General features: G+C 69.5%; 205 protein-coding genes and 7 tRNA genes (2 of these 212 cut by a window edge). 134 read left to right on the forward strand and 78 right to left on the reverse strand.

From position 1 onward, the window contains the following. Both ACNI65_RS04675 and ACNI65_RS04680 read right to left on the reverse strand, forming a co-directional pair. Positions 1–89, reverse strand: partial view of an ABC transporter substrate-binding protein gene (locus tag ACNI65_RS04675; RefSeq protein ID WP_416761464.1) — the 5' portion only. 1,543 nt of this gene lie to the left of the window's left edge; only the first 89 of its 1,632 coding nucleotides appear in the window; it begins with the start codon at positions 87–89; its stop codon lies beyond the left edge, outside the window. 80 nt (positions 90–169) lie between these two features. Further along, entirely contained in the window at positions 170–538 is a 369-nt protein-coding gene (locus ACNI65_RS04680; protein ID WP_416761465.1) for a hypothetical protein, read from the reverse strand. 119 nt (positions 539–657) lie between these two features. Between ACNI65_RS04680 and ACNI65_RS04685 the strand changes: the two genes are divergently transcribed. Further along, positions 658–1,797: a branched-chain amino acid ABC transporter substrate-binding protein gene (locus tag ACNI65_RS04685; RefSeq protein WP_416761466.1), complete on the forward strand. Its 1,140-nt coding sequence runs from the start codon at positions 658–660 to the stop codon at positions 1,795–1,797. Between the two features lie 87 nt (positions 1,798–1,884). On the opposite strand, the gene ACNI65_RS04690 is transcribed toward ACNI65_RS04685, so the two are convergent. Then, positions 1,885–2,727 carry an isopenicillin N synthase family dioxygenase gene (locus ACNI65_RS04690; RefSeq protein ID WP_416761468.1) on the reverse strand — a complete coding sequence of 281 codons (843 nt, stop codon included), beginning with the start codon at positions 2,725–2,727 and terminating at the stop codon, positions 1,885–1,887. Between the two features lie 345 nt (positions 2,728–3,072). On the opposite strand from ACNI65_RS04690, the gene ACNI65_RS04695 reads away from it, so the two are divergent. The 5 genes from ACNI65_RS04695 to ACNI65_RS04715 all read left to right on the forward strand — a co-directional run bounded on the left by ACNI65_RS04695 (position 3,073) and on the right by ACNI65_RS04715 (position 10,696). After that, the gene (locus ACNI65_RS04695) at positions 3,073–5,925 is read left to right on the forward strand and encodes a 2-oxoglutarate dehydrogenase E1 component (RefSeq protein ID WP_416761470.1); all 2,853 of its coding nucleotides are present in this window, start codon (positions 3,073–3,075) and stop codon (positions 5,923–5,925) included. A 118-nt stretch (positions 5,926–6,043) separates the two neighbouring features. Continuing rightward, the gene (gene odhB / locus ACNI65_RS04700; protein ID WP_416761471.1) at positions 6,044–7,309 is read left to right on the forward strand and encodes a 2-oxoglutarate dehydrogenase complex dihydrolipoyllysine-residue succinyltransferase; all 1,266 of its coding nucleotides are present in this window, start codon (positions 6,044–6,046) and stop codon (positions 7,307–7,309) included. 17 nt (positions 7,310–7,326) lie between these two features. Continuing rightward, entirely contained in the window at positions 7,327–8,754 is a 1,428-nt protein-coding gene (gene lpdA / locus ACNI65_RS04705; protein WP_416761472.1) for a dihydrolipoyl dehydrogenase, read from the forward strand. Between the two features lie 87 nt (positions 8,755–8,841). Then, on the forward strand, positions 8,842–9,942 hold the full coding sequence (zapE, locus tag ACNI65_RS04710) for a cell division protein ZapE (RefSeq protein ID WP_416761473.1): 1,101 nt from the start codon (positions 8,842–8,844) through the stop codon (positions 9,940–9,942). A 106-nt stretch (positions 9,943–10,048) separates the two neighbouring features. Beyond that, the gene (locus ACNI65_RS04715) at positions 10,049–10,696 is read left to right on the forward strand and encodes a hypothetical protein (protein ID WP_416761475.1); all 648 of its coding nucleotides are present in this window, start codon (positions 10,049–10,051) and stop codon (positions 10,694–10,696) included. Positions 10,697–10,738: 42 nt separating this feature from the next. Here ACNI65_RS04715 and ACNI65_RS04720 read toward each other — a convergent pair whose 3' ends face one another. After that, a complete protein-coding gene (locus ACNI65_RS04720) occupies positions 10,739–11,491 on the reverse strand; it encodes a UPF0149 family protein (RefSeq protein WP_416761476.1) in 753 nt (250 codons plus the stop codon). A gap of 183 nt (positions 11,492–11,674) precedes the next feature. Then, a complete protein-coding gene (alaS, locus tag ACNI65_RS04725; protein ID WP_416761477.1) occupies positions 11,675–14,302 on the reverse strand; it encodes an alanine--tRNA ligase in 2,628 nt (875 codons plus the stop codon). A gap of 255 nt (positions 14,303–14,557) precedes the next feature. On the opposite strand from alaS, the gene ACNI65_RS04730 reads away from it, so the two are divergent. Beyond that, positions 14,558–16,036: an NAD-dependent succinate-semialdehyde dehydrogenase gene (locus ACNI65_RS04730; protein ID WP_416763569.1), complete on the forward strand. Its 1,479-nt coding sequence runs from the start codon at positions 14,558–14,560 to the stop codon at positions 16,034–16,036. Positions 16,037–16,090: 54 nt separating this feature from the next. On the opposite strand, the gene ACNI65_RS04735 is transcribed toward ACNI65_RS04730, so the two are convergent. Next, a complete protein-coding gene (locus ACNI65_RS04735) occupies positions 16,091–16,987 on the reverse strand; it encodes a LysR substrate-binding domain-containing protein (protein ID WP_416761478.1) in 897 nt (298 codons plus the stop codon). Here ACNI65_RS04735 and ACNI65_RS04740 point away from each other — a divergent pair. From ACNI65_RS04740 to ACNI65_RS04780, 9 genes are all read left to right on the forward strand, one after another. After that, a complete protein-coding gene (locus tag ACNI65_RS04740; protein WP_416763570.1) occupies positions 16,910–17,338 on the forward strand; it encodes a type II toxin-antitoxin system RelE/ParE family toxin in 429 nt (142 codons plus the stop codon). The genes ACNI65_RS04735 and ACNI65_RS04740 overlap by 78 nt on opposite strands. Continuing rightward, positions 17,310–17,630: a helix-turn-helix domain-containing protein gene (locus ACNI65_RS04745; RefSeq protein WP_416761479.1), complete on the forward strand. Its 321-nt coding sequence runs from the start codon at positions 17,310–17,312 to the stop codon at positions 17,628–17,630. The genes ACNI65_RS04740 and ACNI65_RS04745 overlap by 29 nt, the downstream gene beginning before the upstream one ends. A 109-nt stretch (positions 17,631–17,739) precedes the next feature. After that, entirely contained in the window at positions 17,740–18,948 is a 1,209-nt protein-coding gene (locus ACNI65_RS04750; protein ID WP_416761481.1) for an MFS transporter, read from the forward strand. Between the two features lie 39 nt (positions 18,949–18,987). Further along, positions 18,988–19,803: a 2,5-didehydrogluconate reductase DkgB gene (gene dkgB / locus ACNI65_RS04755; RefSeq protein WP_416761482.1), complete on the forward strand. Its 816-nt coding sequence runs from the start codon at positions 18,988–18,990 to the stop codon at positions 19,801–19,803. Positions 19,804–19,872: 69 nt separating this feature from the next. After that, a complete protein-coding gene (locus ACNI65_RS04760; RefSeq protein ID WP_416761483.1) occupies positions 19,873–20,448 on the forward strand; it encodes a TetR/AcrR family transcriptional regulator in 576 nt (191 codons plus the stop codon). 76 nt (positions 20,449–20,524) lie between these two features. Continuing rightward, positions 20,525–21,265, forward strand: a complete 741-nt coding sequence (locus ACNI65_RS04765; protein WP_416763571.1) for an SDR family NAD(P)-dependent oxidoreductase — start codon at positions 20,525–20,527, stop codon at positions 21,263–21,265. Positions 21,266–21,353: 88 nt separating this feature from the next. After that, a tRNA-Gly gene (locus tag ACNI65_RS04770) sits at positions 21,354–21,428 on the forward strand. Positions 21,429–21,581: 153 nt separating this feature from the next. After that, positions 21,582–22,784: an MFS transporter gene (locus tag ACNI65_RS04775; protein ID WP_416761484.1), complete on the forward strand. Its 1,203-nt coding sequence runs from the start codon at positions 21,582–21,584 to the stop codon at positions 22,782–22,784. A gap of 29 nt (positions 22,785–22,813) precedes the next feature. Beyond that, positions 22,814–23,731, forward strand: coding sequence for an aspartyl/asparaginyl beta-hydroxylase domain-containing protein (locus ACNI65_RS04780; protein WP_416761485.1), 918 nt, complete (start codon positions 22,814–22,816; stop codon positions 23,729–23,731). Positions 23,732–23,734: 3 nt separating this feature from the next. Here ACNI65_RS04780 and ACNI65_RS04785 read toward each other — a convergent pair whose 3' ends face one another. Continuing rightward, positions 23,735–24,571, reverse strand: a complete 837-nt coding sequence (locus ACNI65_RS04785; RefSeq protein ID WP_416761487.1) for a dioxygenase — start codon at positions 24,569–24,571, stop codon at positions 23,735–23,737. Positions 24,572–24,803: 232 nt separating this feature from the next. Here ACNI65_RS04785 and ACNI65_RS04790 point away from each other — a divergent pair, with 232 nt between their 5' ends. Beyond that, complete coding sequence (locus tag ACNI65_RS04790; protein ID WP_416763572.1) at positions 24,804–27,308, forward strand: ABC transporter permease; 2,505 nt, start codon at positions 24,804–24,806, stop codon at positions 27,306–27,308. A gap of 164 nt (positions 27,309–27,472) precedes the next feature. Here the strand turns inward: ACNI65_RS04790 and folD are convergent, their stop codons facing one another. The 3 genes from folD to ACNI65_RS04805 form a co-directional block, all read right to left on the reverse strand. Further along, positions 27,473–28,330 carry a bifunctional methylenetetrahydrofolate dehydrogenase/methenyltetrahydrofolate cyclohydrolase FolD gene (folD, locus tag ACNI65_RS04795; RefSeq protein WP_416761488.1) on the reverse strand — a complete coding sequence of 286 codons (858 nt, stop codon included), beginning with the start codon at positions 28,328–28,330 and terminating at the stop codon, positions 27,473–27,475. A gap of 73 nt (positions 28,331–28,403) precedes the next feature. Further along, positions 28,404–29,039: a response regulator transcription factor gene (locus ACNI65_RS04800; protein WP_343631297.1), complete on the reverse strand. Its 636-nt coding sequence runs from the start codon at positions 29,037–29,039 to the stop codon at positions 28,404–28,406. Beyond that, complete coding sequence (locus ACNI65_RS04805) at positions 29,036–31,687, reverse strand: PAS domain-containing sensor histidine kinase (protein ID WP_416761490.1); 2,652 nt, start codon at positions 31,685–31,687, stop codon at positions 29,036–29,038. Before ACNI65_RS04805 ends, ACNI65_RS04800 begins: the two co-directional genes overlap by 4 nt. 325 nt (positions 31,688–32,012) lie before the next feature. Here ACNI65_RS04805 and aceE point away from each other — a divergent pair, with 325 nt between their 5' ends. Genes aceE through ACNI65_RS04825 form a run of 4 tightly spaced genes read left to right on the forward strand, consistent with a single transcriptional unit; the run spans position 32,013 to position 39,190 of the window. Beyond that, complete coding sequence (gene aceE / locus ACNI65_RS04810) at positions 32,013–34,730, forward strand: pyruvate dehydrogenase (acetyl-transferring), homodimeric type (protein ID WP_416761491.1); 2,718 nt, start codon at positions 32,013–32,015, stop codon at positions 34,728–34,730. Positions 34,731–34,754: 24 nt separating this feature from the next. Next, complete coding sequence (gene aceF / locus ACNI65_RS04815; RefSeq protein WP_416761492.1) at positions 34,755–36,449, forward strand: dihydrolipoyllysine-residue acetyltransferase; 1,695 nt, start codon at positions 34,755–34,757, stop codon at positions 36,447–36,449. 15 nt (positions 36,450–36,464) lie between these two features. Next, positions 36,465–38,282: a dihydrolipoyl dehydrogenase gene (gene lpdA, locus ACNI65_RS04820; protein WP_416761493.1), complete on the forward strand. Its 1,818-nt coding sequence runs from the start codon at positions 36,465–36,467 to the stop codon at positions 38,280–38,282. 26 nt (positions 38,283–38,308) lie between these two features. Further along, positions 38,309–39,190 (forward strand): delta(1)-pyrroline-2-carboxylate reductase family protein, encoded by an 882-nt coding sequence (locus tag ACNI65_RS04825; RefSeq protein WP_416761495.1) that lies wholly within the window; start codon positions 38,309–38,311, stop codon positions 39,188–39,190. Between the two features lie 40 nt (positions 39,191–39,230). On the opposite strand, the gene ACNI65_RS04830 is transcribed toward ACNI65_RS04825, so the two are convergent. Next, the gene (locus ACNI65_RS04830; RefSeq protein ID WP_416761496.1) at positions 39,231–40,097 is read right to left on the reverse strand and encodes an HDOD domain-containing protein; all 867 of its coding nucleotides are present in this window, start codon (positions 40,095–40,097) and stop codon (positions 39,231–39,233) included. Positions 40,098–40,224: 127 nt separating this feature from the next. Here ACNI65_RS04830 and ACNI65_RS04835 point away from each other — a divergent pair, with 127 nt between their 5' ends. The 3 genes from ACNI65_RS04835 (at position 40,225) to ACNI65_RS04845 (ending at position 43,284) form a co-directional block, all read left to right on the forward strand. Beyond that, complete coding sequence (locus ACNI65_RS04835; protein WP_416761497.1) at positions 40,225–40,938, forward strand: transglutaminase-like cysteine peptidase; 714 nt, start codon at positions 40,225–40,227, stop codon at positions 40,936–40,938. A gap of 13 nt (positions 40,939–40,951) precedes the next feature. Further along, positions 40,952–42,880, forward strand: coding sequence for an EAL domain-containing protein (locus tag ACNI65_RS04840; protein WP_416761498.1), 1,929 nt, complete (start codon positions 40,952–40,954; stop codon positions 42,878–42,880). 110 nt (positions 42,881–42,990) lie between these two features. Further along, complete coding sequence (locus tag ACNI65_RS04845; RefSeq protein ID WP_416761499.1) at positions 42,991–43,284, forward strand: hypothetical protein; 294 nt, start codon at positions 42,991–42,993, stop codon at positions 43,282–43,284. Here ACNI65_RS04845 and ACNI65_RS04850 read toward each other — a convergent pair. Continuing rightward, positions 43,277–43,825: an NUDIX hydrolase gene (locus tag ACNI65_RS04850; protein ID WP_416761500.1), complete on the reverse strand. Its 549-nt coding sequence runs from the start codon at positions 43,823–43,825 to the stop codon at positions 43,277–43,279. The genes ACNI65_RS04845 and ACNI65_RS04850 overlap by 8 nt on opposite strands. A 75-nt stretch (positions 43,826–43,900) precedes the next feature. Between ACNI65_RS04850 and maiA the strand changes: the two genes are divergently transcribed. Together maiA and pgeF are read left to right on the forward strand one after the other, a co-directional pair. Then, positions 43,901–44,539 carry a maleylacetoacetate isomerase gene (maiA, locus tag ACNI65_RS04855; protein WP_416763573.1) on the forward strand — a complete coding sequence of 213 codons (639 nt, stop codon included), beginning with the start codon at positions 43,901–43,903 and terminating at the stop codon, positions 44,537–44,539. After that, the gene (gene pgeF / locus ACNI65_RS04860; protein WP_416761502.1) at positions 44,529–45,380 is read left to right on the forward strand and encodes a peptidoglycan editing factor PgeF; all 852 of its coding nucleotides are present in this window, start codon (positions 44,529–44,531) and stop codon (positions 45,378–45,380) included. Before maiA ends, pgeF begins: the two co-directional genes overlap by 11 nt. On the opposite strand, the gene ACNI65_RS04865 is transcribed toward pgeF, so the two are convergent. Further along, a complete protein-coding gene (locus ACNI65_RS04865; RefSeq protein ID WP_416761503.1) occupies positions 45,300–45,575 on the reverse strand; it encodes a hypothetical protein in 276 nt (91 codons plus the stop codon). The two genes, pgeF and ACNI65_RS04865, sit on opposite strands and share 81 nt — an antisense overlap. Positions 45,576–45,724: 149 nt before the next feature. Between ACNI65_RS04865 and phaC the strand changes: the two genes are divergently transcribed. The 4 genes from phaC (at position 45,725) to ACNI65_RS04885 (ending at position 50,751) form a co-directional block, all read left to right on the forward strand. Beyond that, positions 45,725–47,503: a class I poly(R)-hydroxyalkanoic acid synthase gene (gene phaC, locus ACNI65_RS04870; protein ID WP_416761504.1), complete on the forward strand. Its 1,779-nt coding sequence runs from the start codon at positions 45,725–45,727 to the stop codon at positions 47,501–47,503. Positions 47,504–47,592: 89 nt separating this feature from the next. Next, entirely contained in the window at positions 47,593–48,780 is a 1,188-nt protein-coding gene (locus ACNI65_RS04875; protein ID WP_416761505.1) for an acetyl-CoA C-acetyltransferase, read from the forward strand. Positions 48,781–48,877: 97 nt separating this feature from the next. After that, on the forward strand, positions 48,878–49,615 hold the full coding sequence (gene phbB, locus ACNI65_RS04880; protein ID WP_416761507.1) for an acetoacetyl-CoA reductase: 738 nt from the start codon (positions 48,878–48,880) through the stop codon (positions 49,613–49,615). A 242-nt stretch (positions 49,616–49,857) separates the two neighbouring features. Next, positions 49,858–50,751 (forward strand): glycine betaine ABC transporter substrate-binding protein, encoded by an 894-nt coding sequence (locus ACNI65_RS04885; protein WP_416761508.1) that lies wholly within the window; start codon positions 49,858–49,860, stop codon positions 50,749–50,751. Positions 50,752–50,808: 57 nt separating this feature from the next. Here the strand turns inward: ACNI65_RS04885 and ACNI65_RS04890 are convergent, their stop codons facing one another. After that, positions 50,809–51,624: an IclR family transcriptional regulator domain-containing protein gene (locus ACNI65_RS04890; RefSeq protein WP_416761510.1), complete on the reverse strand. Its 816-nt coding sequence runs from the start codon at positions 51,622–51,624 to the stop codon at positions 50,809–50,811. A gap of 74 nt (positions 51,625–51,698) precedes the next feature. Between ACNI65_RS04890 and ACNI65_RS04895 the strand changes: the two genes are divergently transcribed. From ACNI65_RS04895 to ntrC, 10 genes are all read left to right on the forward strand, one after another. Continuing rightward, the gene (locus tag ACNI65_RS04895; protein ID WP_416761512.1) at positions 51,699–52,511 is read left to right on the forward strand and encodes a TIGR00266 family protein; all 813 of its coding nucleotides are present in this window, start codon (positions 51,699–51,701) and stop codon (positions 52,509–52,511) included. 223 nt (positions 52,512–52,734) lie between these two features. Then, the gene (locus tag ACNI65_RS04900; protein WP_416761513.1) at positions 52,735–53,754 is read left to right on the forward strand and encodes a YncE family protein; all 1,020 of its coding nucleotides are present in this window, start codon (positions 52,735–52,737) and stop codon (positions 53,752–53,754) included. A gap of 118 nt (positions 53,755–53,872) precedes the next feature. Next, entirely contained in the window at positions 53,873–54,766 is an 894-nt protein-coding gene (locus tag ACNI65_RS04905; RefSeq protein ID WP_416763574.1) for a polysaccharide deacetylase family protein, read from the forward strand. Between the two features lie 47 nt (positions 54,767–54,813). After that, entirely contained in the window at positions 54,814–55,866 is a 1,053-nt protein-coding gene (locus tag ACNI65_RS04910) for a sterol desaturase family protein (RefSeq protein ID WP_416761515.1), read from the forward strand. Then, positions 55,866–56,801, forward strand: a complete 936-nt coding sequence (locus tag ACNI65_RS04915; RefSeq protein ID WP_416761516.1) for an EI24 domain-containing protein — start codon at positions 55,866–55,868, stop codon at positions 56,799–56,801. The genes ACNI65_RS04910 and ACNI65_RS04915 overlap by 1 nt, the downstream gene beginning before the upstream one ends. A 25-nt stretch (positions 56,802–56,826) precedes the next feature. Then, entirely contained in the window at positions 56,827–57,621 is a 795-nt protein-coding gene (locus ACNI65_RS04920; RefSeq protein WP_416761517.1) for a competence/damage-inducible protein A, read from the forward strand. A 242-nt stretch (positions 57,622–57,863) separates the two neighbouring features. Further along, positions 57,864–59,282 (forward strand): type I glutamate--ammonia ligase, encoded by a 1,419-nt coding sequence (gene glnA, locus ACNI65_RS04925; RefSeq protein ID WP_416761518.1) that lies wholly within the window; start codon positions 57,864–57,866, stop codon positions 59,280–59,282. A gap of 273 nt (positions 59,283–59,555) precedes the next feature. Then, positions 59,556–60,044, forward strand: coding sequence for a hypothetical protein (locus ACNI65_RS04930; RefSeq protein WP_416761519.1), 489 nt, complete (start codon positions 59,556–59,558; stop codon positions 60,042–60,044). Positions 60,045–60,101: 57 nt separating this feature from the next. After that, complete coding sequence (gene glnL, locus ACNI65_RS04935) at positions 60,102–61,196, forward strand: nitrogen regulation protein NR(II) (protein ID WP_416761521.1); 1,095 nt, start codon at positions 60,102–60,104, stop codon at positions 61,194–61,196. Between the two features lie 42 nt (positions 61,197–61,238). Then, entirely contained in the window at positions 61,239–62,774 is a 1,536-nt protein-coding gene (gene ntrC / locus ACNI65_RS04940; RefSeq protein WP_416761522.1) for a nitrogen regulation protein NR(I), read from the forward strand. Here ntrC and ACNI65_RS04945 read toward each other — a convergent pair. Beyond that, positions 62,758–63,768, reverse strand: a complete 1,011-nt coding sequence (locus tag ACNI65_RS04945; RefSeq protein WP_416761524.1) for an MBL fold metallo-hydrolase — start codon at positions 63,766–63,768, stop codon at positions 62,758–62,760. The two genes, ntrC and ACNI65_RS04945, sit on opposite strands and share 17 nt — an antisense overlap. A gap of 120 nt (positions 63,769–63,888) precedes the next feature. Here ACNI65_RS04945 and def point away from each other — a divergent pair, with 120 nt between their 5' ends. Then, entirely contained in the window at positions 63,889–64,425 is a 537-nt protein-coding gene (def, locus tag ACNI65_RS04950; RefSeq protein WP_416761525.1) for a peptide deformylase, read from the forward strand. A 164-nt stretch (positions 64,426–64,589) separates the two neighbouring features. Then, the gene (locus ACNI65_RS04955) at positions 64,590–66,608 is read left to right on the forward strand and encodes a DUF6600 domain-containing protein (RefSeq protein WP_416761526.1); all 2,019 of its coding nucleotides are present in this window, start codon (positions 64,590–64,592) and stop codon (positions 66,606–66,608) included. 18 nt (positions 66,609–66,626) lie between these two features. On the opposite strand, the gene ACNI65_RS04960 is transcribed toward ACNI65_RS04955, so the two are convergent. The 6 genes from ACNI65_RS04960 to ACNI65_RS04985 form a co-directional block, all read right to left on the reverse strand. After that, a complete protein-coding gene (locus tag ACNI65_RS04960) occupies positions 66,627–67,394 on the reverse strand; it encodes a DUF481 domain-containing protein (protein ID WP_416761528.1) in 768 nt (255 codons plus the stop codon). A 156-nt stretch (positions 67,395–67,550) separates the two neighbouring features. Continuing rightward, positions 67,551–68,873, reverse strand: coding sequence for a fumarylacetoacetase (fahA, locus tag ACNI65_RS04965; RefSeq protein WP_416763575.1), 1,323 nt, complete (start codon positions 68,871–68,873; stop codon positions 67,551–67,553). 47 nt (positions 68,874–68,920) lie between these two features. Next, positions 68,921–70,294: a homogentisate 1,2-dioxygenase gene (hmgA, locus tag ACNI65_RS04970; protein WP_416761529.1), complete on the reverse strand. Its 1,374-nt coding sequence runs from the start codon at positions 70,292–70,294 to the stop codon at positions 68,921–68,923. Continuing rightward, on the reverse strand, positions 70,291–70,578 hold the full coding sequence (locus tag ACNI65_RS04975; protein WP_416761530.1) for a DUF2783 domain-containing protein: 288 nt from the start codon (positions 70,576–70,578) through the stop codon (positions 70,291–70,293). The genes hmgA and ACNI65_RS04975 overlap by 4 nt, the downstream gene beginning before the upstream one ends. Then, positions 70,569–72,287 carry an FAD-dependent oxidoreductase gene (locus tag ACNI65_RS04980; RefSeq protein WP_416761532.1) on the reverse strand — a complete coding sequence of 573 codons (1,719 nt, stop codon included), beginning with the start codon at positions 72,285–72,287 and terminating at the stop codon, positions 70,569–70,571. Before ACNI65_RS04980 ends, ACNI65_RS04975 begins: the two co-directional genes overlap by 10 nt. Positions 72,288–72,294: 7 nt before the next feature. Further along, positions 72,295–73,248, reverse strand: coding sequence for an MBL fold metallo-hydrolase (locus ACNI65_RS04985; protein WP_416761533.1), 954 nt, complete (start codon positions 73,246–73,248; stop codon positions 72,295–72,297). Between the two features lie 127 nt (positions 73,249–73,375). On the opposite strand from ACNI65_RS04985, the gene ACNI65_RS04990 reads away from it, so the two are divergent. Continuing rightward, positions 73,376–74,224 carry an IclR family transcriptional regulator gene (locus tag ACNI65_RS04990; protein WP_416761534.1) on the forward strand — a complete coding sequence of 283 codons (849 nt, stop codon included), beginning with the start codon at positions 73,376–73,378 and terminating at the stop codon, positions 74,222–74,224. Positions 74,225–74,236: 12 nt separating this feature from the next. On the opposite strand, the gene ACNI65_RS04995 is transcribed toward ACNI65_RS04990, so the two are convergent. The 4 genes from ACNI65_RS04995 to ACNI65_RS05010 form a co-directional block, all read right to left on the reverse strand. Then, positions 74,237–75,328 (reverse strand): tetratricopeptide repeat protein, encoded by a 1,092-nt coding sequence (locus ACNI65_RS04995; protein ID WP_416761535.1) that lies wholly within the window; start codon positions 75,326–75,328, stop codon positions 74,237–74,239. 9 nt (positions 75,329–75,337) lie between these two features. Beyond that, positions 75,338–76,663 carry an NRAMP family divalent metal transporter gene (locus ACNI65_RS05000; protein WP_416761536.1) on the reverse strand — a complete coding sequence of 442 codons (1,326 nt, stop codon included), beginning with the start codon at positions 76,661–76,663 and terminating at the stop codon, positions 75,338–75,340. Positions 76,664–76,802: 139 nt separating this feature from the next. Then, a complete protein-coding gene (locus tag ACNI65_RS05005) occupies positions 76,803–78,422 on the reverse strand; it encodes a sulfatase-like hydrolase/transferase (protein ID WP_416761537.1) in 1,620 nt (539 codons plus the stop codon). Between the two features lie 11 nt (positions 78,423–78,433). Beyond that, positions 78,434–79,141, reverse strand: coding sequence for an arylesterase (locus tag ACNI65_RS05010; protein ID WP_416761539.1), 708 nt, complete (start codon positions 79,139–79,141; stop codon positions 78,434–78,436). Here ACNI65_RS05010 and ACNI65_RS05015 point away from each other — a divergent pair. After that, the gene (locus tag ACNI65_RS05015; protein ID WP_416761541.1) at positions 79,140–79,835 is read left to right on the forward strand and encodes an ABC transporter ATP-binding protein; all 696 of its coding nucleotides are present in this window, start codon (positions 79,140–79,142) and stop codon (positions 79,833–79,835) included. The two genes, ACNI65_RS05010 and ACNI65_RS05015, sit on opposite strands and share 2 nt — an antisense overlap. A 35-nt stretch (positions 79,836–79,870) precedes the next feature. Here ACNI65_RS05015 and ACNI65_RS05020 read toward each other — a convergent pair whose 3' ends face one another. The 8 genes from ACNI65_RS05020 to ACNI65_RS05055 all read right to left on the reverse strand — a co-directional run bounded on the left by ACNI65_RS05020 (position 79,871) and on the right by ACNI65_RS05055 (position 86,683). Beyond that, positions 79,871–80,440: a DUF2062 domain-containing protein gene (locus ACNI65_RS05020; protein ID WP_416761542.1), complete on the reverse strand. Its 570-nt coding sequence runs from the start codon at positions 80,438–80,440 to the stop codon at positions 79,871–79,873. A 91-nt stretch (positions 80,441–80,531) separates the two neighbouring features. Beyond that, positions 80,532–81,329, reverse strand: coding sequence for a peptidylprolyl isomerase (locus ACNI65_RS05025; RefSeq protein WP_416761543.1), 798 nt, complete (start codon positions 81,327–81,329; stop codon positions 80,532–80,534). A 69-nt stretch (positions 81,330–81,398) separates the two neighbouring features. Then, on the reverse strand, positions 81,399–81,722 hold the full coding sequence (locus ACNI65_RS05030; protein WP_416761545.1) for a BolA family protein: 324 nt from the start codon (positions 81,720–81,722) through the stop codon (positions 81,399–81,401). Continuing rightward, a complete protein-coding gene (locus tag ACNI65_RS05035) occupies positions 81,719–82,363 on the reverse strand; it encodes a septation protein A (RefSeq protein WP_416761547.1) in 645 nt (214 codons plus the stop codon). Before ACNI65_RS05035 ends, ACNI65_RS05030 begins: the two co-directional genes overlap by 4 nt. A 23-nt stretch (positions 82,364–82,386) precedes the next feature. Further along, entirely contained in the window at positions 82,387–82,842 is a 456-nt protein-coding gene (gene msrB, locus ACNI65_RS05040) for a peptide-methionine (R)-S-oxide reductase MsrB (RefSeq protein WP_416761548.1), read from the reverse strand. Further along, entirely contained in the window at positions 82,839–84,362 is a 1,524-nt protein-coding gene (locus ACNI65_RS05045) for a protein adenylyltransferase SelO (protein ID WP_416761549.1), read from the reverse strand. Before ACNI65_RS05045 ends, msrB begins: the two co-directional genes overlap by 4 nt. A 209-nt stretch (positions 84,363–84,571) precedes the next feature. Beyond that, complete coding sequence (locus ACNI65_RS05050) at positions 84,572–86,116, reverse strand: methyl-accepting chemotaxis protein (RefSeq protein WP_416761550.1); 1,545 nt, start codon at positions 86,114–86,116, stop codon at positions 84,572–84,574. Positions 86,117–86,329: 213 nt separating this feature from the next. Further along, complete coding sequence (locus ACNI65_RS05055) at positions 86,330–86,683, reverse strand: 2Fe-2S iron-sulfur cluster-binding protein (RefSeq protein WP_416761551.1); 354 nt, start codon at positions 86,681–86,683, stop codon at positions 86,330–86,332. 45 nt (positions 86,684–86,728) lie between these two features. Between ACNI65_RS05055 and ACNI65_RS05060 the strand changes: the two genes are divergently transcribed. From ACNI65_RS05060 to ACNI65_RS05095, 8 genes are all read left to right on the forward strand, one after another. After that, complete coding sequence (locus ACNI65_RS05060; RefSeq protein ID WP_416761552.1) at positions 86,729–88,675, forward strand: M3 family metallopeptidase; 1,947 nt, start codon at positions 86,729–86,731, stop codon at positions 88,673–88,675. Between the two features lie 56 nt (positions 88,676–88,731). Continuing rightward, positions 88,732–89,259 (forward strand): M48 family metallopeptidase, encoded by a 528-nt coding sequence (locus ACNI65_RS05065; RefSeq protein ID WP_416761553.1) that lies wholly within the window; start codon positions 88,732–88,734, stop codon positions 89,257–89,259. Positions 89,260–89,337: 78 nt separating this feature from the next. Continuing rightward, positions 89,338–90,375: a tRNA-dihydrouridine synthase gene (locus ACNI65_RS05070; RefSeq protein ID WP_416761554.1), complete on the forward strand. Its 1,038-nt coding sequence runs from the start codon at positions 89,338–89,340 to the stop codon at positions 90,373–90,375. Continuing rightward, the gene (locus ACNI65_RS05075) at positions 90,372–92,705 is read left to right on the forward strand and encodes an alpha/beta fold hydrolase (RefSeq protein WP_416761555.1); all 2,334 of its coding nucleotides are present in this window, start codon (positions 90,372–90,374) and stop codon (positions 92,703–92,705) included. Before ACNI65_RS05070 ends, ACNI65_RS05075 begins: the two co-directional genes overlap by 4 nt. Positions 92,706–92,715: 10 nt before the next feature. After that, positions 92,716–93,060: a translation initiation factor Sui1 gene (locus tag ACNI65_RS05080; protein WP_416761557.1), complete on the forward strand. Its 345-nt coding sequence runs from the start codon at positions 92,716–92,718 to the stop codon at positions 93,058–93,060. 142 nt (positions 93,061–93,202) lie between these two features. Continuing rightward, a complete protein-coding gene (locus ACNI65_RS05085; protein ID WP_416761559.1) occupies positions 93,203–93,424 on the forward strand; it encodes a hypothetical protein in 222 nt (73 codons plus the stop codon). 1 nt (position 93,425) lies between these two features. After that, positions 93,426–94,217, forward strand: coding sequence for an N-acetylmuramoyl-L-alanine amidase (locus ACNI65_RS05090; protein ID WP_416761561.1), 792 nt, complete (start codon positions 93,426–93,428; stop codon positions 94,215–94,217). A gap of 265 nt (positions 94,218–94,482) precedes the next feature. Next, positions 94,483–94,731 (forward strand): hypothetical protein, encoded by a 249-nt coding sequence (locus tag ACNI65_RS05095; protein ID WP_416761562.1) that lies wholly within the window; start codon positions 94,483–94,485, stop codon positions 94,729–94,731. A 35-nt stretch (positions 94,732–94,766) separates the two neighbouring features. Here ACNI65_RS05095 and ACNI65_RS05100 read toward each other — a convergent pair whose 3' ends face one another. Further along, complete coding sequence (locus ACNI65_RS05100) at positions 94,767–95,342, reverse strand: DinB family protein (protein ID WP_416761563.1); 576 nt, start codon at positions 95,340–95,342, stop codon at positions 94,767–94,769. Positions 95,343–95,411: 69 nt separating this feature from the next. On the opposite strand from ACNI65_RS05100, the gene ACNI65_RS05105 reads away from it, so the two are divergent. Then, positions 95,412–95,657 carry a DUF3297 family protein gene (locus tag ACNI65_RS05105; protein WP_416761564.1) on the forward strand — a complete coding sequence of 82 codons (246 nt, stop codon included), beginning with the start codon at positions 95,412–95,414 and terminating at the stop codon, positions 95,655–95,657. A gap of 51 nt (positions 95,658–95,708) precedes the next feature. Here the strand turns inward: ACNI65_RS05105 and ACNI65_RS05110 are convergent, their stop codons facing one another. From ACNI65_RS05110 to ACNI65_RS05140, 7 genes are all read right to left on the reverse strand, one after another. After that, positions 95,709–97,106 carry a sensor histidine kinase gene (locus tag ACNI65_RS05110; protein ID WP_416761566.1) on the reverse strand — a complete coding sequence of 466 codons (1,398 nt, stop codon included), beginning with the start codon at positions 97,104–97,106 and terminating at the stop codon, positions 95,709–95,711. A gap of 46 nt (positions 97,107–97,152) precedes the next feature. Then, entirely contained in the window at positions 97,153–98,493 is a 1,341-nt protein-coding gene (locus tag ACNI65_RS05115; RefSeq protein ID WP_416761567.1) for a sigma-54-dependent transcriptional regulator, read from the reverse strand. A 15-nt stretch (positions 98,494–98,508) separates the two neighbouring features. Further along, positions 98,509–99,741 (reverse strand): ABC transporter permease, encoded by a 1,233-nt coding sequence (locus tag ACNI65_RS05120; RefSeq protein ID WP_416761568.1) that lies wholly within the window; start codon positions 99,739–99,741, stop codon positions 98,509–98,511. A 10-nt stretch (positions 99,742–99,751) separates the two neighbouring features. Further along, positions 99,752–101,065: an ABC transporter permease gene (locus ACNI65_RS05125; RefSeq protein WP_416761569.1), complete on the reverse strand. Its 1,314-nt coding sequence runs from the start codon at positions 101,063–101,065 to the stop codon at positions 99,752–99,754. A 17-nt stretch (positions 101,066–101,082) separates the two neighbouring features. Continuing rightward, complete coding sequence (locus tag ACNI65_RS05130; RefSeq protein WP_416761571.1) at positions 101,083–102,471, reverse strand: TolC family outer membrane protein; 1,389 nt, start codon at positions 102,469–102,471, stop codon at positions 101,083–101,085. 8 nt (positions 102,472–102,479) lie between these two features. Beyond that, on the reverse strand, positions 102,480–103,196 hold the full coding sequence (locus ACNI65_RS05135) for an ABC transporter ATP-binding protein (protein WP_416761572.1): 717 nt from the start codon (positions 103,194–103,196) through the stop codon (positions 102,480–102,482). Between the two features lie 88 nt (positions 103,197–103,284). Continuing rightward, the gene (locus ACNI65_RS05140) at positions 103,285–104,553 is read right to left on the reverse strand and encodes an efflux RND transporter periplasmic adaptor subunit (RefSeq protein ID WP_416761574.1); all 1,269 of its coding nucleotides are present in this window, start codon (positions 104,551–104,553) and stop codon (positions 103,285–103,287) included. 319 nt (positions 104,554–104,872) lie between these two features. Here ACNI65_RS05140 and ACNI65_RS05145 point away from each other — a divergent pair, with 319 nt between their 5' ends. Continuing rightward, a complete protein-coding gene (locus ACNI65_RS05145; protein ID WP_416761576.1) occupies positions 104,873–105,913 on the forward strand; it encodes a hypothetical protein in 1,041 nt (346 codons plus the stop codon). 25 nt (positions 105,914–105,938) lie between these two features. Here ACNI65_RS05145 and ACNI65_RS05150 read toward each other — a convergent pair whose 3' ends face one another. Beyond that, positions 105,939–107,747 carry a glutamine--tRNA ligase/YqeY domain fusion protein gene (locus tag ACNI65_RS05150; protein WP_416761577.1) on the reverse strand — a complete coding sequence of 603 codons (1,809 nt, stop codon included), beginning with the start codon at positions 107,745–107,747 and terminating at the stop codon, positions 105,939–105,941. Positions 107,748–107,989: 242 nt separating this feature from the next. Here ACNI65_RS05150 and ACNI65_RS05155 point away from each other — a divergent pair, with 242 nt between their 5' ends. Further along, positions 107,990–110,878 (forward strand): Ig-like domain-containing protein, encoded by a 2,889-nt coding sequence (locus tag ACNI65_RS05155; RefSeq protein WP_416761579.1) that lies wholly within the window; start codon positions 107,990–107,992, stop codon positions 110,876–110,878. A gap of 16 nt (positions 110,879–110,894) precedes the next feature. Here ACNI65_RS05155 and ACNI65_RS05160 read toward each other — a convergent pair whose 3' ends face one another. The 4 genes from ACNI65_RS05160 to ACNI65_RS05175 form a co-directional block, all read right to left on the reverse strand. After that, a complete protein-coding gene (locus ACNI65_RS05160) occupies positions 110,895–111,728 on the reverse strand; it encodes a LytR/AlgR family response regulator transcription factor (RefSeq protein WP_416761580.1) in 834 nt (277 codons plus the stop codon). A gap of 27 nt (positions 111,729–111,755) precedes the next feature. Next, on the reverse strand, positions 111,756–112,910 hold the full coding sequence (locus tag ACNI65_RS05165) for a sensor histidine kinase (protein WP_416761581.1): 1,155 nt from the start codon (positions 112,908–112,910) through the stop codon (positions 111,756–111,758). Positions 112,911–113,009: 99 nt separating this feature from the next. Further along, the gene (locus ACNI65_RS05170; RefSeq protein WP_416761582.1) at positions 113,010–113,528 is read right to left on the reverse strand and encodes a DUF6622 family protein; all 519 of its coding nucleotides are present in this window, start codon (positions 113,526–113,528) and stop codon (positions 113,010–113,012) included. Positions 113,529–113,669: 141 nt separating this feature from the next. Beyond that, the gene (locus tag ACNI65_RS05175; protein WP_416761583.1) at positions 113,670–115,232 is read right to left on the reverse strand and encodes a helicase HerA-like domain-containing protein; all 1,563 of its coding nucleotides are present in this window, start codon (positions 115,230–115,232) and stop codon (positions 113,670–113,672) included. A gap of 102 nt (positions 115,233–115,334) precedes the next feature. Here ACNI65_RS05175 and ACNI65_RS05180 point away from each other — a divergent pair, with 102 nt between their 5' ends. From ACNI65_RS05180 to rng, 9 genes are all read left to right on the forward strand, one after another. Then, on the forward strand, positions 115,335–116,060 hold the full coding sequence (locus ACNI65_RS05180) for a YebC/PmpR family DNA-binding transcriptional regulator (protein ID WP_416761584.1): 726 nt from the start codon (positions 115,335–115,337) through the stop codon (positions 116,058–116,060). After that, positions 116,057–117,340 (forward strand): phosphoribosylamine--glycine ligase, encoded by a 1,284-nt coding sequence (gene purD / locus ACNI65_RS05185; protein WP_416761585.1) that lies wholly within the window; start codon positions 116,057–116,059, stop codon positions 117,338–117,340. The genes ACNI65_RS05180 and purD overlap by 4 nt, the downstream gene beginning before the upstream one ends. Before the next feature lie 6 nt (positions 117,341–117,346). Then, a complete protein-coding gene (locus ACNI65_RS05190) occupies positions 117,347–118,030 on the forward strand; it encodes a 1-acyl-sn-glycerol-3-phosphate acyltransferase (protein WP_416761586.1) in 684 nt (227 codons plus the stop codon). After that, the gene (gene hemF / locus ACNI65_RS05195) at positions 118,027–118,962 is read left to right on the forward strand and encodes an oxygen-dependent coproporphyrinogen oxidase (protein ID WP_416761588.1); all 936 of its coding nucleotides are present in this window, start codon (positions 118,027–118,029) and stop codon (positions 118,960–118,962) included. The genes ACNI65_RS05190 and hemF overlap by 4 nt, the downstream gene beginning before the upstream one ends. Before the next feature lie 9 nt (positions 118,963–118,971). Then, positions 118,972–119,586: a nicotinate (nicotinamide) nucleotide adenylyltransferase gene (nadD, locus tag ACNI65_RS05200; protein ID WP_416761589.1), complete on the forward strand. Its 615-nt coding sequence runs from the start codon at positions 118,972–118,974 to the stop codon at positions 119,584–119,586. Next, on the forward strand, positions 119,587–120,417 hold the full coding sequence (rsfS, locus tag ACNI65_RS05205) for a ribosome silencing factor (protein WP_416761590.1): 831 nt from the start codon (positions 119,587–119,589) through the stop codon (positions 120,415–120,417). Positions 120,418–120,421: 4 nt separating this feature from the next. After that, the gene (gene rlmH / locus ACNI65_RS05210) at positions 120,422–120,892 is read left to right on the forward strand and encodes a 23S rRNA (pseudouridine(1915)-N(3))-methyltransferase RlmH (RefSeq protein ID WP_416761592.1); all 471 of its coding nucleotides are present in this window, start codon (positions 120,422–120,424) and stop codon (positions 120,890–120,892) included. 12 nt (positions 120,893–120,904) lie between these two features. Beyond that, a complete protein-coding gene (locus ACNI65_RS05215) occupies positions 120,905–121,510 on the forward strand; it encodes a Maf family protein (RefSeq protein WP_416763576.1) in 606 nt (201 codons plus the stop codon). Between the two features lie 90 nt (positions 121,511–121,600). Beyond that, positions 121,601–123,085, forward strand: a complete 1,485-nt coding sequence (gene rng / locus ACNI65_RS05220; RefSeq protein ID WP_416761593.1) for a ribonuclease G — start codon at positions 121,601–121,603, stop codon at positions 123,083–123,085. Here rng and ACNI65_RS05225 read toward each other — a convergent pair. Together ACNI65_RS05225 and ACNI65_RS05230 are read right to left on the reverse strand one after the other, a co-directional pair. After that, the gene (locus ACNI65_RS05225) at positions 123,064–123,678 is read right to left on the reverse strand and encodes a hypothetical protein (RefSeq protein ID WP_416761594.1); all 615 of its coding nucleotides are present in this window, start codon (positions 123,676–123,678) and stop codon (positions 123,064–123,066) included. The genes rng and ACNI65_RS05225 overlap by 22 nt on opposite strands. Next, on the reverse strand, positions 123,675–124,655 hold the full coding sequence (locus ACNI65_RS05230) for a hypothetical protein (protein ID WP_416761595.1): 981 nt from the start codon (positions 124,653–124,655) through the stop codon (positions 123,675–123,677). Before ACNI65_RS05230 ends, ACNI65_RS05225 begins: the two co-directional genes overlap by 4 nt. Positions 124,656–124,924: 269 nt before the next feature. On the opposite strand from ACNI65_RS05230, the gene tolB reads away from it, so the two are divergent. The 19 genes from tolB (at position 124,925) to ACNI65_RS05325 (ending at position 144,311) form a co-directional block, all read left to right on the forward strand. After that, complete coding sequence (tolB, locus tag ACNI65_RS05235; RefSeq protein ID WP_416761596.1) at positions 124,925–126,250, forward strand: Tol-Pal system beta propeller repeat protein TolB; 1,326 nt, start codon at positions 124,925–124,927, stop codon at positions 126,248–126,250. 267 nt (positions 126,251–126,517) lie between these two features. Next, positions 126,518–127,048: a peptidoglycan-associated lipoprotein Pal gene (gene pal / locus ACNI65_RS05240; RefSeq protein WP_416761597.1), complete on the forward strand. Its 531-nt coding sequence runs from the start codon at positions 126,518–126,520 to the stop codon at positions 127,046–127,048. Positions 127,049–127,057: 9 nt separating this feature from the next. Then, on the forward strand, positions 127,058–127,867 hold the full coding sequence (gene ybgF, locus ACNI65_RS05245; RefSeq protein ID WP_416761598.1) for a tol-pal system protein YbgF: 810 nt from the start codon (positions 127,058–127,060) through the stop codon (positions 127,865–127,867). Positions 127,868–127,925: 58 nt separating this feature from the next. Beyond that, positions 127,926–128,717: a ThiF family adenylyltransferase gene (locus ACNI65_RS05250; protein WP_416763577.1), complete on the forward strand. Its 792-nt coding sequence runs from the start codon at positions 127,926–127,928 to the stop codon at positions 128,715–128,717. An 87-nt stretch (positions 128,718–128,804) separates the two neighbouring features. Next, positions 128,805–128,880: transfer RNA gene (locus ACNI65_RS05255), tRNA-Lys, on the forward strand. A gap of 23 nt (positions 128,881–128,903) precedes the next feature. Next, positions 128,904–128,979: transfer RNA gene (locus tag ACNI65_RS05260), tRNA-Lys, on the forward strand. Between the two features lie 163 nt (positions 128,980–129,142). After that, a tRNA-Lys gene (locus ACNI65_RS05265) sits at positions 129,143–129,218 on the forward strand. 136 nt (positions 129,219–129,354) lie between these two features. Further along, positions 129,355–130,449 (forward strand): iron-sulfur cluster carrier protein ApbC, encoded by a 1,095-nt coding sequence (gene apbC, locus ACNI65_RS05270; protein ID WP_416761599.1) that lies wholly within the window; start codon positions 129,355–129,357, stop codon positions 130,447–130,449. A gap of 235 nt (positions 130,450–130,684) precedes the next feature. Further along, positions 130,685–133,753: a formate dehydrogenase-N subunit alpha gene (gene fdnG / locus ACNI65_RS05275; protein WP_416761601.1), complete on the forward strand. Its 3,069-nt coding sequence runs from the start codon at positions 130,685–130,687 to the stop codon at positions 133,751–133,753. A gap of 9 nt (positions 133,754–133,762) precedes the next feature. After that, positions 133,763–134,740, forward strand: coding sequence for a formate dehydrogenase subunit beta (gene fdxH, locus ACNI65_RS05280; protein ID WP_416761602.1), 978 nt, complete (start codon positions 133,763–133,765; stop codon positions 134,738–134,740). 16 nt (positions 134,741–134,756) lie between these two features. After that, the gene (locus ACNI65_RS05285; RefSeq protein WP_416761604.1) at positions 134,757–135,380 is read left to right on the forward strand and encodes a formate dehydrogenase subunit gamma; all 624 of its coding nucleotides are present in this window, start codon (positions 134,757–134,759) and stop codon (positions 135,378–135,380) included. Then, the gene (gene fdhE, locus ACNI65_RS05290) at positions 135,377–136,471 is read left to right on the forward strand and encodes a formate dehydrogenase accessory protein FdhE (RefSeq protein ID WP_416761606.1); all 1,095 of its coding nucleotides are present in this window, start codon (positions 135,377–135,379) and stop codon (positions 136,469–136,471) included. Before ACNI65_RS05285 ends, fdhE begins: the two co-directional genes overlap by 4 nt. 20 nt (positions 136,472–136,491) lie before the next feature. After that, on the forward strand, positions 136,492–137,973 hold the full coding sequence (gene selA, locus ACNI65_RS05295; RefSeq protein WP_416761607.1) for an L-seryl-tRNA(Sec) selenium transferase: 1,482 nt from the start codon (positions 136,492–136,494) through the stop codon (positions 137,971–137,973). Then, positions 137,970–140,051, forward strand: coding sequence for a selenocysteine-specific translation elongation factor (gene selB / locus ACNI65_RS05300; RefSeq protein ID WP_416761608.1), 2,082 nt, complete (start codon positions 137,970–137,972; stop codon positions 140,049–140,051). Before selA ends, selB begins: the two co-directional genes overlap by 4 nt. A gap of 15 nt (positions 140,052–140,066) precedes the next feature. Beyond that, a tRNA-Sec gene (locus tag ACNI65_RS05305) sits at positions 140,067–140,162 on the forward strand. Between the two features lie 60 nt (positions 140,163–140,222). Then, on the forward strand, positions 140,223–141,107 hold the full coding sequence (locus tag ACNI65_RS05310) for a putative selenate ABC transporter substrate-binding protein (protein ID WP_416761610.1): 885 nt from the start codon (positions 140,223–140,225) through the stop codon (positions 141,105–141,107). A gap of 84 nt (positions 141,108–141,191) precedes the next feature. Beyond that, positions 141,192–142,007 carry a phosphonate ABC transporter ATP-binding protein gene (locus ACNI65_RS05315; RefSeq protein ID WP_416761612.1) on the forward strand — a complete coding sequence of 272 codons (816 nt, stop codon included), beginning with the start codon at positions 141,192–141,194 and terminating at the stop codon, positions 142,005–142,007. Continuing rightward, positions 142,004–143,707, forward strand: coding sequence for a phosphonate ABC transporter, permease protein PhnE (gene phnE, locus ACNI65_RS05320; protein ID WP_416761614.1), 1,704 nt, complete (start codon positions 142,004–142,006; stop codon positions 143,705–143,707). Before ACNI65_RS05315 ends, phnE begins: the two co-directional genes overlap by 4 nt. Positions 143,708–143,732: 25 nt before the next feature. Continuing rightward, entirely contained in the window at positions 143,733–144,311 is a 579-nt protein-coding gene (locus tag ACNI65_RS05325; RefSeq protein ID WP_416761615.1) for a nitroreductase, read from the forward strand. Positions 144,312–144,318: 7 nt separating this feature from the next. On the opposite strand, the gene ACNI65_RS05330 is transcribed toward ACNI65_RS05325, so the two are convergent. Beyond that, positions 144,319–144,747, reverse strand: coding sequence for a CBS domain-containing protein (locus ACNI65_RS05330; RefSeq protein ID WP_416761616.1), 429 nt, complete (start codon positions 144,745–144,747; stop codon positions 144,319–144,321). Between the two features lie 141 nt (positions 144,748–144,888). Then, positions 144,889–145,419, reverse strand: a complete 531-nt coding sequence (locus ACNI65_RS05335) for a DUF962 domain-containing protein (RefSeq protein WP_416761618.1) — start codon at positions 145,417–145,419, stop codon at positions 144,889–144,891. Positions 145,420–145,520: 101 nt separating this feature from the next. On the opposite strand from ACNI65_RS05335, the gene ACNI65_RS05340 reads away from it, so the two are divergent. Further along, on the forward strand, positions 145,521–146,351 hold the full coding sequence (locus tag ACNI65_RS05340; RefSeq protein ID WP_416761619.1) for a hypothetical protein: 831 nt from the start codon (positions 145,521–145,523) through the stop codon (positions 146,349–146,351). Between the two features lie 13 nt (positions 146,352–146,364). On the opposite strand, the gene ACNI65_RS05345 is transcribed toward ACNI65_RS05340, so the two are convergent. The 3 genes from ACNI65_RS05345 to moaA are packed head-to-tail and all read right to left on the reverse strand — an operon-like array spanning position 146,365 to position 148,683. Further along, positions 146,365–146,967, reverse strand: coding sequence for a GNAT family N-acetyltransferase (locus ACNI65_RS05345; RefSeq protein WP_416761620.1), 603 nt, complete (start codon positions 146,965–146,967; stop codon positions 146,365–146,367). Continuing rightward, the gene (gene mobA, locus ACNI65_RS05350) at positions 146,942–147,547 is read right to left on the reverse strand and encodes a molybdenum cofactor guanylyltransferase MobA (RefSeq protein ID WP_416761621.1); all 606 of its coding nucleotides are present in this window, start codon (positions 147,545–147,547) and stop codon (positions 146,942–146,944) included. The genes ACNI65_RS05345 and mobA overlap by 26 nt, the downstream gene beginning before the upstream one ends. After that, a complete protein-coding gene (moaA, locus tag ACNI65_RS05355; protein WP_416761622.1) occupies positions 147,547–148,683 on the reverse strand; it encodes a GTP 3',8-cyclase MoaA in 1,137 nt (378 codons plus the stop codon). The genes mobA and moaA overlap by 1 nt, the downstream gene beginning before the upstream one ends. Before the next feature lie 235 nt (positions 148,684–148,918). Between moaA and ACNI65_RS05360 the strand changes: the two genes are divergently transcribed. The 3 genes from ACNI65_RS05360 (at position 148,919) to ACNI65_RS05370 (ending at position 150,514) form a co-directional block, all read left to right on the forward strand. After that, positions 148,919–149,206: a transcriptional regulator gene (locus tag ACNI65_RS05360; protein ID WP_416761624.1), complete on the forward strand. Its 288-nt coding sequence runs from the start codon at positions 148,919–148,921 to the stop codon at positions 149,204–149,206. Next, complete coding sequence (locus ACNI65_RS05365) at positions 149,199–149,477, forward strand: helix-turn-helix domain-containing protein (protein WP_416761625.1); 279 nt, start codon at positions 149,199–149,201, stop codon at positions 149,475–149,477. Before ACNI65_RS05360 ends, ACNI65_RS05365 begins: the two co-directional genes overlap by 8 nt. Positions 149,478–149,551: 74 nt before the next feature. Further along, positions 149,552–150,514 carry a carbohydrate kinase family protein gene (locus tag ACNI65_RS05370; protein ID WP_416761626.1) on the forward strand — a complete coding sequence of 321 codons (963 nt, stop codon included), beginning with the start codon at positions 149,552–149,554 and terminating at the stop codon, positions 150,512–150,514. Positions 150,515–150,661: 147 nt separating this feature from the next. Here the strand turns inward: ACNI65_RS05370 and ACNI65_RS05375 are convergent, their stop codons facing one another. Further along, the gene (locus ACNI65_RS05375) at positions 150,662–152,176 is read right to left on the reverse strand and encodes a glycosyl hydrolase family 18 protein (protein WP_416761627.1); all 1,515 of its coding nucleotides are present in this window, start codon (positions 152,174–152,176) and stop codon (positions 150,662–150,664) included. Between the two features lie 116 nt (positions 152,177–152,292). Next, positions 152,293–152,913: a phenylacetic acid degradation protein PaaY gene (locus ACNI65_RS05380; protein ID WP_416761628.1), complete on the reverse strand. Its 621-nt coding sequence runs from the start codon at positions 152,911–152,913 to the stop codon at positions 152,293–152,295. A 172-nt stretch (positions 152,914–153,085) separates the two neighbouring features. On the opposite strand from ACNI65_RS05380, the gene ACNI65_RS05385 reads away from it, so the two are divergent. The 11 genes from ACNI65_RS05385 to paaZ all read left to right on the forward strand — a co-directional run bounded on the left by ACNI65_RS05385 (position 153,086) and on the right by paaZ (position 163,658). After that, entirely contained in the window at positions 153,086–153,955 is an 870-nt protein-coding gene (locus tag ACNI65_RS05385; protein WP_416761629.1) for an enoyl-CoA hydratase-related protein, read from the forward strand. Continuing rightward, positions 153,955–154,440 (forward strand): hydroxyphenylacetyl-CoA thioesterase PaaI, encoded by a 486-nt coding sequence (gene paaI, locus ACNI65_RS05390; RefSeq protein ID WP_416761631.1) that lies wholly within the window; start codon positions 153,955–153,957, stop codon positions 154,438–154,440. The genes ACNI65_RS05385 and paaI overlap by 1 nt, the downstream gene beginning before the upstream one ends. Positions 154,441–154,480: 40 nt before the next feature. Beyond that, positions 154,481–155,791, forward strand: coding sequence for a phenylacetate--CoA ligase PaaK (gene paaK, locus ACNI65_RS05395; protein WP_416761633.1), 1,311 nt, complete (start codon positions 154,481–154,483; stop codon positions 155,789–155,791). Positions 155,792–155,802: 11 nt separating this feature from the next. Next, entirely contained in the window at positions 155,803–156,804 is a 1,002-nt protein-coding gene (paaA, locus tag ACNI65_RS05400; protein ID WP_416761634.1) for a 1,2-phenylacetyl-CoA epoxidase subunit PaaA, read from the forward strand. Positions 156,805–156,861: 57 nt separating this feature from the next. Further along, positions 156,862–157,167, forward strand: a complete 306-nt coding sequence (paaB, locus tag ACNI65_RS05405; RefSeq protein WP_416761635.1) for a 1,2-phenylacetyl-CoA epoxidase subunit PaaB — start codon at positions 156,862–156,864, stop codon at positions 157,165–157,167. A 10-nt stretch (positions 157,168–157,177) separates the two neighbouring features. After that, positions 157,178–157,963, forward strand: a complete 786-nt coding sequence (gene paaC / locus ACNI65_RS05410; protein ID WP_416761637.1) for a 1,2-phenylacetyl-CoA epoxidase subunit PaaC — start codon at positions 157,178–157,180, stop codon at positions 157,961–157,963. 5 nt (positions 157,964–157,968) lie between these two features. Further along, positions 157,969–158,577 carry a 1,2-phenylacetyl-CoA epoxidase subunit PaaD gene (gene paaD, locus ACNI65_RS05415; RefSeq protein ID WP_416761638.1) on the forward strand — a complete coding sequence of 203 codons (609 nt, stop codon included), beginning with the start codon at positions 157,969–157,971 and terminating at the stop codon, positions 158,575–158,577. Positions 158,578–158,630: 53 nt separating this feature from the next. Continuing rightward, entirely contained in the window at positions 158,631–159,710 is a 1,080-nt protein-coding gene (gene paaE / locus ACNI65_RS05420) for a 1,2-phenylacetyl-CoA epoxidase subunit PaaE (protein ID WP_416761640.1), read from the forward strand. A 21-nt stretch (positions 159,711–159,731) separates the two neighbouring features. Further along, positions 159,732–160,364 (forward strand): TetR/AcrR family transcriptional regulator, encoded by a 633-nt coding sequence (locus ACNI65_RS05425; RefSeq protein WP_416761641.1) that lies wholly within the window; start codon positions 159,732–159,734, stop codon positions 160,362–160,364. An 85-nt stretch (positions 160,365–160,449) separates the two neighbouring features. Next, positions 160,450–161,607, forward strand: a complete 1,158-nt coding sequence (locus ACNI65_RS05430) for an ABC transporter substrate-binding protein (RefSeq protein ID WP_416761642.1) — start codon at positions 160,450–160,452, stop codon at positions 161,605–161,607. Continuing rightward, positions 161,604–163,658 (forward strand): phenylacetic acid degradation bifunctional protein PaaZ, encoded by a 2,055-nt coding sequence (gene paaZ / locus ACNI65_RS05435; protein WP_416761643.1) that lies wholly within the window; start codon positions 161,604–161,606, stop codon positions 163,656–163,658. The genes ACNI65_RS05430 and paaZ overlap by 4 nt, the downstream gene beginning before the upstream one ends. Positions 163,659–163,663: 5 nt before the next feature. Here the strand turns inward: paaZ and ACNI65_RS05440 are convergent, their stop codons facing one another. Continuing rightward, positions 163,664–164,644: a LysR family transcriptional regulator gene (locus tag ACNI65_RS05440; protein ID WP_416761644.1), complete on the reverse strand. Its 981-nt coding sequence runs from the start codon at positions 164,642–164,644 to the stop codon at positions 163,664–163,666. Between the two features lie 157 nt (positions 164,645–164,801). Here ACNI65_RS05440 and ACNI65_RS05445 point away from each other — a divergent pair, with 157 nt between their 5' ends. From ACNI65_RS05445 to nadB, 6 genes are all read left to right on the forward strand, one after another. Then, on the forward strand, positions 164,802–166,229 hold the full coding sequence (locus tag ACNI65_RS05445; protein ID WP_416761645.1) for an aldehyde dehydrogenase family protein: 1,428 nt from the start codon (positions 164,802–164,804) through the stop codon (positions 166,227–166,229). Between the two features lie 122 nt (positions 166,230–166,351). Beyond that, positions 166,352–166,795 carry a hypothetical protein gene (locus ACNI65_RS05450; protein WP_416761647.1) on the forward strand — a complete coding sequence of 148 codons (444 nt, stop codon included), beginning with the start codon at positions 166,352–166,354 and terminating at the stop codon, positions 166,793–166,795. A 97-nt stretch (positions 166,796–166,892) separates the two neighbouring features. Continuing rightward, complete coding sequence (locus ACNI65_RS05455) at positions 166,893–167,591, forward strand: hypothetical protein (protein WP_416761648.1); 699 nt, start codon at positions 166,893–166,895, stop codon at positions 167,589–167,591. Between the two features lie 144 nt (positions 167,592–167,735). Beyond that, positions 167,736–167,903 (forward strand): hypothetical protein, encoded by a 168-nt coding sequence (locus ACNI65_RS05460; protein WP_416761649.1) that lies wholly within the window; start codon positions 167,736–167,738, stop codon positions 167,901–167,903. A gap of 137 nt (positions 167,904–168,040) precedes the next feature. Continuing rightward, positions 168,041–168,400, forward strand: coding sequence for a response regulator (locus ACNI65_RS05465; protein WP_416761650.1), 360 nt, complete (start codon positions 168,041–168,043; stop codon positions 168,398–168,400). A 95-nt stretch (positions 168,401–168,495) separates the two neighbouring features. Next, positions 168,496–170,127, forward strand: a complete 1,632-nt coding sequence (gene nadB / locus ACNI65_RS05470) for an L-aspartate oxidase (protein WP_416761651.1) — start codon at positions 168,496–168,498, stop codon at positions 170,125–170,127. A gap of 30 nt (positions 170,128–170,157) precedes the next feature. Here nadB and ACNI65_RS05475 read toward each other — a convergent pair whose 3' ends face one another. The 3 genes from ACNI65_RS05475 to ACNI65_RS05485 all read right to left on the reverse strand — a co-directional run bounded on the left by ACNI65_RS05475 (position 170,158) and on the right by ACNI65_RS05485 (position 172,530). Then, complete coding sequence (locus ACNI65_RS05475; RefSeq protein ID WP_416761652.1) at positions 170,158–170,445, reverse strand: late competence development ComFB family protein; 288 nt, start codon at positions 170,443–170,445, stop codon at positions 170,158–170,160. Between the two features lie 154 nt (positions 170,446–170,599). Then, positions 170,600–171,715 carry a quinolinate synthase NadA gene (gene nadA, locus ACNI65_RS05480; protein WP_416761653.1) on the reverse strand — a complete coding sequence of 372 codons (1,116 nt, stop codon included), beginning with the start codon at positions 171,713–171,715 and terminating at the stop codon, positions 170,600–170,602. An 11-nt stretch (positions 171,716–171,726) separates the two neighbouring features. Beyond that, positions 171,727–172,530: an AraC family transcriptional regulator gene (locus ACNI65_RS05485; RefSeq protein WP_416761654.1), complete on the reverse strand. Its 804-nt coding sequence runs from the start codon at positions 172,528–172,530 to the stop codon at positions 171,727–171,729. A 69-nt stretch (positions 172,531–172,599) separates the two neighbouring features. On the opposite strand from ACNI65_RS05485, the gene ACNI65_RS05490 reads away from it, so the two are divergent. From ACNI65_RS05490 to rraA, 5 genes are all read left to right on the forward strand, one after another. Next, on the forward strand, positions 172,600–173,862 hold the full coding sequence (locus ACNI65_RS05490; RefSeq protein WP_416761655.1) for an MFS transporter: 1,263 nt from the start codon (positions 172,600–172,602) through the stop codon (positions 173,860–173,862). Between the two features lie 183 nt (positions 173,863–174,045). Beyond that, positions 174,046–174,519: a Panacea domain-containing protein gene (locus ACNI65_RS05495; protein ID WP_416761657.1), complete on the forward strand. Its 474-nt coding sequence runs from the start codon at positions 174,046–174,048 to the stop codon at positions 174,517–174,519. Between the two features lie 118 nt (positions 174,520–174,637). Continuing rightward, positions 174,638–176,362, forward strand: a complete 1,725-nt coding sequence (locus tag ACNI65_RS05500) for a thiamine pyrophosphate-binding protein (RefSeq protein WP_416761659.1) — start codon at positions 174,638–174,640, stop codon at positions 176,360–176,362. 26 nt (positions 176,363–176,388) lie between these two features. Then, positions 176,389–176,622: an RNA-binding S4 domain-containing protein gene (locus tag ACNI65_RS05505; protein WP_416761661.1), complete on the forward strand. Its 234-nt coding sequence runs from the start codon at positions 176,389–176,391 to the stop codon at positions 176,620–176,622. 4 nt (positions 176,623–176,626) lie between these two features. Continuing rightward, entirely contained in the window at positions 176,627–177,163 is a 537-nt protein-coding gene (gene rraA, locus ACNI65_RS05510; protein ID WP_416761662.1) for a ribonuclease E activity regulator RraA, read from the forward strand. Between the two features lie 15 nt (positions 177,164–177,178). Here the strand turns inward: rraA and ACNI65_RS05515 are convergent, their stop codons facing one another. From ACNI65_RS05515 to mfd, 6 genes are all read right to left on the reverse strand, one after another. Beyond that, the gene (locus ACNI65_RS05515) at positions 177,179–177,916 is read right to left on the reverse strand and encodes a hypothetical protein (RefSeq protein WP_416761664.1); all 738 of its coding nucleotides are present in this window, start codon (positions 177,914–177,916) and stop codon (positions 177,179–177,181) included. Positions 177,917–178,429: 513 nt separating this feature from the next. Next, positions 178,430–180,277, reverse strand: coding sequence for a putative bifunctional diguanylate cyclase/phosphodiesterase (locus ACNI65_RS05520; protein WP_416761665.1), 1,848 nt, complete (start codon positions 180,275–180,277; stop codon positions 178,430–178,432). A gap of 142 nt (positions 180,278–180,419) precedes the next feature. Next, positions 180,420–181,142 (reverse strand): phosphoserine phosphatase SerB, encoded by a 723-nt coding sequence (gene serB, locus ACNI65_RS05525; protein WP_416761666.1) that lies wholly within the window; start codon positions 181,140–181,142, stop codon positions 180,420–180,422. Positions 181,143–181,239: 97 nt separating this feature from the next. Next, on the reverse strand, positions 181,240–181,821 hold the full coding sequence (locus ACNI65_RS05530) for a PIN domain-containing protein (protein WP_416761668.1): 582 nt from the start codon (positions 181,819–181,821) through the stop codon (positions 181,240–181,242). Then, complete coding sequence (locus ACNI65_RS05535) at positions 181,808–182,218, reverse strand: hypothetical protein (protein ID WP_416761669.1); 411 nt, start codon at positions 182,216–182,218, stop codon at positions 181,808–181,810. Before ACNI65_RS05535 ends, ACNI65_RS05530 begins: the two co-directional genes overlap by 14 nt. Before the next feature lie 111 nt (positions 182,219–182,329). After that, entirely contained in the window at positions 182,330–185,797 is a 3,468-nt protein-coding gene (gene mfd / locus ACNI65_RS05540) for a transcription-repair coupling factor (RefSeq protein WP_416761670.1), read from the reverse strand. 210 nt (positions 185,798–186,007) lie between these two features. On the opposite strand from mfd, the gene ACNI65_RS05545 reads away from it, so the two are divergent. Continuing rightward, positions 186,008–187,510, forward strand: a complete 1,503-nt coding sequence (locus ACNI65_RS05545; RefSeq protein ID WP_416761671.1) for a ShlB/FhaC/HecB family hemolysin secretion/activation protein — start codon at positions 186,008–186,010, stop codon at positions 187,508–187,510. Positions 187,511–187,545: 35 nt separating this feature from the next. Next, the gene (locus ACNI65_RS05550) at positions 187,546–190,404 is read left to right on the forward strand and encodes a filamentous hemagglutinin N-terminal domain-containing protein (RefSeq protein ID WP_416761672.1); all 2,859 of its coding nucleotides are present in this window, start codon (positions 187,546–187,548) and stop codon (positions 190,402–190,404) included. Positions 190,405–190,422: 18 nt separating this feature from the next. Here the strand turns inward: ACNI65_RS05550 and ACNI65_RS05555 are convergent, their stop codons facing one another. Beyond that, positions 190,423–191,490: an RNA methyltransferase gene (locus ACNI65_RS05555; RefSeq protein WP_416763578.1), complete on the reverse strand. Its 1,068-nt coding sequence runs from the start codon at positions 191,488–191,490 to the stop codon at positions 190,423–190,425. A 117-nt stretch (positions 191,491–191,607) separates the two neighbouring features. On the opposite strand from ACNI65_RS05555, the gene ispD reads away from it, so the two are divergent. The 3 genes from ispD to ispF are packed head-to-tail and all read left to right on the forward strand — an operon-like array spanning position 191,608 to position 193,596. Further along, entirely contained in the window at positions 191,608–192,339 is a 732-nt protein-coding gene (gene ispD, locus ACNI65_RS05560) for a 2-C-methyl-D-erythritol 4-phosphate cytidylyltransferase (RefSeq protein ID WP_416761674.1), read from the forward strand. Beyond that, entirely contained in the window at positions 192,336–193,091 is a 756-nt protein-coding gene (gene map / locus ACNI65_RS05565) for a type I methionyl aminopeptidase (RefSeq protein ID WP_416761676.1), read from the forward strand. The genes ispD and map overlap by 4 nt, the downstream gene beginning before the upstream one ends. Positions 193,092–193,104: 13 nt before the next feature. Further along, on the forward strand, positions 193,105–193,596 hold the full coding sequence (gene ispF / locus ACNI65_RS05570) for a 2-C-methyl-D-erythritol 2,4-cyclodiphosphate synthase (protein WP_416761678.1): 492 nt from the start codon (positions 193,105–193,107) through the stop codon (positions 193,594–193,596). 135 nt (positions 193,597–193,731) lie between these two features. Here the strand turns inward: ispF and ACNI65_RS05575 are convergent, their stop codons facing one another. Both ACNI65_RS05575 and ompR read right to left on the reverse strand, forming a co-directional pair. Next, positions 193,732–195,063 carry an ATP-binding protein gene (locus tag ACNI65_RS05575; protein WP_416761679.1) on the reverse strand — a complete coding sequence of 444 codons (1,332 nt, stop codon included), beginning with the start codon at positions 195,061–195,063 and terminating at the stop codon, positions 193,732–193,734. 112 nt (positions 195,064–195,175) lie between these two features. Beyond that, the gene (gene ompR / locus ACNI65_RS05580; RefSeq protein WP_416761680.1) at positions 195,176–195,904 is read right to left on the reverse strand and encodes a two-component system response regulator OmpR; all 729 of its coding nucleotides are present in this window, start codon (positions 195,902–195,904) and stop codon (positions 195,176–195,178) included. A gap of 227 nt (positions 195,905–196,131) precedes the next feature. Between ompR and ACNI65_RS05585 the strand changes: the two genes are divergently transcribed. Next, positions 196,132–196,893 carry an SIMPL domain-containing protein gene (locus ACNI65_RS05585; RefSeq protein WP_416761681.1) on the forward strand — a complete coding sequence of 254 codons (762 nt, stop codon included), beginning with the start codon at positions 196,132–196,134 and terminating at the stop codon, positions 196,891–196,893. A gap of 77 nt (positions 196,894–196,970) precedes the next feature. On the opposite strand, the gene ACNI65_RS05590 is transcribed toward ACNI65_RS05585, so the two are convergent. Further along, positions 196,971–197,741 carry a 3-hydroxybutyrate dehydrogenase gene (locus ACNI65_RS05590; RefSeq protein WP_416761683.1) on the reverse strand — a complete coding sequence of 257 codons (771 nt, stop codon included), beginning with the start codon at positions 197,739–197,741 and terminating at the stop codon, positions 196,971–196,973. Positions 197,742–197,789: 48 nt separating this feature from the next. Between ACNI65_RS05590 and ACNI65_RS05595 the strand changes: the two genes are divergently transcribed. The 4 genes from ACNI65_RS05595 (at position 197,790) to ACNI65_RS05610 (ending at position 201,379) form a co-directional block, all read left to right on the forward strand. Continuing rightward, entirely contained in the window at positions 197,790–198,656 is an 867-nt protein-coding gene (locus ACNI65_RS05595) for an alpha/beta fold hydrolase (protein ID WP_416761685.1), read from the forward strand. Positions 198,657–198,698: 42 nt separating this feature from the next. Next, a complete protein-coding gene (locus ACNI65_RS05600) occupies positions 198,699–200,972 on the forward strand; it encodes a RelA/SpoT family protein (RefSeq protein WP_416761686.1) in 2,274 nt (757 codons plus the stop codon). A 149-nt stretch (positions 200,973–201,121) separates the two neighbouring features. After that, positions 201,122–201,198: transfer RNA gene (locus tag ACNI65_RS05605), tRNA-Val, on the forward strand. Positions 201,199–201,302: 104 nt separating this feature from the next. Then, positions 201,303–201,379: transfer RNA gene (locus ACNI65_RS05610), tRNA-Val, on the forward strand. A 61-nt stretch (positions 201,380–201,440) separates the two neighbouring features. Here ACNI65_RS05610 and ACNI65_RS05615 read toward each other — a convergent pair. Next, positions 201,441–201,623: a hypothetical protein gene (locus tag ACNI65_RS05615; RefSeq protein WP_416761688.1), complete on the reverse strand. Its 183-nt coding sequence runs from the start codon at positions 201,621–201,623 to the stop codon at positions 201,441–201,443. A 215-nt stretch (positions 201,624–201,838) separates the two neighbouring features. Between ACNI65_RS05615 and ACNI65_RS05620 the strand changes: the two genes are divergently transcribed. Continuing rightward, positions 201,839–203,008, forward strand: a complete 1,170-nt coding sequence (locus ACNI65_RS05620; RefSeq protein WP_416761689.1) for a diguanylate cyclase — start codon at positions 201,839–201,841, stop codon at positions 203,006–203,008. Here ACNI65_RS05620 and ACNI65_RS05625 read toward each other — a convergent pair. After that, positions 202,998–203,525: a spore coat U domain-containing protein gene (locus ACNI65_RS05625; protein ID WP_416761691.1), complete on the reverse strand. Its 528-nt coding sequence runs from the start codon at positions 203,523–203,525 to the stop codon at positions 202,998–203,000. The genes ACNI65_RS05620 and ACNI65_RS05625 overlap by 11 nt on opposite strands. A 267-nt stretch (positions 203,526–203,792) precedes the next feature. Here ACNI65_RS05625 and ACNI65_RS05630 point away from each other — a divergent pair, with 267 nt between their 5' ends. The 6 genes from ACNI65_RS05630 to phaR all read left to right on the forward strand — a co-directional run bounded on the left by ACNI65_RS05630 (position 203,793) and on the right by phaR (position 210,767). Beyond that, positions 203,793–204,215: a DUF2946 family protein gene (locus ACNI65_RS05630; protein ID WP_416761692.1), complete on the forward strand. Its 423-nt coding sequence runs from the start codon at positions 203,793–203,795 to the stop codon at positions 204,213–204,215. A 201-nt stretch (positions 204,216–204,416) separates the two neighbouring features. Beyond that, positions 204,417–206,552 (forward strand): TonB-dependent siderophore receptor, encoded by a 2,136-nt coding sequence (locus ACNI65_RS05635; protein ID WP_416761693.1) that lies wholly within the window; start codon positions 204,417–204,419, stop codon positions 206,550–206,552. Between the two features lie 12 nt (positions 206,553–206,564). Then, the gene (locus ACNI65_RS05640) at positions 206,565–207,767 is read left to right on the forward strand and encodes a DUF1624 domain-containing protein (RefSeq protein ID WP_416761695.1); all 1,203 of its coding nucleotides are present in this window, start codon (positions 206,565–206,567) and stop codon (positions 207,765–207,767) included. 31 nt (positions 207,768–207,798) lie between these two features. After that, entirely contained in the window at positions 207,799–208,845 is a 1,047-nt protein-coding gene (locus ACNI65_RS05645; protein ID WP_416761696.1) for a LacI family DNA-binding transcriptional regulator, read from the forward strand. Positions 208,846–209,045: 200 nt separating this feature from the next. Further along, the gene (locus tag ACNI65_RS05650; RefSeq protein WP_416761698.1) at positions 209,046–210,068 is read left to right on the forward strand and encodes a tripartite tricarboxylate transporter substrate binding protein; all 1,023 of its coding nucleotides are present in this window, start codon (positions 209,046–209,048) and stop codon (positions 210,066–210,068) included. 108 nt (positions 210,069–210,176) lie between these two features. Then, on the forward strand, positions 210,177–210,767 hold the full coding sequence (gene phaR / locus ACNI65_RS05655; protein ID WP_416761699.1) for a polyhydroxyalkanoate synthesis repressor PhaR: 591 nt from the start codon (positions 210,177–210,179) through the stop codon (positions 210,765–210,767). Positions 210,768–210,777: 10 nt separating this feature from the next. On the opposite strand, the gene ACNI65_RS05660 is transcribed toward phaR, so the two are convergent. Together ACNI65_RS05660 and ACNI65_RS05665 are read right to left on the reverse strand one after the other, a co-directional pair. Further along, positions 210,778–210,948 (reverse strand): hypothetical protein, encoded by a 171-nt coding sequence (locus tag ACNI65_RS05660; RefSeq protein WP_416761701.1) that lies wholly within the window; start codon positions 210,946–210,948, stop codon positions 210,778–210,780. Between the two features lie 114 nt (positions 210,949–211,062). Continuing rightward, positions 211,063–211,530, reverse strand: a complete 468-nt coding sequence (locus ACNI65_RS05665; RefSeq protein WP_416761702.1) for a GFA family protein — start codon at positions 211,528–211,530, stop codon at positions 211,063–211,065. 194 nt (positions 211,531–211,724) lie between these two features. On the opposite strand from ACNI65_RS05665, the gene ACNI65_RS05670 reads away from it, so the two are divergent. After that, positions 211,725–212,420, forward strand: a complete 696-nt coding sequence (locus ACNI65_RS05670) for a hypothetical protein (RefSeq protein ID WP_416761704.1) — start codon at positions 211,725–211,727, stop codon at positions 212,418–212,420. Between the two features lie 19 nt (positions 212,421–212,439). On the opposite strand, the gene ACNI65_RS05675 is transcribed toward ACNI65_RS05670, so the two are convergent. Then, on the reverse strand, positions 212,440–214,230 hold the full coding sequence (locus ACNI65_RS05675) for an ATP-binding protein (RefSeq protein ID WP_416761706.1): 1,791 nt from the start codon (positions 214,228–214,230) through the stop codon (positions 212,440–212,442). Between the two features lie 203 nt (positions 214,231–214,433). Between ACNI65_RS05675 and ACNI65_RS05680 the strand changes: the two genes are divergently transcribed. The 3 genes from ACNI65_RS05680 (at position 214,434) to rimO (ending at position 216,486) form a co-directional block, all read left to right on the forward strand. After that, a complete protein-coding gene (locus tag ACNI65_RS05680; RefSeq protein WP_416761707.1) occupies positions 214,434–214,700 on the forward strand; it encodes a hypothetical protein in 267 nt (88 codons plus the stop codon). Beyond that, entirely contained in the window at positions 214,697–214,933 is a 237-nt protein-coding gene (locus tag ACNI65_RS05685) for a hypothetical protein (RefSeq protein WP_416761708.1), read from the forward strand. Before ACNI65_RS05680 ends, ACNI65_RS05685 begins: the two co-directional genes overlap by 4 nt. A gap of 146 nt (positions 214,934–215,079) precedes the next feature. Beyond that, entirely contained in the window at positions 215,080–216,486 is a 1,407-nt protein-coding gene (gene rimO / locus ACNI65_RS05690; protein WP_416761709.1) for a 30S ribosomal protein S12 methylthiotransferase RimO, read from the forward strand. A 3-nt stretch (positions 216,487–216,489) separates the two neighbouring features. Here the strand turns inward: rimO and ACNI65_RS05695 are convergent, their stop codons facing one another. Together ACNI65_RS05695 and ACNI65_RS05700 are read right to left on the reverse strand one after the other, a co-directional pair. Continuing rightward, the gene (locus ACNI65_RS05695; RefSeq protein ID WP_416761710.1) at positions 216,490–217,716 is read right to left on the reverse strand and encodes an SGNH/GDSL hydrolase family protein; all 1,227 of its coding nucleotides are present in this window, start codon (positions 217,714–217,716) and stop codon (positions 216,490–216,492) included. A gap of 119 nt (positions 217,717–217,835) precedes the next feature. After that, positions 217,836–218,858 carry a hypothetical protein gene (locus ACNI65_RS05700; protein ID WP_416761711.1) on the reverse strand — a complete coding sequence of 341 codons (1,023 nt, stop codon included), beginning with the start codon at positions 218,856–218,858 and terminating at the stop codon, positions 217,836–217,838. A 175-nt stretch (positions 218,859–219,033) separates the two neighbouring features. Between ACNI65_RS05700 and ACNI65_RS05705 the strand changes: the two genes are divergently transcribed. After that, entirely contained in the window at positions 219,034–220,245 is a 1,212-nt protein-coding gene (locus tag ACNI65_RS05705) for a PLP-dependent transferase (RefSeq protein WP_416761712.1), read from the forward strand. A gap of 34 nt (positions 220,246–220,279) precedes the next feature. Here the strand turns inward: ACNI65_RS05705 and smpB are convergent, their stop codons facing one another. Further along, on the reverse strand, positions 220,280–220,744 hold the full coding sequence (gene smpB / locus ACNI65_RS05710) for an SsrA-binding protein SmpB (RefSeq protein WP_416761714.1): 465 nt from the start codon (positions 220,742–220,744) through the stop codon (positions 220,280–220,282). A 79-nt stretch (positions 220,745–220,823) separates the two neighbouring features. Between smpB and ACNI65_RS05715 the strand changes: the two genes are divergently transcribed. Both ACNI65_RS05715 and ACNI65_RS05720 read left to right on the forward strand, forming a co-directional pair. After that, entirely contained in the window at positions 220,824–221,288 is a 465-nt protein-coding gene (locus tag ACNI65_RS05715) for a type II toxin-antitoxin system RatA family toxin (RefSeq protein WP_416761716.1), read from the forward strand. Further along, positions 221,275–221,607, forward strand: coding sequence for an RnfH family protein (locus ACNI65_RS05720; protein WP_416761717.1), 333 nt, complete (start codon positions 221,275–221,277; stop codon positions 221,605–221,607). Before ACNI65_RS05715 ends, ACNI65_RS05720 begins: the two co-directional genes overlap by 14 nt. Positions 221,608–221,682: 75 nt before the next feature. On the opposite strand, the gene ACNI65_RS05725 is transcribed toward ACNI65_RS05720, so the two are convergent. After that, positions 221,683–222,186 carry a DUF4124 domain-containing protein gene (locus ACNI65_RS05725; RefSeq protein WP_416761718.1) on the reverse strand — a complete coding sequence of 168 codons (504 nt, stop codon included), beginning with the start codon at positions 222,184–222,186 and terminating at the stop codon, positions 221,683–221,685. A gap of 60 nt (positions 222,187–222,246) precedes the next feature. On the opposite strand from ACNI65_RS05725, the gene guaB reads away from it, so the two are divergent. Beyond that, positions 222,247–223,669 carry the 5' portion of an IMP dehydrogenase gene (guaB, locus tag ACNI65_RS05730; protein ID WP_416761719.1) on the forward strand. The gene runs 50 nt beyond the window's last position, so the window shows 1,423 of its 1,473 coding nt (coding positions 1–1,423); it begins with the start codon at positions 222,247–222,249; its stop codon lies beyond the right edge, outside the window.

Genomic DNA, 223,669 nt, shown 5'->3' on the forward strand with positions numbered 1-223,669 from the left:
GCGATCGCAAGAGACAACGCGAAGGACGGCGCGAGGGACGGGGCCACGTGGGCGCGAGCAAAGCGCGGAGCGCTCAGCGGTCGAATCATGGGAGACCTCCGATGAAGACGGATGAAGCCGGGTCAGGCGATGCGCGGTCCATGCTATGCCCGAAGGGGGTGGACCTTGCCTAGCGCTTCTCCGGGGTCTCGCGATCCACGCGTGGGTCGAGATCTCGATCGAGATCGAGGTCGGCATCGCAGCCGATGCCCGCGGCGATCAGGCGTCGCGCGTAGCGGCGCATCAGCCGGTTGAGCAGCGCGTCGGGACGCAATGTGGGCCAGCCCACATACCGCGACGGATGCACCAGCATGCCGCAGCGGTACTGGTGTTCGGCGTCGGACCACACCAGCGCGCGGCAGGCGCCGTGGCGCTTGAGGCTCACCACCATGCCGGCCGGGCAGGGCTCGGCCAGGCAGCAGACCCCGCAGCCGTTGCACGGCGCGCCCAGCGCCGGCTTGGGCGGCGCCTCGGGGTGGATCCAGATCACGCGGGACATGCGCGCGACTGTAGTCGCGGGTGGAGATTCCAGTGACGTCCGGCAACGGTTGTCTCGATGGCGGCGGTTGCCGTGCGCCGTAGACTCGATGGTTCCTTTACCGAGGTACCGAGGACGACATGAACAAGATCTCTTTGAAGCTGCTGGTGCTGGCCGCCGGCATGACCGCTGGCCTGACCGCCCTGAGCGCACACGCCCAGGAGCGCGTGCGCATCGGCTTCATGAGCCCGATCACCGGCCCGCAGGCCGGCTACGGCATCGACAACCGCGACGGCGCGGCGCTGGCCATCAAGGAACTCAACGCCAAGGGCGTGAAGATCGGCGGCAAGCCGGTGATCCTGGAACTCGACGTCAACGACGACGTCGCCGATCCGCGCCAGGGCGTGCAGGTCGCGCAGGCGCTGGTCGACAAGAAGGTGCGCTTCGTGCTCGGCCCCTACAACTCGGGCGTCACGATGCCGGCCTCGCGCGTGTTCTCCGATGGCGGCGTGATCGTGCTGACCGTGGCCTCCAACCCGCGCATCACGCAGCAACCCAACCAGTCCAACCTGTTCCGCATCGGCGCCACCGACAACCAGCTCGGCGCCAAGATGGCCGTCTACGCGGCCCAGGACCTGAAGGTCAAGACCGTGGCCGTCATCGACGACCGCACCGCCTACGGCCAGGGCGTCGCCCAGGAATTCACCGCGCAGGCGACCAAGCTGGGTCTGAAGGTCGTCGCCAAGGAATTCACCAACGACAAGGCCACCGACTTCAGCAGCATCCTGACCGCGGTCAAGGCTGCCAAGCCGGACGCCGTGTTCTACGGCGGCTACTCGGCGCAGGGCGGCCCGATGCTGCGCCAGATGCGCGGCCTGGGGATCGCGGCTCCGCTGCTGGGCGGCGACGGCATCTGCTCGACGGAGACCGCGACGCTGTCGCAGATCACGACCGAGCTGAATGTCTACTGCACGCAGGGCGGCGCGCTGATCGATCGCAGCGACAAGGGCAAGAAGTTCCTCGACAAGTACAAGGCCGAGTTCAAGCGCGATCCGCTGACCTACGCGGCCTCGTTCTACGACGGCGCGTACTTGCTGGCCGGCGCGATGGAGGCGACGCAGTCCACGGATCCGAAGAAGGTGGGCGAGTACCTCGCCAAGTCCAGCTTCGCCGGGGTCGCCGGCGAGTACGCCTATGACGACAAGCACGACCTGAAGTCGTCCGCCGTCACGGTGTTCACCTTCAAGGGCAAGGATGTGGTGCCGTTGAAGAGCCTCTGATCGGCTGGCACCGCGCGTACCCCCTCTCCCGCTTGCGGGAGAGGGCTGGGGTGAGGGCCAGCGGAGGTGGCAGTCAGCAACCTGGTGTCAGGTCTTGACGCCCAGCTCCCGCAGGCGCTCTTCCAGGTAGTCGTGCGCGGTGTAGCGGTCGGACAGGATGACGTCCTCGCGCGGATGGAGGAACAGCGGCAGCGACACGCGGCTCTTCTTGGCGCCTTCGCCGGTCGGATTCACCACGCGGTGCTGCGTCGACGGGTAATACCCCTGCGACGCTTCCTGCAGCATGTCGCCGATGTTGATGATCAGCATGCCGAAGTCGCCGGGCACGTCCACCCACTCGCCGTCCTTGCCCTGCACCTGCAGGCCCGGCTCATTGGCCGCCGGCAGGATCGTCAGCAGGTTGATGTCGCCATGAGCCGCCGCCCGCAGCGAACCCGCGGGCTCGTTGCCCGTCAGCGGCGGATAACGCAACACGCGCAGCAGGGTCTGCCGGCTGTCCTTGATCATGCTGGACAGCGGCTCGCGGTAGTTCTTCGCGATCTCCGCGGGCGTGTGCTGCTCCACCCACGACAGCAGCTCCGCCGCCAGGTCGTTGGCGATGCGGTAGTAGCGCATCGCGTCGTCCTTCAGCGACGCCGGCATCCGGCCCCACGGGTACAGATGGAAGTACTCCTTGATGTCCTTCTGCGTGTGGCCCTTGGCGGTCTCCGAGATCTCGGTGGAGAAGTACCCGTCCTGCGTCTCCTTGGAGAACGCCAGCTCGTGCTTCTCGGTGCCGTTGAAGTACGCCAGCCAGTCGGCGTAGATCTTCTCGACCAGTTCCTGGGGCAGGGGGTGATTCACCAGGACGCCGAAGCCTGTCTCGTGCAGGGAGCGGGTGAATTGCTCGGCCGCATCCGCGGCGCGGTAGTCGACGACTCGAACTTGCATGTGGGATCTCCTGTGGTCCCGGGCTGTCCGCCATTCAATCTCGGGGCGGTACGCCAGCCAGAAGTCTACTTCTTTGAGCTACCGACTCGCAAACGTTTGTCAGCTGGACTAGCCCAAATGACTGATTCGCGGCATGGACGCCTTGCACAACAATTGGGCGAACCCGCAACAGCACCGGAACCGGCGTGGTGCTACAGTCCTGCGCTTGTGACTATGAGGTCCTTCCCGTCCCCTTTTCTGGCAACAGCAAAGGCGGGTCGCAATCCGCCAACCGGTCAAGCCGTGTCGCGGAAGGTTTGTTAACCAGCCGATCGCCCTGGAAGCCGGGGCAGAGGTGAGCGAAAGATGATGCAGCAATACAGCTCGAACTCCTATCTGTTCGGGGGCAATGCGCCCTACGTCGAGGAGATGTACGAGCAATACCTGGACAACCCGGGCGCCGTGCCCGACAACTGGCGCGCCTACTTCGACGCGCTGCAGCATGTCCCCGCCGTCGACGGCAGCGACAAGCGCGACGTCCCCCACGCCCCCGTCGTCGAGTCCTTCGCGCAGCGCGCCAAGGCCAACGCCCTGGGCAACAAGGTCTCTTCCACCGAGCTGGAAGTCGCCGGCAAACAGGTCCATGTCCAGTCGCTGATCGCCGCGTACCGCACGCTGGGCTCGCGCTGGGCCGACCTGGACCCGCTCAAGCGCACCGAGCGCCCCAAGATCGTCGAACTCGACCCCGCGTCCTACGGCCTCACCGAAGCCGACATGGACCGCACGTTCAGCGCGACCAACACCTATTTCACCAAGGCCGAGCGCATGACCCTGCGCGAGATCGTGCAGGCCCTGCGTGACACCTACTGCGGCTCCGTCGGCGCGGAGTTCATGCACGTCACCGAGCCGACCGAGAAGCGCTGGTGGCAGGAGCGCCTCGAGGCGATCCGCAGCAAGCCGACCTACACGGCCGAGAAGAAGCAGCAGATCCTGGAGCGCCTGACGGCCGCCGAGGGCCTGGAACGCTACCTGCACACGAAGTACGTCGGCCAGAAGCGCTTCTCGCTGGAAGGCGGCGAGAGCTTCATCGTCTCGATGGACGAGCTGGTCAAGTGCGCCGGCGTCAAGGGCGTGCAGGAGATCGTCATCGGCATGGCCCACCGCGGCCGCCTGAACGTGCTGGTGAACACCCTGGGCAAGATGCCCAAGGACCTGTTCGCCGAGTTCGACCACACCGCGCCGGAAGACCTGCCCTCGGGCGACGTGAAGTACCACCAGGGCTTCTCCAGCGACGTGACCACCCCCGGCGGCCCCGTCCACCTGAGCCTGGCCTTCAACCCGTCGCACCTGGAGATCGTGAACCCGGTCGTCGAGGGCTCGGTCAAGGCCCGCATGGACCGCCGCGGCGACAAGTCCGGCGAGCAGGTCCTGCCCGTGCTGGTGCATGGCGACGCGGCCTTCGCCGGCCAGGGCGTCGTGATGGAGACGCTGGCGCTGGCGCAGACGCGCGGCTACTACACCGGCGGCACCGTCCACATCGTCATCAACAACCAGATCGGCTTCACCACCAGCGACCCGCGCGACACCCGCTCGACGCTGTACTGCTCCGACGTCGTCAAGATGATCGAGGCCCCGGTGCTGCACGTGAACGGTGACGATCCGGAAGCCGTCGTTCTGTGCACGCAGCTGGCGCTGGAATACCGTCAGCAGTTCAAGAAGGACGTCGTCGTCGACATCGTCTGCTTCCGCAAGCTGGGCCACAACGAGCAGGACACGCCCGCGCTGACGCAGCCGCTGATGTACAAGAAGATCGGCCAGCATCCCGGCACGCGCAAGCTGTACGGCGAGAAGCTGGTGGCCCAGGGCGTCCTGGCCGCCGACGGTCCGGACGGCATGGTCAAGGCCTTCCGCGCCGCGATGGACGAAGGCCGTCACACCGTCGACCCGGTGCTGACCAACTTCAAGAGCAAGTACGCCACCGACTGGACCCCGTTCCTGGGCAAGAAGTGGACCGACAGCTGCGACACCGCGCTGCCGGTCGCCGAGTGGAAGCGCCTGGCCGAGAAGGTCACGACGCTGCCCGCCGGCTTCAAGGCCCACACGCTGGTGGAGAAGGTCATCGCCGACCGCGCCGCCATGGGCCGCGGCGAGATCAACGTCGACTGGGGCATGGGCGAGCACATGGCCTTCGCGTCGCTGGTGGCCTCGGGTTACCCGATCCGCCTGTCGGGCGAGGATTGCGGCCGCGGCACGTTCACGCACCGCCACGCCGTGCTGCACGACCAGAACCGCGAGCGCTTCGACGAAGGCATCTACATCCCGCTGCAGAACGTCGCGGAAGGTCAGGCCCCGTTCGTCGTGATCGACTCGATCCTGTCGGAAGAAGCGGTGCTCGGTTTCGAGTACGGCTACGCCGCCGCCGACCCGCACACGCTGACGATCTGGGAAGCCCAGTTCGGCGACTTCGTGAACGGCGCGCAGGTCGTCATCGACCAGTTCATCGCCTCGGGCGAAGTGAAGTGGGGCCGTGCCAACGGCCTGACGATGATGCTGCCGCACGGCTACGAAGGCCAGGGTCCCGAGCACAGCTCGGCTCGTCTGGAGCGCTTCATGCAGCTGGCCGCGGACAACAACATGCAGATCGTCCAGCCGACGAGCGCGTCGCAGATCTTCCATCTGCTGCGTCGCCAGATGCTGCGCATGTTCCGCAAGCCGCTGGTCATCCTGACGCCGAAGTCGCTGCTGCGTGCCAAGGACGCCACCTCGCCGGTGAGCGAGTTCACCAAGGGTGAATTCCGCACCGTCATCGGCGAGACCAGCGCCGACATCGACGCGAGCAAGGTCAAGCGCGTGATCGCCTGCTCGGGCAAGGTCGCCTACGACCTGATGAAGGCCCGCGGCGACAAGAAGGACGTCGCGATCATCCGCGTCGAGCAGCTGTACCCGTTCCCGCACAAGGCTTTCGCGGCCGAGCTCAAGAAGTACCCGAACCTCGCCGAGATCGTGTGGTGCCAGGACGAGCCGCAGAACCAGGGCGCCTGGTTCTTCGTGCAGCACTACATCCACGAGAACATGGCCGACGGCCAGAAGCTCGGTTACGCCGGTCGTCCCGCGTCGGCCTCGCCGGCGGTGGGTTACGCCCACCTGCACCAGGAGCAGCAGAAGGCGCTGCTGGAGCAGGCCTTCGGCAAGCTGAAGGGTTTCGTGCTGACCAAGTGAGTCATTGCGGACGCCGCGCGCCGCAATGACACCGGCGCCGTGAGCAGCCCCCGGGGGCTGCCCGGCGACCGGCAGGCGCAAGGCTCCGGTTTACTGAAAAACCGAGAGAACAAACATCATGGCAATCGTTGAAGTCAAAGTCCCCCAACTGTCCGAGTCGGTCGCCGAAGCGACCCTGCTGCAGTGGAAGAAGAAGCCCGGTGATGCCGTGGCCATCGATGAGATCCTGATCGAGATCGAGACCGACAAGGTCGTGCTGGAAGTGCCCGCGCCGTCCGCCGGCGTGCTGGCCGAGCTGGTCGTCGCCGACGGCGGCACCGTGACCTCCGACCAGGTCATCGCCAAGATCGACTCCGAAGGCAAGGCCGGCGCCGCGGCTCCGGCTGCTGCCGCTGCCGCCCCGGCCGCCGCCGCCCCGGCGCCCGCCGCTGCTGCCGCCTCGTCGGACAGCAAGGCTGGCGTGGCCATGCCCGCTGCCGCCAAGATCATGGCCGACAACAACCTGCCCGCCGGCTCCGTCGCCGGTACCGGCAAGGACGGCCGCGTGACCAAGGGCGACGTCCTGGGCGCGATCGAAGGCGGCGCCAAGCCGGCCGTGATCCCGGCTCCGGTGCAGGCTCCGGCCGCTCCGGCCAAGGCCCCGCTGCAAGCCGTCGCCGCGCCCGTGGCCGCCAACCTGGGCGATCGCCCGGAACAGCGCGTGCCGATGAGCCGCCTGCGCGCCCGCATCGCCGAGCGCCTGCTGCAGTCGCAGTCGACCAACGCCATCCTGACGACCTTCAACGAAGTCAACATGGCGCCGGTCATGGAGCTGCGCAAGAAGTTCCAGGACAGCTTCACCAAGGAACACGGCACGAAGCTGGGCTTCATGAGCTTCTTCGTCAAGGCCGCGGTCCACGCGCTGAAGAAGTACCCGGTGCTGAACGCCTCGGTCGACGGCAACGACATCGTCTACCACGGCTACTTCGACATCGGTATCGCCGTCGGTTCGCCGCGCGGCCTGGTGGTGCCCATCCTGCGCAATGCAGACCAGATGAGCTTCGCCGACATCGAGAAGAAGATCGCCGAGTTCGGCAAGAAGGCCCAAGAGGGCAAGCTGGGCATCGAGGAGATGACCGGCGGCACCTTCTCGATCTCCAACGGCGGCACCTTCGGCTCGATGCTGTCCACGCCGATCATCAACCCGCCGCAGTCGGCCATCCTGGGCGTGCACGCGACCAAGGACCGCGCCGTCGTCGAGAACGGCCAGATCGTGATCCGTCCGATCAACTACCTGGCGATGTCCTACGACCACCGCATCATCGACGGCCGTGAAGCGGTCCTCGGTCTCGTGGCGATGAAAGACGCGCTGGAAGATCCCGCCCGTCTGCTGTTCGACATCTGAGCCAAGGACGACACGACATGAGCAAGCAATTCGACGTCGTCGTCATCGGCGGCGGCCCCGGCGGCTACATCGCGGCGATCCGCGCGGCGCAGCTGGGCTTCAACACGGCCTGCATCGACGAGTGGAAGAACGACAAGGGCGGTCCCGCCCTCGGCGGCACCTGCACCAACGTCGGCTGCATCCCGTCCAAGGCCCTGCTGCAGTCCAGCGAGCACTTCGAGCACGCCGGCCACGGCTTCGCCGACCACGGCATCTCGATGAATGACCTGAAGATCGACATCGCCAAGATGATCGGCCGCAAGGACACCGTCGTGAAGCAGAACAACGACGGCGTGCAGTACCTGTTCAAGAAAAACAAGGTCACGTTCTTCCACGGCCGCGGCTCGTTCGTCGCCGCCAAGGACGGCGCGTACGAGATCAAGGTCGCCGGCGCCGCCGAAGAGACGATCACCGCCAAGCACGTGATCGTCGCCACCGGCTCCAACGCCCGCCAGCTGCCGGGTGCCCCGTTCGACGAGACCAACATCCTGTCCAACGACGGCGCGCTGCGCATCCCGGCCGTGCCCAAGAAGCTGGGCGTGATCGGCTCCGGCGTCATCGGTCTGGAAATGGGCTCGGTGTGGCGCCGCCTGGGCGCGGAAGTCACGATCCTGGAAGCGCTGCCCGCGTTCCTGGGCGCCGCTGACGAATCCGTCGCCAAGGAAGCCGCCAAGGTCTTCAAGAAGCAGGGCCTGAACATCGAGCTCGGCGTGAAGATCTCCGGCGTCGAGAACGGCAAGGACAGCGTCACCGTGAAGTACACGGACGCCAAGGGCGCCGAGCAGTCGCTGGTCGTCGACAAGCTGATCGTCTCGATCGGCCGCACCGCCAACACCATCGGCCTGAATCCGGAAGCCGTGGGCCTGAAGCTCGACGAGCGCGGTGCCGTGATCGTCGACGACGAGTGCAAGACCAACCTGCCCAACGTCTGGGCCATCGGTGACGTCGTGCGCGGCCCGATGCTGGCGCACAAGGCCGAGGAAGAGGGCGTTGCCGTGGCCGAGCGCATCGCCGGCCAGCACGGTCACGTCAACTTCAACACGATCCCGTGGGTGATCTACACCAGCCCCGAGATCGCGTGGGTCGGCCGCACCGAGCAGCAGCTCAAGGCGGACGGCGTGGCCTACAAGGCGGGCCAGTTCCCGTTCCTGGCCAACGGCCGCGCGCGCGCGCTGGGTGACACCACCGGTTTCGTGAAGTTCCTGGCCGACGCCAAGACCGACGAGATCCTGGGCGTGCACATCATCGGCCCGATGGCCTCGGAGCTGATCTCCGAAGCCGTGGTCGCGATGGAGTTCAAGGCCTCGGCCGAGGACATCGCGCGCATCTGCCACGCGCATCCGTCGCTGAGCGAGGCCACCAAGGAAGCCGCCCTGGCCATCGACAAGCGCACGCTGAACTTCTGAGCCTCGGCTCGAAGCGCATCGCATGCGTGAACAAGGGGCGGCGACGAGTCGCCCCTTTTTTCTTGTCCCTCCGCTTCCGATCCCCGCATGACCACCGTCACCGAGCTCTATCACCAGACCCTGGCCGAACGCGGCTACACCGCCGACGCGGCGCAGCTGCGCGCGGTCGCCTCGCTGCAGCGCTGCCAGGACGAATGGGCCGCGTACAAGGCGCGCCGTTCCAACGCGGTCACGAAGCTGCTGGTGCGCCCGCCGCTGCCGCGCGGCGTGTACATGTTCGGCGGGGTGGGGCGGGGCAAGAGCTTCCTGATGGACTGCTTCTTCCAGGCGGTGCCGCTGACGCGCAAGACGCGGCTGCACTTCCACGAGTTCATGCGCGAGGTCCATCGCGAGCTGCAGGAACTCAAGGGCATCCAGGATCCGCTGGACGAGCTGGGCAAGCGCATCGCGCGCCGCTTCCGGCTGATCTGCTTCGACGAGTTCCACGTCGCGGACGTGACCGACGCGATGATCCTGTACCGGTTGCTGGACGCGCTGTTCAAGAACCGCGTGTCCATCGTCACGACGTCCAATTTCCATCCCGACGGGCTCTACCCGAACGGCCTGCACCGCGACCGCATCCTGCCGGCGATCGAGCTGCTCAAGGCCAACCTGGAAGTCATCAACGTCGACAACGGCACCGACTATCGCCAGCGCTCGCTGGAGCACGTCGAGCTGTATCACACGCCGCTGAACGACGAGACCGAGCAGGCGCTGACCGCTGCCTTCGAATCGCTGGCCGAGGCGCGTGACGAGGACCCGGTGCTGCACATCGAGCACCGCGAGATCCGCTCGCGCCGCCGCGCCGGCGGTGTCGTGTGGTTCGATTTCCAGCAGCTCTGCGGCGGACCGCGCTCGCAGAACGATTACCTGGAGCTGGCCACGCAGTTCCACACGCTGATCCTGTCCAACGTGCCGGCGATGCCGCCGCGGCTGGCCAGCGAGGCGCGCCGCTTCACGCTGCTGGTGGACGTGCTCTACGACCGGCGCGTCAAGCTCATCATCTCGGCGGCGGTGCCGGCCGAGCAGCTCTACACCGAGGGCCCGCTGGCGCACGAGTTCCCGCGCACCGTGTCGCGGCTGCAGGAGATGCAGTCCAAGGAATACCTGGAGCTGGAGCGCCGGGAAGTCGACACGCGCCTGACCTGACGCTGAGCTGAATCCGACCTGAAGCGGGCCCTCCGAAGGGGGATGTAGGGAAGTCACGGGCGGCGGCTTTACAGAGTGTCGTCCGGCGGATGCGATGATCGCGCCCATGACTTTCCGCCCCGTTCTCGTTCTGGTGACCCTGGCTTCCTCGACCGCCGCCGTGTGCGCGGCCGAGATGACGCGCGCCGAGATCGACGCCGCCCGCACCCGGATCGAGCAGACCTACCAGGCCAAGCTGAAGGATTGCAACCAGCGTTTCGTCGTCACCGGCTGCCTGGAGGAGGCGCGCGACGAGCGCATCCGCGCGCTGCGCCCGCTGGACCGGGTCGAGCACCAGCTCAATGCCGAGGAACGCCAGCGCCGCGCGGCGGCCGCGCGTGAACGGGTGCAGGAGAAGGAGCGCGACGCCGCGCAGGACGAGGCGCGTCGCAAGACTGAGTCGGTGCGGGAATCGGTGCAGCCGGCGTCCGCGCCCGCGGTGCCTGGCGCACGCACGCCGCGCGCCAATCCCGAGCTGCATCAGCGCCGCGAGGCGCGTCAGGAAGCCGAGGCCAAGGCCGAGGCCGCCAAGCGCCGCGAGGCGGCAAGCGAGCGCCGTGTGAAGGCGCAGGAGCGTCAGCGCAAGGCCAGCGAGCAGCAGGCCGCGCACGCGGCGAAGGCCGCCTCGGCCCCCGCGCCCAAGACGCCGAAGCCGCCGGCCGCGCATCTGCCGACGCCGTCGGCCTCGGACATCCGCGCGCTGCCCAAGCCCTGAAGCTGACCAGGGCGGGACAGGCCGACGCTCAATGCTGCATGCTCAATGCGTCGAGTCGTTGGCCGAGGTCAGCCCGGCGATCGCGTCCTTGAGCGTGCGCTGCTGCATCCAGAACAGGCGCAGGTCCTGCACCGTGAACAGCATGTCATCGATCAGCGCGTTCTGGTCGATGCCCTCGGGTTCCTCGTAGGCCTGGGCGATGTACTCGGCGCGGGGCGTCGCGTCCTCGGCCAGCGTCACCGCGTCGATCGCGGCAATCATCAGCTTCAGGTCATCGGCGCCGTCGCCCGCGGGCAGTTCCCAGGCATGCGTGTCGTCGACGGCCTGCAGGAAGCCTTGCGCCCACATCGCGCCGGGCGCGGGCATGCGCTCCAGCAGCTCGGCGGTGATCGCGCCCTGCGCGACCAGCTCGGCCTTGGTCTCCTCGTCGAACTCGGAGATCAGCGGCATCAGGTGCATCTGCTCCGGCGACTCCAGCAGCGGCTGGGGATCGAGGCTGTCGCCGATCTCGTTCCAGCGCACATGCAGCGCTTCCATGAAGGCGTCCGTCATGTCCTGCTCGTCCAGGCTGGCGGGCCAGTCGTCGCCGAACAGGGCGTCCATCGCCTGGATCGGCGCGGCGTCGGTCGGACCCACGCGCAGCGCGGTCAGGTAGCCGTCCAGCGTGTCCAGCGTGATCGCGGGGGCGTCGGGGTCCGCCTGGCCGGCCAGCACGGCCAGCAGCTCGCCGAGGCGTTGCGCGTTCTCGACGTCGATCGCGGCGCCGAAGTCGTCGTCCATCGGGGTGTCAGTCATGAGGTACTCCAGTTGCGTGAATGCATGAGAAAGCACAAGGGCCCGACCGGGGCCCTTGCTGAGATGTTCGTCAGGCCCGCGGCGCTGGCGGTTCAATGACCGCCCAGCACCCCGAGGCCTGAAGTCTGCGCCCGATCCGTGTCAGGACGTCCCCGCCTTGAACGGACCGGATCGACATGACGATCAGACGCGTTCGCCGACCCAGGCCTGCACGCTGGCCAGCGCGGCGGGCAGGCCCTTGGCATCGGTGCCGCCGGCCATGGCCATGTCCGGCTTGCCGCCGCCCTTGCCACCGACCTGCTGCGCGACGAAGTTGACCAGCTCGCCGGCCTTGACCTTGCCGATGCTGTCGGCGGTCACGCCCGCGGCGATCTGGACCTTGTCGCCGTCCACGGCCGCCAGCACGATGGCCGCGGTCTTGAGCTTGTCCTTGAGCTTGTCCATGGTCTCGCGCAGCGTCTTGGCGTCGGCGCCGACCAGCGTGGCCGCCAGCACCTTCAGGCCCTTGACGTCGACCGCCTGCGACAGCAGCTCGTCGCCTTGCGCGGAAGCGAGCTTGCCCTTGAGCTTCTCGATTTCCTTCTCGAGCTGCCTGACGTGGTCCAGCACCGCGCCCAGGCGGGCCGGCACCTCGGCCACGGTCGTCTTGAGCGTGCCGGCGACCTGGTCGACGGTGGACTCCAGCGACTGCAGGTAGGCCAGCGCGTTGCTGCCGGTGATGGCCTCGACGCGGCGCACGCCCGCTTGCGTGCCGCCCTCGGACACGATCTTGAACACGCCGATGTCGCCGGTGCGCTCGACGTGGGTGCCGCCGCACAGCTCCTTGCTGGAGCCGATGGTCAGCACGCGCACCTCGTCGCCGTACTTCTCGCCGAAGAGCATCATCGCGCCGGACTTCTGCGCGTCGTCGATGGGCATCACGGCGGCGTTGGCCGCGGCGTTCGCCAGGATCTCCGCGTTCACCAGGTCCTCGACCTTGCGGATCTCCTCGGCCGTCATCGGTCCGGTGTGGGCGAAGTCGAATCGGGTCCGGTCGGCATCGACCAGCGAGCCCTTCTGCTGGACGTGCGCGCCCAGCACCTCGCGCAGCGCCTTGTGCATCAGGTGGGTCGCGCTGTGGTTGCGGACCGTGCGGGCGCGGCGTTCGGCGTCGACCTTGGCGACGAAGCTGTCGCCGACCTTGACCGTGCCCTCGGCGACCTGCGCGTGGTGGCCGAACACGTCGGCCTGGATCTTCAGCGTGTCGTCGACGACCAGGCGCGTGGTCGCGTTGCGCAGTTCACCCGAGTCACCGACCTGACCGCCGCTCTCGGCGTAGAAGGGCGTGTGGTCCAGCACGACCACCACATCGTCGCCCGCGTCGGCGCTCTGCACCGGAGAACCGTCGATGTACAGCGCGACGACCTTGGCGTCCTCGCGGGACAGGTGCTCATAGCCGTGGAACGTGGTCGCGCCGCCGGTGTAGGCCAGGCCCTGCGACATCTTGAACTTGCCGGCGTTGCGGCCGCGCGCGCGCTGCTCCTCGAGCAGGCGCTGGAAGCCCGCTTCATCGACGGTCATGCCGCGCTCGCGGCAGACGTCGGCGGTCAGGTCGACCGGGAAGCCGTAGGTGTCGTGCAGCTTGAAGGCGGTCTCGCCGTCGACCTGCTTCGCGCCATTGGCCAGCGCCGATTCCAGCAGCTCCATGCCCGTGGCGATGGTCTTGAAGAAGCGTTCCTCTTCCTGCTTCAGCACCTCGGTGACGCGGGCTTCCTCGCGGCGCAGTTCCGGATAGGCGTCGCCCATCTCCTTGGCCAGCGCGGCGACCAGCTTGTGGAAGAACGGCGTGCGCGCGCCGAGCTTGTAGCCATGGCGGATCGCGCGGCGGGCGATGCGGCGCAGCACGTAGCCGCGGCCGGCGTTGCCCGGAATCACGCCGTCGACGACGGTGAACGAGCACGCGCGGATGTGGTCGGCGATGACCTTCAGCGAGGGCGAGTCGACGTCGTAGCCGACGGCACCGGCGCCCGAGACGGCCTCGCGGGCCGCGGCCAGCAGGTTCACGAACAGGTCGATCTCGTAGTTCGAGTGCACATGCTGCAGCACCGCGGCCAGGCGCTCCATGCCCATGCCGGTGTCGACGCTGGGCTTGGGCAGCTTGTGCATCACGCCGTCTTCGGTGCGGTTGAACTGCATGAAGACGTTGTTCCAGATCTCGATGTAGCGGTCGCCGTCCTCGTCGGGCGAGCCCGGGGGGCCGCCGGCGACGTCGGGACCGTGGTCGTAGAAGATCTCGGTGCAGGGGCCGCAGGGGCCCGTGTCGCCCATCATCCAGAAGTTGTCGGACATGTAGCGGCCGCCCTTGTTGTCGCCGATGCGCACGATGCGCTCGGCGGGCACGCCGATGTCCTTGTTCCAGATCTCGTAGGCCTCGTCGTCCTCGGAGTAGACGGTGACCCAGAGCTTGTCCGCGGGCAGCTTGAAGTGCTGGGTCAGCAGTTCCCAGGCATAGGCGATCGCGTCCTTCTTGAAGTAGTCGCCGAAGCTGAAGTTGCCCAGCATCTCGAAGAAGGTGTGGTGGCGCGCGGTGTAGCCGACGTTGTCCAGGTCGTTGTGCTTGCCGCCGGCGCGGATGCACTTCTGCGCGGTCGTGGCGCGGGTGTAGGCGCGCTTGTCGAAGCCCAGGAACACGTCCTTGAACTGGTTCATCCCCGCGTTGGTGAACAGCAGGGTCGGGTCGTCGCCGGGCACGACCGGGCTGGACGCGACGATCTGGTGGCCCTTGGATTCGAAGAACTTCAGGAAGGTGTTGCGGATCTCAGCGGCTTTCATGCCTGTCCTTTGCTTGATGGGCCTGGCGGGTCGGTGTGGCGCAGATGTCGCTGCGACATGAAACAGGGGGTGTCCACGCGGGCCTGCGGTTTGCCGGTCGCAAGACCGCAAGCACTTGATTTCGCGAAGCTTTCGATTTTATAGGAGCCGCGCCTCGCTGGCACTTCACTGGGCGCCATTGACGCGGCGATGACAGGGCGGGCGCCAAGCCGCCGCTAGGATGCCAGTCTTCCCCGGAGAACCGACATGGCGACGATCGACCCCAAGACCTCCCCGCTGGCGCAGCTCAAGGATCCGAGCCTGCTCAAGACCGATGCGCTGATCAACGGCGAATGGGTGGGCGGGGCGAGCCGTTTCGACGTCGTCGATCCCGCCACCGGCGGGGTGCTCACGCATGTGGCCAACCTGGGGCCCTCCGAGGCGGACGCCGCGATCACCGCCGCCAATGCCGCGTGGCCGGCCTGGCGCGCCAAGACCGCCAAGGAACGCGCCGCCATCCTGATGCGCTGGTACCACCTGCTGATCGCGCACGCGGACGACCTCGCCCGCGTGCTGACGGCGGAGCAGGGCAAGCCGCTGGCGGAGGCGCGCGGCGAGATCGTCTACGGCGCGAGCTTCGTCGAGTGGTTCGCCGAGGAGGCCAAGCGCGTGCGCGGCGAGACGGTGCCGTCGACCGACGCGACCAAGCGCTACATGGTGATCAAGCAGCCGGTGGGCGTGTGCGCGGCCATCACGCCGTGGAATTTCCCGCTGGCGATGATCACCCGCAAGGTGGCGCCGGCGCTGGCCGCCGGCTGCCCGGTGGTGATCAAGCCCGCGGAGCAGACGCCGCTGACCGCGCTGGCCGCGGCGGAACTGGCGCAGCGCGCCGGCATGCCCGCCGGGGTGCTGAACGTGATCACCGGCGACGGCGAGCACTCGATCGCCATCGGCAAGACGCTGTGCGACAGCGACGTGGTGCGCCACCTGTCGTTCACCGGCTCGACCGAGGTCGGCCGCATCCTGATGGCGCAGAGCGCGCCGTCGATCAAGAAGCTGTCGCTGGAGCTGGGCGGCAACGCGCCGTTCCTGGTCTTCGACGACGCGGACCTGGACAGCGCCGTGGAGGGCGCGATCGCCAGCAAGTTCCGCAACGCCGGCCAGACCTGCGTGTGCGCGAACCGGCTCTACGTGCAGGCGGGTGTGTACGACGCGTTCGTGGCCAAGCTGGCGGAGAAGGTGGGCACGCTCAAGGTCGGCAACGGCTTCGAGCCGGGCGTGACGCAAGGGCCGCTGATCGAGGACGCGGCGGTGGAGAAGGTCGAGCGCCACATCGCCGATGCGGTGGCCAAGGGCGCGAAGGTGCTGGTGGGCGGCGCGCGCCTGCAGGACCGCTTCTTCCAGCCGACGGTGCTGTCGGAGGCGGGCCCGGACATGCTGTGCGCGCGCGAGGAGACCTTCGGCCCGGTGGCGCCGGTGTTCCGCTTCGGCAGCGAGGCCGAGGGCGTCGCACTGGCCAACGCGACCGAGTTCGGCCTGGCGAGCTACTTCTACAGCCGCGACATCGGACGCATCACGCGGGTGTCCGAGGGCCTGGAGTACGGCATGGTGGGCATCAACACGGGGCTGATCTCGACGGCGGAGGTGCCCTTCGGCGGCGTCAAGCAGTCGGGCCTGGGCCGCGAGGGCGGTCACCAGGGCATCGACGAGTACGTCGAGACCAAGTACCTGTGCATCGGCGATCTCAACAAGTGAGGGCGCGGTCCCCGGCGCCAACGCGGCCTGACCGGCCGAGGCCACAGAAGCGGCTCAGGCGCTGAGCTTGGCCATCTCGACGGCGAGGTAGTCCAGGAGGCAGCTGATGCGCGAGGCCAGCGCGGTGTTGCGGTAGTAGACCGCGTGCACCGGCTGGCGCGTGTCGACGGTGTGCGCGGCGAGAACCTGCACCAGCGTGCCGTCCGCGCGGTCCCGCGCGGTCATGAAATCCGACAGCGTCACCAGGCCCTGGCCCGCGAGTGCCAGCTGGCGCAGCGTCTCGCCCGATGAGGCGCTCAGCGACGCCTGGATCGGATAGCCCTCGCCGCCGGCCCAGCGCAGGGGCCAGGTGTTGAGGCTCTCCGGCGCGGTGAAGCCGAGCAGCGCGTGTCCCTGGAGCGCTTCCACCCTGGTCGGCTTGCCGCGTTCTGCGAGGTAGTCGGGACTGGCGAGCACGCGCAGCCGGAAGCTGCCCAGCGGGCGGGCGTTCAGCGTGGAATCGGCCAGTGTGCCGATGCGCAGGGCGACGTCGGTGCGCTGCTCCAGCAGGTCGATGATCTGGTCGCTGCTGTTGAGCTCGAGCTCGATCTGCGGATACCGCGCGCGGAAGCCGCCGATCAGCGGCACCAGCACGTGGAGCATGAAGGGCGAGGCGGCGTTCACGCGCAGACGGCCGGCGGGCTGGTCGCGACGCAGGGCGAGCTGCTCCTCGGCGTCCTCGACGGCGGCTAGCACCTTGCGGGCGCGGGCGAGGAAGAACTGGCCTTCCTCGGTGAGTTCCAGGCGCCGAGTCGAGCGCCGCATCAGCGTGGTGCCGAGCTTGTGCTCGAGCCGGCTGAGCGAGCGGCTGACGGCGGAGACGGTCTGCCCGAGCTGCTCGGCCGCCGCGCTGATGGAGCCCGCGTCCACGATGGCAGCAAGCACGGCGAGTTCGTCGAGGGAGCTTTTCATGGGGGGAGATCATCGCCCGAGCTATGTCACGCCGTGGCGGAAATGTCACGTGGCCTGATCGATGCAGATCTCGGTCATGGACTGCTCAAGAAGCGGATCGCACGATCCGGTGCTGGCAAGCAAGGTGGATTTCGCGTGGTGGTCGCTCATCGACAGATGGGCCCCTGGTTCTTCATTGAGGGGTACGCGAAGAACGAGAAGTCCAACTTGCTGCCGCCCGAACTGCGGGCCTGCAAGGAGCAGGGCATGTGCTTGCTCTCGATGGATGCAGCTGAACTGAAGCGGTCACTCGACCGTGATGATGTGATGGAGGTGGGTTGTGATGCGCAAACGGAAATCGCAGACTCTTGAGAATGTGCTGGCATGGGCGCGACGCTTCAATGACCACGGCCTGATGAGCGATGAGAAGCGACGGGAATTCGAGCGGATCTGCTGCCCCTTGCCCGAGTTCTTCCCGCCGGAAGAAATCCGGCGGATTCGCGAGGTGTCGGACGTGGACGTCCACACGATGGCACGGTTGCTCAACACGACGCACCGACTGGTGAAGCGCTGGGAAGAGGGGTTGGCCCGACCACGAGGACCGGAGCTGAAGCTGCTGCAGCTCGTGAGGGATCGCGGCGTGGACACGTTGTGCGGTGGATGATTTGCGTTTGATTCAATAATCATTTGTCAAATCGAGGCTTTTTAGGAAAGCGATGGATGCGCACACTGGCGGCCATTCGTCAACTTCCCCTGATTCCAGGAGCCTCATCATGCCGATCGCCCTGTGGGCGCTGACCGTCAGCGCCTTCGCCATCGGGACCACGGAATTCGTCATCGTGGGCCTGATCCCGACCATGGCCGCCGACCTCGGCGTCAGCCTGCCCTCCGCGGGCCTGCTGGTCTCGCTCTACGCGCTGGGCGTGGCCATCGGCGCGCCGGTGCTCACCGCGCTGTCGGGCCGCTGGCCGCGCAAGCAGCTGCTGCTCGCGCTGATGCTGCTGTTCACCGCGGGCAACCTGCTGGCGTGGCTCGCGCCCGGCTATGGCGCGCTGGTCCTCGCCCGCGTGCTGACCGGCCTGGCACACGGCGTGTTCTTCTCGATCGGCTCGACGATCGCCACCAGCCTGGTCCCGCGCGAGAAGGCCGCCAGCGCCATCGCGACGATGTTCTCGGGCCTGACCGTCGCGCTGGTCACCGGCGTGCCGCTGGGCACCTTCGTCGGCCAGCACTTCGGCTGGCGCGCGACCTTCCTCGCCGTGGCCGCGCTGGGCCTGATCGCCTTCGTCGCCAGCCTGGTCTTCGTGCCGCGCAAGCTCGCCCAGCCGGCGCCGGCCAGCCTGCTGCACCAGCTCGAGCCGCTGCGCCAGCCGCGCCTGCTGCTCGTCTACGCGATGACGGCGGTGGGTTACGGCGGATCGTTCATCGCCTTCACCTACCTCGCGCCGATCCTGCAACAGGTCAGCGGCATCTCGGCCAACGGCGTCAGCCTGGTGCTGCTCGTGTACGGCGTGTCGGTGGCCGTCGGCAATGTGTGGGGCGGCAAGCTCGCCGACAGGCGCGGCCCCGTCGGCGCGCTCAAGCTGATCTTCCTGGGCCTGGCCGCCGTGTTGTTCGTGCTGAGCGTGACCGCGTCGTCTCCGATCGCCGCCGTGCTGACCGTGCTGGCCTGGGGCGCCTTCGCCTTCGGCAACGTGCCGGGCCTGCAGCTCTACGTCGTGCAGCAGGCCGAGGCCCACGCGCCCAAGGCGGTGGATGTGGCCTCGGGCCTGAACATCGCCGCGTTCAACCTGGGCATCGCCGGTGGCGCCTGGGGCGGTGGACTGATCGTGGAGCGGCTTGGCCTGATGCACACGCCGTGGATCGGCGCGATCGTGGTGCTGGGCGCCTTCGCGCTGACCGTGCTGGCCGGCCGCCTGGACCGCCGATTCCCGCTGCCGCGCCGCGCGCCGGGCGCCGCGCCCGTCGTCGTCGGGCATTGAGCCAATGGCTTCTCACATCTTCTTCTCCCGGAGTTCCCCATGAACACGCCTTCCATCCCGATGCCCGCGCTCGGCCTCGGCACCTTCCGCCTGAAGGACCAGACGGTGATCGACGCCGTCAAGAGCGGTCTGTCGCTCGGTTATCGCCACATCGACACCGCGCAGATCTACGGCAACGAGGCCGAGGTCGGCCAGGCGATCGCTGAGAGCGGCGTCCCTCGCGCCGAGCTCTTCGTCACGACCAAGATCTGGACCGAATCGCTGGCGGGTGACCGCCTGATGCCCAGCCTGCGCGAGAGCCTGAGCAAGCTGTGCATGGATGCGGTCGACCTGACGCTGATCCATTGGCCGTCGCCCGGCGGCGCGGTGCCGCTCAAGGACACGCTGGAGGCGCTGGTCGAGGCGAAGCGCCTCGGGCTGACGCGTGAGATCGGTCTGTCCAACTTCACCGTCGCGCAGATGCGCGAGGCGATCGAGCTCGTCGGCGTGGAAGCGCTCGCGACCAACCAGGTCGAGATCCACCCGTTCCTGCAGAACCGCGCGGTGGTCGAGTTCGCGCGATCGCAGGGTCTTCACCTGACGGCCTACATGCCGCTGGCCTACGGCAAGGTGATGACCGACCCGGTGATGCGCGACATCGCCGCGGCGCATCGCACGACGCCGGCGCAGGTATCGCTGGCCTGGCTGCTGCAGCAGGGCTTCACGGTGATTCCCTCGTCGACGAAACCGGCCAACCAGGCCGCGAACCTGCAGGCCGGGACGCTGCGCCTGAGCGAGTCGGACATGGCCCGCATCGCCACGCTGGACCGCGGCGAACGGCTCGCCGATCCGGACTTCGCGCCGGCCTGGGACTGAGCCGAGCGGTCGGGCGACACAAGTCCTCATATCTGGAACGGTCATTCCAGAATGGCTACAGTCCGGCGCATGGGACGACCCAAGCAATTCGATCCGGACGAGGCACTGGACGCCGCGGTGGCGGTGTTCCGCGAGCACGGGTACGCGGGCAGCTCCGCCGAGATGCTGACCAGCGCGATGGGGATCGGCAAGCAGAGCCTCTACAACACCTACGGGGGCAAGTGGCCCTTGTACTGCGCGGCGCTGGGCCGATACGCCGAGGACGAGACCGGTGAGCACCTGAAGGCGCTGCGCACGGGCAAGACCGCGATGGACGGCCTGGAGCGGCTGTTCAAGCGCGTGGCCGCCACGGCCCATCAACCCTGCCTGGGCGTCGGGTCGGTGCAGGAGTTCGGCACCGACAGCGAGGGCAGTGCCGAACTGATCGAGGTGCGCGCGCCTGCCGGGCAGGCGCTGCAGGCCGCGCTGCTGGAGCGGGTGCGGCAGGCGCAGGCGGACGGCGAGCTGTCCGCGTCGCTGGATCCGAAGGTGGCCGTGTCCTTCGTGTTCGCGCAGATCGCCGCGCTGCGCCTCACCGCGCGCGGTGGCGCGGGCGAAACCGAGTTGCGCGCGTTGGCGCGGCTGTCGCTGCAGGCTCTGAGATGAGCCTGCCTTTTTTTGGCTGATTGTGGAACGAACGTTCCAGTAAAGCGGTGATTGAACCGAAGAAGGGTGAATGGCAATGACGACGGAACAGAGCAAGGCGAGGCGTGTCGCGCTGGTGTTTGGCGGCTCCCGCGGGATTGGCGCGGGGATTGTGGAGCGGCTCGCCCGCGACGGGTTTGACGTGGCACTGACCTACGTGTCGCGGCCCGATGCGGCGCAGGCCGCGGTGGCGGCGGTGGAGTCCGCCGGCGGACGCGGGCTGGCGATCCGGGCCGACAGCGCCAAGGACGCCGAGATCCGCGCGGCCGTGGATCAGGCCGTCGAGCGGCTGGGGCCGCTGGATGCGGTCGTCGTCAACGCGGGCGTGCTGCGGCACGGCACGGTGGACGCGGTGTCGACCGAGGACCTGGACCTGTCGCTGAGGGTGAACGTGCGCGGCGTGTTCCTGGCGATCCAGGCGGCGGTGGCGCGGATGCACGACGGCGGCCGGGTGATCACGATCGGCAGCAACACGGCGATCCGCACTGGCACGGCGGGCAGCAGCGTGTACGCGATGACGAAGGCGGCGGTGGCGGCGATGGTCCAGAACCTGGCGCTGGACCTGGCGCCGCACGCGATCACGGTCAACAACGTGCAACCCGGTCCGATCGAGACCGACATGACCGCGCCGTTCGCCGAGTACCTGCAGGACAAGCTGCGGCTGGGGCGCATGGGCCGTCCGGGCGAGATCGGCGCGCTGGTGTCCTTCCTGGCGGGGCCGGAGTCGGGCTACATGACGGGCGCGAGCCTGACGATCGACGGCGGATACGTGCTCTGAGGCCGGGCGACCGGTCTGCCCGGGTGGGACTGTCGACGGGGCCGTCTCCCGGCGCAGGTCGCCGCTTGGGCCATAATCCGCGCTCACCGCGGGCGTCGTATAACGGCTATTACCTTGGCTTCCCAAGCCAATGACGAGGGTTCGACTCCCTTCGCCCGCTCCACCGCCCACGCCACGCGCCGACTCTGCCACTCGAGTTCGCGATTCGACTGTCTGGCGGTGGCGGGCGCTCCTCAGCGCCCCTGCACCCCGATCCCGCGCCGATTCATGTTGGAATGCTGAACGTTTTCTGAACGTTTCCTTTCAGCAGTCCGACATGTCCGCCGCCCCACCGATCCCTTCCTCCGAGCTCACCGACGATCCCGCACCCGCCGTGCACACCGGATGGGCGCTGCTGGCCCTGGCCATCGGAGGCTTCGCGATCGGCACCACCGAGTTCGCCGCGATGAGCCTCGTGCCCTTCTTCGCGCCCGACCTCGGCATCGACGCCCCCGCCGCCGGCCACGTCATCAGCGCCTACGCGCTCGGCGTCGTCGTCGGCGCGCCGCTGCTGGCCGTCCTCGGCGCCAAGGTGCCGCGCCGCACGCTGCTGATCGCGCTGATGCTCGCCTTCGCCGTGGGCAACGGCCTGAGCGCGATCGCGCCGTCCTACCACGCGATGCTGCTCTTCCGCTTCCTCAGCGGCCTGCCGCATGGCGCCTACTTCGGCGTGGGCGCGCTGGTGGCGGCGTCGCTCGTCGCGCCCGCGCGCCGCGCCCAGGCGGTCAGCCTCATGATGCTGGGCCTCACCGTCGCGACCATCGTCGGCGTGCCGCTGGCCAACGGACTGGGCCAGTGGGCCGGCTGGCGATGGGGCTTCGGCGTCGTCACCCTGCTGGCGCTGCTCACCGCCGCGCTCGTGGCGATGCACGCCCCGCGTGACCGCGTCCGCCCCGGCGCCAGCGCCATGCGGGAACTCGGCGCCCTCGGCCGCCGCCAGGTCTGGCTCACGCTGGGCATCGCCACCATCGGCTTCGGCGGCATGTTCGCCGTGTACACCTACCTGGGCTCGACGCTGCTCGAGGTCACCCGCACCGGCCCCGGCATGCTCCCGCTGGTGCTGAGCGTGTTCGGCATGGGCATGACGGCCGGGACGCTGGTCTCGGCCTGGGCTGCCGATCGGGCGCTGATGCCCACCGTCGGGGGATTGCTGCTGTGGAGCGCAGCATCGCTGGCGCTGTACCCGTTCGCCGCCGGCAGCCTGTGGACGCTGCTGCCGGTCGTGTTCCTGATCGGCTGCGGCGGTGGGCTGGGCGCCGTGCTGCAGACGCGCCTCATGGACGTCGCCGGCGAGGCCCAGACCCTCGCCGCCGCGCTGAACCACTCGGCCTTCAACGCGGCCAACGCGCTGGGCCCCTGGCTGGGCGGCCTGGCCATCGCCGCCGGCTACGGCTGGACCTCCACCGGATGGGTGGGTGTCGCCCTGGCCTTCGGGGGATTGGCGTTCTGGGGCGTGTCGCTGGCGCTCGATCGCCGATAATCCGCGGCTTCTCTCCAGGAGTCCCGCACATGGCCGAATGGCTGCCGCCCACGCGTTACTGGGTGCTGGCGATCTTCATCGCCTCGGCGCTGTATGCGCACTTCCGCGGTCGCGTCCGCTTCAAGCTGGCGCGCGCGCTGACCGATTTCACCGTGCTGATCTCGCCGATCAACGCGGTGATGTACCTGTTCTCGCGCGCCCCGGCCACGCCCTACCTGAAGACCGCCCAGTTCCCCGAGCTCCAGCTGCTGCGCGACAACTGGCAGGTCATCCGCGACGAGGCGCTCAAGCTCAATGACGAGGGCTACATCAAGGCCGCGTCCGGCTACAACGACATCGGCTTCAACTCGTTCTTCAGAACCGGCTGGAAGCGCTTCTACCTGAAGTGGTATGACCGGGACATGGACTCGGCCAACGCGCTGTGCCCGCAGACCGTGGCGCTGCTCAAGCGCATCCCCGGCGTGAAGGCGGCCATGTTCGCGTCGCTGCCCCCGGGCGCCAAGCTGGTGCGTCACCGCGACCCGTACGCCGGCTCGCTGCGTTACCACCTGGGCCTGACCACGCCCAATGACCCGGGCTGCTACATCGACGTCGACGGCGAGAAGTACCACTGGAAGGACGGCGAGGACGTGATGTTCGACGAGACCTTCATCCATTACGCCGAGAACACGACCACGCATCAGCGCGTGATCCTGTTCTGCGACGTGGAGCGTCCCGTCCATTTCGCGCCGATCCGCTGGCTCAACCGCGCCTTCGGCAAGCTGGTGATGACCTCCGCCGCCACGCAGAACCTGGAGAGCGAGCCCATCGGCGGGCTCAACAAGTTCTTCTATCACGCGTACAAGGTCCGCCTGTTCTTCAAGGCGTTCAAGGCGAGATCGCGCACCGGCTACTACATCGTGAAGTGGGCGCTGATCCTGGGGATCCTCGCGGCGATCTTCATCTGAGCCTCAGCCGAGCGCCTTGACCACCGCCGGCGCCTGCGCGCCGAACGCGTAGGCGTCCATGCCCAGCGCGCCGAAGGTGACGCCGTCGTGGAGGCGCACGGGCGCCTCGTCGCGGCCGCCCGCGCCTGCCGCGACGTACCAGGGCAGCAGGTGCTCGTCGGTGGGATGCATGCGCACGGCGTGCGGCGCCTGCGCCCGATAGTCGGCCAGCGCCGCCCAGTCCTTCTCCGCGGAGCGTTCCGCGAACCAGGTCCGGAACGCGGCCGATTCAGGCATCTCCGGCACGCCGTCGCCGGCGGCCGTCCCGGTGATCGCCGAGCGCGTCAGCAGCCGCAGGTTGTGCGTGATGCTGCCGGTGCCCAGCACCAGCACGCCCTCGTGCGACAGCGCCTGGAGCTTCTCGCCCAGTGCGATCAGCTGCTCGGGTGTGGCGTGCGGCGTCAGCGTCAGCGGAATCACCGGCACGTCGGCGTCCGGGTACAGGTAACGCAGCGCGGTCCAGATGCCGTGATCCAGGCCGCCGTGGTCGAACACGGGCAGCGACAGCGTCTCGCCCAGTTGCTCGGCCAGCGCGCGATCCCCCGGCGCGTCGTAACGCAGCGCGGAGAGCGCGGGCGGGAAGCCGCCGAAGTCGTAGACGGCCTCGTGGCGGTCGGTGCCCAGCAGCACCGCCTGACGCGCGGTAGTGTGCGCGGAGATCGCCAGCACGGCGCGCGGCCGGCCCCAGCCGGCGTCCAGCGCCTGGCCCAGGCGGCGCAGGAAGGCGCCGGTCTCGCCCGGCTCCAGCGCGATCATCGGGGAGCCGTGCGACACGAAGAGGGGAGGGAAGACGGTGTTCATGGCCTTCATTGAACGCCTCCCGCCACGCCGCATCGTCAAAACCGGTTGCACGGACTGTTCAAGCCGATTGCATGACCACCGCTCCACGCCAGCGCGCGGGCATGCGGTTCGCTACAGTCCGCCCATGAGCGCGCATCCGTCCTCCACGTCCGCCGGCACCGCCGGGGGCGCCTCGGCCCGTCCGGCCGCCGACTCCACCACCGGACGCCGTCCGCCATCGCTGTGGCGCCAGATGGGCCTGCAGACCTGGCGCGACGCGCGGGCCGGGGAGCTCCACCTGCTCGTGCTGGCGCTGATGCTGGCCGTGGCCGCCGTTTGCGCGGTGGCCTTCCTGTCGGACCGGCTCGACCAGGGCCTGCGCCGCGACGCGGCCCAGCTGCTGGGCGGCGACGCGGTCGTGGCCAGCGACCAGCCCACGCCCGCCGCGGTGCGCGAGCTGGCCGACAAGATGCGGCTGCGCAGCGTCCAGACGCTGAACTTCCCCAGCATGGCCCGCGCCAACGAGGACCAGGGTGGCGGCAGCCGGCTGGTGGCGGTCAAGGCGGTGGGAAGCACCTATCCGCTGCGCGGCAGCCTGACGCTGAAGGACGGCCGCCAGGTCGGCGCGCCGGCGGCGGGCACGGTGTGGGTGGATCCAGGCGTGCTGAGCGCACTGGGGCTGAAGGTCGGCGACCCGGTGCTGCTGGGCGACGCGACGCTGAAGATCGCCGGTGAGATCGCCAACGAGCCCGATCGCGGCGCCGGTTTCATGAACTTCGCGCCGCGCGTGATGCTGGCGCAGTCCGACCTGGCCGCCACCGCGCTGATCCAGCCGGCCAGCCGCGTGACCTACCGCTTCGCGGTGATCGGTCCGGACCAGGGGCAGGGCACGGCGGTGCAGCAGTTCACCGCGCAGACGCGCCAGCAGATGAAGGACGGCCACTGGCGCGGCGTGCGACTGGAGTCGCTGGAGACCGGCCGCCCCGAGATGCGCCAGACGCTGGACCGCGCGACCAAGTTCCTGAACCTCGTGGCGCTGCTGGCGGCGCTGCTCGCGGCGATCGCGGTGGCGCTGGCCGCGCGTGAATTCGCCAATCGCCACCTGGACGACTGCGCCATGTTGCGCGTGCTCGGACAACCGCAGCGCCGCCTGGCCTGGGTGTTCACGCTGGAGTTCGCCACGGTGGGCCTGGTGGCCAGCACCATCGGCGTGCTGCTCGGCTTCCTGCTGCATTACGGCTTCATCGCGTTACTGGCGGGGCTGATCTCGGTGGACCTGCCCGCGCCGGGCATCTGGCCGGTGCTGCTGGGCCTGGGCATGGGCATGAGCCTGTTGCTGGGCTTCGGTTTGCCGCCAGTGCTGCAACTGGCCTCGGTGCCGCCGCTGCGCGTCATCCGGCGCGAACTGGGCCGCCCGAAGGTGGGCTCCATTGCCGTGCTGCTGGCCGGCGTGATGGGCTTCGCCGCGGTGCTCACGGCGCTGTCGGCCGACTGGCGCCTGGGCCTGGTGGCCACCGGCGGATTCGCCGTGGCGCTGGGCTTCTTCGCGCTGCTCGCGTATGGCGCGGTGCTCGCGCTGAGACGGCTCGTGCCGCAGGCCGGCGCGCCGCGCTGGCTGCTGCTGGCCACGCGCCAGGTCGCGGCACGGCCCGCGTTCGCCGTGCTGCAGGTGGGCTCGCTGTCGCTGGGGCTGCTGGCGCTGGCGCTGCTGGTGCTGATGCGCACCGACCTGATCGAGAGCTGGCGCGCCGCCACGCCGGTCAACGCGCCGGACCGTTTCGTCATCAACATCCAGCCCGAGCAGGGCCCGGGCTTCCGCGCGAACCTGGACGGCGCCGGCGTCAAGGACTACGACTGGTATCCGATGATCCGCGGCCGGCTGGTGGCCATCAACGGCGAGGCCATCCAGGCCAGCCGCTTCACCGAGGAACGCGCCCAGCGCCTGGTCGAGCGCGAGTTCAACCTGAGCCACAGCACGGCGCTGCCGTCGCACAACCAGCTCTCGGGTGGGAAGTGGACCCCCGAGGAGAAGGAGGGCGTCAGCGTCGAGCAAGGGCTGGCGGATCAGCTCGGGTTGAAGCTCGGCGACACGATGCGCTTCGACATCGCCGGCGTGCTGGTCGATTCGAAGATCACCTCGTTGCGCAAGGTGGACTGGGGGTCGATGCGGGTCAACTTCTTCGTGCTGTATCCGCGCGCGGACATGCCCGAGCTGCCGGTGAGCTACATCTCGGCCTACCGCTCGCCCACGGGCGAGGGCGCGGCGACGGCGCTGGATCGCAAGCTCGTCAACGCCTTCCCCAACCTCACGCTGATCGACGTGTCGGCGGAGCTGCAGCAGGTCCAGGGCGTGCTCGAGCAGGTGATCATGGCCGTGCAGCTGCTGTTCGCGGTGGCGTTGGCGCTGGGCGTGGTGGTGCTGCTGGTGGCGGCGGTGGGCTCACGGGACGCGCGTACGCGGGAGTTCGCGTTGATGCGCGCGTTCGGCGCGTCGAGCGCGCTGATGGCCGCGGTGCAGCGCGCGGAGCTGCTGGGCCTGGGCGCGCTCGCCGGTCTGCTCGCGGGACTCGCGGCGCAGGCGCTGGGCTGGGCGCTCACGCATTACGCCTTCGAGTTCGAATGGCAGTTCAAGCCCTGGGTGCTGATCGGCACGACCATCGGCGGCGCCGTGCTCGCTCAGCTCGCGGGCTGGTGGGCCCTGCGCGGCGTGCTGCAGCGTCCGGTGGTGCAGACGCTGCGTGAGGCGGATACGAACTGATCCCATGTTCCCCTCGCCTGCGTAGCGGGAGAGGGGTAGGGGTGAGGGCTCGTGTGAGGGCAGGGATACCTGCGAAGAGCCCTCACCCCCCGCCCTCTCCCGCTGCGCGGGCGAGGGGGCTTGGAGTGACCAGCGCTCCTTCGCGGGCGAGGGGGTAGATCAGATCAGCGCGCCGCAGCGGCGCGCTCGGCGGACTCGATCGTGTTGACCAGCAGCATGGTGATGGTCATCGGGCCGACGCCGCCGGGCACCGGCGTGATCCAGCCGGCGACTTCCTTCACGCCGTCGAAGTCCACATCACCGCACAGCTTGCCCTCGTCGGTGCGGTTCATGCCCACATCCAGCACCACCGCGCCCGGCTTGACCATGTCCGCCGTCAGCACGTTGCGCTTGCCCACCGCGGCCACGACGATGTCGGCCTGGCGCGTGAAGTGCGCCAGGTCCGGCGTCGCGCTGTGGCACACCGTCACCGTCGCATTGGCCTGCAGCAGCAGCATCGCCATCGGCTTGCCCACGATGTTGCTGCGCCCGATCACCACGGCGTGTTTGCCCTTGGGGTCGTAGCCGATGAACTCCAGCATCTTCATGCAGCCGTACGGCGTGCAGGGCTTGAAGCCGTCCTGACCCACCATCAGCGCGCCCGCGCTGGCGACGTGGAAGCCGTCGACGTCCTTCTCCGGCGCGATCGCCTCGATCACCTTGTGCGCGTCGATGCCCTTGGGCAGCGGCAGCTGCACCAGGATGCCGTGGATGGCCGGGTCGTTGTTCAGCGCGTCCACGCGTGCGAGCAGCTCCGCCTCGGTCATCGTGTCGGCGTACTTCTCGAGCACCGAATGCATGCCCGCGTCCTCGCAGGCCTTGACCTTGTTGCGCACGTAGACCTGGCTCGCGGGGTTCTCGCCCACCAGCACCACGGCCAGTCCAGGCTTCACGCCCTGGGCGGTCAGCGCGGCGGCGCGCGTGGCGACTTCGGCGCGCAGTTGCTTGGACAGGGCGTTGCCGTCGATCAGTTGGGCGGTCATGGCGAGGTACTCCGGATCGGGTTCAGAAATGCAAAGAGGCCGCGAATGCGGCCTCGGAGGATGTGGGGGGCGATCAACCCGCCTTCGCGGCCGCCGTGTTGGCGCCCAGCGCGATCTTCAGCAGATCGGCCACCGTGTTGGCGTTGAGCTTCTCCATGATGTTGGCGCGATGCGCTTCCACCGTCTTGATGCTGATGCCCAGGTCGTCGGCGATCTGCTTGTTCAGGCGGCCGGCGACGATGCGCTCGAGCACCTGTGCCTCGCGCGTCGTCAGGCGCGACAGCAGCGCGTCGCGGCTGGCCGCTTCCTGCTGCGTGGCGAAGGCGCCGCGCGCCTGGTCCAGCATGCGCTCGACCAGCGACAGCAGCTCTTCTTCCTTGAACGGCTTCTCGATGAAGTCGACCGCGCCCTTCTTCATCGTCTGCACCGCCATCGGCACGTCGCCGTGACCGGTGATGAACACGATGGGCAGCGGGCTCTTGCGCTCGATCAGTTTGTCCTGCAGGTCCAGGCCGCTCATGCCTTCCATGCGGATGTCGGCGATGAGGCAGGCGACCTCGCGCGGGTCGTAGCGGCTGAGGAAACTCTCGGCGGAGTCATAGCACTTGACCCGGTAGTCCTTGCCTTCCAGCAACCACTGCAAGGAATCTCGCACGGCCTCGTCATCGTCGACGACGTAGACATTACCCTTCTTCGGAATCAAGCTCATGGTGTTGCGGCAGTGTTGTGTGCTGTGCCCGTCCCGGGCTCGCCGCTCTTGTCCAGCGGGTTGACCGTGGCAAGCGGGGTGATGGGGGACTCCGGACGCGGAATGTCCACGGGGATCGTGAACGCGAACCGGCACCCGACGATGGACGCGCCATTGTAGAGGTTCTCGGCTCGGATCCGACCCTGGTGGGACTCGATGATGGACCGGCATAACCCTAGGCCGATGCCCAATCCATCGGCCTTCGTGGAGAAGAAGGCCTCGTACATGCGCTCGATGACCTCGACCGGCAGGCCCGGTCCCATGTCGGTCACCGAGAACTCGATGTTGGCGCCGAGCTCGGCGGTGTGCTTGGGCACGACGCGCAGCTCGATGTGGCGGCGCGACGGCGGCAGCGCCGCGTTGTCGATGGCCTCGGCGGCGTTCTTGAGCAGGTTCAGCAGCACCTGCTCGATCAGGATGGGGTCGACGCGCATCACCGGCAGCCGCTGCGCGACGTAGGTATGGATCTGCACGTTGCGCCGGCGCAGCTCGATGCCCGCCAGCTCCACCGAGTCCTCCACGATCGACGCCGCGAACGCGGGCTGGCGCTGCGGCTCGCTCTTCTTCACGAACGCGCGGATGCGATGGATGATCTGCCCGGCGCGCTGCGCCTGCTTGGCGGTCTTCTCCAGCGCGACGATCAGATCGTCCTTCTGGATGTTGTCGCCGCGCACGCGCGACACCATGCCGTTGCAGTAGTTGGTGATCGCGGTCAGCGGCTGGTTGAGCTCATGCGCGACGCTCGACGCCATCTCGCCCATCGTGATCAGGCGGCTGGTGACCTGCGCCTTCTCGGCCTGCTGCTGCTGCTGGGCCTCGGCGTGACGGCGCGCGGTGATGTCCGTGGCGATCAGCATCTGCGCCAGGCGGCCGTCGGTCCACTGCAGGTAGCGGGCGCGGACGTCGAACCACATGTCGAGCTGCGCGATGAAGACCTCGCGCGAATCGCCGCCGACCTCGGTCAGGTGCTGCGCGGGCAGGCCGCCGTAGTCGTCCACGTCGCCGTCGACGTCCTCGTCCAGCCCGGCAACGGCGGGCGGCGCATCGGCGAAGGCGGTGTCCTTGGTGCTGGTCGCGCCGGTGAGCTGCGAGCCCGCGAGCATCGCGTGGCCCTTGGGATCGGCGCCGAACCACAGCCGGTAGCTGCGGTTGGCGAAGAGCAGCTCGCCCTGCTGCACCGACAGCACCGACACCGCCGCGTCCAGACCCTCGAGCACCGTGGTGAAGCGCTCATGCGAGGCCGACAGCTGATCGCGCACCCGCTTGGCCTCGGTGATGTTGGTCATCGAGGTCATCCAGCCGTTCTGCTTGCCCTTGGGGTCGATCAGCGGCGAGACATACATGCGCGCGTCGAAGATGCTGCCGTCCTTGCGCATCACCTTGACCTCGGAGCCGCCCGCGGGGCTGCGGCCCTGCATCTCCTGCTGCAGCAGGCGCAGGTTCTCCTCGTAGCGGTCGGGCGGCCAGTAGGGGAAGGGCGGCTTGCGGCCGATGAGCTCCGACTCGGCGAAGCCGGTCATCGCGCAGAAGGCCGGGTTGACGTAGCTGATGCGCGTCTCCAGGTCCATCGCGCGCATGCCGGTCAGCATGGAGTTCTCCATCGCGCGCCGGAAGTTGGTCTCCGCGGCGAGCGCGTTCTGCACCTGCGCGCGCCGGCGCATGTGCTTCCACGTGCCCAGCAGCATCCAGACGGTCAGCACCGACAGCGCCATCACCATCCAGAACAGCGTGTTGGAGATCAGCCCGATCGACGTGCGGTAGCCCTGGCCGCGCAGCACCAGGCCGGGCGCCGGCGCCATCGGCACCTCGTAATAGATCGGCGCGCGCGTGATGCGCTTGCCCGGCATCGGCGTCACCGTGCTGGCCACGACCTGCTCGCGCGGGTCGAGCACCGCCACCGCGTGGCGCGAGGTCAGCTCGTTGGGCACCGAGTAGCGCAGCAGGCCCTCGACCGCGTACTCGGCGATCAGCACGCCGGCGAAGCCGTTGCGGTCGCTGAGCGGCATCTGGATCTGGAAGACGGTGGTGTTGTTGGCGTCGGCGAAGGACGCCGAGTAGACCCGCGTGCGGCGGTCGCGCGCGGCCTGGAAGGCGCGCTCGGGCTCGCTGTTGGCGTGGCCGTTGGGCATCGACGGATCGCCGCCCTCCAGCGTCATCAGCGTGTCGGCCTGCTCGCCGATCGCCGCGACGCTGACGCGGCGCTCGCGGCGCGCGTTCAGCCAGGTGATGTGGGTGATCTCGGGCCGGTTGCGCGCGATCGCCATCGCGCGTTGCGTGAACTCGAGGTTGTCGATGGCGCGGTTGGCCAGGTCGCGCTGCAGCGGGATCAGCTGGTCCTCGTTGTCGATCAGGCGCGAGCGGATCTGCTGCTGCGCCATCTCGGTGTCGCGCTTGACGGCCTCGGCCTCGCGTTCGATCTCCTCGTTGCGCAGGTACCAGAAGGCCGAGACGATCGCCGCCAGGAACAGCACCACCGACAGCAGCGGGCCCAGCGTGGCGAATCGGTCCTGCCGCGACGGGGACTGCCGGCGCCACCACGCCGAGACCAGGCGTTTGACGGGATTCAGGGCGCGGCGCGAGAAGCCTTGGACATCGAGGCGGGACAACATGGGCGCGATTATCCCGGCGCCTCGCGTGCCACCCGGCGCGTGGCGCCTCGGACATTCCCGATGCGGACATTCCCGGATCGCATCGTGAAAGACATCCGTCACGAAAACGCCCCGTCACGGCCTTCTAAATTTCACGATACGGAAACGCATCGCGCTATTTGGAAAATCGTGGGCTTATGCGACACTCCGCCGCCATAGCCCTTCCGGAGGGTGTCGATGCATGCGCGTTTCCTTAAGCTCGGGCAGGATGGCCTGTTCGGAACGGACGCCCGCGAGCGCGGCTTGCCCCGTCCGAAGGCCGTGATTGAGACACAGGAGACAACACATGTCCGCGCAGCCCCAGTCGTTCCTCGGCGCAGCCGCCAATGACACCGACGCCCTCGAAACCAAGGAATGGCTGGACGCCCTGTCCGCCGTCATCGGCGAGGAGGGCGGCGATCGCGCGCACTTCCTGCTCGAGACCTTGATCGACCACGCGCGCCAGGCCGGCATCGACGTGCCGTTCTCGGCCACCACCGCCTACGTCAACACCATCCCGGCCGACCAGGAAGAGCGCTTCCCCGGCAACATCGACATGGAAGAGCGCCTGCGCGCCTTCATGCGCTGGAACGCGATGGCGATGGTCGTGCGCGCCAACCGCCTGCATCCGGAAGACGGCGGCGACCTGGGCGGCCACATCTCGAGCTTCGCCTCGCTGGCGACGATGCTGGGTTGCGGGTTCAACCACTTCTGGCACGGCGATGACGGCATCCACGGCGGCGACCTGCTCTACATCCAGGGTCACAGCGCGCCCGGCATCTACGCCCGCGCCTTCCTGGAAGGGCGCATCACCGAGGACCAGCTGAACAACTTCCGCCAGGAAGTCGACGGCCAGGGCCTGTCGAGCTACCCGCATCCGAAGCTGATGCCCGAGTTCTGGCAGTTCCCGACCGTGTCCATGGGCCTGGGCCCGCTGATGGCGATCTACCAGGCGCGCTTCCTGAAGTACCTGCACGCCCGCGGCATCGCCGACACGTCCAAGCGCAAGGTCTGGGTCTTCCTGGGCGACGGCGAGATGGACGAACCCGAATCGCTGGGCGCGATCGGCCTGGCCGCGCGCGAGAAGCTCGACAACCTGATCTTCGTCGTCAACTGCAACCTGCAGCGCCTGGACGGCCCGGTGCGCGGCAACGGCAAGATCATCCAGGAGCTCGAGGGCGAGTTCCGCGGCGCGGGCTGGAACGTCATCAAGCTGATCTGGGGCTCGTACTGGGATCCGCTGCTGGCGCGCGACAAGCAGGAGCTGCTGCGCAAGGTCATGATGGAGACGCTGGACGGCGACTACCAGGCCTACAAGGCCAATGACGGCGCCTTCGTGCGCAAGCACTTCTTCGGCAAGCACCCCGAGCTGCTGAAGATGGTGGAGAACATGTCCGACGAGGACATCTGGCGCCTGAACCGCGGCGGCCACGACCCGCAGAAGGTCTACGCGGCGTATCACAAGGCGGTGAACACCGTCGGCCAGCCGACCGTCATGCTCATCAAGACCGTCAAGGGTTACGGCATGGGCAAGATCGGCGAGGGCAAGAACACCGCGCACCAGACCAAGAAGCTGCAGGACGAGGACATCAAGGCCTTCCGCGACCGCTTCAACATCCCCATCCCGGACAGCGAGCTGGCGAAGATCCCGTTCTACAAGCCGGCCGACGACACGCCCGAGATGCAGTACCTGCATGAGCGCCGCAAGACGCTGGGCGGCTACCTGCCCAAGCGCCGTCCGCAGGCGGAAGAGTCGCTGAAGGTGCCCGAGCTGGCGACCTTCCAGGCCGTGCTCGATCCGACGGCCGAGGGCCGCGAGATCTCCACGACGCAGGCCTACGTCCGCTTCCTGACCACGCTGCTGCGCGACAAGGACCTGGGTCCGCGCACGGTGCCCATCCTCGTGGACGAGGCGCGCACCTTCGGCATGGAAGGCCTGTTCCGCCAGATCGGCATCTACAACCCCGCGGGTCAGAACTACACGCCGGTCGACAAGGACCAGGTCATGTACTACCGCGAGGACAAGGCCGGCCAGATCCTGCAGGAAGGCATCAACGAAGCGGGCGGCATGGCCAGCTGGATCGCCGCGGCGACGTCGTACTCGACGAACAACCGCGTGATGATCCCGTTCTACGTCTACTACTCGATGTTCGGCTTCCAGCGCATCGGCGACCTGGCCTGGGCCGCGGGCGACATGCAGGCGCGCGGCTTCCTGCTGGGCGGCACGTCGGGGCGCACGACGCTGAATGGCGAAGGCCTGCAGCACGAGGACGGTCACAGCCACATCCTGGCCGGCACGATCCCGAACTGCATCAGCTACGACCCGACCTTCGCGCATGAGGTGGCGGTGATCCTGCACTCGGGCCTGAAGCGCATGGTCGAGAACCAGGAGAACGTCTACTTCTACCTGACGCTGCTCAACGAGAACTACCCGATGCCGGGCCTGAAGGCCGGCACCGAGGAGCAGATCCTCAAGGGCATGTACCTGCTGGAAGAGGCCGTGCAGCCGCAAGGCGCGCAGCCGCTGACGGTGAACCTGCTGGGCTCGGGCACGATCCTGCGCGAGAGCCAGGCCGCCAAGAAGCTGCTGGAAGCCGACTGGGGCGTGGGCGCCAATGTCTGGTCCTGCCCCAGCTTCAACGAGCTGGCCCGCGACGGCCAGAACGCCGAGCGCTGGAACCTGCTGCACCCGACCGAGCTGGCCTGCGTGCCGTACGTGACGCAGCAGCTGAGCAAGGTGCAGGGTCCGGTGATCGCGTCGACCGACTACATGAAGAACTACGCGGAGCAGATCCGCGCCTTCATCCCGGCCGGCCGCTCGTACAAGGTGCTGGGCACCGACGGCTTCGGCCGCAGCGACTTCCGCTCCAAGCTGCGCGAGCACTTCGAGATCAACCGCCATTACATCGTCGTCGCCGCGCTCAAGAGCCTGGCCGACGAAGGCAAGATCCCGCAGGCCAAGGTCGCTGAAGCCCTGAAGAAGTACGGGATCAACGTCGACAAGATCAACCCGCTGTACGCCTAAGCGTCGGACTCGGAGACAACACAAATGGCATTGGTGGAAGTCAAGGTTCCCGACATCGGGGACTTCAAGGACGTCGCGATCATCGAGCTGCTGGTCAAGCCCGGCGACACGGTGAAAGTCGAGCAGAGCCTGCTGACCGTCGAGTCCGACAAGGCCTCGATGGAGATCCCGACCTCGGTGGCGGGCGTGGTCAAGGAGCTCAAGGTCAAGATCGGCGACACGATCAACCAGGGCGACCTGATCGTCCTCATCGAGAGCGACGCTGCAGCCCCGGCGCCCGCGCCGGCCGCTGCCGCGCCTGCACCCGCCGCATCCGCTGCCGCCGCTCCGGCGCCGAGCGCGCCTGCCGCGGCCCCGGCCGCTCCGGCGGCCGCGCCGGCCTCGGCGGGCCCGGTCGACATCGTCGTGCCCGACATCGGCGACTTCGACGAGGTCGCGGTGATCGAGGTGCTGGTCAAGGTCGGCGACACGGTCAAGCAGGAACAGAGCCTGATCACCGTCGAGTCCGACAAGGCCTCGATGGAGATCCCGTCCTCGCATGGCGGCGTGATCAAGGCGCTGCTGGTCAAGCTGGGTGACAAGGTCGCCAAGGGCTCGAAGATCGCCGTGATCGAAGCCGCGGGCGATGCTGCCGCGCCGGCTCCGGCCGCGGCCGCTCCGGCTCAAGCCGCCGCGGCGCCCGCGCCGGCCACCGCGAGCGCGCCCGCCGCGCCCGCTCCGGCGGCGGACCGCCAGGTCCCGACCGCCGCGCTGCCGCCGCATGAGCCGACCAAGCCCACCGGCCGGCTGCCGCATGCGTCGCCGACGATCCGCAAGCTCGCGCGCGAGCTGGGCGTGCCGCTCGAGGAAGTGAAGGGCTCCGGCGCCAAGGGCCGCATCACCGAGTCCGACGTGCAGGGCTTCGTCAAGGCCGTCATGGCCGGCACGGCGCAGACCGTCGCGCAGAAGGCCGCCGCGCCCGCGGGCGGTGCCGGCGGCGGTGCCTTCCCGGGCCTGCTGCCCTGGCCCAAGGTCGACTTCGAGAAGTTCGGCCCGGTCGAGCGCAAGGACCTCTCGCGCATCAAGAAGATCAGCGGCGCCAACCTGCACCGCAACTGGGTCACGATCCCGCACGTCACCAACCACGACACCGCGGACATCACCGAGCTGGAGGCCTTCCGCGTCCAGCTGAACAAGGAGAACGAGAAGTCCGGCATCAAGGTGACGATGCTGGCCTTCATGATCAAGGCGACCGTCGCGGCGCTGAAGAAGTTCCCCGAGTTCAACGCCTCGCTGGACGGTGACACGCTGGTCCTGAAGAACTACTTCCACATCGGCTTCGCGGCGGACACGCCCAATGGGCTGGTGGTGCCGGTCATCCGCGACTGCGACAAGAAGGGCATCTTCCAGATCAGCCAGGAGATGTCGGAGCTGGCCAAGAAGGCGCGCGACGGCAAGCTCGGCCCGGCCGACATGACCGGCGGCTGCTTCTCGATCTCGTCGCTGGGCGGCATCGGCGGCACCTACTTCACGCCGATCATCAACGCGCCGGAAGTCGCGATCATGGGCGTGTGCAAGTCCTCGACGGAACCCGTCTGGGACGGCAAGCAGTTCGTGCCGCGCCTGATCCTGCCGCTGTCGCTGAGCTGGGATCACCGCGTCATCGACGGCGCCGCGGCCGCGCGCTTCAACGTGTACTTCGCGTCGCTGCTGGCGGACTTCCGCCGCATCGCCCTGTGATCGGAAGGACCTGACATGGCACAAGTGGAAGTCAAGGTTCCCGACATCGGCGATTTCAAGGACGTCGCGATCATCGAGGTCCTGGTCAAGGTCGGCGACACGATCAAGGCCGAGCAGAGCCTGGTGACCGTCGAGTCCGACAAGGCCTCGATGGAGATCCCGTCGTCCTCGGCGGGCGTGGTCAAGGAGCTCAAGGTCAAGCTGGGCGACAAGCTCAACCAGGGCGACCTGCTGGTCGTGCTGGAGAGCGACGCCGCCGCCGCGCCGGCCGCTGCCGCGCCGGCGCCTGCTGCTCAGGCACCCGCACCCGCACCCGCGGCGTCCCCAGCCGCTTCGGCCGCTCCGGCGCCGCGGGCCGCGACCTACACCGGTCCGGCCGAGGGCGAGTACGACGTGATCGTGCTCGGCGGCGGTCCCGGCGGCTACTCGGCGGCGTTCCGCGCGGCCGACCTGGGCCTGAAGGTCGCGCTGGTCGAGCGCTACGCGACGCTGGGCGGTGTCTGCCTGAACGTGGGCTGCATCCCGTCCAAGGCGCTGCTGCACGTCGCGGCGGTGATGGACGAGGTCAAGCACTTCGCCGATCTGGGCGTCGAGTTCGGCGAGCCCAAGGTCGAGCTGCCCAAGCTGCTGACCCACAAGAAGAAGGTCATCGGCAAGCTGACCGGCGGCCTGGCCATGATGGCCAAGATGCGCAAGGTCACCGTCGTGCGCGGCTACGGCACGCTGCTGGACGCCAATCACCTGTCGGTCGAGGAGACCGGCGGCGAGGGCCAGGAACGCACTGGCAAGACGCAGACGCTGAAGTTCCGCAAGATCATCCTGGCCGCGGGCTCGCAGGCCGTGCGCCTGCCCTTCATGCCGCAGGATCCGCGCGTGATCGACTCCACCGGCGCGCTCGAGCTGACCAGCAAGCCCAAGCGCATGCTGATCATCGGCGGCGGCATCATCGGCCTGGAGATGGGCACGGTCTACTCGACACTGGGCGCCCGCCTGGACGTCGTGGAGATGCTGCCCACGCTGATGACCGGCGCGGATCGCGACCTGGTGAAGGTCTGGCAGAAGATGAACGCGCCGCGCTTCGACAACATCATGTTGAACACGAAGACGGTCGCCGCCGAGGCCACGCCCGAAGGCATCAAGGTGACCTTCGAGGGCGAGGGCGCCCCGAAGGAACCGCAGGTCTATGACCTGGTGCTGCAGGCGGTGGGCCGCACGCCCAACGGCAGGAAGATCGGCGCGGACAAGGCCGGTGTCGTGGTCACTGACCGCGGCTTCATCCCGGTGGACGTCCAGATGCGCACCAACGTGCCCAACGTCTTCGCCATCGGCGACATCGTCGGCCAGCCGATGCTGGCGCACAAGGCGGTGCACGAGGGCCACGTGGCCGCGGAAGTCATCGCCGGCGAGCTGCTGGGCGACGACGCGCTGGCCAAGTCGCGCTTCGACGCGCGCGTGATCCCGAGCGTCGCCTACACCGATCCGGAAGTGGCCTGGGTCGGCGTGACCGAGGACGAGGCCAAGGCCCGCGGCATCAAGGTCAAGAAGGGCCTGCTGCCGTGGTCGGCCTCGGGCCGCGCGATCGCCAACGGCCGCGACGAGGGCTTCACCAAGCTGCTGTTCGACGAGGAGACCCACCGCATCATCGGCGGCGGCATCGTCGGCACGCATGCGGGCGACATGATCGGCGAGATCGCGCTGGCCATCGAGATGGGCGCCGACGCGGTGGACATCGGCAAGACGATCCACCCGCATCCGACGCTGGGCGAGTCCATCGGGCTGGCCGCGGAGGTCGCGCACGGCTCGTGCACCGACGTCCCGCCGGCGCGCAAGTAAGCCTCGCGCAGGAAGCCCGCTCCCGGATGCAAGTGCTCGACGCCGCCGCGACAGCGCGCGCGCTGCCGTGGTCGCCCCTGATGGAGGAGATCGCGCTGGTGTGCCGCGAGCATCGCGAGGGCCGGCTGACCTGTCCGCCGCGGCAGGTCCTGCCGCTGCGCCAGGACGGCGTGCTGCTGGTGATGCCTTGCCTGAGCGACACGCTGTCGATCACCAAGCTCGTCAGCGTGCATCCGCTCAACGCGGCGCTGGGCCTGCCGACGATCGCCGGTGAGGTCGTCGTGCTGGACAGCCGCACCGGTCAGCGCCTGGCGGTGCTGGACGGTCCCGCGCTGACGGCGCGCCGCACGGCCGCGGTCAGCATGCTCGCGCTGCAGCACCTGGCCCGCCAGGCGCCGCGCCGCGTGCTGGTGGTCGGCGGCGGCGTGCAGGCGCGCGCGCATGTGGAGGCCTTGCAGGCGCTGCATCCGCAAGCGGTCATCCATGTGCAGGGACATCAGACGGTGCCCGCGTTCGTCGAGGAGCTCGGCGTGGAGCCGCTGCCCGCCGAATCGCAGACGCGTCATCCGTGGGACGTGGTCGTGTGCGCGACCACGAGCCGCGTGCCGGTGCTGCGCCCGGGCGTGGGCGAGGGCGCCGTGGTGATCGGCGTGGGCGCGTTCCGCGATGACATGGTGGAGCTGCCGCCGGAGCTGGTGCGCGGCGCGCAGGTGTGGGTCGACGATCCGGTCGGCGCGCAGGCGGAGGCCGGTGACCTGATGGCCGCCGGCCGCTTCGAGCCGCAAGCGGCGATCGACGATCTGGTGATGGGCGCCGTCCCCATGGACGACGGCCGCACGCGGCTGTTCAAGAGCGTCGGCTGCGCCCGATGGGACCTCGCGGCCGCGCGCGTCGCGGTGCGGACCTGAGGCCCTCGGCGCTCAGGCGTCACGGCTCGGCGATCCGGCCTCAGGCTTCGTCCAGCAGCGGCCGCAGCGCCTCATCCCATTGTTCGATCTCGTCCTCGGCCAGGTGGAGCCAGGCCATGGCGGCCTCCCGGTTGGCGGCCCAGTCGGCGTCCTCGTCGAGGCCTTCGTGCTGGCGCATCAGGTGCTCGGCGATGAGCCCGGCGGCGATCAGCGTGCGGACCTCGGGTTCGACGCTGCCGTCGTGCAGTGCCTCGAAGTCGTGATGCAGCCGGATGGCCGTCATGAGCTCCGGCGCCAGGTGCCAGACCTTGATGACCAGCGCGCCGACGACGGCGTGGTCGGTGCGGTGGTTGACGTTCTCGGTGGCGATGAAGGGGCGGTCGATGCGCGCGGCGGCCTCGACCATCGTCGCGCCGTAACCGCGCACGCTCTGCAGCAGCACCGGCATGCCGACGTGGCAGAACAGGCCGTAGCTCTGCGCCAGGTCCACGCGCATGCCGGGCAGCTGGCCGGCGATGAAGCCCATCGCCACGGCGCGCTTGGCCGATCGCTGCCAGAAACGCAGCAGGTGCGGGCTGTTGACGGGGATGGCGTGGCGGACCAGGAAGGCCTGCATCAGCGCGACGCTCTCGTCCAGGCCGAGGCGGTACATCGCCTGGCCGACGGTGGTGCAGGGCACGTGGCCTGCCACGAGGTGCAACGGGCTGTTGGCCACGCGCAGCAGCGTCGCGGACATCGCCACGTCGGCCGCGGCGATGCGTTCCACTTCGGTGAGGTCGGGCTGCGGGAGCGACATGGCGGCGCGCAGGCGCTGCAGCAGCTCCGGGCACGGGGGAATCTGGATCTGGCGCAGCGGGCCGTTGGCGCGGGCCTGGTCCAGTTCCTGGCGGACGTCTTGGGTCTTCATCTGAGCGCCGGATTATCCCGGCGACACTCGCCGGAGCGTGTGAAGGGGGTGCGGCAAATTGCCGCTTGTCGGGGGGCACGTCACGGTCGCGCCGCGACCGGCGGTCAACGCAGATACATTGCAGCGCATGTCACGTTTGGTCACCCGTACGGCGTACCGCGAGCACCGGACAATCCGGGGCCTGCGGGCGGGTGCGTGGGTGCGTCGGGCGCTCGCCGCGCTGGCGTGCGTGGCGGGCCTCTGGTCGGCGCTGGCCTGGGGCTGGGACAAGGACAGGCTGACCGAGTCCGCGGCGAGGTTGTCGCCGCGCACGCAGGCGTCGGTCAAGGCCATGATCCAGATGGCGGACCGCGCCGCGGCGATGCCCGACGAGCGCGACCGGCTGACCGCGGTCAACAACTTCTTCAATCAGCGCGTGGCGTTCCGCGACGACATCGACGTGTGGGGGCAGATCGACTACTGGGCCACGCCGCTGGAGCTGCTGGACAAGGGCGCGGGGGACTGCGAGGACTATGCCATCGCCAAGTACATGAGCCTGCAGAGCGCGGGCGTGCCGCAGTCCAAGCTGCGGATGGTGTACGTGCGGGCGCAGTTCCAGGGGCGGCCGCAGGCGCACATGGTCCTGGCCTACTATGCGCAGCCGGAGTCCGAGCCGCTGATTCTGGACAATATCAACCCCGAGATCCGGCCCGCGTCGCTGAGGCCGGACCTGACGCCGGTATTCAGCTTCAACGGCGAGGGCCTGTGGAGCGGCGTGGGCGGCACCACCGCGGGCAATCCGCTGGTGCGGCTGTCGTTGTGGCGCGACCTGCTGGCGAAGGCGAAGGCGGAGGGCTTCTGATGGGATTCACGACATGTCGCTGATAAGACAAATCTGGTGCCTGGTCCTGGGCGCGGTGCTGGCCTCGGTGCTGGGCGGCGTGGCGGTGAGCACCTGGTCGCTGCGCGACCTGCTGCAGACGCAGGCGCAGTTGAAGAACGCAGACAACGCCAACGCGCTCGCGCTGACACTGTCGCAGCAGAAGGGCGACGCGGCGTTGATGTCGCTGCTGATCTCGGCGCAGTTCGACGCGGGCGCCTATGAGAGCGTGCGCTGGCGCGACGGCGCGGGCGCGCAGGTCTTCGAACGTCATCTGGAGACGCCGCAGATCACGCAGGCGCCGCGCTGGTTCGTGGCGCTGCTGCCGCTGAACGTCGCGCCCGGCGTGGCCAAGGTGTCCGACGGCTGGAAGGCCGCGGGCGAGATCGAGTTGCGCGGCCAGACGGGCTATGTGCACGAGGCCCTGTGGCGCTCGACGCTGAGCACGGCCTCATGGCTGCTGCTCGTGGGCGTGCTGACGGGCGTCGCGGCGGCGCTGGTGCTGGCGCGGCTGCGCCGTCCGCTGGACACCGCGGTGCATCAGGCCGAGGGCGTGACGCAGGGACGCTTCGAGACCGTGCTGGAGCCGCGCGTGCCCGAGATGCGCAAGCTCACCAGCGCGATGAACACGATGGTGGTGCGCACCCGCGGCATGTTCGAGGCGCAGGCCGAGCAGCTGCGCACGCTGCATCACCAGTTGCTGTGCGACGAGCTCACCGGGCTGTCGCATCGCCGCCAGTTCGTGGCCGAGCTGAACTCGGCGCTGGAGCGCGACGATGGCCCGCTGCGCGCGGGTCTCGTGCTGTTGCGGCTGAAGGACCTGCAAGGGCTCAATCAACGCCTGGGTCACGGGGCGACGGACCAGGCGCTGGTGGCGATCGCGCAGGCCTTGCGTGTCTATCCGGAGCAGGTGCGCGGATGCCTGGCGGGGCGGCTCAACGGCTCGGACTTCGCGTTGTGGCTGCCGGCACCCGGCGTGGTCGGAGACACCGCGCAGGCGCTGGCCGATGCGCTGCGCTCCGCGTTGCAGCATCTGGGACCGGGCGTGGGCGTCGCGCTCGGCGCGGTCGAGCTGATGCGCGATCAGCCGATGAGCGCGTGGTTCGCCGCGGCAGATGCCGCGCTGGCCAAGGCGGAGCAGGGCGAGGGCGTCGTGCTGGAGCTGCGCGAGGCGCCGCCGTCCGACGAGGTCGCGCAGGGCGAGCGTGCCTGGCGCGCGTTGATCTCGGACGCGCTGGTGCAGCAGCGCAGCCGGCTGCTCGAGTTCCCGTTGATCGGGCGTGAGCGTCAGGTGCTGCATCTGGAGTGCCCGTTGCAGCTGAAGCTCAACCCGGTGGGCGAGTTCGAACCGGCCGCGCGCTGGTTGCCGCTGGCCTTGCGCCATCGGCTGAGCGCGGAGGCCGACCTGCAGGCGCTGGCGCTGGCGCTGCAGGCCACGCAGCAGGATCAGCGGCCCCGCTGCGTGAACGTCGCGCCGGCATCGCTCAACGACGGCAGCTTCATCGCGCGGGCGCGCGAGCTGGTGCAGGCGGCGCCTGCGGCGGTGCGTCGGCAGATCGGGCTGGAGCTGGCGGAGCCCGCGGCGGTGCAGCACTTCGAGGCGTTGCAGGAATTGGGGCGCCAGTTGCGTCCGCTCGGCGTGCAGCTGGGGCTGGAACACGCGGGCGCGGGACTGGCTCAAATTGATCGTCTTTTCCAGGCCGGCCTGGACTACGTGAAGCTGGACAGCGCGGTGGTGAGCGGGGTGTCGGCGGACGTGGCGCGCGCGGCCTTCGTGCGCAGCCTGGTCGTGATGCTGCGCAGCCTGGCGCTGAAGGTCTACGCGGAGGGCGTGACGGACGCGCTCGACGCGCAGGCGCTGTGGGATTGCGAGGTCGACGGGATCACCGGCCCGTGGGCCTCGGCGCAGGAGATCAAGCCCTGACTCATCCGAGTCGGTGAACTGCTTGACCCGCGTCAAGCACCCTTGTCTTCCGTTTCGGACCTTCCCAGAATCCGCGCTTTCTCTCCCTGTTCCCTTGCGAGGCGCGTGCGATGAAGGATGTTGATTCTCATGTTTTGGCCGGGCAGTCCGGCGCTGGAGAAGTCAAGCCTGTGCTCAGGTTGCCAGGTACGCCGGACTTTCGGTTGCCTCCCGCCAACGTCTTGACATTGTCGCCCTACGAGAAGGAGCTGCGTGAGGCGATTGGTGAGGCATACGACGACATTCGCGAGGGGCGAGTCTTGTCGGAACGTCAGATGGATGAGGTCTTCGACCAATTGATCGACGATGCGCAACGGCGCATGGAGGGAGAAGCCAACCCGTCGAGACCTGCAATGATCAGTTGATATCCGACGTATGCAACGGATACCCGTTGCCGCTGCGGCGATCCTCGAAGAAGCGCTGCAGCGCTTCGCGGATCGTGTGGAACGCGATCTCGTCCCAGGGGATCTCGTGCTCATGGAAGAGACGCGCTTCCAGCGTCTCCGGGCCCGGATCGAACTCCGGACTCAGCAGCTTCGCGCGATAGAACACGTGGACCTGCCCGACCCGCACCACGTTCATCACGCAGTACAGGTTCTGCAACTCGATCGACGCGCCGGCTTCCTCGACCGTCTCGCGCGCCGCGCCTTCCGCCAAGGTCTCGCCCAGCTCCATGAAGCCCGCCGGCAAGGTCCACTTGCCCAGACGCGGCTCGATCGCGCGCTTGCACAGCAGCACCTGATCACCCCAGACGGGCAGGGTGCCCACGACGTTCAGCGGGTTCTCGTACTGGATCGTGCCGCACACCGTGCAGGTCGCCCGCTCCCGGTTGTCGTCAGCCGGGACGCGGTATTCGATCTGACCGCCGCAAATGGGGCAATGCTGGTAGCGCCGCGCTTGGAACATGGGGCGCAGTGTACCGGGCTCCATCCGGGCTCCACGGCGGCCTCACCCGGGCCTCGCGTGGCATCATCCCGCGCCATGGAGCTCTACAACTACTTCCGTTCATCCGCCTCGTACCGCGTGCGCATCGCGATGGCGCTCAAGGGCCTGGACTTCGATTACAAGTCGGTCCACCTCGCCAGGAACGAGCAGTTCAACGAGTCGTACTCGGCGGTCTCCGCCTCGCGCCTGGTGCCGCTGCTGCGCGACGGCGACGCGGTCGTCACGCAGTCGATGGCGATCATCGAGTACCTCGACGAGGTCCATCCCGAGCCGCCCCTGCTGCCCGGCGACGCGCTGTGCCGCGCCTACATCCGCGCGCTGTCGCAGGACATCGCCTGCGAGATCCATCCGCTGAACAACCTGCGCGTGCTGCGCTATCTGGTCAAGGACCTCGGCGTCAGCGACGACAACAAGACACGCTGGTACCAGCATTGGGTCGAGAGCGGACTGGCGGTCGTCGAGCAGCGGCTCGCGGCCGAGGGCCGCGCCGGCCGCTTCTGCTTCGGCGACACGCCGACGATGGCCGATTGCGTGCTCGTCCCGCAGATCTTCAACGCCCAGCGCTTCGATTGCCGGCTCGATCACGTGCCCACCGTGATGCGGATCTTCGAGCAGTGCATGGCGCATGACGCGTTCAGCCAGACCCAGCCCAGCGCCTGTCCCGATGCCGAATGACGTGCCGCCGAATGACGTGCCGCCTGCCGACGGGGTCCATCCGGACTGGTTGATCCCGGACTGGGACGCGCCGGGTGTCGCGGCGTTCATGACCACGCGCGCTGGCGGCGTGAGCGGCCTCACTGGCGGCGGGTTCTCCGCGACGGATCAGCGCGGACTCGCGAGCCTCAATCTCGGGCGCTCGGTCGGCGACGATCCGGCGAACGTGATCGAGAACCGACGTCGCGTGGCCGAGGCACTTGGCGCGACGCCGGTCTTCCTGAAGCAGGTTCACGGGACCGAGGTGTTGCGCCTTCGCGCCGCGCATGCCGCGATCGACGCCGACCCCGCGCCGGCCGACGCCGCCATCAGCACCGATCCCGCGCTCGCCTGCGCGGTGATGGTGGCCGATTGCCTGCCGGTGCTGTTCGCCGGACCGGGCGTTGTCGGTGCAGCCCATGCTGGCTGGCGGGGACTCGCGGGCGGTGTGCTCGAGAGCACGGTCGTCGCGATGTGCGAGGCCGTCGCCTGCGAGCCCCGCGAGATCCAGGCCTGGATGGGCGCGTGCATCGGACCGGAGCGATTCGAGGTCGGGGCCGAGGTGCTCGAGGCCCTTGGCGCGCAGGCGGTCGAGGCCGATCGGCCGCTGTTCCGCTTCCAGCCCAATGAACAGGGCGAAGCCCGCTGGCGCGCCGATCTCTACGGCCTGGCGCGGCGGCGGCTCGAGGCGCTCGGTCTGAGCGCGGTGGGCGGCGGCGGCTGGTGCACGCTCACCGAACCGTCACGGTTCTTTTCGTTCCGCCACGAACGCGTCAGCGGGCTGCGCAGCGGGCGCATGGCCGCGGTCATCCGCCTGCGCTGATTCGATCGCCTCGGCCTGACGCCGCGCCGCGCGACGCCGCGGCGCGCCCATCACGTACATCACGATGGACAAGGGCAGCAGGCCGTACAGCGCGAACGTGACGATCGCGCCCAGCACCGAGCCCTGCGTGCTCGTGGCCTCCGCCACCGCCATCATCAGCACCACATACATCCACGCGATGGCAACCAGATACATCAACGATTTCCTCGGGGCCTTCGCGACAGCATCGTCACGCGGGGGTAAGCTGAACGGGCTACAAAGCGCCTGAGCATATGCGAAGCGGCCCGGCGATCCTCGTGATCGGCTGTGGCAAGCTTCTTGCTCGGGTCCGCAAGAGGAGACACATGAGCGCGAACAACGACGCCGCCGGATACGCCGGCGCATCGGTCCATGGTTTCGAACACTGGGCGCAGCAGGCACAGCACGCAGCCAGCAGCCTGTCGCACGGGTTCGGCGATGCCTTCAAGCAGCTGCAGGCGATGCAGATCGCCCCCGACGCGTGGTCGCAGCTGCAGAACGACTACGTCCGCCAAGCCGGTGAGCTCTGGAACGCGGCGCTCGGCGAGTCCCACGCCGCCGCGCAGGCCGCCGGCGGGCACGCCGCGGCGCCGGCCGCCGGCGCGGCCACGGCGCCGATCAAGGATCGCCGTTTCGCAGACGCGTCGTGGAACGACAACCGCCTGGCCCACTTCACCGCGCAGCTCTACCTGCTCAACGCCCGGACGCTGCAGCGCATGGCCGATCAGGTCCAGGGCGACGACAAGACCCGCGCGCGCGTCCGCTTCGCGGTCCAGCAGTTCGTCGATGCCGCGTCGCCCAGCAACTTCCTCGCGCTCAATCCCGAGGCGCAGCAGCGCGCGCTGAACACGCAGGGCGAGAGCCTGGCGCGGGGCCTGCAGCTGCTGATGGCCGACGTGCAGCGCGGCCATGTGTCGCAGACCGACGAGGACGCCTTCGAGGTCGGCCGCAATGTCGCGACCACCGAGGGCCACGTCGTCTTCGAGAACGAGTTCTTCCAGCTGCTCGAGTACAAGCCGCTCACCGGCAAGGTGCACGCGCGTCCGCTGCTGATGGTGCCTCCCTGCATCAACAAGTACTACATCTTGGACCTGCAGCCGGAGAACTCGCTGATCCGCTACGCGGTCGCGCAGGGGCACCGCACCTTCGTGGTGAGCTGGCGCAACCCGGATGCGGGCTGCGTGCACTGGACCTGGGACGACTACATCGGCCAGGCCGCGATCCGCGCGATCGAGGTCGTGCGCGAGATCGGCGGCACGGACACGATCAACACGCTGGGCTTCTGCGTCGGCGGGACCATCCTGGCGACGGCGCTGGCGGTGATGGCCGCGCGCGGCGAGCAGCCCGCCGAGAGCGTCACGCTGCTGACCACGCTGATCGACTTCAGCAGCAACGGCATCCTGGATCTGTTCATCGACGAGCAGGCGGTGCAGCTGCGCGAGATGACGCTGGGCGACCAGGCGGTGAGCGGCCCGGGGCTGCTCAAGGGCCAGGAGCTCGCGACCACTTTCAGCTTCCTGCGGCCCAACGACCTGGTGTGGAACTACGTCGTGGGCAACTACCTGAAGGGCGACGCGCCGCCGGCCTTCGACCTGCTGTACTGGAACGGCGACGCGACCAACCTGCCCGGGCCGATGTACTGCTGGTACCTGCGCCACACGTATCTGCAGAACGAGTTGCGCATCCCCGGCCGGCTGACCGTCTGTGGCGAGACCATCGATCTCGGACAGCTCCAGGCACCCGTCTACATCTACGGCTCGCGCGAGGATCACATCGTCCCGTGGGACGCCGCCTACCGCAGCACGCAAGTGTTCAAGGGCAAGAAGCGCTTCGTGCTGGGCGCGTCCGGTCACATCGCCGGCGTGATCAATCCCCCCGAGAAGAAGAAACGCAGCCATTGGATCGGCAAGGGCACGGCGCTGCCGGCCGATCACCAGCAATGGCTCCAGAACGCCACCGAGCATCCCGGCAGCTGGTGGACCGATTGGTCGCAGTGGCTGTCCGGCCACGCGGGCCCGCTGAAGGCGGCCCCGCGCACGCCGGGCGGCCGCGGCCATCAGGCCATCGAGCCCGCGCCAGGCCGTTACGTGAAGCAGCGCGCGTGAGCCCCCGGCCACCGCGCGGCATGTTGTCCGATCCACCCCGCTGACCTGGGCATCTCAGCCCTTCAGCAGTTTCGACAGAGGAGCGAGTCATGAGTTCACCGCAAGACATCGTCATCGTCGCCGCGGCGCGCACGCCGATCGGCAAGTTCGGAGGGACCTTGTCGAAGACGCCGGCCAGCGAGCTGGGCGCCATCGTCATCCAGGAGCTGCTGCGCCGCAGCGGCCTGCAGGGCGATCAGATCAACGAGGTGATCCTGGGTCAGGTGCTGACCGCGGGCGTGGGACAGAACCCCGCGCGTCAGGCGGTCATCAAGGCCGGCCTGCCGGTGACGGTGCCGGCGATGACGATCAACAAGGTCTGCGGCTCAGGCCTGAAGGCCGTGATGCTGGCCGCGCAGGCGATCCGCGACGGGGACTCGGACATCATCATCGCCGGCGGTCAGGAGAGCATGAGCCTGGCGCCGCACGTGCTGCCGGGCTCGCGCGAGGGTCAGCGCATGGGCGACTGGAAGCTCGTGGACACGATGATCGTCGACGGCCTGTGGGATGTGTACAACCAGTACCACATGGGAATCACCGCCGAGAACGTGGCCAAGGAATACCACGTCAGCCGCGCGCAGCAGGATGAGCTCGCGCTGGCCAGCCAGCAGAAGGCCGCGGCCGCGCAGGACGCGGGCCGCTTCACCGCCGAGATCGTGCCGGTGACGATCCCGCAGAAGAAGGGCGATCCGATCGTCTTCGCCGCGGACGAGTTCATCAACCGCAAGTCCAACGCCGAGGCGCTGGCCGGGCTGAAGCCGGCCTTCGACAAGGCGGGCTCGGTGACCGCGGGCAATGCCTCGGGCCTGAACGACGGGGCCGCGGGCCTGGTGCTGATGACCGATGCCAAGGCGAAGTCGCTGGGGCTGACGCCGCTGGCGCGGCTGGCCTCGTACGCGAGCGCCGGCGTCGACCCCAAGACCATGGGCATGGGCCCGGTGCCGGCGTCGCGCAAGGCGCTGCAGCGCGCGGGCTGGCAGGCCAAGGACCTCGATCTGCTCGAGATCAACGAGGCCTTCGCCGCGCAGGCCTGCGCGGTGCATCAGGAGATGGGCTGGGACCTGAGCAAGGTCAACGTCAACGGCGGCGCGATCGCGCTGGGTCATCCGATCGGCGCGTCGGGCGCCCGGATCCTGGTGACGCTGCTGCACGAGATGATCAAGCGCGATGCGAAGAAGGGCATCGCGAGCCTGTGCATCGGCGGCGGCATGGGCGTGGCCCTGTGCGTGGAGCGCTGATCCCCGGACTGTTTTCGCGCGTCGACTCCGTTCCGATATTCCAGGCACCCCGGCCGCGGACGCGGCGGCCCGGCGGAGCCCTCAGGAGGCAAGCAAGATGAGTCAGAAAGTTGCATACGTCACCGGCGGCATGGGCGGCATCGGCACCGCCATCTGCCAGCGCCTCCACAAGGACGGCTTCAAGGTGATCGCCGGATGCGGTCCGACCCGCGACCGCGAGAAGTGGCTGTCCGAGCAGTCCCAGCAGGGCTACTCGTTCTTCTGCTCTGCGGGCAACGTGGCCGACTGGGACTCGACCGTCGCCGCGTTCGACGCGACGATCGCCGAGCACGGCACCATCGATGTGCTGGTCAACAACGCGGGCGTCACGAAGGACCGCATGTTCCTGAAGATGACCCGCGACGAGTGGGACACCGTCATCGACACCAACCTGAACAGCATGTTCAACGTGACCAAGCAGGTCGTGCCGGGCATGGTGGACAAGGGATGGGGGCGGATCATCAACATCTCGTCGGTGAACGGCGAGAAGGGCCAGGCGGGGCAGACGAACTACTCCGCTGCCAAGGCCGGCATGCACGGCTTCACGATGGCGCTGGCGCAGGAGCTCGCGTCCAAGGGCGTGACGGTGAACACGGTGAGCCCGGGCTACATCGGCACGGACATGGTCAAGGCGGTGCGTCCCGACGTGCTCGAGAAGATCGTGGCCGGGATTCCGGTGAAGCGCCTGGGTGAGCCCGAGGAGATCGCGTCGATCGTGGGATGGCTGGCCGGGGACTCGTCGGGCTTCACGACGGGGGCCGACTTCAGCTGCAACGGTGGTTTGCATATGGGGTGAGAAGGGACCGAGGACAGTCCAGTGGACTGGGCGACGCCCTTCGAACGACCGCGGACCGCAGGTCCGCGGGCTGGGGGGAACAGGGTGAAACCGAACCTCTCCTGATCAGAACCCACGCAACGCCGACGGCGCCTCTCGCGCCGTCGGCGTTGTTGTTTTCAGCAGGAGAGCGTTGTCGCATGTCCCCCATTCCTCCGTCCCTCCGGAGCCGCCGATCCTGGCTGCTCGGAACCACCGCGGCGATGCTGCCGCTCGCTGCGAACGCCGCGGCCCGCGCGCTCATCGAGCCCGCGCCGCCGACGTCGATCGAGCGACGCCCGCTGCGCCTGGGTGTCATCGACCTCAGCTTCCATCAGGCCTGCGCTGGCGTGGTGGCGCAGGTGCTGACGCGTGGCGGTGTCGCCCACGAGTGGCACGCCGCCACGCATGAGCGCATCTTCCTGATGCTCGCGCGTGGGGAGGTCGACCTGGTCGTGTCGGCCTGGCTGCCCGGCAGCCACGGCCACTTCGCGCGCGACCAGGCGCCCGCGCTGATCCGCCTCGGCCGGCTGTACCAGCCGTACGCGCTCTGGGGCGTGCCAGACTACGTGCCGGCGGACGCCGTGAGCACCGTCGGCGACCTGCGTCGCGAGGAGGTCGCCGCGCGCATGGTCAAGCGCATCCAGGGCATCGGCCCGGGGGCGGGCATCAGCCGCTTCTCGCGCGAGATCATCGAGACCTATCGGCTCGACGAGTCCGGTTATGAGTTCGTCAACGGCTCGCTGGACGACTGCGTCCAGGCCTTCGAGTCGGCCGTGGCCGAGCGTCGCTGGGTGGTGGTGCCGCTGTGGCGGCCGCAGTTCCTGCATGCGCGCCACGCGATCCGTGAGCTGCGCGAGCCGCAGGGGCTGCTCCGGGGTGTCGACGACGCGACGTTGCTGCTGCGCCGCGAGGCGCGGGCGCTGATCCCGGACGAGGTGCTCGCGACACTGGCAGGGATGTCGCTCGGCAATGACGCCGTGACCGCGATGGACGATCAGATCGGCCGCGAGCGCCAACCGGTGATGGCGGTCGCGCAGGCGTGGCTCCAGGCCAATGAAGGCCAGCTCGACGGCTGGGCGCTCAACGGGCGGCGAGCGCTCGCGCGGATCGGTTGACCGCCATGAGCAAGGGCTGCCGAGGCAGCCCTTGTCCGTGCGGAGTCACCCGACGGGTCAGTCCTTCTTCATCAGCACCAGCAGCTGGGACAGGTTCTGCGCCGCGGCCTGCAGCTTGGGCAGGGACTGCTCCAGCAGCACATGCGGCGGGGTGCGCGACGCATGCGTGCTGATGTTGATCGCGGCGACCACCTGGTTGTCGCGGCCGGTGATCGGGGCGGCGATGGTGAGTACGCCGTCCTCGAGTTCCTGGTCGACCAGACACCAGTGCTGGCGCCGGGTCTGCTCGATGGCCGCGCGCAGTTCCTCGTGCGAGCGCACTGTGTTGCTCGCACGGCGAGCCAGCTGCGCGTGAGCCACGCGGGTCTCGCGTTCCTCCACCGGCAGCGAGGCCAGCAGCACGCGGCCGGTGGCCGTCGCCCAGGCGGGCAGCCGGCTGCCGACGCCCATCGGGTCGGACAGGATCTTGCGAAGCGGCGCGCGCAGCACGAAGACCACGTCGTCGCCGTCGAGCACCGCGATGGACACGGAGTCCCTCACGTCGGTCGCCAGCTGGATCGCCACCGGCTCGGCGAAACGCCACAGCGGCTGCGAGGACAGGTAGGCGAAGCCGAGATCGAGGATCTTGGGGGTGAGCTCGAACATCCGCCCCTCGGACCGCACGTAGCCCAGCGTCTGCAGCGTCAGCAGGATGCGCCGCGCGCCGGCGCGGGTCAGGCCGCAGCGCTTGGCGACCTCGGTCAGCGTCTGGCGAGCGTGGTGGGTGTCGAAGGTCCGGATCACCGACAGGCCGCGCGCGAAGGATTGCACGTAGCTGTCGCCGGGCTTCAGGGGGGAGTTGGGTGCGCTTTCGTCAGGAGACATGGGCGTCATGACCGCAGTTTGGAAAGGCCGCGAAACGTTAACATCGCGCCCGTTTCTTTGTGATGTGACAGAGGGTGAACACCATGGCAATGGACGTTGTCGACTATGAGATCAAGGGTGCCGAGATGCAGTTCGTGGAGGTCGAGCTCGACCCCGGCGAAGCTGCGATCGGTGAGGCCGGCAGCATGATGTTCATGGATGCCGGCATCGGCATGGACACGGTGTTCGGCGACGGTTCCGCCAACCAGGGCGGCTTCTTTGGAAAGTTGCTGGGCGCCGGCAAGCGGCTGGTGACCGGCGAATCGCTGTTCACGACGGTCTACACGAACCAGAGTCATGGCAAGCAGCGGGTCGCGTTCGCGGCCCCGTACCCGGGGAAGATCCTGCCGATGGAGCTGGGCAAGCTCGGCGGCACGCTCATCTGCCAGAAGGATGCGTTCCTGTGCGCGGCCCGCGGCGTTTCGCTGGGCATCGCGCTCCAGCAGCGCCTGTCGACTGGCTTCTTCGGTGGCGAAGGGTTCATCATGCAGAAGCTCGATGGTGATGGGCTGGCCTTCGTGCATGCGGGGGGTACGGTGGTTCGTCGTACGCTCCAGCCGGGTCAGACGCTGCTGGTGGATACCGGCTGCGTCGTCGCCTACACGCCCAGCGTGAGTTTTGAGATCCAGTACGTAGGCAAGATCAAGACCGCCCTGTTCGGCGGCGAGGGTCTGTTCCTGGCCAAGCTCACCGGACCGGGCGAGGTCTGGCTGCAGAGCCTGCCGTTCTCGCGCCTGGCGTCGCGCGTGTTCGCCGCGGCGCCCCAGCGTGGCGGCTCCCGCGAGGAGGGTGGCCTGCTGGGTGGCGTGGCCGCCGGCGGGCTGCTGGGTGGGCTGCTCGGCGGCGACGACGAGTAACTCGCGACCGCCGCGAAGCCGTCCGACAAGTTCGAGATGCGCAGACTTGCCGCAACGCTGGCGGCAAGTCTGGCGCAACCGAATGCAACGGGAGAGGGGCCATCAGCGGGGCAATGAGCGGGGCAGTCACGGGGCTGTTCCCGCTCGGACCTAGGGTGAACCCGCCTACACTTGCGGGCTGCGTGCCGCCCGGCTCGTCGGGCATCTCCTGTTGAGGATCTCCATGCTGTCTTCCCTCGCGCGGTCCGTGCTGGCCGCCCTGGCCCCGCTGGCCATCGCCGTGTCCGCCTTGACCCTCGCGCCCGACGCGCGCGCCACCACCGGCAGCCCGATCTTCGTGCTGAACTCGCTGGACGCCGACATCAGCGTCATCGATCCGAAGGACTTCCGCCAGGTCAAGCGCATCCCGACCGGCAAGGAGCCGCACCACCTCTACCTGACGCCCGACCGCAAGACGATGGTCGTGGCCAACGCGCTGGGCGACTCGCTGACCTTCCTGGATCCGGTGACGGCCGAGGTGCAGCGCACCGTGCACGGCATCCCCGATCCGTACCACCTGCGTTTCTCGCCGGACATGAAGTGGCTGGTGCTCGCCGGCAACCGCCTGGACCACGTCGACATCTACAAGTGGCAGCCGCAGAACGCGGCGCAGCCGCTGGCGCTGTTCAAGCGCTTCTCGGCGCCCAAGACCCCCAGCCACCTGTCCATCGACACGAAGAGCAGCGTGGTCTACGCGAGCCTGCAGGACAGCTCCGAGCTGCTGGCGATCGACCTCAACACGATGGCGCCGCGCTGGAAGATCCCGGTGGGCAAGCTGCCCGCCGATCTCTACCTGACGCCGGACGACAAGTACCTGCTGGTGGCGCTCACCGGCGAACGCAGCGTCGAGGTCTACGACGTCAGCGCCGCGCAGCCCAAGCTGGTCAAGCGCATCGAGACCGGCGACGGCGCGCATTCGTTCCGCGCGCTGGGCGATCGCAAGCATGTGCTGGTCAGCAACCGCGCGGCCAACACGATCAGCAAGATCGCGCTGGCGGACTTCAGCGTCGTGGACACCTTCAAGGCGCCGGGCGGTCCCGACGACATGGAGATCCTGACCGACGGCCGCACCTTGATGTTCACGTCGCGCTGGGCGCGCAAGCTGACGGTGATGGACCTGCAGACCAAGCAGATCCTGCAGCAGGTCAAGGTCGGCAAGTCGCCGCACGGCGTCTGGACGCTGGATCAGATGCCGCGCCAGTGAGCGGCCGATCACCCGATCACGTCGATCCCGCCGATCACCGCTCTCCCGACCTGACACCTGAAAGCTGCGCCCCGTGAAGTTCCCCTCCGTCTCGCGTCATGCCCGAGGCCGGTTGCCGATGCTGGCGCCGTTCCTGCTGCTGGGCCTGGCCGTGACCGCCCCGGCGCAGCCGCAGAACACGGCCGCGCCCGGCGCGGCGCCGTGCGACAAACCCGTCTACCTGACCTTCGACACCGGCCACATGGGCGTGGCGCCGCTGATCGTGGACACGCTCAAGCGCTACGACGCGAAGGCGACCTTCTTCCTCGCGCAGGAACCGACGATGGATGGCGGGCAGACGCTCGACGACAAGTGGGCGCCCTGGTGGAAGCAGCTGGCGGAGCAGGGCCATGATTTCGGCTCGCACACCTGGTACCACGACGCGTGGTCGGCAGACCTGCCTGACGGCAAGTTCCGCTTCAAGCGCGCCGCCGGCGAGCAGGTCCCGCAGAATGTCGTGCTCAGCGCGGCCGAGTACTGCGAGGAACTCAAGCGCCCGGCCCGGCGCTTCCTGGAGATGACCGGGCGGCCGATGTCGATGATCTTCCGCGCGCCGGCCGGACGCACCTCGCCGGCGCTGATCGCTGCGGCGCAGGCCTGCGGCTTCCGCCACGTGGGCTGGAGCGCGTCGGGCTTCCTCGGCGACGAGCTGCCCAGTGACCGCTACCCCAACCAGGCGCTGCTGGAGCAGGCGCTGCGCCGCGTGAAGCCGGGCGACATCCTGATGGCGCACCTGGGCATCTGGTCGCGCCAGGATCCCTGGGCGCCGACGGTGCTGGAGCCGCTGCTGCAGGGATTGAAATCCCGGGGCATGTGCTTCGCGCCGTTGCGCGATCATCCGGAGTACGTCGCGTGGATGCGCCGGCCGCAGGAAGCCGTGGCCCGGGCCGCTTCCACGACGGGCGCGACGGGCGCATCGGGCGCGTCCGGCGCGTCGGTCGCGCCAAGCCCGAAGGACGCGCTGAGGCGCTGACGCGCTGAGCGCTTGATGCACGCCACCGTTGGAGGATCCGCAGCGTGATGGACTGGTTCACCGATCTGTTCGGACAGGCGCAGCAGGCGCTGTTCGAAAGCGTCATCCAACCGATCGTTTTCCACCTGGGCTTCGGCAACCTGCTCGAGGACGCGTTCGACGCCACCGGCTGGCTGCTCGTCGGCCTGATCCAGATCGTGGTGATGCTGGCCGTGATCGGCGCGCTGCAGCGTTGGCGCCCGGCCGAGGCGGTGACCGATCGCCGCGCGATCCGCGTCGACATCCTCTACACGCTGATCCAGCGGCTGGGCCTGTTCCGGCTGGTGATGTTCTTCTCGCTGGAGCCGCTGTTCGACGGCATGGTCGGCGAGATGCGCATGCTGGGCATTCCGACCTTCCAGCTCGACGCGATCTGGCCCGGCGTGACCGACGTCGCCTGGGTCAGCTTCGCGATGTACCTGGTCGCGTTCGACCTGCTGATGTACTGGCTGCATCGCGCGCAGCACTCGTGGAACTGGTGGTGGGCGCTGCATGCGCTGCACCACAGCCAGCGCCAGATGACGATGTGGAGCGACAGCCGCAACCACCTGCTTGACGACCTCATCATCGACAGCGCCGTGGCGCTGACCGCGCGCCTGATCGGCGTGGGCCCCGGCGAGTTCGTCGCGCTGGTGGCGATCTCGCAGTTGCTGGAGAACCTGCAGCACGCCAACCTGCGCCTGAGCTTCGGCGCGATCGGCGAGCGCCTGCTGGTCAGCCCGAGATTCCATCGGCTGCACCATTCGATCGGCATCGGCCACGAGGGCTTCGGCCGCGGCACGCTGGGCGGGCACAACTTCGCGGTGATGTTCCCGATCTGGGATGTGCTGTTCCGCACCGCCAATTTCGAGGACCGCTGGGATCCGACCGGCGTGCGCGACCAGTTGCCCGAAGAGGGTGGGCGCGACTACGGCGAGGGTTTCTGGGCGCAGCAGTGGCTGGGGCTGAAACGGCTCGTGGGACGTGACAAGATCGCGGCCGCGCCCGGCGGCGGATCGACGCCGACCGGCGGCGCGTCGATGGACATCGCCGGACAAGCGCCGGCCGGAGGGAACGACTGATGATCAAGCCGATGGGCCGCCTGATGGACGCCTTCTGGCGGGCCGCCGCGTACTGCCTGCACCCGCGTGTGATCGGGTGGTCGCTGCTGCCGCTGATCCTGCTGGGCGTGATGTCCTTCGTGCTCGGCTACTTCTTCTGGGAGTCGGCGGTCGCGGGCGTGCGCGCCACGCTGGAATCGTGGAGCCTGGTGGATGGCCTGCTGAAGTGGCTGGATGGCCTGGGCGCGAGCGGCTTCCGCACGGTGATCGCGCCGATCGTCGTGGTGGCGATGGCCGCGCCGGTGCTGGTCGTGCTGTGCCTGCTGCTGGTGGCCACGATGATGACGCCGTCGATGGCGGACATGGTCGCGCATCGACGCTTTCCCACGCTGATCCGCAAGCAGGGCGGCGGCTTCTGGGCCGGGCTCGCCTGGGGCCTGGGCCACACGATCGTGGCGCTGGCGGTGCTGGTGCTGTCGCTGCCGTTCTGGCTCATTCCGCCGATCGCGCTGATCGTGCCGCCGCTGGTGCTGGGCTGGTTGTCCTATCGCGTGTTCACCTTCGACGTGCTCGCCGAGTTCGCCACGACCGCCGAACGCCGCCGCATGCTCGCCGAGCACAAGCTGCCGCTGCTCGTGCTGGGGCTGGTGACCGGCTACCTCGGCGCCGCGCCCGCGGCCATCTGGGCACTGGGCGCGCTGGCCTTCGTCTTCGCGCCGCTGTTCATCCTCGTGTTCGTGTTCCTGTCCACGCTGGTCTTCGCGTTCAGCTCCTTGTGGTTCGCGCATTACGCGCTGGCCGCGCTGCAGGAGATGCGTCGCGTCGAGGCCGCCGCGGAGCGCGTCCCCGATCCGGTGATGGACGCGCTGCCCGCCAACTACGCGACCGCGCCGCCGCTGTCGGCCGACGATCCGGGCCTGCCGCCCGCGATCGAGAACAAGCCGTCGCCGCTCTGATCCACGCTCAGCCCAGGACCCTCGCATGAACATCGGCCTCTTCATCATCGGCGACGAGATCCTGTCCGGGAAGCGCCAGGACAAGCACCTGGCCAAGGTGATCGAGCTGTTGAGCGCGCGCGGTCTGTCGCTCGCCTGGGCGAAGTACCTGGGCGATGACCGCGAGCTGCTGATCCGCGAATACCGCGACGCCTTCGAGCGCGGCGATCTCTTCTTCAGCTGCGGTGGTATCGGCGCGACGCCGGACGACCACACGCGCCAGGCGGTGGCCGCGGCGCTGGCGCGACCCTTGGCGCTGCATCCGGAAGCGGCGGAGCTGATCTGGCAGCGCGTGCAGCAGATGGCCGCGGAGCAGGGCACGACGCCCGAGCGCGATCATCCCGACACGCTGCGCCGCATGGAGATGGGCGTCTTCCCCGAGGGCGCGGCCATCATCCCCAACCCGTACAACCGGATCCCGGGCTTCTCGATCGGCCAGGCCTACTTCGTCCCCGGCTTCCCGGTGATGGCCCATCCGATGATCGAGTGGGTGCTGGACCACCGCCACGCCGACCTGCATCGCGAGGTCGGCACCCGCGAGCGCTCGATGATCGTGCAGGGCGCGATGGAAGCCAGCCTCACCCCGCTGATGGAACGCATTGAATCCGAGTTCCCCGGCATCAAGGTCTTCTCGCTGCCCAGCGTCGACCACCCGCAGTGGGGCCGGCACATCGAACTCGGCGTCAAGGGCGAGGCTGCGGCCATGGACGCGGCCTACGACGCCCTGCGCGCGGGCGTGGTCCAGTTTGGTGCTGCCATCAGCACTGAATTGGTGCGATGATGCACCGATTCGGGTTTTGCGCCCGGACGAGGGCTCGACGGGGCTGACGGCGGTTCTCTCTGACCCGGATGCGCCGCCCCCGCGTGGCGCGTTGGGCATCAAGGGCTTGCGTGTCATGCACCGGTCTGGCGCCTGCCTGTCACCGTGCCGCCATCTGTTGGCATGCAAACTGCTAAATCGTCCGCGCTGGGCCCAAGCCCCACGATCCTTTCTTTCTCATCCAGCCCCCCTAGGAGTGATTGATGGCCACCAAGACCGTCGCCGACGTGATGAACCTGGTGAAGGAGCACGAAGTCAAGTTCGTTGACTTCCGCTTCACCGACACGCGCGGCAAAGAGCAGCACGTCACCGTGCCCGTCTCCCATTTCGACGAAGACAAGTTCTCGGAAGGCCATGCCTTCGACGGTTCCTCGATCGCCGGCTGGAAGGGCATCGAAGCGTCCGACATGCTGCTGATGCCGGACCCGAACACGGCCAACATCGACCCGTTCTTCGAAGAGCCGACCCTGATCCTGTCCTGCGACGTGATCGACCCGACCGACGGCAAGGCCTATGAGCGCGACCCGCGCTCGCTGGCTCGCCGCGCCGAGGCCTACCTGAAGTCCTCGGGCCTGGGCGACACCGCCTACTTCGGTCCGGAACCCGAGTTCTTCATCTTCGACAGCGTGCGCTGGAACGTGGACATGTCCGGTTCGTTCGTGAAGATCGAGTCGGAAGAAGCCGCCTGGAACACCGGCAAGGAATACGAGCACGGCAACAGCGGCTACCGTCCCACCGTCAAGGGCGGCTACTTCCCGGTGCCCCCGGTCGACAGCGGCCAGGACATGCGCTCGGAGATGTGCCTGATCCTGGAACAGATGGGCATCCCGGTCGAAGTGCATCACCACGAAGTCGCGAACGCCGGCCAGATGGAAATCGGCACGAAGTTCAGCTCGCTGGTGCAACGCGCCGACTGGCTGCAGCTGCAGAAGTACATCATCCAGAACGTCGCGCACGCCTACGGCAAGACCGCCACGTTCATGCCGAAGCCCATCGTCGGCGACAACGGCTCGGGCATGCACGTGCACCAGTCGGTCTGGAAGGACGGCAAGAACCTGTTCGCCGGTGACGGCTACGCCGGTCTGAGCGACTTCGCGCTGTACTACATCGGCGGCATCATCAAGCACGCCCGCGCGCTGAACGCCATCACCAACCCCGGCACGAACTCGTACAAGCGTCTGGTGCCCGGCTTCGAAGCCCCGGTGAAGCTGGCCTACTCGGCCAAGAACCGCTCGGCCTCGATCCGCATCCCCTACGTCGCCAACCCGAAGGGCCGTCGCATCGAGGCGCGCTTCCCGGATCCCTCGGCCAACCCGTACCTGGCCTTCGCCGCGCTGCTGATGGCCGGTCTGGACGGCGTCGAGAACAAGATCCATCCGGGCGAAGCCGCCACGAAGGACCTGTACCACCTGCCGCCGGAAGAAGACGCGAAGATCCCGACCGTCTGCCACTCGCTGGATCAGGCGCTCGAGTACCTGGACAAGGACCGCGCGTTCCTGACCAAGGGCGGCGTGTTCACCGACAGCTTCATCGATGCCTACATCGAGCTGAAGATGCAGGAAGTCCAGCGCTTCCGCATGACGACTCACCCGGTCGAGTTCGACATGTACTACTCGCTGTGATCGCGAGCGCGGAGAGCGCCATGACCGCTTCGGCACGGCCCGCTCCGCACGCACGCCACCGCGCAGGGGGACGGCTCACGCCGTCCCTTTTTCATTGCGCGAGCGGCCGAGGCGTTCCTCCTGCGTACACCTCGCAACAGCGGCCGTGCGCGCTGTCGCGGCGGCGCCTGACCGATTGCGTCACAATGCCCGACGACTCTGGTCAGTTAGAAGCAGGGAATGCAGATGACACTGCGGAACGTTTGGGTGGGACGGACGTGGGGACGGGTGGCGATGGCCGCGCTGATCGCCACGGCCGCGATGGCGGGCAAGGCCTCAGCGCAGGGCGTGGTGTATCGATGCCCCGGACCGCCGGTGCTGTACACCGATGCGATGTCGCCCAAGGAAGCGGCCGAGAAGGGCTGCCGCTCGATCGAGGGCACGCCGATCTCGGTGATCGCGCCGGTCAAGCCGCGCGTCACGACGACGCCCGCGCCCAGCACGGCGGGGAACCCCAGTGACCGCGTCGATCCCAAGGACCAGAAGGTCCGCGACGACGATCGCCGCCGCATCCTGGAGCAGGAACTGCGCGAGGCCGAAGGCAAGCTCGCCAAGATCCAGCAGGAATACAACAACGGCCAGCCCGAGCGGCGTGGCGACGAACGCAACTACCAGAAGTACCTGGACCGGACGGCCGAGCTCAAGGCCTCCGTCACGCGGCAGGAAGCCGACATCCAGGCCATCAAGCGCGAGCTCTCCAAGCTGCCGCCGGCCACGAACTGACGCGGGTCCGAGGACCTGGCGGGGATCGCGCGCCGACGTCGGCGAGGGCGATTCCCGATGAACCCCAAACCTGCATCCCTGGACGCGCAGTACGCGTGTTTCGACCTGCTCGCCACGCTGGTGGCGGTGGTCCGGCCCGACGGCGTGTGCGAGTTCGCCAACACCGCCGTCGAGACCCTGTTCAACCTGCCGCGCCGCGCGGTGCAGGGCAGCAACCTGCTGGAGTGGTTCACCGACACCGCCCGCCTGGTCGAGGCGCTGGAGGAGGTCAGCCGCAACGCGTTCTCCAGCTCGCGCTTCGACGCCACCATCCGCCGCGGCCCGCGCACGCATGACGACGTCCTGCCGGTGCACGTGATCGTGAGCCAGACCGACGATCCGCAGCGGCTGGTGATCGAGCTGATCGAGAACGCGCAGCAGACGCGCCAGGACCGCGAGGAGCGCAACCTGGACCAGGTGCACTCGATCAAGGAACTGACGCGCAACCTCGCCCACGAGATCAAGAACCCGCTGGGCGGCATCCGCGGCGCGGCGCAGCTGCTCGCGCTGGAGCTCCAGCCCACGGACCTGTGGGGCGAGCTCGAGGAATACACCGAGGTCATCATCCACGAGGCCGACCGGCTGCAGTCGCTGGTGGACCGGCTGCTGGCGCCGCACCGGCGCGCGCAGGTGGTGGGTGACGTCAACATCCATGAGGTCTGCGAGCGGGTGCGCTCGCTGGTGCTGGCGCAGTACCCGCGCGGGCTGACGCTGATCCGGGATTACGACATCTCGCTGCCGGACTTCCGCGGCGACCGCGAGCAGCTGATCCAGGCCGTGCTGAACATCGTCCAGAACGCCGCCCAGGCGCTGCACGAGCGCATCGGCGCGGGCGACGCGCTCATCGCGCTGCGCACGCGGGTGGCGCGACAGGTGACGATCGGCAAGCAACGCTGGCGCTTGGCATTGGAATTGCATATCGAAGACAACGGCCCGGGCGTGCCCGAGGAGATCAAGGACCGCATCTTCTTTCCGCTGGTTTCAGGGAGGGATGGCGGTTCCGGTCTCGGGCTGACGCTGGCGCAGACGATCGCCCAACAGCACCAGGGGATGATTGATTGCGACAGCCAGCCGGGTCGGACCGATTTCCGAATCACCCTGCCTTTGCCCTGAGCCGCGGCCACAAGTCGACAACGGGGGAAAGGGGAGCCATAGATGAAGTCGATCTGGATTGTTGACGACGACCATTCGATCCGTTTTGTTCTCGAGAAGGCGCTGACGCGCGAAGGGCTGCCGGTGCGCAGCTTCAGCCAGACCCGCGAGGTGCTGGCCGCGCTGGAGGACGACACGCCGCAGGTGCTGGTGTCGGACATCCGCATGCCGGGTGGTTCCGGCCTGGAGCTGCTGAGCACGGTGAAGAAGCAGCTGCCGGGGCTGCCGGTGATCATCATGACGGCCTACTCCGACCTGGACAGCGCGGTGAGCGCGTTCCAGGGCGGGGCGTTCGAATACCTGCCCAAGCCCTTCGACCTGCCGCGCGCGGTGGAGCTGATCCGGCGCGCGCAGGAGGAGAGCCAGCGCGAGGCGGTGGGCGAGGCCGAGAAGGTCGAGATGCCCGAGATGCTGGGCCAGGCGCCGGCGATGCAGGACGTGTTCCGCGCGATCGGCCGTCTGAGCCAGAGCCACGTGACGGTGCTGATCACGGGCGAGTCCGGGTCGGGCAAGGAGCTGGTGGCGCGCGCGTTGCACAAGCACAGCCCGCGCGCGGACGGGCCGTTCGTCGCGATCAACACGGCGGCGATTCCCAAGGACCTGCTGGAGTCGGAACTGTTCGGCCATGAGCGCGGCGCGTTCACGGGCGCGCAGGCGACGCGTCGTGGCCGCTTCGAGCAGGCCGAGGGCGGCACACTGTTCCTGGACGAGATCGGCGACATGCCGTTGGATCTGCAGACGCGGCTGCTGCGTGTGCTCTCGGATGGGCAGTTCTATCGCGTGGGCGGCCACAGTCCGCAGAAGGCCAATGTGCGCGTGGTCGCGGCGACCCACCAGAACCTCGAGACGCTGGTCAAGGATGGCCGGTTCCGGGAGGACCTGTTCCATCGGCTGAACGTGATTCGGTTGCGGCTGCCGCCGCTGCGCGAGCGCCGCGAGGACGTGCCGCTGCTGGCGCGATATTTCCTGCAGCGCAGCGCCAGCGAGCTGGGCGTGGAGCCCAAGCGCCTGTCAGAAGCGGCGCTGCAGCGGTTGGTGAACTTCGACTTCCCCGGCAACGTGCGGCAGCTGGAGAACATCTGCCACTGGCTGAGCGTGATGGCGCCCAGCCTGGTGGTCGAAGCCAAGGATCTGCCGCAGGAACTGCTGGCGGCGCCTGGCGCGCACGCGGGCGGTCTGCCCGCAGGCCTGGGCGGTGGGCTGTCGTCGGACGTGGTGCCGCTGGCCACGGGGCTGAGCGCGAGCTCGAGCGCCGGGTCCGCGCCGGGGGCGCTGGCGGGTGGGGGGATGCCCTTGCCGGTGGTGCAGATCCCGCCGTCGCCGGACGCGTGGGTGGCGGAGATGGCGCGCGAGGCGCGACGTCTGCTGGCCGCGGGCGAGCCCAACGTGTGGGATGTGCTGACACGTCGATTCGAGGCCAGCCTGATCCTGACGGCGCTGGACCTGACGCGTGGCCGCCGGATCGAGGCTGCGCAGAAGCTCGGCATCGGTCGCAACACCATCACGCGCAAGATCCAGGAGCTCAACCTGGACGCTTGAGGCGGTCCAACCACACCCCCAACCCCTGCGCATTGAGCTCGACGTCCATCGCGAGCAGTGCGGCGACGCGGGTCGGGGGCAGGCGATCGCCACAGTGATCGTGCACGCGGCGCTGGTACAGCGCGAGCAATTCGCGCTTGAGCGCCGCATGCCGATCCGGCGCGTCCTTCAGCCGCAGCGCGATCGCTTCCATCTCGTCGATCTGCGCGATCAGCAAGGCCGCAAGGCGCTCGACATCGGCCTCGTCACGACCCACGACGCTGTAATGCGTCAGGTACATCTTCGACGGGCGCGTGGCCATCATCCGGCCGATCGACGCACGCAACGCGTCGGGCTCGAACTGCACCGGCGTGCTGGTCGGCATGATCCACGCGCCGCGCTCGGGATTGTCGAACTCGCGGTACGACAGCCCGAAGGTGTCGCCAGTGAACCAGCCGCCGCTCGTCTCGTCCCACAGGCAGTGGTGGTGCCGCGCATGCCCCGGCGTGTCGATCAGCCGCAGCATGCGTCCGCCGACCGTCACGCGCTGCTCGTCGGTGCTCGCCACGGCGCGCGACTCCGGCACGCCGACCAGCTCGCCGTACGAGCGGCGCATCTCCTCCTCGCCATACACGGCCAGCGCGCCCGCCCACAGCGCCGACGGATCGACCATGTGCCGCAACCCGCGCGGATGCGCCAGCATCGTGGCCGCCGGCAGCTCCGCCATCAGCGGGCCGACACCGCCCGCATGGTCCAGGTGGACGTGCGTCGGGATCACCCAGTCCACCGCGTCACGCGCCAGCCCCAGCGCCTCCAGCGCGCCCAGCAGCCGAGGCAGCGCATGGCGCGTGCCGGTGTCGATGAAGGCCGCGCGGCCGCTGTCCACGACGAGGTAGGCTGCGTCGAAGTGATCGCGCTGGAACGCGGTGTCGATGGCGTACACGCCGTGTCCGAGCGGTTCCAGGTAGGCCGGCAGCGATGCCGGGGCCGAGGGCAGGGCGGTCGTGAGCGTCACGGGCGGTCTCCGGGTCGGGTTCTTAGAATGTCCGGCAGATTACGCGATCGCGCCCCACCGCGCCGTCGCCTGCATGACCCGCGTCGCCATCCGCGCGACGCCCACGCACAAGGAGCCGCCATGGCCGTTCGAGAGATCCTCAAGATGGGCGACCCGCGCCTGCTGCGCCACGCCCAACCGGTCGAGGACTTCGACACCCCCGAGCTGCGCGCGCTGCTCGAGGACATGTTCGACACGATGAAGGCCGCGAATGGCGCCGGACTCGCCGCGCCGCAGATCGGCGTCGACCTGCAGGTCGTCGTGTTCGGCTTTCAGCGCAACGAGCGTTATCCGGAAGCGCCGCCCGTGCCGATGACCGTGCTCATCAATCCCACCATCGAGGCGCTGACCGATGAGACCGAGGAGGGCTGGGAAGGCTGTCTGTCCGTGCCCGGCCTGCGCGGCGTGGTGCCCCGGCTCAGCCGCATTCGTTATCGCGGCTTCGATGCCCACGGGCACCTGATCGACCGTGAGGCGGACGGATTCCATGCCCGAGTCGTGCAGCACGAGTGCGATCACCTCGTGGGCACGCTCTACCCGATGCGCATCAAGGACTTCAGCCGCTTCGGCTTCACCGAGATCCTGTTCCCGGGCATGGACCCGAACGCGGACGATTGACGCGGACGATTGACGTGGCTGGTGTGCACCGTCCGATTGACGGTTCGGCAACAGGGCGACAAGTTGTAAGCAGGCGTGCACCAAGTTGTCGCCGAGGCGTTAAGAGACGATCGCGGAACTCCGCAAGCCGCCGACCGCCGTATCCCCGGAGGAGGCTCCAGGCCATGACCCACGAGACTGCCCAGATGACATCGACCTCGCGCGCGGTGGCGCGCCCGCAGGCGCCACGCTGGCTCATGGCGATGGCCTTCCTGATGCTCGCGCTGGCGGGCGCGCTGATGCACGGCGCGGCCCGGGCGGATGCGCCGTCGCGCGCCGGGCGCCTGGCTGACATGGCTGGCACGGTGTGGCTGTATGACGCCGATGAGCGTGAATGGGTGCAGATGCACCGCAATCAGACCGTGGGCGAGGGCGATCGGCTCCGCGCCGACGACGCCAGCGGCGCCACGGTGACCATCGGCGCCTCGACGCTGTGGATCGACCAGCGCAGCGAGATCGAGTTCAACGCGCTGTCCGACAACCGCATCGCCGTGCAGGTGATCAAGGGCAGCGTGGGCCTGCGCGTGCGCGGCCAGGACACGGCGGACGAATGGACGCTGCGCACGCTGGAAGGCCGCTTCGGCTTCGAGCGCGAAGGCCTGTACCGCGTCACGCAGCTCGATCGCGGCAGCGAGGCCCAGGCCTGGCAGGGCAAGCTGCGTTTCGACTCCCGCGCGACGGACGCGCAGCCGGTCTGGCTGGCGACCAACGAGCAGGCCGAGTTCTGGTGGGACAACGGCCCGCGCACCGAGCGTCAGCCGCTGCAGCAGGACGGCTTCGCCCGGCTGATGCTCGAGGACAGCCGCGACGCGGTGCAGCCGCTGGTGGGCAGCGGGACCTCGGTGCCCTACGTGTCGCCGGAGATGACCGGCTCGGAGGACCTGGCCCGCTACGGCAGCTGGGAGCAGAGCTCCGACTACGGCGCGGTGTGGATCCCCACGGTGGTCGTGGCCGACTGGGCGCCGTATCGCTACGGCCGCTGGGTGTGGAGCGCGCGCTGGGGCTACACCTGGGTCGACGACATGCCCTGGGGCTTCGCGCCCTTCCATTACGGCCGCTGGGCCTACTGGCGTGACCGCTGGTGCTGGGTGCCGGGGCCGTACGTGCGCCGTCCGGCCTACGCGCCGGCGCTGGTGGGCTGGGTCGGGGGCTCGTCGGTGTCGGTGGGCGTGGTCGTGGGCGGGCGCCGTCCGCCGCCGCCGCGGTATGGCGGCTGGGTGCCGCTGGCGCCGCGCGAGGCCTGGACGCCGTCCTACCGCTACAGCAAGGACTACTGGCGTCGCGTGAATCCGGATCCGCACCTGGTGACCGTGGTGCCGCAGAACGGCAACCAGCGGCCGCCGGTTTACCGGCATGAACGCGAGCACGGCGCGCTCTTCACGCAACGGCCCGTCAGCGCGCCGCTGCCCGCCACCGCATTGCAGCCGCAGCGCTCCTGGCCGCCGCGGCCCTCGGGTCAGGCCAATGGCCGCCCGGATGGACTGCCCTTCATCGACCGCAACCGCGACGGCAAGCCCGATGTGCGCCCGAACGACGGACGCAACGAAGGCCGCCCCTTCATCGACCGCAACAACGACGGTCGTCCGGATGGATTCGGCGACGCGCGACCCGGTGAGAGCCGCCCCACGCGCGGCACGATCCGGCCGGAACCCGACAACACGACGGTGCGTCCGCAGCCGCAGGGTCAGCAGCCGGGTCAGCCCCAGGTCCAGCCAAATTCGGGCCAGCACACCGTGGTGCCGCAGCGCGAGGCGCAACGCCCGTCGGAGCGCCGCGAGGGCGATCGCGAGAGCTGGCGTCAGCGGAATCCGGAGAACGCCGAGCGCGGTGATCGCGGCGATCGCGGTGACTGGGGCCGTCGCGACGGACCACGTCCCGAGCAGCGTCAAGACCCGGTGCGCGCCGCGCCGCCGCAGGCGCCGCGTGTGGAGATGCCCCGCGTCGAGCAACCGCGCGTCGAGCAGCCCCGCATGGAGCAGCCCCGGATGGAGCCCCCGCGCGCGATGCCGCAGCCGCAGCCTCGCATCGAGGCCCCGCGTCCGGCGCCCGCGCCGCGCGCGGAGCCTCCTCGCGCGGAACCCCCGCGCGCCGCGGAGCCGCCGCGCAATCGCAACGACGGTCCGGGACGGCAGCAGGAGCGCTGATCGCGACGGCGATCGCCGTCAGTCGATCCTGAACGACACGCCTGTGATGAGCAGCGTGTCGTTCTTCTTGAGCCCGTCACCCGGGTTGCTGTCGTAGCGGTGCTGCACGGTGGCCGTGAGGCTCAGCCGCTTGGTCATCGCCACGGACACGCCGCTGTCGAAGGTGGCGCGGAACTCGCCGCTGTTGCGCAGGTCGGGCAGGTAGGCCAGGCGCTGCTTGAAGGTCGTCGAGTCCGAGATCTTGTGGTTGGACTCCTCGGCCAGCAGCAGCTCGGCGTTGCCGTACTTGCTGCGCAGCACGCCGTCCTGCAGCGCGGGCACGACGTAGCGTTCCTGCGTGTAGCCCAGACCGGCGGAGACGTCCCAGGTCACGTCGTCGCGCTTGACGACGTGATAACCGGCACCGGCGCCCACCGAGTACCTCGACGACAGATTCGCCGGCTCATCCTTGAGCGCGTCGAACTGGCCGAAACCGAAGACGCGGTCGGTGATGTCGCGTTGATAACGCGTGCCGACGGCGTAGCGCTGTTCGGCCTCGTCGTCGTCATTCTTCAGATAGAGCGCTCGCCCGTTCAGCGTCCACTTGTCGATCTTCGTGGCCTTCACGGCCTCGCCGCTGAGGTTGATCGTGGTGGAGTCGCTGTTGCCCGAGGACAGGCTGGCGCCCGCGGTGAACAGGGCGCGCCACTGGCCGTCGTCCTTGACGGTGACCTGGGCGAAGGCGGAGAGCGGGAGCAGGGGGAGTGCAGCGAGGCACGCGGTGGCGAGCAGACGCGTCGGCGGCATGTCGGATCCTTTCGGACAAGTGAACATGCCGGGACGTTGGCAAGCTCCGGTCCCGCGGTGCGCAGGGCGTCCAACACGCCCGCGCCGCCGCCAGGCCCGGCTCAGGCCGCGCTCACGCCGCGCTCACGCCGCGCTCCCGCCGCGCTCCCGCCGCGATTACGCAACAGATGGCAACACCGTCCCCCAGCACGGTCCGAAGCCGATCGCGCGCCGGCCATCGGCCTTGCAGCGGCCCACCAGCGCGACGCTGTCGCCGTCCTGCAGGAACACGCGTTGCTCCCCGCCCGGCAAGGTGATCGGCTGCTTGCCGCCTTGCGTCAGTTCCAGCAGCGAGCCGCCCTGGTCCGCTGCGGCGCCCGACATCGTGCCCGAGCCGAAGAGATCGCCCGGCTGCAGGTTGCAGCCGTTGCTGGCGTGGTGCGTCAGCATCTGCGCGACGGTCCAGTACGCGTCGGAGAAGTCCGAACGCATCAGCCGGGCCGGTGCCTCGCCCGCGTCGCGCATCGCGCGCGTCTGCAGGTGAACTTCCAGCTGGATGCCGATCGCGCCCTGCGCGCGGTTGTCCGCGCCGTCGAGGTAGGGCAGCGGCTGCGGATCGCCGTCGGGCCGCGTGAACGCGCGGCGGAACGGCGCCAGCGCCTCCATCGTCACCACCCACGGCGAGATCGTCGTGGCGAAGCTCTTGGACAGGAAGGGCCCCAGCGGCTGGTACTCCCACGCCTGGATGTCGCGCGCGGACCAGTCGTTGAGCAGCACCAGCCCGAAGAGATGCTGTTCGGCGTCGCCGATCGCGATCGGATGGCCCTGCTCGTTGCCGGTGCCCACCAGCGCGCCGACCTCCAGTTCATAGTCCAGCCGCTTGATCGGACCGACGCTGGGCGTCTCGGCGTCGGGCGCCTTGGTCTGGCCCACCGGGCGGCGGAAGGTCTGACCGCTGACGCCGATCGAGGACACCCGGCCGTGATAGCCGATCGGCACCCACTTGTAGTTGGGCAGCAGCGGGTTGTCCGGGCGAAAGAGCTTGCCCACCGTCGTCGCGTGATGGATGCCGGCGTAGAAGTCGGTGTAGTCGCCGATGCGGCAGGGCAGCGTCATCTCGACGTCGGCCATCGGCTTGAGCGCCGCGGCGAGTTGATCGGCCTGCTTCGGACCGGCGTCGGCGCTGAGCGCGGCGACGAGCTCATGACGCAGCTGCCGGCGAAGCGCCGGGCCGACGGCCATCAGCGGATTCAGGCCGTGGCCCTCGCAGGTGCGCAGCACCGCACCGAGCGCGTCGGACAGCGCGCCGAGCTCGGCCGCGGCGATCAGGTCCAGCACCTGGTCGCCGATCGCGGCGACGGGCCGGAACGAGCCGGTCGAGCCGGCCGCGCGGCCCATGCCCAGTGGCAGGTTCTGGATCGGGAAGTCGGTGCCCTCGGCGTTGGCGGAGGCGATCCAGCTGCGCAACGCGGGATCGTGGGTGTGGTCGATCGTGGTCATGGAGACGGTGCTTTCGTTGTTGTCGTTGTTGTCGTTGCCGGCAACGCTCATGCCGGTTTGAACTTGTCCTTGAGCGCGCCCCAGCAGGCGGCGTAGTTCGTGTCCAGCGCGCCGCCGCGCAGCGCCCATTCGGACGGGCGGAAACGCCAGCGGCTCTCGAACATGAAGGCCAGCGTGTGGTCGAGCTTCTGCGGCGTCAGCGCGCGGGTGCTCGCGGCCTCGAAGGCGTCGGCATCGGGGCCATGCGGCACGAGGCAGTTGTGCAGGCTCGCGCCGCCGGGGCGGAAGCCCTCGGGCTTGGCGTCGTACTGGCCGTAGATCAGGCCCATGAACTCGCTCATCACGTTGCGGTGGTACCAGGGCGGACGGAAGGTGTCCTCCTGCACGAGCCAGCGCGGCGGGAAGATCACGAAGTCGCAGTTGGCCGTGCCGGGCGTGTCGCTGGGCGAGGTCAGCACGGTGAAGATCGACGGATCGGGATGATCGAAGCTGATCGAGCCGATCGTCATGAAGGTCTTGGTGTCGTACTTCAGCGGCGTCAGGTTGCCGTGCCACGCCACGACGTTGAACGGCGTGACCGCCTGCTCGTTGCGCCACAGCGCGCCGCCGGTCTTGCGGATGACCTCGTAGGGCGCGCCATCGGGCTCGTGCGCCGCGATGGGGGCGAGGAAGTCGCGCGGATTGGCCAGGCCGTTGGAGCCGATGGGGCCGAGCTCGGGCAGCCGGAACGCGGCGCCGTAGTTCTCGCAGACGTAGCCGCGCGCGCTGCCGCCGTCCATCGCCTCGACGCGGAAATTCACGCCGCGGGGGATCAGCGCGATCTCGCCGGGCGCGACGTCCAGCAGGCCCATCTCCGTGGTCAGGCGCAACGCGCCTTGCTGCGGCACGAGCAGCATCTCGCCGTCCGCGTTCATCAGCGCGCGTCGCGTCATCGGGCGGTTGAACGCGTAGATCAGCGAGGCCATGCCGACCTGCGCGTCCGGGTCGCCGTTGCTGACGATGGTCTTGAGGCTGTCGATGAAATCGACGGCCGGCGAGCCGGCCTGGTCCTCGGGCAGCGGGAACGGATGCCAGCGCAGCGGATCGGGCGGCGCGGCCACGCCGCCGGCGGCGCCGCTGGTCCAGAACGGCTGCTCGTACGCGTGGAAGGCGCCGGTCACGACCGAGGGCTGTCGGCGATAGAGCCAGGTGCGGCGGTTCTCGACGCGCGGCGCGGTGAAGGCGCTGCCCGAGAGCAGCTCGGGATACAGATCCATCGGCGCGCGCTGCGGGCTGTTGCGGCCCAGCGGCAGCGCACCGGCGACGGCCTCGGTCTCGAACTGGTTGCCGAAGCCGCTCTGGTAGCGCAGCGCGGCGGCGGAGTCGCGCGTGGCATCGGCCTCGGCGGACTCGGCGCGGTGAAGGGGATCGGGTGCGTTCATGCTTGTCCTCGTGGGGAAGCGGGGCCCGGGGTGGGGGCATCGATGGAAACGGAATCGGCGGACTCGGCGGAAGTCGCGGAAGGCGCCGTGGGGGCAGTGACGCGGCCAGCCGCGGCCAGCGCCTCCAGCAGCACGTCCTGGCGTCCGATGTGATTGGCCAGCAGCAGGATCAGCCTCGCATTGAACGCGTGGCTGGCGTCGGCGTCCAGGTCCTGGTGCGCTGCCAGCAGGGCTTCGTAGAAGTCGTCGCCGGCATCGAGGTTGGGGGTCGTGATCAACGGCATGTGACCTCCGCGAGGGCGGCGTCGAGCTGCGCGCCGGTGGGTCGAGCAGGCCAGCGCGCGCAGACATGCTGATCGGGACGCAGCAGGACGGCCGCGCCCGGCGCCGCCTGGAAACGCTCGCGAGCGAGGCCCGACGGATCGGCGGCTTCGTCGAGATGCAGCACCAGCGGCGCGTGATCTCCGACCTGATCGCCGGTCTCCTGGGCCGCACCGAAGACCAGCAGCGTGAACCGGCCCGGGCGCATCTGGCGCAGCAGCCAGTCGTCGCGGCCGTCGACACGGATGGGGGCGTCCGGCGCGGGCTGGCCGTACTGCGTGGTCGGCACCGACAGCCGGCCGCTGTTGACCAGCCGTCGCGCGAAGTCGAAGTCCCGGGCCAGCGTCAGCGTCGCATCGCGGAAGACGCGGCTGATCGCGCTCTTGGGCGTGATGAAGTCGGTCGAGCGCGAGGAATTCAGGATGTTCTCGTCCGCGGCGATCTCGCGCTCGCGCGCGTAGCCCTCGAGCAGCGCCTCGGGCGCGCGGCCCGACACGACGGCGGCGAGCCGCCAGGCGAGGTTGTCCGCGTCCTGGATGCCGGAGTTGGCGCCGCGCGCGCCGAAGGGCGACACGCCATGCGCCGCGTCGCCGGCGAAGAGCACGCGGCCGTGCCGGAAGCGATCCATGCGCATGCACGCGAAGGTGTAGACGCTGGCCCACACCAGCTCGATGTCGGGCACCGAGCCGTCGCCGCCGGCGGCGAGCGAGGCCTCCCGCATGAAGGTCCGCACGCGCGGCAGGATGCGATCGGGCTGTTTCTCGAGCTCGGGATCAGCGTCCCAGCCCAGCTGGAAATCGATGCGCCACACGCCGTCGGGCTGCCGATGCAGCAGCACGCTCTGGCCGGGGTGGAAGGGCGGGTCGAACCAGAACCAGCGCTCGGCCGGGAAGGGCGCGTTCATGCGCACGTCGGCGATCAGGAAGCGGTCCTTGAAGCTGCGCCCATGGGTCTCCTGTCCGGTGAGGCGCCGCAGCGTGGACCGCGCGCCGTCGCAGGCGACGATGTGGTCCGCGAGCAGCGTGTAGGGGCCGTCGGGCGTGTCGACGGTCAGCGCGGCGTGGTCCTCGTGCTGGACGAGGCCGCTGACGCCGTGATGCCAGCGCAGGTCGATGAGGGGCAGTTCCAGCGCGCGCTCGACCAGGAAGCCCTCGACGTAGTACTGCTGCAGGTTGATGAAGGCCGGGCGCTGATGGCCGGCTTCGGCGAGCAGGTTGAACTGGTAGACCTGCTGGTCGCGGAAGAAGACGCGGCCCACGCCCCAGGACACGCCCTTGTCGACGAGCCGCTGGCCCACGCCCAGGCGATCGAGGATCTCCAGCGAGCGCTTGGCGAAGCACAGCGCGCGCGAGCCCACCGAGAGGCGGCCGTCGTTGTTGAGCAGCACGACGGGGATGCCCTGCAGCGCGAGGTCGATCGCGGCGCACAGACCCACCGGTCCCGCGCCGACGACGACGACCGGATGCCGCGCGGGCGAGCCGGTGGCGTCCTGGTCCGCGCTGCGGCGGTAGGGGTAGACGACGCGCTGGTAGTCGACGGGCGTGTCCTCGGGGGAGCCCTCACCCCAACCCCTCTCCCGCTTCGCGGGCGAGGGGCCGCTCAGGCTCTCCTGCGGGGCCGAAGGGCCCCCTCGCCCGCGAAGCGGGAGAGGGCGGGGGGTGAGGGCTCCCACGATGACCTCACCCTTCCAAGGTTTGCCACATCTCCTGATCGCGCTGCGCGGTCCAGATGCGCGGGTCGCGGAACTGCGTGACCTCGTCGTAGCAGCGCGTGACGTCGAAGGGCATGCAGTGATCGAAGATGACCCAGTGGCCGTACTTCTGCTTCATCACCGCGTAGGTGTCCTTGTAGACGGCGTTCAGGTCCTTGCCCGCGGCCACGCCGGCCTTCACCGATGCATGCAGGTCGGCGATGAAGGCGCGGGTGCCGGCCAGGCCCTGCGCGACCGATTCAGGCGTGGTCAGCGCCGCGCCGCGGCCGGGCACCAGCGCCGCCGGCTTCAGCGCGGCGAGGTTGTCCAGCGTCTGCGGCCAGTCGGTGAAGTAGGCATCGCCCGCGTAGGGCGTCGCGTCGAACTCCACCAGATCGCCGGAGAAGAGGATGCGCTGCTCGGGCAGCCAGGCGACGGTGTCGCCCTTCGTGTGACCGCGGCCGAGCTGCAGCAGCTGCACTTCCAGCTTGCCCAGCCAGAGGCTCATCGCGCCCTGGAAGGTGATGGTCGGCCAGGTCAGGCCGGCGGGCACCGATTCGACATTGCGGAACAGGCGCGGGAAGCGGCCGATCTCGCTGGCCTTGTCGTGCTCGCCGCGCTCGACGATGAGGTCGTAGGTGTCGCGGCTGGCGATGACGTGTTCGGGCTCATAGGCCGACGCGCCGAGCACGCGCACCGCGTGGTAATGGCTCAGCACGACGTACTTGATGGGCTTGTCGGTGACCTCGCGGATGCGGCGGATGACGTCCTGGGCCATCACCGGCGTGGCCTGCGTGTCGATCACCATCACCGCGTCGTCGCCAATGATGATCCCGGTGTTGGGGTCGCCCTCGGCGGTGTAGGCGTAGGCGTTGTCGCTGAGCTTGACGAAGGAGACCTGCTTCTCCTCGACGTCGGCGTGGCTGGCGAACTGCTTGGTCATGGCGTGTCCCGGGCGTTGGCGGTGAGAGGGCGGGCGAGGGGCGATGGCTCGCGAAATTCAACGAAACGGAATTTGTTCGTTGAAAGCGAATATAGCCGCCTTGCTGAATTCGTTCAACAATAGCGAAATGGGCGTTCAAGACATGGCCGACGACGGCACCGACTCCAGCGACCGCGAGGACCGGCGCGGCATCCAGAGCATCGAGGTGGGCGGGCGGCTGCTGAAAGCGGCGGCCGCGCGCGGGCAGCCGCTGCCGCTGAAGGTGCTGTCGCAGGCCGCGGAGATGAGCCCGGCCAAGGCGCACCCGTATCTCGTGAGCTTCTGCAAGCTGGGGCTGATGCGTCAGGATCCGGCGACCGGGTATTACGGCCTGGGGCCGCTGGCGATGGAGATGGGGCTGATCGGCATCCAGCAGATCGACCCGATCCGGGTGGCGACGGCGCGGCTGGAGTCGCTGGCCGAGGAGATCGGCCACACGGTGGCGATCGCGGTGTGGGGCTCGCAGGGCGCGACGATCGTGCGCACGGCGGCGTCGCCGGCGGCGGTGCACGTGACGATGCGGCATGGAACGGTGGTGTCCTTGTCGGACACCGCGTCCGGACCGCTGTTCGCGGCCTACCGGCCGGCGGTGGAGATCCGGGAGATGCTGGCGCAGGCGCGCCGCAAGGGGCCGTCGGATTTGGCGCGCGTGGGACCGCACGACAAGCCGCGCGAGCTGCCGACTTGGGCCGAGTTCGCGCGGACGCTGGAGGAGATCCGCGGGCGGGGCTTGCACCGCTCGGTGGGCGGGATCGTCGAAGGCGTGAGCGCGCTGGCCGTGCCGGTCTTCGACAGCGATACGCAGATGGTGCTGGCGCTGACGGCGATCGGGCCGTCAGGCGCCTTCGACGCGGCGTGGGACGGCGCGGTCGCGCGCGGGCTCACGGCAGCGGCGACGGCCTTGATGCGCGAGATCGGCGGGCGTCGTCCGGACTGAGCGCCCGGGGCCTCAGCGCGGCGGCGGAACCAGCGAGAACATGTGCGCGTCATGCACCTGACCGTTGGTCTGGATGCGGTTGCGCAGCACGCCTTCATAGAGCGCGCCGGTCTTGATCGCGACGGCGCGGCTGGGTTCATTGCCGACGGCCACGATGATCTCGACGCGCTGGATCTTGAGCGACTCGAAGGCGTAGCGGCTGAGCGAGCGCACGATGGCTGACGCGATGCCGCGTCCCTGGCACGACGCCCGCACCCAGTAGCCGAGGTTGCACAGCGGGTGCACCGTGTTGAAGTGGTTGAGCCCGCCGCCGCCGACGAATTCGCCGGTCTCGGCGTCGAAGATGCCGAGCTCATAGGCGGTGCCGGCCGCGAGGTTCTGCGCGGTGCGCGCAAACCACGCCGCGCCTTCGTCGACGGTGTAGCCCGCATGGGCGAAGCCCAGCCAGCGGCCGACGGTGTCGGCGGATTCACGTGCGGCCGCGACGAACTCGGCGAGGTCTTCCGCGCGATACGGGCGCATCACGAAACGACCCTCGTGAAGCGGCTGGAAGGGCGGACGCGCGGGCTGTCCGTCGTCCCAGACCTCACCGGCCAATTGCTTCGCGCAGGCAAGCATGGATCGGTTGTAGCGCGTCAGCCGTGGAGCGAGCGCGGCCAGCGCGAGGCCGGCGGCTTCGTTGCCGCGGCCCTGCGCGGCATAGGTGAGCGCGAGCAGGGCGCGGGCCTCGTCGTGCAGCGGCCTGTCGTTGCCGGGCTGCATGTGATGGGCGAGCTCCCCGGTGATCAGCGCTTCGCTCTCATCGAGGCGTTGCAGCCAGCGCAGCGTGCTGCCGAGCTGCAGCACCGCGCGCGTGCGTCGATACGGATCCAGTTGACCGGAGGCGAGCGCAGCGCGGTAGAGCGGTTCAGCGTCGGTCTCGAGCCCGGCGGTGTCGCGAGCGCAGGCGCGCTCGAAGAGGGCGCGGCCGTCGGTGTCGGGGCGCTCGGCGGCGATCGCGTCGATCTCGGCGACGAGCTGCGAGCCCGCGAGATTCGGCGCGCGCCGCCAGACGTCGTCGATGCGCAAGGTCCAGGCGTCGTGCAGCGGTGCGGTGGCGGTCATCGGGCCAGTCTAGCCACTGGCGGAGAGGGTGCTGGAAGTCTGCATCACCACCATCGCGATCGTCGCGACGGCCATGGCGGCGGTGGCGCTCCAGCCGAGCACGCGCCACAACGTGGGCATGCGCATCGTGCCGACGATCCTCGGGTGCGAGGCCGCCACCATCACCGCGACCATGATCGGCACCGAGATCACCGCGTTGATCACCGCCGACCAGTACAAGGCCTTGATCGGGTTCAGCCCCGACAGGCTGATCCCCAGCCCGATGCCCATCGCGCTCGTCAGGATCGCGTAGAACGCCCTCGCGTCCTGCGCGGGCCGGTCCAGACCGCGCCGCACACCCGCCAGCGTGGCGACCGCGTACGCGGCCGATCCCGCCAGCACCGGCAGCGCCAGGAACCCCGTGCCGACAATGCCCGCGGCGAATAGCACGAACGCGAACTCCCCGGCGATCGGCTTGAGCGCCTGCGCGGCCTGTGCCGTCGTCTCGATGTCGCGCACCCCGTGCGCGTGCAGCGCAGCCGCCGTCGCGACGATCATGAAGAACGCGATCGCGTTGGAGAACCCCATCCCCACCATCGTGTCGGTGCGCAGCCGCCGGAACTGCGCGGCCGCCTGCTCGGGCGCGACCGCCAACGGCCGGTCGGCCTCGATGCGCCGGATCTCCTCGGCCTCCTGGCTGGCTTGCCAGAAGAACAGATACGGGCTGATCGTCGTGCCGAGAATGGCCACCACCGTCGTGATCGACGCGCGATCCCACGGCATGTCCGGCCACACGAGTGACCGCAAGGCCATCGCCCAATCCGCCTTCGCCGCGAAGCCCACGCCGACGTACGCGAGCAGCGACAGCGTCAGCCACTTGAGCAGCCTCACGTATCGCGCGTAGGGCAGCCAGATCTGCAGCAGCAGCGACAACGCCGCCATCACCACCACATACGCCCCCGCCGCGCCGCCGACCGCCAGGTGCATCGCATCGCCCATCGCGCTCAAATCGGCGCCCAGGTTGATCACGTTGGCCACCACCAGCAAGGTCACCAGCCCCAGCACCACGGCGCGCGGGCACAGCTTGGACAGGTTCTCCGTCAGACCCTTGCCGGTGATGCGCCCGATGCGCGCGCTGGCCAGTTGGATCCCCACCATCAGCGGCCAGGTCACCAGGATCGTCCACCCCACCGCGTACCCGTACTGCGCACCCGCCTGCGAATACGTGGCGATGCCGCTCGGGTCGTCATCCGCGGCGCCCGTGATCAGACCAGGACCCAGCTTCGTCCACCAAGGGCCGGTGATCGGGGCGCTGTCTGGACCGTCGGACGGAGCGCTCGCGGCCGAGACCGACACCCCTTTCCGCTCAGATGCCTCCGCACGCTCGGCATTCGCTCCCAGGGGCATCGGCCTCTCCCGCTTCCAGTGACGAGGGCTGTCGTCGACACCTCGGTGTCGACGTCCTGCAGAACGGAAGGCAAGCGTGGTGCCCGGTCTAGCGCTCGAACACCACCCCCTTCACCGGCAGCGACGGCGCCTGCCACGCATAGCTCGGGCTCAGCACGTTGCGCTCGTCATGCATGCCCGACCAGCGCAGGCTCAGCAGCTCGGCGAGCGTCCAGCCCGCCCAGTCCGCGCGGAAGGGCCGCGCGGCCGTCGACGCGTCGAATCCCGGCCCGCTGCGCCACAGCAGCGCCGGAATGCGGTAACCCGACGCCGTGCCCGGGCTGTGCCCCGCATGGTCCAGGCTGTGGCCGACCTCCTGCCCATGGTCCGACAGGAACATCCACGCGCCCCGCTCATCGTCCGTCAGGTGCGATCGCGTCAGCGACAAGGTCCGCGCGACGATGCGGTCGTGATACCGGATCGCCGCGTCGTAGTCCTGGCGGAACTCGCGCACCCACGCGGCGCGGCCCTCGCGCGTCATCGCGGCATCCACCGCGTCGCCGCCGGCATCGAAGGGATGCTCATTGGCCGGCATCCGCAGCCGGTAATGCGGATGCGCGCCCAGCAGGTGCACCACCACCAGCTTGCGCGGCGCCGGATCGGCCAGCGCGCGTTCGACCTCGTCCAGCAACTCCTCGTCCAGCGACCCCGACGAGCGTCCCGGCTGCCGGTTGATCATCTCCACCGTGTCGGCCAGCCGCGCATGCTGCTGGTCCACCGCCACGTCATCGTGGTTGCTGATCCACCAGACCTTGTAGCCCGCGCTGCGCGCCAGCGCCAGCACGTGCTGCGTGCGGCCGGCGGGATCGTCCTCATCGCGCTCGCCGAAGCTGAACAGCCCGCTCAGCGAGGCCACCGTCGTGGCCTGCGTGGACCAGGCGTGGCGCAAGGTCAGCCATCGCGCGCGCTCCTCGCGGCTCAGCGCGATCAGCTGCGGCGTCGTCGGACGCGCGTAGCCATACAGGCTCATGTTGTCGCGGTTGACGCTCTCGCCCAGCACCAGCATCACCGTGGCGGGCCCGGTCGCCGAGATCGCCGGCGTGGCGGCGCGCGCGTTGCGCATCAGCTGCTCGCGCTGGGTCTGCTGATCGGCCCAGGTCGCGCGCAGGTCGGCCACCTGCTGCGTCCACGCGGGCCAGAACAGCAGCGGGTGATGTCGCCGCCACGGCTTGCTCAGGTGGGCGAGGGCGCACAGCAGCAGCACCGCCACGAGCGCGATCCGCGCCGGACGTGAGAGTGTCAGGTCGCCCCGCGTGGCGCGGCGGATCGCGAGACCCGTCGCCGCGAGCGCCACCAGCAGCGCGACGACCGCCATCGCCAGCAACGGGCCCTGCGAGGCGAGGTACTCCATCGACTCGCGCGGCGTCGTGTTGGCCGCGGCCGCGAGCACCAGCGAGCTGTCCGGCGCGGCCTGGTAATGGTGCTGGAGGAACGCGCGCAACGCGCCGTCGATCAGGAAGGACAGGATCGCGATGAACACGGCGATCGCGCGCACGCGGCGCCAGATCGGGCGCTCGATCGGCCAGCACAGCCACAGCAGCGCGGGCAGCGCCAGCATCGCCATCTGCAGCGCGCGCCGGCCGTCGTGGCCGGCAACGATCGCCGCACCGCTCGCAGCGCTCAGGCACAGCACCGGGAGCCACCGGCGGATCGCGGTGGAAAACGTCATCGAAGGGACCCTCACAGCAGCGGGCGCAGCACTTTCCAGACGTTGTCCAGCATCACCGGATGGGCCTTGGCCAGCGGATGGATGCGGTCGCCCTGGAACCAGTCGGCGGCGTCGGCCCGATCGGCCACGCCCGCGAGCAGGAAGGGCTGCAGCGGCACGCGCTCGTCCTGCGCGACCGTCTTGAAGCTGTTCTCGAAGTCGCGTGCATAGCTCGCGCCCATGTTCGGCGGGATCTGCATGCCCACCAGCATCACCTTGGCGCCCGCTGCCTTGCCCGCCTGCACGATCGCCGCGAGGTTCTCGCGGGTCATCTTCAGCGGCAGCCCGCGCAGCGCGTCGTTGCCGCCCAGCTCCACGATCAGATGCGTGGGCTTGTGCTGCGTGAGCAGCGCCGGCAGCCGCGAGCGGCCCCCCGAGGTCGTGTCGCCGCTGATGCTGGCGTTGATCACCTCCGCGCTCAGCTTCTGCGCGCGCAGGCGCTGATCGAGCAGCGCGACCCAGCCGCTGCCGCGGGCCAAGCCGTATTCGGCCGACAGGCTGTCGCCCAGCACCAGGATGCGGCGGGTCGACGCGCTGGTGGCTTTGCCCGTGTCGGCGGCCCGTTCGGGCTTGCCTTGCGCCGCGACAGGCCCGGCCAGGGTCCCCGCGGCGGCGAGGGTCAGGACACAGGCGCTACAGTGCAGGATCCATTCACGGCGGCGCATCTGCGGTTGATTCATGGTTCAGAACATCCTCGAAGTCGATCACGTCAGCAAGTCGGTCCAGGATGCCGACGGCGTGCTGACCATTCTGCATGACATCAATTTCCAGCTGCAGGCCCGGGAATCCGTCGCCATCGTCGGCGCGTCGGGCTCGGGCAAGAGCACGCTGCTGTCCATCCTCGCGGGCCTGGACACGCCCACGCAAGGCACCGTGCGGCTGCGCGGCCAGGACATGTTCGCGCTGGACGAGGACGGCCGTGCAGCGCTGCGCGGCGCGCACCTCGGGTTCGTGTTCCAGAGCTTCCAGCTGCTGTCGCACCTGACCGCGCTGGAGAACGTCATGCTGCCGCTGGAGCTGCGCGGTGAGCGCGATGCCCGCGCACAGGCCCGGCAGATGCTGGAACGCGTCGGGCTGGGGCAGCGCCTGTCGCATTACCCGCGCGTGCTCTCCGGCGGCGAGCAGCAACGCGTGGCGCTGGCCCGCGCCTTCGTGCAGCAACCGGCGCTGCTGCTGGCCGACGAGCCCACCGGCAGCCTGGACTACGCCACCGGCGAGCAGGTCATGGCGCTGATGTTCGAGCTCAACCGCGAGCTGGGTACCACGCTCGTCATGGTCACGCACGACCAGTCCATCGCCGCGCGCTGTGAGCGCCAGCTGAAGATTTCGGCCGGGCATCTGCAGGACATCACGATGGCGGACCTGCCCGCGTAAGCCGAACAGGCCGGACAGGGCGGACAGGGCGCGCTTCAGGCGCTTCCAGCGCGCTGCGCCCGCTCGCGCAGTCGGCGGCGGCGCTCGAGCCGGATCACCGCCCACCAGCCGATGTAGACGATCACGTAGAGGCACACGCCCAGCACGACCCCCGCCAGCGGCAGTCCCACCAGCAGCGGCGTGCCCAGCTCCGACAGCCATTGGCTCAGCGCGGGCCACCAGCTCGCCGGGTCGCCCCAGTTCAGCGCCAGCTCCTTGGGCGCGGAGATCGGCCCGTGGATGCCCAGCACCTGGCGGCCCAGGAAGATCGCCAGCGTCCAGATCGGCACCAGCGTCAGCGGATTCGTCAGCCAGGTCGCGGCGATCGCCGCGGCCACGTTGGCCCGGCAGGCGATGGCCGCGACCGCGGCCAGCAGCATCTGCGTGGGCAAGGGGATCACACCGACCGCCAGCCCCAGTCCCGCGCCGAGCGCGACCCGGCGGCGATGCGCCACCCACAGCCAGGGACGCTCCTTCAGGTAATGGCCGAGCCACTTCAGGCCCTTGGTCTGCTCGAGGGCTTCGGGCGAGGGCAGCAGGCGTCGTGCGAGTCGGGAAGCCGTCATTGGGGGGAGCATCAGATGTGAAAAGCCCGCGCGGCTGACACGCAGCGGCGCGGGCTTCGAACGGTACAGCAAAGACCGGTCGGTTCGGCGATCAGTTCGCGGAGAACTTGTAGTCGGTCTTGGCCTTGCTGCGCAGTTCTTCCTGGAACTCCGCGACCTTCTGCTGCTGCATGCGCTGGATGATCTGGCCCTTGACGTCGTCGAAGGCCGGGAACTGCGCCTGACGCGTCTCTTCCAGCTTGATGATGTGGAAGCCGAATTGCGACTTCACCGGCTCCTGCGTCATCTCGCCGGCCTTGAGCTTGGCCATCGCGGCGCCGAACTCGGGCACGTAGGCGTCCGGTGCGGACCAGCCCAGGTCGCCGCCGTTCTGGGCGGAACCGGTGTCCTTGGAGTTCTTGGTCGCGACGTCCTCGAACTTCGCGCCGCCGTTCAGCTGCTTGATCAGCGCCTTGGCTTCGTCTTCCTTCTCGACCAGGATGTGGCGAGCGTGGAATTCGGTGCCGGTGGCCTGCGCCTTGAACTTGTCGTACTCGACCTTGGCATCCGCCTCGGTGACCGGGTTCTTCTTGGCGTAGTCGGCGAACAGCTCGCGGATCAGCAGCGATTGACGCGTCAGCTCCATCTGGTTCTTGTAGTCGTCGGTCTTGTTCAGGCCGCGCTTCTCGGCTTCCTGCAGGAAGATCTCGCGCAGGACGACTTCATCCTTGACCTTGCTTTCCATCTCCGGGCTGCGCGGCTGGCCAGACTTGGTGATCTGGCTGATCAGCACGTCGGCGCGGGCCTTGGGCACCGGCTTGCCGTTCACGATCGCGATGTTCTGGGCCAGGGCCGGCATGGACACGGCGCCGATGGCCGCCACGGTGGCGGCAAGCACAAACTTCTTCATGATGGGTAAAGGGCCTTTCGACTCCCGGGTGAGCGTGAACGCTCCAAAACAAAGCGCCGGCAGGCGGCGCTACTGAGGACCTTGTTTCTGCTGCTCGTCGGGCGCGCGAGCCTCGATGGCCAGTGCGTGTATGCCCTTCTGCATCAGATCGGCGAGGGCATCATATACGAGCCGATGCCGCGCCACCCTGGGTAAACCGGCAAAGCGCGAGCTCACGATTTCGAGGTAGTAATGCCCGCCTTCACGCGCGCCGGCATGCCCGGCGTGATGCGCGGAATCGTCCCGCAGACGCAGCAGCGTCGGGTTCAGCGCGGCGCGCAGGCGGGCGTCGATCTCCACCGACGGCGTGGCCGCCGGATTGGATTTCTCCCCGGATCCATCGTGCGCGCTCATCGCTTGGGCTCCTCGACGACGGTGTCCTCGTCCTGCGGCAGATGGCGGCTCATGTAGATGCCCTGGCCCAGCATGAACGCGATCATCAGACCGGTGCCGCCGAAGACCTTGAAGTTGGCCCAGGCCTCGGTGCTGAACGAGTAAGCGACGTAAAGATTCGCAAAACCCATCGCCGCGAAGAACACGATCCACGCGCGGTTCAGGCGCGTCCAGATCACGTCAGGCAGGTGCAGCTCCTTGCCGAGCATCTGACGCAGCAGGTCGCGGCCCAGCAGCCGGCTGATCAGGATCGCGGCCGAGAACAGCCAGTAGACCAACGTCGGCTTCCACTTGATGAACGCTTCGTTGTGGAAGTAGACGGTCGCCGCGCCCAGCGTGACCACCAGCCCGAGGCTGATCCACAGCATCAGGTCGACCTTGCGGCCGCGCAGCTTCAGGAACAGCACCTGGGCGATGGTCGCGGCCATCACGACGACGGTGGCCAGCAGGACGGGGGCCTCGGTGGGACCGACCTTGCCGCCCGAGACCAGGAAACCCAGGTGCTCGGTGGCGAAGGCCGCTGCCCAGTCCGGTTGTCGATCGGCGTACTTGAACGTGACGAAGAACAGCAGGAGCGGCAGGAAATCGAGCAACAGCTTCATTCAGGGACCAGTGTCGGCAGCGCTCAGCGCTGGGGCTCGAAGTCTATCGCGGCCGAATTGATGCAGAAGCGCTCGCCCGTCGGATCGGGACCATCGGGAAAGACGTGGCCCAGGTGGGTGCCGCACTTGTTGCAGCGCACCTCGACGCGGACCATGCCATGCGTCTCGTCCACGACGCGCTCGACGACCTCGGCGTTGATCGGCTCGTAATAGCTGGGCCAGCCGCAGCCGGCGTCGAACTTGGTGTCGGCCTGGAACAGCGGCGTGCCGCATCCGACGCAGTTGTAGCGGCCGGCTTCCCAGTGGTCCCAGTACTTGCCGGTGAAGGCGCGCTCGGTGGCGGCGTGGCGGGCGACCTGGTACTGCGTCGGGTCGAGTTGCTCGCGCCACTCGGCATCGGTCTTCTTGACCGGGTATTCGGTGTCGCGATCGCGCTCGTGCGTGGTCGCGTTCTGGGTGAACTTGTCGTAGCGGCTCATGATGAACAGGAAACCTCCAGCGTTTGCGCCCAGCTGGGCGGGAAGTCGGCGTCGGACGCCTGCGCGGGTTCGTCGAAGGGACGGCGCAGCACGTCCAGCAGCCGGCGCGTCTCGTCGAAGTCGCCGGCCTCGGCCCGCTGGATCGCCGTCTCGGCGAGGTGGTTTCTCAGCACCACCGCCGGATTGACCGCGTTCATCCGTCGGGCACGGGTCGCAAGTGCGTCCGCCGGCTCGATCTTCAAGCGCTCGGCGTAACGCGAGGCCCAGGCATCGAACGCGGCGCGGTCCAGGAACAGGTCGCGCACGGACGCGTTGACCGCAGCGTCCACCGGCTGTCGCGGGTCGAAACCGGCCAGGCGGCGGTGGGCGATCGTGTAATCGGTGCGATGCGCGGCGAGCAGCCGCAGCCAGTCGTCGATCAGCGGGCCGTCCTCGTCGCGTTCGTCCACGTCCGGCGACAGACCGAGCTTGGCGCGCATCGCGCCGAGCAGCGTCTGGCCGAAGCGCTCGCGGTAGATCTCCAGCGACTCGATCAGCTCATCGCCGGCGGCCTCGGCGTCGGTGTCGACATTGGGCATCAGCGGCAGCAGCGCCTGCGCCAGCGCGTGCAGGTTCCAGAACGCGACCTGCGGCTGGCGGGCGAAGGCGTAGCGGCCCTGGTGATCCGAGTGGTTGCAGATGTGGCCCGGATCGAAGCCGTCCATGAAGCCGAAGGGGCCGTAGTCGATGGTCAGGCCCAGCATGGACATGTTGTCCGTGTTCATCACGCCGTGCATGAAACCGACCGCCTGCCATCGCGCGACGAGCTCGGCCGTCTGCGCGGCCACCTTCGCCAGCGCGGCGGTGACCGGGTTGGGCGCGTCGGCGCACTCGGGCGCGTGGTGGCGCAGGAAGTAGTCGAAGAGCTCGCGCGTGCGCGGCTCCATGCCGTGATGGGTGAAGTGCTCGAAGTGGCCGAAGCGCAGGAAGCTCGGCGCGACGCGCGTGACGACCGCACCGGTCTCGACGCGCTCTCGCTGCACCTTCAGCGATGTGGATCCGGTGATGGCGAGGGCGCGCGTGGTCGGGATGCCGAGCGCGGCCATCGCCTCGGAGCACAGGAACTCGCGGATCGAGGACCGCAGCACGGCGCGGCCGTCGCCGCGGCGGGAGTAGGGCGTCAGGCCGGCGCCCTTGAGCTGCAGCTCGAAGTGACCGTTGGGTCCGTGGATGCCGCCCAGCAGCAGCGCGCGGCCATCGCCGAGCTGGCCGGCCCAGACGCCGAACTGGTGGCCGCTGTAGACGGTGGCCAGCGGCTTCATGCCGGGCAGTGGGGCGTTGCCGCTGAACGCGGCGAGCATCTCGGGGCGGGTCCACCAGTCTTGCGGCCAGCCGAGGAGCTCGGCGCAGTCGGGGCTGGTGGCGACCCAGTGCGGGTCGGGCAGGCCGGTGCCGGGGAGCTCGGTGTAGAAATCGGGACCCAGGCTCGCGTAGCGATGGGTCCAACGGCCGGTCTCGGCCGCCTGCAAGGGCGCGTTCATCGCGGCAGTTTACCGAGGGGCCCTTGGCCCTGTCGGCGCCAGGGCGGCGCTGATGAGATGGCTCGGTCGGACTCCCTCTCCTGCGGAGCGGGAGAGGGTGGGGGTGAGGGCTGGTGGCAGGGCTCGCTGTGCCGCACGAGCCCTCACCCCCCGCCCTCTCCCGCTTCGCGGGCGAGGGGGCTGGAGGGCAGTCCCCGCCTCGAGGGGCCTTAGCCCAGCTTGAAGCTCGCCACCGCGTCGACCAATTGCGCCGACTGGTCTTTCAGCGACTCCGCTGCCGCTGCGGATTCCTCCACCAGTGCCGCGTTCTGCTGCGTCATCTGATCGAGCTGACGCACGGCCTGACCGATCTCGCCCAGCGTCAGCGACTGCGCCGCGCTCGACGAGGAGATCTCGCCAATGATCCGCGTCACGCGCTCGACGCTGGTGACGATCTCTCGCATCGTCGCGCCGGTCTCGCCGACCAGGCGGCTGCCGCCGTCCACGCGCTCCACCGACGCCGAGATCAGCGACTTGATCTCCTTGGCCGCCTCCGCGCTGCGCTGCGCCAGCGAGCGCACCTCACCGGCCACCACCGCGAAACCACGTCCCTGCTCGCCAGCGCGCGCGGCCTCGACCGCCGCGTTCAACGCCAGGATGTTGGTCTGGAACGCGATGCCGTCGATGACGCCGATGATGTCGGCGATCTTGTTGGACGACTGCTGGATCTCGTTCATCGTCGCCACGACCTGCTCGACCATCGCGCCGCCGCGGCCCGCCACCTGCGACGCGGTCTGCGCCAGGCCGTCGGCCTCGCGCGCGGAGTCCGCGTTGAGCTTCACTCCCTCGCTGAGCTGGGCCATCGCCGCGCCGGTTTCCTCGAGGCTGCTCGCGGCCTGCTCGGTGCGGTTGGACAGGTCGGCGTTGCCGGTGGCGATCTCCGACGACGCATGACGGACCTGGTCCGCCGCCGAGCGCACGCCGGCGATCGTCGCGGCCAGGCGCTGCTGCATCTCCTGCAGCGAGCGGCGCAGCGTGGCGACCTCATCGGTCCCGTCTAGCGCGGCGACACGGCGGCTCAAGTCGCCGTCGGCGATCGCCTGGCTCAGCGATTGCGCCTCGGCCAGCGGCTCCGTCACCGACCGCGTGATCACCAGCGCGATGCCCACGCCCAGCGCGATGGCCACGACCATCAGCGAGATGACCAGGTTGCGGGTGCTCTCGGCCTCGGCCTGCGCTTCCTTGCGCGCGTCCTGCAGCAGGTCGCGAGTGTGTTCGGCGAACCGGTCGATCGCGGCGAGGTAGTCGTTCATCGCCGGGATCAGCTGAGAGGCCGCGACCTGCTTGACGTCCTGACCGCCTTCCTTGGCCTTGACGGTGGCGTCGCGCGCATCCTGGTACTTCTTGCGCGCCGCGCCGATCTCGTCGATCAGCTTGTTGCCCACCGGCTCGGTGATGCTCTTGTCGAGCTCTTCCTGGATCTTGTCGATGCGGGCCGACAACTCCTTGGACCGCGCGGTGAAGGTCTTCACGAAGGCCTCGTCCTCGACGACCAGCGCGACGATGCGGCGCTGGATGTTGCCCTCGGTCAGGCCGGACCACTGGCGCGACAGCTCCAGCGTGTGCATGTCGACCTCGACGAGGCGCTCGATGCGCTGATGCAGCATCGACACGCGCACCACGCCCACGGTGGAGGCCACGGCCATCAGCACGATCACCAGCGCGAAGCCGGCCAGCACGCGGCTGCGCAGCCGCCAACGGTTCAAGTTCAGCATCTCGGGAATCCTTCTTCTGCAGGCTCGGACCGGCCCTGGCGCCGGTCGTGTCAGCCTTGAAATGTTTCTTTCGCGAACGCGATGCTGCCTTGTCAGGGTTAAACCTGATCGATGGATATGCGGGGTGGGTCGTGAACTACGGCGCGGATCGTCGATCCGCGTGCGGCGGTGTGGGGCCGACGCCGCAGATCGTGCGCCGGCCGCCCTGCGGCTTCACGCGCCCTTGCCGCTCGCGCCGGGCGGGGGCGGGACGTCGAAGAGATTGACCGCCTGAGGCTGGTCCAGCACGAGGTCGGAGCGCGCGCACGCGACGCAGGGCAGGATCCAGCCCTCGTCCTTCTCCTCGCGCGACAGGCCGGGCCATTCGATGCGGTGCTCGATGCGGCCCGAGATCACCCGGGCGATGCAGGCGCGGCAGGTGCCGTTGCGGCAGGAATGCGGCAGGCGCAGGCCGTGGTCGAGCGCCGCGAGCAGCAGGGTCTGGTCGGCGGGCGCGTCGAAACGCCAGCCTTGCGGCTGGAGCTCGACGGTGTGGACGTCGGCAGGGGCATCCGGGGCGTGACTCATGGGCGCCATGATGCCTTGCGCTAAGCTGGCCCGATGCCCGACACCATGCCCTCCACTCCGTCCACCGCCTCGTCTGGAGCGTCGTCCGACGCTCCGTCCGCCGAGGCCGTGACCGCCGCGCAGGCCTTCTTCGACGCGCTCAACCGCGAGTACGTCGCGGTGCACAAGCGCAAGGAGGATCTGTTCTGGGCGACCTACATGGCCACCAGCGAGGACCACGAGGGCTTCGGCCGCGCGGAGACGGACTACAAGGCCTTCATCTCCGATCCGGCGCGACTGGCGCAGACCCGGGCGCACCTGACCGCCGTGGTGCACGCGCAGGGCGAGGGCGCCGACACGCCGCTGGCCCACGGGCTGCGGGGCTGGCTGGAGCTCTTCCAGGCCAACATCATCGACAACGACGAAGGCCGGCGCCTGATGGCCGAGCTGATCGAGGCCGAGCGCGTGCTCTTCGCGCGCCGCAAGGACTTCGCGCCCACGCATGTGAACGATCGCGGCGAGACCGAGGCCGCCACGCTGACGATGCTGTCGACCAACGCGTCGACCAATCCCGACGAGTCGCGCCGGCGCAGTTCCTACGAGGGCCTGGCCGCGGTGGAGCGCTGGGTGCTGGAGAACGGCTTCCTGGAGATCGTCGCGCTGCGCAACCGGCTGGCGCGGGCGCTGGGCTTCGCGGACTACTTCGAGATGAAGCTGCGCAAGAACGAGCGCATGAGCAAGGCGGAGCTGTTCGGCATCCTCGATGACTTCGTCGCGGGCACCGAGGCCGCGCAGCAGCGCGCGCACGACGCGCTGGTGGCGCGGCACGGCGCGTCGGCGCTGGAGCCCTGGAACCTGCGCTTCCACAGCGCCGGCGACGTGACGCGCCGGCTCGATCCCTATCTGCCCTTCGGTCCGGCGCTGCGCCGCTGGGTGCAGAGCTTCCGCCGCCTGGGCATCCAGTACCGCGGCGCGACGATGCGGCTGGACCTGCTGCAGCGCCCGGGCAAGTACCAGAACGGCTTCTGCCATGGGCCGCTCCCGACGTGGTTCGACGAGCAGGGCCGCTGGCACGCGGGCGAGATCAACTTCACCGCCGAGGCCAAGCCCGATCAGATCGGCAGCGGGGCGCGCGGGCTGGTGACGCTGTTCCATGAAGGCGGCCATGCGGCGCACTTCGCCAACGTGGCGCAGAACGCGCCGTGTTTCTCGCAGGAATTCGCGCCGACCTCGATGGCCTATGCCGAGACGCAGTCGATGTTCTGCGACAGCCTGCTGGGCGACGCGGACTGGCTCAAGCGCTACGCGCGCACGGTCGATGGCGCGGAGATCCCGGACGAGCTGATCCGCGAGCGCATCGCGGCGACGCAGCCGATGCGCGCCTTCGACGAGCGCGCGATCGCGGTGGTGGCGTACTTCGAGGCGGCGCTGTACGCGATGCCCGAGGCCGAGCGCACGCCCGAGGCGGTGCTGGCGCTGGCGCGCGCGACGGAGCGGCGCATCCAGGGCGTGGAGCGCGCGCCGCGGCCCATCCTGGCGATCCCGCACCTGCTGAACCAGGAGTCGGCGGCGTCGTATCAGGGCTACCTGCTCGCGCACATGGCCGTGTATCAGACGCGGGCCTTCTTCCTGAAGCGCGACGGCTACCTGACCGACAACCCGGCGATCGGTCCGGCGCTGGCGCAGGCGTACTGGGCGCCGGGCAACAGCCTGACGCACGACCAGACGCTGCGCAAGCTGACGGGCGAGGGCTTCTCGGCGCGCTACCTGGCCGAGGCCTGCGACGAGACGGTGGACCAGGCCTGGGCGACGGCGCAGGCCACGCTGGCGGCGGCCGAGCGCCGCGGCGAGCGCGACGATGACGGCTTGCCGCTGGAGGCGCACGTCCAGGTGGTGCACGGCGCGGAGCTGCTGGCCGACAACGGCGACGGCGGCGACGCGGCGGAGCGCGCGATGTTCGAGCGCTTCGAGTCGTGGATCCGCGCGCATTACCCGGTGCCGGCAGCGGCGTGATCGCAGCGTGATCGCGGCGTGATGGATCGAGTGATCGACGGACGAGGACGAGACCGGTGAAGTATCTGCAGGGTTACGCGCCGGGGCTGGTGGCGCAGGCGCAGCAATTGCTGGACGCGGGCGAGCTGGGCCCGCTGCTGGCGCGCAAGTATCCCGAGGCGCACGAGGTGCGCAGCGACAAGGCGCTGTTCGACTACACGCAGGCGTTGAAGCAGCGCTTCATGCGCAACGCGGGGCCGCTGGCGCTGGTGGCGTACGACGCCAAGCTCAAGGTACTGCAGCAGGCGCTGGGCACGCACACGCGCCAGTCGGTGGTGCAGGGCACGCGGACGAACTCGCGGCGCGAGATCCGCGTGGCGACGCTGTTCCGCGAGGCGCCGGCGGAGTTCCTGCGGATGATCGTGGTGCACGAGCTCGCGCACCTGAAGGAGCTGGACCACGACAAGGCGTTCTACGCGCTGTGCCACCACATGGAGCCGGCGTACGCGCAGCTCGAATTCGACGTCCGGCTCTGGCTGAGCGTGCGGGATCGGGAGGAGAAGCTGGCGAAACAGGCCGAGAAAGCGGAGAAGGCCCAGGAATAGGCGCTTCCGCTATGCTCTCGGGCTTTCCAGAACGTTGATCCGCGGCGCCACGAGCGCGGCGATTCTTCCCCGCCTCCGATGATTCTCCTGGCGCCCATGGAGGGCTTGCTGGACCACATGCTGCGCGACACGCTGACCCGTGTCGGCGGCGTGGACCGCTGCGTCTCCGAGTTCATCCGCGTCACCGACCGGCTGCTGCCGCGCCGCGTCTTCACGCGCATCGTGCCGGAGCTGCTCCACGGCGGGCGCACCGCCGCCGGTGTCCCCGTGCGCGCCCAGCTCCTGGGCTCCGATCCGGCCTGCCTCGCCGAGAACGCCGCCCGCCTGGCCGAGCTTGACCCCGAAGGCATCGACCTCAACTTCGGCTGCCCCGCCAAGACCGTCAATCGCCATCGCGGCGGCGCCGTGCTGCTCGACGAGCCCGAACTGGTCGGCGAGATCGTCGCCGCCGTGCGCCGCGCCGTGCCCGCCCACCTGCCCGTGTCGGCCAAGATGCGCCTGGGCAACGAGGACCGCGCCCGCATGCTCGACTGCGCCCGCGCCATCGAGGCCGCCGGTGCGTCGGAACTCGTCGTGCACGGCCGCACCAAGCGCGACGGCTACAAGCCCCCCGCGTTCTGGGACCAGATCGCCGTCGTGCGCGAGGCCGTCACCATCGAGGTCGTCGCCAACGGCGAGGTCTGGACCGTCGACGACGCGATGCGCTGCCTGGCCGAGTCCGGCTGCACGAAGCTCATGCTCGGCCGCGGCATGGTGGCCGATCCGGGACTGGCGCTGGCCGTGCGCGCCGCGTTGGCCGCGCGAGCGGGCACCGGCGCCGGCACCGAGCCCGCCGATCTGCCCTGGGCCGGCGTGATCCCGCTCATGGAAAGCTTCTTCTCCCAGGTGCGCCGCAACGTCGCCACGCGCCATCAGGCCGGGCGGCTCAAGCAGTGGCTGCATTACCTGCGCCGCCATTACGCCGAGGCCGAGGACACCTACCAGCGCGTGCGCACGATCAACGCGCCCGACGTGCTCGCCATGACGCTGTTCGGCCGCCCGCTCGATCCGGAGGCGCCGCCGCCGGAGACCGATTTCGATGAACAACAAGACAGCGACTCGCTGATCGCCGCATGACTGCTTCCCGTCTGACTTCGCGCCTGCTGGCGCTCTGCGCCGCCCTGGCCCCGGTGCTGGCCGGTGCCGCCACGCCGGTGACCCCGGTGACGCCGCTGACGCTCGAGCGCGTCTTCGGCGAGCCGCCGCTGCAGGGCCGCACTGTGCGCCAGGCCGAGATCTCGCCCGATGGCGCGTGGGTCAGCTACCTGCGCCCGTCCGAGTCCGACAGCGACCAGCTCGAGCTCTGGGCCCAGCCCGCCGCCGGCGGCGCGCCGCGCAAGCTGGTGTCGGCCGCGGACGTGCTCGGCGGCCGCAGCCAGCAGCTGACCGAGGCGGAACGCATGGCGCTGGAGCGCAAGCGGATCTCGCAGGGCGGCATCACCGGTTATCAATGGTGCGGCCCGTCGGGCAAGGCGCTGCTGTTCCCCCTCTCCGGCGATCTGTACCTGGTGCGCCTCACCGAGCAGGGCCCCAGCGCCCAGCGCCTCACGCGCGACGAGCAGGTGCCCGAGCAGGATCCAAGCTGCTCGCCCGACGGCAGCCGCGTGGCCTACGTCAAGGGCGGCGAGCTGTGGGTGCAGCCGCTGGACGGGCAGGGCGCCGCGCGCGCGTTGACGCAGGGCGCCACCGAGACGCGCTTCTGGGGCCTCGCCGAGTTCATCGCCGCCGAGGAGCTCAGCCGCCAGCGCGGCTACTGGTGGTCCCCGGACGGCCAGCAACTGCTGGCGCTCAACGTCGATGAGAGCGAGGTGCCCGTCAAGACGCGCGCGCAGATCTTCTCGGACCGCACGACGATGACGCAGCAGCGCTATCCCGGCGCCGGCGAGAAGAACGCCCGCGTCACCGCCTGGACGCTTCGCGTCGCGGACGGCCGCATGACGCCGCTGTCGCTGCCCTCGGACGCTGAATACGTGGCGCGGGCCGGCTGGTTCGGGGATGGCACGCCGTGGCTGCAGACGCTCACGCGCGATCAGCACAAGCTGGCGCTGACCGAATACGCCAATGGCACCGGCCCGGGCCGCACCGTCATCGACGAGCGCGATCCGGCGTGGGTCGAGGTCCACGACGACCTGCTCGAGATCGACGGCCTGCAGCTGTCGGGCCAGCCCGCGCTGCTGTGGTCGAGCGAGTCCTCGGGCCGTCGCCAGCTCGTGCTGGTGGACCGCCGCTCCGGGGAGCGCCGTCCGCTGACGAACGAACCCGAGGCGGTCGCGCATCGCGTGTGCAGCGACGGCAAGACCGTGGTCTACGCGGCGGCGCGCGATCGCGGCCGCTCGCGCGAGCTGTTCGCTATCGACCTGAATGGCAAGAGCCGCGCGCTGGACGGCGCCGCGGCCCGCCAATGGCGTGACGCGCGCGGCGACGGCGAGTGCGCGCGGCTGCTGGTCACGCGCGGCGCCTGGGGCGAACCGCCGGCGCTGTCGCTGCAGGCGGTCAAGCCGGGCAGCGCGCCGGTGGCCTTGCCTGGCGACGCGCCCGACGCGCTGCTGGCGCGCATCGTGCCGACGCCCCGCGTGGTGGACATCACCGCGGCGGACGGCCGCACGCCGCTCAACGCGATGTACTTCGCGCCGCTGGACGGCCAGCCCGGCCCGCATCCGGTCATCGCGATGGCTTACGGCGGCCCCGGCACCTCGACGACCAACTGGAACTGGAACCGCGACACCGCGCTGATCGCCTACTGGCAGCGTCGCGGCTACGGCGTCTTCACGCTGGACACGCGCGGCATGCAGAACCGCGACCGCGAGTTCACGCGCGCGCATCGCTTCGCCTTCGGCGTGGTCGACGTCAAGGACCTCTTCGCCGCGGTCCGTCAGCTGCCCAAGCAGGTCGCGGGCGTCGACGCCAAGCGGATCGGCTTCTTCGGCTGGTCCTACGGCGGCTTCCTGGCCGAGCGCGCGATGCTCGATGCCGACACGCCGCTGGCCTCGGCCGTGGCGGTCGCACCGCCCACCGACTGGACGCTCTACGACACGGCCTACACCGAGCGCTACCTCGGCCTGCCGCAGACCGGACCGGCCACGACGCCGGTGCCGTCGCAGGTGCAGGCGCAGAGCGAGGCCTACCAGCAGGCCAACCTCGTGACGCGCGCCAAGCTGCTGACCAAGCCGCTGCTGATCGTGCATGGCACCGCTGACGACAACGTGCTGTTCGAGCACTCGCTGCGCCTGACCGAGGCGCTGCAGAACGAGGCCCGGCCCTTCGAGCTGATGATCTATCCGGGCAAGGCGCACGGCATCGCCGGCCGCAGCGCGAAGCTGCATCTGTACCGCACGATCGACGCCTTCTTCGCGCGCACGCTGTCGCGTGAAGCGGCTCGTGATGCCGCTCGCGAAGCGGCGCGCTGAGGAGCCGGACATGGCACTCGTCTATTCGACCGACAGCGGCCGCGTGTGTCCGACCTGCCGTCAGGCGCAGGCGGACTGCCGCTGCAAGGCGCAGGCCGCGAACGCGGTGCTGGGTGACGGCAAGGTGCGCGTGCGGCGCGAGACCGCCGGACGCAAGGGCAAGGGCGTGACGGTGGTGCTCGGGCTGCCGATGACGGCGGTGGAGCTGACCGACGCGGCCAAGAAGCTCAAGGCCGCGTGCGGCAGCGGTGGCACCGTCAAGGACGGCACGATCGAAATCCAGGGCGATCACCTGGACAAGGTCATGGCCTGGCTGACCGCGGCGGGCTACTCGCCGAAGAAGGCTGGCGGCTGAGCCGCCGGGACATCCCCCACGATTGAGGCCGCGCGGCGGGCCGTTCTCATCATTCTTGAGGATGTGACGCACGCGCCGCTCGCCCAGAGTGCCCCCGCAGGGACGGCCGCATCCGGCGGCCGCCGCTCATACGGGAGGCACGATGGCCGCAGCGTCGAAGAAGTCCAGCGCCGGAAAGGCGTCTGCATCGCCCACATCGCCGACATCGCCCAAGGCCGCCAAGGCGGACAAGGCGACCACCGCCTCACCGCCTGGTGACCACGACCACGACGACCATCTGGACGGCTGCGACGTCGACATCGTCGACTTGACGCCCGATGAGGATCTGCCCGCCGCGCGCGGCGGCATCGCGGGGAGGTCCTGACATGGCCTTCAAGCTGACCTGGATGCCGACCACGCTGCTCGATGCCGGGCTGAAGGTCGCGGAAGTGGATGGCTGGCCCAATCGCGGGCGGGCCGAGATGGGCGAGGTGCTCGGCGTGATGCTGCATCACACCGCGGGGCCGCGCAGCGGGAACATGCCCAGCCTGCGCACGCTCATCGACGGACGGCCGGATCTGAGCGGGCCTTTGTCGCAGCTCGGGTTGGGGCGTGACGGCACGTTCTACGTGATCGCCGCCGGACGCGCGAACCACGCGGGCGCGGGCGAGTGGCAGGGCGTGAGCGCGGGCAACAGCAGCTTCATCGGCATCGAATGCGAGAACACCGGCAAGAGCGATGACTCGCCTTGGCCCGAGGTGCAGCTCGATGCGCTGGCGCGTGGCGTGGCGGTGTTGCTCAAGAAGCTCGATCGCAAGGTGATCTGGTGCGTCGGGCACAAGGAGTACGCGCTGCCGAAGGGGCGCAAGCCGGATCCGGATTTCGACATGGACGCGTTCCGCGAGCGGGTGAAGCGGCTGATGGATCCGGCGACGCCTCCGGCGGTGTTGATTCCGGCGGTGGAGCCAAAGCCGCCCGCGGGCGTTGTGCCGAGACCGACACTGCGGCGTGGGGATCGCGGCGAGGCGGTGCGGGCGTTGCAGACGCTGCTGGGGATCGCGCCCGCGGATGGGTCGTTCGGGCCGATCACGGAGGCGAAGTTGCGGGCTTGGCAGGCTGGCAAGCATCTGGTGCCCGACGGCATCGTCGGGCCGAAAACGTGGGCCATGCTGGGTTGATGGCCCCTCGCCCGCGAAGCGGGAGAGGGGTTGGGGTGAGGGCTCGTGTGGGGGCAGGGTGCTCTTCGGAGAGCCCTCACCCCCGCCCTCTCCCGCTCCGCGGGCGAGGGGGTAAGAGGGGGAGCTTGCTGAGCTTTCCACACGTCTAAAGGGGGCCGAGTGTTTCTGCCCGCTGTTCCGAGACGTATGCACGGGCGGGCTTGGAGCGGCAGGTCTAAGGTGGACTTGTCCGGCCCGAACTCCCCGCGGGCCACGGAGTCCGTCCATGAGCCCCTCCCAATTCGGCGCGCTCCAGCGCGAATCCTCCGCCCGCACGGGCAACGGCACCGGCCGCTATCTGCTGCGCTTCGAATCGCTCTTCCACGCCGGCCGCGGCCTGTCCTTCCCCTGCGACGGGGCCGGCCACGTGGCGCTGGACCAGCTCAGCGACCAGGCGCGCGAGAACTACCTCTTCGCCCGTGCCGTCGTCGGCCACGAGTACGCGACCCCGGTCATCCAGCGCTGCGACGAGTAGCGACTCCGCCGCGTCACCCCGGCTTCAACGCGACTTCAACGCGGTTCCAGCCGCGACGCCTCGTACTGCCCCAGCACCCACTGCAGCCCGGCCAGATGCTGCTGGTCGTGGCTGCACAGGTAATGGATCAGCGACTTGAAGCTCAGCGGCCCATAGCCCTCGAACCGCGCCCGGCGCGTCAGCTGCTCCGGCGTGATCGCCGCCAGCATCGCCAGCGTCTCGCGGCGCGCCCGCGCGAACGCGGCCAGCGCCGCGGCCGGGTCGTCCTCGCCATACCGGCGCTCGCGCACCAGTGCGTCCGTGTCCAGCGAGGGCAGCAGCGGGTCGTCCTCCGCCAGCGTGCGGCGGATGCGCTGCTGATAACCGTCGATCTCGATGTCCCGGCAATGGCACAGCTGCTCGAGCGCGGTCAGCGGCTCGCTGGGCACGCCGGCCCAGGACGCGGGCGCCCAGTGCCGGGCCTCGACGGGGAACAGCGCGAAGTGCGCCGCGAGCTGATCGGGGAAGGCCGCCAGCGCGGCCAGCGTGACCGCATCGATCGCCGAGGCTGAAGCGGCTGAGTCGGACGATGAGGACACGGTCGACACCGGGGAATTGGCGATGGCTGTCATGCGTGCGATGGTAGGGCGCCGGACTTTGGGACAATGCCGCGTTTTCGAATCACCACGCATGACCCCGCCATGAGCGACACCAACCGTCCCGAACTGCCCGATCACCTGTCCGTCGATCCGCGCAGCCCCCATCACGTCGCCGCCATCTTCGAGCACGACATCGGCATCCTCTTCAACGGCAAGGAACGCCGCGACGTCGAGGAATACTGCATCTCCGAAGGCTGGGTCAAGGTCCCCGCCGGCCGCACGCTCGACCGCAAGGGTCAGCCCCTGATGATCAAGCTCAAGGGCAAGGTCGAGGCCTTCTACAAGTGATCCTCACGGCCGTGGCACGCGCCGCGGCCGACCCCGCCATCAGCGCCGCGCTCAACTCCGCGGCCAGCTGATCGCCACCCACAGGCCGCCGCCCTCGCGATTGCCCATCGCGATGCGGCCACCGTGCGCCTCGGCGATCTCGCGCGCCAGCGCCAGCCCCAGCCCGCTCCCGCTGCGCTTGGTCGAATAGAACGGCAGCAGCGCCTGCGACAGCTGCGTCTCGGTCATGCCGGGACCGCGATCCCCGATCTCGATGCGCCAGTCCTCGCGCGCGGCGCTCACCGTCAAGCTCACGCCCTCGGGCGCGCTGCCGGACTCGTGCGCGTTCTTCAGCAGGTTGATCAGCGCCTGCGCCATCTGCGCCGCGTCGAAACGCCCCGGCACCGCCGGCAGCTCGCCCGCGATCACCAGCGGGTAATGCGCGCCGAGCGACTCCACGAAGGGCGCCCACTCGACCGCTGCCAGCACCGGCGCGGGCAGCTTGGCGAAGCTCGCATACCCCGACAGGAACTGATGCAGGTGGCGCGCGCGGTCGCCGATGCTCGCGAACACGCCCGGCACGCGCTCGTGCTGACCCCGCCGCGACAGCTCCGCGCCGCTGTGCGCCAGCGACGAGATCGGCGCCAGCGAGTTGTTGAGCTCATGGCTGATCACGCGGATCACGCGCTTCCAGCTCGCGACCTCCTGACGCGACAGCTCACGTGTCATGCGCCGCAGCAGCCGCAGCCGATGTGGCTGACCCTGCAGCCGGAAGTCGCGCATCGACAGGTGGAAGCGCTCCTCCTGGCCCTCCAGCGTCACGCTGAACAGCCCGTCCTGCGCGCCCAGGATCGCCTCGCGCATGTCCTGGGAGGACTCGGCCAGCACCTCGTCCAGCGCGCGCCCCGCGAGGCTGCGGCCCTGGTCCAGCAACTGCCGCGCGGCGATGTTGGCGTAGGCGATGCGCTCCTGCGCGTCGGTCAGCACCAGCGCCACCGGCGTGTTCTGCACGACCGTGTCCAGCAACAGCTCGCGCTGCGCCAGGTGCCGGCGCTGCTCGCGCAGCGCCTGGCCCAGCTCGCTGTGCAGCCGCATCAGGCTGGCGAGCTCCGTCAGCCCACCCGGCGGATCGGCCGCGATCGCGCTGCCGAACTCGCCGTCGCGGTAGCTCAGCACGGTGCTCTCCAGCGCCCGCAGCAGCCGCGTGAGCGGCATCAACAGCAGGCTCGCCAATCCCCAGGCGATGGGCAGGATCAGCAGCCCCGTCAACGCGAGCGCCGCGCCGCTCCACGGCGCCAGGGCCTCGTGGCCCAGCGACGCCATCAGCTGCGGCACCGGCCACAGCGTCAGCGTCATGTGGATGGAGATCGCCGCCACGGCCGCCGCCACGAGGCACAGCGCCAGGCGCAGGTGCAGCGAGCGATGCCGAGGCGCGTGCCTCGGGGCCTGGGGCGGTGAAGCTTCAGGCATCAGCAGCAGGTGGCGGCGCGTCGCGCATCGGCGTCATTCATCGGCGTCATGCATCGGCGCTCAGCCCGTAGCGCTCCATGCGCCGGTACAGCGCCTGCCGCGACAGGCCCAGCGACTGCGCTGCGCGGCTCACCACGCCCGATGCCGAGGCCAGCGCCGCGACGACCGCGTCGCGGCTGGGCTCGTCCAGGTTGCGCGAGGCCTGCGCCTCGGCGGCCGGCAGCGCCAGGTCGGCCTCGCCGATCACGCGCCCGGGCGCGAGCAGCGCCGCGCGCTCGATCGCGTTCTTGAGCTCACGCACGTTGCCCGGCCACGCATGCGCCAGCAGCGCCTCGCGCGCGCCGTCGCTCAACGCGGCCCGGCCCGCCAGGAAGAACTCGGCCAGCGGCAGGATGTCCTGCGCGCGCTCGGCCAGTCCCGGCAACGCGACCTCGATCACGTTGAGCCGGTAGTACAAGTCCTCGCGGAAGCTGCCCGCGCGCACCATCGCGCGCAGGTCCGCGTTGGTCGCCGAGATCACCCGCACCGTGGTCTGGCGCGTGCGGCTCGAGCCCAGCCGCTCGAAGCGGCCCGTCTCCAGCACGCGCAGCAGCTTGACCTGACCGGCCAGCGGCAGGTTGCCGATCTCGTCCAGGAACAGCGTGCCGCCATCGGCGGTCTCGAAGCGGCCCTCGCGGGCGCGCGCCGCGCCGGTGAAGGCGCCGCTGTCCGCGCCGAAGAGCTCGGCCTCGATCAGGTCGCCGGGCAGCGCGCCGCAGTTCACCGCGACGAAGGGGCCGTCGGCGACCGAGGAATTCGCATGCACGATCGCCGCGACGCGTTCCTTGCCGCTGCCGTTGGGCCCGGTGACCAGCACCGGCGCCGCCGAGCGCGCGACCTGGCATGCCAGCTCCAGGCAGCGCAGCAGCGCCGGCGACTCGAAGACCAGCCCGTCGAGCCGGTACCGGCGGCGCAGCGCCTCGCGGCGCTCGCGCTGCTCGTGGCGGCTCTCGCGCAGCGCGCGGCCGTTCTCGGCGAGCTCCAGCAGGTTCTCCACCGTCGCGAGCAGCTTGGCGTCGTCCCAGGGCTTGGCCAGGTAGTCCGCCGCGCCCGCCTTGACCAGCGCCACCGCCTGTTCCAGCTGGGTCCAGGCGGTCAGCAGGATGATGGGCAGATCGGGGTGGCGCTCGCGCAGGCGGTGGAACAGCGCGCGGCCTTCCTCGCCGGAGGTCGTGTCGGCGCTGAAGTTCATGTCCTGGATCACCAGGTCCACGCGCCGCGCGGCCAGCAGCGTCAGGCCCTCCTCGGGCGAGGCGGCGTACAGCGGCTCGATGTCGTGCAGCGACAGCAGCAGGGACAGCGCCTCGCCGACACCGGCGTGGTCATCGATGATCAGGACCGTTCTCATGGGTGGCGCAGCATATCAACCCCCTCGCAGCGCGGCCACCGGCGGCAGCGCCGCGGCGCGACGCGCGGGCGCCAGCACCGCGATCTGGCCCAGCGCCCACAGCGCGAGCGCGCCCACGGGCAGGTAGAGCAGCGGCAGCCGGGGCAGCTCGTAATGCGACATCAGCAGCAGGCTGATGCCGTACGCGCCGACCATGCCCAGCACGATGCCGGCGGAGGTGAGCAACAGGTTCTCGGTCTGGAAGTAGCGCAGGATCTGGCCGCGCGTGGCGCCCAGCGCGCGCCGCGTGCCGATCATCCGCGTGCGCTGCTGCACCCAGAAGCTGGCCAGGCCCACGATGCCGAAGGCCGTCACGACGAGCAGCCCCACGCACACGCCCGCCAGCAGCATCACCATCGAGCCGTCCTGGCGGTAATACGCGGCGCGCAGCTTGACGATCGTGTCCTGGTCGCGGATCACGCGGCGCAGGCCCGGGCTGTTGGCCAGCAGCTTGGCCGCCGAGGCCTTGAGCACCGCCTCGGGATCGGCGCCCGGCGCGACGCGGATCATGAAGTTGCCGCCGCGGAAGCTCGGCTGCACCGGGAACATCATCGTGTTGAGCGCGTTCTCGTCCTGCGAGCCCGGGTTGGGCGAGGGCAGGTCGCGCACCACGCCGACCACGCGCTGCGGCTGGTCGCCGTACACGTAGATCGCCTTGCCCACGGCGGACTGGCCCGGCCACAGCCGGTCGGCCATCACCTTGTTGATGATCACCGAGGGCACGCGCGGGTCGGCGTTGTTGTCCAGCGTGGAGCCGGCGACGAACTCGTTGGCCTCGAAGTCGCGGCCCTCCACCAGCGTCAGCCCCATCGTGGCGATGAAGCCGGGACCGGTCGTGTAATGCCCGGCCACGACGCGGCTGGACTGCGTGCTGTCCGGGGTCAGGCGCACGCCCGAGTTGTTGGAGTTGCGGCCGTAGGCGAACTGGTTGGTCAGCGCCACCGAGACCACGCCCGGCACCTGGCGCAGCGCGGCCAGGTCAGCCTGGGTCTGCGGCTCGGGGTTCTCCACGCGCGCCATGCTCGACAGCGACAGCGTCACGAGTTCCTTCTCCGCGATGCCGGTCACGGCGTTGATGCGCTCCACGCGCTGGAAGATCAGGAACAGCGCGTTGCACACGATCGCGCAGGTCAGCGCCACCTGCAGCACGATGAGCCCGGCAGCGGTCTTGTGACGCTTGAGCGTCGAGAGGATAGGCAGGATGTCCATCAGGGTCTCCTCATTGCGTCTTGAGCTGGATGGCCGGCGTGATCTGGCAGGCGCGCCACGCGGGCAGCAGCCCGGCGAGCACGCTCGCGGCCAGCGACACGCCCAGCGTCGTGGCGAGCATCTGCCAGTCGAGCTGCGCCAGTTGCGCGTAGTCGGCGGGGTTCTGCCGCACCACCCACAAGCCGCCCCAGGTCAGCACCAGGCCCAGCAGCCCGCCGACGATGCCCAGCGTGCCGGCCTCCACGAGGAACTGCAGGAAGATCTGCTTGCGCGGCGCGCCCAGCGCGCGCCGCACGCCGATCTCGCCGCTGCGCCGCAGGCACTTGGCCAGCAGCAGCCCCACGGTGTTGGTCAGGCACACGACCAGGAAACCGAAGGCCAGCCACACCTGCAGCTTGATGTCGCCGGGCACGACCTTGCGCAGGCTCAGCCACTCCATCACCGGACGCAGCTTGGGATTGGCCGGGCGCTCGAAGCGGCCGGCCTCGCGCTGCTGGTCGGAGTACTGCGTCAGGTAGGTCCGGTAGTCGGCGACCTGCTGCGGCGTGTCGAGCTGCACCCAGTACTGCAGCCAGGCGCAGGGCGCATTGGCCGAGCGAGGATCCACGCCGTCCGAGCGGCCCCAGCAGTTCATGTTGCCCGCCGCGCCGAAGCGCAGGGCCAGCGAGGTGGCCAGCGGCATGTAGACGTCGGCCGGCTTGGCGTAGGCGCCCAGCGTCAGGTCGAAGTAGTGCGGCGCGGGCCGCCACGGCTTGAGCACGCCGATCACGGTGAAGTCCTTGTCGCGCAGCCGCACCGTCTTGCCGCGGCTGTCCTGGCCGCCGAAGAGCTTGTCGTTGAGCTCGGCGGAGATCACCACCACGCGGGCCTCGGCCGTGTCGTCGGCGGCGGACCAGCCGTTGCCGTAGCGGAACGGGGCTTCGAACAGATCGAAGAAGTCCGACGTGGCCCAGCGGCCGCTGGTGAAGAAGGGCGGTTGCGCCGCGTCGCCGGAGCCGGCCGGATCGACCGCGATGAACGAGCCGGTCATGATCACCTGCTTCACCGCGCGCTTGGCGCGCAGCAACTGCTCGGCGTCGAAACGCGTGAGCTGCAGCTCGGGCTCGTCGCCGGGTTTCCAGTCGCGCTTGGACTCGGCGTCCAGCTGCACGTTGAACAGCCGCGCGCTCTTGTGCGGGATCGGGTCGCCGGACATGACGTGGAACACCGTCAGCGTCGTCATGCAGGCGGCCACGCCCATCGCGATGGACAGCAGCATCAGCGCGGTCAGCCCGCGGTGGCTGCGGAACGCGCGCAGCGCCAGTTCGAGGTAGTAGGTCAGCATCGGGGTCCTCTCTCGGCTCAGCGGCCCGTGGACGGGATGGGATTCGGATTCGAGGTCGGCGTCGGCGTCGGACTCTGCGGCGCCGCCGCGAGCAGCGTGTTCACCGAGGCGAGCTCGGGCTCGCCCAGCGCGCCGGCCGCCTGCTGCAGCAGCAGCTTGGACAGCACGTAGCGGTGGCGGGCCTGTTCCCAGGCATTGCGCGCGTTGCTCTGCGTCTGGATCGCCAGCAGCAGGTCGGTCATCGTGCGCAGGCCCAGGTCCATGCCGCTGCGCGTGGACGCGAGCGCCTTCTCCGCGGCCGCGACCGCGGCGCCCGCGGTGCGCATCTGGTTCAGCGAGGACAGCACCGCCTGATACTGGCCCTGCGTCTCGCGCGTCATCGCGCGGCGCGCGCCTTCGAGCTCGTCGCGCAGCTGCTCGCGCTGGTAGATCGCCTGGCGCTTCTGCGATTCGATCGCGCCGCCGGCGAACAGCGGGATGGTCAGCTTCAGGCCGACCGTCGTCGTGTAGCGGCCCGCGTCGCTCGGCGCGACCGCGGTGCCCGACAGCCGCTGGCCGTCCACGCCCGCGCTCAGCGTGGGCAGGTGCGCGGCGCGCGCGGCGGCCACGCGCTGGTCGCCCGCGGTGACCGCGAGCGCGGCGGCCTGCAGCGACGGGTTGTCGCGCAGGGCCTGCGTCACCCAGGCCTCGGGATCGGCCGGGTCGGGCATCAGCATCGCGAGCTCGGGCGTGAGCGGGGCGAGCTCGCCCGGCATGCGGCCGGTGAGCTGCGCCAGCGCCTGGCGCGCGTCCAGCAGCGATTCGACGGCCTGCGCGGTGTTGCCGCGCGCCAGCTCGAAGTACGCGCGGGCCTGCTCGACGTCCAGCGAGGCCGACAGCTTGGCTTCGAAGCGCGAGCGCGCCTGCGCGACCTGCTGGCCGTAGACGTCCTCGATGGCCTGCGCGGTGGCGAGCGTTGCCTGCGCGGTGAGCACGCCGAAGTAGGCCCGCGCCACGCGGGCGCACAGATCGGCCTCGGCGGCGCGCACGCGGGCGTCCTCGGCGCTGGCCTGCGCACGGGCGGCGTCCCAGCCGCGCAGCCGGCTCAGGTCCACCAGCACCTGGCTGAGGCTGTGCGTGAGCGCGTTCTGGCGCGTGCTGTCGGCGGAGTAATGCTGGGCGCTGAGCTGCGCCGACCACTGCGGCAGCAGCGGCGCGCGGGCCTGCACGGCCAGCTCCTGCTGCTCGCCGCGGATCGCGCGCGCGCCGGCCAGCACCGGGTCGGCGGCGCGGGCCTGGCTGTAGATCTCCAGCAGGTCCTCGGCCGCGGCGGGCAGGCAGCAGCCCGCGCACAGCGCGGCGACCGCGATCGCCGCCAGGCGGGAAGGGACAGGCAGGCGCATGCGCAGGTGCATGAGCATTGGCATCGGCATGGTCAGGCCACCACGCCCTGGCGCATCAGCGCCGGGTCCAGGTGCAGCTCGGTGGCGATGTCCACGACCTGACCGTCGATCACGTGGACGTTGCGCTGCGCGCGCGCGGCGAGCTGCGGGTCGTGCGTGACCATCACGATCGTCGCGCCCTCGCGATGCAGCTCCTCGAGCAGGTCCATGACGCTGCGCGCCATCGCGCTGTCGAGGTTGCCGGTCGGCTCATCGGCCAGCAGCAGGCGCGGCGAGCCGGCCAGCGCGCGGGCGATCGCCACGCGCTGCTGCTGCCCGCCGGAGAGCTCCGCCGGGTAGTGGCGCTCGCGCGCGGACAGCCCGACGCGGGCCAGCGCGTCGCGAGCGCGCTGCTGGCGCTCGGCGGCCTTCATGCCGCGATAACGCAGCGGGACCTCGATGTTGTCCAGCACGTTCAGGTCGGGGATCAGGTTGAACGCCTGGAAGATGAAGCCGATCTTCTCGTTGCGCATGCGCGAGCGTTGCGTGTCGTCCATGCGGCTGACGTCCACGCCATCGAGCTCGTAGCGGCCGCCGCTGAAGGCTTCCAGCAGGCCGGCGATGGTCAGGAAGGTCGTCTTGCCCGAGCCCGACGGGCCGGTGACGGCGACGAACTCGCCTTCGCGCACGTCCAGGTTGAAGTCGCGCAGGGCATAGGTCTCGATCATCTCGGTGCGGTAGACCTTGGACAGCGATTGCATCTTCAGCATGAGGTTCCTCGCGGGCGGTGAATGGGTTTTGGTGAATCGGTGGGAAGACGGAGGGAGCGATCAGCGGTGATCAGGTGCGATGGTTCGTTCACGGGCTGATCGTGGCGCGCTCGGCGCCCTCGAAGGCCTGCGCGCCGGAGACGACGACCTGCTCGCCAGGCTTGAGGCCCTCGAGCACCTCGACCTTGGACAGGCTCTGCGCGCCCAGCCGGATCGGGCGCTTGACGGCCTGGCCGTCCTGCACGACGTAGGCGAATCGACCGCCGCCGTCCTCGACGAAGCTGCCGCGCGCGACGGTGAGCACCTTCTCGCGGCGGTCCAGCAGCACGCGCACCGACAGGCGCTGGTTCTGGCGCAGCTGGTCGGGCGTGGCGCCGTCGAAGCGGATGCGCGCGGCGACCTCGTTGTTGACGACCTCCGGCGACACGCTGCTGACCAAGCCCTTCCACTGGCGGCCGTTGCCGGCGATCTCGCCGGGCATGCCGATGGCGAGGTCGCGGGCAAAGCTCTCGGGCACCTGCATCTGCACTTCCAGCGCGCTCAGGTCCACGACCGTCAGCAGCCCGGTGCCCGCGGCGACGTTGGCGCGTTCGGCCACGAGCAGCTGACCGACCTGGCCATCCACCGGCGAGCGCAGCTCGAGCTCGGCGACTTGGCGCTCCAGGTCCTTGACCAGCAGCTGCTGGCGTTGCAGCGCCTGCTGCTTGGACTGGAGCTCGAACTTCAGGCTGTCGTCCTTCAGACCGAGGCCCGATTGCGCGTGGGCGGCGGTGATGCGGGCCTTCTCCATCGCGTCGCGGGCCTTCTCGACTTGCATGCCGGCCACGGCGCCGGCCTCGTAAGCCTTGGTCTGGCGGTCCAGGTCGTTGCGGGCGGTCTGCAGGTCGATGGCCGCGTTCTCGTAGGTCGAGCGCAGCGCGGCGCGCTGCTCGCGGCCGTCCACCTCCGCGCGCAGCGCCTCGGTGCGCAGCGCGTCGGCGTTGCTCTGCTCCTGCGCGAGCTTGGCGCGCAGGTCGGGGCTGTCGATGACGCCCAGCAGCTGGCCCTTGACGACCTTGTCGCCGGCCTTGACCTTGAGCACGAGGTTGCCGCCGTGCAGCGCGTAGACGGTGGGGCTCATCGCGGCGACGACCTTGCCCTCGCCGGCGACGTCGCGCACGAGCGGACCGATCTCCACGGTGGCGACCGACAGGCGCTGCAGGCTCACCGAGCTGGCGCTGCCCATCGCGCGCTTGACCGCCGGCGCGGCGGCGAACGCGGCGATCAGCAGCCCGGCGCCGGCCAGCGCCAGCCACAGGCGGCGGCGGCCCTGGGGGCGGGCGAGGGGAACGTCCTGTCCGGAGGTGTCGCGAATCATGAAGGTGTCCGAGGGTGGTCCGTGTGATCGATGTCGCACTTGTTCGCAAGGCGCGTGCCAAGGCGGTGGACGCACGATTTCCCCGTCGAATCAAGGACTTGGACGAACCGTCGCGTAGCGATCGAGTGTCCGCGGACACTTCGGCGGACAGCGGACGGACAGCGGGCGGGGAGCGGCGGACGCGGCCTACACGGGAACAAGTCGGTCCACCTACTGGAGTCCGGGCCCAAACGCGCTCGCGCTACCGGTCTGGGCTGATGCGCTCGACAGCCTGAATGCCAACACTGGGGGCTCCCTTGCTCAACCCTTGGAGTTGCCCATGACCCGATTTCTCTCGATCCCCTCGACGTCCCCGACGACGACACGCGCGGCCCGTGATGCGGACGACGACATCGCCACGGATCCTCTCGACCAGGACGCCGAGGCGCCTGTCGACCTGAGCCTCCACCCGGCCCTCAACCCGGCCCTCGACCCCGCCATCAACCCCGCCGTCGATCCCAACCTGGCCGCGCACGTCAGGCACGCCGAGGGCCAGACCGACGGTCAACGCGATGAGGATCGTCCCGGCCTCGGTGTGCTGCTGCTGGGCGGGGGGCTGGGGCTGGGTGCCCTGGCCGCCGCGGCCGGTGGACCGGCCTCGGCCTCGGCCGCGCTGCCCGTGCTGGGCGGTCCGTCCGAGCGGCCGGCCGACGGCGGGTCTCCGGATCACCCCGCTCAATCCGTGCTCGGCCTGCAGGTCTTCGCCGCCGGCAGCCTGCCCGACGGCACGCCCACGACCCGCGACGGCACGGTGCGGGTCCAGGGGCTGGAGCCCGGCGCCAGCTGGTCCTACAGCTTCGACGGCGGCGACACCTGGCAGCCGGGCAGCGGCGATCGGATTCCGGGGGATGAGGCCATGAAGGCGGGCGGCGAGGGGCGCAAGACCTTGCTGGTCCGGCAGACCGACGGGGCCGGCAACCACGGGACGGCGGAACTGACCTTCGACCTCGACCGCACGGCGCCGGAGCGCGTGACGCTGCGGCTCAAGCACGACACGGGCCGCAGCGACAGCGATCTGCTGACGTCGGACCCCACGGTGGTGATCGAGGGGCTGGAGACCGGCGCGGTGCTGCGCGTGCGCATCCAGGGAGGGCCGTGGTTCGAGCTGCAGGGCAACGAGATCCCCGCCTCCCGGTTCGACAACCTCCAGGGCCTGCTCTCGGTCGATGCGGTGGCGGTGGACCGAGCCGGCAATGCCGGCGGGTCGAAGTCCTTGCTCTTCACGCTGGACACCGTCTCGCCGCCGGCGCCGCAACTCGACCTGCTCGGCTTGCCGGGTCAGCCGGGTGTCGGAGGCGGGGGCGCCGTGCTCACGGCCTGAGCCCAGGCGAGGGGGCCGGGCCGGCTCACTTGCCGAAGCTGTCCTTCAAGCCGGTGATCTTGTTGAACACCGGGGCCTCGGTGCGGTGGTCGACCTGGTCAGCGACGAAGTAGCCATGACGTTCGAACTGGACCTTGGTGTCCGGGGCCACCGACTTCAGCGAGGGCTCCAGGTAGCCGCGGGTGACGCGCTTGGATTGCGGATTCAGCAGCTCCAGGAAGTTGCGTTCGCCCGCGTCAGGCTGGGCCTCGGTGAACAGGCGGTCGTACAGGCGCAGCTCCGTGGCCACGCCTTCGTGCGCGCCGACCCAGGTGATCACGCCCTTGACCTTCACCGCGTCGGCACCGGGCGTGCCGCTCTTGGTGTCGGGGACGAGCTTGGCCAGGACCGCGGTGACCTGGCCGTCGGCGTCCTTCTCGCAGCCGGTGCACTCGATCACGTAGCCGTACTTCAGCCGCGCCTTGTTGCCCGGGAAGAGGCGGTGGTAGCCCTTGGGCGGGGTCTCCATGAAGTCCTCGCGCTCGATCCACAGCGTGGGGCCGAGGCTGAACGCGCGCGTGCCCAGTTCCGGCACATGCGGGTGGGCCGGGGCGCTGCACGGCTCGCGGTGATCGAGCGAGCCGAAGACCTCGGCGTAGTTCTCGAGCTTGAGCGGCACCGGGTCCAGCACCGCCATCGCGCGGGCGGCCTTGCCCTCGAGGTCGGCGCGCAGGTAGCCGTCCAGGACCGAGTACTCGATCCACGCATTGGTCTTGGACGCGCCGGTGCTCTCGACCATCGCGCGGATCGATTCGGGCGTGTAGCCGCGCCGGCGCATGCCGACCAGCGTGGGCATGCGCGGATCGTCCCAGCCGTCGACATGGCCTTCCTCGACCAGCTGGCGCAGCTTGCGCTTGCTGGTGACGACGTAGGTCAGGTTCAGGCGGCCGAACTCGTACTGGTGCGGCAGCGGACGCGCCAGCAGGCCGCCCGCGGCGAGGTGCTCGACCAGCCAGTCGTAGAACGGGCGCTGGTCCTCGAACTCCAGCGTGCAGACGCTGTGGGTGATGCACTCCAGCGCGTCCTCGATCGGGTGCGCGTAGGTGTACATCGGGTAGATGCACCACTGGTCGCCGGTGTTGTGGTGCGTGGCGCGGCGGATGCGGTACAGCGCCGGGTCGCGCAGGTTGATGTTGGGCGAGGCCATGTCGATCTTCGCGCGCAGCACCATCGCGCCGTCGGGATGCCGGCCGTCGCGCATCTCGCGCAGGCGGACCAGGTTGTCCTCGGGCGAGCGCGAGCGGAAGGGGCTGTCCTTGCCCGGCGTGCCGAAGTCGCCGCGGTTGGCGCGCATCTCCTCGGGCGTCTGCTCGTCGACATAGGCCAGGCCCTGCGACACCAGGTACTCGGCGGCGCGGTACATGAAGTCGAAGTAGTTGCTGGCGTAGAAGAGGTGGTCGACCTCGCGGCCGGCGCCGTCCTTGGCGTCCCAGGTCCAGCCCAGCCACGCGACCATCTCCTTGATCGCGTCGACGTATTCCTGCTCTTCCTTCTCCGGGTTGGTGTCGTCGAAGCGCAGGTGGCAGATGCCGCCGTAGTCCCGGGCCAGTCCGAAGTTCAGGCAGATGGACTTGGCGTGGCCGATGTGCAGGTAGCCGTTGGGCTCAGGCGGGAAACGCGTGCGGATGCGTGCGGGGTCCAGCGGGCCGGCGGCGTGGTGCGCCGCGTCGCCCGGGCTGCCGGCGAAGTGGCGCGCCGGCTGGAATCCCTGCTCCAGGTCGCGTTCGATGATCGCGCGCAGGAAATTGCTGGGTTTGACGGCGGCGGCGTCGGCGGTCTTGTCGTGGCTGGACATCGATGAATGAAGTCTCGAAATGAGGCCGTGGATTCTACGTGGGGCAGGGTGGGCGCCATCGGGGAGGGAAATGTTCGGGATTCCATCGCGGAGGGACCTCCGCCCCAGGGGGCTCAGATTGATGGGGCGAGTAGCCTCGTTTGGGTGAAGTCGTTCGTGATCGCGTTGTTTTAGGCCATGGCGAATAGCGCACTCGGCTTGGAGACTTTCCGGTTTTGGCACGCTCTCCTCTGAATCAAGTCATGAACTCACCGAAATCTGCTCCGACGTCCACCGTGGCGAACCCTTCTCCCGCGCTGGTCCAGCGACGGGGCAAGAAGATGGATGACGTCCGCGTCGACGACGACATTTCGACGCTCTCCGACGACGACACCCGCCCGACCGACACCCCGCCCGAGACCCCGGTCGTGTCCGCCGACCGCCTCCCTGCCGACGAGCGAGCGAACGATCGTGAGGATGTGGCGGCGGCGCCGATCGCATCGGACGGTTCGACGGAGAAATCCGTGACGGCGATGGTGACCTGGCTGCTGGGGGCCACGCTGGCGTCGGGGTCCGCCGTGTTCCTCTCCGCGGGAGGCGACAAGGAGGTGTCGACCGACTCGAAACCCAAGCCGGACAGCGATCACAAGCCCGATACCGGCACCAAGCCCGACGAAGGCACCAAGCCCGACGAAGGCACCAAGCCTGACGAGGGCACCAAGCCTGACGAGGGCACCAAGCCCGACGAAGGCACCAAGCCCGACGAAGGCACCAAGCCTGACGAAGGCACCAAGCCTGACGAAGGCACCAAGCCTGACGAAGGCACCAAGCCTGACGAAGGCACCAAGCCTGACGAAGGCACCAAGCCCGACGAAGGCACCAAGCCTGACGAAGGCACCAAGCCCGACGAAGGCACCAAGCCCGACGAAGGCACCAAGCCTGACGAAGGCACCAAGCCCCCGCCCCCGCCCGTGCCCGGCACGCCGACGCTGGTCCTGCATTCGCCGGGGGCGTCGCGGACCGACGTGTTGGGCGCCGCGGGCGAGGTTCGCATCGGCGCGTTGGAGGCCGGCACGCGTTGGGAGTATTCGCTGGACGGTGGCCAGAGCTGGCTGGCCGGGAGCGGCTCGACAGTGACGCCTGGCCTCTTGGGAGCTGACGGCGCGAAGACGCTCACGGTCGTCCAGATCAGCCCGGCAGGAGTACGCAGCGAAGCGGGCGCGTTGGCCTTCGGCCTGGATACGCAGGTGGCCTCGCCCGAACTGGCGTTGGCCAGGGACACCGGCACCGCCCACGACCAGCTGACCAGCGACCCGACCGTCACCGTCGCCGGCCTGGAAGCAGGCGCCGTCTGGGAGTACCGGCTGAACGGCGGCGAGTGGTACCGCGGCAGCGGTGACCGACTCGAGGCGCAAGCCTTCCATGGCTTGGCGGATGGCGCCCAGCGCGTGGAGATCCGCCAGACCGACGCCGCGGGCAACGAGGCGTCCTCCCTGATGGCGTTCACCTTGGACCGCACGCCACCCCCCGCCGCGCGCGTGACCTTGTTGGAGGACACCGGGACACCCGGCGACTGGATCACGCGAGAGCACATGCTGGCGGTGACCGGTGTGCCGCCCGATGCGAGCTGGTCTTATCGAGTCGACGACGGTGCGTGGACCGCGGGCCCCAGCGACGGCGTGATCGTCGACCCGATCCAGCTGCAGGTTCACGGGCTGCACCGGGTAGAGGTGCGTGTCAGCGACGCTGCCGGCAACACCACGGACACGGTCGTCCACGTGCAGATTGCGCTGGGCGCGTCAGCGCCTGTGCCGACCCTGATAGGTGACACCGGCATCAGCGCCACCGATGGCATCACCAGCGATGGCCGGATCCAGATCGCCGGCCTGCAGACCGGCGCCACCTGGAAGTACAGCCTCGATGGCTTGCATTGGATCGATGGCCGCGGCGACTCGATCGCGGCGGCGGACCTGGGCGCGGATGGCGCCAAGTCCGTGCGCGTGCAGCAGACCGACGGTGCCGGCAACGTCAGCCCGCTGGGACAGCTGGACTTCACGCTCGACACCCACGCCGAGCGGCCCACCGTGACCGTGCACAGTCCCGCGCGAGACCGCTTCCAGGCCGTGCGCGCCGATGGCACCGATTTCTACACGACCGGCCGCGTCAGCGCGGATGCGACCCTCGCGTGGGGGGTGGAACCGGGGGCGACCTGGCAATACCGCGTGGACGGGCAAGCCGACTGGCAGCTCGGGACCGGCAGCGCCTTGTCCTTGGCCGGACTGGCCGAGGGGCGGCATGAGGTCCGCGTCAAACAGCAGGATCAGGCGGGGAACTGGAGCGTCGAGACGGTGGTCCAGGTGACGGCCGATCACACGCCGCCCACGGTGTCCGGTGTCTGGACCGAGGAGGTCCAACCGTCGGCGAACTTCTTCTGGGCCTTCAAGCCGAGCGAGGACGTGCAGATCGCGCTGGTGCCCGTAGGCACGATGAACGACGGCACGGCGCAGAGTTATCTCGCCCACGCGACGGCGTCGAACAGCCTGATCGTTCCCGCCGGCCAGACCGGCAAGGAGTGGTTCGTAGGCAAGAACGAGATGTATGTGGCGCTGGCCATCGACACGGCTGGCAATGCCTCGTTCGTGTCGCTGACCGGATCCGGGTCGTCCAACGGGCTGGTGGCGAATGCGCTCGAGACCCGGGACTCCGCGACGCCGCCGGACATGAACCTCGCGACCTCGACCTGGAACGCCACGCGCAAGGACTGGGCCGCCTTCGCGACCTCGGACAAGACCGATCACCTGTTCGGCAGCGCCAACGCCGATCACTTCGTCTTCGCCAGCCTGTCGACGCAAAACGCCAACTCCAGCAAGATCGACTGGATTCACGGCTACGACAAGCGACAGGGCGACGTGATCGAGATCCGTGATGCCGCGTTCAGCGCGCTGAACGTCGACCAGCCGGCGGACCGCGCGCGCTACTTCCGCAAGGAGGTGCTGGCCGACGGGACGATCTCGCTGTGGATCGACCGGGACGGCCTGGGGCAGACCTACCCGGACAACAAGGACGCCTTCGATCACCGGATCCTGGTCAGCAGCACGTCCGGCACCGAGCTGCAGATCCTGCTGGCGTCCGGCGGGACCTTCGTGATCTGAGCGCCGGCCCGCCGGCTCACATCGCCTTGAACAGGTGGCCGTACATGCGGCTCACCGCGAGGCGTTCGGGCCGGTGGCGCAGCCGCAGCGTGAGCTTGCCGGTGTCGTCGCGGTGCACCCGGTCGATCGCGTCCACATGCACGATGTGACCGCGGTGCACCTGCCAGAAGCGCTGCGCGTCGAGCTGCGGGAGCAGCTCGCGCAGCGAGATCCGCACCAGGTATTCCTGATCGGCCGTCAGCACGCGCACGTACTTGTCCGCCGCCTCCAGGTAGACGACCTCGTCCAGCGGCACCATCACGATCGCGTCACCGACGCCGACCTGCAGGTGGCGCAGCAGCGGCGCGGCGCCGGTCGCGTTCGAAGCGCTCGCCGTGCTGGAGGCGCCGGGCAGCGGCGCGCCGCCGAGCAGTCCGCGCAACTGGGCAAGGGTGGCTTCCAGCGCGGCGGGCGCGGGCTGGCGCTGGGCCAGCGCGGCCTTCAGCCGGTCGACCGTCTGGGACAGGCGCTCGCGCTGCACGGGCTTCAGCACGTAATCGACCGCGTTGCGCTCGAAGGCCTGCAACGCGAACTGGTCATACGCGGTCACGAAGACCAGCAGCGGGAAAGGCCGCCCGTCCCGGTCGTCCCAGTCGTCGGCGAGTTGCGCGGCGGCTTCCAGTCCGGTCATGCCAGGCATGCGGATGTCCAGGAAGCAGACCTCGGGCTGGTGCTCGAGCGCCATCGCGACGGCTTCCTCGCCGTGCGTGGCCATCGCCACGATCTGCAGCTCGGGCCACAGGGCCTTCAGTTCCTGGCGCAGGTGCGCGGCCAGCAGGTCCTCGTCTTCGGCGATCAGGGCGGTGGGCATGGGGTCGTCTCCAGGAGAACAGGGGATTCAGGCGGACGTGGCAGCAGACGTGGCCGCGGTCGCGGTGGAAGGCATGGGCGAGGGCATCGGCAGCCGGATGCGCGCGCGGGTGCCGCCGCCGGCCGGCCGCGAGAGGTCCAGCCGGGACAGCTCCAACCGCGCGCGGGGGCCGAAGGCGACGGCGAGCCGCTCCCGGACCTGCACGGTGCCGAAGCCGCCACCGGGCGTGGCGGGGGCCGCCGCGTCGTAACCGGCGCCGTCGTCGTCGACGTCCAGCCACAACTCGCCGTCCACGGCCGACGCCCGCACCCGCAGCGTGCCGCCGCCCACGTGGGGTTCGAGGCCGTGCTTGATCGCGTTCTCGACCAGCGGCTGCATCAGCAGCGGCGGCACGGGCACGTCGCGCAGCGCCTCGGGCAGCTCGAACTCGGCACGCAGCCGCGCACCCATGCGGACCTGCATCAGCGCGAGGTAATCCTCCAGCCGGCCGAACTCGTCCTGGAGCGGATGGCGCTCGACGCGCGAGGCCGACAGCGTCGCCCGCAGGAAGGCGATCAGGTGGTCCAGCATCGCCTGGGCGCGGTCGGCGTCCATCCCGATCAGCACGCGCAGGTTGGCCAGCGTGTTGAACAGCATGTGGGGTTCGAGTTGCGACTCGAGCAGCCGCAGCTGGGTCTCGGCGGCCTGGCGGCGCAGCGTCTCGGCGTGGGCCTCGGCGGCGGCGATGCGGTGGCGGTAGAGGAAGAACAGCGTGGCGCCGAAACCCGGGATCAGCGCGATCACCATGACGCTGAGCACGCGGCGCAGGGGGCTCGACAGCAGGCTGCGCTCCTGCAGGCCGGTGACGAAGTTGGCCGCCTCCACGCCCAGGCTGTAGCCGACGGCAGTGCCCAGCACCAGGCACACGAGCATCAGCGGCCAGCCCGGCCAGTCGAAGGGCTCGGCCGGGGCGCGGCCCAGGCGGTCGAGCACGCGCCAGCGGATCCAGCCCAGGCCGTAGCGCAGCAGGTTGATGGTGGCCGCGCAGAACAGCGAGATGAAGAAGCAGTAGACCAGCGTCGGACCGATCGGCTGGTGGAACACCGACACCAGCGCCAGCGACACGATCACCGTCAGCGACAGGACGATCAGCACGTGCCGCAGGATCCAGCGCAGCGGAGGCGAGAGGGGCAGGAGGCGCATGAGGGCGGAGTGTCGGTGATGGGGCGGGGCGGAATGGACCGGGGCGGGCGCGGAGCGGGCAGGAGAAACCCGGCCTGGCCTGGCCCCGTCAGGTCAGGCTCAGGCGGTCACCGCGTCCACGCCGCGGGGGCGGGCGGCCAGGATGTTGATGGCCCGGCCGAGGAAGGCGCCGCTGAACAGGCCGAAGGCGGCGCTGAAGGGGATCGCGTACTCGGCGTGGGCGGCGTAGTCCGGATGCAGGGCCAGGCTCAGGCCCGAGGCGAACTTCAGCGAGAAGATGCCCAGCATCAGGCCCAGCGGGATCCAGCTGCCGGGGACGATGAAGTGGCGGGTGGCGGGTTCGTAGCGAACCTGGCCGGGCCAGCGCAGCGCGCGCAGGGCGGCCACGCCCAGGCCGATGCCGGCCAGCCAGGCCAGGCCGGGGAGGCCGTCCAGGCCGAAGGCCTTGTCGACGCCCCAGGCGCTGAAGACCAGCCACAGCGCGGGCAGGATCACCAGGCGACGGGCGCGCATGGCGGTGTCGCGGCTCTGCTTGATGCCGGTGATGGCGATCACGAGCAGGATGATCCAGACGTACTTGGGGATGTGGGTCAGGATCTCGATCGGGGCGGGGTGCATGGCGGGCTCCGGGGCGGGTCGTTGTCGATGGGGTCGACTGTTCCGGAACCGGCCTGCGGCGCCCAGCGCGCCGCGACGAACTGTCAGGACACGGCGCGAAGCGCCGCCGGGCGTCGCGACCGGGCCCTCGGAGCGGGACGTTCAGCGCCTGCGCTTGGTCGACGACCCGCCGAGCAGGCTGCCGAGCACCCCGCGCACGATCTCCCGGCCGACCGACGATCCGATCGAGCGCAGCGCCGACTTCGCCGCCGTCTCCGCCAGCCCCTCATGCCGTCCGCCGCGCGGACCGGTGCTGCCGAACAACACGTCCTTGAGCCCGCCCAACAGCCCGCCGCCATCGTCCGCGGCCGGCGCCTGGGTCGGCACCGTTCCCCGGCCCGACGCGGGCGCACCGGCCTGCGTAGGCGTCGGCGCCGCATCGGCCGATGCCGCGGCCCGGCCAGTCAGCTTCTCATAGGCCGATTCCCGGTCGACCTGCTTCTCATACACCCCCGCCACCAGCGATCCGCTCAGCAGCGCCTTGCGCTGCTCCGGCGTGATCGGGCCGATCTGGCTGCCCGGGGGCAGCACGAACACCCGTTCGGTGATGCACGGCCGGCCCTTCTCGTCGAGCAGGCTCACCAGCGCCTCGCCCACGCCCAGCTCGGTGATCGCGGCGGCGATGTCCAGCCCGGGCTTGGGCCGCATCGTGTCCGCCGCCGCCTTGACCGCCTTCTGGTCGCGCGGCGTGAACGCCCGCAGCGCGTGCTGCACCCGGTTGCCAAGCTGCCCCAGCACCGTGTCCGGAATGTCCAGCGGGTTCTGCGTCACGAAATACACGCCCACGCCCTTGGACCGCACCAGCCGCACGACGAGCTCGATGCGCTCGACCAGCGCCGCCGGGGCGTCCTTGAACAGCAGATGGGCCTCGTCGAAGAAGAACACCAGCTTGGGCTTGTCCAGGTCGCCGACCTCGGGCAGCGTCTCGAACAGCTCCGACAGCATCCACAGCAGGAAGGTCGCGTATAGCCGCGGCGCGGCCATCAGCTTGTCCGCGGCCAGGATGTTGATCACGCCCAGCCCGTCCGAGGTCTGCATGAAGTCGTGGATGTCGAGCATCGGCTCGCCGAAGAACCTGTCCCCGCCCTGCGCCTCGATCTGCAGCAGCCCGCGCTGGATCGCGCCGACGCTGGCCGCCGACACGTTGCCGTACTCGGTCGTGAACTGGCTGGCGTTGTCACCCACGTGCTGCAGCATCGCGCGCAGGTCCTTCAGGTCCAGCAACGCCAGGCCGTGGTCGTCGGCGATCTTGTAGACCATCTGCAACACGCCGGCCTGGGTCTCGTTGAGCCCCAGCATCCGCGAGAACAGCAGCGGACCGAGGTCGGAGACCGTGGCGCGCACCGGATGGCCCTGCTCGCCGAACACGTCCCACAGCGTCGTGGGGCAGGCCAGCGCCTCGGGCGCGTCGATGCCGCGTTCCTTGAGCACCGCCAGCAGCTTGGCCGACGGTGCGCCCGCCTGCGAGATCCCGGTCAGGTCGCCCTTGACGTCCGCCATGAAGACCGGGACGCCCATCCGGCTGAACGATTCGGCCAATTTCTGCAGACTGATGGTCTTGCCGGTACCGGTGGCGCCCGTGATCAGACCGTGGCGATTGGCCAGCGCGGGCAGCAGCTGGCACTCGGTGTCGCCGTGGCGGGCCAGCAGGATCGGGTCGGCCATGCGGAATCTCCAGAGGCAAAAAGCTAAAATCGCAGTCTAACGAAGCATCAACAGCGCCGGCCCGGACTTTTTCCGGGCCGTCGTTCATAGGAGAACGAGGACATGGCAGGGCATTCCAAATGGGCCAACATCCAGCACCGCAAGGGCCGCCAGGACGAGAAGCGCGGCAAGGTCTGGACCCGTCTGACGCGTGAAATCATCGTGTCGGCCCGCGCCGGCGGCGCCGACGTGGCCATGAACCCGCGCCTGCGCCTGGCCATCGAGAAGGCCAAGGCGGCCAACATGCCGGCCGACAACATCAAGCGCAACGTCGACAAAGCCACCGGCAACCTCGACGGCGTGACCTACGAGGAAATCCGCTACGAGGGCTACGGCATCGGCGGCGCGGCCATCATCGTGGACTGCATGACCGACAACCGCGTGCGCACCGTCGCCGAGGTCCGTCACGCGTTCAGCAAGTACGGCGGCAACCTGGGCACCGAGGGCTCGGTCGCCTTCCAGTTCAAGCATTGCGGCCAGTTGGTCTTCGCCCCGGGCACCTCCGAGGACAAGGTCATGGAAGTGGCGCTGGAAGCCGGCGCCGAGGACGTGGTCACCGACGCCGACGGTGCCATCGAGGTGCTGACCGCGCCGTCCGACTTCGAGGCGGTGAAGAACGCGCTCGAAGCCGCCGGCCTGAAGGCCGAGATCGCCGAGGTCACGATGCGTGCCGAGAACACCATCGACCTCGCGGGCGACGACGCCGCGCGCATGCAGAAGCTGCTCGACGTCATCGAGGACCTGGACGACGTCCAGGAGGTCTATCACAACGCGAGCCTGTCCGAATGAAGGTCCTGGTCCTTGGCAATGGCGGCCGTGAACACGCGCTGGCCTGGCGTCTGGCGCAGGGCGAGCGCGTCACGCAGGTCTTCGTGGCCCCCGGCAACGGCGGCACCGCGCGCGATCCGCTGCTGAAGAACGTCCCGATCACCGATGTGAAGGCGCTGGCCGACTTCGCCGTCGAGCAGAAGATCGCGCTGACCGTGGTCGGCCCCGAGGCCTTCCTGGCCGCCGGCGTCGTCGACGAGTTCCGCGCCCGCGGCCTGCGCATCTTCGGCCCGACCAAGGCCGCCGCGCAGCTCGAGAGCTCCAAGGCCTTCGCCAAGGAGTTCATGAAGCGCCACGGCATCCCGACCGCCGCCTACGAGACCTTCAGCGACGCGACGCTGGCGCATGCCTACGTCGACGCGCAGGGCGCACCGATCGTGATCAAGGCCGACGGCCTGGCCGCGGGCAAGGGCGTCGTCGTGGCGATGACGCTCACCGAGGCGCATGAGGCGATCGACTGGATCCTGGCGGACAACAAGCTCGGCGTCGTGCACAACGAGGGCGGCGCCCGCGTCGTCATCGAGCAGTTCCTCGAAGGCGAGGAAGCCAGCTTCATCGTGCTGTGCGACGGCAAGAACGTCCTGCCGCTGGCCACCAGTCAGGACCACAAGCGCCTGCAGGACGGCGACCAGGGCCCCAACACGGGCGGCATGGGGGCGTACTCGCCCGCGCCGGTCGTGACGCCCAATGTCCACGCCAAGGCGATGCACGAGATCATCATGCCGACGATCCAGGGCATGGCTCGCGACGGCGCGCCGTTCACCGGCTTCCTGTACGCCGGGCTGATGATCGACGCGCAGGGACAGCCGCGCACGGTCGAGTTCAACACCCGCATGGGCGACCCCGAGACGCAGCCGATCATGATGCGTCTGAAGAGCGACCTGTTCGAGGTGCTGATGCATGCGACCGACGGCACGCTGGACCAGGTCGAGCTGCAGTGGGACCGCCGCGCCGCGCTGGGCGTCGTGATGGCCGCGAGCGGCTATCCGCTGTCGCCGCGCAAGGGTGACGCGATCACCGGCCTGCCCGAGGATCGCGAGGACGCGATGGTCTTCCACGCCGGCACGACGATGCGCGAGGACGGCCAGCTGGTGACCAGCGGCGGCCGCGTGCTGTGCGTGACCGCGCTGGGCGAGGCCGTGCGTCACGCCCAGCAGCTCGCCTACACGACGGCGCAGTCGATCCAGTTCGACGGCAAGCAGTACCGCCAGGACATCGGCTACCGCGCGATCAAGCGCTGACCACACGTGGCCCCACCCGTTCCCCGCCGCTGGACCGGCCCGCTGACGCCGATGCCGGCCGGCAGCGCGTTGGCGCGCGGCATCCTGCGGCTCTTCGGCTGGCGCGTCGTGTGCCACGGCCTGCCCGCGCGGCAGGGCGTGGTCATGGTGTACCCGCACACGTCCAACTGGGACTTCCCGGTGGGCGTGCTGACGAAGTGGACGCTGGGGTTCGAGCTCAAGTTCTGGGCCAAGGACAGCCTGTTCCGGCTGCCGGTCATCGGCCACTGGATGCGCGCCATCGGCGGTGTCGCGATCAACCGGCGCTCGGCCAACGGCATGGTCGGCGACACGGTGCGCCAGATGCGCGAGGCCAAAGCCGCCGGCCGCTCGTTCTGGCTGATCGTCGCGCCCGAGGGCACGCGCGGCTATGTGGACCACTGGAAGTCCGGCGCGTATCACGTGGCCGTGCAGGCCGAGGTGCCGGTCGGCCTGGCGTCCTTCGACTTCGCCACGAAGCAGGTGCTGTTCACCGACTTCGTCGAGGTCAGCGGCGACGCCGAGCAGGACTTCGCGCTCTTCGCGCAGGTGCTGCAGGGGCGCCAGGGCAAACGCCCGGAGCAGGCCGGGCTGATCCGGCTGCGCCCCGAGGCACCCGGGAACAACGAGCCCGTGAACAACGAATCAGGCAAGGACGGAGATCCCCGATGAACACGCAGTTGGTGCGCGACTACCTGCTCGGTCTGCAGCAGCGGATCGTGACGACGCTGGAACGGCTCGATGGCCAGGAGTTCCTCGTCGACGCGTGGCAGCGCGAACCCGGCGGCCGCCTCGAGGGCGACGGCCTGGTGCGGCTGATCGAGAACGGCGCCGTGTTCGAACGCGGCGGCGTGAACTTCTCGCATGTGCGGGGCCGGGTGTTGCCGCCGTCCGCGACGGCGCATCGGCCGGAACTCGCCGGCGCGCCGTTCGAGGCGATGGGCGTGTCGCTGGTCCTGCACCCGCACAACCCGTTCGTGCCGACGGTCCACATGAACGTGCGCATGTTCGCCGCGCTGCCCGCCGATCGCGAGCCCGTCGTGTGGTTCGGCGGCGGCATGGACCTGACGCCGTATTACGGCTTCGAGCGAGACGCGCAGCATTTCCACCGGACCTGCCGCGCCGCGCTGGAGCCGCATGGCGCCGCGCTCTATCCGCGCTTCAAGCAATGGTGCGACGAGTATTTCCAGCTCAAGCACCGCAATGAGCCGCGCGGCGTGGGCGGCATCTTCTTCGACGACTACGCCGAGGGCGGCTTCGATCAGGCCTTCGGCATGCTCCAATCCGTCGGCGACGCGTTCCTGCCGGCCTATGAGCCCATCGTCGAGCGCCGCCACGGCCTGGCCTACGGTGAGCGCGAACGCGACTTCCAGGCCTATCGCCGCGGACGCTACGTCGAGTTCAACCTGGTCTTCGACCGCGGCACGCTGTTCGGGCTGCAGTCGGGCGGGCGCACCGAGTCGATCCTGATGTCCATGCCGCCGGTGGCGCGCTGGCGTTATGACTGGCATCCGGAAGAGGGTTCGCCCGAGGCGCGGCTGTACAGCGACTTCCTGCGCCCGCGCGACTGGGCCGACGAGGTGCCGACGCACCTCTGGTTCTGAGGACGGCGCGTGGCTCAGGTGGGATGGTTCGGCGGGTCCTTCGACCCGGTGCATCGCGCGCATGTCGCGCTGGCCTGCGCCGCGCTCGACCAGCTCGCGCTGGACGAGGTGCGCTGGGTCGTGGCCGGGCAGCCGTGGCAGAAGTCGGGACGCCGGATGGCCAGCGCCGAGGACCGCGTCGCGATGGTCCGCCTCGCCATCGAGGACGAGGGCGGACGCGCGCCGGGATCGGCGCGCTTCGTGCTCGATGACCGCGAGATCAGGCGCGCGGGGCCGAGCTTCACGCTCGACTCGGTGCGCGAGTATCAGCAGGAACGCCCGGGCGACACGCTCTGGCTGATCCTGGGACAGGACCAGCTGGCCGGCTTCACGAGCTGGCACGGCTGGGAGGAACTGGTCGAGCGCGTGGGGTTGGCCGTGGCCGCCCGCGCGCGGGACGAGGTAAGGGCGCCGGCGGCGCTGCTGGAACGGCCGCATCGGCTGATCCGGCTCGCGATGCCGGCGCTGACATGGTCATCCACCGAGGCGCGCCAGCGGGCGGCCGAGGGCGCTGACGTCGGGCCCGTGGTGGGCGACAAGGTGGCGGGGTATATTGCCCGGCACCGTCTCTACAGTGAGAGCTGAATGGACATCAAGAAACTGGAACGTGCCATCGTCGATGGTCTGGAGGATGTGAAGGCCCAGGACATCCTGGTCTTCGACACCGAGCGGCTGTCGCCGCTGTTCGAGCGCGTGATCATCGCGTCGGGCACGAGCAACCGGCAGACCAAGGCGCTGGCGTCCAGCGTGCGGGAGACGGTCAAGAAGCGCGGCATGCAGGTCATGCGCACCGAGGGCGAGGACAACGGCGAGTGGATCATCGTGGACTGCGGCGCGGCCGTCGTGCACCTGATGCAGCCCGCGATCCGCCAGTACTACCACCTGGAAGAGATCTGGGGCGGCAAGCCGGTCAAGCTCAAGCTGGGCAGCAGCGGCACGAAGCTGGTGAAGGCCTCGGAGCCGATGGACGACGAGGACGAGGACGCGCCGAAGGCGAAGAAGTCCGCGGCGAAGAAGTCGACCAAGGCCAAGACGAAGACCGCGGACGGCGAGACCGTCGGCGCCGCGTCGAAGAAGGCGCCCACGCGCGCCACGGGCACGAAGTCCGCCGCGAGCAAGACGACCAAGGCCGCTGCGACCAAGACGACGAAGACCGCGGCCGCCAAGGCCCCCGCCAAGAAGACGACCGCCGCGGCCAAGCCGGCTGCCAAGACCGCGCGCAAGCCGGCGGCCAAGAAGGACGTCGTCGAGACGGTGAAGGTCGGCACCAAGAAGCCGGCGGTGAAGAAGGTGTCGCCGAAGGTGGCGGCCGCGGCCAAGCCCGCAGCCAAGCCTGCTGCCAAGAAGGCCGCCGCCAAGCCCGCGGCCAAGAAGACCACGGTGAAGACCGGCACCAAGTCCAAGGCCAAGGCCTGACCCCGTGCGGCTGGTGTTGTGCGCGGTCGGCCAGAAGATGCCGGCCTGGGCCGATGAGGCCTATGAGGATTTCGCCAAGCGCTTCCCGCCCGAGATGCGGCTGGAGCTCAAGGCGGTGAAGGCCGAGCCGCGCACCACCGGCAAGTCCACCGAGCAACTGATGGCCGCCGAGGCCCAGCGCCTGGACGCCGCCTGCCCCAAGGGCGCGCGGCGCGTGGTGCTGGACGAGCGCGGCGAGCGCGTCACGTCCAAGCAGCTCGCGACGCGGCTGGAGGCCTGGCGCGGCGACGGCCGCGACGTGGCGATCTTCATCGGCGGGCCCGACGGCCTGGACGAGAGCATCAAGTCGCGTGCCGACGAGAAGCTGCGGCTGTCCGACCTGACGCTGCCGCATGCGTTCGTGCGCGTGCTGCTGGCCGAAGGGCTGTATCGCGCGTGGTCCGTCATGGAAGGCCATCCGTACCACCGCGAGTGAGCCATGAGCGCCTTGCCTGATTTCATCTATCTCGCCTCGCAGAGTCCGCGCCGTCGTCAGCTGCTCGAGCAGATCGGCATCCGCCACGAACTGCTGCTGCCCGATGCCGAGGAGGACGCCGAGGCGCTCGAGGTGCTCATCGACGGCGAATCGCCCGACGACTACGTGGCCCGTGTCACCGGCGCGAAGCTGTCGGCGGCGCTGGCGCGGCGCGTTCGACGCGGACTGCCGGACGCACCGGTGCTGTGCTCGGACACGACCGTCGCGCTGGGGGATCGCATCCTCGGCAAACCGGATGACGCCGGGCACGCCGAGGCGATGCTCGCCAGCCTGTCGGGACGCGAGCACCGCGTGCTGACCGCGGTGGCACTGGGGCTGCCGGACGGCCGCGTGCTGAGCGCGGTGAACGTGTCGCAGGTGCGCTTCGCCGAGATCGGCACGGAGCGGCTGCGCGCTTACGTGGCTTCGGGGGAGCCGATGGGCAAGGCCGGCGCCTATGCGATACAAAGTCAGGCCGCCGCCTGGATCGCGCACATCGCCGGCAGTTATTCGGGCATCATGGGCCTGCCGTTGTTCGAAACGGCCCAGTTGTTGCGCGAGGCGGGATTCGCCGTCTGATCGCAGGCAGGCCGATCTGGTCTGCCTCAAAAGGCGACTCGAGCGTTGCCGCCAGCCCCAAGGCTGACGAGAGCGCTGGAGCAAAAGAACATGGAAGACATCCTGATCAACTGGACCCCGCAGGAAACGCGGGTGGCCGTGGTCGAGAACGGAGCCGTGCAGGAACTGCACATCGAGCGCACGCTGGAACGCGGCCTCGTCGGCAACGTGTATCTCGGCAAGGTGGCGCGGGTGCTGCCCGGCATGCAGTCCGCCTTCATCGACATCGGCCTGGAGCGCGCGGCGTTCCTGCACGTGGCCGACCTGCACCTGCATGGCGTCAATCCGCGCGGTCATCATGGCGAGAACAGCCAGCCGATTCCGATCGAGCGCCAGGTCTATGAAGGCCAGGCGCTGACCGTCCAGGTCATCAAGGACCCGATCGGGACCAAGGGCGCCCGGCTGTCGACGCAGATCTCGATCGCGGGCCGGCTGCTGGTGCACCTGCCGCAGGACAACCACATCGGCATCTCGCAGAAGATCGGCTCGCCCGAGGCCCGCGACGCGCTGCGCGCGCGCATGCAGTCGCTGGTGGCGGTTGGCGCGCCGGACAACAACACCGGCGGCTTCATCCTGCGCACCAATGCCGAGGAAGCCAGCGACGAAGAGCTCGGCGCCGACATCGCCTACCTGCGCAAGACCTGGGCCTCGATCCGCGAGAAGTCCTTGCGGATGCCGCCGGGCAGCCTGCTGTTCCAGGACCTGAGCCTGGTCGAGCGCGTGCTGCGCGACCTCGCGAGCGAACGGACCAATTCCATCCGCATCGACGCGACGCTGCAGTACGACGTGGTGCGCCAGTTCGGCGAGACCTACATGCCGTCCGCCACCGCCAAGCTCGAGCTGTACCGCGGCGAACGCCCGATCTTCGACCTGCACAACATCGACGCCGAGATCGCGCGGGCGCTCGCGCGGCGGGTCGATCTGAAGTCCGGCGGCTACCTGATCATCGACCAGACCGAGGCGATGACCACGATCGACGTGAACACCGGCGGTTTCGTCGGCGCGCGCAACTTCGACGACACGATCTTCAAGACCAACCTGGAGGCGGCCGGCGCCATCGCGCGTCAGCTCCGGCTGCGCAACCTGGGCGGGATCATCATCGTCGACTTCATCGACATGACCCGCGAGGAGCACAAGACGTCGGTGCTGCAGGAATTCCGCAAGCAGCTCAACCGCGATCGGACCAAGGTCACGATCGGGGGCTTCACGCAGCTGGGCCTGGTGGAGCTGACCCGCAAGCGCACGCGCGAGTCGCTGGCCCGCATGCTCTGCGAGCCGTGCCCGACCTGCGATGCGCGAGGTCAGGTCAAGACCGCGCGGAGCATCTGCTACGAGATCCTCCGCGAGATCCTGCGCGAGTCACGGCAGTTCAATCCCAAGGAGTTCCGCGTCGTCGCCGCGGCGAATGTCGTGGAGATGCTGCTGGATGAGGAAAGCCAGCATCTGGCCGGCCTGTCGGACTTCATCGGCAAGCCGATCTCGCTGACCGCCGAGCCGACCAACCAGACCGAGCATTACGACATCGTCCTGATGTAGGCCGGCTCCCAGCCGGGGCCGGAGCCGGAGATCAGCGCCTCGGCGCGCGCGGACGACAGCGGCCAGGGCACGGTCGTCAGGCCTTCCTCGACTCCCAGCGCCGCCAGCGCGGCCGCCTGATGCGGCGGCATCGCCGGGGCGTGGTCGTGGATCAGGCCGGCCGCGGCCACCACGGCGGCCATCGCGGCCTCGCGCATGCCCATCGGCGAGCGCTCCAGGTAGGCCAGCGCCGACTCCGTCAGCCGCTCGTGGATCTCGACGAAGGCCAGGCGCGACAGCGACGCGGTCGCGCAGCGGGCATCCAGCGTGTCGCGCGGCGTCGGATGGCCGAGCTGGTGCAGGGAGATCAGCAGCAGCTCGATGAGCCGCTCGCCTTGCAGACGAGCTTCGTCCGACGGCACCCGCATCCCGGGCGCGAGCCCCGCGCAATCGACCCGCAGACCGCGGAACATCAGCAGTCCGGCGAGTCGCGCCGCGCCCAGGATCTGCGTCTGCGCATGGGCCACGCCGTCGTCCACCACGATCTGCGCGCGCACCAGCCGGTGGAAATGCGCCGAGGCGGCGATCAGGTGCTTGAACGCGATCGTGGTCATCGCGCGTCCTGGATCGCAGGGGAGGGGGCGGCCGGGGTGGCGGGGATTCGCTCCCAGAGTTCCGTGCCCGATTGCGCCAGGGCCAGCCGCACGCGGGGATCCGCGAGCACCGCCTGCCAGTCGCGGCGCAGAGCTTGCCCCAAGGGCGCTGGCAGACGCGCCGGGGCGAGCAGGACATTCCAGTCGGCGATGTCGCGCCGGTCGAGCGCGTCGAAGTCCTCATGACCCGGCGGGGTCTCCAGCGCCGGGAGGGATCCCGCCGCTCGCGCTGACAGCGCGCGCAAGGCCTCGGCGGGCAGCGGCGCGGGCGACAGCGGCGTGAGCCGTTGCGCGAACTGGCCGGCCGGCCACAGGGAGACGAAGGGCATCTGGCCGACACGCGCGAGCACGGTGAACTCCGAGGCGGCCGCCGTCTTCGGCGAGAAGAGGTCATCGGACAGACGCGGTGGTCGCTCCAGCAACGAACTGGTGGTCAGCAGCACGGTGTGACCGTCGGGTTCGGCCGAGGCGACCCGTCGCGCGGCGGCGTATCCCTGGCGCTCCGGGCGGCGCTCGAGGACGACGGGCTCGCCGGTCCGGTCGGTCCAGGCCGACGCGATCGCGCGGGCGACCGCGTCGGGGCCGCTGCCGTCGCCGAAGGGAAGGACCAGGGTCAGGGCTTGACGCTCGGAGGCCGGGGCGGAGGCTGAGGCTGAGGCTGAGGCTGAGGCTGAGGCTGAGGCCTGCGGGGAGGATGCGGCGGGGGAGGGAGAGGGGTCGGGAGAAAGGGCGGGCGTTGCGCCCATCGCGGCCTTGAAGAGGGCCGCGCACCCCAGCCAGATGAGCGCGATCAGCCAGGGCCGCAGCGCGGCGCTGATCCGCCATCGGGCGAACAGCTCCCGCCGGCAGGCGGGGCCGCCGAGCAGCGCGCGTGCCAGGCGGACGTGGAAGGGGCGGTTGGCCGAAGGGGCGGGATCGGGCGGGAAGGGCTGGCGCATGTCGTCCTCGGAGCGCGCCGTCGTGTCCGGGCGGTGGCCGGCCGTGGCGCGCGAAAGGATCGATTCTGAAAATCGGGCCCCGAACCCACCATGGCCTTCATCTGGGTATCCAGGCGGTGCGACTACTCAAACAAGTGGTCGACCGCCTCATCCGTGAGGGTGGAACGCCGCTTGCTGAAGGCTTGCCGTTTGTAACTCGCGTCCTTCCCGCCTCGAAACGCCTTCATTGGCGTCGGGCACAATCAGGGCTCCATTCGCCCCGCAAGCCGATGAGCAACAAGACGACCGCCACCCCTTCCGCTCTTCTTTCCTCGAGCGCCGGCGCATTGACGCGCCGCGGACTGCTCGGCGGCCTGGCCGCCGGTGTCGCGCTGCCCTCGTGGGCGCAGTTCCGGGTCGAGATCTCCGGCGTGGGCGCCACCCGCGTGCCCATCGCCATCAGCGATTTCAACAACGAGGCCGCCACCGGCCAGCCGCTGGCGGCCATCATCCGCGCCGATCTGGAGCGCAGCGGCCGCTTCAGCCTCGTGCCCGGCCAGGCCGGCATGACCGAGACCTCGCAGCCGCAGTTCTCCGACTGGCGCTCGCGCGCCGCCGACGCGCTGGCCGCCGGCTCCGCCACGCGCCTGGCCGACGGCCGCTTCGACGTGCGCTACCGCCTGTGGGACGTGATCAAGGGCTCGGACCTGGGCAGCGAGAGCGTGCCGGTGGTCGCCGCCGACCTGCGCCTGGCCGCGCACAAGATCGCCGACACGATCTACCAGAAGCTCACCGGCGAGCGCGGCGTCTTCGCCACGCGCCTGGTCTACGTGAACAAGGCCGGTCCGCGCTACTCGCTGCGCGTCGCCGACGCGGACGGCGAGGGCGAGCAGACCGTGCTCAACAGCCCCGAGGCCATCATCTCGCCGGCCTGGTCGCCGGACGGCAACGAGGTCGCCTACGTCAGCTTCGAATCGCGCAAGGCGGTCGTCTGGATCCAGGACCTGCGCAGCGGCAAGCGCCGCAAGGTGGCGGACTTCCGCGGCACCAACAGCGCCCCGTCGTTCTCGCCCAACGGGCAGCAACTCGTGGTGACGCTGTCGCGCGAGGGCGGCTCGCAGCTGTACCTGATCAACAAGGACGGCTCGGGCGCCAAGCGCCTGACGCAGACCTCCGCCATCGACACCGAGGCGACCTTCTCGCCCGACGGCGCGCAGATCTACTTCGTCAGCGACCGGGGCGGCGCGCCGCAGATCTATCGCATGCCCGCCGGCGGCGGCAGCGCCGATCGCGTGACCTTCAGCGGCAACTACAACATCAGCCCGTCGATCAGTCCCGACGGCCGCACGATGGCCTACGTGACCCGCGTCGGCGGCGGCACCTTCAAGCTGTGCGTGATGGACCTCGGCAGCCAGCAGGTCCAGCAGATCACCGACACCACCGAGGACGAAAGCCCGAGCTTCGCGCCCAACGGCAAGCTGATCGTCTACGCGACACGCGCCGGCGGCCGCGACGTGCTGATGACCACGACGCTGGACGGCAAGGTCAAGGCCAAGCTGGCCACGCCGGGCGTCTCCGACATCCGCGAGCCGGCCTGGGGCCCGTACGGCAACTGAGCCCCGCTTGATTTCCTTCGATAAAACCGAGGATCTCCCAACGTCAGGCACACGGATTGCCTACGTTGGCGTCGCGCTTCGCCCGTCTCGTGCGAGCCATGAGCGCGATGTGTCGGCCAAGCGTTCGCGCGCAGCAGTACGCCACGCGAATGTGTTAGCCGATGATCCACAATTGCTGTTTTCTCCCGCGGCTTCACCGGCGGTGCTGTCCGACCGCCAAGACCTGCCCTCAACCTGCCCCGCTTTGACCCATAGGAGCGCTTGTCCATGAAATTCGAAAAACTGATGCTGGGCCTGGTGGCCGCGGCCGCCCTGTCCGCCTGCAGCTCGACCAAGCTCGACGAGACCACCCCGACCGAGACCAAGGCGCCGGTGCAGACCGCCACGCCGTCCACGCCGACGACCGACAACGCCGGCCAGCGTCCGGTGCAGACCGTTGACCTGGGCGCCCAGTACGACGCCGCCGTGTCCAACCAGCGCGTGGTGCTGTTCGACTTCGACAGCTTCGTCGTCAAGGACGAGTACCGTGGCCTGATCGAGGCCCACGCCAAGCGCCTGAACAACAAGAAGACGCTGGCCCTGAGCCTGGAAGGTCACGCCGACGAGCGCGGCGGCCGCGAGTACAACCTGGCCCTGGGCCAGAAGCGCGCGGAAGCCGTCGCCAAGTCGCTGACCCTGCTGGGCGTCGCCTCGACCCAGGTCGAGCCGGTGAGCTTCGGCAAGGAGCGTCCGGTCGATCCGGGCCACAACGAGGAAGCCTGGGCCAAGAACCGTCGCGTCGAACTGCGCGACAAGTAATCCGGTGACATGAGCATGCTGCGAATCACTCGTTCCTTCCCGTCCTCGCCGACCGCCGTGGCCAAGGCCGCGCTGCTCGGCGTGCTGCTGGCGCTGAGCGCCGCCGGCCCCGCGCGGGCGGCGCTGTTCGAGGACGACGAGGCCCGCAAGGCCATCCTCGACCTGCGCACGAAGATGGCGCAGAACGATGACGCGCAGCGTGCCCGCCTCACCGACCTGCAGAACCAGCTCGAGACCGCCCGGCGCGGTCTGCTGGATCTGTCCGGACAGATCGAGGCGCTGAAGTCCGACCTGGCCCGCATGCGCGGCCAGAACGAACAGCTGGCGCGCGATCTGTCCGAGACCCAACGCAAGGTGGCCGACCAGTCGGCCACGCTGGACAACCGGCTGCGCCCGCTGGAGCCGCAGAAGGTGTCGCTGGACGGCAAGGAATTCCAGGCCGATCCGGAAGAGAAGCGCCAGTTCGATGCCGCGATGGGCCTGATCCGCCGCGGTGACTTCAACGAGGCGGTGTCCGCGTTCTCGTCCTTCCTGCAGCGTTTCCCGGCGAGCGGTTTCTCCGACTCGGTGCGCTTCTGGCTGGGCAATGCCCAATACGGCAAGCGCGACTACAAGGGCGCGATCGCGACCTTCAAGGGCTTCGTCGCCGCCAACCCGGAACATCCGCGCGCCGCGGAAAGCCTGCTGGCGATCGCCAACTGCCAGATCGAGCTCAAGGACACCAAGAGCGCCCGCAAGACGCTGGACGACCTGCAGAAGGCGTATCCGGGCAGCGAAGCGGCCAAGGCCGCCAAGGAACGCGCGGCCGGCCTGCGCTGAGCGGTTCCCCGTGGAGACTACCTCCGACACGACGGCCGACGGCGCCGTCGCCACCGCCATCGACTCCGGCCCGGACGCGGACGCCGAGCGCCGCTTCGGCGGCCTGCGCCGCCTGCACGGTGAACGCGACTACGCGCGGCTGCGCGCGGCGCGCTTCTGCGTCGTCGGACTGGGCGGCGTGGGGTCGTGGGTCGTCGAGGCGCTGGCCCGCATGGGCGTGGCGCGGCTGGTGCTGGTCGATCTGGACCACGTGGCCGAATCCAACATCAACCGCCAGGTGCAGGCGCTCGGCAGCACGCTGGGCATGGCCAAGGCCGAGGCGCTCAAGCAGCGCATCGCCGACATCCACCCCGGTTGCGAGGTCCTCACGATCGAGGATTTCGTCGACGAGCAGAACTGGCCCGCGCTGCTGGGCGACGTGGCGGTGGATGGCGTCGTCGACGCCTGCGACCAGGTCCGCGCGAAGGCGCAGATCGCGGCGTGGGCGAGGGCGCTCAAGCTGCCGCAGGTCTGCATCGGCGCGGCCGGCGGCAAGCATCGGCCGCAGGACGTCGAGATCCTGGATCTGTCCGAGACCACGCACGATCCGCTGCTGTCCAGCCTGCGCCAGCGGCTGCGCAAGTTCCACGCCGCGCCGCGCCAGGGAAAGATGGACGTGAGCTGCGTGTTCTCGCGCGAGCCCGTCACGCGCCCCGCCGGCGTGGACGCCTGCGACCTCGACGGCAACCTGAATTGCCACGGCTACGGATCGAGCGTGGCGGTCACCGCCGGCTTCGGCATGGTCGCTGCCGCGGAGCTGGTTCGGCGATATTTGAAGACACTTGCGCGACCGCAAAAAACCGTCCTATAATGTGAGGCTCTGCTGAGGGGCAAACACCTCGAAGCGCAGTAGGGAAGGTCAAGGCAACTTGGCCTTCGCTGCTTGAAGTACGGCTTCGGGTCGTTAGCTCAGTCGGTAGAGCAGCGGACTTTTAATCCGTTGGTCGCAGGTTCGAATCCTGCACGACCCACCACCTGCTTCAGTTGGTTTTCTCGGGGGCTCTTAGCTCAGTTGGTAGAGCAGCGGACTCTTAATCCGTTGGTCGAAGGTTCGAATCCTTCAGGGCCCACCAACCTCTCCTTGTCGAGGCGTCGGATTGAAACAAGCGCGACACGCGTGCGATTCATGGACGATGAAACGAAGTCAGCAAGGAATAGGTTCCCAGCGAACTGAATATCTGACATAATCTCGGCTTCGCGTGATTCAGCAGAATCGCACGAGACGAAGAGAATTTGGGGCTCTTAGCTCAGTTGGTAGAGCAGCGGACTCTTAATCCGTTGGTCGAAGGTTCGAATCCTTCAGGGCCCACCAGATAAAAGGGGTTGCAGCAGTGCTGCAACCCCTTTTGCCATTTGCGCGCGAGTTTCCTCGAGTATGTCCGCGGCGGACCAGGAATGGCCTGCTCGGCTAGACTGCCGTCCTTCCTTCGATCGCCAGATCCCCGCCCATGTCCCAGATCCACGAACCCGCGTTGCTGCAGGCGCTGCAACAGGTCATCGACCCGAACACCGGCCGCGACTTCATCTCCACGCGGCAGCTCCGCAACATGAAGGTGCAGGGCGACGCCGTGAGCTTCGACGTCGAGCTGGGCTATCCCGCGGCCAGCCAGGTCGACGCGCTGCGCGCGGCGCTGGTGGCGGCGGCGCGCTCGGTGCCGGGCGTGGGCAACGTCAGCGTGACGATGTCCAGCAAGGTCATCGCGCATGCGGTGCAGCGCGGCGTGCAGCTGCTGCCCGGCGTGAAGAACATCATCGCGGTTGCCTCCGGCAAGGGCGGCGTGGGCAAGAGCACGACCGCGGCCAACCTCGCACTGGCGCTGGCCGCCGAGGGCGCCACGGTCGGTCTGCTGGACGCGGACATCTACGGCCCCAGCCTGCCGCTGATGATGGGCATCCACGGCCGCCCGGAAAGCACCGACGGCCAGACGATGGAGCCGCTGGAATCGCACGGCCTGCAGCTGATGTCGATCGGTTTCCTGGTCGAGGACGACCAGGCGATGGTCTGGCGCGGCCCGATGGCCACGCAGGCGCTGGAGCAGCTGCTGCGCCAGACGCGCTGGCGCGACCTGGACTACCTCGTGATCGACATGCCCCCGGGCACCGGCGACATCCAGCTGACCCTGTCGCAACGCGTGCCGGTGAGCGGCGCGGTGATCGTCACCACGCCGCAGGACATCGCACTGATCGACGCGAAGAAGGGCCTGAAGATGTTCGAGAAGGTCGGTGTGCCGATCCTCGGCATCGTCGAGAACATGGCCATCCACATCTGCAGCAACTGCGGCCACGCCGAGCACATCTTCGGCAGCGGCGGCGGTCAGCGCATGGCGGACCAGTACAGCCAGGAGCTGCTGGGCTCGCTGCCGCTGGCGCTGTCCATCCGCGAGCAGGCCGACAGCGGCAAGCCGACGGTGGTCGCCGAACCCGACGGCCCGCATGCGCAGGCCTATCGCCAGATCGCCCGCAAGATCGCGGTGAAGCTGGCCGGTCAGGCCAAGGATTACTCGTCGAAGTTCCCGACGATCACGATCTCGAAGAACACCTGACCCCGTGGGCGAGGGGCGGTCGATGCCCCCTGCCTGCGTATGCTGCGCCGCACCACGCGGATACCGCAGATAAAACCTCCATCAAAGCTCGTGCGCGCTGCGGTTCTCCCTTGGTTCAGAGGGTGACTCCGTATTGGACAAAGCGCGGCGTTTGTGCCGAAATAACCGGACGGGCCGCGTGACGGTCGTGCGATTCACCCAGGCCGGCAACGACGCCGGACCCAGGAGGCACAAGATGGACATGCACCGGAGGCATTTCTTCCGGGTGAGCGGGGCGGCCGTCATGGGCTCCAGCCTCGTCGCGTTGGGATTCTCTCCAACCGCTGCGCTGGCCGAGACACGCCAGTTCAAGCTCGCCCGGGCGACCGAGACCCGCAACACCTGCCCCTACTGCTCGGTGGGCTGCGGGATCATCATGTACTCCCTCGGGGACAAGGCGAAGAACGTCACCCCGGAGATCATCCACATCGAGGGCGACCCCGATCACCCCGTCAATCGCGGCACGCTGTGCCCGAAGGGCGCGGGCCTGCTGGACTTCGTGCACAGCCCCAACCGGCTGAAGTACCCGGAGATCCGCGAGGCGGGCGCCAAGGAGTGGAAGCGCGTGAGCTGGGACGAGGCGATGACGCGCTTCGTCAAGCTGCTCAAGGCGGACCGCGACGCCAACTTCATCGCCACCAATGCCGACGGCAAGACCGTGAACCGCTGGTTGTCCAGCGGCATGATCTGCGCGTCGGCCTCGTCCAACGAGTCGGGCTACATCACCCACAAGGCGATGCGCTCGACGGGGATGCTCGCGTTCGACAACCAGGCCCGCGTTTGACACGGACCGACGGTGGCCAGTCTGGCCCCGACGTTCGGCCGCGGTGCGATGACCAACCACTGGGTGGACATCAAGAACGCCGATCTCGTGCTGATCATGGGCGGCAATGCCGCCGAGGCGCATCCGTGCGGCTTCAAGTGGGTGATCGAGGCCAAGCATCACAACAAGGCCCGGCTGATCGTGGTCGATCCGCGCTTCACGCGGTCGGCGGCGATGAGCGACTACTACGCGCCCATCCGCGCGGGGTCCGACATCGCCTTCCTGGGCGGCGTCCTCAACTACCTGCTGAGCAACAACAAGATCCAGACGGAGTACGTCCGCAACTACACCAACGCCACGTTCATCATCAATGAGGGCTACAAGTTCGAGGACGGCCTGTTCTCGGGCTATGACGAGGCCAAGCGCGCGTACAACAACGCGTCCTGGGCCTACGAGATGGACGACAAGGGCTTCGCCAAGGTCGACATGACGATGCAGCATCCGCGCTGCGTGCTCAACGTCATGAAGCAGCATTACGCGCGCTACACGCCGGAGAAGGTCAGCGAGATCACCGGCACGCCCAAGGACAAGTTCGTCGAGATCTGCCGCCAGATCGCCGAGACCTCGGTGCCGGGCAAGGTCATGACGATCATGTACGCGCTCGGGTGGACGCAGCACAGCCAGGGCTCGCAGATCATCCGCACCGGCGCGCTGGTGCAGCTGCTGCTGGGCAACATCGGCCAGCCCGGCGGCGGCATGAACGCGCTGCGCGGTCACAGCAACATCCAGGGCCTCACGGACCTGGGGCTGCTGTCCACGTCGCTGACGGGCTACATGTCGCTGGCGCGGGACTCGGAGCAGGACCTCGAGACGTACTACAAGACCCGCGCGCTGAAAGCCCTCCGTCCCAACCAGATGAGCTTCTGGCAGAACTATCCGAAGTTCTTCGTCAGCCAGCAGAAGGCGTGGTGGGGCAAGGCCGCGACCAAGGAGAACGACTGGGCCTTCCACTACCTGCCCAAGTGGGACAAGGGCTACGACGTGCTGCAGGCCTTCGAGCTCATGAACCAGGGCAAGGTCAACGGCTACATCTGCCAGGGCTTCAACCCGGTGGGGTCCTTCCCCAACAAGAAGAAGGTCGTGGACGGGCTGTCCAAGCTGAAGTTCCTCGCGATCATCGACCCGCTCAACACCGAGACCGCCGAGTTCTGGAAGAACTACGGCGAGCACAACGACGTGAAGAGCGAGGACATCCAGACCGTGGTCTTCCGCTTCCCGAGCACCTGCTTCGCGGAGGAGGACGGCTCGCTGACCAACTCCGGGCGCTGGCTGCAGTGGCACTGGAAGGGCGCCGAGCCTCCCGGCGAGGCCAAGGGCGACGCGGAAATCATCGCGGAGATCTTCCTGCGCCTGCGCGCGCTGTACGTGAAGGACGGTGGCGCCTTCCCCGATCCGATCGTCAACCTGAACTGGCCCTACAAGATCCCGAACAGCCCCTCGGCCGAGGAGCTCGCGATGGAGTTCAACGGCAAGGCGCTGGCCGACGTCACCGATCCGAAGGATCCGACCAAGGTGCTGGCCAAGGCCGGCGAGCAGCTCTCGGGCTTCGGCCTGCTGCGCGACGACGGCAGCACCTCTAGCGGCTGCTGGATCTACACGGGCGCGTGGACGCAGGCCGGCAACCAGATGGCCCGGCGCGACAACAGCGATCCGTGGGGTATCGGCCAGACGCTGAACTGGGCCTGGGCCTGGCCGGCGAACCGGCGCGTGCTCTACAACGCCGCGTCCTGCGACCCGACCGGCAAGCCGTGGAATCCGAAGCGGCGGCTGGTGAGCTTCACCGACAAGTGGGGCGGCTCCGACGTGCCCGACATCCGTCCGGATGCCAATCCGAACGATGAGGACGCGGTGCGGCCGTTCATCATGACCGCCGAAGGCGTGGCGCGCCTGTTCGCGCCCAGCGGCATGGTCGACGGTCCGCTGCCCGAGCATTACGAGCCCTTCGAGTCGCCGCTGACGGTCAACCCGATGCACCCCAACAACCCCAAGGCGATGAACAACCCCGCGGGGCGGGTGTTCAAGGGCGACCGCGAGGCCTTCGGCAAGCCGGACAAGTTCCCGTACGTGGCCACGAGCTACCGGCTCACCGAGCACTTCCATTACTGGACCAAGAACGTGCGCACCAGCGCCGTGATCCAGCCGCAGCAGTTCGTCGAGATCGGCGAGGAACTCGCCAAGGAGAAGGGGATCGCCAATGGCGATCAGGTGAAGGTCAGTTCCAACCGCGGCTTCATCAAGGCCGTGTGCGTGGTGACCAAGCGCGTGGCGTCGCTGGATGTCGGCGGCAAGCGGGTCCACACCGTGGGCCTGCCCAACCACTGGGGCTTCGTCGGTGTGGCCAAGCCCGGTTATCTGGTGAACACGCTGACCCCGTTCGTGGGGGACGCCAACACCCAGACGCCGGAGTTCAAGAGCTTCACCGTCAACATCGAGAAAGCTTGAGGAACCGCCATGTCTTCATTGCAATCCCTCGACATCGCCCTGCGCTCGGCCACGACGCTGCCCAGTCCCGACGCGCGGCGCACCACGCCCGAGGTCGCCAAGCTGATCGACGTGTCCTCGTGCATCGGCTGCAAGGCCTGCCAGGTCGCCTGCATGCAGTGGAACGACCTGCGCGACGACGTCGGCGAGACCCACGGCACCTACGACAACCCGCGTGACCTGACGCCGCAGTCCTGGACGGTGATGCGCTTCTCCGAGGTGGAGGTCGTCGAGAACAAGCTCGAATGGCTGATCCGCAAGGACGGCTGCATGCATTGCCAGGATCCGGGCTGCCTCAAGAGCTGTCCGGCGCCGGGCGCGATCGTGAAGTACCAGAACGGCATCGTCGACTTCATCTCCGAGCACTGCATCGGTTGCGGCAACTGCGTGACGGGCTGCCCGTTCGACGTGCCGCGCATCAGCAAGGCCGACAACAAGGCCTACAAGTGCAGCCTGTGCTCGGACCGCGTCGGCGTGGGCCTGGAACCGGCCTGCGTGAAGGCCTGTCCGACCGGTGCGATCCGTTTCGGATCCAAGGAGGACATGCACGAGTTCGCCGCCGAGCGCATCGTCGACCTGAAGGAGCGCGGGTATCAGAACGCTGGGGTCTATGACCCGCAGGGCGTCGGTGGGACGCATGTGATGTACGTGCTGCAGCACGCGGACCAGCCCACGCTGTATCACGGCCTGCCCAAGGATCCGCAGATCAGCCCGCTGGTGTCGCTGTGGAAGGGCGCGGCCAAGCCGCTGGCGGTGGCCGCGATGATCGGCGCGGCGGTGGCGGGCTTCTTCCATTACATGAAGGTCGGCCCGCAGAAGACGGAACACGACGAGCCCGATCCCGACGAGGAACTGGCCTACGAGCGCCTGAAGCGCGGCGAGCCGGACGATCCGCTCGTGCGCGACCGGCGAGACGGCTCGGTGCCGCCCGCCGGCGGCGGTCTCTGAACCCCGGGAGAACGACATGGCATTGCTGCAACGCTATCGCGACGGCCAGCGTCTGAACCACTGGCTGGTCGTGCTGCTGTTCCTGTGCGCCGGGCTCTCGGGCCTGGCCTTCTTCCACCCGAGTCTCTTCTTCCTGAGCAACCTCTTCGGGGGCGGGCCCTGGACGCGCGTGCTGCACCCTTACATGGGCCTGGGCATGGTGATCGCGTTCGCCTTCCTGGCGGTGACGATGTGGCGCGACAACCTCTGGACCGAGGTCGATTCGCGCTGGATGAAGGAGAGCCCCGCGATGATCTCCGGCGCGCACAAGCAGGGCGTGCAGCCGGCGGCGAAATACAACGCCGGTCAGAAGATCGTGTTCTGGGTGATGGTCGTGTCGCTGCTGATCCTGCTGGTGACCGGCTTCATGTTCTGGCACGCCTGGTTCCCTGACGGCAACATCCTGATGCGGCGCATCGCGGTGGTGCTGCACTCGGCGTCGGCGGCGATCCTGATCCTGACGATCATCATCCATGTCTACGCCGCGATCTGGGTCAAGGGCTCGTTCCGGGCGATGACCCGTGGCACAGTCACCGACACCTGGGCCGCGCACCATCATCCGTTGTGGCACAAGGAAGCGAAGGAGCGTCCCCCCGCATGAGCCCCACCAGCAGCAGCAGCAGCAGCGACACCGGCAGCACCGGCGGCACCCGCCCGATCCGGGTGATGTCCCCGGAAGAGATCGCGGTCAACGCCGGCCCGCGCGTCGCGCCGGTCAAGGTGCCCGAACCCGGTCTCTTCGCCGACCGCGCGCTGCGGCTGCGACAGCTCGCCGAGGGCCACGCGATGCGGGACTACCTGCTGTTCGTCGCCGAGCTCGCGCAGCGTCAGCATGAACTGCTGAGCCGGCCGCGCGCGCTGCGCCTGCCCGACGAGGTGCTGGTCAACGGCGCGATGGTCGGCGGGCTGCCGCCGCTGGAGCCGATGACGCTGGTCCGCGACGCCGTGTGGCGCGAGGAACTGCGGGCGCTGCTCGAGGCCCTGGCCCGGGCTTCGATCCCCGAGCCTGCGAAGGCGCTCGTGGCGCGGCTGGCCCAGGCGGACACGGACTGGCTGGAACAGCAGGCCACGGCGCTGCTGGCTGGCGGCGGACCGGGCCTGGATCCGGCCGCGGCGCCGTTGATCGCCGCGGCGCTGCAGGTGCACGCGACGCGGCTCGTGATGCAGCTGCAGCAGCGTTACGAGCAGAGCGACCAGGGCGAGCACGTCGCGCCCTTCGGCATGATCGACGACCCGACGGTCTGCCCGTGCTGCGGCTCGCGGCCGGTGGCCTCGATCACGCGCATCGCGGCGGAGCAGTCCGGGCAGCGCTTCCTGGCTTGCTCGCTGTGCGGCTCGCAATGGCATTACGTGCGCATCAAGTGCACGCATTGCCAGGGCACCAAGGGCATCAGCTTCCAGACGCTGGTCGATGACGACGGCCGCAAGGCCGAGGCCGTGGCCGCCGAGTGCTGCGAGACCTGCGGGCATTACCTCAAGCAGGTCCACATGGAAAAGGACCTGCAGGTCGAGCCGCTGGCCGACGACCTCGCCACGCTGACGCTGGACCTGTTGGTCGGCGAGCTCGGCCTGGTGCGCCAGGGCTTCAATCCGATGCTGATCCTGGGCGAGGCGGAGGCCTCGCACGATGCGGCGCCAGGCGCGCCGCCCGGCAGCGCCGGCGCCGTGCCCCCCGATCCCGGAGGGCGCTGAGCATGAAGCCCGAGGCATCCATGGTTCATGGTCCGACGGCAGGCTCCCCGGCAAGGGCTGCGACGGTCCCCGCGACCGTGACAGCACCGGCGGCTCCCAAGGATCTTCCGTCCGTCGATCGCGTGCTGCGCGACGCCGAGGTGACGCACCTGATGGCCAGTCACGGCCATGCCTTCGTCGCCGCCGAGGCCAGACGGCTGCTCGACGCCTGGCGCCAGCGGGCGCTCGACGGCGCGCTCGCCGCAGACGAGCTCGCCCAGCTGCCGCGGGTGCTCGCCGAGCGCTGCGCCGAGCGCCTCGCGCCGCGCATGCGCCGCGTGATCAACCTGACCGGCACCGTGCTGCACACCAACCTGGGCCGCGCGCTGCTGGCCGACGAGGCGCTGCGGCAGGTGCTCGCGTGCATGGGCTCGCCCAACAACCTGGAGTTCGACCTCGAGCGCGGCGAACGCGGCGATCGCGACAGCCTCGTCGAATCGCTGCTGTGCGAGATCACCGGCGCCGAGGCGGCCACGGTGGTCAACAACAACGCCGCGGCGGTACTGCTGGGCATCGCCGCGCTGGCGGGCGGCAAGGAGGCGGTGGTCTCGCGCGGCGAGCTCGTCGAGATCGGCGGCGCCTTCCGCATGCCCGACGTGATGACGGCGGCCGGCGCGACGCTGGTCGAGATCGGCACCACCAACCGCACGCACCTGCGCGACTACCAGGCCGCCATCGGCCCGAAGACCGCGCTGCTGATGAAGGTCCACACCAGCAACTACGCGATCCAGGGCTTCACCTCGGCGGTGAGCGAGGCGGAGCTCGCGCCGGTCGCCAAGGCCGCGGGCGTCCCGCTGATGACGGACCTGGGCAGCGGCTCGCTGGTGGACCTCGCGCAGTGGGGCCTGCCCGCCGAGCCGCTGCCGCAGCGCATGCTGGCCGACGGCTGCGACGTGGTGACCTTCAGCGGCGACAAGCTGCTGGGCGGACCGCAGGCGGGGCTGATCGTCGGACGCCGCGACCTCATCCAGAAGATCCGCAAGTTCCCGATGAAGCGCGCGCTGCGGCTTTCCAAGCTGCCGCTGGCGGCGCTGGAGGCCACGCTGCGCCTGTACCTGCAGCCGGACCGCCTGACGCAGGACCTGCCCACGCTGCGGCTGCTGACGCGCCCGCTCGATCAGATCGAGGCTCAGGCCGGGAGACTGCTCGCGCGGGTCGAGGCGGCGGTCGCGCCGCGGTTCTCGGTGCGCGTGAGCGCGATGCGCGGCCAGATCGGCTCGGGCTCGCTGCCGGTGGAGACGCTGCCGTCGGCGGGTCTGGTGCTGACGCCGCGACTGCCGGGCAAGCGCGGCCTGGGCCGCGCGCTGGACGAGCTGCAGACCGCGTTGCGCGCGCTGCCGTTGCCGGTCATCGCGCGGGTGAGCAACGACGAGCTCTGGCTGGACCTGCGCTGCCTGGACGAGGCGCGTGAGGAGGGCGAGTTCATCGCCCAGCTCGCCGTGCTGCGGGAGGCGCTGGCGTGATCATCGGAACGGCCGGCCACATCGATCACGGCAAGACCACGCTGGTCCAGGCGCTGACCGGTGTCGACACCGATCGGCTGCCCGAGGAGAAACGGCGCGGCATCAGCATCGCGCTGGGCTATGCGTTCCTGGAGGTCGACGCCACGCATCGCATCGGCTTCGTCGACGTGCCGGGCCATGAGCGGCTGGTGCACACGATGCTGTCGGGCGCGACGGGCATCGACCACGCGTTGCTGCTGGTCGCCGCCGACGACGGCGTGATGCCGCAGACGCGCGAGCACCTCGCGTTGCTCAGCCTGCTGGGAATCGCCCACGGCACGGTCGCGCTGACCAAGTGCGATCGCGTCGATGCGGCCACGCGCGCGGTGCGGCGCGCGGAGATCGCCGCGCTGCTCGCGGGCACGCCGCTCGCAGGTGCGCCGGTGTTCGAGGTCGCCGCAGTGACCGGCGCGGCGGGCGAGGGCGTGCGTGAGTTGCGCGAGCATTTGGTCGCCGAGGCGCGCGCGCTGTCGGCGCACGGTGAGCGCGAGGCGGGCGAGGTGGGCGCGCGGGCTTTCCGGCTCGCGGTCGATCGCGTGTTCAGCCTCGCGGGCGTGGGCACCGTGTGCACCGGCACCGCCCATGCGGGTGAGGTCGCCATCGGGGATGAACTCCTGCTGCTGCCGCCCGCGCAAGGCCAGTCGCCGCGGCGCGCGCGCGTGCGCAGCCTGCATGCGCAGAACGCGGCGGCCGAGCGCGCGATCGCCGGCCAGCGCGTGGCCATCGGCCTCGTGGGGCTGGACAAGGACGATGTCGAGCGCGGCCAATGGCTGGCCGCGCCCGCGATCGCCCAGTGGACCGACCGGCTCGACGCGCGGCTGCGGCTCTGGTCCGAGGAGAGCAAGCCGCTGCGCAGCGGCGTCGTGGTCCACGTGCATGTGGGCGCCGATCAGGTGACGGGCTCGGTGGCGGTGCTGGGCAGAGTCGCGGGAGAAGTTGCGGGGGAAGTCTCGGGCGAGGCCCTCGACGCGCCCGTCGCCATCGATGCGCTCGCCCCGGGCGAAGAGGCCTTCGTGCAGTTGGTGCTGCATCGACCGATCGGCGCGTGGGCCTTCGATCGCGTGGTGTTGCGCGACGCGTCGGCCACGCGCGCGCTGGCCGGCGGCGTCGTGCTGGACCCGCAGGCGCCGGCCCGTTATCGGCGCACGCCGCAGCGGCTGGCGGAGTTGCGGGCGCTGACCGCCGAGACACCGGCGCGACGCCTGGCCGGTCTGCTCGATCAGGCGCCGATGGGCGTGGATCTGGCGCGCTTCGCGGCGGGGCAGGGCGTGGCGATCGACGTCGTGATCGGCCAACTGCCCGCGGACCTCGCCGTGGTGAGGGGCTCAGGCGGATCAGCGGGATCAGGGGGATCGGCCGGATCGGCCTGGGCCCTGGGCCCGGTGCAGACGGCGCAGTGGGAAAGCCTCGCGCTGGAGCGGCTGCGCGCGTACCACGCGGTGCAGCCCGATGAGCTCGGCCCCGACCTCGCACGCTGGCGTCGATTGACCGCGCCGCGGATGGCCGAGCCGCTGTGGCGCGCGCTCGCGCAGCGGCTCGCGGGCGATGGGCGCATCGTGCTGAGCGGCGCGGCGGCGCACCTGCCGGAACACGGCGTGCAGCTGTCCGCGCTGGATGAGCGCCTGGCGCAGAAGGTCTGGCCACGGCTGATGTCGGCGGGCTTCGAGGGCGCCTGGGCGCGCGACCTGGCCAAGGACGTCAACGAGCCCGAGGCGCTGATGCGCACGACGCTGGCGCGGCTGTCGCAACGCGGGGAGCTGTTCCAGGTCGTCAAGGATCTGTACTATGCGCCCCCGGCGATCCGGGAACTCGCGCGCATCGCGCGGGACTCGGCGGCCGACGGCGACGTGAAGGCCGCGGAGTTCCGCGACCGCAGCGGCCTGGGACGCAAGCGCGCGATCCAGGTGCTGGAGTTCTTCGACAAGGTCGGGCTGCTGCGACGCGTCGGCGACGCGCACAAGCTGCGGCCCGATTGCCGCCTGTTCATCGAGGACGACGACGAGGGCGCGCCGCGCGCCGACGCCGCCGCGATCGCATGAGCAGGACCGATCAAGGGAAGGAAAACGATCCTGGTGGATCGGCCGGACTTCAAATCCGGTGGATGGCGCCACGCGCCGTCGGGTGGGTTCGACTCCCATTTCCTTCCGCCATTTCCCTTGCCAGGACTTCTTCCTGGCCGCTTCATCCTTCACCCACCCACGGAGCCTCTGATGCCTAGCCTCTTCCGTCATGTCAGCCGTGCGCTGCAGGGAATCGTCGCCGCCTCGCTGATCGCCGGGGCCGTCGGCCCCGCGATGGCGCAGTCGCCGCAGGTCCTGCGCGTGACCGCCATCCCCGACGAGTCGCCGACCGAGCTGGCCCGCAAGTTCGCGCCGCTGGGCAAGTACCTCGAGAAGGAACTCGGCGTGAAGGTCGAGTGGACCCCGGTCACCGACTACGCCGCCGCCGTCGAGGCCGTCGTCAACAAGAAGATCGAGCTCGCGTGGTTCGGCGGCTTCACCTTCGTCCAGGCCAACGTGCGCTCCGGCGGCAAGATCGTCCCGCTCGTGCAGCGTGAGGAGGACGAAAAGTTCCGCTCCGTCTTCATCACCGACGCCAAGTCCGGCATCCACAAGCTCGAGGACCTCAAGGGCAAGACGCTGAGCTTCGGCTCGGCCTCGTCCACCTCGGGCCACCTGATGCCGCGCTCCTTCCTGCTGGCCGCGAAGATCAATCCCGACACCGACCTCAAGCGCATCTCCTTCTCCGGCGCGCATGACGCGACCGTGGCCGCCGTCGCGTCGGGCAAGGTCGACGCGGGCGCGCTCAACATCTCGGTGTGGGAGAAGCTCGTCGCCGAGAAGAAGGTCGACACGGGCGCGGTGAAGGTCTTCTTCACCACCCCGGCCTATTACGACTACAACTGGAGCGTGCACGCCGACCTGCCGGCCGCGTTCAAGGAAAAGCTCAAGGCGGCCTTCCTGAAGCTCAACGCGGCCACGCCCGAGGGCAAGGAGATCCTGGACCTGCAGCGCGCGACCAAGTTCGTGCCGACGCAGCCGGAGAACTACGCCGGCATCAAGGCCGCCGCCGAGAACGCGGGCCTGCTCAAGTGACCGGACCTCGATTGCCCCGACCTCGAGTGACCGGATCTCGAGTCACCGGATCTCGTGTGACCGACCACGCGCAGAGACCCTGAGATGCCCTTGCTGGAGTTGGATGGCCTGCACCTGCAGGCCGGCGCGCGCACGCTGGTCGCGCCCTTGTCGCTGCGCATCGAGGCGGGCGAGCAGGTCGCGCTGATCGGCGCGTCGGGGGCGGGCAAGACCTCGCTGCTGCACGCGATGGCGCTGGCGCTGGCGCCCGCGGCGGGATCGCTGCGGCTGGCGGGTGAGGACGCGTGGTCGATGTCCTCGTCCGATCGCCACTGGCTGCGCCGCGAGTTGATGCTCGCGCCGCAGCAGCCGCCCTTGCCGCCGCGCCAGCGCGTGGCCACCGCGGTGCTGGCCGGGCGGCTGCCGGGCGCGTCGTTCGCGCGCAGCCTGCGCATGCTGTTCAGCCCGGACGAGGCGCAGGCCCGGCTCGCCTTCGAGGCGCTGGACCGCCTGGAGCTCGGCGATCGGCTGTGGTCGCGCGTGGACCAGCTGTCCGGCGGCGAGCGCCAGCGGGTGGCCATCGCCCGGCTGCTGGTGTCGCAGGCGCGCTTGTGGCTCGCCGACGAGCCGCTGTCCGCGCTGGATCCCCAGCGCGCGGAACGCGTGTTGGCGGTGCTGCAGGGCGCCGCTCGCGCGCAGGACCGCACGCTGGTGTGCAGCCTGCATCAGGTGGACCTCGCGTGCCGCGTGTTCCCGCGCGTGATCGCGTTGCGCGAGGGCCGGCTGGTCTACGACGGCCCGCCGCAGGGCCTGGGCGCGCGCCAGCTCGATGAGATCTATGCCGACCTGCTCAATGAGCCCCCGTCAGCGCCGCAGGACGCAGCGCTGGCGGCCACGCCGCCGCAGGCGATGTGCCGATGAGCACCGCGATGCGGGCCGGAGCGTCCGAGGCATCCGAGGCCCCCTGGCGCCGCGATCCGGCCGGGGCGCGCCGTGTCGCGCTCACGGTGGCGATCCTGGTGCTGCTGTGGCCGCTGCTGGTGTGGTGCGAGTTCCGGCCCTGGGAGCTGCTGGACGAGCGCAGCCTGCGCGCCACCGGTCGCTTCGCGGCGCAGTTCCTCACGCCGCGGGTCGACCTCGAGTTCCTGACGATGCTCGCCGCCGACACCTGGCGCACGGTGGCGATGGCCACGGTGGGGCTGGCGCTCGCCTGGGTCATCGCCGTGCCCCTGGCGCTGCTGGCGACGGCGCGCCTGTCGGTGTCCGCGCTCACTGGCCGCATGGCCGGCGGCAGCGGGCTGCTGCGCGGAGCGGTGCGCCTGGTGCTGATCGTGCTGCGCTCGGTGCCGGAGCTCGTGTGGGCGCTGATGCTGGTGCGGGTGATCGGCCTGGGGCCGGGTGCCGGTGTGCTGGCGATCGCGCTGTCCTATGGCGGGATGCTGGGCAAGGTCTACGCCGAGATCCTGGAGAGCGCCGACGCCGCGCCCACGCAGGCGCTGCTGCGCGGCGGCGCGGGCCGCCTGCAGGCGCTGCTGTTCGGCACGCTGCCGGGCTGCGCGGATGAGCTGGTCAGCTACACCGTCTACCGCTGGGAATGCGCGATCCGGTCCTCGGTCGTGCTGGGGTTCGTCGGCGCGGGCGGGCTGGGCCAGCAACTGGACAACGCGACCAAGATGTTCGCGGGGTCCGAGGTCGCGACCATCCTGCTGATCTTCATCGCGCTGGTGGCGCTCGCGGACCGCGTCAGCGCCTGGCTGCGGCCGGCGCGCGAGGCGGGGCAGGGCGTTGATCGCGGCGCGCGCGGCGCGCGTGCGCCGATCGTGGACGTTGACGCAAGCCGGCCGGTGCCGATGCGCCCCCCGGCGCGTTGGTCCGTGCGCGTGCTGCTGCTGGGGCTGCTCGCGCTGCTGGTGGCGAGCGTGCTTACCTTGCCGCTGCGCTGGGGCGAGCTGCTGGGCTGGGACGCGCTGGCGCAGATGGGCCGATTCCTGGGCGAGTTCTTCCCGCCGCAGCTCTCGCCGGCCTTCCTGAGCCGCATCGGCCAGGGCGCGCTGGAAACACTGGCGATGTCCGCGATGGGCAGCGGGCTGGCCGCGGTGGCGGGGCTCGCCATCGCGCTGCTGGCGAGTCGACCGCCCGGCCCGGTCCGATGGTTGTCGCGCTGGCTGCTCAACGCGCTGCGCAGCGTGCCCGAGCTGGTGTGGGCGTCCATCCTGCTGGTGGCCGCGGGGCTGGGACCGATGCCCGGCACGCTGGCGCTGGCGCTGCACACGACCGGGGTGCTGGGGCGGCTGATGGCGGAGGCGCTCGAGAACGCGCCGCCGCAGACGGCCCAGGCCCTGCGCTGGGCGGGCGCGTCGCGCTGGCAGGTCTTCGCGTTCGCGACATTGCCGCAGGCCGCGCCGCAACTGCTCAGCTACACGCTTTACCGCTGGGAGAACAACATCCGCGCCGCGACGGTGCTGGGCGTGGTCGGCGCGGGCGGGCTCGGGCAGATGCTGAGCCTGCACCTGAGCCTGTTCCAGATGCGCGAGACTGGCACGGTCGTGCTGGCGATGCTGGCGCTGGTGATGGTCGTCGATGCCTGTTCCTACGCGGCGCGACGCAAGCTGAACCGTTGAAGCTGATTCGCTGAAGAGAGCCCCCATGAACGAGCAAGCCTTGGCGCTGCTGCGCGCGCGCGCGTCGGTCGGACCGAAGTACCTGGTCGATCCCGCGCCGGACGACGCCCAACTCGCGCTGATGGTCGATGCCGCGCTGCATGCGCCCGATCACGCGGGGCTGGTGCCGTTCCGGTTCAAGGTCGTGCGCGGCGAGGCACGCGCGGCGATGGCGCGTCTGTATGGCGAGGCCGCGCGCCGGGCCGGCAAGGACGACGCGGGCATCGCGATGGATGAGGAGCGCGCGCTGAAGCCGCCGATGACGGTGGCGGTGGTGGTGCGGCTGGACCTGGGGCATCCGCAGGTGCCGGCGCATGAGCAATGGGCCTGCGCGGGCGGGGCACTGACAAACTTCCTGAACGCGGCGAAGGCGCTGGGCTTCGGCGGCAAGATGCTGAGCGGCGCGAAGGCGCGCGATCCGGGGTTGATCGCGGCGTTCTGCGAGCCCGGTGAGATGTTGCTCGGCTGGATCGCGCTGGGCACGCCCGCGCCGTCGGACAAGCCGCCCAAGCCGCGCGCGCCGAAAGCGGGCGCGGAGGCGGCGCTGCAGTTCTGGGGCGGCTGAAGCCCCCTCAGCCGTAGATGTAGCTCTGAAGTTGCGCGATGGTCATTTCATCGTCGGCAATGATGTTGTCCATCAGGTCGCGGATGGACAGCATGCCCACGACGGTGGCGCCCTCGACCACCGGCAGGTGGCGGATCTTGCGCTGGCTCATCAGGCTCATGCATTCGCGGCAATCGGTGTTCGGCTTGACGACGAACACGTTGGGCGTCATGACGTCCTTGACCTGCGTCTTGCGTGAATCGCGCCCCTGCAGCGCGATCTTGCGGGTGTAGTCGCGCTCCGAGAAGATGCCGAGCAGCCGCTCGCCCTCCATCACCAGCAGCGCGCCCACGTCGTGCTCGGCGAGCAGGTGCAGCGCATCGAACACCGTGGCTTCTTGCGCGATGCGCCAGACGCTCGGTCCGCGGTTCTTCAGCAGTTCGGACACCGGTTTCATGGGGCCTCCTGGCGACATCCTGGCGGAACTCGGACACCCAAGATAAGCGCCTTGGCGGCGCGCCGCAACCCCTGCAAGACCCGACCCCCAACAATGGGGAGGTCGTCGGGACGTCCATCAGGCGGGGGTGGACTCCCTCGCTCAGGCGGGGTGGGTGAGGTCGCGCAGATGGGTGGGACCGGCGCGGCGCTCGATCTCGGCGAGCAGGTCGCGGCCCCAGCCCATCGCGAAGAGCGCCTCGCCGACGACGAACATCGGCCCCACGAGCAGCCCGATCAGGTCGTCGATGAACGCGGGCTTGCGACCCTCGTAATAGTGACCGATGAACTGGATGATCCATCCGACCAGGAAGCTGCCCAGGCCCCAGGCCAGCCAGCCGCCGAAGGAGCCGGCCGCCAGCGGATGCGCCAGCGCCATCAGCACCGCGTTGACCAGCGCCGTGGACAGGCCCAGCACCAGGTTGCCCCGCGTGAGGTACCAGATCGTGGCCGCGCCCCAGACCAGCCAGGCGGCCGAGACGGTCCAGTCGGCGACATGGAATTGCGCGCGCGCCAGCAGCACGCCGATCGCGAAGACGATCAGCGGGATGCCGACGAAGTGCGTGGCGATGTTTCTGCGGTCGCGGTGATAGGCGGCGTATTGCGCCATCAGGTCGGTGGCTTGGCGTGCCATGGCGGTCTCCGTGCGGGATGTCGTCGTGATGTGGCAATGCTAGTGCGACCAGCTTGTTTGTGCCGTTCAGAATGCAGGTCTGACCACTTTCGTTTACCCCTATGCGAGTGTTGACGCCGGCAAGCGAGGTGCCTTCGGGTGAGACCGTCCAGGCCGGGGCGCGGGCATCGACTCGGGCCAAGGCGCTGATTTCGGCGCTGGCCGCCGCGCTGCTGCTCGCGGGATGCGGCACCGCACCAAGTGCTCCGGTGGCTGCGCCGCCCGCGAGTGCCGCCCCGGCCGGCGCGGTCAGCGCGATCGGCGCGTCCTGCCCCGCCTGGCTGGGCGCTCAGCAGCGCGGGGAAGGGCGGTTGTACCGCGTCGATGCCGCCGCGTCGCAGGTGCGCCTGCATGTGTTCCGCGCCGGACGGCTGGCCAAGGCCGGCCACAACCACGTGATCGGGGTAGAGCGGCTCGGCGGTCAGGTCTTCGTCCCGGCGGACGGCATCGCCGGCGCCGGCCTGGACCTGGCGTTCCGGGTCGACGAACTTGTCATCGACCAGGCCGAGTGGCGCGCGGCGCTCGGGCCGGAATTCGCCAGCACGCCGTCCGCCTCAGACATCGCCGGCACGCGGACCAACCTGCTGCGCGCGGTCGACGGCGAACGCTTCCCGGTGGTCACGATGCGGGGCACCGCCGTCGCGGGCGCATTCCCCTTGCTGGTGGTCAAGCTCTCGATCGACTGGCATGGCCGCACACGCGAGCTCGAGTTGCCGGTGCGGGTCGTCCGCCCTTCGGGGGAGTCGCCGCTGCGCGCGCAGGGCGCGCTGATCCTCCGTCAGAGCGACTTCGGCATCGCGCCGTTCTCCATCCTGGGGGGATTGCTCGCCATCCAGGACGAGATCTCGGTGGACGTGGACATCGCGGCCCGTCCGGCCGCCGGCTGCGAGTGAGCGGGGAAGGCCGTCAGGGCCGCAGGTCCAGGCTCATCAGGTCCTTGGCGTAATAGCGCCCGTCGGACAGGCGAATCGCGCGCGGCAGGTGGCCGTAGCGGGTGAAGCCGGCGCCGCGATACACGGCGATCGCCGACTGGTTGCCCGCCGTGACGCTCAGCGTGACCGTCTCCAGCCGGGGCTCGCGCCGCAGCAGCGCCAGCGCTTGTTGCAGCAGCCGTTTGCCGATGCCCCGGCCGCGGTAGGCGTCGTCGACCATCATCCCGATCAGGTGCGCGATGTGCAGCACCTTCTTCCGGTTCTCGTGCTCGCAGGTCAGCGCGCCCACGAGCCGGTCGCCGTCCCAGGCGCCCAGCGTGAACAGCGACTTGCCGCCTGCCTGCGGATGCAGTCGGACCTTGTAGCTCGCGGCCTCGCGCACGCGTTCGGCCTCGGCATCGGAGGTGAAGGCCTGCTCGTGGCGCGCGAGCATCGCGTCGCGCAGCGCCTTGTAGGCGGGCAGGTCGGGCTCGATCAGCAGCCGGAGCGTGATGGCGCCCTCGGCCGGGAGACCCTCGGCGGGGCGGCCCTCGGGCGGCGCGGCGGGACCGTCAGCGAAGTCGTTCGAGGCGCTCAAGCTCGCTCCTGTCGTTGATGTTGGCGAAGGCGTGTTCGTCGCGGGGCTGGTCGAAGTCGACGAGCGACAGCGGCAGCGTCCGCAGCCAGCCCGCGACGCGGCGCTCGCCCGAGCGCAGCGCGTCAGCCAGCGCGTCGCGATGCCGGGCCAGGATCAGGCTGGCGAGCGGCTGCGGGCGCAGCGGCTCGCCGGGCGCTTCCCGGCCCATGGCCATGGCGGCGGTGTGTCCCGGCGCGAGACCGCCGGCCAGCCGCGCGAGCAGGTCCTCGGACAGCCACGGGCTGTCGCCGCTGACGACCAGCAGCCAGTCGTCATCGGGCAGGGCGTCCAGGCCCGCCAGGATCCCGGCGAGCGGGCCGGGGTAATCGGGCAGGGTGTCGGTCAGCACCGGGTGGCCGAGCCGCGCGTAATCGTCCAGGTGGCGGTTGGCGCTGATCAGCACGCGGCCGTCGGTCTGAGGCGCGACCCGCGCGATGACGTGCTCGACCAACGCTCGGCCCTGGAACGGCTGCAGCGGCTTGTCGACGCCGCCCATGCGCGTGGCGCGCCCGCCGCAGAGGATCAGCGCGGTGGCGCGCATCAGCCGCCGATGTAGTGCATCTCGACGCGGCGCGCCGGGCCCGCGTCGGTGGCGGCCGGCTGGCTGGCGCGGAGCTCGGAGTAGCGGTCGCCGCGCCGGGTCCAGAGCGCGCCGAGGGCGGCCGCGATCTCGTCGTCGGTGCGCGGGTCGTGGTCGGCATCGCCGCGCAGCAGCGCGCGCAGGTCGTGGCCGTCGCCGGCGAACAGGCAGGTGTAGAGCCGTCCTTCGGTGGACAGCCGGGCGCGGTTGCAGTCGCCGCAGAAGGCCTGCGTGACGCTGGAGATCAGGCCGATCTCGCCGCTGCCGTCGGCGTAGCCCCAGCGCGTGGCGGTCTCGCCCTCGGTGGCGGGCGCCAGCGGGACGAGCTCGGCGTGCTCGCGCAGCCGGGCCAGGACCTGCGCCGAGGGCAGCACCTCGTCCATGCGCCAGCCGTTGCTCATGCCGACGTCCATGTACTCGATGAAGCGCAGCACGACGCCGGTGCCGCGGAAGTGCCGGGCCATCGGCACGATCTGGTCGTCGTTGGTGCCGCGCTTGACGACCATGTTGACCTTGATCGGCGCGAGGCCCGCGGCCTGGGCGGCCTCGATGCCGCGCAGCACGTCGGCCACGGGGAAATCGACGTCGTTCATGCGCCGGAAGACGGCGTCGTCCAGCGCGTCCAGGCTGACGGTGACGCGCTGCAGTCCGGCGTCCTTGAGGGCCTGCGCCTTGCGCGCGAGCAGCGAGCCGTTGGTGGTCAGCGTCAGATCCAGCGGCTGGCCCTCGGGCGTGCGCAGCGCGGCGAGCTGGGCGATGAGGGCTTCGAGGTGGCGGCGCAGCAGCGGTTCGCCGCCGGTCAGGCGCAGCTTGTGCACGCCGAGCCGGGCGAAGACGGCGGCCAGGCGGGTGATTTCCTCGAAGGAGAGGAGGTCGCGATGGGGGAGGAAGGGGAAGTCCTTGTCGAAGACTTCCTTGGGCATGCAGTAGCTGCAGCGGAAGTTGCAGCGGTCGGTGACGGAGATGCGCAGGTCGCGCAGGGGCCGGCCGCGGGCGTCCAGCCACGGGCCGCTGCGGGGGGCGGGCAGCGGGTGCGGCACGGGCGGCGTACGCCGGATCTGGCGCAGGTCGAGCAGCGGGATCACACCATCGGTCATGGAACGGGATTGTGCCGCCGCCCGAGCGCCCCTGCCGGGCCAAGCCCATGTTAGGCGCTCCCGGCGACCCCGGGAACGGCGCGCTTGTGCGCTAGTTCACCGCGATTGGCAGAACCAAGGCATCGAGCTGACGCGAACAAGGTGGGCGACGCCGCAGGTCCATGGGATTGAGTCATGGTGAGCCTGTACGTCAAGGACGTACTGTGGCAGCATGCGAACCGTTGCCGAGACCCCGATGTTTCAGAAGTACGCCGCCGAGGTCTGGACCGAGGCGGAACGGCTGGCATTCATCGACTGGATCGCACTGAATCCGGAGGCCGGAGCGGTGATCCCGGGAACGGGCGGGTGCCGGAAGGTGCGCTGGTTCAAGGCGGGACGAGGCAAGCGAGGCGGGGTGCGAGTGATCTATTTCAATGTCGAGGATCACGTGATCTGGCTGCTGATCGTGTACGCGAAGGCTTCCTATGACAGTTTGCCGGCCGCCTTTCTGGCCGAATTGAAGGAGGAGATCGAGGATGCCTAAGGACAAGGAGAGGTTCCAGCAGGACCTTCTGGAGTCTGTGCGACAGATGAAGGCGGGCCGCGTCGCCGAGCTCACGCAGGTGGTCGTGCCGGGTGCCGCCGAGGCGCGGGCCTGCACCGGGCTGTCGCAGGCGGACTTCGCCGGCCTGCTCGGCGTGTCCAAGCGGACCTTGCAGGAATGGGAACAAGGGCGACGCGAGCCCACGGGCGCCGCCAGGACCTTGCTGCGCGTGGCGATGGCCCATCCCGAGGTGTTGCTGGAACTCCGCTGACCGCCCCCCTGTCCTTCGTCACCCTGTAGGAGTTGTCACTTGCGTGGGGGCGTGTGCGGAGTTCGAATCGCGGTATGAGCTTGACCCCCACGACCGTGGTCCACGCCGACCTGGCCAGCTTCGTCTCCTTTGGCGAGGCCCTCACCGACATGGTCCGCGACGGCCCCGACCGCTGGCACAGCCGCAGCGGCGGCTCCCCCTGGAACGTCGCCGTCGCCATCTCCCGCCTCGGACAACTCGCCGCCTTCGCCGGCGGCCTCAGCAAGGACCCCTTCGGGCAAGCCCTCTGGCAGGCCAGCGCCGACGCCAACCTCGACCTGCGCTTCATCCAGCAGTTCGCCAAGTCCCCGCTGATGGCCTTCGTCCATCAGGTCGATCCGCCCGAGTACGCCTTCGTCGGCGACGACAGCGCCGATCTCCATTTCCGGCCCCATGCCTTGCCCGCCGGCTGGCGGCGCGCCCTGCGCTGGGCCCATTTCGGCTCCATCAGTCTGACCCGCGAACCGCTCGCCGCCCGGCTCATCGCGCTGGCCGAGTCCCTCAAGGACGAAGGCGCCCGCATCAGCTACGACCCGAACTACCGGATCTCGATGGACTCGCGGTATGACCGCACGCTCGAGCGCATGTGCCGGCTCGCCGACGTCATCAAGGTCTCGGACGAGGACCTGCGCGGCCTGTTCCGCAGCCGCGACCACCACGTCGGCCTGGCGCAGATCTCGGCCTGGAATCCGCGCGCCATCGTCATGCTCACGCTCGGCGAGCGCGGTGCGCAGCTGTTCCATCCGAAGGCCGATCTCTCCGCCGCGCCGCCGCCGCTGGAGCGGGTCGTGGACACCATCGGCGCGGGCGACGCTGCCATGGCCGGGCTGCTCTACAGCCTCATGAACGGCATCACGCAGGACCCCGAGGATCACCTGCGCTGGGCCGTGGCCGCCGGCGCCGCGGCCTGCGCGGGCGGCGGCGTGCACGGGCTGTCCGCCGCGCGCGTCACGGAGCTGATCGACCGCGTCGAGATCCACCGGGCCGAGCTGGCCTGAGCGCGCTCAGGTACCGGGGCGAGCCGGTTTGTCTCATCCAAGAGGAAAAAGCCCCCGCGCCGTGGCAGGCCGGGGGCTGTCGAGGATGACGGGCGGTCGCTCTGATCGCCCGCGACCGGGTCAAGCGATTACCGGATCACTTGCCGATCAGCGGAAGTCCGAGTTGCTCAGCGTGGTGTCATCGGGCAGCGAGAGCTGCGTCGAGACCTGGTGACCGATGGTGCCCGGCGAGGCCAGCGGCGCGGCGCCGCACAGGCCACTCGCGTGCTTCTGGATCGACCACAGCATCGCGCCGTCACGCGGGTTGCGGTTCGCTCCGGTGTAACTCGTCACGCCGGCGAGCAGCCGTTCCACCGAATACGGTTGGTCCAGGTTCTTGCCGTACTGGTCCTGCAGGATGCGCGAGCCCTGACATTGCGCGTCGCCGTTCCTGACCACGAGCAGGCCGCCGGCCCAGCCTTCAGGCGCGGACTCCAGGCCGATCGACACGATGGTCTTGGCCCCGAACAGCGCGCGGTACTCCTGATACGCGAGCACCGCGTCGTAATGCTCGTAGCGGGCGTCGTAGGTCATCACATTGACCAGGTCCAGCGCGGCCGCGGCATCAGGCCGATGCGACACCAGCTGGCGTTCACGGCCGGCATTGCCGCCCCAGTACGACACTTTGCCCGCGCAGCCTGCGTCGTTGGCCGTGGCCGCCGTGCAATCCGCGCCGGTGGACCAGGTGGCCGTCGACAGGATGCGGCCGCCGCCGGCCAGGTTGACCGCGTTGCGCATCGCACGGATGGCATTGGCCAGCCGATCGACATCGGCATCGGCCTCGTAATCGACGTCCAGGCCGTCGAAGCCCAGGTCGGTCATCGCCTTGGCCAGCGCCGTCGTGATCGGGCCGGAGCCCGCCGCGCCCTCGGCCGCCAGCGGGGACCAGTCGCCGTAGGTCGCGCCGCCGACCGCCAGCAGCACCTTGATGTTGCGCTGGTGCAGCACCTGGATCGCCGCCTTGATGTCGGCGGGCGTGCTGCTGAATCCGATGCCGGTGCCGGTCCAGGAGTTGGCGGCCAAGCCGCTCCAGTGGAAGTTCGGATCAGCGAAGGCCACCATCACATGGGTGTAGGTCGCCGGGATGCGGGCGAACGAGGTCGCCTTGTAGACCTGCTCCGCGGTCTTGCCGGTGGCATCGAACCACGGCGAGGACCAGCTCTCGTAATAGCCCGTGTAGACGCGGCCGCCCTGCGTGGCGCTCAGGCCCAGCGAACCGGTCGGGGTGACGGGCGTCGGCGCGGGCGTCGGGGTCGGGGTCGGGGTCGGCGTCGGCGTCGGCGTGGGCTTTGGCGCGGGGGTCGGGGCTGGCGTGGGCGTCACCGGCGCCACCGGGGTGGTGGCGTCCTTGCAGGCGGTGGCGGCGACCTTGGTCCACGGCTGGCCGGAGCCCGACGGGCCATTGGCGGTGACGGGGTTGTCCTGGGTCCACCAGTTGGCACGGTAGGCCTGGCCCGCGAGCCGGACGTACTGCCCGCCCACGTAGGTCGCGCTGGACGACCAGGTGGGGCAGGCGTGGGTGGTCGCGGCGAGCGCCGAGGAAGCCAGAGGGGTCAGCGAGGCCAGCACGGCGGCGGCGGCCCAGGTCAGAACGCCACCGGGACGGGAGATCGAAATGCGCATGGAGGAAAGCTCCGGGTTGAAAAGCTGCCATGCTCGGGATCCGTACTCGCCGCGCCCATCCTAAAGTTATGTTGGAAACCCGCCTTCAATGGCTGGTCAGTATGGGTGTGGCTGACTCAAATGGGTTGACCCCCACCGTGACGTTTGACCGACACCAGGGTTTGCGGTCCCTTCACCTGCAGCTGGGGGCGATCGGCTTCCTCCTCCGCCAGCGGCCGCACTTCCACGAGGCTCGCGTGGCAGCGGCGCGCCAGCGTCTGGTAGGTCTCGGTGCCCTCGCGTTTCCAGCGGATCTCGTCGTCGGTCAGCGGGCGCATGACCTTGGCCGGCAGGCCGGCGACGAGCGACTTCTCCGGCAGCTTCAGCCCCGCCCGCACGAAGGCGCAGGCCGCCACGATGCTGTACGCGCCGACCTCCGCCTCGTCCATCACCACCGCGTTCATGCCCACCAGCGCGTCGTGGCGCACCACGCAGCCGTGCAGCACCGCGCCGTGGCCGATGTGGCCGTTGGTCTCCACGACCGTCTCCGAGTCCGGAAAGCCGTGGATCACGCAGGTGTCCTGCACGTTGGCACCCGCCATCAGCCGGATCCGGCCGAAGTCCCCCCGCAGCGACGCGCACGGGCCGACGTAGCAGTCCGGGCCGACGATGACGTCGCCGATCAGCACCGCGGTCGGATGCACGTGCGCGCTCGGATGGACGACCGGCGAGACGCCGTCGATCGCATAGCAGGGCATGGATATCTCCTCGTTTCCCTGTAAATGACCCAGAACTTGGTGGTAACCCTAGGTTTCCGACCTTGTCTTGGGAGCGGATGGCTCGTAGTATCTACCGACCGGTCGGTAAATAGAAGCCGATCAAGAAAAGCTGCAAAAGCTGAATCCATCGACGGCCGAGGAGACAAGCCGAATGAGCACCGACCCCACGACCTCCGCATTCCCGTCCACCGTCGCCGACGACAGCCCGCTGCTGATCGGCACCGAGGGCGCGGTGCGTGTGCTGACGCTGAATCGCCCGCAGGCGCTGAATGCGTTCACGACCGGGCTGCTGAGCCAGTTGCGCGTCGCGCTGGACGACGCGGCCCGGGACACGGCCGTGCGGGCGGTGCTCATCACCGGCGCCGGGCGCGCGTTCTGCGCGGGCCAGGACCTGTCGGATCCGCACATCAAGCCCGAGTTCGACGAGCACGGCGCGGTGGACCCTCACCGCAAGCCCAAGGCCAAGGACATCGGCAACCTGCTGGACCATTACTACATCCCGCTCGCGCTGCGCCTGCGCAGCATGCCGGTGCCCACCGTGTGCGCCGTCAACGGCGTGGCCGCGGGCGCGGGCGCGAACTTCGCGCTGGGCTGCGACCTGGTGCTGGCGGGGCAGTCGGCCTCGTTCATCCAGGCCTTTTCCAAGATCGGCCTGGTGCCCGATTGCGGCGGCACCTGGCTGCTGACGCGCCTGGTGGGCCGTGCCCGTGCGATGCAGCTCGCGCTGCTGGGCGACAAGCTGCCCGCGGCCGACGCCCAGTCCTGGGGCCTGATCGCGCGCTGCGTCGCCGATGCCGACCTCGCCAGCGAGGCCATGCTGACCGCGCAGAAGCTCGCCAAGCTGCCGACCGCCGCGCTGGTGCAGACGCGCCAGGCGCTGGATGCGTCGATGGACCTGGAGTTCGAGGACGCGCTCAAGCTCGAGGCGAAGCTGCAGAGCCAGCTCGGCTACGCGCACGATTACCTCGAGGGCGCCGCGGCCTTCCTGTCCAAGCGCGCGCCGGTGTTCAAGGATCGCTGATGAGCGCGACCCCCGACGCCCGTGTGGAGGCTCAGCGCGTCGCTGAAGCGGTGCGCGACACCATGTTCGCCAACGACCGCGCCTCGAAGGGCCTGGGCATGCGCGTGGACGCGATCGCGCCGGGCAGCGCGACGCTGTCGATGACGGTGCGCGAGGACATGCTCAACGGTTTCGACATCTGCCACGGCGGCTTCGTGACGACGCTGGCCGATTCCTGTTTTGCCTTCGCCTGCAACTCGCACAACGAGGTGACGGTGGCATCGGGCTTCGCGATCGACATCGTCGCGCCGTCCCGGCTGGGCGACGTGCTGACCGCGCGGGCCAGCGAGACCTCGCTGGCCGGGCGCACCGGCGTCTACGACATCCGCATCACCAACCAGCGCGACGAACTGATCGCGGTCTTCCGGGGCCGGTCCTACCGCATCAAGGGCAAGCCCGTGGTGCCGGAGCTGCACGGTGCGCTCCAGAGCGCGCACGCGCCTTGAGCGCGCCCGCGCCCCCCGGAACGACAAGGAGACACACGACATGACGGTGAAGTCCCCCCGGCCCGACGAGCTCGAGCCCATCGAACGCGCCAGCCAGGACGAGCTGCGCGCGCTCCAGCTGCAGCGCCTGAAGTGGACGCTGCAGCAGGCCTACGAGAACGTGCCGCATTACAAGGCCGCGTTCGACGCCAAGGGCGTGCATCCGGACGACCTGAAGGACCTGAGCGACCTGCGCCTGTTCCCGTTCACGACCAAGAAGGACCTGCGCGACAACTACCCCTTCGGCCTCTTCGCCGTGCCGCGCGAGCAGGTGGTGCGCGTGCACGCCTCCTCGGGCACGACGGGCAAGCCGACGGTGGTCGGCTACACGCAGCGCGACATCGACACCTGGGCCGACCTGGTCGCGCGCTCGCTGCGCGCTGCGGGCACCCGCGCGGGCGACATCGTTCATGTGGCCTACGGCTACGGCCTGTTCACCGGCGGGCTGGGCGCGCATTACGGCGCGGAGCGGCTGGGCTGCACGGTGATCCCGATGTCGGGCGGCCAGACCGAGAAGCAGGTCCAGCTGATCCAGGACTTCAAGCCCGGCGTGATCATGGTCACGCCGAGCTACATGCAGGTGATCGTCGAGGAGTTCGCGCGCCAGGGCCTGGACCCGCGCGAGAGCTCGCTCAAGGTCGGCGTCTTCGGCGCCGAGCCCTGGACCGAGGCGATGCGCCGCGAGATCGAGATGAAGGCCGGCATCGACGCCGTCGACATCTACGGCCTGTCCGAGGTGATGGGCCCGGGCGTGGCCAGCGAGTGCATCGAGACCAAGGACGGTCCGGTGATCTGGGAGGACCACTTCTATCCCGAGATCATCGATCCCGAGACCGGCGAGGTCCTGCCCGACGGCTCGGAAGGGGAACTCGTGTTCACCTCGCTGAGCAAGGAGGCGCTGCCGGTGATCCGCTACCGCACGCGCGACCTGACGCGCCTGCTGCCGCCCACCGCGCGCAGCATGCGCCGCATGGGCAAGATCGTCGGCCGCAGCGACGACATGCTGATCATCCGCGGCGTGAACCTGTTCCCGACGCAGATCGAGGAACTCGTGCTCGCCGAGCCGGGGCTGTCGGGCCAGTACCAGATCGTCGTCAGCCGCGACGGCCACCTCGACGAGGTCGAAGTGCGCTGCGAGCTGTCGGCTTTGGGCGGCGGCGACGCGCAGGCCATGGCCCGGTCGCTGCAGCACCGCATCAAGACGCTGATCGGCGTGTCGACCCGCGTGACCGTCGGCGCACCCGATTCCATCGAGCGGACGCTGGTGGGCAAGGCCCGCCGCGTCGTGGACCAACGTCCCAAGAATTCCTGAGGAGTCCTTCCATGTACACGCAAGCCATGAGCGTCGGTCCGCAGGACCAGGCGACCAAGCTGCAGACCGCCGAGGAGCAGCAGCGCAATGAGGCCTTCGAGGCCCGCATCGACGCGGGCGACTTCATCGAGGCCAAGGACTGGATGCCCGAGCATTACCGCAAGACGCTGGTGCGCCAGATCAGCCAGCACGCGCATTCCGAGATCGTGGGCATGCTGCCCGAGGGCAACTGGATCACGCGCGCCCCGACGCTCAAGCGCAAGGCCATCCTGCTGGCCAAGGTGCAGGACGAGGGCGGACACGGTCTGTACCTGTACTCCGCGGCGGAGACGCTGGGCACCAGCCGCGACCAGATGCTGGACGCGCTGCACACGGGCAAGGCCAAGTACAGCTCGATCTTCAACTACCCGACGCTGACCTGGGCCGACATCGGCGTGATCGGCTGGCTGGTCGACGGCGCGGCGATCATGAACCAGGTGCCGCTGTGCCGCTGCTCCTACGGTCCGTATGCCCGCGCGATGATCCGCGTCTGCCGCGAGGAATCCTTCCATCAGCGCCAGGGCTACGAGAGCCTGCTCGTGATGATGCGCGAGGGCACCGCGGCGCAGAAGGCGATGGTCCAGGACGCGGTGAACCGCTGGTGGTGGCCGTCGCTGATGATGTTCGGCCCGGCCGACAAGGACTCGCCCAACTCCGAGCAGTCCATGCGCTGGGGCATCAAGCGCCTGACCAACGACGAGCTGCGTCAGAAGTTCGTCGATGCCACCGTGCCGCAGGCCGACCTGCTCGGCGTCACGCTGCCCGACCCCGATCTGAAGTGGAACGCCGAGCGCGAGCAGCATGACTTCGGCGCGATCGACTGGACCGAGTTCTGGCGCGTCGTCGGCGGCAACGGCCCGTGCAACACCGAGCGGCTGGCCACGCGCGTCAAGGCCTGGGACGACGGCGCCTGGGTCCGGGACGCCGCGCTGGCCCATGCGCGCAAGCGCGCCACCGAGGCCAAGGCCGCTTGACGTTTCCGAGCGTTCTGAGCATCCCCACAGGTCCCCCAGTTTTCCGAGATCCCCATCATGAGCATCAACCAAACGACCGGCGCCAATGAATGGCCCCTGTGGGAAGTCTTCGTCCGCAACAAGGCGGGCCTGGACCACAAGCATTGCGGCAGCCTGCACGCGCCCGACGCGAAGATGGCGCTGCAGATGGCGCGCGACGTCTACACCCGCCGCCAGGAAGGCGTGAGCCTGTGGGTCGTGCCGTCGTCGGCCATCGTCGCGTCCGATCCGGGCGAGAAGTCGACGATGTTCGATCCGATGGAGGACAAGGTGTACCGCCACCCGACCTTCTACGACCTGCCCGCGTCGCTCGACCACATGTGAGGACCGGACGATGACGGCATCCATCCAACCGAGCACCGCCGCCGGCGTCCAGTACCTGCTGCGCCTGGGCGACGCCTGCCTGGTGCTGTCGCACCGGATCTCCGAGTGGATCGGGCATGCGCCCATCCTCGAGGAGGAGCTGGCGCTGGGCAACATCGCGCTGGACCTGCTGGGCCAGTCGCGCGCGCTGCTGACGCGTGCCGGGCAACTGAGCGCGAGCGCGGGCGGCAACGCGTTCGACGAGGACCAGCTCGCCTACCTGCGCGAGGAACGTCATTACCTGAACCCGGTGATGATGGAGCTGCCGCGCGGCGACTTCGCCTTCACGCAGGCTCGCAATCTGATCGCTGCCTGCTGGCTGCTGCCGATGTGGACGCGGCTGCAGGCGTCGACCGATGCCGAGGTCGCCGCCATCGCCGCCAAGGCGGTGAAGGAAGTCCGCTACCACCAGCAGCACGCCGCCGAATGGGTGGTGCGTCTGGGCGACGGCACCGAGGACTCCACGCGCCGCATGCAGGACGCGCTGCGTCAGATCTGGCCCTATGTGAACGAGCTCTTCGCCTCCGACGCGATCGACGCCGCCGCCGAGGCCAGCGGCCTGGGCCCGGCCTGGTCCTCGCTCAAGCCGGACTGGGATGCCGCGATCGACGAGGTGCTGGCCGAGGCCCGCCTGGCGCGTCCGCAGCACACGCCGCATGTCTACGAGGGCGTGCGCGGCGTCCACAGCGAGCACATGGGCCATCTGCTCACGACGATGCAATCGCTGCAGCGCAGCTACCCCGGCGGGGTGTGGTGAACGCCATGAGCGCCGCGCCCTTGCCCGACTTCCATGACCACCTCGCGTGGCTGAAGACGCTCGCGCCGGTGGGGCCGGTCGGGCCGCGTCCGGAGGCGGGCGACGCCGGACCGTCCGACCTCGGCTGCGGCCGACTGTCCGCGGCGTGGGAGGTGCTGTCGCAGGTGCTCGATCCCGAGGTGCCGGCGGTGTCGCTGGTGGAGCTCGGCATCGTGCGCGACCTCGTCGAGACCGCCGACGGGCTGGAGGTCGTGCTCACGCCGACGTATTCGGGCTGCCCCGCGACCGAGGCCATCGAGCAGAACGTGCGCGACGCGCTGGCGCGTTTCGGCACGATCACGGTGACGATGCGCCGCGCGCCGGCCTGGACCACCGACTGGATCACCGACGCCGGCCGCGAGAAGCTGCGCCGCTACGGCATCGCGCCGCCCGGCGCGGTGGACGCGGGGCAGGGCGTGCCCATCCGCATCGTGCGCCGGCACGCGGCCATCGCCTGCCCGCGCTGCGGCAGCGCGCACACCGAGCAGGTCTCGGCCTTTGGCTCGACCGCCTGCAAGGCGATGTACCGCTGCCTCGCCTGCCGCGAGCCCTTTGAACACTTCAAGCCGATCTGACCGGTCGTGACACGACCCCGACCGGCCGATCCCAACGACTCCGAGCCTTCGCCATGAGCCTGCACTTCCATCCCTTGCGACTGCGCGCCAAGCACCAGGACACCGACGACGCCGTCGTGTTGTGCTTCGACGTGCCCGAGGCGCTGCGCGAGACCTTCCGCTTCACGCAGGGCCAGTACCTGACGCTGCGCGGCGAGGTCGACGGCCAGGACCTGCGCCGCTCGTACTCGATCTGCGCGGGCGTGGATGACGACGAGCTGCGCGTGGGCGTGCGCCAGGTCGACGGCGGCGCGTTCTCGACCTGGGTGCACAACCACCTGAAGGCCGGCGACGAGGTCCAGGTCTTCCCGCCGCAGGGCCGCTTCCATGTGCCGGTCGATCCGTCGCTGGGTCGGCATCACGTGGGCATCGCGGCGGGCTCGGGCATCACGCCCATCCTGTCGATCATGAAGACGGTGCTGGCGCGCGAGCCGCTGAGCCGCTTCACGCTGATCTACGGCAACCGCCGTCCGGCGTCCGCGATGTTCAAGGAGGAACTCGAGGACCTGAAGAACCGCTACATGACGCGGCTGACGCTGCATCACGTGTTCTCGCGCGAGCATGTCGACTCGCCGCTGATGGCGGGACGGCTGGACCAGGCCAAGCTCGGTGACTTCCTCGCGGGCCCGGTGCCTGCCGCGAGCATCGATCAGGTCTTCGTCTGCGGCCCCTTCGAGATGAACGAGCAGGCCGAGGCCGCGCTGCGCGCCGCCGGCGTGCCCGAGGAACGCATCCACATCGAGCGTTTCGGCACGCCCGAGATGCAGACCGGCCGCCCGGCGCCGCACGAGATCCACGAGGAGGACGCCGAGGCGGCCAAGGTGGTGGTGATCCGCGACGGCGTGTCGCGCGAGATCGAGTTCCGCAAGAGCGATCCCAGCCTGCTGGACGCCGCGGCGCGGGCCGGCATGGACGTGCCGTTCTCGTGCAAATCCGGGGTCTGCTCGACCTGCCGGTGCAAGTTGATCGAGGGTGAGGTCCGGATGGATAAGAATTTCGCCCTCGAGAAACACGAAGTGGCGGCCGGATTCATCCTCAGCTGCCAAGCGCACGCCCTGACGCCGCGCGTCGTGATCTCGTTCGACGAACGCTGAATCACAAGGAAAACACCATCCATGGCCCGAGGTCGCGCCCCCGGATTCGATGCCACCCGCGAGGAGATCCTCGCCCAGGCGGCCCGCCTGTTCGCCAACCAGGGCTACCCCGCCACCTCGATGAATCAGGTCGCGGAAGCCTGCGCGGTGAGCAAGCCCACGCTGTACCACTACGTCCGCGACAAGCATGAGCTGCTCGCGCAGATCTGCCAGAACCACCTGCAGCATCTGGTCGATCTGGTCGACGAGGTGAGCGCCGAGCAGCTCGCCCCGCAGGAGCACCTGCGCGGATTGATCCACCGTTTCGTGCAGGCCTATGGCGAGGCCCAGAACGAGCACCGCGTGCTGACCGAGGACCTGAAGTTCCTCGACGACGAGCACCGCGATCGCATGGTCGCCGTGGAGCGCGAGGTCGTCGGGCGATTCGCCGACGCGGTGGCCGCGGTGCGGCCCGAGCTGCGCGGCGCCCACCTGCACAAGCCCTTGACCATGCTGCTGTTCGGCATGATCAACTGGACCTTCACCTGGCTGAGGCCCGACGGGGCGCTGACCTACGAGGCGGTGGCGCCCATGGTCGCGGACCTGTTCTTCGGCGGCCTCGGCGCGGTCCGCACGGAGCTCACCCAGCCCCAGCCGGCGGTGCAAGCCTCATGAAGGTTTCGCGCCGCAGCATGGCCCCCTTGCAGTAGCAGTACCTCGTTCCACTCGCGTTGCTGACAACAGATTCCAAGGAGACGACATGAAACGCATCGAGAAGACCCTGCTGGCCGTGGCCGGCGCCGCGTTGATGGTGATGGGCGGCAGCGCCCGGGCCGACATCAACGTCGGCGTGACCGTGTCGGCGACGGGGCCGGCCGCGTCGCTGGGCATTCCGGAGAAGAACACCTTCGCGCTGATGCCCAAGACGATCGCCGGGCAGAAGGTCAACTACATCATCCTGGACGACGCCTCGGACACGACGACGGCGGTGGCCAACACCCGCAAGCTGATCACCGAGCACAAGGTCGACGTGGTGGTGGGATCGACGGTGACGCCGAACTCGCTGGCGATGATCGACGCGGTGTCGGAGGCGCAGGTGCCGATGATCTCGATGGCGGCGTCGGCGCGGATCGTCGAGCCGATGGACGCCAAGAAGAAGTGGGTGTTCAAGACGCCGCAGAACGACATCATGATGGCGCTGGCCATCGCCGGCCACATGCAGTCGCAGGGCGTGAAGACGGTGGCCTACATCGGCTTCGCCGACGCGTACGGCGAGGGCTGGTACGGCGAGTTCAACAAGGTCGCCGCGAGCAAGGGCCTGAGCATCGTCGCCAATGAGCGCTACAACCGCACGGACACCTCGGTGACGGGGCAGGTGCTCAAGATCATGGCGGCCAAGCCCGATGCGGTGCTGGTGGGCGGCAGCGGCACGCCGGCGGCGCTGCCGCAGAAGACGCTCAAGGAGCGCGGCTACCAGGGCAAGTACTACCAGACGCATGGCGTGGCCAACAACGACTTCCTGCGCGTCGGCGGCAAGGACGTCGAGGGCACCTTCCTGCCGGCCGGTCCGGTGCTGGTGGTGGATCAGCTGCCGGCGGACCATCCGGCCAAGAAGAGCGCCAAGGCCTATGTGACGACCTATGAGGGCGCCTATGGCAAGGGCAGCGTCTCGACCTTCGGCGGTCACGCCTGGGACGCGGGCCTGCTGCTGGCCGCGGCGATCCCCGAGGCCATCAAGAAGGCGCAGCCCGGCACGCCGCAGTTCCGCGCCGCGCTGCGCGACGCGCTCGAGGGCGTGAAGGAAATGCCCGGCGCGCACGGCGTGTTCACGATGTCCCCGAATGACCACCTGGGTCTGGACCAGCGCGCCCGCGTGATGGTCAAGATCGACAACGGAACCTGGAAATACCAACCATGAGCGTCAGCGCCACCCCCGTCCTCCAAAGCCTGATCGCCGGTCGCTGGATCGGCTCCACCGCCGCGCGCGGCCTGCACAGTGCCGTCAACGGACGGTTGGTGGCGCAGACCCATGCCGATGAGATCGACTTCGGCGAGAGCCTGGATTTCGCGCGCAGGCAGGCGATGCCCGCGCTGCTCGCGCTCGATTTCCAGCAACGCGCCGCGATCCTGAAAGCGCTCGCGACCTATCTGCAGGAACACAAGGAATCGCTCTACGCGATCTCCGCCCACACAGGTGCGACCCGCCCGGACTCCTGGATCGACATCGAAGGAGGCTTCGGCACGCTCTTCGCCTACGCGTCGATGGGGCGGCGCGAGCTGCCCTCCAGCAACATCGTCCATGAAGGCCCGGCTCAAGCGCTGGGCAAGGTCGGCCAGTTCATGGGCACGCACGTGCTGGTGCCCAAGCGCGGCGTGGCCGTGCACATCAACGCGTTCAACTTCCCGATGTGGGGGATGCTCGAGAAGTTCGCACCGAGCTTCCTCGCCGGCATGCCCTGCATCGTCAAGCCGGCCACCGCGACCAGCTACGTCGCCGAGGCCTGCGTGCGGCTCATCGAGCAGTCCGGCCTGCTGCCGGCCGGCGCGCTGCAGCTGATCATCGGCGGCTCCGGCGATCTGCTCGATCGCCTGGAGGAGACCGATGTCGTCACCTTCACCGGCTCGGCGGACACCGCCGCGCAGCTGCGCGTGAACGCGAACCTGATCCGCCGCTCGGTCCCGTTCAACGCCGAGGCCGACAGCCTGAACTGCGCGATCCTGGCGCCGGACGTCCAACCCGGCGATCCCGAATTCGATCTCTTCGTCAAGGAAGTGATGCGGGAGATGAGCGCCAAGGCCGGCCAGAAGTGCACGGCGATCCGCCGCGCGATCGTGCCGGCCGCGCAGATCGACGCCGTGGCCGCCGCGCTGCGCGAGCGTCTGGCGAAGATCAAGATCGGCGACCCCGCGCTGGAAGGCGTGCGCATGGGCGCGCTCGCATCCAAGGCGCAGCAGGCCGACGTGGCCGAGCGCCTGGCGCTGCTCGCGCAGGGCAACGAGATCGTCTACGGCGAGCGCGACGGCTTCGCGCCGGTGGGCGAGGGCGTGGGCGACGGCGCGTTCTTCGCGCCCACGCTGCTGCTGTGCCGCGATGCGATGCGCAACGAAGCCGTCCACAACATCGAGGCCTTCGGGCCGGTGTCGACGCTGATGAGCTATGGCGACTTCGACGAGGCGCTGGCGCTCGCGGCCAAGGGCCGCGGCAGCCTGGTGGGATCGGTGGTCACGAAGACGCCGGCCCTCGCGGCGCAGGCGGTGTATCACGCGGCGGCCTTCCACGGCCGGCTGCTGGTGCTGGACCGTGACGCGGCGCCGGAGTCCACCGGCCACGGCTCCCCGCTGCCGATGCTCAAGCACGGCGGACCGGGACGCGCGGGCGGCGGCGAGGAGCTCGGCGGCATCCGCGCGGTCAAGCACTACCTGCAGCGCTGCGCGGTGCAGGCCTCGCCGACGATGCTCACCGCGATCACCGGCGAGTACGTGCGCGGCGGCAAGGTGACCGAGGACGCGATCCATCCGTTCCGCAAGCACTTCGAGGAGATCCAGGTCGGTGACTCGCTGCTGACGCATCGGCGCACGGTGTCGGAGGCGGACATCGTCAACTTCGGCGGGATCAGCGGCGACTACTTCTACATGCACTTCGACGAGGTCGCGGCCAAGGACACGCAATTCGGCCAGCGCATCGCGCATGGTTACTTCGTGCTGTCGGCGGCGGCGGGGTTGTTCGTGTCGCCGGCGCCGGGACCGGTGCTGGCGAATTACGGCCTGGACACCCTGCGCTTCGTGAACCCGGTGGCGATCGGCGACACGATCCAGGCCCGGCTGACCTGCAAGCGCCGCATCGATCGCGGCAATCGCCCGGACCAGCCGCCGCAAGGCGTCGTGGCCTGGGATGTGCAGGTCACGAATCAGCGCGGTGAACTCGTCGCCAGCTACGACATCCTGACGCTCGTCGCGAAGAAGGGCTGACAGTCCTACCCCCTCTCCCGCTGGCGGGAGAGGGCAGGGGTGAGGGCCAGCGGACGTGGCAGTGCGCCGTCCTGAGCGGCCTGTCGATTGATCTCATGGATCAGATCGACCAAGGCCCTGAGCGCCACCGGAATGTGGCGATGGCCCGCGTAGTACAGGCATAACGCCGGCAAGGGCGCGGACCACCCGTCGAGCACGCGCCTGAGCCGCCCCGCGGCCAGATCCTCGGCGACGTACCACTCGGCGATCTGCGCCAGCCCCAAGCCGGCTCGCGCCGCCTCCAGCATCAGCTGCGGCGCATCCAGCACCATCGGCCCCGGCACCTCCATCGCGGTGACCGGGGCCGACTTCCTTCTGGCGTTCGAGAACTCCCATGGCGACGGCAAGCCGCTCGGCAGCCGCGCCCGCAGGCAGGCATGCCGCGCGAGGTCCGCCGGCTTGAGCGGCTCGCCGTGCTGGTCGAGGTAGTCCGGCGATCCCACCACCACCATGCGCAACGGCGCGGCGATGGGCACGCGGATCATGTCGCGCGGCACCTGCGGCGCGAGCCGCAGCCCCGCATCGAAGCCCTCCGCGACGATGTCCACCATGCGGCCCTCGGTGACGATGTCCAGCGTGATCCCGGGATGTCGTCGCAGCAGCTCCGCCAGCACGGGGCGGAAGACCATCAGCGCCGCGCCCAGCGAGCTGTTCAGGCGCAGCGTGCCTGAGGGCGGTCCCGCGCGATCCCCGGCCGCATCGACCGCCTCGCGGATCAGCGTCACCGCCGGTCCGATGCGCTCGACGAAATGCCGGCCCGCCTCGGTCAGCGACACGCTGCGCGTGGTGCGATGGAACAGCCGCACGCCCATGCGCGCCTCCAGCCCCGCCACCGCGTTGCTCACCGCCGAGGTGGACATCTCCAGCTCCAGCGCCGCCGGCCGGAAGCCCTGACGACGCGCCACCGCCAGCACCACCTCGAACTCCGCCAGGCTGTCCTTCTGCATGCTTGTCCCCGAGATCGAAACAAGCTCGATCCTATCGTTTCGATTTCCGGGATGACGCATCTACCTTCGTATGGCTTATCAGATGGAGGCCCGCTGCCTACATTGACCTCATCGCGGCACCGATGCCGTGCCCCACCCAGCCACCAGGAGCCCTCCCATGATCCGTGTCGACCAGAACTACATCGACGGCCAGTTCGTCCCCGTCACCGGCGAGGAGATCGTCGACATCGTGAATCCCGCCGACGAGACGGTGATCGGCCAGGCGCAACTGGCCAGCCGCGAGGACGCGCGCCGCGCGATCGAGGCCGCGGCTCGCGCCCAGCCCCGCTTCGCCCGCAGCACCGTCGCCGAGCGCATCGCGCTGCTGGAACGGCTGCAGGCCGCGATGCTCGCCCATGCCGACGTGCTGCGCGAGTCCTCGATCCTCGAGTACGGCGGCCCGCTCGCGCGCTCGCAGTGGGTGGCCAACTACGCGTCGCAGTGCTTCGGCGACGTCGTGCGCACGCTCGCGAACTACGCGTTCGAGCGTCCCGCCGGACTGGACGGCGTGTCCACACGTCGCATGGTGCCGGTGGGCGTGTCGGGCCTGTTCGCGCCCTGGAACGCGGCCGCCGGCACGATCGCGAGCAAGCTCGCCGCGGCGATCGCCGCGGGCTGCGCCAGCGTGGTCAAGCCCAGCGAACTCAGCCCCTGGCAGGCGCATCTGATCACCCGCGCGATCCACGACGCGGACCTGCCGGCGGGCGTGGTCAACGTCGTCACCGGCCGCGGCGCCGACGTCGGCGCGGAGATCGGCACGCACCCGGCGGTGGCCAAGCTGTCGTTCACCGGCTCCACACCCACGGGCCGGCTGATCGCGCGCGGCGCCGCCGACACGATGAAGCGGGTGAGCCTGGCGCTGACCGGCAAGTCCGCGTCGGTGCTGCTGGACGACGCCGACCTGCGCGCCGCGATCCCGCTGGCGCTGGGCGCGGCCTTCATGAACAGTGGCCAGGCCTGCGTGGCCGGCACGCGCCTGCTGGTGCCGCGCTCGCGGATGGACGAGGTCGTCGCGCTGGTGGGCACGGCCGTGAACGCGATGCGGGTCGGTGATCCGCGCGATCCCGCGACGACGATCGGCCCGATGGTCAACCGCGCGCAGTTCGAGCGCATCCAGCACTTCATCCGCCGCGGCCTCGCGCAGGGCGCCACGCTGGTGGCCGGCGGCGAAGGCCGCCCCGAGGGGCTGACGCACGGCTGGTTCGTGCGTCCCACCGTCTTCGCCGACGTGCGCAACGACATGGACATCGCACGCGAGGAGATCTTCGGACCGGTGCTGTCCATCCTGCCGGTGGATTCCGACGAGGACGCGATCGCCATCGCCAACGACTCGATCTACGGCCTGCAGGGCTACGTGTTCTCGAGCGACGTGGCACGCGCGCGGCGCGTCGCCGAGCGCCTGGACACCGGCACCGTGCTGATCAACCGCGTCGCGCCCGACCTGCTCGCGCCGTTCGGCGGCGTGAAGCAATCGGGCCTGGGGCGCGAGTTCGGCGCGATGGGGCTGGAGGCGTTCCTCGAGCCGCGCACGATCACCGTGGCGTGACGTGGCGTGAGGGCGACATGAAGATCGCGTGTTGACGGCGTGTTGGCGGCGTGTTGGCGGCGTGTTGACGGGCACTTCGCTAAGGTGCCGCGCACAACGACAACTCGCTTCCCAGGGACCCCATGACCTTTGCCCGTCGCCGCCTGCTCGCGGCGTTCGCCGCCGCGTACGAGCGGCCCAAGTACGCCGTGGACACGTCCATGAGCAAGGTCGAGGGCGAGAAGGCCAAGGCCTACATGGACAAGCTGATGGCGCTGTATCGCGACAACACGGTGACGATGTCCACCGACCGCCTGCTCGGCGCAGGCGTGCGTTTCGGGCCCACGCACACGATCGCGCTGCTGCCGCTGCGCGGCCACTTCAACCACGCCGGCGGCACCTGCGGCATGACGATGCGCGCGTCCATCCTCGACGCCAATCGCCAGCTGCTCTACACGGTGGACATCGACAGCAACAGCGCCTGGCACTGGAAGGGCTTCGGCGTGCCCGATCCCGATGAGGGCTTCGTGCGCAACTTCGCCGAGGCGATGGTGGGCACCTTCAAGCAGGCGGGGCTGCTGGCATGAGCGCGCGCCCTTTGAGGTCCCCGCGGGTCGCGGGGGCGGTGGCGTTGGCGCTGGGCATGGTCGTCGGCGCGGCGCAGGCGCAGGAGATGGAACCGGCGTGGATCCCGCGGCCAGCCAGGGCTGGATGCGCAACCTGCTGGAACAGGTCGCGCGCAGCGGCCTGGCGCGCGGCCTCGTCGTCTACGCCAACGGCAATGCCGAGGTGTTCGAGCTCAAGGCCGAGCAGGGCTTCGTCGGCGCGATGTCCGTCAGCATGAAGACCGTGAAGGCCGGCAACTACGACGAGAGCGGCTTCCACGCGGTGATCAAGGATCCGGGGCTCAAGTCGATCACGATGAGCTCGCGCAGCGAGATCCAGCCCGCTGGCGCTGTCGCCGGCGTCGGCGCGACGGCGGCCGCCGGGCGGTGGAGCTTCATGATCCCGACGCAGCGCCTGCGCTGGCCGCAGGACGGCGAGTTCGTGCGCATGACCGGCTCGCCGCGCACGGCGTTCGCCGCCACCGAGGGCACGCGCTGGGCCACCGCCACGGGCACCCGGTTGTGGCTGCAACCCGGCGGACTGGTGGTCTACAGCACGACCACGAGCACCGACAGCGGGACCTGGACCGTCGACGGCGGCGTGCTGCATGTGGCGTTGGTCGGCGGCTCGCGCCTGGCGCTGAACGCCACGGCGGACGGCAAGTCCCTGGTGGGCCGCGCGCGGCGGCAGTCTCCGCCGAGCAGCCGGCCGCTGAGCGCGGCGCTCGAGGGGATCGACCTGGAGTCGCAGTGGACGCTGCGCCTGGACAAGCAGTGAGGCGCTGCACCCGCGCTCGGTAAAACCTGTGGATCTGAGGCGTTCACGTCGCTTCGACCGAATGCCGGGGATGAAATCTCGACCTTGAGCGACGCGCGGCGGCCGCCCACACTGCGGGCTTTCGCCAACCGCTCGGGAACGACCTTGGATCTGCTCACCACCCCCGTCATCGCCGGCCTGCTCTTCACGGGCACGCTGGCCATCGTCGCGCTGATGGCCTGGAAGGGCGGCAATGAGCGGCGCGACGTGACCTTCCTGGCCTCGGCGGCCGGGCTGGGCGGCGTCTGCACGGCGCTGGCGACCCTGGTCTGAGCGGGGATCGCACGGGCGAGGCCGCACCGGGGCGTCTGGATACGCCCGGTTGCGAAGTCGACGTCCCTGACGTCCTCGCGTGAATCGCCGTCGCGCCAGAATGCGGCGCAGGTGAATGCAAGAGGAAGGGTTGGAGGATGCGGGTTCTGCTCGTCGAGGATTCCGAGTTCGTGCGCACGCAGTTCCTGCGGCTGTTCGAGGGCCTGGATTTCGTGGAGGTCGTCGGCTACGCGGACAGCGAGGAGGACGCGGTGCAGGCCGTCGCGGTGCTCAAGCCCGACGTGGTGCTGCTCGATCTCAACCTGCAGGTCGGCTCCGGGATGCATGTGCTGAGCCGCGCCCGGGCCGGCGGCTACACCGGCAAGCTGTGGGTGCTCAGCAGCCGAGATCCCGACTTCTACCGCTCCTTGTGCGAGAAGCACGGCGCGGACGGGTTCTACGACAAGGCCAATGATCAGGACCAGCTGGTCGAGGATCTGCGCCGGTTGGCTCAATAGCTTCATCGCCTCTCCCGCTGCGCGGGCGAGGGGGTCATGCGACACCGCTCGTAGAATCGCCGACTCCCAAGCGATGACGCCCGTTTGACCGGGCGATGACGATGACAGCTGCTGTTCCGTCCGGTGCCGCGCAGGCGCCGGTGGTGATCGTGGGTGCCGGCCTGGCCGGATTGACCGTGGCGCTGCACCTGGCCGACCGGGTCCCGGTGATCGTGCTGGCCAAACGCGAGCTCGGCGAGGCCGCCACCGCCTGGGCGCAAGGCGGCATCGTCGGGGTGCTGGGCTCCGACGACAGCATCGAGAGCCACGTGCGCGACACGCAGGAGGCCGGCGCCGGTCTCGTCGACGAGGCCACCGCCCGCTACATCGCCGAGCGCAGCGCCGACGCCGTGGGCTGGCTGGTCGAGCAGGGCGTGCCGTTCACGCCCGACGAGCAGGGCCCCCTGGGCCTGCACCTGACGCGCGAGGGCGGCCATGCGGTGCGCCGCATCGCGCATGCGGCCGATGCCACCGGCAAGGCCATCCACGACGCGCTGCTGGCCAAGGCCCATGCGCATCCCAACATCGAGTTGCGCCAGCGCTGGATGGCGCTGGACCTGATCACCTCGCGCCATGTGCAGCGCGAGGAGCCCTCGCGGTGCTACGGCATCTACGCGCTGGACATGGACGCGCAGCGCGTCGACGCGATCGCCGCGCGCGCGGTGGTCATGGCCACCGGCGGCGCGGGCAAGGTCTACCGCTACACGACCAACCCGGACACCTCCACCGGTGACGGCATCGCGATGGCCTGGCGAGCGGGCTGCCGCATCGCCAACATGGAGTTCATCCAGTTTCATCCGACCTGCCTGTACCACCCGCAGGAACGCAGCTTCCTCATCACCGAGGCGCTGCGCGGGGAGGGCGGTCATCTCAAGCTGCCCGACGGCACGCGCTTCATGGCCGCGCACGACGAGCGGCTGGAGCTCGCGCCGCGCGACGTGGTCGCCCGCGCGATCGACTTCGAGATGAAGAAGCACGGTCTGGACCACGTGTGGCTGGACGCCACGCACCTGGGCGAGGCCTTCCTCAAGGAACACTTCCCGACGATCCACGCGCGCTGCCTGGCGCTGGGCATCGACATCGCGCGCCAGCCGATTCCGGTCGTGCCGGCGGTGCACTTCACCTGCGGCGGCGTGGTGTCCGACCTGCAGGGCCGCGCGGACCTGCCCGGCCTGTACGCGGTCGGCGAGACCGCGCACACGGGCCTGCATGGCGCCAACCGGCTGGCCAGCAACTCGCTGCTGGAGTGCGTGGTGCTGGGCCGGGGTTGCGCCGGGGACATCCTCGAGCAGCCTGAACCCGAGCCCGCGCCGCTGCCGGCCTGGGACGAGAGCCAGGTCGAGGATGCCGACGAGCAGGTCGTGATCGCCCACAACTGGGACGAGCTGCGGCTGCTGATGTGGAACTACGTGGGCATCGTGCGCACGACCAAGCGGCTGGAGCGGGCCTTGCACCGCATCGACCTGCTGCGCGCGGAGATCGACGACTACTACGCCAACTTCCGCGTGAGCCGCGACCTGCTGGAGCTGCGCAACCTGGTGGACTGCGCGGAGCTGATCGTGCGCTCGGCGCTGCTGCGCCACGAAAGCCGCGGCCTGCATTACAGCCGGGACTATCCGCGCACGCTGCCGGCGAGCCTGCCGACGGTGCTGGTGCGCAATGGCCACACGCGCGGCGGAGGCCGCTGAGGTCGCGGTCGCCGAGGAGGTCTCAGGCGCTCAGCGCTGCTTGGTCCTCAGCACGCTGCGCGCCTGGACGAAGCTGAAGGCGTAGCTGACGGCTTCCTTGATCGCGGCGTCGACGTCGTGGCGTTCCTGCTCGGTCAGGTAGAACGAGTAGTCGACCGCGTGGCGGATGTAGCGCGGCGGCAGGCGGTTGAGCGCCACGCAGGCGACGTCGGCGAGCAGCTCGGGCTGGCGTTCGATGTCGGGGAATTGCGGCGCGTTGTCCATCACCGCGGCAAACACTTCGCGTTCGTGATGGTTGTAGAGCGAGGTGAAGTCCATGCGCGTGTCCTGCCTCGGGCAGTCGGAATGGGCACAGCATAGGCCTGTCGCCCCGCGGATGGAAACCCTCGTTCACGCGGGGCGCCGCAGCGTGACTCCCTCTCCCGCTTGCGGGAGAGGGCAGGGGTGAGGGCCAAGGGAGGTGGCAGTACGGTCAGGCTGCCCCGATCCCGGGCACCAGGCCGCCTGCGGCCTGCGCCGCCTTTTTCGCCTTGAGCTGCGCCGTGAAGTCCAGCATCCGGTCGATGCAGCCCAGCGCCTGCTTGCGGATGGGCTCCTCGACGAAGATCTCGCCGGTGCCGCGCTCCAGGCAATCCACGATGCCCTGCAGCCCGTTCATCGCCATCCACGGGCAATGCGCGCAGCTCTTGCAGGTGGCGCTGTTGCCGGCGGTCGGCGCCTCGATCAGCACCTTGCCCGGCGCGAGCTGACGCATCGCGTGCAGGATGCCCTTGTCGGTGGCGACGACGTATTCGCGGGCCTTGCCCTCGACCACCGCCTTGATCAGCGCCGAGGTCGATCCCACCACGTCCGCCTGCGCCACGACCGCGGCCGGCGACTCGGGGTGCACGAGGATCATCGCGTCGGGATGCTGCTCGCGCAGCAGCTCGAGCTCCAGGCCCTTGAACTCGTCGTGCACGATGCACGCGCCGTTCCACATCAGCATGTCGGCGCCGGTCTGGTCCTGGATGTAGCGGCCCAGATGGCGGTCGGGTGCCCACAGGATCTTCTCGCCGCGCGCCTTGAGCTCGCTGACGATCTCCAGCGCGCACGAGCTCGTGACCATCCAGTCCGCGCGGGCCTTCACCGCGGCGCTGGTGTTGGCGTACACGACGACCGTGCGGTCGGGATGGGCATCGCAGAACGCGGCGAACTCATCGGCCGGGCAGCCCAGGTCCAGCGAGCAGGTCGCGTCCAGGTCGGGCATCAGCACGCGTTTCTCGGGGCTGAGGATCTTGGCGCTCTCGCCCATGAAGCGCACGCCGGCGACGACGAGCGTCTGCGCCGCGTGATCGCGGCCGAAGCGCGCCATTTCCAGCGAGTCGGAGACGATGCCGCCGGTTTCCTGCGCGAGGTCCTGCAGGTCGCCGTCGACGTAGTAATGCGCGACGAGCACGGCCCCCTTGGCCTTGAGCAGCTCGGCAGCGCGGGTCTTGAGTTGCTGGCGCTGGGTGGGCGTCAGCGGTGCCGGCACCTTGGCCCACGCATGGGCGGTGCAGGTGGCGCCTTCCGCGTCCTGGCGGTCGAAGTCGTACAGAACCTGATCCATGGGGCGCGATTCTAGGTCTGACCGAAAAACCGGCTCGGCGGCATGCCGACCGTCCGCGTGACCATCGCGGTGAAGGCGCTGGCGCTGGCGTAGCCCAGCTCGGCGGCGATGACCTGCATCGGCTTGCGATGCGCGGCAAGCCGCAGCGCCTCGGCCAGCAGGGCCTGCTGGCGCCACTGCGCGTAACTGCTGCCGAGCTCCAGCCGGAACAGCCGCGACACGGTGCGCGCGCTGGCGCCGACCTCCGCCGCCCAGCCTTCCAGGCTGGCATGGCGCATCGGCTCGGCCAGCACCGCCTCGCACAGCCGGCGCAGCCGCTTGTCGGTGGGCAGCGCCACGCCCAGCTGCAGCGTCGGCGCGCGGCGGAGTTCATCCAGGATCAGCTGGCCGAGCCAGGTCTCCCGGTCGTCGACGCGGTCGCCCGGCTCGACCTCCTCGCGCGCGAGCTGCACCGCCAGCTCGCGCAGCAGCGGCGAGACCTCGATCACGCGGTTCTCGTCCCAGACCGCCTCAGCCGCGGGCGGCGTCAGCAGGTACAGCGTGCGGAGCTCGCAGCGCTCCACGGCGGTGACCGCGTGGACGATGCCCGCCGGGATCCACACGCCGCGCGACGGCGGCACGAGGAAGGTGGCGCGGTCGGTGCTCACGCGCACCACGCCGGTCACCGAGAAGACGAACTGGCCCCACGCATGGAAGTGGGCCTGGATGTCCATGTGGCCGTCCAGGCTGCGCGACTTCGCCCGCACGGGGCGGTCGGCGCTTGGCGCGTAGCGGCGGGGGTCCAGGGGCGGCAGGCTGGTGCGGGGAGCGCTCATGGCGGAAACTCGACAGAACTTGTCCGGCTATCGTAATTGCGACGTGAAGGCCCTGTCACCATTTCGCCCATGAACACCGCCACCACCACCGCCGACGCGCACGGCCTCGGGCTGAGCCCGGAACAGAGCGCTGCCCAGAGCAGGCAACGAGACATCCAGACGATCAGCCTGATCGGGCTGGCGCACGGCACCTCGCATTTCTTCCACATGCTGCTGCCGCCGCTGTTCCCGGTGTTCATGCGGGAATTCGGGCTGAGCTACTCGGAGCTGGGCCTGCTGGTGACGATCTTCTTCGTGATCTCGGGGGTGGGGCAGGCGCTGTCGGGCTTCCTGGTGGACAAGACCGGCGCGCGTCCGGTGCTGTTCGTGGCGTTGAGCTGCTTCGTGCTGGCGTCGCTGGCGGCGGGCACCGCGCAGGGCTTCACCGGACTGGCGCTGGCCGCGGCGCTGGCGGGGCTGGGCAATTCGCCCTTCCACCCGGTGGACTTCACGATCCTGAACAAGCGGGTGTCGCAGCAGCGGCTGGGGCATGCGTTCTCGGTGCATGGCATCACGGGCAACCTGGGCTGGGCGCTGGCGCCGGTGCTGCTGATCTCGGTGCATGAGGCCACGGGCCAATGGCGTCTGGGTTACGCCGCGACGGCGGCCTGGGCGCTGCTCGTGATCGCGCTGCTGGCGTTCAAGCGCGACGCGATCGACGACAGCCAGGGCTCGTGGGGCCATGAGAAGGCCGGGGCGGCGAAGGCGCCGGTGGACGAGCATCCGATGGCGTTCCTGAAGCTGCCGTCGGTGTGGCTGTGCTTCTCGTTCTTCTTCTTCACGACCTCGGCGCTGAGCGCGATCCAGAGCTTCGCCTCGCCGGCGCTGTCGGCGATGTACGGCGTGGGCCTGGCGAGCACGGCGTTCGTGGTGACGGGCTACATGCTGGCGGGCGCGGCGGGGATGATCGTCGGCGGGTTCCTGGTGGCGCGGTCGCAGAACTTGGAGCGCAACATCGCCGGCGCGATGTTCGTGGCCGCGGCGCTGCTGGCGCTGACGGCCACGGGCTGGCTGCCGGCGACGGCGGCGCTGATCGCCGCGGCGACGGCGGGTTTCGGCACGGGCCTGGCGGGGCCGTCGCGCGACATGCTGATCAAGCGCGCGGCGCCTCCGGGGGCGACGGGGCGCGTGTACGGCACGGTGTACTCGGGGCTGGACACCGGCTTCGCGGTGGCCGCGCCGGTCTTCGGCGCGCTGATGGATCGCGGCTGGAACAACGCGGTGTTCTTCGGTGCGTCGCTCGCGCTGCTGATGGGCATCGGGGCGGCGAGCCTGGTTCGGAAGAAGCGCTGACCCCCTTCAGCGGGATGCTTCTTCGAGGCATCCGATGACCGGGACGGGTGGAGGATCGACGCGCTCCTACCGATCGAGGCGGGGCGCTTCGCTTGCATAGCATCCTCGAAGCAACAGCGCGCTGACCTTCGCAGGCGAGTGGTCCGGGCGGTTCTAGAGTCGATGGCTCTGGAGGTCGCCACCATGTCGTACTCGCCTGCCATCGTTGCCAATGCCGTGCTCACCCGCGCGAATCAGCGCGGCATCTTCATCAGCCATCTGAAGCTGCAGAAGCTGGTCTTCTTCACACATGCCTGGTGCTTGGCCATCCTGGGGGAGCCAGCGGTCAATGAGCGCCCTGAGGCCTGGGAGTTCGGCCCGGTCTTCAACACGCTCTACTACCGGTTGAAGGAGCGAGGGCACGAGCGCATCCGGGAGTACATCGAATCGGTGGATGCGACGACCAACGCGTTCGCCACGCTCGTCCCGTCTCCTGCGGATGACCGATTCTGGCGAATCCTGGATCAGGTGATGGATCGCTATGGCACGTTCACGGCTGCCCAGTTGTCCACGCTCAGTCACGAGCCTGGCGGCCCATGGGAGCAGGCTCGCCTCGCCGGTCAGGCCGTCATTCCGGACGAAACTGTGCGCTTGTTCTATGAGGGGAAGCTGCAATGAGCGACTCGAAGCGCCAGGACACGCAAGGCCTGACCCTCGTTCGATCGGAGGGCCTTCTCGCAACAGGGGACATCGCCCCGGCTTGCATTGAGCCGGGCGCTCGCTACAGTCAGCCGCCATGGACCAGCAACGCACTGCTTCCCGCCCCGCGGGTCACGTCCTCGTCGAGGCCCTGATCGAACAAGGCGTCACCGACGTCTTCGGCGTGCCCGGCGAATCCTACCTCGCGGTGCTCGACGGCTTCCATGAACACCGCGATCGCATCCGCTTCATCGGTTGCCGGCAGGAGGGCGGCGCCGCCTTCATGGCCGAGGCCCAGGGCAAGCTCACCGGCCGCCCCGGCATCTGCTTCGTCACCCGCGGCCCCGGCGCCACCAACGCCAGCATCGGCCTGCACACCGCCTTCCAGGACTCCACGCCGATGATCCTGTTCATCGGACAGGTCGCGTCCGACCAGCGCGATCGCGAGGCCTTCCAGGAAGTCGACTACCGCCAGATGTTCGGTCCGGGCACCCTCGGCATGGCCAAGTGGGTCGGCGAGGTCCAGGACCCGCACCGGCTGCCCGAGTACATCAACCGCGCCTTCCACACCGCCTTGCAGGGCCGGCCCGGCCCCGTCGTGCTGGTCCTGCCCGAGGACATGCTGACCCAGCTCACCGACGCGCCCGTGCTGCCACGCGCCAAGCCCGCCGTCGCCTGGCCCGCTCCTGCCGACCTGCTCGAACTGCAGGCCCGGCTCGAAGCCGCGCAGCGCCCCTTCGTCATCGTCGGCGGCGGCGGCTGGACCGCCGAGGCCTGCGCCGCGCTGCAGGACTTCGCCCATGCCTGGCGCCTGCCCGTGGGCTGCGCCTTCCGCTTCCAGGACCTCTACGACAACCGCGATCCGATGTACGCCGGCGACGTCGGCATCGGCATCAATCCCGCGCTGGCCCAGCGCATCGCCGACGCCGACCTGATCCTGGCGATCGGACCGCGCCTGGGCGAGATGACCACCGGCGGCTACACCTTGCTCCAGGCGCCGCGGCCCGCGCAGCAGCTCGTGCACATCCACGCCGGGCCGGAGGAGCTCGGCCGGGTCTACGCCGCCGATCTGATGATCCAGTCCAGCATGAGCGCCGCGGCCCTCGCGCTGCAGCAGATGCATCCGACGGGCGGTGTCCAGGAGCTGCCCTGGCTGGACTGGACGCGCGACGCGCATGCCGACTACCAGCGCAACCAGCAGGCCACGCCGGTCGCGCCGATGGACCTCGCGGCGGTGATGCAGCAGCTCGACCGCCTGCTGCCCGCCGAGTCCATCTTCACCAACGGCGCCGGCAACTACAGCGGCTGGCTGCATCGATTCCATCGCTACACCGCGCTGCACCAGGGCGGGCGGACCCAGCTCGCGCCCACCAGCGGCGCGATGGGCTACGGGTTCCCGGCCGCCGTCGCCGCGTCGCTGCTGCAATCGCAGCGCTGGGTCGTGAACATCGCCGGCGACGGCGACTTCCTGATGACCGGCCAGGAGATGGCCACCGCGATGGCCCATGGCGCGCGCCGCCTGCTGTGCCTGGTCGTGGACAACGGCAGCTACGGCACCATCCGCATGCATCAGGAACGCGAGTACCCTGGCCGTGTCAGCGGCAGCGACCTGCACAACCCGGATTTCGCCGCGCTCGCCCGCGCCTACGGCTGGCTGGCTTTCAGCGCCGCGCGCACCGAGGAGGTCGAGCCCGCGTTGCGCGAGGCCATCGCCGCGCAGCGTCCCACGCTGATCCACCTGAAGCTGCCGGTGGATGTCTCCACGAGCCGCACCACGCTCGCCAGCATCCGCGACGCGGCGCTCAGGCGACAAGCCACGTGACTGACCTCGTGACGGACAATCCGCCCATGTCCGCATCTCCCATTCCCTTCGCCCTGCGCGGCGACTTCATCGAACTCGACAAGCTCCTCAAGGCCACCGCGCTGGTGGGCAGCGGCGGCGAGGCCAGGCACTTCATCTCCGAGGGCCAGGTGCGCGTGGACGGTCAGGTCGACCTGCGCAAGACCGCCAAGATCCGCGCCGGCCAGGTGGTGGAGTTCAACGGCGAGCGCATCGAGGTGCATCCCCCCGTCCAGGAGTGACCCCATGACCAGTCCCAGCGCTTCGACCCGCGCCGCGATCCGCTTCTCGACCTGCGACCTGTGCGACTCGCTCAAGGCCGACAGCAGCGGCACCACCCGCTGGTTGCCGGGCAGCCTGTACCGCGCCTACGGCGCGCATGCGCGATTCGCCGGACCGGTGGCCACGGTGCGATGCCTGGAGGACAACACCCAGGTGAAGGCCGCGGTGGAGAGCTTCGGCGGCGGACGCGTGCTGGTCGTCGATGGCGGCGGCTCACTGCGGCGATCGCTGCTGGGCGGCAACCTCGCGGCGAGCGCCGCCAAGAACGGCTGGGCCGGCGTGCTGATCCACGGCGCGGTGCGGGACCTGGCCGAACTGCGCGCCAGCGAGCTCGGCATCCTGGCGCTGGGGCACGTTCCCATGCCCACCGAGCGCCGCGAGCAGGGCCTGGCCGACGTGCCGGTGCAGCTCGACGGCGTCTGGATCCGGCCCGGCGATTGGCTCTACGCCGACGAGGACGGCGTGGTGATCACGCCGCAGCCGGTGCACGCGGCGGGCTGACCCCCGCGACGGCCCTCAAGTCCGGCTGCCGCCCAGCCATCGAGCCAGCCGCGACAGCGGATTGGGCCGGGTCTTGCCGACGACGAGGTTGTCGGAGGAGACCCAGTCGATGTCGGCCTGGGCCCGCTGGCAGGCCGCGCGGAACTCCTTGTCGCCGCTCCAGCCCTCCGGCGCGCGCACCCGGCGCAGATGCGGCATCTGGCGCAGGTCCTGACCGAAGGCCGCGATGTCGCGCCGCAGGTCGATGCCGCCATCCGTCAGACGGGTCAGATCAAGCCGATGCACATGGGCCGTGGCGCAGCCGTGCGGCAGCCTGCCCTGAACCGTGCCGTCCACGGCGATCGTCGTGTGGGCGAAAGCCTTGAGGCTGTCGGCGAACGACTCGGCGTTGTGCACGCGATCCTGGTGGATGTGGATCACCATCGACAGCCGGTCCCTGGCGACACGGCTGCGCTCGAGCAGCTCGCGCGGTGGCAGCTCCAGAGGCAGGGCGCGCGAGCTGGCGTCGCCATCCTGCAATCGCACGCTTCGGGCCGGGTGACGCCCCTCCGCCGTCAGCAAGGCCAGCGACACCTGGAGACGGTGACTGCAGCGCTCCATCGGCAGCCATCCGGACGGGTCGTCGAACGACCAATTGTGGAGTTCGACGATGACCGGCGCGGCGCTCCCGCCCGGGGCGCACAAGGACTCCGGTCGAGCATCGACGTGCTGTTGCAAGGCGGTCATGGAACGGTCGAAGGTCTGTGCCAGCAAGGCCCGGCGGGAGGGGGGCGGGGGGACGACGCTGGCCGCGGGTGGGGACACAAGAGGCCGGTACCTGGGATTCGTCCGGATCCGGCAAGGTCCCGATCGCGTGGGCTCCGGACGCTCGTCGCGCCGAGGCTGCGATGGCGAATCAGGGTCCTCCGTCGATTCGTATCCGGAGGAGTCGGACCGGGTGGACGCCAGGCGCTCGAATCGCGGCACTCGGTCCAGCGGGCTGAGATCGGGCATGCGCACGGGCTTCAGGGTGCGCGGCCGGGACAGAGGCTGGAACCGCGGCAGCGGTCTCGGGTCGGGCGCTTGAAGGGCCGCCGAGGCGCGCTCGTCACGCGCTTCGGCGGCAGGGTGGTCCGTGTCGGTCGGCGCGAGGTGGAACGGGGCGGGCGAACGGTGGGCGGGCAGCATGGGCGCGAAGGATTCCGGAAGACATGAGGGGCCCGTGAGTCGGAGTCGTTGACAGAGCGTTCCGGCTTGTCAGGCGACGCGCGCCGACCCGCCACGGTGTCATGCCGACGCGCCGGGATCGGACCACCACGCGGCCAGCCCGTCGGGCGCCATCGGCTTGCCGAAGAGCCAGCCCTGCGCCGCATCGCAGCCCATGCTCAGCAGGATGTCGCGCTGCCCTGCGGTCTCCACGCCCTCGGCCACGACGCTCATGCCCAGCGAGCGCCCGATGCCGATCACCGCGCTCGACAACGCGCGGTCATCCGCGTCGTGCTCCAGGTCGCGCACGAAGCTCTTGTCCAGCTTGAGCTCCGTCACGGGCAGCCGCTTCAGGTAGCTCAGGCTGGAGTAGCCCGTCCCGAAATCGTCGACCGACACCCCGACGCCCATCTCGTGCAACTGCTGCAGCTGCTCACGGGGACGGCTGGTGTCGTCGAGCATCAGCCGCTCGGTGACCTCCAGCGTCAGGTCGCTGGCGGCCAGGCCATGTCGGGCCAGCAGCGCGCGGGCGTGGGCGGCGACGTCATCCTGGTGGAATCGCTGCGGCGAGACGTTGACCGACACGCCCGGCACCGGCACGCCCTGCGCGCGCCAACGTGCCAGCTGGGCGCAGGCCTGGTCCAGCACCCACGCGTCCAGCGCGTTGATCAGGCCGCTTTCCTCGGCGACCGGGATGAAGCGGTCGGGCGGGATCCAGCCGCGCTCGGCGTCCTGCCAGCGCAGCAAGGCCTCCACGCCCACCAGCTGCCGATCCGACAGCCGGATCTTGGGCTGGAAGTGCAGCTGCAGCAGCCGCTGCGACAGCGCTTGCCGCAAGGCCGCCTCGATCTCCAGGCGCTCGTCCAGCGCCTGGTTCATCGCGTGCAGGAAGAAGCGCGCGCAGTCGCGGCCGGCGCGTTTGGCCTCGTACATCGCGATGTCGGCGTTCTTGAGCAACTGATCGAGATCGCCGCCGTCCTTCGGATAGGCGCACACGCCGATGCTGGCGGTCATGAGCACGCGCGCATGGCTGCCATCCAGCGGGATGGGCGTCTCCAGCACCGCGCGCAGCTTGTCGGCCACGCGCATCGCCGCTTCGGCCGTGCATCCGGGCAGCAGCACGACGAACTCATCACCGCCCAGTCGCGCGAGTGTGTCGCTGTCGCGCAGCGCGCCCAGCAGCCGGGAGGCGATGTGCTTGAGCACCAGGTCGCCGACCGCGTGTCCCAGCGAGTCATTGACGGTCTTGAAGCGGTCGATGTCCAGCAGCAGCAGCGCCGCCGGCGTCTCGCTGCGCTGCGCCAGCAGCAGCGCCTGACGGGCGCGGTCCGCGAGCAGCGTGCGGTTGGGCAGCCCGGTGACGCCGTCGAAGTAGGCCAGGCGCTCGATCTCGCGCTGATGCCGGTCATGCATGAACGCGATCTGGCACAGCTGCGTGCAGGCCTGCACCATGCGGCGGTGGAAGGGGGCGGCGCCGCGCGGCTCGCGGTAGTACAGCGCGAAGGTGGCCACCACCAGGTCCGTGCCCAGCAGGATGGGGGTGGACCAGCACGCGGCCAGTCCGTGCGCCTGGGCCAGCGGGCGGAAATCGGTCCACAGCGGATCGGTGGCGATGTCGGTGACCTCGACCGGCTCGCGCCGCCACGCCGCCGTGCCGCAGGAGCCGGTCTGCGGACCGATGTCCAGACCCTCGAGCGCGGCGCTGAACGACGCCGGCAGGCTGGGGGCGGCCAGCGGGTGGACATGGCCGGTGTCATCGATGGAGAGCACCGAGCAGAGCACCTCGGGGGCGAGGGCCTCCACGCCCCGGCACAGCAGGTCCATCACCGCTGCCAGGGGGCGGCCCAGCGCGACGGCTTCCAGCACGTCGCGCTGCAGATGGTCGATGTCGGCCTGATCGTCCGTTCTCGTCGCGTGCTGTTCTCGCATCGCTGGCTCCCTGTGTCCCGGGAGCATGGCAGGGATTCAAGGGCGCTTCAAGCCGCGATTCAACGGGGCAGGGTCAACGGGGCAGGGCCAACGGCCAGGGTCAACGGGGCTGGGTCAACGGGGCACGGTCAACGGAACACCGTCAGCGGAGCACGGTGAGCAGGCGGTCCAGCCCACCGTCATTGATCGCGACCATCGCCTGCTCGCGGACCTTGGGTTTGGCGTGATACGCCACGGACAGGCCCGCCGCGCCCATCATCGGCAGGTCGTTGGCGCCGTCGCCCACCGCGATGCACTGGGCCGGCGTGGCGCCGATGCGCTCGGCGCAGGCCAGCATCATGCGGCGCTTCTCCTCGCCGTCGCAGATGTCGCCCCAATCCTGCATGACGAGCCCGCCGGTGAGCCGGCCGTCGATGATCTCCAGCTCGTTGCTGCGCACGAAGTCCATGCCGAGCTCGGCGGCGACGAAACGCGTGAAGTAGGTGAATCCGCCGGACACCAGCACCAGCTTCAGGCCGGCGGTCTTCAGCGCGGCGCACAGCTCGCGCGCGCCCGAGTTGAAGCGCAGGCGCTCACGCAGCACCTCGGCAAGCGCTTCCTCGCCGACGCCCTTCAGCAGCGCGAGCCGGCGGCGCAGGCTGTCCTTGAAATCGGTGATCTCGCCGCGCATGGCGGCCTCGGTGATCGCGGCGACCTCGGCCTTGCGGCCCGCGGCGGCGGCGATCTCGTCGATGCACTCGATCGAGATCAGCGTCGAGTCCATGTCGAACGCGGCGAGCTTGAAGTCGCTCAGTGCCAGCGGCGGCGTGAAGCCTTGGAGGACGAGCGGCGAGGGAGATTCCGTGGAGGGCGACAAGGAGGTCATGCGAGCGCGGTCTTGAATGCGGAAGATCCCCGCCGCTGATTACCTGGATCAGCCAGCGGGGACGGGCGGGAGCTTAGCGCACTCGCCGAGGCGAGCTTCAGCGTGCATGGGCTGTGGTGTAGCGCGCACTGGGAGCCTGCGACATCCAGAGTGCACGCGAGCGCTCTCGATCGTGAGTCGCGCAGCCCCAACGCGTGCTATAGACGCCGGCGGGCTCCTCCACGCCGCGACGGTGTCGTTGGGTAGCGACTTCCGGCGTTCCCCAAGCCTCCAGCTTCAGGTGTTCAACATGGGAGAGGGCCTTGTCGTCGCTCACCAAGATGGCGCCAAGCGCCATGGCATGAGCGGCGATCGCCATGTCGAACTCCCCCGTCGATTTCCCGATACGCGCCATCTGAGTCCTGATGCATCCATACAGATCGGGGAACCACAGGCCGTCGACAAGATGTTCGACCCGGATGCGACGCATCAGCTCTCGCAGCCTAAGTTCCTTGCGTTGCGAAGGCCTTTTCTCAAGACCGGCAAAGACCTCGGCCTGAACCAATACGCTGATGGCGACTGGCCCTCGAAGTGCATCGAACCGCTTCTGGCAATGGTTGCGCCGCGCCGTCTCGGGTGGGTCCATGAGGTAGCTCACGACGTTCGTATCGAGCATATACAGAGGCTCATCGCGATTCATGTTGAGCCTCCCAAGCATCAAAACGCGCACGGCGGATGAGATCTTCGTCTGGCCCGTCTCCCCAATCGTCGAGCCCCAGGACGCGCGCACGGACGGGTTTCCCATAGTTTTCTGGCAGATAGGGACAGGTGTCGCAACCTTCCCGCGCATGCACTGCCAAGCGCCCGAGTCGCCTGTCTTCACGCAGCATGCGGCTGAAAGGATCAGGACCGACATCCAGGTAGTCGGGCGGAAGATGTCGACAATCGAGGCAGGTCTTCGCGTAGGCGAGACCGCGTTTCTTTCCTGCGATCTCGGCTGCTCGATCGGCCTGATAGGCCTCCTCCTCCGCGTCCTCCTCCGCACGGAGGAGAGTCATCGGATCGGACATATCGACTGTTGGCAGGTGTTGATGCATCGGCTTCTCCCGAAGTTGAGAAGCCGTCAGTCTAGGAATCGAGCATCGATCGCGCACTGACCCGAACTGGTCGACGTGCGTGTCGTCTTCCAGCAGTTCGAGTCAGCGGGCTCAGTCCTGCTTCACCGGCGCGCCCAGCAGCCGCAGCACTTCCCGCACCGCCTGCGCGCGATCCTTGGGATCGGTGAGCGCCTTGTCGATGCGCAGCTTCTCGTTGCCCACGAGCTTGATGTTGCGGTTCTTCTGCACCAGCTCGATCACGCGCATCGCGTCGATCGGCGGATTGGGCCGGAAGTTGATGTTGATCACCGACGGCGCCGCGTCGATCTTCGTCACGCCATACGGCTTGGCCAGCACGCGCAGCCGGTGCGTGTCGAACAGCGTCTGGCCCTGCGCGGGCAGCTTGCCGAAGCGGTCGGTGATCTCCTCGAGCATCGCGTCGATCTGCTCCGCGCGATCCGCCGTCGCCAGCCGCTTGTACAGCGACAGCCGTTGATGAACGTCGCCGCAGTACGCGTCGGGCAGCAGCGCGGGCGCGTGCAGGTTGATCTCGGTGGTGGCGGACAAGGGGCTCAGCAGGTCCGGTTCGCGGCCGGCCTTGAGCGAGCGCACCGCCTCGGACAGCATCTCGTTGTAGAGCTGGAATCCGACCTCCATCATGTTGCCGCTCTGATGCTCGCCCAGCACCTCGCCGGCACCGCGGATCTCCAGGTCGTGCATCGCCAGGTAGAAGCCCGAGCCGAGCTCCTCCATCGCCTGGATCGCGTCCAGGCGCTGCGCGGCCTGCTTGGTCAGGCCCTCGACGTCCGGGACCATCAGGTAGGCATAGGCCTGGTGGTGCGAGCGCCCGACCCGTCCGCGCAACTGGTGCAGCTGGGCCAGGCCGAACTTGTCGGCGCGGCTGATGACGATCGTGTTGGCGCTGGGCACGTCGATGCCGGTCTCGATGATCGTGGAGCACAGCAGCAGGTTGTGCTTGCCGCCGACGAACTCGCGCATGACGCGCTCCAGCTCGCGTTCGGGCATCTGGCCGTGGGCCACGACGATGCGCGCCTCGGGCAGCAGCTCCTCGAGCTTCATGCGCCGGTTCTCGATGGTCTCGACCTCGTTGTGCAGGAAGTAGACCTGCCCGCCGCGCTTGAGCTCGCGCAGCACGGCCTCGCGGATGGTGCCGCTGGTCTCGCCGCGCACGAAGGTCTTGATCGCCAGGCGCCGCTGCGGCGCGGTGGCGATGACGCTCAGGTCGCGCAGGCCCTCCAGCGCCATGCCCAGCGTGCGCGGGATCGGCGTGGCGGTCAGCGTGAGCACGTCGACCTCGGCGCGCATGGCCTTCATCGCTTCCTTGTGGCGCACCCCGAAGCGGTGCTCCTCGTCAATGACGAGCAGGCCCAGACGCTTGAACTTGACCTCGGCCGAGAGCAGCTTGTGCGTGCCGATGACGATGTCGATGGAGCCGTCGGCCAGGCCTTCCATGGCCGCCTTGATCTCCTTGGCGGAGCGGAAGCGGCTCATCTCGGCGACCTTCACCGGCCACCGGCCGAAGCGGTCGGCGATGTTCTGGTAATGCTGCTCGGCGAGCAGCGTGGTCGGGGCGAGCAGCGCGACCTGCTTGCCGCCCATGACCGCGACGAAGGCGGCGCGCAGCGCGACCTCGGTCTTGCCGAAACCCACGTCGCCGCACACCAGCCGGTCCATCGGCTTGGGGCTGATCATGTCCTGGATGACGGCGTGGATGGCGGCGCGCTGGTCGGGCGTCTCCTCGAAGCCGAAACTCGCGGCGAAGGCCTCGTAGTCATGCGGCGAGTAGCGGAACGCGTGGCCCTCGCGCGCGGCGCGGCGGGCGTAGAGGTTGAGCAGCTCGGCGGCGGTGTCGCGCACCTGCTCGGCGGCCTTGCGCTTGGCCTTGTCCCACTGGCCCGAGCCCAGCTTGTGCAGCGGCGCCTCCTCGGCGCTCACGCCGGTGTAGCGGCTGATCAGGTGCAGCTGCGCCACCGGCACGTAGAGCGTGGCCTTGTCGGCGTACTCCAGGTGCAGGAACTCGCTCGGACCCTCGCCCAGGTCGATGTTGATCAGGCCCAGGTAGCGGCCGATGCCGTGGTTCGTGTGCACGACCGGATCGCCGACCTTCAGCTCGGACAGATCCTTGATCAGCGCGTTGACGTCGCTGACCTGCTCCTGCTTGCGGCGCCGGCGCGTGGTGGGCGTCGTGGCGAAGAGCTCGGTCTCGGTGAAGAGCTGGATCTGGCGGCCGTCCTCGGGCTCGAACCAGAAGAAGCCCGCGGCCAGCGGCGCGGCGGTGATCGCGAAGCGCTCGTCCTTGTTGGCCTCGAACTCCGCCAGGTCCTTCACCGAGGGCGGATCGATCTTGTTGTCGCGCAACAGCTCGAGCAGGCTCTCGCGGCGGCCTTCGCTCTCGGCGAGCAGCAGCACGCGGAAGTCGGTGGACTTCAGGTGCGCGGCGAGACGGGCCAGCGGCTCCTGCGCGCCGCGCTCGACGCTGACATCGGGCAGCGGGCGCGCGTAATCGACCGGCTCGCGTCCGCGCACCGACAGCACCGCGTGGCGGTGCGTGGCGCCGAAGAAATCCTCGGGGCGCAGGAAGATCTCCTCGGGCGGGAGGATCGGGCGGTCCGGGTCATGCTGCAGGAAGCGATGGCGCTCGCGCGTGTCGGCCCAGAAGCGCTGCAGCGCCTCGTCGACCTCGCCATGCAGCACGAGGCCGGCTTCGGCGGGCAGGTAGTCGAAGACGCTGGCGACCTCGTCGAAGAACAGCGGGAGGTAGTACTCGATGCCCGCGGTGGCGAGGCCGGTGTCGATGTCCTTGTAGATGCGGGACTTGGTCGGGTCGCCGTCCATCTTCTCGCGCCAGCGCGCGCGGAAGGCCTTGCGCGAGGCCTCGTCCATCGGGAACTCGCGGCCGGGCAGCAGCCGGACCTCGGGCACCGGATACAGCGAGCGCTGCGAGTCCGGATCGAAGACGCGGATCGAGTCGACTTCATCGCCGAACAGGTCCACGCGGTAGGGCACGGGCGAGCCCATCGGGTAGAGGTCGATCAGGCCGCCGCGCACCGCGTACTCGCCGGGCGAGACGACTTGGCTGACGTGCTGGTAGCCGCCCAGCGTGAGCTGCTGCTTGAGGCCGGCTTCGTCCAGGCGCTGCTTCTGACGGAAGTTGAAGGTCGTGGCCGCGAGGAAGGACGGCGGCGCCAGGCGCGTGAGCGCGGTCGTCGCGGGCAGCAGGACGACGTCCAGTTCGCGCTCGGCGGCCGGCTTGCCATTGCCTTGCAGCAGGCGCCACAGCGTGGCCAGGCGCTCGGAGATCAGGTCCTGGTGCGGGCTGAAGCTGTCATAGGGCAGGGTCTCCCAGTCGGGGAAGACGGCCACGCGCAGCTCAGGCGCGAAGAACTTGAGCTCGTCCTCCAGGCGCTGCGTGTCGCCGGGCTCGGCGGTGACCACCAGCGTGAGGCGACCCGCGGCCAGCTGCTGGCGAGCGAAGCGGGCCAGCAGCAGCGCGTCGGCGGAGCCGGTGGGACGGGGCAGGGTGAAGCGTTTGCCGGGAGAGATCGAGGACAGCTGCATGGCGCACAAATGAAGACAGCCCCGGACAGGGGCTCCGGGGAATTGTAGGGAGAGCGGACTGACACCGCCTGGCAAGAGCAGTCGGCGTACCCGGCGCGCGGTTCCTGACGCAGTCGAGGGTGATGTCGCCCCGTGGGAGTGGTGGCCGATGGCGGAGCGACCGCTTGCGGTCATTGGCCCGGGAAGCGCGGCCTCGAAGAATTCCCGGCCATGAACTCTCTCGTATGGATGATGCTGGCCGCGGGCCTGCGACTGGATGGCGTCACGGTGATGGATCCACAGGCGCTGGCGGATGAACTGGCGCCTCAGGTGCGCGCCGATCTCTCCGGGGCCGAGCGCGAGGCCTTGGCGGCGCGGGTCCAGGCGCGGGTGCGCGCGGCCGGGCGGCCGTTCGCCCGTGCGTACCTGCCGCCGCTGACCGACCAGGACCGCGCGGAAGGCGTCGCGCTGCGCATCGGCGTGGTCGAGGGCCGATACGGACGCGTGGAGGTCCGCGGCAATGCCGCGCGCGAGGCGGCGCCCTGGCTGGATGCGCTGCGTCCGGGCCGTCCCATCGGCGATGAACTCGAGCGGCAGGTGCAGGCCCTGTCGCGGCTGCCGGGCGTGGCCGTGGGCGCCGGACTCGGTCCGGGCGACGCGGTGGGCGAGGGCGATGTGGCGCTGGTCGTCGATCAGGCGCGGCGATGGGCGCTGGATGCGCGGCTGGACAACCACGGCAACCGATACGCGGGCCGGGTCCGGGGCAGCGTGGCGGGGCATGCGAACGGACTGCTGCTCTTCGGCGACCGGCTGACCGCGAGCGCGGGCGGCAACAACGGCAAGGGCTGGGACGGCGCCACGGCCTACCAGGTGCCGCTGGGCCGGCGCGGGTCGAGCGTGTCCTTCACGGCGGCCCACCACCATTACCAGCTGGGCGCGGAGTTCGCGCCACTGCGGGCGCAGGGACAGGTGGATTCGGCGGGGCTGATGTCGACGGTGCCGCTGACGACGCGGGGACCGGGCCGTCTGATCTGGCAGCTCGGCCTGGAGGCCCGGCGCATGCGCAACGAGCAGCGATCGGTCGCGATCGAGGACCGGCGGCGCGCGATCGCGATGACGACGGGCCTGCAGGTGGTGGCGTATCCGGCTGCCGGCATGGCGGCGTGGGGCGGCGTGCGGGCGGAGATCGGCGAGCTGCGGTTCCGGGATCCGGTGGCGGCGCGCATGGACCGGCAGTCCGCGCGCACGGCGGGGCAGTACCTCGTGCTGTCGGCCGATGTGGCGCTGCTGAGGCACTGGACCTCGTGGGGGCTGATGCTGCGCGGGAGCGGGCAGATGTCGGACAGGAACCTGGACGGCTCGCGCCAGTTCGCGCTGGGCGGCGCGCGCAGCGTGCGGGCGTGGCCGCTGGGCGAGACCTCGGGCGATCACGGCGCGCTGCTGCAGGCGGAGCTGCGCCATCGATGGCAGTCGCTGGAGCCGTTCGCGTTCCTCGACGCGGGACGGGTGAAGTTCCACCACACCCCCTGGGACACCAGCGCGCGGGGCCAGGCCTTGCCCAGGGGGCGCACGCTGGCCGGTGCCGGCGTTGGTGTGAGGTGGCAGCACGGACCTTGGAGCGCGGAAGGGGCGGCGGGCTGGCGCCTGGCGAGGGAGCCCTGGCACCGGCAGTCCCTCACCGATCCGCGGGCGAAGGCGCCGCAGGTGTGGGTCAGCGTGAGCTATTCGTTGTGAGCGGTGGTGGTGGAGACCAGCATGAGGAGATCGGGATGATGAGGAAGAGCACGTTGGGTGCGAGGACGTGGAGCGGCCTGGTGGCGGCCATGTCAGCGGCGGGGTTGCTGACGCTGGCTGCCGGCGCGCAGGCGCAGTCCGCGAATCTGCCCCAAGGAGAAATCGTTCGGGCGGGGGCCACCGTCGCGATCTCGGGAGTAGGGAAGACGCTGACGATCCAGCATAACGAGAAGTTCGCGCGGGTCGATTGGGACACCTTCAGCATCGGCGCCGATCACACGGTCCAGATCTATCAGGCCAGGGATGCGGTGATCGTCAATCGGGTGACGGGATCGCTGGAGAGCAAGATCGATGGAGCGCTGAACTCGGACGGCACGGTCTATCTCGTCAATCCGAACGGGGTCACCTTTGGGGGGGGTGCGAGGGTCAACGTTGGGGGATTGCTGGTGTCGGGCTTGAGCATCGACGACAGGGACGGGAAGTCGCTGACCAAGGTGCCTACGAAGTTCGTGGGGCCGGGCAATGGCGTCAGAAACGATGGGCACATCAAGGTGCGCGACGGTGGCGTCGCGACCTTCATCGGACGCCTTGTCCTCAACGATGGAAGACTCGAAGCTCCTGGAGCGCGACTCGAATTCGTCGCTGCGAAGGATGCGGTTGGCTCGAAGGAGGATGGTTGGTGGTCTGCAAGCGGGAGGGATGTGGATTCAGGCCTCATCGAGTTCCGCGGCCATGAGGTGCGAGGCCGAGAGATCCGGGCCGTGGCAGCGAATGGGGTCAGCAACAAGGTGACCTTGGCGACCGAACCAGCGGGTCGGATTGCACTGCTCGCGGAAGATGGCGACGTAGATGCCTTTGCGCCGATCCAGAGTCCCGGAGGGATGGTCCGCATCAAGGCGAAGGACAGCGTCAGACTTTCAACGATCGAGGCGGAGCAGCTGGAGATCGACGGTCCCGTCAGCGCCAGCTTCCAGGCGCTCGACAAGAACTTCGACGGAACGAACATCGCGCTGATAGGGGACAGCCCTGAGTTCCAGGGCCTCCTCCCTCTACTAAGTGGCAGCAATCTGAAGCTCGCCACACGCTTCCACTTCGAGGACGCCCAAGTCGGTGAGGGCAAGCGCGTGACCGGCACCCTGGTCGTGACGGGATTCAACGGCAACAAGGAGGCGTTGATCCCGATACGGGGCGAAAGCCGTGCTGCCATCCGGGAGGCCGGACTGCCTGCCGGCTTCACGACGCGCTGGGGTGAAGTCGCTTTCAACAACGACGATCCTTACCGTCTGGTGGTGACGCAGTCGTCGCCGGTGGCCAAGATCGATTGGCAGTCCTTCAACATCGCCAGACACCACGAGGTGAGCATCGTCCAGCCGGATGCGGCGGCATTCATGGTTCATCGCGTCACGGGGACCACCGCGAGCCAGATCGACGGCAGGCTGAGCGCGAATGGCCGGGTCTTCATCGTGAACCCGCGAGGGATCACCTTCGGAGGAGGCGCTCAGCTGAATGCCGCCGGACTTGTTGCCTCGACACTGGGCGTGACGGACGAGGCGATGACATCGATGGCCCCGGTGCTGGAGCTCTCCGGGCCGAGCGCGCCGCTCGTTCAGAACGGCGCGATCCGCGTGAAGGAAGGCGGTGTGCTCACGCTGGTCTCAGGCAAGGAAATGGATCAGGTGGGGACCTTGAGCGCACCGTCGGGCGCGATCCATCTGGCGGCGGCTGAACGCGTGGTGCTCGATGCCTCGGGGCGTCTGGAAGACGTGTCGGGCGCGTTCCAGCGGTTGGGGCATCCCGGCATCTCGTCGGCGTCGAACGGCGAGGTGTCCATCGTCGCGGGAGGGGATCACAGCCGCCCCCTTGAGGTGGGTGGCACTGTCGAGGCGTCGGGCTCCGGTCGCATCGCGCTGCGAAGCGCGGGACCGCATCTTCATCTGAGCGGCAAGCTCCGACCGGGGCGGTCCTTGCTCATCGATGAGGGGGTCTGGCAAGTCACGAGTGAATCCGCCCAAGGTGCTCTCGCCTCCGGCTTTCTTGAGACCTGGCTCAATGAAGGCGTCGATGTCGAGTTCCGCCGGATCAACTATGAAAACTTTTTCTTCACGAACGACGTCGCCGCGAAATCAGCCGCGACCGCAAAGCTGACGGTGCGAGGCAACATCGACGTCTATGCCGCCATCCACATGGGCGCGGGGCATCTGGAGTTCCTGGACGGCACGGTGTTGCAGAGCGCCCCCATCAGCGCACCGGGCGGCAGCGTCACGATCGCGGGCACCGAGGCGAAGTTGCATCAGATCCACGCTGGACGCCTCACGATTCGCACGCCTGCCGACATCCAGTTCCGGGCCAGGGACAAGGTGCAGGACGGAACCCGGACCGCGCAGGTCGATGACGTGAAGATCTCCGGCGTCGAACTGCGCAAGGAGAGCAATCTGCGTCTGGTCCAGAGCTTCGAGTTCGACTCACCGGAGGAGGGGCTTCGGTATGTGGCCCCCAGCCTCGAGATCACGGGCTTCAACGGTGATGCCAAGGCCTCGATCCCCGTCTACGGCCACGCGCACGCTCGCATCCTTCCGAAGGAGCCCACCATGCCGCAGCCACAGCCACAGCCGCAGCCGCAGCCGCAGCCAGAGCTGAAGCCGCAGCCGCAGCCGCAGCCTGGAGTGAATCCCGAGGTGACGGCGCCGGAGGTGACGGTGACCGTGCGGCCGTCGGTCCTGCCTCTGGCGGCGCGCCTGGCGCGTGACTGCGCCCTGCAGGCGACCCCGCGCCGAGCCGCCTGCGACGACCATCAGCCTGAGGCCGAGGATCAGATCGTGCCCGCCAGGGCGCGTCCCGCCACGGGCGGCATCCGGCTGCCCGCCGACGCCCAGCCGGCACGGCCTTCGCGCTGAAGCTTGGTCCGCCGACGCTCAGTCCGCCGGCCGGACCGAGATGGGGATCGAGATCGCCTGGCGCGCCTCGCGCATCGTCATCGGCGTGGCCGCCAGGCTGCGCGCCCGCAACTGGCCGCAGCCGCCGTCCACGTCCTGTCCCGCTGAATCCCGCAGCTTGGTCAGCACGCCGCGCTCATGCAGCCGTCGCGCGATGTCGCGCGCCTTGTCCCAGTCGGGGCGCACGTACGGCAGCTCGGGGACGCTGTTGTACGGAATCATGTTCAGCACGCCGAATCGCCCGCGCAGCAGCTCGACGATCCCTTCGAGCTCGTCCTCGCCGTCGTTGACGCCTTCGATCAGCGTCCACTGGTACTGGATCGGATACCCGGTCTCGCGCGCGTAGCGCTCGCCGGCCTCGACGAGCTCACGCGGCGTCAGCCGCGGCGCGCGCGGCAGCAATTCGCGGCGCAGCGCCGGCTTGGTCGTGTGCAGCGACAGCGCCAGCGCCGGCTTCACCGGCCCGGCCGCGAGGCGCTCGAACGCGCGCAGGTCGCCGACCGTCGAGAACACCAGGTTCTTGTGGCCGAGGTTGCCCTCCAGCCCGAGCAGCGTGATCGCCTCCATCACCGCGTCCAGGTTGTGCGTGGGCTCGCCCATGCCCATGAACACGACCTTCCTGACGACGCGCTCGCGTCGCGCCAGCGCCACCTGCGCGACGATTTCCGCGCTGGTGACCTGGCGCAGCAGCCCGTCCTTGCCGGTCATGCAGAAGCGGCATCCCACCGCGCACCCGACCTGGCTGGAGACGCACAGGCCGTCGCGTGGCAGCAGCACGCTCTCCACCGTCTGTCCGTCGCGCAGCCGCACGAGCAGCCGAGCCGAACCGTCCTCGCCGGGATGGCGCTCGGCCAGCGTCGCGAGCCCGTGCAGCTCGTCCATCAGCGCCGGCAGCGCGTCGCGCACGCCCTGGGGCAGGTAATGCTCGAGCTTGCGCCGGCCCTCGGTCAGCGGCCGGGCCTGGACCCAATGACGCAGCACGCGCCCGATGTGGGCGTCGTTGGCGCCCAGCGCGGCCAGGCGTCGGTGGATGTCGGCGATGGTGATCACGGGGCGAATTTTCGTCGATTGGCGCGGGCGGTACTGCCCCCGCCGCTGCCCCTCACCCCCCGCCCTCTCCCGCAAGCAGGCGAGGGAGTTCATGCCTCCCTACAATCGCGCCCCATGAGTTCCTTTCCCATCGGCCTGACCCCGCGCTGCTACGCGCTGGTGCCGGCCGCGGGCATCGGCAGCCGCTCCGGCGCCGACCGCCCCAAGCAGTACGTGACGCTGGCCGGCCGCGCCCTGATCGCCCACACGCTGGCGGCGCTGGACGCGGTGCCGCGCGTCGCGGCCACGCTCGTGGTGCTGTCGCCCGAGGACGACCAGTTCGAGTCCGCCGTGCCCGGTTTCGCCGGCGAGCGCGGCTGGGTCGCGCGCAGCGGCGGCGCCACGCGCGCGGACACCGTCGCCGCGGGCCTGCAGGCGCTGCGCGAGCGCGGCGCCCAGCCCCACGACTGGGTGCTGGTGCATGACGCCGCCCGCTGCCTGCTCCGTCCCGAATGGGTGGACGCGCTGATCGACGCCTGCGAGGACGACGAGGTCGGCGGGCTGCTCGCGCTGCCGGTCGCCGACACGCTCAAGGACGCCGTGATCGCCGATGGCGCCGGCGTGCCTCGCGTCGCCGCCACCGTGGACCGCCGCGGCAAATGGGCCGCGCAGACGCCGCAGATGTTCCGCCTGGGCCTGCTGGCCCCGGCGCTGGCCGGGCCGCTGGACGGCATCACCGACGAGGCCAGCGCCATCGAGGCCCTGGGGCATGCGCCCCGGCTGGTCGAGGCCTCGATGGAGAATTTCAAGGTCACCTATCCCGCCGACTTCGCGTTGGCAGAACGCCTGTTGAGGAGCCGCGCATGACTGTCGACACCGAAGAAGACCTGCAGGGCCTGAAGGCCGTCGGCGAGGTCGTCGCCACCGTGCTGCGCCGCATGCTCGACGCGATCCAGCCCGGCATGACCACGCGCGAGCTCGACGACATGGGCACGCGCTGGCTCGAGGAGTACGGCGCGAAGTCCGCGCCGCGCGTGATGTACGACTTCCCCGGCACCACCTGCATCTCCATCAACGAGCAGGCCGCGCACGGCATCCCCGGAGACCGCGTCATCAAGAAGGGCGACATCGTCAATGTGGACGTGTCGGCCGAGATGAACGGCTACTTCGGCGACACGGGCGGCACGCGCATCGTCCCGCCGACCACGCCCACGAAGACGCAGCTCGTCTTCGCCGCGCAGTACGCGCTGGAGCAGGCGATGAAGGAAGTGAAGACCGGCGCGCGGCTCAACCGCATCGGTCACGCGATCGAGCGCGTGGCCAAGGCCCACAAGTTCAAGATCATCGAGAACCTGTGCAGCCACGGCGTGGGCCGCTCGCTGCACGAGGAGCCCAAGTCCATTCCCGGCTACTACGACCCGAGCGACACCCGCATCCTGACCGAGGGCATGGTCATCACGATCGAGCCCTTCCTCTCGACCAAGAGCAGCTGGGTCGACGAGGAGGCCGACGGCTGGACGCTGTCCGGCGTCAAGGGCAACCTCTCGGCCCAGTTCGAGCACACGATGGTCGTCACCCGCAACGGGCCGATCATCCTGACGAATCCGCTCCCGCATTGAACCGCCACGCGCCATGCATCTGAACTTCCGCATCGGGGAGGGCTGGGACACGCACCAGCTCGTCACCGGCCGTCCGCTCATCCTGGGCGGCATCACGATCCCGCACACCCACGGCCTGCTGGGCCATTCGGACGCGGACGCGCTCGCGCACGCGCTGACCGACGCGCTGCTGGGCGCGGCCGCGCTCGGCGACATCGGCAAGCTGTTCCCCGACACGGCCGCCGAGTTCAAGGGCGCCGATTCGATGGTGCTGCTCGAGGAGGCCTATCGCCGCGTGAAGGACCTGGGGTGGGTCATCGGCAACGTCGATACGACGATCATTGCGCAGCAGCCCAAGATGGCGCCGCATATCCCGGCCATGCGTCAGCGTTTGGCTGAGGTGCTGGGCATCGATCCGGGGCAGGTCAACGTCAAGGCCAAGACGGCCGAGAAGTTGGGGCCGGTCGGCGAGTTGAAAGCGATCGAGGCGCGGGCGGTCTGCCTGCTGGTGCGCGCCGACACTTGATGAAAGGCTCCTAGGCCCCCTCGCCCGCGAAGCGGGAGAGGGCGGGGGGTGAGGGCTCTGGGAAGGCCTCCGTGCCCTGCCACGAGCCCTCACCCCAACCCCTCTCCCGCTCCGCGGGCGAGGGGCTGCACTGGCTCAAACGCTCGCGCGCTTGAGCCGCAGCTGCGCGACGAAGCCGCTGTCGTCGGCGTTGGACAGGCGCAGGTGCGCGCCCAGGCGCTGCACCGATTTCTCCACGATCGCCAGCCCCAGCCCCGCGCCCGTCGCCGCCGTGCGCGCGGTGTCGCCCCGGTAGAACGGCGTCGTCAGCTTGGACAGCTTGTCCGGCGGCACGCCCGGTCCGTGGTCGCGCACCGTCAGCAGCACCCAGGCGCTGTCGGCCTCGGCGGTGACGTCCACGCGCGCGGGCTCGTCGCCATGATGGCCGTACCGGCGCGCGTTCTCGAACAGGTTCAGCAGGATCCGCCCCAGCTCCGTCGGGTCGGTCCAGATGCGCAACGCCGCGGACAGCCGCACGCTGATCACGATCTGCTGCGGATCGCGGAAGCCCTGCGCCTCGCGCTCCACCAGCTCGCGCAGGTTGAGCGCCTGCAGCTGCAGCTCGCTCGGACGCGCGTAGTCCATGAACTTGTTGATGATCGCGTCGAGCTGGTCGATGTCCTGCGCGATGTAGGTCCGCGCCTGCTCGTCGTTGACGCTCATCTCCGCTTCCAGCCGCAGCCGCGCCAGCGGCGTGCGCAGGTCATGCGAGATGCCCGCCAGCATCACGCTTCGGTCCTCTTCCATCTTGGCGAGCTCGCGCGCCATCCGGTTGAAGCCCATGTTGACCTCGCGGATCTCGCTCGTGAGCGTGCTTTCGTCCAGGCGCGAGTCGTACTCGCCCTCGCGGATGCGGCTCGCGGCGATGGACAGCTCGCGCAGCGGCTGGTTGATCAGCCGCGCGATCGCAGCGGCGCCCAGCAGCGACGCGCCCAGCGCGATCGCGATCCACCACCAGTTGCTGGAGAAATTGGCCTGCAGCGGCGCGGGATTGGTCTGGAGCCAGAACTGGTCCGGGCCGACGTCGAAGCGCACCCACAGCCCCGGCACACCGTTCAGGCCGCTGGCCAGCACCGTCTGCGGCCCGAGCCGCGACACGAGCTCCTTGCGCAGCCGCTGCGCGAAGGGCGAGTTCTCGTAGGGCAGCCAGCGATCGGTGGCCTCGGCCACCTCGACCGACACCGCCTCGCTGCGCGCCAGCGACTTGACCACCGCCACGCGGTTGATCGCGTCGGTGCTGGACAGCGCCACGCGCGACAGGTTCACCAGCCCGGCGAGCTGCTGCGCGGCCTCCAGCGCCTTGGGTTCGGCCTCCAGGGCCTTGAAGGTCTGCTGCCAGGCCAGCACGCCCGCGGCCAGCAGCAGCGCCAGCAACGCGAAGGTGCGCCAGAACAGGTTGAGCGCCAGGCGGGGAGTGGTCACAGGCATCGGGATCCATCAACAGCGGACGACCGGGCACCGTCGCCGATGCCCGGACATGCTCGCACGGCGCGATGCGCGCCGCGCGGGCGATGAAGGCAGCCAGGGCGGCCAGGGACGCTCAGGCCGCCTCGTCCGGCACGAACACGTAGCCCACGCCCCAGACGGTCTGGATGAAGCGCGGCTGCGCCGGATCCTCTTCCAGCAGCTTGCGCAGGCGCGAGACCTGCACGTCCAGGCTGCGATCGAACGGTTCGAACTCGCGGCCGCGCGCCAGCATCGCGAGCTTGTCGCGCGACAGCGGCTGACGCGGATGCCGCACCAGCGCCTTGAGCATCGAGAACTCGCCCGTGGTCAGCGGCACCGGGTCGCCGTTCTTGGCCAGGCGGCGCAGCGCCAGATCGAACTCGAACGGGCCGAACTGGACCGTCATCGGTTCCTTGGACGGCGCGCCCGGCGCCTCTGGCGGCGGACGGCGGCGCAGCACCGCGTTGATGCGGGCCAGCAGCTCGCGCGGATTGAACGGCTTCGCGAGGTAGTCGTCGGCGCCGACCTCCAGCCCGACGATGCGGTCCACTTCCTCGACCTTGGCGGTCAGCATGATGATCGGCGTGCTGTCGCCCGCGGCGCGCAGCCGGCGGCAGATCGACAGGCCGTCCTCGCCCGGCAGCATCAGGTCCAGGACGATCAGGTCCACTGTCTCGCGCGTCAGCTGCTTGTTCAAGGCCTTGCTGTCCTCGGCCAGCAGGACCTCGAAGCCTTCCTGCGCCAGATAGCGGCGCAGCAGGTCGCGGATGCGGGCATCGTCGTCCACGACCAGGATGCGGTTAGGGCGGGTTGTGCTTTGCATGGCGGCCACTCCGGAATTTGTAACAGCGGGACTGTAAGCGCTGTTTTTCGGCTTGTTTGCGGGATGCAGCAGTCCTTACTGGATGGTTACATCTTTTGTAACAGGGGTGGGAGAGTCCCCACAAGAGGCCAACCAATGACCTACAAAAGTCGTTCGCAAGGCGTCAACCGTGACGGTTTCCTCACCCGTTATGCTGGCTCCCCCGAGGACTCTCCGTAGGAACCCGAATGATCAAAAGCTCCAAGACGCTGTCCCGCACCCTGAGCGCCGCTGGCGCGACCGCGGTGGTCGCGGTGGCCGCCATTGCCGCGACGCCCGCGATGGCCCAGGCCCAGGCCGCCCGCACCGACGTGCTGTCGCTGAGCGCGTCGGCCACGACCGAGGTGACCCGCGACCTGCTGCAGCTGCGCTTCTCCACCACCCGCGAGGGCAAGGACGCGACGGCGGTGCAGAACGAGCTCAAGCAGGCGCTGGACGCCGCGCTGGCCGAGGCCCGCAAGGTGGCCAAGCCGGGGCAGGTCGACCTGCAGGCGGGCAATCTGTCCGTCTATCCGCGTTACGGCCAGACCAAGCCGGGCGCGAACGGCCAGCCACAGATCACCGGCTGGCAGGGCAGCGTGGAGCTGCTGGTGCAGGGCCGCGACATGGAGGCCATCTCCAAGTTGAGCGGCCGGATCCAGTCGCTGGCCATCGCCAACGTCAGCTACGGGCTGTCGCGCGAGGCCCGCGAGAAGGCCGAGGGCGAGGTCGTCTCGCAGGCGATCGCCAGCTACAAGGCCAAGGCCTCGATCTACGCGCAGCAGTTCGGGTATTCCGGCTACCGCGTCGGCGAGGTCAGCGTGAACGCCGACCAGCCCATGCCGGTGATGGCCGCGCCGATGGCGCGCTTCAAGACCATGGCGGCCAGCGCCGATGAGGCGCTGCCGGTGGAATCGGGCAAGGCCACCGTCACGGTCAATGTCAACGGCAACGTCGTGATGACGCGCTGATCGACGTCGACTCCCCATGAAGCAACGCCCGACGATGTCGGGCGTTGTTCATTGGACGGGGGCCTGGGTGAGATCCCTTACTGGGCCGTCCAGCCGCCGTCCATCGCCCAGGCCTGGCCGCGCACGTTGACCGCCGCGTCCGAGCACAGGAACACCGTCAGCGCGCCCAGCTCCTCGGGCGTGGTGAACTGCAGCGAGGGCTGCTTCTCGGCGAGCAGCTGGCGCTTGGCCTCGGCGGGGTCGAGCTTTTCCTTCTCGCTGCGCGCGTCGATCTGCTTCTGCACCAGCGGCGTGAGCACCCAGCCCGGGCAGATCGCGTTCACGGTGACGGGCAGCGTGGCGGTTTCCAGCGCCGCGGCCTTGGTCAGACCCACCAGCCCGTGCTTGGCGGCCACGTAGGCCGACTTGCCTGCCGAGGCCACCAGCCCGTGCGTCGAGGCGATGTTGACGATGCGTCCCCACTGCTTCTTCTTCATGCCGGGCAGCGCCAGGCGCATTGTGTGGAACGCCGAGCTCAGGTTGATCGCCAGGATCGCATCCCACTTCTCGGGCGGGAACTCGTCGACATTGGCCACGTGCTGGATGCCGGCGTTGTTCACGAGGATGTCGCAGCCGCCGAAGTCCTGATCGATGTAGGCCATCATGGCCTCGATCTCGGCGGGCTTGCTCATGTCCGCGCCGTGGTAACCGACCTTCACGCCCAGCGCCTCGACCTGCGCCTTGGGCCCCTCGTGGTCGCCGAAACCGTTGAGCACGATGTTGGCGCCTTCCTTGGCGAGGGTCAGGGCAATCCCCAATCCGATGCCGCTCGTGGAGCCGGTGACCAGGGCCGTCTTGCCTTTCAACATGCCGCGTCCTCTTCAGGGTTGTTAGGATGGGTGCAAAGGATACGAGCGATGTCTGAACCCTTGTTGAAAAAAGTCCAGGCGCTGAGCCCCTGTGGCCTTCACCGGGTCGCGTATTGGGAGTGGGGGCAGTCCGACAACCCGCGGGTGCTGGTCTGCGTGCACGGGCTGTCGCGGCAGGGCCGCGACTTCGACGTGATCGCGCAGCGCCTGAGCAACCGCTTCCGGGTCATCTGCCCGGACGTGGTGGGCCGGGGGGAGTCCGAATGGCTGGGCGATCCTCGCAACTACCAGCTGCCGCAGTACGTCTCCGACATGGTCACGCTGCTGGGCCGCGTCGGCGCGGCGCAGGTGGACTGGCTGGGCACGTCGATGGGCGGGCTGATCGGCCTGGCGCTGGCGGCGATGCCGTCCAGCCCGATCAAGCGGCTGATCCTCAACGACGTGGGCCCGACGATCGAGTTCGTCGCGCTGCAGCGCATCGCGAGCTACCTGGGCCGGGCGCCGCAGTTCGAGAACTGCCAGCAGGGCGCGGATTACCTGCGCGGCATCTCGCAGGGCTTCGGGCCGCACACGGACCAGCAGTGGCTGGCGCTGTCGCGCGCGATGTTCAAGCCTGACGGCGACCGCTGCCGGCTGCATTACGACCCGCGCATCGGCCAGGGCCTGGCCGGTCTGACGCCGGAGCTGGCCAAGGCCGGTGAGGCGCAGCTTTGGGCGGCGTACGACGCGGTGCGCTGTCCGACGCTGCTGCTGCGCGGCGGCGAGTCGGACCTGCTCACCCGGGCGACCGCCGAGCAGATGACGCAGCGCGGCCCGCGCGCCGAGCTGCACGAGTTCCCAGGAGTCGGCCACGCGCCGACGCTGGTGCAAGAAGAACAGATCCAGGTGGTGGAGCGATTCCTCGACCGCGGATGACGTCCCGGCGGCGCAGGCCGCGCGGACACGGATGAACGACGAATGAAGACGGAACTGGGGCTGCGGCAGGATCAGGCGGCGCCCATCGTGGCCCTGCTGGACGGGGACTTGCCTCACCGGCTGCCGGCGGCGCCGCCGCGCGCCGAGGAAGCGCTGGACCCGGTGCGCCGGGCGCGCGCGTTCGCGGAGCCGCTGCTGGCCGATCACCTGCTCGACACCGGCGAGCCCGCGCTGCACCACGCCGACGGCGTGGCGGCCATCCTCGCCGGCGTGGGCGCGGCGCCCTCGATGCAGGCGGCGTCCTACCTGGTCTATGCCGGCGACTACCTGAACAAGCCCGAGGAGATCGTCGCCAAGGCCTTCGGCGAAAGCGACGCGAGCCTGGTCGCGCACACGCGGCGGCTGGTGCAGATCCAGCGCGCCGCGCGCGAGGCCCGCGTCGAGGAGCAGCGCCGCCAGGAGCAGACCGAGCTCGTGCGCAAGATGCTGCTGGCGTTCTCGCGCGACCTGCGCGTGGTGCTGCTGCGTCTGGCCTCGCGGCTGCAGTCGCTGCGCTGGTACGCGGCGACGAAGACGCCATGCCCGCGCGAGCTCGCGGCGGAATCGCTGCAGGTGTTCGCACCGCTGGCCAACCGGCTGGGCATCTGGCAGATCAAGTGGGAACTGGAGGACCTGGCCTTCCGCTTTTTGGAGCCGGAGCAGTACCACCAGCTCGCCAAGGGCCTGCACGAGAAGCGCGTCGAGCGCGAGCAGTCGGTGGAGTCGGTGCGCGCGGCACTGGAGCGCGAGCTGCAGGCGCTGGGCATCGACGCGCAGGTGCAGGGCCGGCCCAAGCACCTGTACAGCATCGCCAAGAAGATGCGCGGCAAGGGGCTGACGCTGGAACGTGTCTTCGACCTGCGCGCGCTGCGCGTGGTGGTGCCCGAGGTGGCGGACTGCTACGCGGTGCTGGCGCGGCTGCATGAGCTCTATCGGCCGGTGGACGGCGAGTTCGACGACTACATCGCGCGGCCCAAGGCCAACGGCTACCAGTCGCTGCACACGGTGGTGATCGCCGCGGATGGCCGGCCGATGGAGGTCCAGATCCGCACTCGCGCCATGCACGAGCACGCCGAGCACGGCGTGGCCGCGCACTGGGCCTACAAGGAGGCGGGCACCAAGGGCTACGCGGGCGTGAGCGCTGCGGGCGAGTTCGAGGAACAGGTCGCGCAGGCGCGCAAGGCGGTGCTGCGCCAGCTGCTGGCGTGGGAGCGCGATTACGTCGCCGAGAGCGGCCCCAGCTTCGACGACCGCATCTATGTCTTCACGCCGCAGGCGACCGTGGTGGAGCTCTGCGCGGGCGCGACGGCGGTGGACTTCGCGTACGCGGTGCACACGGACCTGGGTCATCGCTGCCGCGGCGCGAAAGTCGACGGCCAGATGGTGCCGCTGAACACGCCGCTGCAGAGCGGACAGACGGTGGAGATCGTCGCGCTGAAGGAGGGCGGTCCGTCGCTGGACTGGCTGAATCCGGAGCTCGGCTATCTGCAGAGCCAGCGCAGCAAGGCGAAGGTCCGCGCGTTCTTCAACGCGCAGGTGCAGACCCACACGATCGCCAAGGGCCGCGAGCTCGTCGAGAAGCTGCTGCAGCGCGAAGGCAAGACGGCGATCAAGCTGGACGATCTCGCCGGGCGGCTCGGTTTCAAGAGCGCGGACGCGCTGTTCGAGGTCGTCGGCAAGGACGAATACTCGCTGCGCAACATCGAGACGCTGCTGCGTCCGCCGGTGCCGGAGGCGGACGAGGAAGAGCTGCTCGTCCAGAAGCACACGAAGGGCGCGGTCGGGGAAGGGCGCACGCCCAAGGGCGGCGTGCTGGTGGTGGGCGTGGATTCGCTGCTGACCAGCCTGGCGCGCTGCTGCCGGCCCGCGCCGCCCGATCTGATCACCGGCTACGTGACGCGCGGCAAGGGCGTGGCGATCCACCGGGTGGATTGCGCGAACCTGCGGCAGATGGCGCAGGCCGCGCCGGAACGCGTGATCGCGGTGGCCTGGGGCGAACCCGCGCCGGACCGTGCCGGCAAGGGCGCGCTGTATCCGGTGGACCTGGTCGTCGAGGCGACGGACCGGCCGGGGCTGTTGCGCGACGTGCTGGAGCTGTTCGCAAAGGACAAGCTGCACGTGATCTCGGTGAACCAGCAGAGCGGCAAGGGCAAGCCGGCGCGCAGTGATCTTTCGCGGATGAACTTCACGGTGGAGGTCAGCGACGCGCAGCGCCTGCAGGGCACGCTGGTCGCGTTGTCGCAGGTGAACGGCGTGCGCAGCGCGCGGCGGCGCTGAGGGCGTCGGATCGTCGAGGGCGCGGAGGACGTTGAGGCCGTTCGGTTCGGTGGCGGGCGTGAGGAGTGGACGAGGCGGGCGGTTGCCGATCTTTTTCTTGTGCGTTCCTGGACGGAGTCAAAAATCCGGCATATACTGCGAGGCTCTTCAGGCGCGTAGCTCAGTTGGTTAGAGCACCACCTTGACATGGTGGGGGTCGTTGGTTCGAATCCAATCGCGCCTACCAGAATTGGTAGGCAAGTCCTTCGGGACACCTCGACGAGATCGCCCGGTGACACGGGCGATTCGTTTTACGGACCAGTGGATTGACCACCGTTGGCCGAGTATTTCAGGCGCGTAGCTCAGTTGGTTAGAGCACCACCTTGACATGGTGGGGGTCGTTGGTTCGAATCCAATCGCGCCTACCAGGAACCAGCCCCGATCAGTCGTGAGACTGCTCGGGGCTTCTTGTTTCTGGAACCGCGCCCGTCAGCGGCGCTGCTTCTCGCGCAGGGCGAGGGCCATCACCACGACCACGAGGTTGACCAGCGGCAGCAGCAACGCGGCCTGATAGGCCACGCCCCATCCGGCCGGACGGCGCACGCTCAGCCCCACCACGATCGGTGCGACGTACAGGAGCAGGGGGAGCAGCATCAACAGCGAATCCGGCATGTCTTCTCAGGGGTGAATCTCCGGTGCGGAGAGGTCAATGGCAGGCAGCAAGGACTGAACGATAGCGCGTGACGAAGCGGCGGCAGGGCGACCCACGGCGCGAGCCTGAAAAAGCCAGCCACTTCCGGCCAACGCCGGATCGGCCTTGACGGTAGGATGCGCCCGCCCCGATTTCCTGATCTTCCTCGACGCTCCCCGGTCCTCCCGCTCCCGCCGTGTCCACCGTCTCCCATCCCATCCTCCGCCGCATCGCGCGCGTGCTGTTGCTGACGCAGGCCGCGGCCCTGGTGCTGGTGATCGCGGCCGCGGCCGTGCTCGTGGACAGCGCCCGCCGCTACGGCGAGGCCAACGACTGGGTCGCCCACACGCAGGAAGTCCTCGACCAGCTCAACCAGCTGCGCACCAACCTGCTGCGCGGCGGCGTGGCGGTGCGCAACTACGCGCTGGCGCCGCAGTCCGAAGCGCTCCAGCGGTTGCGCGCCTCGGCCAGCGATTCGCGCCGGATCGTCGATGACCTCCAGACCCTCGTCCGCGACAACGACCGTCAGGCGAGGCTCGCCGTCGACATCGCCGCCGAGACCTACGCCATCGCGAGCTGGTACCAGGACGTGGCGACGGTGGCCGAGCGCGAGGGCGCCTCGGCCGCGCGGCGCGAGCTCGACGCGCGCGTCGGCAACGACGCCGCCCGGCGTCTGCGCCAGTTGCTCGACACCATGGAACACGACGAACGCCGGCTGCTCACGCAACGCCGCGACGAGCAGGCGCGCGAGCTGCTGGCGGTCAAGCGCTCGGCGATCGCGCTGGCGGTGCTGTTCATCGGCTTCATGGCCTGGACCATGACCTACGCCAGCCGCCTGGTGCGCGCCGGCGATCGCGACATGGCGCAGCTCGCCACCACCGCCGACACCGACCTGCTGACCGGCCTGGCCAATCGCCGCTCGCTGGAGCGCCGCGCGCGCGAGTTCATCGGCCGCCCGATGACCGTGATGGTCTTCGACCTCGACGACTTCAAGCCGGTCAACGACCGCTTCGGCCATGCCGCCGGCGACGAGGTGCTGCGCACCGTCGGCCGGCGCGTGCGCGCGATCTGCCGCGACGCGGACCTCCCGGCGCGTGTCGGCGGTGACGAGTTCGTGCTGCTGTTCCCCGGCGCCCTCGAGTCCGGACGCCTGGATCAGATCCGGCAGCGGCTGCTGCAGGCCATCAGCGAACCCATCGCCATCGACGACGGCAGCGTCGTCGTGGTCGGGGCCTCGATCGGCTACGCGGTCGGGAGCGGTCCAGCCACCTTCGAGCAACTGCTGGAAACCGCGGACGACCGGTCCTACGAAGAGAAGAAGCGTCGCAAGGGCGCCGTGACGCGCCGCGCGCCGATCAATACGTGATCGTGACGGTCACGGTGTCTGTGTAGGTGCCCGGGACCACGCCCGACAGCGACGGCACGCGGCCGTAGACGTTGACCGTCTGGGAGGAGCCGGTGCCGGTGCCGCTCTTGGTGCTGGAGCTCGAGGTGCCGTCGCCGAAGACGGTCGTGCGGCCCGAGTCCAGGTAGAGCTGATAACCCAGCGTGTTGGCGCCGCTCTTCATCGTGCGGGCCGTGAAGTTGGAGGCGCCGCCCGCGTTCGTGCCGGCGTTCAGCGACACGGCGTAGGGCGTGGTGTTGGAGCAGGTCACCGTGAGGGCGGAAGTCGCGTCCAGCGGCACACCGGCGGCCAGCGGATCGATCGCGCTGCCGAAGTTCAGCGCCGAGCCCGAGACGGTGCACGAGCTGGTGATCGTCGCGGTCACCTGGAAGGTGTTCTGCGCGGTGGTGGCATTGGCGCCCACCGTGGCGGTCAGGGCCAGGCCCAGACCCAGTGCGATGCGCTTGAACTTGACGGCTTGCTTCGAGAACGTGTTCATGGTGACCCCCTGCTTCGTGATGGACAAATCTTCGTTTCTGGCCGGGGTCTTCAATAGAAGCCGATGGCGTCGGCGCGGGTCGGGCAGCTCGGGCAGGGGCCTGTAGGGAACTTGCCGACAGCTGTCGGTCTCCCCCTCCAGCCGCCCGCCGGGCGGAACCCGCCCGGACGTCCCATTCCCCTCGGGCAGAATGCCCGCCTCGTCCTCGACATCCGCACCCGCTTGCGATCCCGCCCCCGTCCTCGTCCGCGTTCGCGTCCTGGCTCGATGCCGCGGTCGCGCACGCCCGGTCTGCCCTGGCTGCTCCTGCTCACGCTGGTGTGCTGCCTGCTGGGCCGGCCGCTGCATGACGCCTGGCACATCGCGCATCCGGGCGGGGAGGTCGTCAGCGCGGCCGCCGAGATGGCGGTCGATGCCGCCATCAATGTCGCGACCGATGTCTCGACCGAGGGAGACATGAGCCTGGCCGCGGCGGATCAGGGCGATGTCTCCGACGAGGAGGGCGGCGGCGCCAAGGCCGACGCCTGCGCCTGGTGCCTGTTCCATGGACAGACCGCGGCCGTCGGCCACGCGCCCGCGGCGCTGCTGGGCCATGCCGAGGCGAGCCCGCCCCCGGCGGCGCTGCCCGGGACGCGCCTGGCCTCACGCGACTGGACCGTCGCCCAGCCTCGCGGACCGCCGTCCGCCTGAACCCGACCGCGCGCCTTCAACTCCGATGGCGCGCTCTCAGCGCTGATCTCGCGCCACTCGCGCGCTCAGCGCTTCCGGTTCCACCCGCCCAGGCCGCGCCGACGGATGTCGCGCGCCTGCGGCTTCCCATGTCCAGTCATGTCTCCATCTCCTGTCTCGCGTGCCGGCGGCGCACGCTCGTCCGTCCTGTCCGCTTCCCTGATGTCGCTGCTCGCGCTGGCCGTCTCGAGCCCCCGCGCGCAAGCGCTCCCCGCACCTGATCCCGCTGCATCCACCCCATCCTCCACCCCGTCCTCCACCCCGGAGGCCACTCCGGACCGCCGGCTCGACGCCGTCGAGGTCCACGGGGCGCGCCAGCCCTATCGCACGCTCGTCGTCACCGGCGCGATGAAGACCGACACCCCGGCCCGCGATCTCGCCCAGAGCGTGCGGGTGCTCTCCGACGCCTTGCTCGCCGATGCGGGCGTCACGCGGCTCGACCAGGCGCTGGACCTGGCCAGCGGGCTCTCCCGCCAGAGCAACCTGGGCGGGCTCTGGGACAGCTACGCGGTGCGCGGCTTCACCGGCGACCCGAGCTTCGGCTCGGACTTCCTGGTGAACGGCTTCAGCTCGAGCCGCGGCTACAACGGCCAGCGCGACACCGCCAATGCCGCCTCGGTCGAGGTGCTCAAGGGGCCGGCATCGGCGCTGTACGGACGCGGCGAGCCGGGTGGCACGGTCAACCTCACGACGCGCAAGCCGCTGTTCGTGCCCGAGGCCGCGGTCTCGACCTCGATCGGCAGCCACGGCCGCGTGCGCGCCACCGCGGACCTCACCGGTCCGCTCGGCGAGCGCTGGGCCTACCGCCTGACCGCGGCCTCGGAGCGCGCCGACAGCGAGCGGGACCATGTCCACTCGCGGCGCTCGCTGCTCTCGCCGTCGGTGCTGTGGATGCCGGACGCGGACACCACCGTGTCCTATGAGCTGGAAGTCGTCCGCCAGGCTGCCACCTTCGACCGGGGCGTCGTCGCCATCGGCGGCCGGCTTGGCCAGGTACCGCGCCACGCGTTCTACGGCGAACCGGGCGACGGACCGACGACGGTGCGCAGCACCGGTCACCAGCTCTTCGTCCAGCGCCAGTTCGGCGAGGACTGGTCGGTGCAGGGCGGGCTGAGCCGGCGCGACAGCGCGCTCGACGGTGTCGCCACCGAGGCTCGCTTCCTCCAGGCGGACCAGCGCACGCTGACGCGCCAGCGCCGCACGCGCGCCTTCGACGGGCAGGACCTGTCGGGACGCCTGGAGCTGCTGGGCACGGTGCGCGCGGCGGGACTCGCGCATCACCTGCTCGTCGGCGCCGATGCCTATCGCTTCGTCGACCAGCGCGAGCAGTACCGCGTGGCCACCTCGACGCCGATCGATCTCTTCGACCCGGTCTACGGCGCCGTCCCGCCGGCGATGTCGCTGAACACCTGGACCCGCGAGACGCAGCGCGCCCGCGCGCTGTACGCGCAGGATCAGATCGACGTCGGCGAGCGCTGGAAGCTGCTGCTGGGCGTGCGCCACGACCGCTACGAGCAGTCGCTGCTCAACCGGCGCAACGGCGTGACCACGGCGCAGACGCTGGGCGCGACGTCGCCGCGAGCGGGCCTGGTCTACCAGCCGGGCCGGACGGTCTCGCTGTACACCAGCCTCGCGCGCAGCTTCCGCCCCAACAGCGGCGTGCGCCGCGACTTCACGCCCTTCCCGGCGGAGCAGGGGCGCTCGGCCGAGGTCGGCGCCAAGTACGACGCCGCCGACGGCCGGATTTCCGCGACGCTGGCCGTGTTCCGGATCGCCAAGAACAACGTGCTGACGCCCGATCCGGCCGATCCCAACAACTTCTCCGTCGCGGCCGGCGAGGTGCGCAGCCAGGGCGTGGAGCTGGACGTCGGCGGCGAGCTGTCGCCCGGCCTGCGCGTGTCCTTCGCCTACGCCTTCACCGACGCGCAGGTCACGCGCGATCACAACGTGTTCCTGGTGGGACGCCAGCTCGCCAACGTACCGCGGCACAGCGCGAACCTGCTGCTCGTGCGGGCGTTCGCGCTCGGCGCGGGGCAGGCCACCGCGGGTATCGGCCTCAACGCGGTCTCGCGGCGCGAGGGCGCGGTGGCGCCGCTCAGCGCGGCCGACGACTTCCGCCTGCCCGGTCACGCGACGCTGAAGCTGCTGGCCAGCTATCGGCCGGACCGGCGCTGGACGTTCTCGCTGGACCTCGACAACGTGCTGGACCGGCGCACCTACGCCAGCGCGTACAGCCAGGTCTGGGTCGCGCCCGGCGCGGGACGCAGCGCGGTCCTGTCCGCCCGCTACGGCTTTTGAGGGGACGCGACGATGAACTCGATCTCCCTATCGACATCCACCTCGACCTCGACCTCCACGTCGACCCGTATCGCCTCCATCGATGCCTTGCGCGGCCTGGTGATGGTCGTGATGCTGCTCGACCATGTGCGCGAGACCTTCTACCTGCACCTGCAGGTGAGCGACCCCATGGCGGTGCCGGGCACGCCGCCGGAGGTCTTCTTCTCGCGGCTGGCGGCCCACCTCTGCGCGCCGGTGTTCGTGTTCCTGACCGGCCTGTCGGCCTGGCTCTACGCGAACCCCGACGGCGCGCCGCCGCGCGACGCCCGCGCCTTCCTGCTCAAGCGGGGCCTGCTGCTGATCGGGCTGGAGCTGACGCTGGTGAACTTCGCCTGGAGCGCGTCCTTCGACGTGATCTACCTGCAGGTGATGTGGGCGATCGGCTTCAGCATGCTGGCGCTGGCGGGGATGTCGCGCTGGCCACGCTGGATGCTTGCCGCGATCGGCGCGGCCATCGTCGCTGGGCACAACGCGTTCGGAACCATCGTGGGGCCGGCGGTGCCGCCTGACGGCCCGCTGCACGTGGTCTGGACGCTGCTGATGCAGCGCGGCTTGCTGATCGCGGACGGACCCGTGGCCGTGCGCCTCAGCTACCCGGCGCTGCCCTGGGTCGGCGTGATCCTGCTGGGCTTCGCGATGGGGCCGGTGTTCGCGCGCGGCGTGGCCTCGGCCTTGCGCGGCCGCGTGCTGCTCGCGATCGGCGTGGGCGGCCTGCTCGCGCTGGCGCTGCTGCGCGGCTTCAATCTCTACGGCGAGAACGCCCCGTGGCGACAGGGCGCGTCGACGCTGGAGACGGCGATGTCGGTCCTCAACTTCACGAAGTACCCGCCGTCGCTGGACTTCCTGCTGCTGACGCTCAGCCTGGGCCTGCTGCTGCTGGCCGTGCTCGAGCGGGGGCGGGGCGCCGTCATGCGCGCCGTGGCCCGCGTGTGCGCGGTCTTCGGCGGCGCGCCGCTCTTCTACTACCTGCTCCACCTGTACGTGCTGCTGATCGGCTACCGCGTGCTGCTCGCGGTGTTCGGGGCCAACCAGGGCGCGCGTTTCGGCGTCGACGCGGGCTGGTTCCCGCTGATCTGGCTCATCTGGCTCGGGCTGATTCCGCTGCTGTACCCGCCGGTGAAGGCCTTCGCGGCCTACAAGCGGCGCACGCACCGCGCCTGGGTGAAGTACTTCTGAACGGACCCTCGTCCGAGGGGACGGCGCCCCTATGATCCTCGCCCATATGGCCGAGACCGAGACCTTCCCCCGTCCCCGCCGCCGCAAGGGCAGCGGCGCCGTCACGCTGCGCGATGTCGCGCAACTCGCCGGCGTGGCGCCGATCACCGCCTCCCGGGCGATCAACACCCCCTCCCAGGTGTCCCCCGAAGTGCGGGAACGGGTGGTCGAGGCGGTCCGCAAGACGGGCTATGTCCCCAACCTGCTGGCAGGGGCCCTGTCCTCGATGAAGAGCCGCATGGTCGGCGTCGCCGTGCCCACCATCGCCGGTCCGGTGTTCCTGGACACCGTCCAGAGCCTCACCGAGGCGCTGTTCGAGGCGGGTTATCAGGTGCTGCTCGGCCAGACCGGCTACGACAACGCCCGCGAGGACGCCTGGCTGGACGCCATGATCGGCCGCCGGCCCGACGGTCTGGTGCTCACCGGCACCAGCCACTCCGAGCAGGCCCGCAGGCGGCTGCGCGCGGCCGGGCTGCCCGTCGTGGAGACCTGGGACCAGAGCGACGACCCGATCGACATGCTGGTGGGGTTCTCGCACGTGGAGGTGGGCCGCAAGGTCGCGAGCTTCCTGCATGAACGCGGCTACCGGCGCCTGGCCGGCGTGGCCGGCGGGGACGAGCGCGCGATGCGCCGCTTCCGCGCCTTCCAGGACCAGGCCCGCGACCTCGGCGTGCCCGATGTGCCGGTGGCCACCGTCGCCACGCCCACGACGCTGGGCAGCGGCCGGCGCGGCTTGGCCGAGCTGCTGGCGCACCCGGACGGCATCGACGCGGTGTTCTGCAGTTCGGACTCGCTGGCGCTTGGCGTGCTGATCGAGGCCCAGGCCCGCGGGCTGCGCGTGCCGCAGGACCTGGCCATCGTCGGCTTCGGCGATCTGGCCCTGGCGCGCGACTTGGAACCCGCGCTGACCACGGTGCGCATCGACGGCTTCGCGATCGGCCGCCAGGCCGCTCGTTTCATCCTCGACCGCGCCGACGGGCCCGTCGAGCGCCGCGCCATCGACATCGGCTTCGAACTGGTCCAGCGCGCCAGCGCCTGACCGCTCCGGCTCCCCCCGTCCGCCACTGATCCCGCCGCGGTGCCCGCGTGGGGTCGGGCGTTCACCCCGGTGAAATCCCTCATCCACGCGATCTTGACGCGTCAGATGGTACCGATACCATCGTCGTCATCAAGAAGATGGTATCGGTACCGCGCCGAGGTCGGCCGGGCTGCGTGCCGTCATGGATGGAGACAAGCGAGATGAAGTTGGTGAAGCGGAGCCGTGTGCGGCTCATGGCCGTGGCAGCGGCCGCGATGACCGTCGGCGCGACGGCGCTGACGATGGCGGGCGCGGCGCAGGCGGCCACGGCCGCCGACGCGGCGAACTGGCCGGCGCAGCCGGTCAAGCTGATCGTGCCCTTCGCCCCGGGCGGCACGTCCGACGTGCTGGCGCGTGAGATCGCGGCGCGGCTGCAGGTCTCGCTCAAGCAGACCATCGTCGTGGACAACAAGGCCGGCGCCGGCGGCGTGCTGGGCGCGGACAGCGTGGCCAAGGCCGCGCCGGACGGCTACACGATGCTGCTGGGCACCATCGCCACGCATGCGATCAACCCGTCGCTGCTGGCGAAGATGCCGTACAAGGCCGACCGCGACTTCGCGCCGGTCATCCTGCTGGGCAAGATCTCCAACGTGCTGCTGGTCGGCCCGGGCTCGCAGGCCAAGTCGGTCAAGGACATCATCGCGGCGGCCAAGGCCAAGCCGGGCGACATCACCTTCGCCTCCGCCGGACAGGGGACCTCGCAACACCTGTCGGGCGAGGTCTTCCGCCTGATGACGGGGGCGGACCTGACGCATGTCCCCTACAAGGGCAGCGCGCCGGCGATCCAGGACGTCATGGGCGGCCAGGTGCCGATGAGCTTCGAGACCGTCACCGTGGCGCTGCCCCAGATCAAGGGCGGCAAGGTGCGGGCGCTGGCGGTGACGTCGGCCAAGCGCAGCGCGCAGCTGCCTGACGTGCCCACGCTGGCCGAGGCCGGCGTGCCGGGCTTCGACGTGTCGAGCTGGCAGGCGTTGTACATGCCCGCGGGCACGTCGCCGGCGATCGTGGCCAAGCTCAATGCCGAGGTCCAGAAGATCGTCGCGCTGCCCGAGGTCAAGGCCAAGATGGAGTCGCTGGGGCTGGAGTACACGCCCAACACGCCGGCGCAGTTCGCCGAGTTCCAGAAGGCCGAGCAGGCCAAGTGGGCCAAGGTGATCAAGGACGGGAACGTCAAGCCGGATTGATCGCCCTGGATTGATCGCATCCGCCTCCCGCACAGCAAGGGAAAGCACCCGGCGGGCCGCTTGCCGGGCCCCTCCTAGAATGGGTTGAAGACCCTCAGAGGAGACAGCATGGCGACGGCCCGACGCGGCAAGACCGCAACCGGCAGCGAGGATCCCGCGCAACCCAAGGGGCCGCGGGTTCTGAAGAAGTACCCCAACCGGCGGCTCTACGACACCCAGACCAGCAGCTACATCACCTTGGCGGACGTCAAGAAGATGGTGCTGGAGGGGGACCACTTCGAGGTGCGCGACGCCAAGTCGGGGGAGGAACTCACCCGCTCCATCCTGCTGCAGATCATCCTGGAGGAGGAGATGGGCGGCATGCCGATGTTCTCCACGCCGCTGCTGGCGCAGATCATCCGCTTCTACGGCCACGCGATGCAGGGGCTGATGGGGGCCTACCTCGAGAAGAACCTGCAGGCTTTCGGCGAGATGCAGACGCGCTTCGCCGAGCAGAGCAAGAGCGGCGGCTTCGATCCGCAGCTCTGGTCGCAGTTCATGAGCGGTCAGGCGCCGATGATGCAGGGCCTGATGGGCAACTACCTGGAGCAGTCCAAGAATCTGTTCCTGCAGATGCAGGAGCAGTTCCAGAACGCGGGGAACATCTTCCCTGGCGTGCCGGGGATGCCCGGCTTCCCGCCGCAGCCGCCCAAGAAGTGAGCGGGGGTCCTCAGGACCACTCGGGCGCGGTCCACAGCGCCAGCAGCACGATCACGCCGATCAACGCCAGCGCGGCCAGCACGGGCCGCCGCACGGCCCAGTCGAAGGGCCGGGGAGCGGGCGTCGCGCCGAGCGTCAGCGAGGGCGTGTCCAGCAGGGGAGCGGGGCGGGTGTCGGCCATGGGTCGATGCTAGTCAGCGGCCCCGGCGCGCCACAAGCCCGCCGCGGTCTCGTGCCGTAGCGGCGCGTGATCGAATGCGCGCCGATTCATGTCGATGTGCCTCGGCCGCGGGGATCACAGGCCGAGCCGGCGATGCCAGTCGGCGAGCGATTCGTCCGGGAAATGCGCGAAACGCGGGTCGCCGGGCCGGCCCTCGACTTCCACCCACGGCGCTTTCGAATCCAGCAGTCCATGCACGTTCTCGGGCGGGGTGGGCAGCGGGGTGTCGATCGCGCTCGCATGCGGGTGGATCAGGTCGGGCCATTGATCGTCATACATCCACAGCGCCGTGCCGCAATGGGCGCAGAAATGGCGTTGGCCTGAGCTTTCCTTGCCGTCGATGACGGCACGGTAGACGCGCAGGTCGCGCTTGCCCTTGAGCAGCTTGAACGTGCGGTGGTCCGCGCCGAGGTTGATCGCGTAGCCGCCCGTGCCCGCCGTCTTGCGGCAGATCGAGCAGTAGCAGCGCAGGAAGGGATAGGGCTCGGTCGAGTCGACCGAGAAGCGGATGCGGCCGCAGTGGCACGAGCCTTCGAGGTGCATGGCGTTGCTCTCCTTGTGACCGGGAGGGGCAACGCGCATGCCGTGTCGGGTGTCCGTGGCCGAACGCGCCGGGTGTCCGCGTATGTCGGCGCGGTGCGCGGATCTTTACCCAACCTCACCTTGGCGAGCCGCCGGCGCCGGCGGCCGCTGTGCAGAATCGGCGCACCCGACCGACGCCCGACCGAGCCGCGCCCTTGAAGCCCTTCATCCGTCCCTCCGCCGGTCGTCCGCGCCGCCACGCGGTCGCCGCGTCAGCGGTGATCGGCGCGCACGTCGCGCTGGTGTTGATCGCCTGGCAGATGAAGCTGGTCTCGCCGCGCGGCAATGAGCCGCCGCGATCAGTCTCGATCCGGCTGATTCCCGACAAGCCCAAGCGCCGCGAGGACGCATCCGCCGCGGCGCCTCGATCCGATCGATCCGATCGCGCGAATCAAGCCGCGGTGCCGCCTGCGCCGGCCATCCCCGCGATCTCGGCCATCGTCGTCCCGCCGTTGCCCTTGCCGACGGAGACGGACAACGCGCCACCCGCGACGGCTACGGCCAGCGGGAGCGCCTCGACGGCGCCGGGCAGCTCGCGCGTGGGCCTGGACGGCGCGGCGGCGGGGCCGGGGTATGCCGCCTCGGGCCCGCCGGGGCTGGCGTTGACGCCGGGTCGCGCGGTGATGCAGGGCTCGCTGGCGAATCCGGCGGTCAACGATCCGCGCAGCAACTCGCCGCGTCCGACCTTCGAGGAAAAGATCGCCATGGGCCTGGACCCGACGCTGTGCCTGAAATGGGAACGCCTGCCCGATGGGACGACCCGGCGAGCGCTCATCCATCGCAAGGAGGCGCAGTCGACGATGTCCGCCACGCATGGCGGACGGACGAAACCGGTGATGGTCTGCGAGTAGGCCTCAGCGCTTCAGCGCGTCAGCGCGCCGCCAGCATCGACCGCAGCACCGCATGGAGCTCGTCGGGTCGCACCGGCTTGCGCAGCACCAGCGTGCCGTCGGCCTCCGCGCGGTGCAGCTCGGGCAGGTCGAACTCGCCGGTGACGACCAGGCCGCGCGCCTGCGGACGCCGGGCCAGCAGCGCCTGCAGCAGCGCATATCCGCCGTCATCGTCCCTGTTCATCGGCGCCTGGCCCAGGCGCAGGTCGCTCATGACGATGTCCGGCGAGAAGCCTTCGGCCAGTGCCGCGTGGGCCTGCGACGCATCGGCGGCGACGCGGCAGTCGATCTCCCATTGCGCCAGCAGATGACGCAGGCCGCGCGTCACGCCGAGGTCGTCGTCGATCACCAGCACGCGGCCACCCAGCGCGTCGAAGGCGTGCTCGGCCGTGTCCCGCGAGGGCAGCGACGACGGCGACGGCAGCGACGCGGCCGGCAGCGTGATGCGGAAGCAGGAGCCGCGTCCCGGCGTCGACTGCCACTCGATGCGGCCCTGCATGCGGCGCACGCAGTCGCGCACGACCGAGAGCCCCAGGCCCTGGCCGTCGCCGGTGACGCGCGCGGCGCCGTCGCCCCGATGGAAGCTCGCGAAGAGCGCCTCGCGCTGCGCGGCGGCCACGCCGACGCCGGTGTCCCAGACCTCGACGGCCCAATGCGTGCCGCGCTGGCGCACGGCCAGCAGCACGCCGCCCGCGGGCGTGTAGCGCAGCGCGTTGTGCAGCAGGTTGGACAGCGCGCGGCGCAGCAGGATCGGCTCGGCGACGACCCACGCGGGGACTTCCGGACCTCGGATGCGCCAGTCCAGCCCGCGGGCCTGGGCCTCGGGCTGGAAGCGCTCATGCAGTTCCGACAGCAGCGGCGAGAGCGCCAGCGGTTGCAGCGCGAGCTCGGCGCTGCGGCTGTCCAGCGCGGACACGTCCAGCAGCGCGTTGAGCAGGTCGTTGACGTGGCCGGCTGCCTGCGAGATGTCCACCAGCAGCGGACGCAGCGCCTCGTCGCGGTTGCGCGAGACAGCGGCCTGCGCGGTCAGCGTCAGCGCGTACAGCGGCTGGCGCAGGTCATGCGAGGCGGTGGCCAGGAACAGGCTCTTCTCGCGCGACGCGGCGGCCGCGGCGTCGCGCGCTTCCTGGTGGGCGAGCGCGAGCGCGTCGCTCTGGCGGGTGAGCAGCGCCTGCTGCCGCAGGAAGCCGTGGGCGGTGCGTGCGTGGCGCCAGACCAGCCAGGGATAGAGCAGGCACAACGGGAGCACGGTCATCCAGTGCTCGGGGAAGGCCATCGGGATGGCCAGCGCGGCGAGGCCCCACGCGGGCGCGAGGAATCGGGCGAAGACTGGCAGGTCCGCCGCGGCGAAGGCGACGGTGGAGGCGGTGGTGCCGGCGAGCACGAGGTAGAGAAAGAGGCTGTATTCGAAGTGGCCGATGCTGGCGGCGACGCCGGCGAGCGAGCCCCAGAGCAGGCCGAAGGCGAGGGCGGTGTGCTCGAGCGGGCGCGCCCATCGGGTCTCGAAGTCCGCGGCGGCGAGCGAGGCGACATCGCGCCGGAAGCGCCGCCGGGCGAGGACGACGCCGACCGAGGCCAGCCAGTAGGCAACGGACCAGGCCCAGGCGCCGGTGGCGCTGGCACCGCCGGGGACGCTGAGCAGCACGACGGGCGGGATGACCAGGGCGGCGATCTCGACGGAGGCGCGTTGACCGACGAGCGTGAGCAGCTCCGCGCGAGGGGAGGGCGGGGAGGTCGAGGAGGGATCGGTCGGCACGGTCTGCGCGGTCATCAGGGCCAGTCGTGTGAAGTTCCGCAGGGCGAAAGGGGGGAGTATCGACGCGGGAGTGCACGACGGGGCGCATCGCCCCAGGCTGACTCGAAACCGCTTGTGGCCTACCGGAGGAAGTGGAATCGGCTTCGCGTCTACAAGACTAGGTCGTGTCGGGCGTGCGGGGCCGCTCCTAGGATGGTGGCTTCGTGAGGAGTAGCCACGTGGTGATCGGCCCGAAGACACATTGGGAGTCGTTCAAGGACTCCGTCGTCCACCTGTTCTACGTCACGGGCTACTTCAGCCTGGTCGCGATCGTGGCGGTCGTGTTCGACCTGATTGGCCACCAACTCCTTCCTTGGATCGGCGTGACGTCGTTCGTCGGCACGGGATTCATCTGGGCGTCGGAGGCGCTCTTCGCCGTGGACCTGTTTCTGCTGGGGGTCTACGTGGGTCGTTCGTTCTGGCAGACATTGAGGAGCCCCCAATGAGCATCAAACTGAACTTCAAACGGATCGCCCGCGAGACGGCGATTGATTTCTTCGCTCCGCTGATCGTGATGTACAGGCTGCTGACGTCCGACCTCAGCACAGCCAGTTCTGGCGGGCAGCCGAGGCGCGCGGCGACGTTCAGGCAGAGGCCGATTCCGAGGCGGTCCTCACAACCTGCCGGGGGCAAGCCGGCAGGCTTCTCCCGAGAACCTGAGGGCGCTTCAGAAGGTTGATCGGCATCGTCGGCCCCGTCATCAAGGCCAGTCGTGTGAAGTTCCGCAGGGCGAAAGGGGGGAGTATCGACGCGGGAGTGATCGAAAACCCCGGCTCGCTTACAATGCCGCCCCAGCCCCCAGCCAGGCCCTCCGGCGGAACCCAAATGGAATCAACGACTTACGACACCCCCGCCGCCGCGAAGGCCGCTCCGAAGATCGGCTTCGTCAGCCTGGGTTGCCCCAAGGCCCTCACCGACTCCGAGCTGATCCTCACCCAGCTGCGCGCCGAGGGCTACGAGACCTCCAAGACCTTCGCCGGCGCGGACCTCGTCATCGTCAACACCTGCGGCTTCATCGACGACGCCGTCAAGGAATCGCTCGACACCATCGGTGAAGCCCTCGCCGAGAACGGCAAGGTCATCGTCACCGGCTGTCTCGGCGCCAAGGCCGGCGCGAGCTCCGACAACATGGTCCGCGAGGTCCACCCCAGCGTCCTCGCCGTCACCGGCCCCCATGCGACGCAGGAAGTGATGGACGCCGTCCACACCCACGTCCCGAAGCCGCATGACCCCTTCATCGACCTCGTCCCCGAGGCCCGCGGCGTCGCCGGCATCAAGCTCACGCCCAAGCATTACGCCTACCTGAAGATCTCCGAGGGCTGCAACCACCGCTGCAGCTTCTGCATCATCCCGAGCATGCGCGGCGACCTCGTCTCGCGCCCCATCGGCGACGTGCTCTCCGAGGCCAAGGCGCTGTTCGAGTCCGGCGTCAAGGAACTGCTGGTCATCAGCCAGGACACCTCCGCCTACGGCGTCGACATCAAGTACCGCACCGGCTTCTGGGACGGCAAGCCCGTCAAGACCCGCATGTTCGACCTCGTCGCCCAGCTCGGCGAGATCGCCAAGCCCTATGGCGCCTGGGTCCGCCTGCATTACGTCTACCCGTACCCGCACGTCGACGAGGTGCTGCCGATGATGGCCGAAGGCCTCATCCTCCCGTACCTCGACGTCCCGTTCCAGCACGCCCATCCCGATGTCCTCAAGCGCATGAAGCGCCCGGCCAACGGCGAGAAGAACCTCGAGCGCATCCTGCGCTGGCGCGAGATCTGCCCCGAGCTGGTCATCCGCTCCACCTTCATCGCCGGCTTCCCCGGTGAGACCGAGGCCGAGTTCCAGTACCTGCTGGACTTCATGCGCGAGGCCCAGATCGACCGCGCCGGCTGCTTCGCCTACTCGCCGATCGACGGCGCGCCGGCCAACGCGCTCGAGGGCGCGCTGCCCGACGAGGTCCGCGAGGAACGCCGCGCCCGCTTCATGGCCGTGGCCGAGGAAGTCTCCATCGCCAAGCTGCAGCGCCGCGTCGGCGCGACGATGCAGGTGCTCGTCGACTCCGCGCCCGCGCTGGGCCGCAAGGGCGGCGTGGGCCGCTCCTACGCCGACGCGCCCGAGATCGACGGCACCGTGCGCCTGCTGCCGCCCGAGAAGGTCTCCAAGCAGCTGCGCGTGGGCGAGTTCACCCGCGCCCGCATCGTCGGCGTCGAGGGCCACGACCTGATCGCGCTGCCGATCTGACGATCACTCGCCGAGCAGCGCCGTCACATCGACCGCCTCGGCAAGCAGCGCATAACCCGCATCGCCCGGGTGCAGGTGATCGCCTGAATCGACGGCGGGCGCCAGCCGCGAGGGGTGCGCGGGATCGCGCAGCAGCGCGTCCACGTCGAGCACCGCATCGAACACTTCCCGCGCGCCCGTCTCACGGATCCACGCGTTGACCTGCTGCCGCACGCGGTCCTTGGCCGCGCTGTGATGACCGGCGAGCGGCGTGCCCTCGAGCGCGCCTTCGTTGGGCGGGATGGTGGCGCCGATGACGCGCACGTTCGCTGACGCGGCTTGCGCGGCGATTTGGCGCAGCCCCGCGATCACGCGGTCCGCGCTCATCGGCGGTTCCTCCGGTGCGAAGGGACCACCCGGCCAGCCGATGTCGTTGGTGCCCAGCAGCACGACGACCGCGCGAACGCCCGCGTGGCCGAGCACATCGCGCGGCATCCGCGTCAGCGCCGCGCGGCCCATGCCGTCGCTGAGCAGGCGTCCGCCCGAGTTGCCCGCGTTGAGCACCGCCACGCCGCGCGGCGCTAGCCGTTCCGCGAGTCGGTCCGGCCAGCGGCGGTCCGCGCTTGGCGTCGCGCCGTTGCCATCGGTGATCGAGTCGCCCAGCGCCACCACCACGACGGGCGGCTCGCGCCGCTCCACGATCACGGCGGACAGGAAGACGCGCGTGCTCAGCAGATGGGCCGCGGCCGCATCGGTGCCGTTCTCGGGCCATTCGTCTCGTGCGGTGAGGTCACCCGGCGCGAGGAACGCGACGTCGCGCCCTTCCCAATGGAAGGTGGACGGCGCCGACGGGCCCGCGACGTACAACGAGACCGCGAGCCGCTCCAGGTCCCGCGTGGGCAGGTCGACGGGATCGCTGACGGCGCGCGCGCCGGGCGGGATCGTGACGGAAGCGTCTCCGCCGAAACGCAGGACGCGCGTCGATCCGGCCAGGATCCGGGCGCTGCCCGCGTCGCCCGCGCGGGCCACCGACGACGCCGTCAGGCGTAGCGGCACGGTGCCGTGCTCGTTGCTGAACTCGATGCGCAGGCGCTCGCCGCCCAGGCTCAGGCGCAGCGGCTGACGCAGGGTCTGGTCGTTGAGTTGGAAGGGCAGCAGCGTGGGCAGCGCGAAATCACCCGACCAGCTCGGTTGCGGCGGGGCGATCCAGCTGGGGGTCCAGCTGGGGTTCAAGGAACGGGGGCTCGACATGGGCGTTCGCGGGGGGGTGATCGATGCCCCGGACTGTCCGCATCGCGGGCTGCGTTGAACAGCCGGCAGCGCGGAGAACCAGCTTCTCCGCAGCGGAACAGGTCCCTCGCGAACCTCGCTCAGGCGCGGTGTGCGATCCAGGCGTTCTTGACGGCTTCGGGTGCGGTGTCGGGATGTCGGGCCATGCGCTCGACGGTGTCGGCGACGAACTGGCGCAGCCGCGATTGCGCGCCCTTCGAGGTGAGGCCGCTGTCCGACTGCGCCAACAGCAGCCTGCGGCGCTCGGTCGGCGTCATCGCCGTCAGGACCGAGGCGAAGAAGCAATCGCCATCCGCGGGGACGTCCCCGATCCGTCCGTCCACGATCGGGGAGTAATGGTCCCGTCGCACATCCAGGCTCACGCGCACGGGCTCGCCCGTCCAGGCCTCGTCACCCATTCGCGCGAGCAGGAGACCCTTCGTATCCTCGATGTGCAGGGGCCGCCCTTGGGGCCAGCGACCCAGCCGCGTGATGGCGGTGACCGCGATCTCGCCGCCCAGTCCGTACCAGTTGCCAGGCCGGCGAATCTCCTTCGCGCTTTCGCGCAGGTCGCGCTGGAACGCGGGCTTGTCCTCGATCAGCAGATTGGATTCGAAGGGCCGCGCCGAGGCGGTCTTCGCGGCCGAGGCCCGCGCGAGGTCGACGCGGTGAGCCGCACATCCCGACATCGGCCGCACCAGGCCCGCCAGCGATCGAAGCACGGCCTTGAATCGCTCCACCACGCGCTGGCCGACCGGCGCCCGATGGATCGCCTCGCGCATCGCCGGGGAGCGCGCCGCGCGCTGGGCCGCCTTGATCCTCTGCCAGGTGCGCGGGTGCACGACGATCGACACGGTGGGCGCGGCGGCCGTCCGTTCCATGACCTCGCGCATCAACTGGTCGCCGTCCCGGGCCGTGCGCATCGCCGCGGCCGTGGCCGGGTCCGCCAGGAAGGCGCAGAGCATGTAGCCATCGACCGGGTGGCCCACGGGGCGCGAGGTCCAGGCTCGGGTCCAGGATTGCCAATAGCGCCCTTCGGCGGACGGATCGACAACCTCGAACGAATCCAGATCCGGATCCCGGAAGGTGACGCGGGAAGCGCTGGCGGTGGTGGAAGCGGGCATGAGCAGGGGCGCTGGCGCCGGTGAGAAGAAGCCGGATCAGTTCTCGCTGAGCCGTTTCCGGGTGTCCGGCTGGCGGCAGGACGTGGGACTTCGGCTCGATCCTTGATTCATCCGACACCGTCGCCGCCGGGTGCCGCAGAATCGCCTTCCGGTTCCCAACCTTGAAGGAGTGCTCGTGAGCAAGCGCGGCCCATCCACCGAACAGATCCACCACCCGTTCCGCGCCCCTGAGGGCTGGGACGCGGTTCCCGTGCCGGTGATGAAGGCGTCGACGGTGCTGTTCAAGAACACCGCCGAGCTGCACCGGCCGCGTCGCCAGGACGGCATCAGCTATCGCTACGGCCTGCCCGGCACACCGACGACCTACACGCTGGCCGCGCGCATCGCGACGCTGGAACATGCCGAGCACTGCGTGCTGACGCCCAGCGGGCTGTCGGCGATCACGCTCACGAGCCTCGCTTTCCTGCAGCCCGGTGACGAGGTGCTGCTGCCCGACAACGTCTACGGCCAGAACCGGCACCTGGCGGGCGGGCTGCTGGCGCGGCTGGGCATCGCGCACCGCTTCTACGACCCGCTGGACGCGTCCGCGTTCGAGGCGATGCTGGGCGAACGCACACGGCTGGTGTGGCTCGAAGCGGCCGGCTCGATCACGATGGAGTTCCCCGATCTGATCGGCCTGCTGCGGGCCTGCCGCGCGCGCGGCGTGCTGACCGCGCTGGACAACACCTGGGGCGCGGGGCTCGCGTTCAATGCGTTCGAGGTCGCGCCGGAGACGGCCCCTGGCCTGGGCGCCGATCTCAGCATGCAGGCGCTGACGAAATTCCCCTCGGGCGGCGCTGACGTGCTGATGGGCGCGGTCTGCACGCGCGACGCGGCGCTGCACCGGCAGCTCGTGGCGATGCACGAGTACCTGGGCTACGGCCAGGGCCAGAACGACGTGGAGGCGGTGCTGCGCGCGCTGCCCAGCATCGCGCTGCGATACCGCGCGCAGGACGCGGCGGCTCGCGATCTCGCCACGTGGATGGCCGGCCGGCCCGAGGTGGCGAGGGTGCTGTATCCGGCGCTGCCCGATTCACCGGGCCACGCGTTCTGGCGCGCGGTCAGCCCGGCGGCGAGCGGATGCCTGTTCTCCGCGGTGTTCCGGCCCGAGTTCGACGCCCGCCAAGTGGACGCGTTCGTCGATGCGCTGCGGTGTTTCGGGATCGGCTTCTCGTGGGCCGGGCCGATGAGCCTGGCCGTGCCCTACGACCTGAGCCGCAGTCGGTCGCTGGGCTTGCCGTGGGCGCCGGAGGAGGGTGGCACGCTGGTGCGCTTCGCCATCGGGCTGGAGGAGGTCGAGGACCTGCGCGCGGACCTGGCGCAGGCGCTCGAGGTGCTGGGCGGCTGAACGCGGCCGGTGCCGCGGAAGAGGCGCCTGGACCTCAGTCCTTGGCCGGTCCCGACACCTTGTGGCGCATCAGGCGACCCTTCTCGCGTTCCCAGTCGCGCTTCTTCTCGGTCTCGCGCTTGTCGTGCTGCGCCTTGCCCTTGGCCAGCGCGATCTGCGCCTTCACCCGGCCGTTCTTGTAATGCAGGTCCAGCGGGATCAGCGTGAAGCCGCGCTGCTCGACCTTGCCGATCAGCCGGCGGATGTCCGCGCGGCTCATCAGCAGCTTCTTCGTGCGGTCGGCCTGCGGATGCACGTGGGTGGACGCGGTGCGCAGCGGGTTGATCCGGCAGCCCAGCAGGAACAGCTCGCCGTCGCGGATGACGACGTAGCCGTCGGGCAACTGCACCTGGCCGGCGCGGATGGCCTTGACTTCCCAGCCCTCGAGGACGAGGCCGGCTTCGTACTGCTCCTCGATGTGGTATTCGAATCGAGCGCGGCGGTTTTCTGCAATGGACATGGCTGAGGTTCTGGTGCCGCCCCGGAGGGCGTGTGAGCGGCGGAGCGCCGCCTACAATCCCGCCATTCTAAGAAGCGCCATGAAGCAAGTCCGAAAGACTGTCCTCCTTTGGTACTCGCCGCGCGAGATGTACGAGCTGGTGACCGATGTCGAACGCTACCCGGAGTTCCTGCCGTGGTGCGCCGCCGCCGACATCCTCGAGCGCGACGCGCACGGCATGACCGCCAAGCTCTCGCTGCATTACGCCGGCCTGCGCCACGCCTTCACGACCCGCAACCTCCACGAGACCGACCGGCGCGTGCGCATGGAGCTGGTCGACGGCCCGTTCTCCAAGCTCGACGGCGATTGGCAGTTCCTGCCGCTGAACCGACCCGGCACGCCGCCGGGCGGTGAGCCGCAGGCCTGCAAGATCGAGTTCGAGCTGCGCTACGCGTTCTCCAGCTTCGCGCTGGAGGCGGTGGTCAGCCCGGTGTTCGATCGCATCGCCAACACCTTCGTCGACAGCTTCGTCAAGCGCGCCGAGCAGGTCCATGGCCCCCGCTGACCTCACGGTCGATGTGTGCTGGAGCCCGGCGCCGGGCACCTTGCGCGAATGCCACCTGAGCCTGCCCGCGGGCAGCACGCTGCGCGACGCGCTCGTGGCGAGCACGTGGTTCGACGCCGCGGGCCCGGAGCGGCTGGGCGGTCTGCAGGTGGGGATCTGGGGACGGGCGCAGCCGCTGGACGCGCCGCTGCGTGAGGGGGATCGCGTCGAGGTCTATCGCGCCTTGACCGTCGATCCGAAGGAGGCGCGGCGTCAGCGGTATCGCGACGCCGGCCAGCGCATCGTGACGCGCCATCGACCGCTGGGCCGCAAGGCTTGAAGCCTCGCCGACGCCTCAACCGGTTAAACGGTCAACCGGTTAAACGGTCAAACGGTCAACCGGACAAGCATCCGGTTACTTGCATTGCGTGTTGATCACAACTTGCATCTGCCGAATCTGCTCCTGACGGGCCTGTTCGGTCATGACTTGGGTCTCGCCGCCGGGTTCGCCGGAGCGCAGACGCACGCCGGACTCGAGCAGGCGCTGCCGATTCTGCGCCAGCCGGCAGTTCTCGGCCATCGCTTCCTTGTTGGCCTTGTCCTCGGCGGTCTTGCGCTCGCGCTCGATCTTGTCGCGCGATGATTCGCTCGCCGCGCGGCCCGGCGCGGCGACGTCTGAAGCCGCGGACGCAGCGCCCGGAGCCTGCGCCGACTGGGGCGCGGGCGCCCGCGCAGCCTGGTTCGGACGCTGCAGGATGTCCTTCTCGGCGACGTTGGGCGGGGGCGGGCGATCGCTGTATTGCACGCGCCCATCGGCGTCGCGCCACTTCCATTGGGCGTGCGCGAAGGGGCTCAGCGCCAGCAGCGCCAGCGCGAAGATCACGCCCAGCGGGCGTCGCGGGAGTCGGGGATTCTTCATGGGCGTGGAGTGTAGCGCCGGGCTTCTCTATAATGCGCCTTTGCGTCTGGAGCTTCCCACATGCGCCTACTCGGAAAAGCGCTCACCTTCGACGATGTGTTGCTGGTGCCGGCGTTCTCCCAGGTGTTGCCGCGCGACACCAGCCTGGCCACGCAGTTCACGCGTGGCATCCGCCTGAACCTTCCCCTCGTGTCCGCCGCCATGGACACCGTGACCGAAGCCCGCCTGGCGATCGCGATCGCCCAGGAAGGCGGCATCGGCATCGTCCACAAGAACCTGACCCCGCAGCAGCAGGCCGCCGAGGTGGCCCGCGTCAAGCGCTACGAGTCCGGCGTCCTGCGTGACCCGATCACGATCACGCCCGAGACCACGGTCCGTCAGGTCAAGCAGCTGAGCGAGCACCACGGCATCTCCGGTTTCCCGGTGCTGGTGGGCAGCAAGGTCGTCGGCATCGTCACCGGCCGCGACCTGCGCTTCGAGACGCGCATGGACGCCCCGGTCAGCGAGATCATGACCCCGGCCGAACGGCTGATCACGGTCCGCGAAGGCGCCTCGCTGAACGAAGGCAAGGCGCTGATGCACACGCACAAGCTGGAGCGTGTGCTGGTCGTCAACGACGCGTTCGAGCTGCGCGGTCTGATGACCGTCAAGGACATCACCAAGCAGACCAACTTCCCCAACGCCGCCCGTGACGATCACGGCAAGCTGCGCGTGGGCGCGGCGGTCGGCGTGGGCGAGGGCACCGAGGAACGCGTCGAGCTGCTGGTCAAGGCCGGCGTGGACGCGATCGTCGTGGACACGGCCCACGGCCACAGCAGCGGCGTCATCGAGCGCGTGCGCTGGGTCAAGAAGAACTACCCGCAGGTGCAGGTGATCGGCGGCAACATCGCCACCGGCGCCGCGGCGCTGGCGCTGGTGGAAGCCGGCGCGGACGCGGTCAAGGTCGGCATCGGCCCGGGCTCGATCTGCACGACCCGCATCGTCGCGGGCGTGGGCGTGCCGCAGATCGCGGCGATCGACTTCGTCGCGACGGCGCTCAAGGGCACCGGCGTGCCGGCGATCGCCGACGGCGGCATCCGCTACTCGGGCGACATCGCCAAGGCGATCGCCGCCGGCGCGAGCACCGTCATGATGGGCGGCATGTTCGCCGGCACCGAGGAAGCACCGGGCGAGGTGATCCTGTACCAGGGCCGCAGCTACAAGAGCTATCGCGGCATGGGCTCGATCGGCGCGATGAAGGCGGGGTCCGCCGACCGCTACTTCCAGGAGAACGACGAGACCACCAACCCCAACGCGGACAAGCTCGTGCCTGAGGGCATCGAAGGGCGTGTGCCGTACAAGGGCTCGATGGTCGCGATCGTGCACCAGATGGGGGGTGGCCTGCGGGCGTCGATGGGCTACTGCGGTTGCGCCAGCATCTCCGACATGCACGAGAAGGCCGAGTTCGTCGAGATCACCTCGGCGGGCATACGTGAGAGCCACG

The organism is Roseateles sp. So40a (assembly GCF_048081605.1).
GTDB lineage: Bacteria > Pseudomonadota > Gammaproteobacteria > Burkholderiales > Burkholderiaceae_C > Roseateles.

Bases quoted from the DNA above. Each gene is read 5' to 3' on its own strand.
- ACNI65_RS04885 (WP_416761508.1), top strand. From the start codon at position 49,858: ATGCTGCCGCTCGCTGCGAACGCCGCGGCCCGCGCGCTCATCGAGCCC.
- lpdA (WP_416761472.1), top strand. From the start codon at position 7,327: ATGAGCAAGCAATTCGACGTCGTCGTCATCGGCGGCGGCCCCGGCGGC.
- pgeF (WP_416761502.1), top strand. From the start codon at position 44,529: ATGCCGAATGACGTGCCGCCGAATGACGTGCCGCCTGCCGACGGGGTC.
- ACNI65_RS04850 (WP_416761500.1), bottom strand. From the start codon at position 43,825: ATGTTCCAAGCGCGGCGCTACCAGCATTGCCCCATTTGCGGCGGTCAG.
- ACNI65_RS05050 (WP_416761550.1), bottom strand. From the start codon at position 86,116: ATGCTGAACTTGAACCGTTGGCGGCTGCGCAGCCGCGTGCTGGCCGGC.
- ACNI65_RS04865 (WP_416761503.1), bottom strand. From the start codon at position 45,575: ATGTATCTGGTTGCCATCGCGTGGATGTATGTGGTGCTGATGATGGCG.
- ACNI65_RS05650 (WP_416761698.1), top strand. From the start codon at position 209,046: ATGAAGTTGGTGAAGCGGAGCCGTGTGCGGCTCATGGCCGTGGCAGCG.
- ACNI65_RS05585 (WP_416761681.1), top strand. From the start codon at position 196,132: ATGATCAAAAGCTCCAAGACGCTGTCCCGCACCCTGAGCGCCGCTGGC.
- msrB (WP_416761548.1), bottom strand. From the start codon at position 82,842: ATGAGCCGCTACGACAAGTTCACCCAGAACGCGACCACGCACGAGCGC.
- ACNI65_RS05225 (WP_416761594.1), bottom strand. From the start codon at position 123,678: ATGACCACGATCGCGTTCAAGCACCTGATCGCCGCCTCGGCGCATTTC.
- ACNI65_RS04955 (WP_416761526.1), top strand. From the start codon at position 64,590: ATGACCCACGAGACTGCCCAGATGACATCGACCTCGCGCGCGGTGGCG.
- ACNI65_RS05170 (WP_416761582.1), bottom strand. From the start codon at position 113,528: ATGCACCCCGCCCCGATCGAGATCCTGACCCACATCCCCAAGTACGTC.
- phaR (WP_416761699.1), top strand. From the start codon at position 210,177: ATGGCGACGGCCCGACGCGGCAAGACCGCAACCGGCAGCGAGGATCCC.
- ACNI65_RS04735 (WP_416761478.1), bottom strand. From the start codon at position 16,987: ATGAAAAGCTCCCTCGACGAACTCGCCGTGCTTGCTGCCATCGTGGAC.
- ACNI65_RS05310 (WP_416761610.1), top strand. From the start codon at position 140,223: ATGCCTAGCCTCTTCCGTCATGTCAGCCGTGCGCTGCAGGGAATCGTC.
- ACNI65_RS05505 (WP_416761661.1), top strand. From the start codon at position 176,389: ATGTCCGCATCTCCCATTCCCTTCGCCCTGCGCGGCGACTTCATCGAA.
- ACNI65_RS05440 (WP_416761644.1), bottom strand. From the start codon at position 164,644: ATGCAGAAGGACAGCCTGGCGGAGTTCGAGGTGGTGCTGGCGGTGGCG.
- ACNI65_RS05015 (WP_416761541.1), top strand. From the start codon at position 79,140: ATGGTTCAGAACATCCTCGAAGTCGATCACGTCAGCAAGTCGGTCCAG.
- ACNI65_RS05550 (WP_416761672.1), top strand. From the start codon at position 187,546: ATGATGAGGAAGAGCACGTTGGGTGCGAGGACGTGGAGCGGCCTGGTG.
- ACNI65_RS05500 (WP_416761659.1), top strand. From the start codon at position 174,638: ATGGACCAGCAACGCACTGCTTCCCGCCCCGCGGGTCACGTCCTCGTC.
- ACNI65_RS05425 (WP_416761641.1), top strand. From the start codon at position 159,732: ATGGCCCGAGGTCGCGCCCCCGGATTCGATGCCACCCGCGAGGAGATC.
- odhB (WP_416761471.1), top strand. From the start codon at position 6,044: ATGGCAATCGTTGAAGTCAAAGTCCCCCAACTGTCCGAGTCGGTCGCC.
- zapE (WP_416761473.1), top strand. From the start codon at position 8,842: ATGACCACCGTCACCGAGCTCTATCACCAGACCCTGGCCGAACGCGGC.
- ACNI65_RS05495 (WP_416761657.1), top strand. From the start codon at position 174,046: ATGTCGTACTCGCCTGCCATCGTTGCCAATGCCGTGCTCACCCGCGCG.
- ACNI65_RS05285 (WP_416761604.1), top strand. From the start codon at position 134,757: ATGGCATTGCTGCAACGCTATCGCGACGGCCAGCGTCTGAACCACTGG.
- ACNI65_RS05380 (WP_416761628.1), bottom strand. From the start codon at position 152,913: ATGCCCTGCTATGCGATCGACGGCGTCTCGCCGGTCGTCCATCCGAGC.
- ACNI65_RS05055 (WP_416761551.1), bottom strand. From the start codon at position 86,683: ATGAGTCACGCCCCGGATGCCCCTGCCGACGTCCACACCGTCGAGCTC.
- glnL (WP_416761521.1), top strand. From the start codon at position 60,102: ATGAACCCCAAACCTGCATCCCTGGACGCGCAGTACGCGTGTTTCGAC.
- ACNI65_RS05520 (WP_416761665.1), bottom strand. From the start codon at position 180,277: ATGCGAGAACAGCACGCGACGAGAACGGACGATCAGGCCGACATCGAC.
- ACNI65_RS04875 (WP_416761505.1), top strand. From the start codon at position 47,593: ATGAGTTCACCGCAAGACATCGTCATCGTCGCCGCGGCGCGCACGCCG.
- moaA (WP_416761622.1), bottom strand. From the start codon at position 148,683: ATGACCGATGGTGTGATCCCGCTGCTCGACCTGCGCCAGATCCGGCGT.
- ACNI65_RS04825 (WP_416761495.1), top strand. From the start codon at position 38,309: ATGCAAGTGCTCGACGCCGCCGCGACAGCGCGCGCGCTGCCGTGGTCG.
- ACNI65_RS05595 (WP_416761685.1), top strand. From the start codon at position 197,790: ATGTCTGAACCCTTGTTGAAAAAAGTCCAGGCGCTGAGCCCCTGTGGC.
- ACNI65_RS05145 (WP_416761576.1), top strand. From the start codon at position 104,873: ATGACCCGATTTCTCTCGATCCCCTCGACGTCCCCGACGACGACACGC.
- ACNI65_RS05095 (WP_416761562.1), top strand. From the start codon at position 94,483: ATGAGCCCCTCCCAATTCGGCGCGCTCCAGCGCGAATCCTCCGCCCGC.
- ACNI65_RS04805 (WP_416761490.1), bottom strand. From the start codon at position 31,687: ATGTTGTCCCGCCTCGATGTCCAAGGCTTCTCGCGCCGCGCCCTGAAT.
- apbC (WP_416761599.1), top strand. From the start codon at position 129,355: ATGTCCCAGATCCACGAACCCGCGTTGCTGCAGGCGCTGCAACAGGTC.
- phaC (WP_416761504.1), top strand. From the start codon at position 45,725: ATGAGCGCGAACAACGACGCCGCCGGATACGCCGGCGCATCGGTCCAT.
- ispD (WP_416761674.1), top strand. From the start codon at position 191,608: ATGAGTTCCTTTCCCATCGGCCTGACCCCGCGCTGCTACGCGCTGGTG.
- ispF (WP_416761678.1), top strand. From the start codon at position 193,105: ATGCATCTGAACTTCCGCATCGGGGAGGGCTGGGACACGCACCAGCTC.
- ACNI65_RS05100 (WP_416761563.1), bottom strand. From the start codon at position 95,342: ATGACAGCCATCGCCAATTCCCCGGTGTCGACCGTGTCCTCATCGTCC.
- ACNI65_RS05340 (WP_416761619.1), top strand. From the start codon at position 145,521: ATGCGAGTGTTGACGCCGGCAAGCGAGGTGCCTTCGGGTGAGACCGTC.
- ACNI65_RS04890 (WP_416761510.1), bottom strand. From the start codon at position 51,624: ATGACGCCCATGTCTCCTGACGAAAGCGCACCCAACTCCCCCCTGAAG.
- alaS (WP_416761477.1), bottom strand. From the start codon at position 14,302: ATGAAAGCCGCTGAGATCCGCAACACCTTCCTGAAGTTCTTCGAATCC.
- ACNI65_RS05700 (WP_416761711.1), bottom strand. From the start codon at position 218,858: ATGCCCGCTTCCACCACCGCCAGCGCTTCCCGCGTCACCTTCCGGGAT.
- ACNI65_RS05600 (WP_416761686.1), top strand. From the start codon at position 198,699: ATGAAGACGGAACTGGGGCTGCGGCAGGATCAGGCGGCGCCCATCGTG.
- ACNI65_RS05045 (WP_416761549.1), bottom strand. From the start codon at position 84,362: ATGAACGCGCCCTTGCAGGCGGCCGAGACCGGCCGTTGGACCCATCGC.
- ACNI65_RS05640 (WP_416761695.1), top strand. From the start codon at position 206,565: ATGAACTCGATCTCCCTATCGACATCCACCTCGACCTCGACCTCCACG.
- ACNI65_RS05530 (WP_416761668.1), bottom strand. From the start codon at position 181,821: ATGAATCGCGATGAGCCTCTGTATATGCTCGATACGAACGTCGTGAGC.
- ACNI65_RS05590 (WP_416761683.1), bottom strand. From the start codon at position 197,741: ATGTTGAAAGGCAAGACGGCCCTGGTCACCGGCTCCACGAGCGGCATC.
- ACNI65_RS05070 (WP_416761554.1), top strand. From the start codon at position 89,338: ATGATTCTCCTGGCGCCCATGGAGGGCTTGCTGGACCACATGCTGCGC.
- ACNI65_RS05490 (WP_416761655.1), top strand. From the start codon at position 172,600: ATGAACACCGCCACCACCACCGCCGACGCGCACGGCCTCGGGCTGAGC.
- paaZ (WP_416761643.1), top strand. From the start codon at position 161,604: ATGAGCGTCAGCGCCACCCCCGTCCTCCAAAGCCTGATCGCCGGTCGC.
- ybgF (WP_416761598.1), top strand. From the start codon at position 127,058: ATGAGCATGCTGCGAATCACTCGTTCCTTCCCGTCCTCGCCGACCGCC.
- ACNI65_RS05005 (WP_416761537.1), bottom strand. From the start codon at position 78,422: ATGACGTTTTCCACCGCGATCCGCCGGTGGCTCCCGGTGCTGTGCCTG.
- ACNI65_RS05370 (WP_416761626.1), top strand. From the start codon at position 149,552: ATGAGCTTGACCCCCACGACCGTGGTCCACGCCGACCTGGCCAGCTTC.
- ACNI65_RS04790 (WP_416763572.1), top strand. From the start codon at position 24,804: ATGGGCCTGCAGACCTGGCGCGACGCGCGGGCCGGGGAGCTCCACCTG.
- def (WP_416761525.1), top strand. From the start codon at position 63,889: ATGGCCGTTCGAGAGATCCTCAAGATGGGCGACCCGCGCCTGCTGCGC.
- tolB (WP_416761596.1), top strand. From the start codon at position 124,925: ATGAGCAACAAGACGACCGCCACCCCTTCCGCTCTTCTTTCCTCGAGC.
- ACNI65_RS05090 (WP_416761561.1), top strand. From the start codon at position 93,426: ATGGCCTTCAAGCTGACCTGGATGCCGACCACGCTGCTCGATGCCGGG.
- ACNI65_RS04830 (WP_416761496.1), bottom strand. From the start codon at position 40,097: ATGAAGACCCAAGACGTCCGCCAGGAACTGGACCAGGCCCGCGCCAAC.
- ACNI65_RS05230 (WP_416761595.1), bottom strand. From the start codon at position 124,655: ATGCGCCAGCCCTTCCCGCCCGATCCCGCCCCTTCGGCCAACCGCCCC.
- ACNI65_RS04695 (WP_416761470.1), top strand. From the start codon at position 3,073: ATGATGCAGCAATACAGCTCGAACTCCTATCTGTTCGGGGGCAATGCG.
- ACNI65_RS05180 (WP_416761584.1), top strand. From the start codon at position 115,335: ATGGCAGGGCATTCCAAATGGGCCAACATCCAGCACCGCAAGGGCCGC.
- nadA (WP_416761653.1), bottom strand. From the start codon at position 171,715: ATGGATCAGGTTCTGTACGACTTCGACCGCCAGGACGCGGAAGGCGCC.
- ACNI65_RS04690 (WP_416761468.1), bottom strand. From the start codon at position 2,727: ATGCAAGTTCGAGTCGTCGACTACCGCGCCGCGGATGCGGCCGAGCAA.
- ACNI65_RS05330 (WP_416761616.1), bottom strand. From the start codon at position 144,747: ATGAAACCGGTGTCCGAACTGCTGAAGAACCGCGGACCGAGCGTCTGG.
- rraA (WP_416761662.1), top strand. From the start codon at position 176,627: ATGACCAGTCCCAGCGCTTCGACCCGCGCCGCGATCCGCTTCTCGACC.
- ompR (WP_416761680.1), bottom strand. From the start codon at position 195,904: ATGCAAAGCACAACCCGCCCTAACCGCATCCTGGTCGTGGACGACGAT.
- ACNI65_RS05535 (WP_416761669.1), bottom strand. From the start codon at position 182,218: ATGCATCAACACCTGCCAACAGTCGATATGTCCGATCCGATGACTCTC.
- glnA (WP_416761518.1), top strand. From the start codon at position 57,864: ATGGCCACCAAGACCGTCGCCGACGTGATGAACCTGGTGAAGGAGCAC.
- folD (WP_416761488.1), bottom strand. From the start codon at position 28,330: ATGACCGCCCAACTGATCGACGGCAACGCCCTGTCCAAGCAACTGCGC.
- ACNI65_RS05725 (WP_416761718.1), bottom strand. From the start codon at position 222,186: ATGAAGAATCCCCGACTCCCGCGACGCCCGCTGGGCGTGATCTTCGCG.
- ACNI65_RS04990 (WP_416761534.1), top strand. From the start codon at position 73,376: ATGGGCGTTCAAGACATGGCCGACGACGGCACCGACTCCAGCGACCGC.
- purD (WP_416761585.1), top strand. From the start codon at position 116,057: ATGAAGGTCCTGGTCCTTGGCAATGGCGGCCGTGAACACGCGCTGGCC.
- ACNI65_RS05375 (WP_416761627.1), bottom strand. From the start codon at position 152,176: ATGCGCATTTCGATCTCCCGTCCCGGTGGCGTTCTGACCTGGGCCGCC.
- ACNI65_RS04930 (WP_416761519.1), top strand. From the start codon at position 59,556: ATGGCCGCGCTGATCGCCACGGCCGCGATGGCGGGCAAGGCCTCAGCG.
- ACNI65_RS05110 (WP_416761566.1), bottom strand. From the start codon at position 97,106: ATGCCTGAAGCTTCACCGCCCCAGGCCCCGAGGCACGCGCCTCGGCAT.
- pal (WP_416761597.1), top strand. From the start codon at position 126,518: ATGAAATTCGAAAAACTGATGCTGGGCCTGGTGGCCGCGGCCGCCCTG.
- ACNI65_RS05060 (WP_416761552.1), top strand. From the start codon at position 86,729: ATGCCCTCCACTCCGTCCACCGCCTCGTCTGGAGCGTCGTCCGACGCT.
- ACNI65_RS05115 (WP_416761567.1), bottom strand. From the start codon at position 98,493: ATGAGAACGGTCCTGATCATCGATGACCACGCCGGTGTCGGCGAGGCG.
- ACNI65_RS04895 (WP_416761512.1), top strand. From the start codon at position 51,699: ATGGCAATGGACGTTGTCGACTATGAGATCAAGGGTGCCGAGATGCAG.
- ntrC (WP_416761522.1), top strand. From the start codon at position 61,239: ATGAAGTCGATCTGGATTGTTGACGACGACCATTCGATCCGTTTTGTT.
- ACNI65_RS05035 (WP_416761547.1), bottom strand. From the start codon at position 82,363: ATGAAGCTGTTGCTCGATTTCCTGCCGCTCCTGCTGTTCTTCGTCACG.
- ACNI65_RS05645 (WP_416761696.1), top strand. From the start codon at position 207,799: ATGATCCTCGCCCATATGGCCGAGACCGAGACCTTCCCCCGTCCCCGC.
- ACNI65_RS04910 (WP_416761515.1), top strand. From the start codon at position 54,814: ATGGACTGGTTCACCGATCTGTTCGGACAGGCGCAGCAGGCGCTGTTC.
- ACNI65_RS05325 (WP_416761615.1), top strand. From the start codon at position 143,733: ATGAACGAGCAAGCCTTGGCGCTGCTGCGCGCGCGCGCGTCGGTCGGA.
- ACNI65_RS05575 (WP_416761679.1), bottom strand. From the start codon at position 195,063: ATGCCTGTGACCACTCCCCGCCTGGCGCTCAACCTGTTCTGGCGCACC.
- ACNI65_RS05630 (WP_416761692.1), top strand. From the start codon at position 203,793: ATGCCGCGGTCGCGCACGCCCGGTCTGCCCTGGCTGCTCCTGCTCACG.
- ACNI65_RS04985 (WP_416761533.1), bottom strand. From the start codon at position 73,248: ATGACCAAGCAGTTCGCCAGCCACGCCGACGTCGAGGAGAAGCAGGTC.
- phbB (WP_416761507.1), top strand. From the start codon at position 48,878: ATGAGTCAGAAAGTTGCATACGTCACCGGCGGCATGGGCGGCATCGGC.
- ACNI65_RS04835 (WP_416761497.1), top strand. From the start codon at position 40,225: ATGTCACGTTTGGTCACCCGTACGGCGTACCGCGAGCACCGGACAATC.
- mfd (WP_416761670.1), bottom strand. From the start codon at position 185,797: ATGCAGCTGTCCTCGATCTCTCCCGGCAAACGCTTCACCCTGCCCCGT.
- serB (WP_416761666.1), bottom strand. From the start codon at position 181,142: ATGACCTCCTTGTCGCCCTCCACGGAATCTCCCTCGCCGCTCGTCCTC.
- paaC (WP_416761637.1), top strand. From the start codon at position 157,178: ATGACGGCATCCATCCAACCGAGCACCGCCGCCGGCGTCCAGTACCTG.
- ACNI65_RS05625 (WP_416761691.1), bottom strand. From the start codon at position 203,525: ATGAACACGTTCTCGAAGCAAGCCGTCAAGTTCAAGCGCATCGCACTG.
- ACNI65_RS05335 (WP_416761618.1), bottom strand. From the start codon at position 145,419: ATGGCACGCCAAGCCACCGACCTGATGGCGCAATACGCCGCCTATCAC.
- ACNI65_RS05135 (WP_416761572.1), bottom strand. From the start codon at position 103,196: ATGCTGAAGATGCAATCGCTGTCCAAGGTCTACCGCACCGAGATGATC.
- ACNI65_RS05150 (WP_416761577.1), bottom strand. From the start codon at position 107,747: ATGTCCAGCCACGACAAGACCGCCGACGCCGCCGCCGTCAAACCCAGC.
- ACNI65_RS05160 (WP_416761580.1), bottom strand. From the start codon at position 111,728: ATGCCCACCGCCCTGATCGCCGAAGACGAGGACCTGCTGGCCGCGCAC.
- ACNI65_RS05365 (WP_416761625.1), top strand. From the start codon at position 149,199: ATGCCTAAGGACAAGGAGAGGTTCCAGCAGGACCTTCTGGAGTCTGTG.
- map (WP_416761676.1), top strand. From the start codon at position 192,336: ATGACTGTCGACACCGAAGAAGACCTGCAGGGCCTGAAGGCCGTCGGC.
- ACNI65_RS04995 (WP_416761535.1), bottom strand. From the start codon at position 75,328: ATGACCGCCACCGCACCGCTGCACGACGCCTGGACCTTGCGCATCGAC.
- paaD (WP_416761638.1), top strand. From the start codon at position 157,969: ATGAGCGCCGCGCCCTTGCCCGACTTCCATGACCACCTCGCGTGGCTG.
- rimO (WP_416761709.1), top strand. From the start codon at position 215,080: ATGGAATCAACGACTTACGACACCCCCGCCGCCGCGAAGGCCGCTCCG.
- ACNI65_RS04845 (WP_416761499.1), top strand. From the start codon at position 42,991: ATGAAGGATGTTGATTCTCATGTTTTGGCCGGGCAGTCCGGCGCTGGA.
- ACNI65_RS05720 (WP_416761717.1), top strand. From the start codon at position 221,275: ATGGCCCCCGCTGACCTCACGGTCGATGTGTGCTGGAGCCCGGCGCCG.
- maiA (WP_416763573.1), top strand. From the start codon at position 43,901: ATGGAGCTCTACAACTACTTCCGTTCATCCGCCTCGTACCGCGTGCGC.
- ACNI65_RS04785 (WP_416761487.1), bottom strand. From the start codon at position 24,571: ATGAACACCGTCTTCCCTCCCCTCTTCGTGTCGCACGGCTCCCCGATG.
- fdhE (WP_416761606.1), top strand. From the start codon at position 135,377: ATGAGCCCCACCAGCAGCAGCAGCAGCAGCGACACCGGCAGCACCGGC.
- dkgB (WP_416761482.1), top strand. From the start codon at position 18,988: ATGAACACGCCTTCCATCCCGATGCCCGCGCTCGGCCTCGGCACCTTC.
- ACNI65_RS05020 (WP_416761542.1), bottom strand. From the start codon at position 80,440: ATGACGGCTTCCCGACTCGCACGACGCCTGCTGCCCTCGCCCGAAGCC.
- ACNI65_RS05665 (WP_416761702.1), bottom strand. From the start codon at position 211,530: ATGCACCTCGAAGGCTCGTGCCACTGCGGCCGCATCCGCTTCTCGGTC.
- ACNI65_RS05010 (WP_416761539.1), bottom strand. From the start codon at position 79,141: ATGAATCAACCGCAGATGCGCCGCCGTGAATGGATCCTGCACTGTAGC.
- ACNI65_RS05445 (WP_416761645.1), top strand. From the start codon at position 164,802: ATGATCCGTGTCGACCAGAACTACATCGACGGCCAGTTCGTCCCCGTC.
- phnE (WP_416761614.1), top strand. From the start codon at position 142,004: ATGAGCACCGCGATGCGGGCCGGAGCGTCCGAGGCATCCGAGGCCCCC.
- ACNI65_RS05175 (WP_416761583.1), bottom strand. From the start codon at position 115,232: ATGGCCGACCCGATCCTGCTGGCCCGCCACGGCGACACCGAGTGCCAG.
- lpdA (WP_416761493.1), top strand. From the start codon at position 36,465: ATGGCACAAGTGGAAGTCAAGGTTCCCGACATCGGCGATTTCAAGGAC.
- ACNI65_RS05085 (WP_416761559.1), top strand. From the start codon at position 93,203: ATGGCCGCAGCGTCGAAGAAGTCCAGCGCCGGAAAGGCGTCTGCATCG.
- ACNI65_RS04775 (WP_416761484.1), top strand. From the start codon at position 21,582: ATGTCCGCCGCCCCACCGATCCCTTCCTCCGAGCTCACCGACGATCCC.
- ACNI65_RS05075 (WP_416761555.1), top strand. From the start codon at position 90,372: ATGACTGCTTCCCGTCTGACTTCGCGCCTGCTGGCGCTCTGCGCCGCC.
- ACNI65_RS04680 (WP_416761465.1), bottom strand. From the start codon at position 538: ATGTCCCGCGTGATCTGGATCCACCCCGAGGCGCCGCCCAAGCCGGCG.
- ACNI65_RS05485 (WP_416761654.1), bottom strand. From the start codon at position 172,530: ATGAGCGCTCCCCGCACCAGCCTGCCGCCCCTGGACCCCCGCCGCTAC.
- ACNI65_RS05140 (WP_416761574.1), bottom strand. From the start codon at position 104,553: ATGATTCGCGACACCTCCGGACAGGACGTTCCCCTCGCCCGCCCCCAG.
- ACNI65_RS04780 (WP_416761485.1), top strand. From the start codon at position 22,814: ATGGCCGAATGGCTGCCGCCCACGCGTTACTGGGTGCTGGCGATCTTC.
- rng (WP_416761593.1), top strand. From the start codon at position 121,601: ATGGAAGACATCCTGATCAACTGGACCCCGCAGGAAACGCGGGTGGCC.
- ACNI65_RS04920 (WP_416761517.1), top strand. From the start codon at position 56,827: ATGAACATCGGCCTCTTCATCATCGGCGACGAGATCCTGTCCGGGAAG.
- ACNI65_RS05385 (WP_416761629.1), top strand. From the start codon at position 153,086: ATGAGCACCGACCCCACGACCTCCGCATTCCCGTCCACCGTCGCCGAC.
- nadB (WP_416761651.1), top strand. From the start codon at position 168,496: ATGACGATGACAGCTGCTGTTCCGTCCGGTGCCGCGCAGGCGCCGGTG.
- ACNI65_RS04800 (WP_343631297.1), bottom strand. From the start codon at position 29,039: ATGAGCTTGATTCCGAAGAAGGGTAATGTCTACGTCGTCGACGATGAC.
- fahA (WP_416763575.1), bottom strand. From the start codon at position 68,873: ATGACCACGATCGACCACACCCACGATCCCGCGTTGCGCAGCTGGATC.
- aceE (WP_416761491.1), top strand. From the start codon at position 32,013: ATGTCCGCGCAGCCCCAGTCGTTCCTCGGCGCAGCCGCCAATGACACC.
- aceF (WP_416761492.1), top strand. From the start codon at position 34,755: ATGGCATTGGTGGAAGTCAAGGTTCCCGACATCGGGGACTTCAAGGAC.
- ACNI65_RS05675 (WP_416761706.1), bottom strand. From the start codon at position 214,230: ATGACCGCGCAGACCGTGCCGACCGATCCCTCCTCGACCTCCCCGCCC.
- ACNI65_RS05685 (WP_416761708.1), top strand. From the start codon at position 214,697: ATGAGCATCAAACTGAACTTCAAACGGATCGCCCGCGAGACGGCGATT.
- ACNI65_RS05465 (WP_416761650.1), top strand. From the start codon at position 168,041: ATGCGGGTTCTGCTCGTCGAGGATTCCGAGTTCGTGCGCACGCAGTTC.
- ACNI65_RS04715 (WP_416761475.1), top strand. From the start codon at position 10,049: ATGACTTTCCGCCCCGTTCTCGTTCTGGTGACCCTGGCTTCCTCGACC.
- ACNI65_RS05695 (WP_416761710.1), bottom strand. From the start codon at position 217,716: ATGTCGAGCCCCCGTTCCTTGAACCCCAGCTGGACCCCCAGCTGGATC.
- ACNI65_RS05105 (WP_416761564.1), top strand. From the start codon at position 95,412: ATGAGCGACACCAACCGTCCCGAACTGCCCGATCACCTGTCCGTCGAT.
- ACNI65_RS04915 (WP_416761516.1), top strand. From the start codon at position 55,866: ATGATCAAGCCGATGGGCCGCCTGATGGACGCCTTCTGGCGGGCCGCC.
- ACNI65_RS05315 (WP_416761612.1), top strand. From the start codon at position 141,192: ATGCCCTTGCTGGAGTTGGATGGCCTGCACCTGCAGGCCGGCGCGCGC.
- ACNI65_RS05120 (WP_416761568.1), bottom strand. From the start codon at position 99,741: ATGGACATCCTGCCTATCCTCTCGACGCTCAAGCGTCACAAGACCGCT.
- ACNI65_RS05025 (WP_416761543.1), bottom strand. From the start codon at position 81,329: ATGAAGAAGTTTGTGCTTGCCGCCACCGTGGCGGCCATCGGCGCCGTG.
- ACNI65_RS05080 (WP_416761557.1), top strand. From the start codon at position 92,716: ATGGCACTCGTCTATTCGACCGACAGCGGCCGCGTGTGTCCGACCTGC.
- ACNI65_RS04960 (WP_416761528.1), bottom strand. From the start codon at position 67,394: ATGCCGCCGACGCGTCTGCTCGCCACCGCGTGCCTCGCTGCACTCCCC.
- ACNI65_RS04900 (WP_416761513.1), top strand. From the start codon at position 52,735: ATGCTGTCTTCCCTCGCGCGGTCCGTGCTGGCCGCCCTGGCCCCGCTG.
- ACNI65_RS04720 (WP_416761476.1), bottom strand. From the start codon at position 11,491: ATGACTGACACCCCGATGGACGACGACTTCGGCGCCGCGATCGACGTC.
- ACNI65_RS05450 (WP_416761647.1), top strand. From the start codon at position 166,352: ATGACCTTTGCCCGTCGCCGCCTGCTCGCGGCGTTCGCCGCCGCGTAC.
- ACNI65_RS05155 (WP_416761579.1), top strand. From the start codon at position 107,990: ATGAACTCACCGAAATCTGCTCCGACGTCCACCGTGGCGAACCCTTCT.
- paaI (WP_416761631.1), top strand. From the start codon at position 153,955: ATGAGCGCGACCCCCGACGCCCGTGTGGAGGCTCAGCGCGTCGCTGAA.
- ACNI65_RS05545 (WP_416761671.1), top strand. From the start codon at position 186,008: ATGAACTCTCTCGTATGGATGATGCTGGCCGCGGGCCTGCGACTGGAT.
- ACNI65_RS05030 (WP_416761545.1), bottom strand. From the start codon at position 81,722: ATGAGCGCGCACGATGGATCCGGGGAGAAATCCAATCCGGCGGCCACG.
- ACNI65_RS05635 (WP_416761693.1), top strand. From the start codon at position 204,417: ATGTCGCTGCTCGCGCTGGCCGTCTCGAGCCCCCGCGCGCAAGCGCTC.
- paaB (WP_416761635.1), top strand. From the start codon at position 156,862: ATGAGCATCAACCAAACGACCGGCGCCAATGAATGGCCCCTGTGGGAA.
- ACNI65_RS05615 (WP_416761688.1), bottom strand. From the start codon at position 201,623: ATGCCGGATTCGCTGTTGATGCTGCTCCCCCTGCTCCTGTACGTCGCA.
- ACNI65_RS04840 (WP_416761498.1), top strand. From the start codon at position 40,952: ATGTCGCTGATAAGACAAATCTGGTGCCTGGTCCTGGGCGCGGTGCTG.
- smpB (WP_416761714.1), bottom strand. From the start codon at position 220,744: ATGTCCATTGCAGAAAACCGCCGCGCTCGATTCGAATACCACATCGAG.
- ACNI65_RS05360 (WP_416761624.1), top strand. From the start codon at position 148,919: ATGTTTCAGAAGTACGCCGCCGAGGTCTGGACCGAGGCGGAACGGCTG.
- ACNI65_RS04975 (WP_416761530.1), bottom strand. From the start codon at position 70,578: ATGCCGTTGATCACGACCCCCAACCTCGATGCCGGCGACGACTTCTAC.
- paaA (WP_416761634.1), top strand. From the start codon at position 155,803: ATGTACACGCAAGCCATGAGCGTCGGTCCGCAGGACCAGGCGACCAAG.
- paaE (WP_416761640.1), top strand. From the start codon at position 158,631: ATGAGCCTGCACTTCCATCCCTTGCGACTGCGCGCCAAGCACCAGGAC.
- ACNI65_RS04760 (WP_416761483.1), top strand. From the start codon at position 19,873: ATGGGACGACCCAAGCAATTCGATCCGGACGAGGCACTGGACGCCGCG.
- ACNI65_RS04905 (WP_416763574.1), top strand. From the start codon at position 53,873: ATGCTGGCGCCGTTCCTGCTGCTGGGCCTGGCCGTGACCGCCCCGGCG.
- ACNI65_RS05475 (WP_416761652.1), bottom strand. From the start codon at position 170,445: ATGGACTTCACCTCGCTCTACAACCATCACGAACGCGAAGTGTTTGCC.
- ACNI65_RS05130 (WP_416761571.1), bottom strand. From the start codon at position 102,471: ATGCCAATGCTCATGCACCTGCGCATGCGCCTGCCTGTCCCTTCCCGC.
- ACNI65_RS04685 (WP_416761466.1), top strand. From the start codon at position 658: ATGAACAAGATCTCTTTGAAGCTGCTGGTGCTGGCCGCCGGCATGACC.
- ACNI65_RS05660 (WP_416761701.1), bottom strand. From the start codon at position 210,948: ATGGCCGACACCCGCCCCGCTCCCCTGCTGGACACGCCCTCGCTGACG.
- selA (WP_416761607.1), top strand. From the start codon at position 136,492: ATGGTTCATGGTCCGACGGCAGGCTCCCCGGCAAGGGCTGCGACGGTC.
- ACNI65_RS05165 (WP_416761581.1), bottom strand. From the start codon at position 112,910: ATGCGCCTCCTGCCCCTCTCGCCTCCGCTGCGCTGGATCCTGCGGCAC.
- ACNI65_RS05715 (WP_416761716.1), top strand. From the start codon at position 220,824: ATGAAGCAAGTCCGAAAGACTGTCCTCCTTTGGTACTCGCCGCGCGAG.
- paaK (WP_416761633.1), top strand. From the start codon at position 154,481: ATGACGGTGAAGTCCCCCCGGCCCGACGAGCTCGAGCCCATCGAACGC.
- rsfS (WP_416761590.1), top strand. From the start codon at position 119,587: ATGGACATCAAGAAACTGGAACGTGCCATCGTCGATGGTCTGGAGGAT.
- ACNI65_RS05430 (WP_416761642.1), top strand. From the start codon at position 160,450: ATGAAACGCATCGAGAAGACCCTGCTGGCCGTGGCCGGCGCCGCGTTG.
- hemF (WP_416761588.1), top strand. From the start codon at position 118,027: ATGAACACGCAGTTGGTGCGCGACTACCTGCTCGGTCTGCAGCAGCGG.
- ACNI65_RS04745 (WP_416761479.1), top strand. From the start codon at position 17,310: ATGCGCAAACGGAAATCGCAGACTCTTGAGAATGTGCTGGCATGGGCG.
- ACNI65_RS05125 (WP_416761569.1), bottom strand. From the start codon at position 101,065: ATGCTGACCTACTACCTCGAACTGGCGCTGCGCGCGTTCCGCAGCCAC.
- hmgA (WP_416761529.1), bottom strand. From the start codon at position 70,294: ATGAACGCACCCGATCCCCTTCACCGCGCCGAGTCCGCCGAGGCCGAT.
- mobA (WP_416761621.1), bottom strand. From the start codon at position 147,547: ATGCGCGCCACCGCGCTGATCCTCTGCGGCGGGCGCGCCACGCGCATG.
- fdxH (WP_416761602.1), top strand. From the start codon at position 133,763: ATGTCTTCATTGCAATCCCTCGACATCGCCCTGCGCTCGGCCACGACG.
- ACNI65_RS04750 (WP_416761481.1), top strand. From the start codon at position 17,740: ATGCCGATCGCCCTGTGGGCGCTGACCGTCAGCGCCTTCGCCATCGGG.
- ACNI65_RS04765 (WP_416763571.1), top strand. From the start codon at position 20,525: ATGACGACGGAACAGAGCAAGGCGAGGCGTGTCGCGCTGGTGTTTGGC.